General features: G+C 72.2%; 203 protein-coding genes, 1 tRNA gene and 1 pseudogene (2 of these 205 running past the window's edge). 129 read left to right on the plus strand and 76 right to left on the minus strand.

Annotation, left to right across the window (positions count from 1 at the left end; all coding sequences use genetic code 11):
- From thiE to ACZ6B8_RS29280, 3 genes are all read left to right on the plus strand, one after another.
- A protein-coding gene (thiE, locus tag ACZ6B8_RS29270) for a thiamine phosphate synthase (protein WP_471075379.1) crosses the window boundary here: on the plus strand, positions 1 to 318 show its 3' end. 342 nt of this gene lie to the left of the window's left edge; only the last 318 of its 660 coding nucleotides appear in the window; the start codon falls outside the window, past its left edge; it ends in the stop codon at positions 316 to 318.
- A 105-nt stretch (positions 319 to 423) separates the two neighbouring features.
- Positions 424 to 1,341 (plus strand): methylenetetrahydrofolate reductase [NAD(P)H], encoded by a 918-nt coding sequence (gene metF / locus ACZ6B8_RS29275; protein WP_469249163.1) that lies wholly within the window; start codon positions 424 to 426, stop codon positions 1,339 to 1,341.
- 46 nt (positions 1,342 to 1,387) lie between these two features.
- The gene (locus ACZ6B8_RS29280; protein WP_471609195.1) at positions 1,388 to 2,296 is read left to right on the plus strand and encodes a hypothetical protein; all 909 of its coding nucleotides are present in this window, start codon (positions 1,388 to 1,390) and stop codon (positions 2,294 to 2,296) included.
- Positions 2,297 to 2,359: 63 nt separating this feature from the next.
- Here the strand turns inward: ACZ6B8_RS29280 and ACZ6B8_RS29285 are convergent, their stop codons facing one another.
- From ACZ6B8_RS29285 to ACZ6B8_RS29305, 5 genes are all read right to left on the minus strand, one after another.
- The gene (locus tag ACZ6B8_RS29285; RefSeq protein ID WP_471609196.1) at positions 2,360 to 3,859 is read right to left on the minus strand and encodes a phytoene desaturase family protein; all 1,500 of its coding nucleotides are present in this window, start codon (positions 3,857 to 3,859) and stop codon (positions 2,360 to 2,362) included.
- A 65-nt stretch (positions 3,860 to 3,924) separates the two neighbouring features.
- Entirely contained in the window at positions 3,925 to 4,539 is a 615-nt protein-coding gene (locus tag ACZ6B8_RS29290) for a DUF4126 domain-containing protein (RefSeq protein WP_362368235.1), read from the minus strand.
- 373 nt (positions 4,540 to 4,912) lie between these two features.
- Complete coding sequence (locus ACZ6B8_RS29295) at positions 4,913 to 5,533, minus strand: TetR/AcrR family transcriptional regulator (RefSeq protein ID WP_471075390.1); 621 nt, start codon at positions 5,531 to 5,533, stop codon at positions 4,913 to 4,915.
- Between the two features lie 47 nt (positions 5,534 to 5,580).
- Positions 5,581 to 7,665 (minus strand): YhgE/Pip family protein, encoded by a 2,085-nt coding sequence (locus ACZ6B8_RS29300; RefSeq protein ID WP_471609197.1) that lies wholly within the window; start codon positions 7,663 to 7,665, stop codon positions 5,581 to 5,583.
- On the minus strand, positions 7,637 to 8,461 hold the full coding sequence (locus ACZ6B8_RS29305; protein WP_471075396.1) for an ATP-binding cassette domain-containing protein: 825 nt from the start codon (positions 8,459 to 8,461) through the stop codon (positions 7,637 to 7,639). The genes ACZ6B8_RS29300 and ACZ6B8_RS29305 overlap by 29 nt, the downstream gene beginning before the upstream one ends.
- A gap of 159 nt (positions 8,462 to 8,620) precedes the next feature.
- Between ACZ6B8_RS29305 and ACZ6B8_RS29310 the strand changes: the two genes are divergently transcribed.
- From ACZ6B8_RS29310 to ACZ6B8_RS29320, 3 genes are all read left to right on the plus strand, one after another.
- A complete protein-coding gene (locus ACZ6B8_RS29310) occupies positions 8,621 to 9,166 on the plus strand; it encodes an SAV_6107 family HEPN domain-containing protein (RefSeq protein ID WP_471609198.1) in 546 nt (181 codons plus the stop codon).
- Between the two features lie 97 nt (positions 9,167 to 9,263).
- Complete coding sequence (locus tag ACZ6B8_RS29315) at positions 9,264 to 10,100, plus strand: class I SAM-dependent methyltransferase (protein ID WP_471609199.1); 837 nt, start codon at positions 9,264 to 9,266, stop codon at positions 10,098 to 10,100.
- Between the two features lie 273 nt (positions 10,101 to 10,373).
- Entirely contained in the window at positions 10,374 to 10,787 is a 414-nt protein-coding gene (locus ACZ6B8_RS29320; RefSeq protein WP_471609200.1) for a DUF3040 domain-containing protein, read from the plus strand.
- Between the two features lie 310 nt (positions 10,788 to 11,097).
- Here the strand turns inward: ACZ6B8_RS29320 and ACZ6B8_RS29325 are convergent, their stop codons facing one another.
- From ACZ6B8_RS29325 to ACZ6B8_RS29340, 4 genes are all read right to left on the minus strand, one after another.
- Positions 11,098 to 13,518, minus strand: coding sequence for a transglutaminase TgpA family protein (locus ACZ6B8_RS29325; RefSeq protein ID WP_471075408.1), 2,421 nt, complete (start codon positions 13,516 to 13,518; stop codon positions 11,098 to 11,100).
- Positions 13,515 to 14,882 carry a DUF58 domain-containing protein gene (locus ACZ6B8_RS29330; RefSeq protein ID WP_471075411.1) on the minus strand — a complete coding sequence of 456 codons (1,368 nt, stop codon included), beginning with the start codon at positions 14,880 to 14,882 and terminating at the stop codon, positions 13,515 to 13,517. Before ACZ6B8_RS29330 ends, ACZ6B8_RS29325 begins: the two co-directional genes overlap by 4 nt.
- Positions 14,882 to 15,901 (minus strand): AAA family ATPase, encoded by a 1,020-nt coding sequence (locus ACZ6B8_RS29335; protein ID WP_471609201.1) that lies wholly within the window; start codon positions 15,899 to 15,901, stop codon positions 14,882 to 14,884. Before ACZ6B8_RS29335 ends, ACZ6B8_RS29330 begins: the two co-directional genes overlap by 1 nt.
- A gap of 221 nt (positions 15,902 to 16,122) precedes the next feature.
- Complete coding sequence (locus ACZ6B8_RS29340) at positions 16,123 to 16,686, minus strand: beta-class carbonic anhydrase (protein WP_471609202.1); 564 nt, start codon at positions 16,684 to 16,686, stop codon at positions 16,123 to 16,125.
- 414 nt (positions 16,687 to 17,100) lie between these two features.
- On the opposite strand from ACZ6B8_RS29340, the gene rsmH reads away from it, so the two are divergent.
- From rsmH to ACZ6B8_RS29420, 16 genes are all read left to right on the plus strand, one after another.
- Positions 17,101 to 18,060, plus strand: a complete 960-nt coding sequence (rsmH, locus tag ACZ6B8_RS29345; RefSeq protein WP_471075421.1) for a 16S rRNA (cytosine(1402)-N(4))-methyltransferase RsmH — start codon at positions 17,101 to 17,103, stop codon at positions 18,058 to 18,060.
- 99 nt (positions 18,061 to 18,159) lie between these two features.
- Entirely contained in the window at positions 18,160 to 18,771 is a 612-nt protein-coding gene (gene ftsL, locus ACZ6B8_RS29350; protein ID WP_471075424.1) for a cell division protein FtsL, read from the plus strand.
- A 5-nt stretch (positions 18,772 to 18,776) separates the two neighbouring features.
- Positions 18,777 to 20,729: a peptidoglycan D,D-transpeptidase FtsI family protein gene (locus tag ACZ6B8_RS29355; protein ID WP_471609203.1), complete on the plus strand. Its 1,953-nt coding sequence runs from the start codon at positions 18,777 to 18,779 to the stop codon at positions 20,727 to 20,729.
- 25 nt (positions 20,730 to 20,754) lie between these two features.
- Positions 20,755 to 22,434 (plus strand): UDP-N-acetylmuramoyl-L-alanyl-D-glutamate--2,6-diaminopimelate ligase, encoded by a 1,680-nt coding sequence (locus ACZ6B8_RS29360; RefSeq protein WP_471609204.1) that lies wholly within the window; start codon positions 20,755 to 20,757, stop codon positions 22,432 to 22,434.
- A 4-nt stretch (positions 22,435 to 22,438) separates the two neighbouring features.
- Positions 22,439 to 23,854, plus strand: coding sequence for a UDP-N-acetylmuramoyl-tripeptide--D-alanyl-D-alanine ligase (locus ACZ6B8_RS29365; protein WP_471075434.1), 1,416 nt, complete (start codon positions 22,439 to 22,441; stop codon positions 23,852 to 23,854).
- A complete protein-coding gene (mraY, locus tag ACZ6B8_RS29370; protein ID WP_030783859.1) occupies positions 23,851 to 24,921 on the plus strand; it encodes a phospho-N-acetylmuramoyl-pentapeptide-transferase in 1,071 nt (356 codons plus the stop codon). Before ACZ6B8_RS29365 ends, mraY begins: the two co-directional genes overlap by 4 nt.
- Entirely contained in the window at positions 24,903 to 26,342 is a 1,440-nt protein-coding gene (gene murD / locus ACZ6B8_RS29375; RefSeq protein WP_471609205.1) for a UDP-N-acetylmuramoyl-L-alanine--D-glutamate ligase, read from the plus strand. Before mraY ends, murD begins: the two co-directional genes overlap by 19 nt.
- A gap of 49 nt (positions 26,343 to 26,391) precedes the next feature.
- On the plus strand, positions 26,392 to 27,702 hold the full coding sequence (gene ftsW / locus ACZ6B8_RS29380) for a putative lipid II flippase FtsW (RefSeq protein WP_471075439.1): 1,311 nt from the start codon (positions 26,392 to 26,394) through the stop codon (positions 27,700 to 27,702).
- A 6-nt stretch (positions 27,703 to 27,708) separates the two neighbouring features.
- Positions 27,709 to 28,803: an undecaprenyldiphospho-muramoylpentapeptide beta-N-acetylglucosaminyltransferase gene (gene murG, locus ACZ6B8_RS29385; RefSeq protein ID WP_471075442.1), complete on the plus strand. Its 1,095-nt coding sequence runs from the start codon at positions 27,709 to 27,711 to the stop codon at positions 28,801 to 28,803.
- A gap of 14 nt (positions 28,804 to 28,817) precedes the next feature.
- A complete protein-coding gene (locus ACZ6B8_RS29390; RefSeq protein WP_471075445.1) occupies positions 28,818 to 29,618 on the plus strand; it encodes a cell division protein FtsQ/DivIB in 801 nt (266 codons plus the stop codon).
- Between the two features lie 275 nt (positions 29,619 to 29,893).
- Positions 29,894 to 31,135: a cell division protein FtsZ gene (gene ftsZ / locus ACZ6B8_RS29395; RefSeq protein ID WP_471075447.1), complete on the plus strand. Its 1,242-nt coding sequence runs from the start codon at positions 29,894 to 29,896 to the stop codon at positions 31,133 to 31,135.
- Positions 31,136 to 31,152: 17 nt separating this feature from the next.
- The gene (gene pgeF, locus ACZ6B8_RS29400) at positions 31,153 to 31,863 is read left to right on the plus strand and encodes a peptidoglycan editing factor PgeF (protein WP_471076477.1); all 711 of its coding nucleotides are present in this window, start codon (positions 31,153 to 31,155) and stop codon (positions 31,861 to 31,863) included.
- 6 nt (positions 31,864 to 31,869) lie between these two features.
- Positions 31,870 to 32,589, plus strand: a complete 720-nt coding sequence (locus ACZ6B8_RS29405) for a YggS family pyridoxal phosphate-dependent enzyme (RefSeq protein WP_471075450.1) — start codon at positions 31,870 to 31,872, stop codon at positions 32,587 to 32,589.
- A 124-nt stretch (positions 32,590 to 32,713) separates the two neighbouring features.
- A complete protein-coding gene (locus tag ACZ6B8_RS29410) occupies positions 32,714 to 33,355 on the plus strand; it encodes a cell division protein SepF (protein WP_471075453.1) in 642 nt (213 codons plus the stop codon).
- 71 nt (positions 33,356 to 33,426) lie between these two features.
- Entirely contained in the window at positions 33,427 to 33,711 is a 285-nt protein-coding gene (locus ACZ6B8_RS29415; protein WP_355813542.1) for a YggT family protein, read from the plus strand.
- Between the two features lie 46 nt (positions 33,712 to 33,757).
- Positions 33,758 to 34,864, plus strand: a complete 1,107-nt coding sequence (locus ACZ6B8_RS29420; RefSeq protein ID WP_471075456.1) for a DivIVA domain-containing protein — start codon at positions 33,758 to 33,760, stop codon at positions 34,862 to 34,864.
- Positions 34,865 to 35,003: 139 nt separating this feature from the next.
- On the opposite strand, the gene ileS is transcribed toward ACZ6B8_RS29420, so the two are convergent.
- A complete protein-coding gene (gene ileS, locus ACZ6B8_RS29425) occupies positions 35,004 to 38,147 on the minus strand; it encodes an isoleucine--tRNA ligase (protein WP_471609206.1) in 3,144 nt (1,047 codons plus the stop codon).
- A 597-nt stretch (positions 38,148 to 38,744) separates the two neighbouring features.
- On the opposite strand from ileS, the gene ACZ6B8_RS29430 reads away from it, so the two are divergent.
- The 5 genes from ACZ6B8_RS29430 to ACZ6B8_RS29450 all read left to right on the plus strand — a co-directional run bounded on the left by ACZ6B8_RS29430 (position 38,745) and on the right by ACZ6B8_RS29450 (position 43,694).
- Positions 38,745 to 39,845 (plus strand): TraR/DksA family transcriptional regulator, encoded by a 1,101-nt coding sequence (locus tag ACZ6B8_RS29430; RefSeq protein ID WP_471075462.1) that lies wholly within the window; start codon positions 38,745 to 38,747, stop codon positions 39,843 to 39,845.
- A gap of 78 nt (positions 39,846 to 39,923) precedes the next feature.
- Complete coding sequence (gene lspA, locus ACZ6B8_RS29435) at positions 39,924 to 40,529, plus strand: signal peptidase II (RefSeq protein ID WP_471075464.1); 606 nt, start codon at positions 39,924 to 39,926, stop codon at positions 40,527 to 40,529.
- A gap of 70 nt (positions 40,530 to 40,599) precedes the next feature.
- Positions 40,600 to 41,541 carry an RluA family pseudouridine synthase gene (locus ACZ6B8_RS29440; RefSeq protein ID WP_471075467.1) on the plus strand — a complete coding sequence of 314 codons (942 nt, stop codon included), beginning with the start codon at positions 40,600 to 40,602 and terminating at the stop codon, positions 41,539 to 41,541.
- Complete coding sequence (locus tag ACZ6B8_RS29445; RefSeq protein ID WP_471609207.1) at positions 41,538 to 41,999, plus strand: GNAT family N-acetyltransferase; 462 nt, start codon at positions 41,538 to 41,540, stop codon at positions 41,997 to 41,999. Before ACZ6B8_RS29440 ends, ACZ6B8_RS29445 begins: the two co-directional genes overlap by 4 nt.
- Before the next feature lie 108 nt (positions 42,000 to 42,107).
- Positions 42,108 to 43,694: a Na+/H+ antiporter gene (locus ACZ6B8_RS29450; protein ID WP_471075472.1), complete on the plus strand. Its 1,587-nt coding sequence runs from the start codon at positions 42,108 to 42,110 to the stop codon at positions 43,692 to 43,694.
- 18 nt (positions 43,695 to 43,712) lie between these two features.
- Here the strand turns inward: ACZ6B8_RS29450 and ACZ6B8_RS29455 are convergent, their stop codons facing one another.
- On the minus strand, positions 43,713 to 44,813 hold the full coding sequence (locus tag ACZ6B8_RS29455; protein WP_471609208.1) for a mechanosensitive ion channel family protein: 1,101 nt from the start codon (positions 44,811 to 44,813) through the stop codon (positions 43,713 to 43,715).
- A gap of 43 nt (positions 44,814 to 44,856) precedes the next feature.
- Here ACZ6B8_RS29455 and ACZ6B8_RS29460 point away from each other — a divergent pair, with 43 nt between their 5' ends.
- Positions 44,857 to 45,426, plus strand: coding sequence for a dienelactone hydrolase family protein (locus tag ACZ6B8_RS29460; protein WP_471609209.1), 570 nt, complete (start codon positions 44,857 to 44,859; stop codon positions 45,424 to 45,426).
- 40 nt (positions 45,427 to 45,466) lie between these two features.
- On the opposite strand, the gene ACZ6B8_RS29465 is transcribed toward ACZ6B8_RS29460, so the two are convergent.
- The 4 genes from ACZ6B8_RS29465 to ACZ6B8_RS29480 form a co-directional block, all read right to left on the minus strand.
- Entirely contained in the window at positions 45,467 to 47,104 is a 1,638-nt protein-coding gene (locus ACZ6B8_RS29465) for an alkaline phosphatase D family protein (protein WP_471609210.1), read from the minus strand.
- Positions 47,105 to 47,263: 159 nt separating this feature from the next.
- Positions 47,264 to 48,082 carry a thioredoxin domain-containing protein gene (locus tag ACZ6B8_RS29470; RefSeq protein ID WP_471609211.1) on the minus strand — a complete coding sequence of 273 codons (819 nt, stop codon included), beginning with the start codon at positions 48,080 to 48,082 and terminating at the stop codon, positions 47,264 to 47,266.
- A 44-nt stretch (positions 48,083 to 48,126) separates the two neighbouring features.
- Positions 48,127 to 48,810, minus strand: coding sequence for a hypothetical protein (locus tag ACZ6B8_RS29475; protein ID WP_471609362.1), 684 nt, complete (start codon positions 48,808 to 48,810; stop codon positions 48,127 to 48,129).
- Positions 48,811 to 48,866: 56 nt separating this feature from the next.
- On the minus strand, positions 48,867 to 50,195 hold the full coding sequence (locus ACZ6B8_RS29480) for a DUF2252 domain-containing protein (RefSeq protein WP_471075485.1): 1,329 nt from the start codon (positions 50,193 to 50,195) through the stop codon (positions 48,867 to 48,869).
- A 200-nt stretch (positions 50,196 to 50,395) separates the two neighbouring features.
- On the opposite strand from ACZ6B8_RS29480, the gene dnaE reads away from it, so the two are divergent.
- Together dnaE and ACZ6B8_RS29490 are read left to right on the plus strand one after the other, a co-directional pair.
- Positions 50,396 to 53,938: a DNA polymerase III subunit alpha gene (gene dnaE, locus ACZ6B8_RS29485; protein ID WP_471075487.1), complete on the plus strand. Its 3,543-nt coding sequence runs from the start codon at positions 50,396 to 50,398 to the stop codon at positions 53,936 to 53,938.
- A gap of 86 nt (positions 53,939 to 54,024) precedes the next feature.
- Entirely contained in the window at positions 54,025 to 54,270 is a 246-nt protein-coding gene (locus tag ACZ6B8_RS29490; protein ID WP_471075490.1) for a hypothetical protein, read from the plus strand.
- Positions 54,271 to 54,352: 82 nt separating this feature from the next.
- Here the strand turns inward: ACZ6B8_RS29490 and ACZ6B8_RS29495 are convergent, their stop codons facing one another.
- A complete protein-coding gene (locus ACZ6B8_RS29495; RefSeq protein WP_355813503.1) occupies positions 54,353 to 54,532 on the minus strand; it encodes a hypothetical protein in 180 nt (59 codons plus the stop codon).
- Positions 54,533 to 54,842: 310 nt separating this feature from the next.
- Between ACZ6B8_RS29495 and ACZ6B8_RS29500 the strand changes: the two genes are divergently transcribed.
- From ACZ6B8_RS29500 to ACZ6B8_RS29515, 4 genes are all read left to right on the plus strand, one after another.
- Positions 54,843 to 56,096 carry an NYN domain-containing protein gene (locus tag ACZ6B8_RS29500; protein ID WP_471075494.1) on the plus strand — a complete coding sequence of 418 codons (1,254 nt, stop codon included), beginning with the start codon at positions 54,843 to 54,845 and terminating at the stop codon, positions 56,094 to 56,096.
- A 63-nt stretch (positions 56,097 to 56,159) separates the two neighbouring features.
- Complete coding sequence (locus ACZ6B8_RS29505; RefSeq protein ID WP_471609212.1) at positions 56,160 to 57,194, plus strand: ABC transporter ATP-binding protein; 1,035 nt, start codon at positions 56,160 to 56,162, stop codon at positions 57,192 to 57,194.
- Between the two features lie 61 nt (positions 57,195 to 57,255).
- Positions 57,256 to 58,077, plus strand: a complete 822-nt coding sequence (locus ACZ6B8_RS29510; protein ID WP_471075500.1) for an ABC transporter permease — start codon at positions 57,256 to 57,258, stop codon at positions 58,075 to 58,077.
- Between the two features lie 98 nt (positions 58,078 to 58,175).
- A complete protein-coding gene (locus ACZ6B8_RS29515) occupies positions 58,176 to 58,859 on the plus strand; it encodes a DUF2567 domain-containing protein (RefSeq protein WP_471075503.1) in 684 nt (227 codons plus the stop codon).
- Positions 58,860 to 59,052: 193 nt separating this feature from the next.
- Here the strand turns inward: ACZ6B8_RS29515 and ybaK are convergent, their stop codons facing one another.
- From ybaK to ACZ6B8_RS29535, 4 genes are all read right to left on the minus strand, one after another.
- The gene (ybaK, locus tag ACZ6B8_RS29520; RefSeq protein ID WP_471609213.1) at positions 59,053 to 59,553 is read right to left on the minus strand and encodes a Cys-tRNA(Pro) deacylase; all 501 of its coding nucleotides are present in this window, start codon (positions 59,551 to 59,553) and stop codon (positions 59,053 to 59,055) included.
- Positions 59,554 to 59,570: 17 nt separating this feature from the next.
- Positions 59,571 to 60,317 (minus strand): LON peptidase substrate-binding domain-containing protein, encoded by a 747-nt coding sequence (locus ACZ6B8_RS29525; RefSeq protein WP_471075509.1) that lies wholly within the window; start codon positions 60,315 to 60,317, stop codon positions 59,571 to 59,573.
- Between the two features lie 2 nt (positions 60,318 to 60,319).
- On the minus strand, positions 60,320 to 61,291 hold the full coding sequence (locus tag ACZ6B8_RS29530; protein ID WP_471609363.1) for a hypothetical protein: 972 nt from the start codon (positions 61,289 to 61,291) through the stop codon (positions 60,320 to 60,322).
- 225 nt (positions 61,292 to 61,516) lie between these two features.
- A complete protein-coding gene (locus ACZ6B8_RS29535; RefSeq protein ID WP_471076483.1) occupies positions 61,517 to 63,031 on the minus strand; it encodes an oxidoreductase in 1,515 nt (504 codons plus the stop codon).
- Positions 63,032 to 63,249: 218 nt separating this feature from the next.
- Here ACZ6B8_RS29535 and hisD point away from each other — a divergent pair, with 218 nt between their 5' ends.
- The 10 genes from hisD (at position 63,250) to ACZ6B8_RS29585 (ending at position 70,989) form a co-directional block, all read left to right on the plus strand.
- Positions 63,250 to 64,572, plus strand: coding sequence for a histidinol dehydrogenase (gene hisD, locus ACZ6B8_RS29540; RefSeq protein WP_471075514.1), 1,323 nt, complete (start codon positions 63,250 to 63,252; stop codon positions 64,570 to 64,572).
- The gene (locus ACZ6B8_RS29545; RefSeq protein WP_471075517.1) at positions 64,569 to 65,690 is read left to right on the plus strand and encodes a histidinol-phosphate transaminase; all 1,122 of its coding nucleotides are present in this window, start codon (positions 64,569 to 64,571) and stop codon (positions 65,688 to 65,690) included. Before hisD ends, ACZ6B8_RS29545 begins: the two co-directional genes overlap by 4 nt.
- The gene (gene hisB / locus ACZ6B8_RS29550) at positions 65,687 to 66,289 is read left to right on the plus strand and encodes an imidazoleglycerol-phosphate dehydratase HisB (protein WP_471075520.1); all 603 of its coding nucleotides are present in this window, start codon (positions 65,687 to 65,689) and stop codon (positions 66,287 to 66,289) included. The genes ACZ6B8_RS29545 and hisB overlap by 4 nt, the downstream gene beginning before the upstream one ends.
- A 3-nt stretch (positions 66,290 to 66,292) precedes the next feature.
- Complete coding sequence (locus tag ACZ6B8_RS29555; protein WP_471075522.1) at positions 66,293 to 66,457, plus strand: hypothetical protein; 165 nt, start codon at positions 66,293 to 66,295, stop codon at positions 66,455 to 66,457.
- A 17-nt stretch (positions 66,458 to 66,474) separates the two neighbouring features.
- Positions 66,475 to 67,119, plus strand: a complete 645-nt coding sequence (gene hisH / locus ACZ6B8_RS29560) for an imidazole glycerol phosphate synthase subunit HisH (RefSeq protein ID WP_471075525.1) — start codon at positions 66,475 to 66,477, stop codon at positions 67,117 to 67,119.
- Complete coding sequence (priA, locus tag ACZ6B8_RS29565; RefSeq protein WP_471075528.1) at positions 67,116 to 67,841, plus strand: bifunctional 1-(5-phosphoribosyl)-5-((5-phosphoribosylamino)methylideneamino)imidazole-4-carboxamide isomerase/phosphoribosylanthranilate isomerase PriA; 726 nt, start codon at positions 67,116 to 67,118, stop codon at positions 67,839 to 67,841. Before hisH ends, priA begins: the two co-directional genes overlap by 4 nt.
- Entirely contained in the window at positions 67,838 to 68,233 is a 396-nt protein-coding gene (locus ACZ6B8_RS29570; protein ID WP_471075531.1) for a RidA family protein, read from the plus strand. The genes priA and ACZ6B8_RS29570 overlap by 4 nt, the downstream gene beginning before the upstream one ends.
- Positions 68,230 to 68,985, plus strand: coding sequence for an imidazole glycerol phosphate synthase subunit HisF (gene hisF, locus ACZ6B8_RS29575; protein ID WP_471075533.1), 756 nt, complete (start codon positions 68,230 to 68,232; stop codon positions 68,983 to 68,985). The genes ACZ6B8_RS29570 and hisF overlap by 4 nt, the downstream gene beginning before the upstream one ends.
- A gap of 158 nt (positions 68,986 to 69,143) precedes the next feature.
- A complete protein-coding gene (locus ACZ6B8_RS29580; protein WP_471609214.1) occupies positions 69,144 to 69,725 on the plus strand; it encodes an ArsR/SmtB family transcription factor in 582 nt (193 codons plus the stop codon).
- 10 nt (positions 69,726 to 69,735) lie between these two features.
- Positions 69,736 to 70,989 carry an MFS transporter gene (locus tag ACZ6B8_RS29585; RefSeq protein ID WP_471609215.1) on the plus strand — a complete coding sequence of 418 codons (1,254 nt, stop codon included), beginning with the start codon at positions 69,736 to 69,738 and terminating at the stop codon, positions 70,987 to 70,989.
- Positions 70,990 to 71,000: 11 nt separating this feature from the next.
- On the opposite strand, the gene ACZ6B8_RS29590 is transcribed toward ACZ6B8_RS29585, so the two are convergent.
- Positions 71,001 to 71,636, minus strand: coding sequence for a TIGR03085 family metal-binding protein (locus ACZ6B8_RS29590; RefSeq protein ID WP_471075542.1), 636 nt, complete (start codon positions 71,634 to 71,636; stop codon positions 71,001 to 71,003).
- An 82-nt stretch (positions 71,637 to 71,718) separates the two neighbouring features.
- On the opposite strand from ACZ6B8_RS29590, the gene hisI reads away from it, so the two are divergent.
- The 11 genes from hisI to lgt all read left to right on the plus strand — a co-directional run bounded on the left by hisI (position 71,719) and on the right by lgt (position 80,469).
- The gene (gene hisI / locus ACZ6B8_RS29595) at positions 71,719 to 72,114 is read left to right on the plus strand and encodes a phosphoribosyl-AMP cyclohydrolase (protein WP_471075545.1); all 396 of its coding nucleotides are present in this window, start codon (positions 71,719 to 71,721) and stop codon (positions 72,112 to 72,114) included.
- A gap of 11 nt (positions 72,115 to 72,125) precedes the next feature.
- Complete coding sequence (locus ACZ6B8_RS29600) at positions 72,126 to 73,634, plus strand: anthranilate synthase component I (protein ID WP_471075548.1); 1,509 nt, start codon at positions 72,126 to 72,128, stop codon at positions 73,632 to 73,634.
- A gap of 7 nt (positions 73,635 to 73,641) precedes the next feature.
- A complete protein-coding gene (locus ACZ6B8_RS29605) occupies positions 73,642 to 74,289 on the plus strand; it encodes a TIGR02234 family membrane protein (protein WP_471075550.1) in 648 nt (215 codons plus the stop codon).
- A 144-nt stretch (positions 74,290 to 74,433) separates the two neighbouring features.
- Positions 74,434 to 74,661, plus strand: a complete 228-nt coding sequence (locus ACZ6B8_RS29610; protein ID WP_471075553.1) for an HGxxPAAW family protein — start codon at positions 74,434 to 74,436, stop codon at positions 74,659 to 74,661.
- A 106-nt stretch (positions 74,662 to 74,767) separates the two neighbouring features.
- On the plus strand, positions 74,768 to 75,193 hold the full coding sequence (locus tag ACZ6B8_RS29615; protein WP_471609216.1) for a DUF2752 domain-containing protein: 426 nt from the start codon (positions 74,768 to 74,770) through the stop codon (positions 75,191 to 75,193).
- Positions 75,194 to 75,332: 139 nt separating this feature from the next.
- Positions 75,333 to 76,142 (plus strand): indole-3-glycerol phosphate synthase TrpC, encoded by an 810-nt coding sequence (gene trpC / locus ACZ6B8_RS29620; RefSeq protein WP_471075559.1) that lies wholly within the window; start codon positions 75,333 to 75,335, stop codon positions 76,140 to 76,142.
- 9 nt (positions 76,143 to 76,151) lie between these two features.
- The gene (gene trpM / locus ACZ6B8_RS29625; RefSeq protein ID WP_471075562.1) at positions 76,152 to 76,313 is read left to right on the plus strand and encodes a tryptophan biosynthesis modulator TrpM; all 162 of its coding nucleotides are present in this window, start codon (positions 76,152 to 76,154) and stop codon (positions 76,311 to 76,313) included.
- Positions 76,314 to 76,452: 139 nt separating this feature from the next.
- Complete coding sequence (trpB, locus tag ACZ6B8_RS29630; RefSeq protein WP_471075565.1) at positions 76,453 to 77,736, plus strand: tryptophan synthase subunit beta; 1,284 nt, start codon at positions 76,453 to 76,455, stop codon at positions 77,734 to 77,736.
- Positions 77,733 to 78,548 (plus strand): tryptophan synthase subunit alpha, encoded by an 816-nt coding sequence (trpA, locus tag ACZ6B8_RS29635; protein ID WP_471075568.1) that lies wholly within the window; start codon positions 77,733 to 77,735, stop codon positions 78,546 to 78,548. Before trpB ends, trpA begins: the two co-directional genes overlap by 4 nt.
- Before the next feature lie 63 nt (positions 78,549 to 78,611).
- On the plus strand, positions 78,612 to 79,391 hold the full coding sequence (locus ACZ6B8_RS29640; protein WP_471609217.1) for a DsbA family protein: 780 nt from the start codon (positions 78,612 to 78,614) through the stop codon (positions 79,389 to 79,391).
- 115 nt (positions 79,392 to 79,506) lie between these two features.
- On the plus strand, positions 79,507 to 80,469 hold the full coding sequence (gene lgt / locus ACZ6B8_RS29645; protein WP_471075574.1) for a prolipoprotein diacylglyceryl transferase: 963 nt from the start codon (positions 79,507 to 79,509) through the stop codon (positions 80,467 to 80,469).
- A gap of 70 nt (positions 80,470 to 80,539) precedes the next feature.
- Here lgt and ACZ6B8_RS29650 read toward each other — a convergent pair whose 3' ends face one another.
- The 6 genes from ACZ6B8_RS29650 to ACZ6B8_RS29675 are packed head-to-tail and all read right to left on the minus strand — an operon-like array spanning position 80,540 to position 87,583.
- The gene (locus ACZ6B8_RS29650) at positions 80,540 to 81,373 is read right to left on the minus strand and encodes an HpcH/HpaI aldolase/citrate lyase family protein (RefSeq protein ID WP_471075577.1); all 834 of its coding nucleotides are present in this window, start codon (positions 81,371 to 81,373) and stop codon (positions 80,540 to 80,542) included.
- On the minus strand, positions 81,370 to 82,590 hold the full coding sequence (locus ACZ6B8_RS29655; RefSeq protein ID WP_471609218.1) for a CaiB/BaiF CoA transferase family protein: 1,221 nt from the start codon (positions 82,588 to 82,590) through the stop codon (positions 81,370 to 81,372). Before ACZ6B8_RS29655 ends, ACZ6B8_RS29650 begins: the two co-directional genes overlap by 4 nt.
- On the minus strand, positions 82,587 to 83,981 hold the full coding sequence (locus tag ACZ6B8_RS29660; protein WP_471609219.1) for an ADP-ribosylglycohydrolase family protein: 1,395 nt from the start codon (positions 83,979 to 83,981) through the stop codon (positions 82,587 to 82,589). The genes ACZ6B8_RS29655 and ACZ6B8_RS29660 overlap by 4 nt, the downstream gene beginning before the upstream one ends.
- Positions 83,978 to 85,192, minus strand: a complete 1,215-nt coding sequence (locus ACZ6B8_RS29665; RefSeq protein WP_471609220.1) for an ADP-ribosylglycohydrolase family protein — start codon at positions 85,190 to 85,192, stop codon at positions 83,978 to 83,980. The genes ACZ6B8_RS29660 and ACZ6B8_RS29665 overlap by 4 nt, the downstream gene beginning before the upstream one ends.
- Complete coding sequence (locus ACZ6B8_RS29670) at positions 85,122 to 86,579, minus strand: ADP-ribosylglycohydrolase family protein (RefSeq protein ID WP_471609221.1); 1,458 nt, start codon at positions 86,577 to 86,579, stop codon at positions 85,122 to 85,124. Before ACZ6B8_RS29670 ends, ACZ6B8_RS29665 begins: the two co-directional genes overlap by 71 nt.
- Positions 86,576 to 87,583, minus strand: coding sequence for an ADP-ribosylglycohydrolase family protein (locus ACZ6B8_RS29675; protein ID WP_471609222.1), 1,008 nt, complete (start codon positions 87,581 to 87,583; stop codon positions 86,576 to 86,578). Before ACZ6B8_RS29675 ends, ACZ6B8_RS29670 begins: the two co-directional genes overlap by 4 nt.
- Positions 87,584 to 87,849: 266 nt before the next feature.
- Here ACZ6B8_RS29675 and ACZ6B8_RS29680 point away from each other — a divergent pair, with 266 nt between their 5' ends.
- From ACZ6B8_RS29680 to ACZ6B8_RS29705, 6 genes are all read left to right on the plus strand, one after another.
- Positions 87,850 to 88,581, plus strand: coding sequence for a VIT1/CCC1 transporter family protein (locus ACZ6B8_RS29680; RefSeq protein WP_471075592.1), 732 nt, complete (start codon positions 87,850 to 87,852; stop codon positions 88,579 to 88,581).
- A 366-nt stretch (positions 88,582 to 88,947) separates the two neighbouring features.
- Positions 88,948 to 93,465 carry a glutamate synthase large subunit gene (gene gltB / locus ACZ6B8_RS29685; protein ID WP_471609364.1) on the plus strand — a complete coding sequence of 1,506 codons (4,518 nt, stop codon included), beginning with the start codon at positions 88,948 to 88,950 and terminating at the stop codon, positions 93,463 to 93,465.
- On the plus strand, positions 93,458 to 94,918 hold the full coding sequence (locus ACZ6B8_RS29690) for a glutamate synthase subunit beta (RefSeq protein ID WP_471075595.1): 1,461 nt from the start codon (positions 93,458 to 93,460) through the stop codon (positions 94,916 to 94,918). The genes gltB and ACZ6B8_RS29690 overlap by 8 nt, the downstream gene beginning before the upstream one ends.
- A gap of 366 nt (positions 94,919 to 95,284) precedes the next feature.
- Positions 95,285 to 96,550, plus strand: coding sequence for a sugar ABC transporter substrate-binding protein (locus ACZ6B8_RS29695; RefSeq protein WP_471609223.1), 1,266 nt, complete (start codon positions 95,285 to 95,287; stop codon positions 96,548 to 96,550).
- Between the two features lie 67 nt (positions 96,551 to 96,617).
- Entirely contained in the window at positions 96,618 to 97,577 is a 960-nt protein-coding gene (locus ACZ6B8_RS29700; RefSeq protein WP_471076492.1) for a carbohydrate ABC transporter permease, read from the plus strand.
- Entirely contained in the window at positions 97,574 to 98,404 is an 831-nt protein-coding gene (locus tag ACZ6B8_RS29705; protein ID WP_471075601.1) for a carbohydrate ABC transporter permease, read from the plus strand. The genes ACZ6B8_RS29700 and ACZ6B8_RS29705 overlap by 4 nt, the downstream gene beginning before the upstream one ends.
- A gap of 24 nt (positions 98,405 to 98,428) precedes the next feature.
- On the opposite strand, the gene ACZ6B8_RS29710 is transcribed toward ACZ6B8_RS29705, so the two are convergent.
- Positions 98,429 to 99,247, minus strand: a complete 819-nt coding sequence (locus ACZ6B8_RS29710; RefSeq protein WP_471075604.1) for a chitosanase — start codon at positions 99,245 to 99,247, stop codon at positions 98,429 to 98,431.
- Positions 99,248 to 99,388: 141 nt separating this feature from the next.
- Here ACZ6B8_RS29710 and ACZ6B8_RS29715 point away from each other — a divergent pair, with 141 nt between their 5' ends.
- From ACZ6B8_RS29715 to ACZ6B8_RS29725, 3 genes are all read left to right on the plus strand, one after another.
- Positions 99,389 to 99,616: a hypothetical protein gene (locus ACZ6B8_RS29715; protein ID WP_471609224.1), complete on the plus strand. Its 228-nt coding sequence runs from the start codon at positions 99,389 to 99,391 to the stop codon at positions 99,614 to 99,616.
- Positions 99,617 to 99,638: 22 nt separating this feature from the next.
- Entirely contained in the window at positions 99,639 to 100,751 is a 1,113-nt protein-coding gene (locus tag ACZ6B8_RS29720) for a hypothetical protein (protein ID WP_471609225.1), read from the plus strand.
- A gap of 184 nt (positions 100,752 to 100,935) precedes the next feature.
- Entirely contained in the window at positions 100,936 to 101,292 is a 357-nt protein-coding gene (locus tag ACZ6B8_RS29725) for a hypothetical protein (protein WP_471609226.1), read from the plus strand.
- Between the two features lie 23 nt (positions 101,293 to 101,315).
- Here the strand turns inward: ACZ6B8_RS29725 and ACZ6B8_RS29730 are convergent.
- Positions 101,316 to 102,059: pseudogene (locus tag ACZ6B8_RS29730) on the minus strand (SDR family NAD(P)-dependent oxidoreductase); the annotation flags it as partial.
- Between the two features lie 185 nt (positions 102,060 to 102,244).
- Between ACZ6B8_RS29730 and ACZ6B8_RS29735 the strand changes: the two are divergent.
- Positions 102,245 to 102,967 carry a VWA domain-containing protein gene (locus tag ACZ6B8_RS29735; protein WP_471075619.1) on the plus strand — a complete coding sequence of 241 codons (723 nt, stop codon included), beginning with the start codon at positions 102,245 to 102,247 and terminating at the stop codon, positions 102,965 to 102,967.
- 6 nt (positions 102,968 to 102,973) lie between these two features.
- On the opposite strand, the gene ACZ6B8_RS29740 is transcribed toward ACZ6B8_RS29735, so the two are convergent.
- Positions 102,974 to 103,882 (minus strand): tyrosine-protein phosphatase, encoded by a 909-nt coding sequence (locus ACZ6B8_RS29740; RefSeq protein ID WP_471075622.1) that lies wholly within the window; start codon positions 103,880 to 103,882, stop codon positions 102,974 to 102,976.
- A 549-nt stretch (positions 103,883 to 104,431) separates the two neighbouring features.
- On the opposite strand from ACZ6B8_RS29740, the gene ACZ6B8_RS29745 reads away from it, so the two are divergent.
- The 3 genes from ACZ6B8_RS29745 to ACZ6B8_RS29755 all read left to right on the plus strand — a co-directional run bounded on the left by ACZ6B8_RS29745 (position 104,432) and on the right by ACZ6B8_RS29755 (position 107,690).
- Positions 104,432 to 104,635 carry a cold-shock protein gene (locus ACZ6B8_RS29745; protein WP_030362889.1) on the plus strand — a complete coding sequence of 68 codons (204 nt, stop codon included), beginning with the start codon at positions 104,432 to 104,434 and terminating at the stop codon, positions 104,633 to 104,635.
- 142 nt (positions 104,636 to 104,777) lie between these two features.
- Positions 104,778 to 106,394, plus strand: a complete 1,617-nt coding sequence (locus tag ACZ6B8_RS29750; RefSeq protein WP_471609227.1) for a DEAD/DEAH box helicase — start codon at positions 104,778 to 104,780, stop codon at positions 106,392 to 106,394.
- 375 nt (positions 106,395 to 106,769) lie between these two features.
- Positions 106,770 to 107,690, plus strand: a complete 921-nt coding sequence (locus ACZ6B8_RS29755; RefSeq protein WP_471609228.1) for a pentapeptide repeat-containing protein — start codon at positions 106,770 to 106,772, stop codon at positions 107,688 to 107,690.
- A gap of 36 nt (positions 107,691 to 107,726) precedes the next feature.
- On the opposite strand, the gene ACZ6B8_RS29760 is transcribed toward ACZ6B8_RS29755, so the two are convergent.
- Complete coding sequence (locus ACZ6B8_RS29760) at positions 107,727 to 108,668, minus strand: hypothetical protein (protein ID WP_471609229.1); 942 nt, start codon at positions 108,666 to 108,668, stop codon at positions 107,727 to 107,729.
- A gap of 261 nt (positions 108,669 to 108,929) precedes the next feature.
- On the opposite strand from ACZ6B8_RS29760, the gene ACZ6B8_RS29765 reads away from it, so the two are divergent.
- Both ACZ6B8_RS29765 and ACZ6B8_RS29770 read left to right on the plus strand, forming a co-directional pair.
- Positions 108,930 to 109,727 (plus strand): S1 family peptidase, encoded by a 798-nt coding sequence (locus ACZ6B8_RS29765; protein WP_471609230.1) that lies wholly within the window; start codon positions 108,930 to 108,932, stop codon positions 109,725 to 109,727.
- Positions 109,728 to 109,952: 225 nt separating this feature from the next.
- Positions 109,953 to 113,051 carry an endo-alpha-N-acetylgalactosaminidase family protein gene (locus ACZ6B8_RS29770; protein ID WP_471609231.1) on the plus strand — a complete coding sequence of 1,033 codons (3,099 nt, stop codon included), beginning with the start codon at positions 109,953 to 109,955 and terminating at the stop codon, positions 113,049 to 113,051.
- Positions 113,052 to 113,117: 66 nt separating this feature from the next.
- Here the strand turns inward: ACZ6B8_RS29770 and ACZ6B8_RS29775 are convergent, their stop codons facing one another.
- A complete protein-coding gene (locus ACZ6B8_RS29775; protein WP_471609232.1) occupies positions 113,118 to 114,869 on the minus strand; it encodes a glycoside hydrolase family 35 protein in 1,752 nt (583 codons plus the stop codon).
- A 162-nt stretch (positions 114,870 to 115,031) separates the two neighbouring features.
- Between ACZ6B8_RS29775 and ACZ6B8_RS29780 the strand changes: the two genes are divergently transcribed.
- Positions 115,032 to 115,940, plus strand: coding sequence for a helix-turn-helix domain-containing protein (locus ACZ6B8_RS29780; protein ID WP_471075643.1), 909 nt, complete (start codon positions 115,032 to 115,034; stop codon positions 115,938 to 115,940).
- 11 nt (positions 115,941 to 115,951) lie between these two features.
- Entirely contained in the window at positions 115,952 to 116,350 is a 399-nt protein-coding gene (locus ACZ6B8_RS29785; RefSeq protein WP_471609233.1) for a chorismate mutase, read from the plus strand.
- A gap of 111 nt (positions 116,351 to 116,461) precedes the next feature.
- Here the strand turns inward: ACZ6B8_RS29785 and ACZ6B8_RS29790 are convergent, their stop codons facing one another.
- On the minus strand, positions 116,462 to 116,911 hold the full coding sequence (locus ACZ6B8_RS29790) for a hypothetical protein (RefSeq protein ID WP_471609234.1): 450 nt from the start codon (positions 116,909 to 116,911) through the stop codon (positions 116,462 to 116,464).
- Positions 116,912 to 117,100: 189 nt separating this feature from the next.
- Between ACZ6B8_RS29790 and pepN the strand changes: the two genes are divergently transcribed.
- Entirely contained in the window at positions 117,101 to 119,644 is a 2,544-nt protein-coding gene (pepN, locus tag ACZ6B8_RS29795; RefSeq protein ID WP_471609235.1) for an aminopeptidase N, read from the plus strand.
- A gap of 117 nt (positions 119,645 to 119,761) precedes the next feature.
- Here the strand turns inward: pepN and ACZ6B8_RS29800 are convergent, their stop codons facing one another.
- Positions 119,762 to 120,133: a hypothetical protein gene (locus ACZ6B8_RS29800; RefSeq protein ID WP_471075655.1), complete on the minus strand. Its 372-nt coding sequence runs from the start codon at positions 120,131 to 120,133 to the stop codon at positions 119,762 to 119,764.
- A 269-nt stretch (positions 120,134 to 120,402) separates the two neighbouring features.
- Between ACZ6B8_RS29800 and ACZ6B8_RS29805 the strand changes: the two genes are divergently transcribed.
- From ACZ6B8_RS29805 to ACZ6B8_RS29815, 3 genes are all read left to right on the plus strand, one after another.
- Positions 120,403 to 121,857, plus strand: coding sequence for a pyridoxal phosphate-dependent decarboxylase family protein (locus ACZ6B8_RS29805; RefSeq protein ID WP_471609236.1), 1,455 nt, complete (start codon positions 120,403 to 120,405; stop codon positions 121,855 to 121,857).
- On the plus strand, positions 121,854 to 123,293 hold the full coding sequence (locus ACZ6B8_RS29810; protein ID WP_471075661.1) for a lysine N(6)-hydroxylase/L-ornithine N(5)-oxygenase family protein: 1,440 nt from the start codon (positions 121,854 to 121,856) through the stop codon (positions 123,291 to 123,293). The genes ACZ6B8_RS29805 and ACZ6B8_RS29810 overlap by 4 nt, the downstream gene beginning before the upstream one ends.
- A gap of 121 nt (positions 123,294 to 123,414) precedes the next feature.
- Entirely contained in the window at positions 123,415 to 124,596 is a 1,182-nt protein-coding gene (locus tag ACZ6B8_RS29815; RefSeq protein ID WP_471609237.1) for a GDSL-type esterase/lipase family protein, read from the plus strand.
- 31 nt (positions 124,597 to 124,627) lie between these two features.
- Here the strand turns inward: ACZ6B8_RS29815 and ACZ6B8_RS29820 are convergent, their stop codons facing one another.
- Positions 124,628 to 126,442, minus strand: a complete 1,815-nt coding sequence (locus ACZ6B8_RS29820) for a bifunctional metallophosphatase/5'-nucleotidase (protein WP_471609238.1) — start codon at positions 126,440 to 126,442, stop codon at positions 124,628 to 124,630.
- 129 nt (positions 126,443 to 126,571) lie between these two features.
- Between ACZ6B8_RS29820 and ACZ6B8_RS29825 the strand changes: the two genes are divergently transcribed.
- Complete coding sequence (locus tag ACZ6B8_RS29825) at positions 126,572 to 127,282, plus strand: SIMPL domain-containing protein (protein WP_471075670.1); 711 nt, start codon at positions 126,572 to 126,574, stop codon at positions 127,280 to 127,282.
- Between the two features lie 42 nt (positions 127,283 to 127,324).
- Here ACZ6B8_RS29825 and ACZ6B8_RS29830 read toward each other — a convergent pair whose 3' ends face one another.
- Positions 127,325 to 128,146, minus strand: coding sequence for an SDR family NAD(P)-dependent oxidoreductase (locus ACZ6B8_RS29830; protein WP_471609239.1), 822 nt, complete (start codon positions 128,144 to 128,146; stop codon positions 127,325 to 127,327).
- A gap of 86 nt (positions 128,147 to 128,232) precedes the next feature.
- Here ACZ6B8_RS29830 and ACZ6B8_RS29835 point away from each other — a divergent pair, with 86 nt between their 5' ends.
- Positions 128,233 to 129,105: a helix-turn-helix transcriptional regulator gene (locus ACZ6B8_RS29835; RefSeq protein ID WP_471609240.1), complete on the plus strand. Its 873-nt coding sequence runs from the start codon at positions 128,233 to 128,235 to the stop codon at positions 129,103 to 129,105.
- A 15-nt stretch (positions 129,106 to 129,120) separates the two neighbouring features.
- Here ACZ6B8_RS29835 and ACZ6B8_RS29840 read toward each other — a convergent pair whose 3' ends face one another.
- Positions 129,121 to 130,911: a TIGR03086 family metal-binding protein gene (locus ACZ6B8_RS29840; RefSeq protein WP_471075679.1), complete on the minus strand. Its 1,791-nt coding sequence runs from the start codon at positions 130,909 to 130,911 to the stop codon at positions 129,121 to 129,123.
- Positions 130,912 to 131,006: 95 nt separating this feature from the next.
- Here ACZ6B8_RS29840 and ACZ6B8_RS29845 point away from each other — a divergent pair, with 95 nt between their 5' ends.
- From ACZ6B8_RS29845 to pyk, 6 genes are all read left to right on the plus strand, one after another.
- Positions 131,007 to 131,615, plus strand: coding sequence for a TetR/AcrR family transcriptional regulator (locus ACZ6B8_RS29845; protein ID WP_471609241.1), 609 nt, complete (start codon positions 131,007 to 131,009; stop codon positions 131,613 to 131,615).
- 322 nt (positions 131,616 to 131,937) lie between these two features.
- Complete coding sequence (locus ACZ6B8_RS29850; RefSeq protein WP_471075685.1) at positions 131,938 to 132,456, plus strand: RNA polymerase sigma factor; 519 nt, start codon at positions 131,938 to 131,940, stop codon at positions 132,454 to 132,456.
- Between the two features lie 5 nt (positions 132,457 to 132,461).
- A complete protein-coding gene (locus tag ACZ6B8_RS29855; RefSeq protein WP_471075688.1) occupies positions 132,462 to 133,094 on the plus strand; it encodes a hypothetical protein in 633 nt (210 codons plus the stop codon).
- Between the two features lie 115 nt (positions 133,095 to 133,209).
- Positions 133,210 to 133,368, plus strand: a complete 159-nt coding sequence (locus ACZ6B8_RS29860; protein ID WP_471075691.1) for a hypothetical protein — start codon at positions 133,210 to 133,212, stop codon at positions 133,366 to 133,368.
- Entirely contained in the window at positions 133,361 to 133,660 is a 300-nt protein-coding gene (locus tag ACZ6B8_RS29865; protein WP_471075694.1) for a hypothetical protein, read from the plus strand. The genes ACZ6B8_RS29860 and ACZ6B8_RS29865 overlap by 8 nt, the downstream gene beginning before the upstream one ends.
- A 154-nt stretch (positions 133,661 to 133,814) precedes the next feature.
- A complete protein-coding gene (pyk, locus tag ACZ6B8_RS29870) occupies positions 133,815 to 135,251 on the plus strand; it encodes a pyruvate kinase (protein ID WP_471075697.1) in 1,437 nt (478 codons plus the stop codon).
- A gap of 9 nt (positions 135,252 to 135,260) precedes the next feature.
- Here pyk and ACZ6B8_RS29875 read toward each other — a convergent pair whose 3' ends face one another.
- Positions 135,261 to 136,037 carry a transcriptional regulator gene (locus ACZ6B8_RS29875; RefSeq protein WP_471609242.1) on the minus strand — a complete coding sequence of 259 codons (777 nt, stop codon included), beginning with the start codon at positions 136,035 to 136,037 and terminating at the stop codon, positions 135,261 to 135,263.
- A gap of 108 nt (positions 136,038 to 136,145) precedes the next feature.
- Positions 136,146 to 136,218, minus strand: a tRNA-Leu gene (locus ACZ6B8_RS29880).
- Positions 136,219 to 136,318: 100 nt separating this feature from the next.
- Between ACZ6B8_RS29880 and ACZ6B8_RS29885 the strand changes: the two genes are divergently transcribed.
- Entirely contained in the window at positions 136,319 to 136,975 is a 657-nt protein-coding gene (locus ACZ6B8_RS29885) for an ANTAR domain-containing response regulator (protein WP_471609243.1), read from the plus strand.
- Positions 136,976 to 137,053: 78 nt separating this feature from the next.
- Here ACZ6B8_RS29885 and ACZ6B8_RS29890 read toward each other — a convergent pair whose 3' ends face one another.
- From ACZ6B8_RS29890 to ACZ6B8_RS29925, 8 genes are all read right to left on the minus strand, one after another.
- Positions 137,054 to 137,770 carry an ABC transporter ATP-binding protein gene (locus tag ACZ6B8_RS29890; protein ID WP_471075706.1) on the minus strand — a complete coding sequence of 239 codons (717 nt, stop codon included), beginning with the start codon at positions 137,768 to 137,770 and terminating at the stop codon, positions 137,054 to 137,056.
- Entirely contained in the window at positions 137,767 to 138,591 is an 825-nt protein-coding gene (locus ACZ6B8_RS29895) for an ABC transporter ATP-binding protein (RefSeq protein WP_471609244.1), read from the minus strand. Before ACZ6B8_RS29895 ends, ACZ6B8_RS29890 begins: the two co-directional genes overlap by 4 nt.
- A 3-nt stretch (positions 138,592 to 138,594) precedes the next feature.
- Complete coding sequence (locus tag ACZ6B8_RS29900) at positions 138,595 to 140,448, minus strand: branched-chain amino acid ABC transporter permease (RefSeq protein ID WP_471609245.1); 1,854 nt, start codon at positions 140,446 to 140,448, stop codon at positions 138,595 to 138,597.
- Between the two features lie 5 nt (positions 140,449 to 140,453).
- Complete coding sequence (locus ACZ6B8_RS29905) at positions 140,454 to 141,383, minus strand: branched-chain amino acid ABC transporter permease (protein WP_471075715.1); 930 nt, start codon at positions 141,381 to 141,383, stop codon at positions 140,454 to 140,456.
- A gap of 165 nt (positions 141,384 to 141,548) precedes the next feature.
- A complete protein-coding gene (locus ACZ6B8_RS29910; protein ID WP_471609246.1) occupies positions 141,549 to 142,802 on the minus strand; it encodes a branched-chain amino acid ABC transporter substrate-binding protein in 1,254 nt (417 codons plus the stop codon).
- An 890-nt stretch (positions 142,803 to 143,692) separates the two neighbouring features.
- Positions 143,693 to 144,073: a hypothetical protein gene (locus tag ACZ6B8_RS29915; RefSeq protein WP_471609247.1), complete on the minus strand. Its 381-nt coding sequence runs from the start codon at positions 144,071 to 144,073 to the stop codon at positions 143,693 to 143,695.
- A gap of 93 nt (positions 144,074 to 144,166) precedes the next feature.
- Positions 144,167 to 144,652 (minus strand): PaaI family thioesterase, encoded by a 486-nt coding sequence (locus ACZ6B8_RS29920; protein WP_471075724.1) that lies wholly within the window; start codon positions 144,650 to 144,652, stop codon positions 144,167 to 144,169.
- A 48-nt stretch (positions 144,653 to 144,700) separates the two neighbouring features.
- Complete coding sequence (locus tag ACZ6B8_RS29925) at positions 144,701 to 146,980, minus strand: FdhF/YdeP family oxidoreductase (protein WP_471609248.1); 2,280 nt, start codon at positions 146,978 to 146,980, stop codon at positions 144,701 to 144,703.
- 146 nt (positions 146,981 to 147,126) lie between these two features.
- Between ACZ6B8_RS29925 and polA the strand changes: the two genes are divergently transcribed.
- The 5 genes from polA (at position 147,127) to pgfA (ending at position 154,681) form a co-directional block, all read left to right on the plus strand.
- Positions 147,127 to 149,880: a DNA polymerase I gene (polA, locus tag ACZ6B8_RS29930; protein WP_471609249.1), complete on the plus strand. Its 2,754-nt coding sequence runs from the start codon at positions 147,127 to 147,129 to the stop codon at positions 149,878 to 149,880.
- A gap of 541 nt (positions 149,881 to 150,421) precedes the next feature.
- A complete protein-coding gene (locus ACZ6B8_RS29935) occupies positions 150,422 to 151,372 on the plus strand; it encodes a serine hydrolase (RefSeq protein ID WP_471609250.1) in 951 nt (316 codons plus the stop codon).
- A gap of 199 nt (positions 151,373 to 151,571) precedes the next feature.
- Entirely contained in the window at positions 151,572 to 153,344 is a 1,773-nt protein-coding gene (locus ACZ6B8_RS29940; RefSeq protein WP_471609251.1) for a lytic transglycosylase domain-containing protein, read from the plus strand.
- A gap of 184 nt (positions 153,345 to 153,528) precedes the next feature.
- Positions 153,529 to 153,663 (plus strand): SPW_0924 family protein, encoded by a 135-nt coding sequence (locus ACZ6B8_RS29945; protein ID WP_016639761.1) that lies wholly within the window; start codon positions 153,529 to 153,531, stop codon positions 153,661 to 153,663.
- A 19-nt stretch (positions 153,664 to 153,682) separates the two neighbouring features.
- Positions 153,683 to 154,681 (plus strand): cell envelope lipid trafficking protein PgfA, encoded by a 999-nt coding sequence (gene pgfA / locus ACZ6B8_RS29950; RefSeq protein WP_471609252.1) that lies wholly within the window; start codon positions 153,683 to 153,685, stop codon positions 154,679 to 154,681.
- An 18-nt stretch (positions 154,682 to 154,699) separates the two neighbouring features.
- Here the strand turns inward: pgfA and hrpB are convergent, their stop codons facing one another.
- A complete protein-coding gene (hrpB, locus tag ACZ6B8_RS29955) occupies positions 154,700 to 157,252 on the minus strand; it encodes an ATP-dependent helicase HrpB (protein WP_471609253.1) in 2,553 nt (850 codons plus the stop codon).
- Between the two features lie 4 nt (positions 157,253 to 157,256).
- Entirely contained in the window at positions 157,257 to 158,078 is an 822-nt protein-coding gene (locus ACZ6B8_RS29960) for a class I SAM-dependent methyltransferase (protein ID WP_471075742.1), read from the minus strand.
- Positions 158,079 to 158,421: 343 nt separating this feature from the next.
- Between ACZ6B8_RS29960 and rpsA the strand changes: the two genes are divergently transcribed.
- The 4 genes from rpsA to ACZ6B8_RS29980 all read left to right on the plus strand — a co-directional run bounded on the left by rpsA (position 158,422) and on the right by ACZ6B8_RS29980 (position 162,207).
- Positions 158,422 to 159,933: a 30S ribosomal protein S1 gene (rpsA, locus tag ACZ6B8_RS29965; protein ID WP_471075745.1), complete on the plus strand. Its 1,512-nt coding sequence runs from the start codon at positions 158,422 to 158,424 to the stop codon at positions 159,931 to 159,933.
- Between the two features lie 230 nt (positions 159,934 to 160,163).
- Positions 160,164 to 161,102, plus strand: coding sequence for a PAC2 family protein (locus ACZ6B8_RS29970; protein WP_471075748.1), 939 nt, complete (start codon positions 160,164 to 160,166; stop codon positions 161,100 to 161,102).
- 23 nt (positions 161,103 to 161,125) lie between these two features.
- Entirely contained in the window at positions 161,126 to 161,770 is a 645-nt protein-coding gene (coaE, locus tag ACZ6B8_RS29975; protein WP_471609254.1) for a dephospho-CoA kinase, read from the plus strand.
- A 50-nt stretch (positions 161,771 to 161,820) separates the two neighbouring features.
- On the plus strand, positions 161,821 to 162,207 hold the full coding sequence (locus ACZ6B8_RS29980; RefSeq protein ID WP_471075754.1) for a tetratricopeptide repeat protein: 387 nt from the start codon (positions 161,821 to 161,823) through the stop codon (positions 162,205 to 162,207).
- A gap of 36 nt (positions 162,208 to 162,243) precedes the next feature.
- Here the strand turns inward: ACZ6B8_RS29980 and ACZ6B8_RS29985 are convergent, their stop codons facing one another.
- Positions 162,244 to 162,507, minus strand: a complete 264-nt coding sequence (locus ACZ6B8_RS29985) for a DUF6343 family protein (protein ID WP_471609255.1) — start codon at positions 162,505 to 162,507, stop codon at positions 162,244 to 162,246.
- A gap of 92 nt (positions 162,508 to 162,599) precedes the next feature.
- Between ACZ6B8_RS29985 and ACZ6B8_RS29990 the strand changes: the two genes are divergently transcribed.
- Positions 162,600 to 163,535 carry an acyltransferase domain-containing protein gene (locus tag ACZ6B8_RS29990; protein WP_471609365.1) on the plus strand — a complete coding sequence of 312 codons (936 nt, stop codon included), beginning with the start codon at positions 162,600 to 162,602 and terminating at the stop codon, positions 163,533 to 163,535.
- 69 nt (positions 163,536 to 163,604) lie between these two features.
- Positions 163,605 to 164,297: a class I SAM-dependent methyltransferase gene (locus tag ACZ6B8_RS29995; protein WP_471609256.1), complete on the plus strand. Its 693-nt coding sequence runs from the start codon at positions 163,605 to 163,607 to the stop codon at positions 164,295 to 164,297.
- Positions 164,298 to 164,440: 143 nt separating this feature from the next.
- Here the strand turns inward: ACZ6B8_RS29995 and ACZ6B8_RS30000 are convergent, their stop codons facing one another.
- A complete protein-coding gene (locus ACZ6B8_RS30000; RefSeq protein ID WP_471075762.1) occupies positions 164,441 to 164,887 on the minus strand; it encodes an RNA-binding S4 domain-containing protein in 447 nt (148 codons plus the stop codon).
- A gap of 193 nt (positions 164,888 to 165,080) precedes the next feature.
- Between ACZ6B8_RS30000 and ACZ6B8_RS30005 the strand changes: the two genes are divergently transcribed.
- The 6 genes from ACZ6B8_RS30005 (at position 165,081) to ACZ6B8_RS30030 (ending at position 172,447) form a co-directional block, all read left to right on the plus strand.
- Positions 165,081 to 166,466, plus strand: a complete 1,386-nt coding sequence (locus ACZ6B8_RS30005) for a M20/M25/M40 family metallo-hydrolase (protein WP_471609257.1) — start codon at positions 165,081 to 165,083, stop codon at positions 166,464 to 166,466.
- Entirely contained in the window at positions 166,463 to 168,007 is a 1,545-nt protein-coding gene (locus ACZ6B8_RS30010) for a YfcC family protein (protein WP_471609258.1), read from the plus strand. The genes ACZ6B8_RS30005 and ACZ6B8_RS30010 overlap by 4 nt, the downstream gene beginning before the upstream one ends.
- Positions 168,008 to 168,106: 99 nt before the next feature.
- Entirely contained in the window at positions 168,107 to 168,829 is a 723-nt protein-coding gene (locus ACZ6B8_RS30015; protein WP_471075771.1) for a uracil-DNA glycosylase, read from the plus strand.
- Positions 168,830 to 168,862: 33 nt separating this feature from the next.
- Entirely contained in the window at positions 168,863 to 170,053 is a 1,191-nt protein-coding gene (locus tag ACZ6B8_RS30020; protein ID WP_471075774.1) for an MFS transporter, read from the plus strand.
- A gap of 25 nt (positions 170,054 to 170,078) precedes the next feature.
- Positions 170,079 to 171,029, plus strand: coding sequence for a prolyl aminopeptidase (gene pip, locus ACZ6B8_RS30025; RefSeq protein ID WP_471609259.1), 951 nt, complete (start codon positions 170,079 to 170,081; stop codon positions 171,027 to 171,029).
- Positions 171,030 to 171,373: 344 nt separating this feature from the next.
- Positions 171,374 to 172,447, plus strand: a complete 1,074-nt coding sequence (locus tag ACZ6B8_RS30030) for a glycoside hydrolase family 6 protein (protein ID WP_471609366.1) — start codon at positions 171,374 to 171,376, stop codon at positions 172,445 to 172,447.
- Here ACZ6B8_RS30030 and ACZ6B8_RS30035 read toward each other — a convergent pair.
- The 4 genes from ACZ6B8_RS30035 to ACZ6B8_RS30050 all read right to left on the minus strand — a co-directional run bounded on the left by ACZ6B8_RS30035 (position 172,422) and on the right by ACZ6B8_RS30050 (position 176,384).
- Entirely contained in the window at positions 172,422 to 172,859 is a 438-nt protein-coding gene (locus ACZ6B8_RS30035) for a RidA family protein (RefSeq protein WP_471609260.1), read from the minus strand. The two genes, ACZ6B8_RS30030 and ACZ6B8_RS30035, sit on opposite strands and share 26 nt — an antisense overlap.
- A gap of 108 nt (positions 172,860 to 172,967) precedes the next feature.
- Entirely contained in the window at positions 172,968 to 174,083 is a 1,116-nt protein-coding gene (locus ACZ6B8_RS30040) for a TolB-like translocation protein (RefSeq protein ID WP_471609261.1), read from the minus strand.
- A complete protein-coding gene (locus ACZ6B8_RS30045) occupies positions 174,080 to 175,411 on the minus strand; it encodes an MFS transporter (RefSeq protein WP_471609262.1) in 1,332 nt (443 codons plus the stop codon). The genes ACZ6B8_RS30040 and ACZ6B8_RS30045 overlap by 4 nt, the downstream gene beginning before the upstream one ends.
- A gap of 19 nt (positions 175,412 to 175,430) precedes the next feature.
- Complete coding sequence (locus ACZ6B8_RS30050) at positions 175,431 to 176,384, minus strand: metallophosphoesterase family protein (protein ID WP_471609263.1); 954 nt, start codon at positions 176,382 to 176,384, stop codon at positions 175,431 to 175,433.
- A 329-nt stretch (positions 176,385 to 176,713) separates the two neighbouring features.
- Between ACZ6B8_RS30050 and ACZ6B8_RS30055 the strand changes: the two genes are divergently transcribed.
- The gene (locus ACZ6B8_RS30055; RefSeq protein WP_471609367.1) at positions 176,714 to 179,764 is read left to right on the plus strand and encodes a DEAD/DEAH box helicase; all 3,051 of its coding nucleotides are present in this window, start codon (positions 176,714 to 176,716) and stop codon (positions 179,762 to 179,764) included.
- Positions 179,761 to 181,215: an SWIM zinc finger family protein gene (locus tag ACZ6B8_RS30060; protein ID WP_471609264.1), complete on the plus strand. Its 1,455-nt coding sequence runs from the start codon at positions 179,761 to 179,763 to the stop codon at positions 181,213 to 181,215. The genes ACZ6B8_RS30055 and ACZ6B8_RS30060 overlap by 4 nt, the downstream gene beginning before the upstream one ends.
- Positions 181,216 to 181,231: 16 nt before the next feature.
- Here the strand turns inward: ACZ6B8_RS30060 and ACZ6B8_RS30065 are convergent, their stop codons facing one another.
- Complete coding sequence (locus ACZ6B8_RS30065) at positions 181,232 to 181,882, minus strand: DUF4291 domain-containing protein (protein ID WP_471609265.1); 651 nt, start codon at positions 181,880 to 181,882, stop codon at positions 181,232 to 181,234.
- A 127-nt stretch (positions 181,883 to 182,009) separates the two neighbouring features.
- On the opposite strand from ACZ6B8_RS30065, the gene ACZ6B8_RS30070 reads away from it, so the two are divergent.
- The gene (locus tag ACZ6B8_RS30070; protein ID WP_471609266.1) at positions 182,010 to 182,459 is read left to right on the plus strand and encodes a hypothetical protein; all 450 of its coding nucleotides are present in this window, start codon (positions 182,010 to 182,012) and stop codon (positions 182,457 to 182,459) included.
- Between the two features lie 133 nt (positions 182,460 to 182,592).
- On the opposite strand, the gene ACZ6B8_RS30075 is transcribed toward ACZ6B8_RS30070, so the two are convergent.
- The 3 genes from ACZ6B8_RS30075 to ACZ6B8_RS30085 all read right to left on the minus strand — a co-directional run bounded on the left by ACZ6B8_RS30075 (position 182,593) and on the right by ACZ6B8_RS30085 (position 184,574).
- Positions 182,593 to 183,084 carry a DUF3574 domain-containing protein gene (locus ACZ6B8_RS30075; RefSeq protein ID WP_471609267.1) on the minus strand — a complete coding sequence of 164 codons (492 nt, stop codon included), beginning with the start codon at positions 183,082 to 183,084 and terminating at the stop codon, positions 182,593 to 182,595.
- A 238-nt stretch (positions 183,085 to 183,322) separates the two neighbouring features.
- Positions 183,323 to 184,009: a 2'-5' RNA ligase family protein gene (locus ACZ6B8_RS30080; RefSeq protein WP_471609268.1), complete on the minus strand. Its 687-nt coding sequence runs from the start codon at positions 184,007 to 184,009 to the stop codon at positions 183,323 to 183,325.
- A 4-nt stretch (positions 184,010 to 184,013) separates the two neighbouring features.
- Positions 184,014 to 184,574 (minus strand): heme-binding beta-barrel domain-containing protein, encoded by a 561-nt coding sequence (locus ACZ6B8_RS30085; RefSeq protein ID WP_471609269.1) that lies wholly within the window; start codon positions 184,572 to 184,574, stop codon positions 184,014 to 184,016.
- 309 nt (positions 184,575 to 184,883) lie between these two features.
- Between ACZ6B8_RS30085 and ACZ6B8_RS30090 the strand changes: the two genes are divergently transcribed.
- Positions 184,884 to 185,921 carry a phosphatidylinositol-specific phospholipase C domain-containing protein gene (locus ACZ6B8_RS30090; protein ID WP_471609368.1) on the plus strand — a complete coding sequence of 346 codons (1,038 nt, stop codon included), beginning with the start codon at positions 184,884 to 184,886 and terminating at the stop codon, positions 185,919 to 185,921.
- A 19-nt stretch (positions 185,922 to 185,940) separates the two neighbouring features.
- Here ACZ6B8_RS30090 and ACZ6B8_RS30095 read toward each other — a convergent pair whose 3' ends face one another.
- Positions 185,941 to 186,897 (minus strand): endonuclease/exonuclease/phosphatase family protein, encoded by a 957-nt coding sequence (locus ACZ6B8_RS30095; protein WP_471609270.1) that lies wholly within the window; start codon positions 186,895 to 186,897, stop codon positions 185,941 to 185,943.
- Positions 186,898 to 187,030: 133 nt separating this feature from the next.
- Here ACZ6B8_RS30095 and ACZ6B8_RS30100 point away from each other — a divergent pair, with 133 nt between their 5' ends.
- From ACZ6B8_RS30100 to ACZ6B8_RS30110, 3 genes are all read left to right on the plus strand, one after another.
- Positions 187,031 to 188,422: an amidohydrolase gene (locus ACZ6B8_RS30100; protein ID WP_471609271.1), complete on the plus strand. Its 1,392-nt coding sequence runs from the start codon at positions 187,031 to 187,033 to the stop codon at positions 188,420 to 188,422.
- Between the two features lie 176 nt (positions 188,423 to 188,598).
- Positions 188,599 to 189,282, plus strand: a complete 684-nt coding sequence (locus ACZ6B8_RS30105) for a DUF899 domain-containing protein (RefSeq protein ID WP_471075816.1) — start codon at positions 188,599 to 188,601, stop codon at positions 189,280 to 189,282.
- 223 nt (positions 189,283 to 189,505) lie between these two features.
- Positions 189,506 to 189,682 carry a hypothetical protein gene (locus ACZ6B8_RS30110; RefSeq protein WP_471075819.1) on the plus strand — a complete coding sequence of 59 codons (177 nt, stop codon included), beginning with the start codon at positions 189,506 to 189,508 and terminating at the stop codon, positions 189,680 to 189,682.
- Between the two features lie 145 nt (positions 189,683 to 189,827).
- Here the strand turns inward: ACZ6B8_RS30110 and ACZ6B8_RS30115 are convergent, their stop codons facing one another.
- Both ACZ6B8_RS30115 and ACZ6B8_RS30120 read right to left on the minus strand, forming a co-directional pair.
- Entirely contained in the window at positions 189,828 to 190,250 is a 423-nt protein-coding gene (locus ACZ6B8_RS30115) for a hypothetical protein (RefSeq protein ID WP_471075822.1), read from the minus strand.
- A gap of 66 nt (positions 190,251 to 190,316) precedes the next feature.
- Positions 190,317 to 190,817 (minus strand): ATP-binding protein, encoded by a 501-nt coding sequence (locus ACZ6B8_RS30120; RefSeq protein ID WP_355817837.1) that lies wholly within the window; start codon positions 190,815 to 190,817, stop codon positions 190,317 to 190,319.
- Between the two features lie 159 nt (positions 190,818 to 190,976).
- On the opposite strand from ACZ6B8_RS30120, the gene ACZ6B8_RS30125 reads away from it, so the two are divergent.
- The 3 genes from ACZ6B8_RS30125 (at position 190,977) to ACZ6B8_RS30135 (ending at position 193,019) form a co-directional block, all read left to right on the plus strand.
- Positions 190,977 to 191,837, plus strand: coding sequence for a helix-turn-helix domain-containing protein (locus ACZ6B8_RS30125; protein WP_471075825.1), 861 nt, complete (start codon positions 190,977 to 190,979; stop codon positions 191,835 to 191,837).
- A 110-nt stretch (positions 191,838 to 191,947) separates the two neighbouring features.
- Entirely contained in the window at positions 191,948 to 192,163 is a 216-nt protein-coding gene (locus ACZ6B8_RS30130; RefSeq protein WP_355818066.1) for a DUF397 domain-containing protein, read from the plus strand.
- A gap of 43 nt (positions 192,164 to 192,206) precedes the next feature.
- The gene (locus tag ACZ6B8_RS30135) at positions 192,207 to 193,019 is read left to right on the plus strand and encodes an SAM-dependent methyltransferase (RefSeq protein WP_471609272.1); all 813 of its coding nucleotides are present in this window, start codon (positions 192,207 to 192,209) and stop codon (positions 193,017 to 193,019) included.
- Between the two features lie 187 nt (positions 193,020 to 193,206).
- On the opposite strand, the gene ACZ6B8_RS30140 is transcribed toward ACZ6B8_RS30135, so the two are convergent.
- A complete protein-coding gene (locus tag ACZ6B8_RS30140) occupies positions 193,207 to 194,697 on the minus strand; it encodes a glutamate synthase subunit beta (RefSeq protein ID WP_471609273.1) in 1,491 nt (496 codons plus the stop codon).
- Between the two features lie 217 nt (positions 194,698 to 194,914).
- On the minus strand, positions 194,915 to 195,394 hold the full coding sequence (locus ACZ6B8_RS30145; RefSeq protein ID WP_471609274.1) for an anthrone oxygenase family protein: 480 nt from the start codon (positions 195,392 to 195,394) through the stop codon (positions 194,915 to 194,917).
- A gap of 202 nt (positions 195,395 to 195,596) precedes the next feature.
- Here ACZ6B8_RS30145 and ACZ6B8_RS30150 point away from each other — a divergent pair, with 202 nt between their 5' ends.
- Both ACZ6B8_RS30150 and ACZ6B8_RS30155 read left to right on the plus strand, forming a co-directional pair.
- A complete protein-coding gene (locus ACZ6B8_RS30150) occupies positions 195,597 to 196,229 on the plus strand; it encodes a nucleoside/nucleotide kinase family protein (protein ID WP_471075836.1) in 633 nt (210 codons plus the stop codon).
- Between the two features lie 178 nt (positions 196,230 to 196,407).
- On the plus strand, positions 196,408 to 196,827 hold the full coding sequence (locus ACZ6B8_RS30155) for a CBS domain-containing protein (protein ID WP_471075839.1): 420 nt from the start codon (positions 196,408 to 196,410) through the stop codon (positions 196,825 to 196,827).
- Positions 196,828 to 196,893: 66 nt separating this feature from the next.
- Here ACZ6B8_RS30155 and ACZ6B8_RS30160 read toward each other — a convergent pair whose 3' ends face one another.
- Positions 196,894 to 198,039 (minus strand): magnesium and cobalt transport protein CorA, encoded by a 1,146-nt coding sequence (locus ACZ6B8_RS30160; protein WP_471075842.1) that lies wholly within the window; start codon positions 198,037 to 198,039, stop codon positions 196,894 to 196,896.
- A 179-nt stretch (positions 198,040 to 198,218) separates the two neighbouring features.
- Here ACZ6B8_RS30160 and ACZ6B8_RS30165 point away from each other — a divergent pair, with 179 nt between their 5' ends.
- Positions 198,219 to 199,067, plus strand: a complete 849-nt coding sequence (locus ACZ6B8_RS30165; RefSeq protein ID WP_471609275.1) for a methyltransferase domain-containing protein — start codon at positions 198,219 to 198,221, stop codon at positions 199,065 to 199,067.
- Between the two features lie 40 nt (positions 199,068 to 199,107).
- Here the strand turns inward: ACZ6B8_RS30165 and ACZ6B8_RS30170 are convergent, their stop codons facing one another.
- Both ACZ6B8_RS30170 and ACZ6B8_RS30175 read right to left on the minus strand, forming a co-directional pair.
- Positions 199,108 to 200,049 carry a carbohydrate kinase family protein gene (locus tag ACZ6B8_RS30170; protein WP_471609276.1) on the minus strand — a complete coding sequence of 314 codons (942 nt, stop codon included), beginning with the start codon at positions 200,047 to 200,049 and terminating at the stop codon, positions 199,108 to 199,110.
- Positions 200,046 to 200,951, minus strand: coding sequence for a pseudouridine-5'-phosphate glycosidase (locus ACZ6B8_RS30175; protein ID WP_471609277.1), 906 nt, complete (start codon positions 200,949 to 200,951; stop codon positions 200,046 to 200,048). Before ACZ6B8_RS30175 ends, ACZ6B8_RS30170 begins: the two co-directional genes overlap by 4 nt.
- A gap of 206 nt (positions 200,952 to 201,157) precedes the next feature.
- Here ACZ6B8_RS30175 and ACZ6B8_RS30180 point away from each other — a divergent pair, with 206 nt between their 5' ends.
- A complete protein-coding gene (locus tag ACZ6B8_RS30180) occupies positions 201,158 to 201,523 on the plus strand; it encodes a cupin domain-containing protein (protein ID WP_471609278.1) in 366 nt (121 codons plus the stop codon).
- A gap of 89 nt (positions 201,524 to 201,612) precedes the next feature.
- Here ACZ6B8_RS30180 and ACZ6B8_RS30185 read toward each other — a convergent pair whose 3' ends face one another.
- The 3 genes from ACZ6B8_RS30185 to ACZ6B8_RS30195 form a co-directional block, all read right to left on the minus strand.
- The gene (locus ACZ6B8_RS30185) at positions 201,613 to 202,875 is read right to left on the minus strand and encodes an MFS transporter (RefSeq protein ID WP_471075857.1); all 1,263 of its coding nucleotides are present in this window, start codon (positions 202,873 to 202,875) and stop codon (positions 201,613 to 201,615) included.
- A gap of 96 nt (positions 202,876 to 202,971) precedes the next feature.
- Positions 202,972 to 203,526 (minus strand): methylated-DNA--[protein]-cysteine S-methyltransferase, encoded by a 555-nt coding sequence (locus ACZ6B8_RS30190; protein WP_471609279.1) that lies wholly within the window; start codon positions 203,524 to 203,526, stop codon positions 202,972 to 202,974.
- 39 nt (positions 203,527 to 203,565) lie between these two features.
- Positions 203,566 to 204,459 carry a glycerophosphodiester phosphodiesterase gene (locus tag ACZ6B8_RS30195; RefSeq protein ID WP_471075863.1) on the minus strand — a complete coding sequence of 298 codons (894 nt, stop codon included), beginning with the start codon at positions 204,457 to 204,459 and terminating at the stop codon, positions 203,566 to 203,568.
- Between the two features lie 275 nt (positions 204,460 to 204,734).
- Here ACZ6B8_RS30195 and ACZ6B8_RS30200 point away from each other — a divergent pair, with 275 nt between their 5' ends.
- The 6 genes from ACZ6B8_RS30200 (at position 204,735) to ACZ6B8_RS30225 (ending at position 213,267) form a co-directional block, all read left to right on the plus strand.
- Positions 204,735 to 205,622, plus strand: coding sequence for an MHYT domain-containing protein (locus ACZ6B8_RS30200; RefSeq protein ID WP_471075866.1), 888 nt, complete (start codon positions 204,735 to 204,737; stop codon positions 205,620 to 205,622).
- Between the two features lie 97 nt (positions 205,623 to 205,719).
- Positions 205,720 to 207,879 (plus strand): excinuclease ABC subunit UvrB, encoded by a 2,160-nt coding sequence (uvrB, locus tag ACZ6B8_RS30205; protein WP_471075869.1) that lies wholly within the window; start codon positions 205,720 to 205,722, stop codon positions 207,877 to 207,879.
- A 188-nt stretch (positions 207,880 to 208,067) separates the two neighbouring features.
- The gene (locus tag ACZ6B8_RS30210; protein WP_355817887.1) at positions 208,068 to 208,646 is read left to right on the plus strand and encodes a TerD family protein; all 579 of its coding nucleotides are present in this window, start codon (positions 208,068 to 208,070) and stop codon (positions 208,644 to 208,646) included.
- 210 nt (positions 208,647 to 208,856) lie between these two features.
- Complete coding sequence (locus ACZ6B8_RS30215; RefSeq protein WP_471609280.1) at positions 208,857 to 210,839, plus strand: TerD family protein; 1,983 nt, start codon at positions 208,857 to 208,859, stop codon at positions 210,837 to 210,839.
- A gap of 251 nt (positions 210,840 to 211,090) precedes the next feature.
- Complete coding sequence (locus ACZ6B8_RS30220; protein ID WP_471609281.1) at positions 211,091 to 212,089, plus strand: TerC family protein; 999 nt, start codon at positions 211,091 to 211,093, stop codon at positions 212,087 to 212,089.
- Between the two features lie 77 nt (positions 212,090 to 212,166).
- Positions 212,167 to 213,267, plus strand: a complete 1,101-nt coding sequence (locus ACZ6B8_RS30225) for a calcium:cation antiporter (RefSeq protein WP_471075879.1) — start codon at positions 212,167 to 212,169, stop codon at positions 213,265 to 213,267.
- Here the strand turns inward: ACZ6B8_RS30225 and ACZ6B8_RS30230 are convergent.
- Positions 213,257 to 214,561 carry an MFS transporter gene (locus tag ACZ6B8_RS30230; protein ID WP_471609282.1) on the minus strand — a complete coding sequence of 435 codons (1,305 nt, stop codon included), beginning with the start codon at positions 214,559 to 214,561 and terminating at the stop codon, positions 213,257 to 213,259. The genes ACZ6B8_RS30225 and ACZ6B8_RS30230 overlap by 11 nt on opposite strands.
- A gap of 162 nt (positions 214,562 to 214,723) precedes the next feature.
- On the opposite strand from ACZ6B8_RS30230, the gene aroQ reads away from it, so the two are divergent.
- On the plus strand, positions 214,724 to 215,188 hold the full coding sequence (aroQ, locus tag ACZ6B8_RS30235; protein WP_471075885.1) for a type II 3-dehydroquinate dehydratase: 465 nt from the start codon (positions 214,724 to 214,726) through the stop codon (positions 215,186 to 215,188).
- Between the two features lie 27 nt (positions 215,189 to 215,215).
- Here aroQ and ACZ6B8_RS30240 read toward each other — a convergent pair whose 3' ends face one another.
- Positions 215,216 to 215,872, minus strand: a complete 657-nt coding sequence (locus tag ACZ6B8_RS30240) for an MBL fold metallo-hydrolase (protein WP_471075888.1) — start codon at positions 215,870 to 215,872, stop codon at positions 215,216 to 215,218.
- A 10-nt stretch (positions 215,873 to 215,882) separates the two neighbouring features.
- Positions 215,883 to 216,608: a maleylpyruvate isomerase family mycothiol-dependent enzyme gene (locus ACZ6B8_RS30245; RefSeq protein WP_471609283.1), complete on the minus strand. Its 726-nt coding sequence runs from the start codon at positions 216,606 to 216,608 to the stop codon at positions 215,883 to 215,885.
- A gap of 228 nt (positions 216,609 to 216,836) precedes the next feature.
- On the opposite strand from ACZ6B8_RS30245, the gene uvrA reads away from it, so the two are divergent.
- A complete protein-coding gene (gene uvrA, locus ACZ6B8_RS30250; RefSeq protein WP_471609284.1) occupies positions 216,837 to 219,941 on the plus strand; it encodes an excinuclease ABC subunit UvrA in 3,105 nt (1,034 codons plus the stop codon).
- Between the two features lie 166 nt (positions 219,942 to 220,107).
- The gene (locus tag ACZ6B8_RS30255; RefSeq protein ID WP_471609285.1) at positions 220,108 to 220,872 is read left to right on the plus strand and encodes a crotonase/enoyl-CoA hydratase family protein; all 765 of its coding nucleotides are present in this window, start codon (positions 220,108 to 220,110) and stop codon (positions 220,870 to 220,872) included.
- Positions 220,873 to 220,985: 113 nt separating this feature from the next.
- Here ACZ6B8_RS30255 and ACZ6B8_RS30260 read toward each other — a convergent pair whose 3' ends face one another.
- Complete coding sequence (locus tag ACZ6B8_RS30260) at positions 220,986 to 221,564, minus strand: YceI family protein (RefSeq protein ID WP_471075898.1); 579 nt, start codon at positions 221,562 to 221,564, stop codon at positions 220,986 to 220,988.
- Between the two features lie 100 nt (positions 221,565 to 221,664).
- On the opposite strand from ACZ6B8_RS30260, the gene ACZ6B8_RS30265 reads away from it, so the two are divergent.
- A complete protein-coding gene (locus ACZ6B8_RS30265; RefSeq protein WP_471075901.1) occupies positions 221,665 to 222,522 on the plus strand; it encodes a helix-turn-helix domain-containing protein in 858 nt (285 codons plus the stop codon).
- Between the two features lie 44 nt (positions 222,523 to 222,566).
- Here ACZ6B8_RS30265 and ACZ6B8_RS30270 read toward each other — a convergent pair whose 3' ends face one another.
- Positions 222,567 to 223,490, minus strand: a complete 924-nt coding sequence (locus tag ACZ6B8_RS30270) for a carbohydrate kinase family protein (RefSeq protein ID WP_471609286.1) — start codon at positions 223,488 to 223,490, stop codon at positions 222,567 to 222,569.
- 233 nt (positions 223,491 to 223,723) lie between these two features.
- Here ACZ6B8_RS30270 and ACZ6B8_RS30275 point away from each other — a divergent pair, with 233 nt between their 5' ends.
- Complete coding sequence (locus tag ACZ6B8_RS30275; RefSeq protein ID WP_471609287.1) at positions 223,724 to 224,152, plus strand: Rieske (2Fe-2S) protein; 429 nt, start codon at positions 223,724 to 223,726, stop codon at positions 224,150 to 224,152.
- Positions 224,153 to 224,179: 27 nt separating this feature from the next.
- Here the strand turns inward: ACZ6B8_RS30275 and ACZ6B8_RS30280 are convergent, their stop codons facing one another.
- Positions 224,180 to 225,085 carry a hypothetical protein gene (locus ACZ6B8_RS30280; protein ID WP_471609369.1) on the minus strand — a complete coding sequence of 302 codons (906 nt, stop codon included), beginning with the start codon at positions 225,083 to 225,085 and terminating at the stop codon, positions 224,180 to 224,182.
- A gap of 327 nt (positions 225,086 to 225,412) precedes the next feature.
- On the opposite strand from ACZ6B8_RS30280, the gene ACZ6B8_RS30285 reads away from it, so the two are divergent.
- Positions 225,413 to 226,090 carry a papain-like cysteine protease family protein gene (locus ACZ6B8_RS30285; protein ID WP_471075912.1) on the plus strand — a complete coding sequence of 226 codons (678 nt, stop codon included), beginning with the start codon at positions 225,413 to 225,415 and terminating at the stop codon, positions 226,088 to 226,090.
- 5 nt (positions 226,091 to 226,095) lie between these two features.
- On the plus strand, positions 226,096 to 226,247 hold the start of the coding sequence (locus ACZ6B8_RS30290; protein ID WP_471609288.1) for a hypothetical protein. 709 nt of this gene lie beyond the right edge of the window; only the first 152 of its 861 coding nucleotides appear in the window; it begins with the start codon at positions 226,096 to 226,098; its stop codon lies off the right edge, out of view.

Genomic DNA, 226,247 nt, shown 5'->3' on the forward strand with positions numbered 1-226,247 from the left:
GGCCGCTCCACGCACGCCGAGGAGGAGGCCGCCGCGGCCGCCGTCCAGGCCGGCGTGGACTACTTCTGCACCGGCCCCTGCTGGCCCACCCCCACCAAGCCGGGCCGCCACGCCCCCGGCCTCGACCTCGTCCGGTACACCGCCTCGCTCGGCACGGACCGCCCCTGGTTCGCCATCGGCGGCATCGACGCGGGCAACCTGGACGAGGTGCTCGACGCCGGCGCCCGCCGCGTCGTCGTCGTCCGGGCGATCACCGGGGCCGACGACCCGGGTGCCGCGGCGGCCGACTTCGCGAAGCGGCTGCGTACGACCGCCTGAGCGGCCTTAGGCCCGGGTGTCCGATCCGTGGACAACAAACCGGCAAACCGGCCAAATTCCCCCGGCCCGGTTGGGGGACCGCCGCAGCCTGGCTAACCTGCCCATATGGCCTCAGGCACAGCTTCGACCAGGACTGACCGTGCGCGCACGGTTCGCGACATGCTCGCGACCGGGAAGACGACGTTCTCGTTCGAGTTCTCCGCCCCGAAAACCCCGAAGGGTGAGCGGAACCTCTGGAACGCGCTGCGGCGGGTCGAGGCGGTCGCCCCGGACTTCATCTCCGTGACCTACGGCGCGGGCGGCTCGACCCGCACCGGCACGGTCCGCGAGACCCAGCAGATCGTCGCCGACACCACGCTCACGCCCGTCGCCCACCTGACCGCGGTCGACCACTCGGTGGCCGAACTGCGCAACATCATCGGGCAGTACGCGGACGCGGGCATCAGGAACATGCTCGCGGTCCGCGGCGACCCGCCCGGCGACCCGCTGGGCGACTGGATCGCGCACCCCGAGGGCCTCACCTACGCCGCCGAACTGGTCGAGCTCATCAAGGAGTCCGGGGACTTCTGCGTGGGTGTCGCGGCCTTCCCCGCGATGCACCCGCGCTCGGCCGACTGGGAGTCCGACACCCGGTACTTCATCGACAAGTGCCGGGCCGGCGCGGACTACGCGATCACGCAGATGTTCTTCGACCCCGAGGAGTACCTGCGGCTGCGCGACCGCGTCGAGGCGGCGGGCTGCGACACCCCGATCATCCCCGAGATGATGCCGGTCACCAACGTCCGCCAGCTCGACCGGCTGCCCCAGCTCAGCAACGCCGTGTTCCCGGCCGGGCTGAAAGAGCGGATGCTCGCGGCCAAAGACGATCCCGCCGCTGTACGCTCCATTGGCATCGAGTTCGCGACGGAGTTCTGCGCGCGGTTGCTGGCCGAAGGTGTGCCGGGACTGCACTTCATCACGCTGAACAACTCCACGGCGACGCTGGAGATCTACGAGAATCTGGGCCTGCACCGGCAGGCCTGAAACGGTCGTACCCCTGGGGCCGCGGCCGTAGGGGAGAGGGGCGTACATGGGCTGGACGGTCCTCTACATCGCGTTCGGATTCGTCGCGCTGTGGCTGCTGGGCGAGGTGCTGCTGCAGTACAAGGCCAGGCTGCGCTGGCGCCTGCTGGCCTTCGGGGGCTTTCTCGGGGTCGTCATCGGGGTGATGATCCCCTCGGTGTGGATCATCGGCCTCGGCGCCATCGCCTTCGCCACCGGGCAGACGTATGTGACGCTGTCGTTCCGCCGGGGCTTCTCCACCGGCTGGGCGCTCGGCGGGCAGCCGGGCCTGAGCAGGCGGCGCAAGGCGCCGGCGCAGAAGGGCGGCGCGGCGCCGGAGCCGACGCTCCAGGTCTCCGACCTGGAGTACGAGGCCCCGCCCCCGCCCGCACACGGCCCGGACATCCCCGCGCACGGCCCGGACGTCCCCGCCGCGCACGGCCCGGACGCCCCCGGGGAGGGTGTCTACGCCACCGAGCCGATGCCCGACGACACCGGGCAGTACGGCGTGTACAGCGACGCGCCGTACGCCTCGCCGGCCCCGGGCGACACCCACCAGAGCGACGCCTTCGGCTACGACGCCGCGGCCTTCGCCGGCTACGACCAGCAACAGCAGGGCTACGGCTACGAGGAGACCGGCGGACAGCAGTACGCCGCCTACTCCGACCCCTACATCGGCACCCAGACCTACGGCGCGCAGGGTTACGAGGGCTACGGCGACCAGCAGGGCTACGCCCCGTACGGCGGCGACACCTACGGCGGGCTCGGCGAGACGTACCAGGACACCCCGCCCGGCGGCGTCTGGGTGCCGCAGCAGCGCGGCACCGACGCGTCCTACGGCGGCGAACTCCCGCCGGAGCGCCCGTATCCGCACCAGGACGGAAACGCCGGGGGCTACGACAGCTCGGGCTACGACGAGCAGCAGTACCGGTACTGAACGCCGCGGCGGGGGCTCTCGTGCGCACGGCCCCCGTGCCCGCCCCCGCCCGCCGCGCTCACGTCACTGCGAGCCGCGGAACTCCGGCCCCTCCACGATCAGCCCCGCGACCAGCGTGCCCGACATGCCCGCGTGGGGCAGGCCACCGCCCGGGTGGGACCAGCCGCCGACCGTGAACAGGCCCGCGAGGCCGGTGGTGTTGGACGGGTGCAGCAGCCTGCCGCCGGCCGCGGCGAGCGCCGGGGGCGGGACCGCGCCGCCGTCGGCGCCGGTGGCCTCCGCGACGTCGGCCGGGGTACGGACCTCGTGCCACAGGAGGCGGTCGCGCAGCCCGGGGAGCACGGCCTCCGCGCGGGCGATCACGCGCCGCACGTCGTCCTCGGTGACCTCCAGGTGCGCGGGCACCGTCGCCGTGAGCGTCACGGCCTCGTGGGCCGCGTCCGGCCTCGTACCGGCGTCGTCGGGGCGGAGCACCGCGAGGGTGGGGGAGGCGGGCAGCCCGGGGCGCTCGCCGAAGAGGCGGTCGAGCTCGTCCTGACGGTCGGCGGAGTGCAGCACCGTGCGGTGCGGGGTGCCTTCGGGGCGCCCGCCGGAGAGGGCGAGCAGCACCGTCAGCCGGCTCGGCAGGCCGGTCCGCGCGGGGACCCCGCCCGGCGCCCGCACCTCGGCGCCGGACAGCAGGGACTCCAGGGCGGCCGGCGCGACACCGGCGACGACGAAGTCCGCCTCCGCGGTGGTGCCGTCGGCGAGCTCGACGCCCGCCGCGCGGCCGTCCTTCTCGACGATCCGCGTCACCGCCGCCTCGAACACGAACTCGACCCGCCGGGCCAGGCACCGCTCGTACACCGCGCGGGCCAGCGCGCGCATCCCGCCGCGCACCGACCAGACGCCGAACGTCTGCTCCAGGTACGGCAGGACGGCGGCGCTCGCCGGTGTCGCCCGGGGATCGAGGCCCTGGGCGAGCGCGAACTGCTCCAGGAGCGCCACCAGCCGTGGATCGCCGCCCAGTTCGAGCTCGCCCACCTCGGCGAGGGTGCTCGCGCGGCGCTCGCGGCGCAGCAGCCGCTTGTGCGCCACCGAGGGGTACGGCTCGCGCTCGGCGAGCACCTCCCAGTTCGGCCAGAGGGGCTCCTCCAGGAGGGGGCGGCGGGTGCGGTCCCAGGCCTCTCGCGCGCGGTCCATGAACGCCGCCCAGCGCGCGCCCGCGCCGTCGCCGAGGGCCGCGTCCAGCGCCTCGCCCACGCCCGCGCGGGAGGCGTTCGGCAGGTCCGCCGCCGTGCCGTCCGCGAAGACGTGCCGCACGGCGGGCTCCACCTGGGAGAGCTCGACGCACTTCTCCAGCGGCTCCTTGCCCGTCTTGACGAACAGGTCGCGGTAGACCGCGGGGAGCTGGAGCAGTGCGGGTCCGGTGTCGAAGGCGAAGCCGTCGCGCTCGACGCGGCCGAGCGCGCCGCCGTACGTCCCGCCCCGTTCGTACACCACCACCCGGTGGCCCGCGACGGCCAGCCGGGCGGCCGCCGTCATCGCGCCCATCCCGGCGCCGATCACCACAATCCGTGCCATGCCAGGGACTTTATCGGCCGCCACCGACAGTCGGGCCGGAGCCCCATCCGGTCCGGGCGGGCCTTCTAGAAGGGCGGCGGTCCGGTGCGGCCCGCGAGCCGTCTCTCCTCGCGCCGCTGCGCCCGGCGCCGCAGGAAGCGCCGGATCCGCGAGACGAGGAAGAACAGCAGGAACAGGCCGAGGAGCAGGAGTACGGCCGCGATGATCGCGGCGGCCTCCGGATAGAACATCGCGAAGCTGATGATGCCGCCCACCCCGAGGTCCTCGGCGGTGCTCAGCACGATGTTGCTGAACGGCTCGGGCGAGCTGTTGACCGCCATCCGCGTGCCGGCCTTCACCGCATGGCTGGCCAGCGCGGTCGACCCGCCGACCGCGCCCGCGGCCAGATCCGGGAGGGATCCGCTCTGCCCGGCCAGGAGGGCCCCCACCACGGCACCGGAGACCGGCCGGATCACGGTGTGCACCGCGTCCCAGACCGAGTCGACGTACGGGATCTTGTCGGCCACCGCCTCGCACAGGAAGAGCACGCCGGCGGCGATGAGGACGTCGGGCCGCTGGAGCGCCTCGGGGACCTCGTCACTGACACCGGTCGCTCCGAAGACGCCGAGCAGCAGGACAACGGCGTAGGCGTTGATCCCGCTCGCCCAGCCGCTGGTGAAGACCAGGGGGAGTACGGACACGGAGGTGATCGTAACCAGTTCGGGACGGGCCGGGCCGGGGTTGAGCACCCACGTCTGAGTATCCGTACCTAGAGGGTGAGATGAGTACGCGCGCGGATGGGGCGCCACCTGCGCAGACGGAAGAGTGTGGGGCACGGAGAGGGGCGTGGCGCCGGTACCGCCGACACGGGGCGGCGGAACCGTGCCGCGCCCTTGGCCGCTCCTCCCGTCGCACTCCGGCGGGAGCGAGGCACGGGGGCGACCACACGGGGGAACGGGGGGTCGCGGGGGGACGGAAGAAGCGCCGGGCCGGTGCCGCCAGGGAACGGGCGGCACCGGCCCGGCGCCTTGCGTACGCGCGTCGCAGTCGGCGACCGCTCCGGAAAGCCGCCGGCTACGCGCGCGTGCCGCTCACCCGGCCCTGCAGCAGCCGCGAGAGCGCCGCGTGCACGTCGTCCAGCGAGCGCTCCGGCTGGAAGGCCTGCCAGTCCAGCGCGGCCACGAGGACCATGCCGACGAGCGCGGCGGCCGTCAGCGGGATGTCGATCTCCTCGCTGAGCTCGCCGCTCTCCACACCCGCCCGCAGCACGTCCTCGACCACCGCGACGGCCCGCTGCCTGACCACGAGCAGGGTGGACTGCCAGGCCCGGTTGGTCCGCCACAGCTCGGCCACGTACAGCTGGGTGAAGGCCGGATAGCGGTTGATGAAGACCAGGCCGGCCCTGATCATCGCGTCGAGGGCGTCGACCTTGCTGCCGCCGCCGCGGGCCGTCTCCTCGGCGGCCTCCTTCAGGGAGGCCGCGAGCAGGCCCACACCGTGCCGCAGCAGCTCCTCGAAGAGGACCGACTTGCTGGCGAAGTTGTAGTAGACGGTGCCCTTCGCGACCCCGGCCCGCTCGGCGATCTCGTCGACCGTCGTGGCCGAGAAGCCCTGCTCGGCGATGAGCGTGACCGCGGCCTCGTAGAGCTTCTGCCGGGTGGCCTCGCGCCGGGTGCTGCCCGTGCTGCTGTCCATGGCCCTGATTCTCACAGGTTCCGCCGCCCGGCCGGGTGCCGCCGGGCTCACAGGGTCAGCTCCGGGTGCAGCCGGTCCAGCGTCCACACCTGCTTGCGGCGGGCGGAGAGCGCGGTGAGCGCGAGGGCGCCGAGGGTGAAGGCCGTGAGGACCGCGCAGCCCTGCCAGACGGGGCCGAGGCCGCCGCCCGTGATGAGCCTGCGGAGCGCCTCGACGACGTAACTCATCGGCAGGAACGGGTGGATCGCGCTGAAGAAGCCGGGACTGGTCTGGACGGGGTACGTGCCGCCCGCCGACGTCAGCTGCAGCATCAGCGCGGCCAGGACGAGGATCCGCCCGGCCGCCCCGAAGCGGGCATTGAGCCACTGCACGATCGCCGCGAAGCACGCCGTCACCAGGCACAGGAAGCCCACCGTCCCGGCCGCCCGGGCCATCTCCAGGCCGAGCCCCCAGTGCAGGACCGAAAGGAGCGCCGCCGTCTGGAGCACACCCAGGGCCGCCACCGGGAGCCAGCCCGCGAACGCGATCCGCCACGCGGAGGCGCCCGCGGCGAGCGCACGCCGGTTGAGCGGCTGGATCAGCATGTACGCCACCATCGCGCCGACCCACAGGGAGAGCGGGATGAAGTACGGGGCGAAGCCGGTGCCGTAGTTGGGCGCCTTGTGCAGCGACTGGGAGGCGAGCCGCACGGGGTCGGACATGACACCGGTGCGCTCGTGGCGGTCCTTCTTGTCGTAGTCCGGGATCTTCTTGACGCCGTCGTGCAGCCCGCCGGACAGCTTCGCGGAGCCGTCGGCCAGCTTGAACAGGCCGCCCTTGAGGTCGCCCGCGCCCGTCTCCAGCTTGCCGAGGCCCGCGTCGAGGTCGTCGGCGCCGGTCTTGGCCGTGCCGAGGCCCGTGTGCAGCTTCTTGGCGCCGTCGGCGACCTTGCCCGCGCCCTTGTTGAGCTCGTGGATCTGGCCGACGGCCTTCTCCAGGTCCTCGTCGAGGTGCGGGGCGCGGTCGGCGAGGGCCTGGGACTTCTTCTGCAGCGCGGTCAGGTGCTTGTCGAGCTGCTTGACGTCGCTGTTCTGGTCCTTGATCACGGTGTTCATGTCGTCCGCGATGGTCGACACGTTCTGCGCGGCCTCCTTGGCCTCCTTGATCTGCGGGCAGAACGGGTCGGGCACCGGGGCCTTCACACAGCGGTCGGTGTAGAACCTGCCGATCGCCCTGGAGCCGTCCTTCGCGCCCTTGGCGGCGCCGGGCGCGAGCTTCACCCAGTCGTCCAGGTTGCGGTGCAGCGCCTTGGCGGAGTCGGCGACGAGCTGGGCGGTGTCGCCGATGGTCTTGCCGTTGTCCTTGAGGAACGGCCGCACCTGGCCGGCCGCGCCGTCGACCTTGTCGGACAGCTTCTGGGTGCCGTCCGCGACCCGCTTGGAGCCGTCCTCCAGGTCGCCCGCCCCGGTGTGCAGCTTCTTGATGCCCCCGGCCAGGTCGCCGCTGCCCTTCTTGGCCTTCGTCAGGCCGTCGGCGAGGTCCTTGGAGCCCTTCTTCGCCTTGCCGATGCCGTCGTCCAGCCTGTCGGCGCCGTCGGCGGCCTTCTTGGTCGCGCCGTGGATGTCGGAGAACGAGATGAAGATCTTGTCGAGGAAGGAGCGCGAGGCCTTCGTGGAGGCGGCGGAGCGCACCTCGGAGAAGACCGTGCGGGAGATCTGCCCGACGATGTAGTTGTTGGCGTCGTTCGTCTTCACCTGGAGGGCGCCCGTCTCCGGAGAGGAGCCGGAACTCGACGCGATGCGCTTGCTGAAGTCCTCGGGCATCGTCAGCGACAGGTAGTACGTGCCGTTCTCGACGCCCTCGCGCGCCTCGGCGGAGCTCACCTCGTGCCACTCGAAGGACTTGCTGTCGCGCAGCCCCTCGACGATGTCGTCGCCCGCCGCGAGCTTCTTGCCCTGCGCGGTGGCCCCCTTGTCGTCGTTGACGAGCGCCACGGGTATCCGGTCCAGGTGGCCGTACGGGTCCCAGAAGGACCACAGGTACAGGGCGCCGTACAGCAGGGGCAGCAGCAGGAGCGCGACGAGCGCGGCGCGCGGCAGCTTCCCCCTGCCGAAGCGCCTGAGCTCAAGCGCGGCGAGTTTCGGCGAGCGCATCCGCCGTCTCCTTGTCGTCGTCGGGAGAGGCCGAGTTGTCGTCGTCGGTGGAGGCCGAAGCGGCGGTGGAGGCCGTGGTCGAGGCCTCGGACGGGCCGGTGCGGACCACGACCGCGCCCTCGGGCGCCTCGCTGCACACCGCGAGCACGGTCGTCCCCGACCGGGTGAGGGAGGTCAACATGGCCCAGGCCTCGGCCCGTTCGGCGTCCGAGAGCTTCAGGTCGGTGTCGTCGACGCCCAGCACGCGCGGGCGGCCGATCAGGGCAAGGGCCACCGAGAGCCGCAGGACTTCGAGCCGCTCCAGGTCGCGCACGGAGGTCCGCCGCCCCTTGGGCAGCGTCTCCAAGTCGAGTCCGGCAGCCGTCAGCGCGGCGTCCACCCGCAGCCTCAGTTCCTGCCGCCGCTCGGCGCGCGGCCTGAGCAGCCCGCGCAACGGCCCGCCGAACCGCCGCTCCAGGAGCGCCCGTTCACGCAGGTGCTCGGCCACGGTCAGAGCGGGGTCGAGGTCGGTCACGCCCGGCACGGGGCCGAGCCCGCTGATCCGGCGCACCGCCGCCAGCTGCGCGGGCAGTCGGAAGCGGCCCACGCAGGCCTCGCCCTCGGTGGCGCGCATACGGCCCGTGAGTGCGAGCAGGAGACAGGTGCGGCCCGTCCCCGACGGGCCCTCGATCGCGATCAGGGACCCGGGCTCTGCGGCGAACGTGATGCCGCGGAACGCCCAGCCCCGCGGCCCCTTGAGCCCGAAGTCCCCGGCGGTGACGGCGGCCGTGGGCACGCCGTCGGTCGGACCGTTCACAGTCCCCCCTGCCCCTTCTTTGAACTGACTGGTCAGTACAAAAATAGGCCGCAACCGTGCGTCGAGGCAAAGGCCCAGGTCAGAGCCGATTGTCAGTGGCGTACTCCACGATGGGCACATACGGCCACTGCGCCGTCACACGACGACAGGAGGTTCGTCATGGCCAGCACGTCAGCAGCCGCCCGCCGGCACCGCGCCGTGGGCCCTGCCCCCTCATCGAGCGGCCCGGCGAGCGATGTCCACCCCGTCCTGCGCCGCGCCACGGCCCCGCCGGCCGCGCTCGAACTGCTCGCCCAGGCCCACACCGGAGTCGACGAGGCCGCCCACCTGGACGCACCGAACGAGCGGTACGCCACCGCCCACCTCGCCGCCCTGCGCACCGCCGCCGCCGTCCTCGCCGCGCGCGGCCGCCCCGAGAGCACCCCGCGCCGCAGGCAGCGCATCCGCAGCGCCTGGGAAGTCCTCCCCGAGATAGCTCCCGAACTGACCGAGTGGAGCGCCCTGTTCGCCTCCGGCGCCGCCCGCCGGGCCCGCGCCGAGGCGGGTATCAGGGACGCCGCCACCCCCCGCGACGCCGACGACCTCCTCCGCGACGTCGCCATGTTCCTGCGCATCGTCGAGCGGATGCTCGTCCTCCAGCCCGTGCTGCCCCAGCCCCGGCAGGAGTCGCCGGACGCGGGCCGGCAGCCGCCGGATGCGGGCTGACCGGCGTGTCCGCCCCTCGAGGCGGGTGGCCGGGGCACGGCGCGGCAGGCAATAGGGTGGAGGAAACAGCACCCCACGCGCCGAGGAGACAACTGCCGTGTCGGACCCGATGCGCCCGCCCGCCTCCCCTCACCCGTCCTCAGCGGCGTCGTTGCGCTCCGACCCTCCTCGTCCGCGCGCCTCCCTCCGGACCGCCGTGGTCTGGGACGTCCTGAAGGACGCCCTCGACCGCCGGGTCAAGGTCACCGGCAGGGGGTCCGACGCCGGGCTCGACGTGCTCGACACCGGAGGCGGCAGCGGCAACTTCGCGGTGCCCGTCGCCCGCCTCGGCCACCGCGTCACCGTCGTCGACCCCAGCCCGAACGCCCTCTTCGCACTTGAGCGCCGGGCCGCCGAGGCCGGGGTCGCCGAGCGGGTGCGCGGCGTCCAGGGCGACGTGCTCGGCCTCTTCGACGTCGTCGAGCGCGGCGGCTTCGACGCCGTCCTGTGCCACGGCGTCCTGGAGTACGTGGACGACCCGGCCGAGGGCGTGCGCGTCGCCGTCGACGCGCTGCGTCCCTCCGGCATCCTCAGCCTGCTCGGCGCCGGCCTCGGCGGCGCGGTGCTCGCGCGGGCGCTCGCCGGGCACTTCACCGAGGCCCAGGCGGCGCTCACCGACCCGGCGGGCCGCTGGGGCGAGGGCGACCCGGTGCCCCGGCGCTTCACCGCCGAGCAGCTCACCGGGCTCGTCGAGGCCGCGGGCGTCCGCGTCGACGCGGTGCACGGCGTGCGGGTCTTCGCCGACCTGGTCCCGGGCGTCCTGGTGGACACCGAGCCGGGCGCCCTGGAGGCCCTCCTCAAGCTGGAGGCGGCCGCCGCGGAACTGCCCGCTTTCCACTCCGTGGCCACGCAGCTGCACGTGCTCGGCGAGGCGCGGGGTGCCGAAGAGGCCTGAGGAGCTCCCGCGGCGCCCGGCTGATCAGGGACGCAGCCGCACATGGAGTACGCCACAGGCCCCCGAACGGGCTACGGGCGCCGTATGATCGAGGGACACCGTTCTGCATGACGGTCCGGCCGCTGGGGAATGCACGCTTCAGTGAGCCGGGGCGGCGTGAAGGTCCGGTTTGGCGAAGTTGGCGTAGAGGGGCGGGTTTCACGGGGGCGATTCCCTGCCTATCCTGAAGGGGACCCCCGGTCGCCCCGGCGACTGCACGATGAGGAGGACTCCGTGCCGCTCTCGGAGCACGAGCAGCGCATGCTCGAGCAGATGGAGCGAGCGCTGTACGCCGAAGATCCCAAGTTCGCGACAGCGCTTGAGGGAAGCGGGCTGCGTACGTACACCCGGAAGCGGGTCTACCAAGCGGTCGCGGGCTTCCTGGTGGGTATCGCCCTTCTCATGGCCGGAATGGTCGCCCAGCAGATCTGGATCAGCGTGGTGGGGTTCCTCGTCATGCTGGGCTGCGCGGTGCTCGCCGTCACCGGCTGGCGCAAGGCGCCGAAGCCGGGCGAACAGCCTACGGGCGCGGCCGCCGGACCGGGCGGGGCACCGACCCGCCGACAGGCGAGGCAGCGCCGGTCCGTCATGAACCGCATCGAGGAGCGGTGGCAGCGCCGCCGCGACGAGCAGCAGGGCGGTCAGTGAGCCCAGCGGTTCACGACTGACCGAACAGACATACGCATCCGTGAGGGGTGGCCGCCGGTGGCGGTCACCCCTCACGTGTGTCCGGTGCCCGAAGGCCGGTCGCGGGGTGGTGGAGCGCCGGTGGACCGCGCGGCGCCGGGCCTGTGGCTGTGGCTGTTGGTCATGAAACAGCCGGTGGTCATGAAACAGCCGGTCGGAAGCCGATCAGGCGGGTCGGCCGGGGGTCCCGTCGGCCGAAGCCGTTCAGGACCCCGCCGACCGGCCGGCCCGACCAGCCCGACCGGCTTCCACCCGGCCGGGCCCCAGCCCCCTACCCGGCCCGTCGCGGCAGCCTGCGGGTGAGGGCCGCCCACTGCCGGGCGGTCCGCTCGCGCCGGCGTGCGCCGAGCGCCGCCCAGCGGCCCGAGACCGCCCACACCACCCGCGCGGCCGAACGCGGTGCGAGCAGCACCCGCAGCCGCGTGCCCCGGCCCACCGAGGCGTTCAGGCCGTCCCTGACCCGCTGCACGTCCTCGGTCAGCCCGGTCGCCAGGTGCGGCCGCGGGGCGTAGAGCACCTGTTCGACCGCGGCCGCCAGCCGGTGGACGGCCTCCGCGGGTCCGGCGGTCAGCTGCCCGACGCGGACGATCCGCGCCGCCGCCTTGCGCGGGGTCTGTGACTCGTCCGGCGCAATGCCGTGGTCCCAGGCCGTGTCCGTCACCTCCAGCCAGGCGGCCAGGGTCCGCGCCGCCGCGTCCGCCTCGGTGCGGCCGCGTGTGCCGAGCCGGACCGCCCGCACCCGGGTCCGCCACAGCAGCGGCAACAGCGGCAGCACGACCAGGAACAGCGCGGCCAGGGTGATGCCCACGATGGTGCCGACCGGCGGGCCGTCACCGCCCGAACCGGCCGCGACCTGCGGGGCGGCGCTCTCGCAGCCGCCCTGCTTCCTCATGTCCGGCGGGCAGGTGTCCGACGCGGAGGGCGCCGTGGACGGCTCGGAGGAGGTGGCCGGCTCAGGGGTGTCCGGGTCGCTCGCGCCGTCGGACGGTGTGTCCGGGCGAGCGTAGTCGGGCACCGTGCCGCGGCGCGGCGTCGGCTCGAAGCGGGTCCAGCCCACGCCCTCGAAGTACAGCTCGGGCCAGGCGTGCGCGTCGCGCAGCCCGACCGACATCGAACCGTTCGTCTGCGCGGTCCCCGGAGTGAAGCCCACCGCGACCCGGGCCGGTATCCCCAGCGTCCGGGCCATGGAGGCCATCGCGAAGGAGAAGTGGACGCAGAAGCCCTCCTTCTGCTTCAGGAACCGCTCGATCGCGGAGGGACCGCTGCCCGCGCGGACCTGCGTGTTGTAGGAGAACCCGCCGTCCGAGGCGAAGTAGTCCTGGAGCTTGACCGCCTGCTCGTACGGGTTCGCGGCGCCCTTGGTGACCTGCCGGGCGGTGTCCGCGACCATCCGGGGGAGCGAGTCCGGCACCTTGGTGAACTCGCGCCGCAGGCCGTCCGGCGGGGCCGGGGCGGCCGCGAGCTGCTGGGCCGTGGGCGCCACGACCAGGCTCGTCACCTGGTACCGCGCGCCCCGCGTGGTCTGCCCGCGGTCGCCGACGAGGGAGCGGCCCACCGGCTCGTACCGCCACCGCCCGTCGATCTTCACCTGGCTGGCCGGGAACGGCATGGGCAGCCAGTTCTGCACATAGTTCTCGGCGGCCGTGAGGTTGGTCCGGATCTCGGTCCTGCGGACGTCGGGACTCAGGCCCTGGGGGTCCGGCAGCGGCGTCCGCACGTCCTCGATGCGCCGGACGGTGGTCTTCCACGTCGTGCCGTCGAACTGGTCGAGCGAGACGATCCGCAGATACAGGTCGTCGGTCGTCTCGGAGTTCGTGCGGTACGACAGGACCTCGCGGTCCTCCGGCTGGTTCAGGCTGTCCTGCAGTGCGACCAGCGGGTTCACCGCGGAGATCGTGCCGCCGCCGCCCGAGCCGTCGCCGCCGGGACCGCCGTTGCCGTCCAGGAGGCCGCCGTCCAGGGCGGGCAGTGCCAGCGGCACCACCAGGGCGATGCCGAGGGCGAGCGCTCCGATGCGCCGTCCCGTACGGACCGGGGCGAGGGCCCCGCTGTTGCTCTCCAGGCCCCCGGAGACCCGCCCCGGCGCGCGCGCCGCGCCGCCGAACACCCGGCCCCACTGGGAGAGCCGGTCCCGGCCCTCCGCCAGGAGCAGCAGCAGATAGCCGGCCGCGGCCAGGAGGAACCACAGCCAGTCGGCGGCGCCGCTCCCGGAGAGCCCCGCCGCGACCGAGTACAGGGCCAGCAGCGGCAGTCCGGCCGGGGCCGCCGTGCGGAACGTCACCGCGAGCGCGTCCACCGCCAGGCCGACCAGCAGGACGCCGCCGACCAGCATCAGCCGGATGCCGTCGCTCAGCGGCGCCGGGATCATGTAGCGGCTGACGTCTTGGCCGCCCGCCTCGAGGAGCACGCCGAACCGCTGGAAGACCTCGGGCCCCGGCACGACCCCGGCGAGGGCCTGCTCACGGGCGAACACCAGGGTCAGCAGGAGCAGCGTCACCAGCGCCTGCACCGCCACGGTGAGCGGCCGGGCCAGCGGCACCCGCCGGGCCAGCGCGCCCACCCCGCTCTGCAGCATCAACAGGACCGCGGCCTGCACGAACCACGTCGCCGGCTCGACGAGCGGCATCAGCGCGCTGGACGCCATCAGGGTGGCCGCGGTGGCACACACCGCGAGCCGTGCGCGTCCGCTCATGCCCAACCCCCGGTCGTCGTGCCCGCGGCGGGCGCCGGGCCCGCGCTCGTACGGGCGTGGTCCGCCTGCCGCCACAGATCCTCCAGGCGCGCCCCCGGGGCCACCGCGAGCGCCGTCCAGCCCGCCTCACGGAGCATCCGCACCCGCGCCTGCCCGGACTCGGAGGGGCCGGTGCCCTGCCCCTGCGCCCAGGCCGCGCCGTCCAGCACGAAGGCGACCGCGGCGCCGCTGCGCTGGCGCATCTTGGCGACCACCGCCGCCTGGTCCTCCGCCAGATCGCCGAGGAAGGCGACAAGGAGGCCTTCGTTGCCCCCGCGCAGCACGTCGTAGGCACGGGAGAGGCCGGTGCCGTCCGAGTGGTCGATCACCGCGAGGGTGTCCATCATCAGCCCGGCGGCGTCCGCCGACTCCTGGCTCGCGCCCGCGAAGCCGTCCGAACCCTCGCCCGGCACGGAGGTGCCGGTGTCGGTCAACAGACGCACCGAGAAGCCGCGTTCGAGCATGTGGACCAGGGCGGACGCGGTGCCCGAGACCGCCCACTCGAAGGCCGAGTCCGGCCCCGCGCCGTGGAAGCCCTCGCCCCGGGTGTCCAGGAGCACCGTGCAGCGGGCCCGCTGCGGCTGCTCCTCGCGGCGCACCATCAGCTCGCCGTACCGCGCGGTGGAGCGCCAGTGCACCCGGCGCAGATCGTCGCCGTGCCGGTACCCGCGCGGGATCACGTCGTCCTCGCCGGCCAGCGCCAGCGAGCGGTTGCGCCCGTCGCCGTACCCCTTCGCCTCGCCCGTGAGCCGCACCGGGGGCAGCGCCTCCACGCGCGGGATGACGGTCAGGGTGTCGTACGTCGAGAAGGAGCGGGTCAGTTCGCACATGCCGAACGGGTCCGTCAGGCGCAGCTGGAGGGGCCCCAGCGGATAGCGGCCGCGCAGGTCGGAGCGGACACGGTAGGACACCTCGCGGCGGCCGCCCGCCTCGACCCGGTCGAGCACGAAGCGGGGGCGCGGCCCGAGCACGTAGGGCACCCGGTCCTGGAGCATGAGCAGCCCGGTGGGCAGCCGCGAGATGTTGTCCATCCGCAGGTGGACGCGGGCCTCCGAAGCGGCGGGCACGCGCGCGGGGGAGAGCCTGCGGCTGCCCGCGACCCGGTAGCGGGTGCGGAACAGCACGGTGGCGCACACCAGCGGCAGCACGGCGAGGAGCAGACCGACGCGCAGCAGGTCGCCCTGGCCCAGGACATAGGCGCAGATGGCCGCGGCCACACCGGCCGCGAGAAAGGAACGTCCGCGGGTGGTCAGCCCCGCGAGAGCCGTGCGCAGCCCGCCCTTGTCGTCCTCGACGGGGCTCGCCGGCGGCCCCCCGGCCGCCATCAAAGCCTCCGGGCGCCGGGCGGCTGGTTGAAGTAGGCGCCGGTGCCCGGCTGGTGGGCCGCGGGCACCGGGGTGCGCTGCAGGATCTCCAGGACGACGGACTCGGCCGTACGACGGTTCAACTGGGCCTGCGCGGTGGGCAGCAGGCGGTGCGCGAGGACCGCGACGGCCAGGGCCTGCACATCGTCCGGCAGGGCGTACTCCCGGCCGCTGAGCGCCGCGGAGGCCTTGGCGGCGCGCAGCAGGTGCAGGGTCGCGCGCGGGGAGGCACCGAGTCTGAGGTCGGGGTGGTTGCGGGTCGCGGAGACCAGGTCCACCGCGTACCTGCGGACGGGGTCGGCCACGTGGACCGTGCGCACGGCGTCGATGAGCTTCACGATCTCATGGGCGTGCGCCACCGGCTGGAGGTCGTCCAGGGGGGAGACGCCGCCGTGGATGTCGAGCATCTGCAGCTCGGCCTCCGGGCCCGGATAGCCGATCGAGACCCGCGCCATGAAGCGGTCGCGCTGTGCCTCGGGCAGCGGATAGGTCCCCTCCATCTCGACCGGGTTCTGGGTGGCCACCACCATGAAGGGACTGGGCAGTTCGTAGGTCTGACCGTCGATGGTGACCTGGCGCTCCTCCATGGACTCCAGGAGCGCGGACTGCGTCTTCGGCGACGCGCGGTTGATCTCGTCGCCGATCACGATCTGCGCGAAGATCGCCCCTGGCTTGAACTCGAAGTCCCTGCGCTGCTGGTCGAAGATGGACACCCCGGTGATGTCCGACGGCAGCAGATCCGGGGTGAACTGGATCCGTCGCACGGAGCAGTCGATGGACCGCGCGAGCGCCTTGGCGAGCATGGTCTTGCCCACCCCCGGCACGTCCTCGATGAGCAGGTGCCCCTCCGCCAGGAGCACGGTCAGCGAAAGCCGTACGACCTCTGGCTTGCCCTCGATCACACCCTCCACCGACCTGCGCACACGCTCCGCAGTGGCGGTCAGATCTGTGAGGCTCGCTCGATCGTCATAGGTCGTCACCCGGCCCTCCTCGGCCCTTCCCCACGCTCCTGAGGAGCAGGGAATACGCATTTCCGGGCCGCCACGACAGCGCGCGACCCGGTACACCCCGAATTCACGGACATCACGCGTGAAGGCTTCTGCGGGATGTCACCCCCGCATTGTTGTTGGGCATACCGGGTCGTGTCACTTGCCTGTGGATAACTGGCGCCGATTTGTCGGGTCTTACGCCTTTATGTCAGTCACGCAGGGTCGATCTCCCGCAGCAGGCCCGAGGTCACGTCGAACACGAATCCGCGGACGTCGTCGGTGTGCAGCAGGAACGGCGAGGTCCGCACGCGCGCCATGGACTGCCGCACGTCCTGCTCGACGTCGGAGAACGACTCCACCGCCCAGGACGGGCGCTGGCCGATCTCCAGCTCCAGCTCGTGCCGGAAGTCCTCGGTGAGCGACTCCAGGCCGCAGTTGGTGTGGTGGATCAGGACGACGCTGCGGGTACCGAGCGCCCGCTGGCTGATGGTCAGGGAGCGGATCACGTCGTCGGTGACCACGCCGCCGGCGTTGCGGATGGTGTGACAGTCGCCCAGTTCGAGGCCGAGCGCGCGGTGCAGGTCGATGCGGGCGTCCATGCAGGCGACGACGGCGACCTGGAGGACGGGGGCGGCGCCCATCCCCGGGTCGGTGAACTGCGCGGCGTACTTTTCGTTCGCCTCGACGAGGCGGTCGGTCACCGTGCCGAGGGCTATGTCGCCGGTGGGCTCGGCGGGCGTGGGATCCGAGGAGGCTGCGGAAGTCGACATAGTCATGACGTTAATGGCCGCTCATGACCCGGGCCCGCTGTGAGAAGGGACAAAGAACGCCAAAAACTCTTGTTGTGAGCTAACCCACAGGGGCGGCTGACCTGCGGCCGAACGGGTGAAACCACCGGATGCGCACCCCCGTCGACGACCGGTCCGCGACGCGCAGGCCGGTTGATTGACCGCGCGACACCGTGGACTAAAGTGACGCGAAGCGGGAGACGTGACCTGCTCCCCGCTGGACCGCACATCCCGGGGGTTCCCTGAATCCCCCCACGTGCGCGGCGCGTACGTACGGCTCGGCCTCCTCCCGCTCCCGGTCGGCTGACGCCACTTCCCCGGCGCCAGCAGTCCATTCCCCTTCACGGAGCGGGTGGGGACCCGGCGGTGCGTGCGCACCCGCGCCGGACCTGAGAGGGCCCCTTGAGCGACAACAGCCGACACGTCCCGGTGATGCTCCAGCGGTGCCTGGACATGTTGGCCCCCGCGCTCGCCGAGCCGGGCGCCGTCGTCGTCGACTGCACCCTGGGACTCGGCGGGCACAGCGAGGCCCTCCTCGCCACCTTCCCCTCCGCCCGCCTCGTCGCCCTGGACCGCGACAAGGAGGCGCTGCGCCTGTCCGGCGAGCGCCTCGCCCCCTACGGCGACCGCGCCACCCTGGTGCACGCGGTCTACGACGAACTCCCCGAGGTCCTGGAGCGCCTGGACATCCGGCGCGTGCAGGGCGTCCTCTTCGACCTCGGCGTCTCCTCCATGCAACTCGACGAGGCGGACCGGGGATTCGCGTACGCCCAGGACGCGCCCCTGGACATGCGCATGGACCAGACGACCGGCATCAGCGCGGCCGAGGTCCTCAACACCTACGCGCCCGGCGAACTGGTCCGCATCCTGCGCGCGTACGGCGAGGAGAAGCAGGCCAAGCGCATCGTCGGCGCCGTCGTACGCGAGCGCGAGAAGGAGCCCTTCAGCAACAGCGCGCGGCTCGTCGACCTCATCCGCGACGCGCTGCCGCAGGCCGCCAAGCGTACCGGCGGCAACCCCGCCAAGCGCACCTTCCAGGCCCTGCGCATCGAGGTCAACGGCGAGCTGAGCGTCCTGGAGCGGGCGGTCCCCGCGGCCGTGGCGGCGCTCGCCGTCGGCGGCCGGATCGCCGTCCTGTCGTACCAGTCCCTGGAGGACCGGCTGGTCAAGCAGGTCCTGGCAGCCGGCGCCGCGACGACCGCGCCGCCCGGCCTTCCGGTCGTACCCGAGCGCTACCAGCCGCGGCTGAAGCTCCTGACGCGCGGCGCGGAACTCCCCACGGAGGAGGAGATCGCCGAGAACCGCAGGGCGGCCCCGGCGCGGCTGCGGGGCGCGGAACGCATCCGTGAGGACGTCGGGTGAGGCCGAGGGCCTGTCCGGCGGACAGGCCGTGGCCCCCGCCGGCCCCCGGGCACCACCCGCCGAGCAGAACCCGCTGAGCAGAGTCCGCGAGGAGGCTCCATGAGCAAGAAGCCCGAGTTGCGGGGGAGGGCCGCCCGCCTCGCGCGGCTGCTGCCGCAGGGGCCCAACCAGGCCGCGCGCACCCCCTTCGTCCTCCTCGTCGTGCTGCTCCTGGGCAGCGGCCTCATCACGCTGCTCATCCTGAACTCCGCGCTCAACGAGGGCTCGTTCCGCCTGAGCGAGCTGAAGAAGCAGACCAAGGACCTGACCGAGGAGGAGCAGGAGCTCCAGCGCGACGTGGACGGCTACGCCGCCCCCGAGGCCCTGCAGCGCCGCGCCCGCGAGCTCGGCATGGTCCCCGGCGGCGACCCGGTCTTCCTCGACCCCGACGGCACCGTCCGGGGCGTGCCCGGTGCCGCCACGGCCAAGCCCTCCTCGTTCGGCTACCCCGCGCCGCGCCCACAGGAGGTGGCGTCCCCGGCGGCCACCGTCTCGGTCCCGGCCGCGCCCCCCGGCGCACCGCGGGGCCCCGGCCCCGTGCCGGACCCGCCCGCCCCGGCGTCCGGCACGCAGCCGCCCGCCCAGCCCACCGCGCCGGCGCCCGACCCCGCAGGTCAGGCGCCCTCCGCCCCCGCGCCCCCGCCCGCCCCCACGACGACCTCCGGCAGGTGACGCACGTGTCCGACAGGGAACCCCCGCGACGCCGGGTGCCCAGGCCCGCGAAGCCCGCCCCCTCCGCCCGCTCCGGCGCCCCGCGCCGCCCGACGCCGGGCGGCCGCCCCGCGCAGCGCCGGCCCGCCGGCAAGGGCAGGGCGCGCACCATCCGCCTCGGCAGCCCCCGGCCCCGGCTGCGCATGGTCAGCCTCGGTCTGACGCTGGTGATGCTGGCGTTCGTCGTACGACTGCTCCAGGTGCAGGCCGTCGACGCCAGCGCCTACGCGGCCAAGGCCGAGAAGAACCGCTACTTCACGCACACCCTGGCCGCCGAGCGCGGCCGCATCACCGACCGCGGCGGCGTCGAACTGGCCGCCAGCGTGGACGCGTACGACATCACCGCCGACCCCACGCTCTTCACGCCCAAGGAGATGAAGACCCAGGACGCGCCCGAGCAGGCGGCCGCGCTGCTGGCCCCGATCCTCGGCAGGTCCGTCGACGAGCTGACGAAGAAGCTCAAGACCCCGGACACCCGTTACGTCCTGCTGGCCCGCCGCCAGACCCCCCAGGTGTGGAAGCAGATCAAGGACCTGCGCGGCGCGCTCGCCGAACGGGCGGGCACCGACCCGGACTCCCCGAACGTGCTGGCCGGCGTCCTCGCCGATCCGAGCAGCAAGCGGGTGTACCCCAACGACGAGCTGGCCGCCGGGATACTGGGCTGGGTCAACGCCGACGGCAAGGGCGCGGGCGGCCTGGAGCAGCAGCTCGACAAGCAGCTCGCGGGCGAGGACGGCAAGATCAAGTACGCCCAGTCCGGCGGCCGCCAGGTGCCGACCGCGGGCTCCACGGAGACGCCCGCCGTGCCCGGCTCGGACGTCGAGCTCACCATCGACCGCGACATCCAGTGGGCCGCGCAGAACGCCATCACCGAGCAGGTCAGGAAGTCCAAGGCCGACCGCGGGTACGTGATAGTGCAGGACACCAGGACCGGCGAGGTCCTCGCGATGGCCAACGCCCCGGGCTTCGACCCGAACGACCTCTCCGAGGCCAACGGCGCCGCGCTCGGCAACGCCTCCCTCCAGGACGCCTTCGAGCCCGGCTCCACGGCGAAGGTCATGTCGATGGCCGCCGTCCTGGAGGAGGACGCCGCCACCCCCGGCACCCATGTGACGGTGCCCAACCGGCTGCACCGCGGTGACCGCCTCTTCCAGGACGACATCGACCACCCGACCTGGCAGCTGACGCTCAACGGCGTGCTCGCCAAGTCCTCGAACATCGGCACGATCCTCGCCACCGGCGAACTGGGCAAGACGCAGCAGGAGGCCAACCAGGTCCTCCACTCGTATCTGCGCAAGTTCGGCATCGGCAGGGAGACCGGGCTCGGCTTCCCCGGCGAGACCTCCGGCATCTTCGCGCCCGCCCGGAAGTGGTCCACCTCGCAGCAGTTCACCATCCCGTTCGGCCAGGGCTTCTCGATCAACGCCATGCAGGCGGCCTCGGTCTACTCGACCATCGCCAACGGCGGCGTACGCGTCGAACCCACCCTGGTGCGGGGCACGAAGGGCCCCGACGGCCGCTTCACGCCCGCGCCCCGGCCGAAGAAGACCCGGGTGGTGAGCGACAAGACCGCCAAGAGCGTGTCGCAGATGCTCGAGTCCGTCGTCGACGACGAAGAGGGCACCGGCACCAAGGCCCGCATCCCCGGCTACCGCGTCGCGGGCAAGACCGGTACGGCCAACCGGGTCGATCCGGTGACCGGCCGCTACAAGGGCTACACCTCGTCCTTCGCCGGCTTCGCGCCCGCCGACAAGCCGCGCGTCACGGTCTACTGCGCGATCCAGAACGCCACCAAGGGCAGCTACTTCGGCGGCCAGATCTGCGGCCCCATTTACAAGGAAGTCATGGAGTTCGCCCTCAAGACGCTCCAAGTCCCGCCCACCGGAGGAGCCCCGGCCCGCCTTCCCGTCACCTTCTAGCCCTGAGACCCACCAGGAACCGCCCGTGACAACGATCACCCCGGACCCGGGGAACCACCGCGCGCCACGCCCCTCACTTCGCCCCACGGGGGGTGCGCCCGGTACGCTCACCGCCGTGCCACACGCTGATCAGTCCCAAACCACCCAGAAGGGCGCTCCCGTGACATATCCGGGACCGCCGCGGCCCGTCCAGGTCTCACCGGCCGCACTGACGGAGCTCGCAGCGCAGCTGGGCGTCGCCGAACCGGGAACCCCGCACGGCCCGGCCACCGCCGGCAGCACGGAGATCACCGGCATCACGCACGACTCCCGCGCGGTGCGCCCCGGCGACATCTACGCGGCGCTGCCCGGCGCCCGGATGCACGGCGCCGACTTCGTCGCGCAGGCCGCCGACCTCGGTGCCGCGGCCATCCTCACCGACCCGAACGGCGCCGAACGCGCGGCCGCGACCGGCCTGCCGGTCCTCGTCGTCGACAGCCCGCGCGCCCACATGGGCGAACTGGCCGCGACGGTCTACGGCCACCCCGGCCGGGACCTGCTGCAGATCGGCATCACCGGCACCTCCGGCAAGACGACCACCGCGTACCTGATCGAGGGCGGCCTCAAGGGCGTCCGTTCGACCGGGCTGATCGGCACGGTCGAGATGCGCATCGGCGACGAGCGCATCAAGTCGGAGCGGACGACCCCCGAAGCCACCGATCTCCAGGCGCTGTTCGCGGTGATGCGCGAGCGCGGCGTCGAGGCGGTCGCCATGGAGGTCTCCAGCCATGCCCTCGTGCTCGGGCGGGTGGACGGCTGCGTCTTCGACGTCGCCGTCTTCAACAACCTCAGCCCGGAGCACATGGAGTTCCACTCCGGCATGGAGGACTACTTCCAGGCCAAGGCGCAGCTCTTCAGCAAGCGCCGCTCGCGCGTCGGGGTGGTCAACTTCGACGACGAGTACGGGCGTCGGCTCATCACCGAGTCGGAGGTCCCCGTCACCACCTTCTCGGCCGAGGGCCACCCGGACGCCGACTGGCGCGCCGAGGACGTCGAGGTCGGGCCGCTCGACTCGACGTTCGTCGCGGTCGGCCCGAAGGGCGAGCGGGTCACCGCCAAGTCGCCGCTCGCGGGCCCGTTCAACGTCGCCAACACGCTCGCCGCGATCGTCTCGCTGGCCGTCGCGGGGATCGACCCGCAGCAGGCCGCCGACGGCGTCGCCGCGGTGCCGGGCGTCCCCGGCCGCCTGGAGCGCATCGACGCCGGCCAGCCCTACCTCGCCGTCGTCGACTACGCGCACAAGACGGACGCCGTCGAATCGGTGCTGCGCGCGCTGCGCAAGGTCACCGAGGGCAAGCTGCACATCGTGCTCGGCTGCGGCGGCGACCGCGACAAGACCAAGCGGATGCCGATGGGCGCGGCCGCGGCCCGCCTCGCCGACACCGCCGTACTGACCTCCGACAACCCCCGTGGCGAGGACCCCCTCGCGATCCTCGCCACGATGCTCGCCGGCGCCGCCGACGTGCCGGCCCACGAGCGCGGCGACGTCGCCGTGTTCGAGGACCGGGCCGCCGCCATCCGCGCGGCCGTCCGCCGCGCGGAGCCGGGCGACACCGTCCTCGTCGCCGGCAAGGGCCACGAGCAGGGACAGGACATCGCCGGGGTGGTGCGTCCCTTCGACGACCGCCAGGTGCTTCGCGAAGCTATCCAGCAAACCCAGGGATGAAGTTGTGATCGCCCTCTCCCTCGCCGAGATCGCAGACGTCGTCGGCGGGCAGACGTACGACATACCGGATCCGGCCGTCCAGGTCACCGGACCCGTCGTCCGGGACTCCCGTGAGGTGGCGCCCGGCAGCCTCTTCGTCGCCTTCGTCGGCGAGCGCGTCGACGGCCACGACTACGCGGCCGACGTGGTCGCCGCGGGCGCCGTGGCCGTGCTCGCCGCACGGCCCGTCGGCGTGCCCGCGATCGTCGTCGACGACGTCCAGGCGGCGATCGGCGCCCTCGCACGCCACGTCGTGCGGCGGCTCGGCGCCACCCTCGTCGCGCTGACCGGCTCCGTCGGCAAGACCAGCTCCAAGGACCTGCTCGCGCAGGTGCTGCGGCGCAAGGCGCCCACGGTCTTCACGCCGGGCTCGCTCAACAACGAGATCGGCCTGCCGCTGACCGCGCTCAGCGCCACGGACGAGACGCGGTTCCTCGTCCTGGAGATGGGAGCGCGCGGAATCGGCCACATCCGTTACCTCACCGAGCTGACGCCGCCGAAGATCGGCCTCGTCCTGAACGTCGGCACCGCCCACATCGGCGAGTTCGGCGGCCGCGAGCAGATCGCGATCGCGAAGGGCGAGCTCGTCGAGTCGCTGCCCGCGGACGGCGCCGCCGTGCTCAACGCCGACGACCCCCTCGTCCGCGCGATGGCGTCGCGCACGAAGGCCCGCGTGCTCCTCTTCGGAGAGGCCGACGACGCCGACGTACGCGCGGAGAATGTCCGGCTCACAGAGAACGGACAGCCTGCTTTTACGCTGCACACACCCTCCGGGTGCAGCGACGTGACCTTGCGGCTGTACGGTGAGCACCACGTGTCGAACGCGCTTGCCGCGGCCGCCGTCGCCCATGAGCTGGGCATGTCCGTGGACGAGATCGCCCTCGCGCTCTCCGAGGCGGGCACGCTGTCCCGCTGGCGGATGGAGGTCACCGAGCGCCCGGACGGCGTGATGGTCGTCAACGACGCCTACAACGCGAACCCCGAGTCCATGCGAGCCGCCCTGCGCGCGCTCGTGGCCATGGGCAAGGGGCGCCGTACGTGGGCGGTGCTCGGTCAGATGGCCGAGCTCGGGGACGAGGGTCTCGCCGAACACGACGCGGTCGGACGCCTGGCCGTCCGGCTCAACGTGAGCAAGCTCGTGGCAGTCGGGGGCAGGGAAGCGTCCTGGCTCCAACTGGGCGCATACAACGAGGGTTCGTGGGGTGAGGAGTCGGTGCACGTGTCCGACGCACAGGCGGCGATCGACCTGCTGCGCAGCGAGCTGCGCCCGGGAGACGTCGTGCTGGTGAAGGCGTCCAGGTCGGTCGGTCTCGAGAAGGTCGCCACGGCGCTGCTCGACGACGCCGCGGTGTCTTCTGAGGGGCAGGTCTCCGGCCGATGAGGCAGATCCTCTTCGCGGGCGTGATCGGGCTCTTCCTGACCCTGGTCGGCACCCCGCTGCTGATCAAGCTCCTGGCCCGCAAGGGCTATGGCCAGTTCATCCGGGACGACGGGCCGCGCGAGCACCACAGCAAGCGCGGTACGCCGACCATGGGTGGTATCGCCTTCATCCTGGCCACGCTCATCGCGTACTTCCTCACGAAGATCATCACCGGCACGGAGACCACACTCTCCGGCCTCCTGGTGCTCTTCCTGATGGCGGGCATGGGCCTCGTCGGCTTCCTCGACGACTACATCAAGATCGTCAAGCAGCGTTCGCTCGGTCTGCGCGCCAAGGCGAAGATGGCGGGCCAGCTGATCGTGGGCATCGGCTTCGCCGTGCTCGCGCTGAACTGGCCGGACAACCGCAACCAGACCCCGGCCTCCACCAAGCTGTCGTTCGTCACGGACTTCGGCTGGTCGATCGGCCCGGTCCTGTTCGTGGTCTGGGCGCTGTTCATGATCCTCGCGATGTCGAACGGCGTGAACCTCACCGACGGCCTGGACGGCCTCGCCACCGGCGCCTCGGTGATGGTCTTCGGCGCCTACACCTTCATCGGTGTCTGGCAGTACCAGGAGTCGTGCGCCAACGCCACGACGCTGACCAACCCGCAGGCCTGCTTCGAGGTCAGGGACCCGCTCGACCTGGCGGTCGTGGCCTCCGCGCTGATGGGCGCCTGCTTCGGCTTCCTGTGGTGGAACACCTCGCCCGCCAAGATCTTCATGGGGGACACCGGCTCGCTGGCCCTCGGCGGCGCGCTCGCCGGCCTCGCGATCTGCTCGCGCACCGAGCTGCTCCTCGCGCTGCTCGGCGGCCTCTTCGTGATGATCACCATGTCGGTCGTCATCCAGGTCGGCTCGTTCAAGCTGACCGGTAAGCGCGTCTTCCGGATGGCGCCACTGCAGCACCACTTCGAACTCAAGGGGTGGTCCGAGGTCCTTGTCGTGGTCCGCTTCTGGATCATCCAGGGCATGTGCGTGATCGTCGGCCTCGGTCTCTTCTACGCGGGATGGGCAGCCGAAAAGTGACCACTGCGTCCGACTGGCAGGGCAAGCACGTCACCGTCGCCGGCCTCGGCGTGAGCGGCATCAGCGCCGCCCGCGCCCTGGCCGGCCTCGGCGCGTCGGTCACCGTCGTCGACGGCGGCGCGGGAGCGGCCCACGAGGAGCGCGCCGCCGCGCTGCGGGCCGACGGCGTCACCGTACGGCTGGGCGACGCCGAGACGCTGCCCGACGGCACCGACCTGGTGGTCACCTCGCCGGGCTGGAAGCCGTCCTCGCCGCTCTTCGCGGCGGCCGCCGAAGCGGGCGTGGACGTCATCGGCGACGTCGAGGTCGCCTGGCGGCTGCGCGGCCCCGGCGCGGCGCCCTGGCTCGCCGTCACGGGCACCAACGGCAAGACCACGACGACGCGGATGCTCGCCTCGATCCTGAGCGCCGGCGGTCTGCGCACGGCCGCGGTCGGCAACATCGGCACCCCGATCGTGGATGTGATCCTGGAGGGCGACGACGCGTACGACGTGCTCGCCGTCGAGCTCTCCTCGTACCAGCTGCACTGGGCGCCGTCGCTGCGCGCCCACTCCGCGACCGTCCTCAACCTCGCGCCCGACCACCTCGACTGGCACGGCTCCATGGAGGCGTACGCCGCCGACAAGGGCCGCGTCTACGAGGGCAACCAGGTCGCCTGCGTCTACAACGTCGCCGACAAGGCCACCGAGGACCTGGTCCGCGAGGCCGACGTCGAAGAGGGCTGCCGCGCCATCGGTTTCACGCTGAACGCGCCCGCGCCCTCGCAACTGGGCGTCGTGGACGGCATCCTGGTCGACCGTGCCTTCGTGCCGGACCGCCAGAAGCAGGCCCAGGAGCTCGCCGAGATCTCCGACGTCCAGCCGCCCGCGCCGCACAACATCGCCAACGCGCTGGCCGCCGCGGGCCTCGCGCGCGCCTTCGGCGTCGAGCCCGGCGCGGTCCGCGACGGGCTGCGCGCCTTCCGCCCGGACGCCCACCGCATCGAGCACGTCGCCGACGTCGCGGGCGTCGCCTACGTCGACGACTCCAAGGCCACCAACACCCACGCCGCACAGGCCTCGTTGGCGGCGTACGACCCGATCGTCTGGATCGCGGGAGGCCTCGCCAAGGGAGCCACCTTCGACGAGCTCGTCGGCGCCGCGGCCCAGCGGCTGCGCGGCGTCGTCCTCATCGGCGCCGACCGCGCGCTGATCCGTGAAGCCCTCGCGCGACACGCCCCCGAGGTCCCGGTCGTCGACCTCGACCGGACCGACACTGGGGCGATGTCCGAGGCGGTACGGCGGGCGGCGGAGCTGGCCCGGCCGGGGGACACCGTCCTGATGGCCCCGGCCTGTGCGTCGATGGACATGTTCACCAACTACAACAAGCGTGGTGAAGCGTTCGCGGACGCCGTCCGCGAACTCGGCGCCACGCGCGCCTGACCGGGCCGACCGCCCGGCGGGGCGCCGGGCACACCCTTGGGAGGGGAACGTGGCCAGGTCTTCCGTGCGGGTCGCCAAACGACCGGCTCCGGTACGCGCCAGAGGTGCCTCCCACCCTCCGGGCGAGAGCGGGCCCAGGCGGCTCTTCACCCGGCTCAGGCGGGCCTGGGACCGGCCGCTCACCGCGTACTACCTGATTTTCGGCAGCAGTCTGCTCATCACCGTGCTCGGCCTGGTGATGGTCTACTCGGCGTCGATGATCCAGGCGCTGCAGCTGAACCTGCCCGCCTCGTACTTCTTCCGCAAGCAGTTCGTGGCGGCGGTGCTCGGCACGGGCCTGCTGCTCGTCGCCATGCGGATGCCCATCAAGCTGCACCGCGCGCTCGCCTACCCGATCCTCGCGGTGACCGTCTTCCTGATGGTCCTCGTCCAGATCCCGGGGATAGGGCGCAGCGTCAACGGCAACCAGAACTGGATCTATCTGGGCGGCCCGTTCCAGCTCCAGCCGAGCGAGTTCGGCAAGCTCGCCCTCGTGCTGTGGGGCGCCGACCTGCTCGCCCGTAAACACGACAAGCGGCTGCTGACCCAGTGGAAGCACATGCTGGTGCCGCTCGTCCCGGTCGCCTTCATGCTGCTCGGACTCATCATGCTCGGCGGCGACATGGGCACCGCGATCATTCTCACGGCGATCCTCTTCGGACTGCTCTGGCTCGCGGGCGCACCCACCCGGCTCTTCGCCGGCGTGCTCAGCATCGCGGCCCTGCTCGGTGTGATTCTCATCAAGACCAGCCCCAACCGCATGGCCAGGCTCGCCTGCATCGGCGCGACCGATCCGGGCCCCGGCGACCAGTGCTGGCAGGCCGTGCACGGCATCTACGCCCTCGCCTCCGGCGGATTCTTCGGTTCCGGACTCGGCGCGAGTGTGGAAAAATGGGGTCAACTGCCTGAACCGCACACCGACTTCATCTTCGCCATCACAGGGGAGGAACTCGGTCTGGCGGGGACACTGTCGGTGCTCGCCCTGTTCGCGGCTCTAGGCTATGCGGGTATCCGCGTGGCCGGACGCACGGAGGACCCCTTCGTGAGGTATGCCGCGGGAGGCGTGACCACCTGGATCACGGCGCAGGCCGTGATCAACGTCGGTGCGGTGCTCGGTCTGCTGCCGATCGCCGGTGTCCCGCTCCCGCTGTTCTCCTACGGGGGTTCGGCCCTGCTGCCGACCATGTTCGCCATCGGACTCCTCATCGCCTTCGCGCGATCGGACCCGGCGGCGAAGGCGGCCCTGGCCATGCGGCAACCTCGGGTGAGATGGAACACGATGAGACGGCGCGTCACGGCGCGTTCGTCCGGAGAGCGGTGAATTTCGGTGCATGTCGTACTCGCCGGTGGGGGGACCGCCGGCCACATCGAGCCCGCGCTCGCCCTCGCGGACGCCCTGCGGAGGCAGGACCCGACCGTAGGCATCACGGCCCTGGGCACGGAGCGTGGACTCGAGACCCGACTCGTACCCGAGCGGGGCTACGAACTGGCGCTGATCCCGGCCGTACCCCTGCCGCGCAAGCCCACCCCTGAGCTGATCACCGTCCCGGGACGGCTGCGCGGCACCATCAAGGCGGCCGAGCAGATCCTGGAGCGCACCAAGGCGGACTGCGTCGTCGGCTTCGGCGGCTACGTGGCCCTGCCGGGCTACCTCGCGGCCAAGCGGACCGGGACGCCGATCGTGGTGCACGAGGCCAACGCGCGGCCCGGCCTCGCCAACAAGATCGGTTCGCGGTACGCCCACGGGGTGGCCGTCGCCACCCCCGACAGCAAGCTGCGCAACTCCCGCTACATCGGCATCCCGTTGCGGCACACCATCGCGACGCTGGACCGGGCCCGGGTCCGCCCGGAGGCGCGCGCCGCCTTCGGCCTCGACCCCAACCTGCCGACGCTGCTCGTCTCCGGCGGCTCACAGGGCGCACGGCGGCTCAACGAGGTCGTCCAGCAGGCCGCTCCGGTGCTCCAGCGCGCGGGCATCCAGATCCTGCACGCGGTCGGCCCCAAGAACGAATTGCCGCAGGTGCATCAGATGCCGGGGATGCCCCCGTACATCCCGGTACCGTACGTGGACCGGATGGACCTCGCGTACGCCGCGGCCGACATGATGCTCTGCCGCGCGGGCGCGATGACCGTGGCCGAACTCTCCGCCGTCGGGCTGCCCGCCGCGTACGTCCCGCTGCCGATCGGCAACGGCGAACAGCGGCTCAACGCCCAGCCGGTGGTCAAGGCGGGCGGCGGACTCCTCGTCGACGACGCGGAACTGACCCCCGAGTGGGTCCAGGGCAACGTCCTGCCCGTGCTGGCGGATCCGCACCGCCTGTACGAGATGTCCCGCGCCGCCTCGGAGTTCGGCCGCAGGGACGCCGACGACCTCCTCGTCGGCATGGTGTACGAGGCGATTGCGTCACGCCGCAACGCGTGAGAAGGCAGGGGACCGTGGCCGGACCGACCACCGCCGAACGGCAGAAGAAGAAGTCCGGCCCGCCCCGCCCGCCGCGATTCCGGCGCCCCGAGCTGCCCCGGCTGCCGCGTTCGCGCACCCTGATTGTCATTCTGGTGCTCGTCGTCCTGCTCGGCGCCGGGGGCGTCTGGGTGCTCTACGGCTCGCAGTTGCTCCGTCTGGAGCACGTGAAGACGTCGGGCACCGAGGTGCTGACGCCCCAGGAGGTGCGCGAGGCGGCGCACGCCCCCGTCGGGGCACCACTGATTTCGGTCGACACCGACGCCATCGAAGACCGGCTGCGCTCAAAATTGCCCCGAATCGACTCGGTTGACGTCGTCCGGTCCTGGCCGCACGGAATCGGACTCAAAGTGACGGAACGCAAGCCGGTTCTGCTCATCGAAAAGGGCGGAAAGTTCGTCGAAGTGGACGCAAAGGGAGTGCGATTCGCCACGGTCGAGCAGGCGCCGAAGGCCGTGCCCCGGCTCGAATTGGCGCCGGACCGGGAGAGCGGGGCGGCGAGCCTGCGCCGGTTCGGCACCGGCCGGCTGCTGCGCGAGGCGGTGCGGGTCGCGGGTGACCTGCCCCGACCGGTCGCCGGGGCCACCCGCACCGTCAAGGTCCGCTCGTTCGACGCCATCTCGCTGGAGTTGAGCGGCGGGCGCACCGTGGCATGGGGCAGCGGCGAGAAGGGGCAGACGAAAGCCAGAACCCTCACCGCCCTCATGAAAGCAGCCCCGAAGGCAAGCCACTTCGATGTGAGCGTGCCCACCGCCCCTGCGTCGTCGGGGAGTTGACGCATATCGTCGCAGGCCAGCACCCTGGTTCGGCAGCGCTACGGCTGATCACATAGGGTGAAAAGAAAAACGGGAGGTTCGGCGTGTTCGTTGAACGTGCGCCACTTGTCGACTTAGTGTCCTGTTCGGAAGAGTCCAAGGAACAGACACACTGGTAACCCTAAACTTCAGCGTTAGGGTTCGGGTCGGCGTTCGGACCGTCCCATTCGGCATCAGTCGCCGCTTCGCATCGATGCGAGACGGCGACACGTAACTCGAGGCGAGAGGCCTTCGACGTGGCAGCACCGCAGAACTACCTCGCAGTCATCAAAGTCATCGGTGTCGGCGGCGGTGGTGTCAATGCCATCAACCGGATGATCGAGGTCGGTCTCAAGGGCGTCGAGTTCATCGCCATCAACACCGACGCGCAAGCCCTGTTGATGAGCGACGCCGACGTCAAGCTCGACGTCGGCCGGGAACTCACCCGTGGCCTCGGCGCCGGCGCCAACCCGGCCGTCGGCCGCAAGGCCGCAGAGGACCACCGCGAGGAGATCGAGGAGGTCCTCAAGGGGGCCGACATGGTCTTCGTCACCGCCGGCGAAGGCGGTGGCACCGGCACCGGCGGCGCACCTGTCGTCGCCAACATCGCGCGCTCGCTCGGCGCCCTCACCATCGGTGTGGTCACCCGGCCGTTCACCTTCGAGGGCCGGCGCCGCGCCAACCAGGCCGAGGACGGCATCGCTGAGCTGCGCGAAGAGGTCGACACCCTCATCGTCATCCCCAACGACCGTCTCCTGTCCATCTCGGACCGCCAGGTCTCCGTCCTCGACGCCTTCAAGTCGGCGGACCAGGTCCTGCTCTCCGGTGTCCAGGGCATCACCGACCTCATCACCACCCCCGGCCTGATCAACCTCGACTTCGCCGACGTCAAGTCGGTCATGTCCGAGGCCGGTTCGGCGCTCATGGGCATCGGCTCGGCCCGCGGCGACGACCGCGCGGTGGCCGCCGCCGAGATGGCGATCTCCTCGCCGCTGCTCGAGGCGTCCATCGACGGCGCCCGCGGCGTGCTGCTCTCCATCTCCGGCGGCTCCGACCTCGGTCTCTTCGAGATCAATGAAGCGGCCCAGCTGGTCAGCGAGGCGGCGCATCCCGAGGCCAACATCATCTTCGGTGCGGTCATCGACGACGCCCTCGGCGACGAGGTCCGGGTCACCGTCATCGCGGCGGGCTTCGACGGCGGGCAGCCGCCGTCCAAGCGGGACACCGTCCTCGGCTCGGCGTCCGGCTCGGCCAAGCGCGAGGAGCCGGCCCCGTCCGCCGCCTCGACGCCGTCCCGTACCACCGAGTCGTCCCGCCCGGCCTTCGGCGGCCTCGGCAGCGTCACGCCGCGCGACGAGCCCTCGACCCCGGAGCCGGCCGAGTCGGCCCCGGCGAACGAGGCCCCGTCCGCGCCGTCGACCCCGCCGCAGGTCCCGCCGGCCCGTCCCTACCAGGACAGCCAGGCCGAAGAGCTGGACGTGCCGGACTTCTTGAAGTGATAAGCAAGCACAGCACCGTGAGCGGCGCGCACTTCGCCTTCACCGACAGGTGGGGCGGGGTGAGCGCCGTTCCGTACGAAGAGCTCAACCTCGGCGGCGCGGTCGGCGACGCCCCGGAGGCGGTGCGCGCCAACCGCGCGCTGGCCGCCGGGTCCCTCGGCATCGCACCGGACCGGGTCGTCTGGATGCACCAGGTGCATGGCCGCGAGGTCGCGGTGGTCGAAGGACCCTGGGGCCCGGACGCCGAGATCCCCGCCGTCGACGCGGTGGTGACCGCCCGCGGCGGCCTCGCCCTCGCGGTCCTCACCGCCGACTGCACGCCCGTCCTCCTCGCCGACCCGGTCGCCAAGGTGGCGGCCGCGGCGCACGCGGGCCGGCCGGGCATGCTGGCCGGCGTCGTGCCCGCGGCCGTCGAGGCCATGGTGGGGCTCGGCGCGGACCCCGGTCGCATCGTCGCCCGCACCGGACCCGCGGTCTGCGGCCGGTGCTACGAGGTGCCGGAGGCGATGCGCGCCGATGTAGCCGCCGTCGAGCCGGCGGCGTACGCCGAAACCAGTTGGGGCACGCCCGCGGTCGACGTGACCGCCGGGGTCCACGCCCAGCTGGAGCGGCTCGGGGTGGTGGACCGGGAGCAGTCGCCGGTGTGCACCCTGGAATCCGGTGACCACTTCTCGTACCGCCGCGACCGCACCACCGGTCGTCTCGCGGGCTATGTCTGGCTGGACTGATAGGGCATGACGGAGCGCAAGTCCCAACTCGCGGCAAATCTGGCGGAGGTCGAGGAGCGCATCGCCGCGGCGTGCGCGGCGGCCGGGCGCGCGCGGGAGGAGGTGACCCTCATCGTGGTCACCAAGACCTATCCCGCGAGCGATGTGCGGTTCCTCTCGGAACTCGGTGTGCGGCACGTCGCGGAGAACCGCGACCAGGACGCGGCGCCGAAGGCGGCCGAGTGCGCGGATCTCCCCCTCACCTGGCACTTCGTGGGCCAGTTGCAGACCAACAAGGTCCGTTCCGTGGTCGGTTATGCCGATCTGGTGCAGTCGGTCGATCGTCCCAAGCTCGTCACAGCTCTGTCGGCCGCCGCGGTGCGCGCGGAGCGCGAGATCGGGTGCCTCATCCAGGTCGCGCTCGACGCCGAGGAGAACGGACGCGGCGAGCGGGGAGGGGTGGGGCCCGGCGGAATCGAAGAGTTGGCCGACCTCGTGGCGGCGGCGCCGGGGTTGCGGATCGACGGTCTGATGACCGTCGCCCCGCTCACCGGACCGTACGCGGGGCGGCAACAGGCGGCGTTCGAGCGGTTGATGGAATTCTCAACCCTCATGCGCGCGGCTCATCCTGCTGCGAACATGGTGTCGGCAGGGATGAGTGCGGACCTCGAGCAGGCCGTTGCGGCCGGGGCGACACATGTGCGCGTCGGTACGGCGGTACTCGGAGTCCGACCCGGGCTCGGGTAACGTCGCCAAGAAGTCGGACCACAGCAGAAAATATGGTCATTCTCGCTGTTGGGCGGGGATACCTCGTGGATCGCGGGCAGTTGGTGACGACAGCCGATCCACCACAGAGCGGAGGACTCAGAGCATGGCCGGCGCGATGCGCAAGATGGCGGTCTACCTCGGCCTCGTGGAGGACGACGGGTATGACGGTCCGGGGTTCGACCCCGATGACGAGTTCGAACCCGAGCCGGAGCCCGAGCGCGAGCGCGACCGCAGGAGGCACGAACCGCCGCATCAGTCGCACCAGTCCCACCAGTCACAACGGGACGAATCGGTACGAGTGGTGCAGCCGCCCGCCCAGCGTGAACCGGCGCCGCATTCCGCTTCGCTGGCCGCGGAATCCGGACGTCCGGCGCGAATCGCCCCCGTGGCATCCATCACACCTGAACGCCAGAGCCTGGAGAAGAACGCACCGGTGATCATGCCCAAGGTCGTGTCCGAGCGGGAGCCCTACCGCATCACCACGTTGCACCCCCGGACCTACAACGAGGCCCGTACCATCGGGGAACACTTCCGCGAGGGCACTCCGGTGATCATGAATCTGACCGAGATGGACGACACGGATGCGAAGCGACTTGTCGACTTTGCCGCCGGTCTGGTCTTCGGTCTGCATGGCAGCATTGAACGCGTGACGCAGAAGGTGTTCCTGTTGTCGCCTGCTAACGTCGATGTAACGGCGGAGGACAAGGCTCGCATCGCAGAGGGCGGGTTCTTCAACCAGAGCTGAGACGCAAGTGTTGCCGTAGACGCAGTACCGGAACGACGAGCACGGGAAACAGGGGAGAGGGAACCGCGGACATGAGCGTGGTCGGGCAGGTGCTTTACATCGCGCTGATGTGCTTCCTCATCGTGCTGATCTTCCGGTTGGTCATGGACTACGTCTTCCAGTTCGCCCGCTCATGGCAACCCGGCAAGGCGATGGTGGTCGTTCTGGAGGCCACCTACACTGTCACTGATCCACCGCTCAAGCTTCTGCGGCGGTTCATTCCGCCGCTGCGTCTCGGGGGCGTGGCGCTCGACCTGTCCTTCTTCGTACTGATGATCATCGTCTACATCCTGATCACCGTAGTGAGCTGGCTGTGAACGATACGGTCTTGCCGAATGCCGACGACTACGTTGAGGTGAAGAGATGCCGTTGACCCCCGAGGACGTGCGTAACAAGCAGTTCACGACCGTCCGCCTCCGAGAAGGCTATGACGAGGACGAGGTCGATGCCTTCCTCGATGAGGTCGAAGCCGAACTGACCCGCCTCCTCCGTGAGAACGAGGACCTGCGCGCCAAGCTCGCCGCGGCCACCCGTGCCGCCGCGCAGAACCAGCAGCAGGGCGGCATGCGCAAGGGCCCCGGCCCCGACGGGCCGCAGGACCAGCGCGGTCCCGGCGCCCCCGTGCCCGCCGCAATATCGGGTCCGCAGCCGGTCCCGCCGCAGCAGCAGCAGATGGGTGGCCCCATGGGCGGCCCGCCGCAGCTGCCGGGCGGTGCGCCGCAGCTGCCCGCAGGCCCCAGTGGGCACGGCCCGCAGGGTGGTCCGCAGGGCCCCGGCGGCCCCATGGGCCAGGGTCCGATGGGTGGCCCGATGGGCGGCCCCATGGGCGGTCACGGTCCGCAGATGCCGCAGCCCGGTCAGGGCCCCGGTGGCGACAGCGCCGCCCGTGTGCTCTCCCTGGCGCAGCAGACCGCCGACCAGGCGATCGCGGAGGCCCGTTCCGAGGCCAACAAGATCGTCGGCGAGGCTCGCTCGCGCGCCGAGGGCCTCGAGCGTGACGCCCGTGCCAAGGCCGACGCCCTGGAGCGGGACGCGCAGGAGAAGCACCGCGTCGCGATGGGCTCGCTGGAGTCCGCCCGCGCCACGCTGGAGCGCAAGGTCGAGGACCTGCGCGGCTTCGAGCGCGAGTACCGCACGCGTCTGAAGTCCTACCTGGAGTCGCAGCTGCGTCAGCTGGAGACCCAGGCCGACGACTCGCTGGCTCCGCCGCGCACTCCGGCCACCGCCTCGCTGCCGCCGTCCCCGGCGCCGTCGATGGCTCCGGCCGGTGCGGGTGCCCCGTCCTACGGCGGCAACCAGTCGATGGGTGGCGGCAACCAGCCCGCCGGTGGCCCGTCCTACGGCGGCCAGCAGCAGATGTCGCCGGCGATGACCCAGCCGATGGCGCCGGTGCGGCCGCAGGGCCAGCAGCCGATGCAGCAGGCCCCGTCGCCGATGCGCGGCTTCCTCATCGACGAGGACGACAACTGACGGGCGTGACCACGCCATAGGCGTCGGCGGCGTTCAGGGCCGGGCCCCCAGTCTTCTGGGGGCCCGGCCCTTTTGTGCGCTTCGGAGTGGAGTGCGCGAAAGGCCCGGCCCCAACGGGACCGGGCCTTTGCGTGAGCGCTTACGCCTTGCGGAGGCGGAACGTCAGCTTCAGGGAGTCGTCCGTGAACGGCTGCCCGAAGGTGTCGTCGGCCTCGCCCTCGGCGAAGTCCGTGGCGAGGACCTCGTCCGCGATCAGCTCGGCGTGGTCGGACAGGGCGGTGACGACCACCGGGTCCGGGGAGGTCCAGCGCAGGGCGATGCGGTCCGCGACGTCCAGGCCGCTGTTCTTGCGGGCCTCCTGGATCAGCCGGATCGCGTCACGGGCCAGACCGGCCCGGCGCAGCTCCTCGGTGATCTCCAGGTCGAGGGCGACCGTGGCGCCCGACTCGGAGGCCACCGACCAGCCCTCGCGCGGGGTCTCCGTGATGATGACCTCGTCCGGGGCCAGCGTCACGGTCTCGCCCTCGACCTGGACCGAGGCCGTGCCCTCGCGCAGGGCCAGGGACAGCGCGGCCGCGTCGGCCTCGGCGACGGCCTTGGCGACCGCCTGGACGCCCTTGCCGAAGCGCTTGCCGAGGGCGCGGAAGTTCGCCTTGGCGGTCGTGTCGACCAGGGAACCGCCGACCTCGGAGAGGGTGGCCAGGGAGGAGACGTTCAGCTCCTCGGTGATCTGGGCGCGCAGCTCCGGGCTCAGCTTCTCGAAGCCGGCGGCCGCGATCAGCGCGCGGGAGAGCGGCTGACGGGTCTTGACGCCCGACTCCGCGCGCGTGGCGCGGCCCAGCTCCACCAGGCGGCGGACGAGGAGCATCTGCCGGGAGAGCTCCGGGTCGATGGCGGAGAGGTCCGCCTCCGGCCAGGAGGAGAGGTGCACCGACTCCGGGGCGTCCGGGGTGACGGGCACGACCAGGTCCTGCCAGACCCGCTCCGTGATGAACGGCGTCAGCGGGGCCATCAGGCGCGTGACGGTCTCGACGACGTCGTGCAGGGTGCGCAGGGCCGCCTTGTCGCCCTGCCAGAAGCGGCGGCGGGAGCGGCGCACGTACCAGTTGGAGAGGTTGTCGACGAAGACGGACAGGAGCTTGCCCGCGCGCTGGGTGTCGTAGCTCTCCAGGGCCTGGGTGACCTGGTCGGTCAGCGCGTGCAGCTCGCTGAGCAGCCAACGGTCCAGGATCGGGCGGTCGGCGGGCGCCGGGTCGGCCTCGCTCGGGGCCCACGCGGACGTGCGCGCGTACAGCGCCTGGAAGGCGACCGTGTTCCAGTACGTGAGGAGCGTCTTGCGGACGACCTCCTGGATGGTGCCGTGGCCCACCCGGCGGGCCGCCCAGGGGGAGCCGCCGGCCGCCATGAACCAGCGCACCGCGTCGGCGCCGTGCTGGTCCATGAGCGGGATGGGCTGCAGGATGTTGCCCAGGTGCTTGGACATCTTGCGGCCGTCCTCGGCGAGGATGTGGCCGAGGCAGACCACGTTCTCGTAGCTCGACTTGTCGAAGACGAGGGTGCCGACCGCCATCAGCGTGTAGAACCAGCCGCGCGTCTGGTCGATGGCCTCCGAGATGAACTGCGCCGGGTAGCGGCTCTCGAAGAGCTCCTTGTTCTTGTACGGGTAGCCCCACTGCGCGAACGGCATCGAACCCGAGTCGTACCAGGCGTCGATGACCTCCGGCACGCGCGTGGCGGTGCTGCCGCAGCCCTCCTGCGGGCACGCGAAGGTGATCGCGTCGATGAACGGGCGGTGCGGGTCGAGCTCCGACTGGTCCGTGCCGGTCAGGTCGGAGAGCTCCGCGCGCGAGCCGACGCAGGTGAGGTGGTCCTCCTCGCAGCGCCAGATGGGCAGCGGGGTGCCCCAGTAGCGGTTGCGGGACAGCGCCCAGTCGACGTTGTTGGTGAGCCAGTCGCCGAAGCGGCCGTGCTTGACCGAGTCCGGGAACCAGTTGGTCTTCTCGTTCTCCGCGAGGAGACGGTCCTTGACGGCCGTGGTGCGGATGTACCAGGACGGCTGCGCGTAGTAGAGCAGCGCCGTGTGGCAGCGCCAGCAGTGCGGGTAGCTGTGCTCGTACGCGATGTGCTTGAAGAGCAGCCCGCGGTCGTCCAGGTCCTTGGTGAGGGTCTCGTCGGCCTTCTTGAAGAAGACACCGCCGACAAGCGCCACGTCCTCCTCGAAGGTGCCGTCGGGGCGGACCGGGTTCACCACCGGGAGGCCGTACGAGCGGCAGACCTTGAGGTCGTCCTCACCGAAGGCGGGGGACTGGTGGACCAGACCGGTGCCGTCCTCGGTCGTGACGTAGTCGGCGTTGACGACGTAGTGCGCCGGAGCCGGGAACTCCACGAGCTCGAAGGGACGTTGGTAGGTCCAGCGCTCCATCTCGGCGCCGGTGAAGGTCTCGCCGGTCGTCTCCCACCCTTCGCCGAGTGCCTTCTCGACGAGCGGCTGGGCGACGACGAGCTTCTCCTCGCCGTCGGTCGCGACGACGTACGTCACGTCGGGGTGCGCGGCGACGGCGGTGTTGGACACCAGGGTCCACGGGGTCGTCGTCCAGACGAGGAGGGCGGCCTCGCCCGCGAGGGGACCGGAGGTGAGGGGGAAACGGACGTAGACGGAGGGGTCGACGACCGTCTCGTAGCCCTGCGCCAGCTCGTGGTCGCTCAGGCCGGTGCCGCAGCGGGGGCACCAGGGGGCGACGCGGTGGTCCTGGACCAGGAGGTCCTTGTTGAAGATCTCCTTCAGGGACCACCAGACGGAGTCCACGTACTCGGGGTTCATCGTGCGGTACGCGTCGTCGAGGTCGACCCAGTACCCCATGCGGGTCGTGAGGTCGGCGAAGGCGTCGGTGTGCCGGGTCACGGACTCGCGGCACTTGGCGTTGAACTCGGCGATGCCGTACGCCTCGATGTCCTTCTTGCCGTTGAACCCGAGCTCCTTCTCGACGGCGAGCTCGACGGGCAGGCCGTGGCAGTCCCAGCCGGCCTTGCGGGCCACGTGATAGCCGCGCATGGTGCGAAAGCGCGGGAAGACGTCCTTGAAGACGCGGGCCTCGATGTGGTGGGCGCCCGGCATGCCGTTGGCGGTCGGCGGGCCCTCGTAGAACACCCACTCGGGGCGGCCCTCGGACTGCTCGAGGCTCTTGGCGAAGATCTTCTGCTCTTGCCAGAAGTCGAGCACGGCGTGCTCGAGGGCGGGCAGGTCGACCTGGGCGGGCACCTGGCGGTACTGCGGCGGCGTCATCGACGAACTCCTCCAACGGATGTGCTGCCTTCCGTCGGAGGGACGAGAGCTGTGTGCGCCTGGTGCGGCGCGCTCCCGCGGTACCACCCTCCTTGGCCCTCCGGAACGGGGTTTCGTGCCGGTGAGCCCCCTCATTGGGGTCGCGAAACCGGGTCTACCGGCCGGGCCCGAGGGCTGCGGCTTTCTTCCGGCGGCTCCGGGGTGATCTTCACGTCGCGCTGGCCCCCGGGCTCGCACCGTCCCCGGGTCGCTCATGGCTGCGTACGCCGCTACTCGTCCCCATCCACGCTTCTCGCTGCCGCCCAGTGTACGGCGCCGGTGCGGGCGCGGCCGACCGCTTTTCCGGGAGCCGTGGGGCGGGTGGGGGACCGGGGGCGTGCTGACCCGAATGGCGATATGCGGGCCGGCGGGTTCCGGGCGGGCGCCGGGCGGCGGATTACCCGGCGGGGAGCTGGGCACAACGCATGCAGACTCGCCGCGCGCTCCCCGCGGGGTGGGTGGATCGGGCGGCGTGCCCCGTTGCCGCGGGCCTGGAGTCGATTTATCGTCCCAGCACGATTCGCGTGCAAGATCACAATATGTGAAGGGGCCGCGGCCATGGTGGCGAAGAAGACCGCCGTACAGCAGTCGGCGTCCGGCAGATCCACCGGGGCGGCCGCGGCGACGTCCAAGGATGTGAGCGGCAAGAAGAGCACACACGGGGCCAAGGCGGCGCAGGTGTCCGACACCGCGCGGGCGGCCGGCGAGGTCCCGGCGGAGGAGGCGGGGCCGGCCGGGCCGAAGGCAGCGGCGAAGAAGGCGGTCGCCAAGGCGAAGAAGGCGGTGGCCAAGAAGACCGCGGTCAAGAAGGCGGTCGCCGAGAAGACGGCGGCCAAGGCCGGCGGGAGCGAGGAGGCTGCGGCCGAGGAGACGGCCACCTCAGCGGTCCCGCCGGCGAAGGCCGCCGCCAAGAAGACAGCCGCCAAGAAGACAGCCGCCAAGAAGACGGCCGCGAAGAAGACGGCGGCCAAGAAGGCACCTGCCGAGAAGGCCCCGGCGGAAGCCGCGCCTCCGGCAGAGGCTCCGGCCAAGAAGGCCGCTGCGAAGAAAAGCGCGACCAAGAAGAGCGCGACCAAGAAGAGCGCCGCCAAGAAGAGCACCAGCACGGTCAAGGAGACGGCCGCGTCCGCGGCCGAGGGCGCGGCGGAGGCCGCGGAGACGACGGGAGCCACGACGGTGGTTGCGAAGAAGACTCCGGGCACGGCGACAGCGGCGAAGACGGCGACGGCGGTGCCCAAGGCGCGCGGGACCGCGGCGGAGCCCGGCGAGCTCGCGGTCCGGCCCGGCGAGGACCCGTGGACCCCGGAAGAGGTCGCGGAGGCGCGCACGGACCTCCAGAGCGAGGCGCTGCGGCTCAGCAGCGAGATCGCCTCCTCCGAGGAGGCCCTCGCGGGTCTGATGCGGGACTCCGGCGACGGGGCCGGCGACGACGAGGCGGACACCGGCACGAAGAACATCACGCGCGAACACGAGATGTCCCTGGCGGCGAACGCGCGCGAGATGCTCGAACAGACCGAGCGCGCCCTGGAGCGGCTCGATGCCGGGACGTACGGGCTCTGCGAGAACTGCGGCAACCCGATCGGCAAGGCGCGGATGCAGGCCTTCCCGCGCGCGACGCTGTGCGTGGAGTGCAAGCAGAAGCAGGAACGCCGCTACTGAGCCCGGCCTGGGCGCCGGGGACCGTACGCGTGTGCCGTACCCTCGTCCCCAGTCAGGTACCTAGGTCGAGGGACTCACGTGGCAGAGGCGGAGCGCATCATCGGTACGCCGGACATCCCCGAGGAGGCCGGGGCGGAGCCGGAGCAGTCCGGTGCCGCCGCGGATCAGGACGGCCCGGCGGACAAGGGCACGGGCAGGGGCAGGCGCCGGATCGCCGTGCTGTTCGCGGTGGCCGTCGTCGCGTACGCCCTGGACCTGGTCAGCAAGATGATCGTGGTGGCGAAGCTGGAGCACCACGACTCGATCGAGCTCCTCGGGGACTGGCTGCGGCTCTCCGCCATCCGCAACGCGGGCGCGGCCTTCGGCTTCGGCGAGGCCTTCACCATCATCTTCACCTGCATCGCCGCGGCGGTCATCGTGGTGATCGCGCGGCTCGCCCGCAAGCTGTACAGCCTGCCCTGGGCCATCGCGCTCGGCCTGCTGCTCGGCGGCGCGCTCGGCAACCTCACCGACCGCCTCTTCCGCGCGCCCGGCGTCTTCGAGGGCGCGGTGGTGGACTTCATCGCCCCGAAGGGCTTCGCGGTCTTCAACCTCGCGGACTCGGCGATCGTCTGCGGCGGCATCCTGATCGTGCTGCTCTCCTTCCGCGGCCTCGACCCGGACGGCACGGTCCACAAGGACTGAGGGCCCGGGCCCCGGGCGGTCCGCGGGCCTGTGGTGCGGGAGTGTCGGTGGGCTCCTGCATACTCAATGGGTGAGCACGATTCCCGAGATCCGAACCCTGCCCGTGCCGGACGGCCTGGAGGGCGAGCGCGTCGACGCCGCCATCTCGCGCATGTTCGGGTTCTCCCGTACGAAGGCCGCCGAGCTCGCCGCGGCGGGGAAGGTCGCGGTCGACGGCTCGGTGGTCGGCAAGTCCGAGCGGGTGCACGGCGGCGCCTGGCTGGAAGTGGAGATGCCGCAGGCGCCCGCTCCGGTGCAGATCGTCGCCGAGCCCGTCGAGGGCATGGAGATCGTGCATGACGACGACGACATCGTCGTGATCGTCAAGCCGGTCGGCGTGGCCGCGCACCCGAGCCCGGGCTGGACCGGCACGACCGTGATCGGCGGCCTCGCCGCCGCGGGCTACCGGATCTCCACCTCCGGCGCCGCCGAGCGCCAGGGCATCGTGCACCGCCTGGACGTCGGCACCTCCGGTCTGATGGTGGTCGCCAAGTCCGAGCGCGCGTACACCTCCCTGAAGCGCCAGTTCAAGGAGCGCACGGTCGACAAGCGCTACAACGCGCTGGTCCAGGGCCACCCCGACCCGATGAGCGGCACCATCGACGCCCCTATCGGCCGCCACCCGAACCACGACTACAAGTGGGCGGTCACGGCCGAGGGCAAGCCCTCCGTGACGCACTACGACCTCATCGAGGCGTTCCGGGCGGCCTCGCTGCTCGACATCAAGCTGGAGACGGGCCGCACCCACCAGATCCGCGTGCACATGGCGGCGCACCGGCACCCCTGCGTGGGCGACCTGACGTACGGCGCGGACCCCACCATCGCCAAGCGCCTCGGCCTCACCCGCCAGTGGCTGCACGCCGTCCGGCTCGGCTTCGAGCACCCGGGGGACGGCCAGTGGGTGGAATTCGAGAGCCAGTACCCCGACGACCTGCAGCAGGCGCTCGACCGGGTGCGGGCGGAGAGCTCATGACCGCGGTGACCGTCCGGGTCGCGGAGCACACCGACGACATCGAGGCCTGCTTCGCGGTCCGCAAGGACGTCTTCGTGGCCGAGCAGCAGGTGCCGGAAGAGCTGGAGTACGACGCCGGGGCGGTGCACGTCCTTGCCGTGCGCGAGGACGGTGTCCCGCTGGGCACCGGCCGGCTCCTGACCGGCGCGGCCGCCGCCGCGAAGAACGGCGGGGACGCCGAAGTGGGCGCCCTCGGCCGGCTCGCGGTGACCAAGGCCGCGCGCGGGCTCGGCGTGGGGGCCGCCCTGGTCCGCGCCATCGAGGACGCGGCTCGCGCGCGCGGCCTGACCGCCGTGGACCTGCACGCGCAGACACACGCCCTGGGTTTCTACGAACGCCTGGGGTACGAGGTGTACGGACCGGAGTTCCCCGACGCGGGGATCCCGCACCGGGCGATGCGCAAGCCGCTGGACCGCTGACGGCGACGCCGCCGCGCGAAGGCGTCGAGGGGCATTGGTCCGGTTGGCGGTGATTGCGTGGCAGGGTTGAGGTCTTGATCGTCCGAATCCCGACCCGGAGTGCACACCGTGGACCAACTGGCGCTGGTGCTCATCTTGCTGCTCGGTGCCGTGATCACGGTTCCGCTGGGTGACCGGCTCGGGCTGCCCGCGCCGGTCCTGATGACGCTGGCGGGGATCGGCATGGCGCTGCTGCCGTTCGTGCCCAACGTCGAGATCCCGCCCGACTACATCCTTCCGCTGGTCCTGCCGCCGCTGCTCTACGCCTCCGTGCAGCGCACCTCCTGGCGGCAGTTCACGGCCAACATCCGGCCGATCTTCCTGCTCGCCGTGGCGCTGGTGTTCGTGACGACGGCCGCGGTCGCGGCCATGGCCAACGCCATAGTGCCGGGGCTGCCGCTCGCCGCGGCCGTGGCGCTCGGGGCGCTGGTGGCGCCGCCCGACCCGGTCGCCGCGACCGCCGTCGCGGGGTCCCTCGGGCTGCCGCGCAGACTGGTGTCGATCCTGGAGGGCGAAGGGCTCTTCAACGACGTCACGGCGATCGTGCTCTACCACGTGGCCATCGCGGCCGCGGTGAGCGGCACCTTCTCGCTGCCGTCCGCCGTGGGCCTGCTCGTGCTGTCCGGCGTGGTCGCCGTCCTCGTCGGCCTGGTGCTCGGCTGGCTCACCAACAAGCTGATGGGGCTGCTCGGCGACGCCACCCTGCAGACCGGCCTGACGCTCCTCGTGCCGTTCGTCAGCTATGTGCTCGCCGAGGAGCTGCTCGGTTCCGGCGTGCTCGCCGTCCTCACCACGGCCCTCTACCTCGCGGAGAACGCCGTCGACGCCGACGACGTGCTCGGCCGGATCACCGGGCAGACCTTCTGGCAGATCGTCGACACCCTGGTCACCGGCATCGCGTTCGGCCTCATCGGCCTCGAACTGCACAACGTCTTCGGCATCGCGAAGGGCCACCAGTGGCAGATGTACGGCTGGGGCGCGGCGATCGTCGCCGTCGTGGTCGGCGTCCGACTGCTCTGGCTGCTGCCCGCGACCTGGCTGGCCAAGCGGCTGCACAAGCGGCGGGACGTCGACGAGGAGATCCCGACCACCTGGCGCGAGACCGTCGTGATGTGGTGGTCGGGGATGCGGGGCGTGGCCTCCGTCGCGCTGGCCCTCGCCATTCCGCTGAAGACGGAGGACGGGAGTCCGTTCCCCGCCCGTGACGAGATCATCTTCATCGCCTTCTGCGTGATCATGGCGACCCTCGTCGTCCAGGGGCTCACCCTGCCCTGGCTGGTCCGCAAGCTCAACGTCCGCGCGGACGCCGACGCGGAGCGCGAGCTGGAGCGGAGGCTCGCGCTGCGCGCGGCCAAGGCCGCCAAGCGGCGCCTCAAGGAGATCGAGGACGTCGAGGAGCTCCCCGACGACCTCTCCGAGCGGCTGCACCGCGGCGCGCTCGACATCGGCGCCAGGATCAGCCCGGACCTCCTCGACGACGAGCGGCGCGCCCGGTACGCCAAGCGCGTCGACCGCCTCAAGGCCGTCCAGCGCATCCAGCGCGACATGATGTCGGCCGCCCGCCACGAGGTGCTCGCCGCGCGCAGCGAACCCGGCGCCGACCCGGAGGTCGTCGACCGGGTCCTGCGCCACCTCGACGTTCGCAGCCTGCGCTGAGCACCGGGCGGGCCGGCCTCAGCCGCGGCCCGTGCGCGGCAGGTCCGGCGGGAGCGGCTCGTACCGCAACCGGTGGCCGTTGGACAGCGGCTCGACAGCCGAGACGGTGGTGACCCGCGGCAGCGCGTAGGAGTGGTGCTCGGTGAGCCAGCGGATCATCTGCTCGCGCACCGTGACCCGCACCGTCCATATGTCGTCCGCGTCCTTCGCGGTGACCAGGGCGCGGACCTCGATGGTGCTCGGCATGGTGTCCGTGACCGCGAGGCCCCAGTCCCTGCCGTCCCACGCCGCGCAGTCGCGCAGGATGTCGTGGAGCTGCTCGCGCATCAGCGAGATCGGCGCCGAGTGGTCCAGCTGGAAGAAGACGGTGCCGGTCATCTCCGCGCCGCCCCGCGACCAGTTCTCGAAGGGCTTGGCCGTGAAGTACGACACGGGCATGGTGATCCGGCGCTCGTCCCAGGTCCGGACGGTCAGGAAGGTCAGCGTGATCTCGTCGACCGTGCCCCACTCGCCGTCCACCACCACCGTGTCCCCGAGCCGCACCATGTCGCCGAAGGCGATCTGCAGCCCGGCGAAGAGGTTGCCGAGGGTGGACTGGGCGGCGACACCGGCGACGATGCCCAGGATGCCGGCGGAGGCGAGCAGCGAGGCGCCCGCCGCCTGCATGGCGGGGAAGGTGAGCAGCATCGCGGCGACGGCCACGACACCGACGATCGCGGTGACCACCCGCTGGATGAGGGTCACCTGGGTGCGGACCCGGCGGACCCGGGCCGGGTCCCGGTGCATGGCGGCGTAGCGCGCGTACGACGACTCGACGATCGCCGCCGCGATCCGTACGACGAGCCAGGCGGTGGAGCCGATGAGGACGAGGGTGAGGGTACGGCCGATCAGCGCCGAGTGGTCCTTGGCGAGCTTGGCCTGGCCGTAGGAGCCTCTCAGCAGCGCGGTGCACAGGACGACTTGCAGGGGGACGCGGCCACGGCGGAGCAGACCCCACAGCGGGGTCTCGTGGTGTCGTTCGTCGGCCCTGCGCAACAGCACGTCGACCAGCCAGCCGACGATCACCGTGAGCACGACCGAGCCGCCGACCACGATCAACGGGCGCAGTACGTTCTCCATGCCGCCGAGGGTAGTGGGCCGGGCCGAATGGCACGATGGCCCCATGAACATCATGCTTTTCCACTCGACGTACGGGCTGCGGCCCGCGGTGCACGCGGCGGCCGACCGCCTGCGCGCCGCGGGGCACGAGGTGTGGACCCCGGACCTCTTCGAGGGCCGCGTCTTCGACGACGTCGAGGAGGGAAGGGCCTTCCAGGAGGAGCTCGGCAAGGACGAGCTCCTGAAGCGGGCGATCCTCGCCGCCGCGCCCTACTCGGAGCGCGGTCTGGTCTACGCGGGCTTCGCCCTCGGCGCCGCGACCGCGCAGACCCTCGCCCTCGGCGACGCGCGCGCCCGCGGCCTGCTGCTCCTGCACGGCACCTCCGACATCGCGGAGAACGCGTCGGTGGACGAGCTGCCGGTGCAGCTGCACGTCGCCGAGCCGGACCCGTTCGAGTCCGACGACTGGCTGAGCGCCTGGTACCTGCGGATGGGGCGGACGGGGGCCGATGTGGAGGTCTACCGCTACGCGGGCGCCGGACACCTCTACACCGACCCGGACCTGGACGACTACGACGCGGAGGCCGCCGAGGCGACGTGGCGCACGGCGCTCGGTTTCCTGGACACGCTCTGAGCGACGCTGCCCGCAGCCGCTCGGGGCCACGCCTCCCGGTTCAGCGCACCGGCGCGTCCGCCCGCTCGACCTTCTGCGTGCCGCTGAGCGTGCGGTACGAACGGACCCAGGACGAGGTCGCCGCGGGGTCGGCCCGGTCGGAGATCACGTAGTAGTCCATCTGCGAGCGCTCGGCGGTGACGTCGAGGACCCCGTAGCCGTGCGAGTCCATGTCCAGCCACTTCACATGGCGGTTGGCGGCCTTGATGGCGCCGACGGCCACCAGCGAGAGCGTGTGCGGGGCGACGTGCAGCAGGTCGTCGACGTTGTCGGAGCTCACCGACGTGACCACGAACTCCGTGGCGGCGGAGGCGGAGAGCGGGTACGTGGCCGCCTTGGCCGGCACGTCGTTCGCCCAGGCCATGTGGATGTCACCGGTCAGGAAGACGGTGTTCTGGATCTTCCGGTCGCGCAGGTGGGCGATGAGCTCCTTGCGGTCGTCGGTGTAGCCGTCCCACTGGTCGGTGTTGACGGCCACGCCCTCCTCGGGCAGTCCGAGCAGTTTCGCGAGCGGCTTCAGCAGGTGGGCCGGCAGGGAGCCGAAGGCGACCGGCGAGATCATCACCGAGGTGCCGACCAGCTTCCAGGCCGCGTCCGAGGCGGCGAGGCCCGCCTTCAGCCAGTCGAGCTGGGCGCGGCCGGTGATCGTACGGTCCGGGTCGTCGACGGAGCCGCTGCCCGCTCCCGCCTGCACGGAGCGGAAGGACCGCAGGTCGAGCAGGTGCAGATCGGCGAGCTTGCCGTAGCGGACGCGGCGGTAGACGGTGCCCTCGGTGGAGGGGCGCACCGGCATCCACTCGAAGTAGGCCTGCTTGGCGGCGGCCATGCGCGCGGCCCAGCTGCCCTCCGTGCCGTCGGTGTGGTTGACCGCGCCGCCCGACCAGGCGTTGTCGGCGAACTCGTGGTCGTCCCAGATGGCGATGACGGGGTGCGTGGCGTGCATCGCCTGCGCGTCGGGGTCGGTCTTGTGGACGCCGTGCCGGACGCGGTAGTCGGCGAGCGTGGTGATCTCGTGCTTCGGCTCGTGCGGGCGCACCACGTACTCGGCGGCCGGGTACTCGCCGCTCTTGTACTCGTAGATGTAGTCGCCGACGTGCAGCACCGCATCGAGCTCGGTGCGGGCCGCGAGGTGGCGGTACGGGGAGAAGTACCCCGCCTCCCAGTTGGCGCAGGACACCACGCCGAAGCGGACGCCGTGGGCGGAGGCGTCGGGCGCGGGGGTGGTGCGGGTGCGGCCCACGGGGGAGCGGACGTCCCCCACGGAGAACCGGAAGTAATAGGTGGTGGCCTGGCGCAGGCCCCTTACGTCGGCCTTCACGGTGTGGTCGGCGGACGCCCGCGCGGTGATGCTGCCCCGGCCGACGACCCGGGTGAAGCCCTTGTCCTCGGCCACCTCCCAACTCACCGCGGTGTCCGGGCCCTTGCCGGAGCCGGGCACGGCGTCCGGGACGGGCGTCACCCGGGTCCACAGCAGGACACCGTCGGGCAATGGGTCCCCGGAGGCCACCCCGTGGTGGAACGCCGGCCCCTCGGCGGCGTGCGCGGGTATCGCGCCGAGCGGGGCGCCGAGGACGGCGGTGGCGGCTGCGGCGGCCTTGACGACGGTGCGGCGGCGCGGCGTCAGGGGGCCGTCGGACATGTCTGCGATCGATCGACTGGTCACAGCCGATCACCCTACTGACCGGTCATCACAAAGGGCGGGCGAACTCCAGGAGTTCGCCCGCCCTTTCGCCACCCGCCGCCTCGGCGCGCGGTGTGGTGCGTCAGTCCGCCCGGTTCACCCGGGCCACCGGCCGGTTCAGCCCTTGAGGGCCTTGTCGATCGCGGTCTTGTAGTCCTTGACCGTGCTCGGCGCGTTCTTCGAACCGGGGCCGGTCAGCTGCTTGCCGTCCATGACGAAGGAGGGCGTGCCCTCGACGCCGTCCTTGTTGTCGTCGAACTTTTTCGACATCTCCAGGGCCCACCGGTCGTAGGTCCCGTCCTTGACGGCCTTCTTGAAGGCGGTGTTCGTCTTGAGCGCGGGCACCTTGTCGGCCGCCTTCAGGAGGTACGCGTCGTCCTTGAACTTGTCGTCCTGCTCCGAGGGGTGGACGTCGGCCGAGAACAGGGTCTTCTTGTACTCGAGGAAGGCGTCGTCGCTGACGTTCAGGGCCGCGCCGAGCGCGCTCAGGGCGTTCCTGGAGCCCTCACCCGGGATGTTGCGGTCGAGGAAGGTGGCGCCGATGAACTCGATCTTGTACTTGCCGTCCTTCATGTCCTTCTCGACGGTCGGGCCGACCGTCTGCTCGAAGGCGGCGCACACGGGGCAGCGCGGGTCCTCGTACACCTTCAGGGTCTTCTTCGCGGACTCCTTGCCGAGGACGACCGTCGTGCCGTTCTCGCCCGCGGTGTTCGCGGGCTTGACCAGCTTGGCGTCCTTGGCCTCTTCCCAGTAACCGGGCTTGTTCGACTGCATGACGGCGTAGCCGACGCCGCCGGCGATGGCGAGGACGGCGACGATGGAGACGCCGACGATGGCGGCCCGCTTGCGCTTCTCCCGCTTGCGCTCGGCTTCCTGCTGGGCGCGTATCCGCTCACGGGCGGCGGACTTGGCGGCCTGGCTGTTGCGCTTGCTCATGATCTTCTTCTCCGGGTGCGTGACTGCGTAAGGGGTTGCGGTGCTCAGGCGAAGGCGGCCGAGCACGGCGGTCCACGCCGTCCGACGAAGTGCACGAGCAGGCGCGTGCGCGTGATGCGCGCGCGGCGCTCGGGGCGCGGCAGGCGCCGCATGGGCGGGCGCGGCGCGGTCACCATGGCGACCACGAGCAGCAGCGGCCGGAACGTCGCCGCGCCGACCGCGCGCAGCAGCTGGGCCAGTGCCCGCTCGCCGCGCCGCAGCCAGGCCGCCGCGAGGAGGCCCACTCCGATGTGCGCGCCGAGCAGCAGCCAGGCGGCGCCCGGGTCCATGTCGGCGAGGAGCGAGGCGGTGCCGTGCCCCTCGGCGGTCATCCGGGCCAGCGGGGTGCCGACGGGGGCGCCGCCGCACAGCACGTCGAAGCCGACGGCGCGCAGCGGGCCCGCGACGGGGCCGCCCGCCTCGCCGTAACAGACGTGCTGGCCCGCGGTGAACACCGTGTCGGCGGCCAGTTCCAGGGGGATCAGGAGGGCGGCGATGCGGCCGTAGCCCCGCTCGTGCCCGGCCGTCGCGTAGGCGATGGCGAAGACGGCGGCGGCGATCGCCGCGACCGTGGCCGACGGCAGAGGGGCGCGGGACAGCAGCACGTGCGACGCGGCGGAGAGCGTCACGACGAGCGCCGTGAAGAGCGCCGCGCGCACGGCCCTGAGGTGCGTCCCGGATATGTCCATCGCCGAGGAGTGTGCCATGTGTTCCTGTGGGGGCCCCTCGACGGGGCCCCGCAGGCCTACAGCCCGGGGATCCGGCCGTTGCGGAACAGGTCGACGAAGATCTGGTGGTCGCCGCGCGCGCGGGCCCCGTAGCTGTGGGCGAAGTCCACGAGCAGGCCGGCGAAGCCCTCCTCGTCGGCCGCGATGGCGGCGTCGATGGCGCGCTCGGTGGAGAACGGCACCAGCTCCGAGTGGCCGCTCTCGTCGTCCGCGGCGGCGTGCATGGCGGCGGTGGCGCGGCCCAGGTCGGCGACGACCGCGGTGATCTCCTCCAGGTCGTCGATGTCCGACCAGTCCAGGTCCACGGCGTACGGCGACACCTCGGCGACCAGCTGGCCGGCCCCGTCCAGCTCGGTCCAGCCGAGCCACGGGTCGGCGTGCGCCTGGAGGGCGCGCTGCGAGATGACCGTGCGGTGGCCCTCGTGCTGGAAGTAGCCGCGGACCGCCGGGTCCGTGATGTGGCGCGAGACCGCGGGGGTCTGGGCCTGCTTGAGGTAGATCACGACGTCGTTCTCCAGGGCGTCGCTGTTGCCCTCCAGGAGGATGTTGTACGACGGCAGGCCCGCGGAGCCGATGCCGATGCCGCGGCGGCCCACGACGTCCTTCACCCGGTAGGAGTCGGGGCGGGTCAGCGAGGACTCCGGCAGCGTCTCCAGATAGCCGTCGAAGGCGGCGAGCACCTTGTAGCGGGTGGCCGCGTCGAGCTCGATGGAGCCGCCGCCCGGCGCGAAGCGGCGCTCGAAGTCGCGGATCTCCGTCATCGAGTCCAGCAGGCTGAACCGGGTCAGCGAGCGCGCGTCACGCAGCGCGTCCAGGAGCGGGCCCTGGGCGGTGTCCAGCGTGAAGGGCGGCACCTCGTCGCTCTTGGCGCCCGTCGCCAGGTCGTGGATCCGCGCGCGGTACGCCGTGGCGTACGTCCGCACCAGGCCGCTGATCTGCTCGTCGCTGAGCGCCTTGCTGTAGCCGATCAGCGCCACGGAGGCGGCGAAGCGCTTCAGGTCCCAGGTGAAGGGGCCGACGTACGCCTCGTCGAAGTCGTTGACGTTGAAGATGAGACGGCCCTGGGCGTCCATGTACGTGCCGAAGTTCTCCGCGTGCAGGTCGCCGTGGATCCACACCCGGCCGGTGCGCTCGTCGAGGTACGGGCCGCCGTGCTGCTCGCGCTCCTGGTCGGCGTAGAAGAGGCAGGCCGTGCCGCGGTAGAACGCGAAGGCGGAAGCGGCCATCTTCCGGAACTTCACCCGGAACGCGGCGGGGTCCGCGGCGAGGAGCTCGCCGAACGCGGTGTCGAAGACGGCGAGGATCTGCTCGCCGCGCTGCTCAGCGCTGGGCTGCGGGACCGACATCGCTGGGTGCCTCCTGGTACGGGTGGTGCGTGGGACGGGGACGGATGATCCGCCCCGGGGGAGCAGATGTTCCGCCCCTTCCAACGCTCGACCGTACCCCCGAGTGCCCGCCGGGTGTCACTGCCGCGGATTAGACTTCCACGCTGTCCCCCCAGACTGCCCGCAGCCTGTAGCCCAGCGTTTCCCGGAGGCCTTCCACCGTGACCAAGCCGCCCTTCACGCACCTGCACGTGCACACCCAGTACTCGCTGCTTGACGGTGCCGCGCGGCTCAAGGACATGTTCAACGCGGCCAATGAGATGGGCATGACGCACATCGCCATGTCCGACCACGGCAACCTGCACGGCGCGTACGACTTCTTCCACTCGGCGCAGAAGGCGGGCGTGACGCCGATCATCGGCATCGAGGCGTACGTGGCGCCGGAGTCGCGCCGGAACAAGCGCAAGATCAAGTGGGGCCAGCCGCACCAGAAGCGCGATGACGTGTCGGGTTCGGGTGGTTACACGCACAAGACGATCTGGGCGGCGAACAAGACGGGTCTGCACAATCTGTTCCGGCTGTCCTCGGACGCGTACGCGGAGGGCTGGCTGCAGAAGTGGCCGCGTATGGACAAGGAGACCATCTCCCAGTGGTCGGAGGGGCTCATCGCCTCCACCGGCTGTCCGTCGGGCGAGCTGCAGACCAGGCTGCGGCTGGGGCAGTTCGACGAGGCGCTGAAGTCGGCGGCGGAGTATCAGGAGATCTTCGGCAAGGACCGGTATTTCCTAGAGCTGATGGACCACGGGATCGAGATCGAGCGGCGGGTGCGGGACGGGCTGCTGGAGATCGGCAAGAAGCTGGGCATCCCGCCGCTGGTGACGAACGACTCGCACTACACGTACGCGCACGAGTCGACGGCGCACGACGCCCTGCTGTGCATCCAGACGGGCAAGAACCTCTCGGATCCGGACCGCTTCCGTTTCGACGGCACGGGCTACTACCTGAAGTCGACGGACGAGATGTACGCGATCGACTCCTCGGACGCGTGGCAGGAAGGCTGCCGCAACACGCTGCTGGTCGCGGAGCAGATCGACACGACCGGCATGTTCGAGAAGCGCGACCTGATGCCGAAGTTCGACATCCCGGACGGCTTCACCGAGGTCACCTGGTTCCAGGAAGAGGTCCGGCGCGGCATGGAGCGCCGCTACCCGGGCGGTGTCCCCGAGGACCGCCAGCAGCAGGCCCAGTACGAGATGGACATCATCATCCAGATGGGCTTCCCCGGGTACTTCCTGGTGGTCGCCGACTTCATCATGTGGGCCAAGAACAACGGCATCGCGGTCGGCCCCGGCCGAGGCTCCGCGGCCGGCTCGATCGTCGCGTACGCCATGGGCATCACCGACCTCGACCCGATCACGCACGGCCTGATCTTCGAGCGGTTCCTCAACCCCGAGCGCGTCTCCATGCCCGATGTCGACATCGACTTCGACGAGCGCAGGCGCGTCGAGGTGATCAGGTACGTGACGGAGAAGTACGGCGCCGACAAGGTCGCCATGATCGGCACGTACGGCAAGATCAAGGCGAAGAACGCGATCAAGGACTCCGCGCGCGTGCTCGGTTATCCGTACGCGATGGGTGACCGCCTCACCAAGGCCATGCCCGCCGACGTCCTCGGCAAGGGCATCGACCTCTCCGGCATCACCGACCCCAAGCACCCGCGCTACAGCGAGGCGGGCGAGATCCGGGGGATGTACGAGAACGAACCCGACGTGAAGAAGGTCATCGACACCGCGAAGGGCGTCGAGGGCCTGGTCCGGCAGATGGGTGTGCACGCGGCCGGCGTGATCATGTCCAGCGAGCCCATCGTCGACCACGCCCCGCTCTGGACGCGGCACACCGACGGCGTGACCATCACGCAGTGGGACTACCCCCAGTGCGAGTCGCTCGGCCTGCTCAAGATGGACTTCCTGGGCCTGCGCAACCTCACCATCATGGACGACGCCGTCAAGATGGTGCGGGCCGGCAAGGGCATCGACCTGGAGATGCTCTCGCTCCCGCTCGACGACCCCAAGACCTTCGAACTGCTCTGCCGCGGTGACACGCTCGGCGTCTTCCAGTTCGACGGCGGCCCGATGCGTTCGCTGCTGCGCCAGATGCAGCCCGACAACTTCGAGGACATTTCCGCCGTCTCGGCCCTGTACCGGCCGGGCCCGATGGGCATGAACTCGCACACGAACTACGCGGAGCGCAAGAACGGCCGCCAGGAGATCACGCCGATCCACCCGGAGCTCGAAGAGCCCCTGAAGGAGACGCTGGGCCTCACCTACGGCCTCATCGTGTACCAGGAGCAGGTGCAGAAGGCCGCGCAGATCGTCGCCGGCTACTCGCTCGGCGAAGCCGACATCCTGCGCCGCGTGATGGGCAAGAAGAAGCCCGAGGAGCTGGAGAAGAACTTCGTCCTCTTCCAGGCGGGCGCCCGGAAGAACGGCTACTCGGACGCGGCGATCCAGGCCCTGTGGGACGTCCTGGTGCCCTTCGCCGGCTACGCGTTCAACAAGGCGCACTCCTCGGCGTACGGCCTGGTCACTTACTGGACCGCGTACCTGAAGGCGAACTACCCGGCCGAGTACATGGCCGCGCTGCTCACCTCGGTGAAGGACGACAAGGACAAGTCGGCCGTCTACCTCAACGAGTGCCGCCGCATGGGCATCAAGGTGCTCCCGCCGAACGTGAACGAGTCGGTGCACAACTTCGCCGCCCAGGGTGACGACGAGATCCTCTTCGGCCTGGAGGCCGTCCGCAACGTCGGTACGAACGTGGTCGAGTCGATCATCCGCTCGCGCAAGGCGAAGGGGAAGTTCACCTCCTTCCCCGACTACCTCGACAAGGTCGAGGCGACCGCCTGCAACAAGCGCACCACGGAATCGCTGATCAAGGCGGGCGCCTTCGACACCATGGGGCACACCCGCAAGGGCCTCACCGCGCAGTACGAGCCGATGATCGACAACGTGGTCGCGGTCAAGCGCAAGGAGGCCGAGGGGCAGTTCGACCTGTTCGGCGGGATGGGCGACGAGTCCGGCGGCGACGAGCCCGGCTTCGGGCTCGACGTGGAGTTCTCCACCGACGAGTGGGAGAAGACGTATCTGCTCGCGCAGGAGCGGGAGATGCTCGGTCTGTACGTCTCCGACCACCCGCTGTTCGGTCTGGAACACGTCCTGTCCGACAAGGCGGACGCGGGCATCGGGCAGCTCACCGGCGGCGACTTCTCCGACGGCTCGGTCGTCACCATCGGCGGCATCATCTCCGGCCTCCAGCGCAAGATGACCAAGCAGGGCAACGCCTGGGCCATCGCCACCGTCGAGGACCTCGCGGGCTCGATCGAGTGCATGTTCTTCCCGGCGACCTACCAGCTGGTCTCGACGCAACTCGTCGAGGACGCCGTGGTGTTCGTCAAGGGGCGCCTCGACAAGCGCGAGGACGTGCCGCGTCTGGTCGCCATGGAGATGCAGGTCCCCGACCTGTCGAACGCGGGCACCAACGCGCCCGTGGTGATCACCATCCCCACGGTCAAGGTGAGCCCGCCCATGGTGACCCGCCTCGGCGAGGTCCTCAGCCACCACCGGGGCAACAGCGAGGTGCGGATCAAGCTCCAGGGGGCGCAGAAGACCACCGTGCTGCGGCTCGACCGGCACCGCGTGAAGCCGGACCCCGCGCTCTTCGGCGACCTCAAGGTGCTGCTCGGCCCGTCCTGCCTGGCGGGCTGACCTGCCCCTTACTTATCCACAACGGACACCGGGAGGAGTAAGATGCATAGTGCATCTACTTCTTCTCGCGTGTGAGGTTGAGAGCCGTGAACGCTGCCGCTGTCGACAAGGCCGTATTTCTGATGCGTGAGACGCACCAGTCCCCGGAGGCCACGCGCCTGGCGCTGCGGTCCTACTTCCCGAGGATGGAGTTCGCCGACCGGGTGCGGCACGTGCGGGCCGCGTACGCGGTCCTCCAGGGCGGCCGCTCGGTCGCGCGGCCGGGACTCTCCGAACTGCAGCGGCCGAGCACGTTCATGGCCGCCCATGAACGGCACGGCTTCACCGACTGACGCCACCGCACGGCAAGGGGCGCACCCGCATCGGGTGCGCCCCTCATGTGTGCCTGGTCATGCGTCAGTTGTGTCAGGTGCGTCAGTTGTGGCCGAAGCGACGCTGGTGCTTACGAGCAACATCGGCCGGGCTGCCCTGGGCCTGCGACTGCAGCGGCGACTGGGCCTCCGTTGCGGTCGACTTGGCCTGCTCCTGCGCCTGCTCGGCCTGCGAGGCGCGGTCCTGCTGGCCGCCCTGCTTGCGATTCTTGTTCTTGGCCATGGTGATCTTCCTCCTGAAGGGGATCTGGGGGCCATGACGCGACCAGACTCACATATGGGGCACAAGTGTGCATTTCAGAGAATTACCGTGCGTAATAAGGCCTGTCGGCGGACGTTCCGCCGATGCGCCACGCCGAAGATCGAGTTCCGGCCGTTAACCTTCGCCGGGTCGGGCAGACTCGAAGGAAACCCGACGCGGACCCGCACCCCTGATTCGTTGTCCTTACAGGGTGTCTTCGTGGGCCTTCGAGGGAACGTCCAGAGACCTCCGGGCACTGTTCTGGAACCTCCTGGGAAAGAGGGTGGACCGCGTGGATCGCTGCATCGTCCTGGTGGACGCCGGGTATCTGCTGGGTGCCGCCGCGAGTCTCCTCGCGGGCGAACCGTCCAGGTCCCGGATCACCGTCGATCACGCCGCCCTGATCCAGGGCCTGCGCGAGCGCGCGGAAGCGGACACCGAGCGCCCCCTGCTGCGCATCTACTGGTTCGACGGGGCCCCGGACCGGGTGCCGCAGCCCGAGCACCGGCGGCTGCGCGTCATGCCGCGCGTGACGGTCCGGCTCGGCGCCCTGACCCGCAGCGACGGCCGCTGGGCGCAGAAGGGCGTGGACGCCGCCATGCACGCCGAACTGACCGAGCTGGCCCGCAACCGCGCCTGTTCCGACGTCGTGCTCGTCACCGGCGACGGCGATCTGCTGCCCGGCATGATGGCCGCCAAGGAGCACGGCGTCGCCGTCCACCTCTGGGCCGTGCAGGCCGCCGACGGCGACTACAACCAGTCCGAGGACCTGGTCGCGGAGGCCGACGAGCGGCGCGTGCTCGACCGGGCCTGGATCACCAAGGCGGTACGCCCCAAGGAGCTCACCGGCATCTGCGCGCCGCCGCCCGCGCCCCGCCCGGAGATCGCCGCGATCCTCTCCGCGCCGCTGCCGGAGTCCGCGCTCGCCGCCGCCGCGCAGCACGCCGAGACGGAGGCGCCCGACCGGCACACTGCCCCCGCCGCCAACGGCCGGCAGGACACCGAGCACGCCGCCGAGCACCGCATCGCCGCGGGCAAGGGCGTGCCCACCCCCAAGGACCTGGCCGCCCTGCGCGGCCCCGGCACCCAGGCCCCCGCCCAGCACCCCACCAACGCCACCCTGCGCTGGTCCTCCGACAAGGGCTGGGTCGAGCGGCCCGGCGGCGCGGCCGAGGGGCCCGAGGTCGCCGCCCTGCCCACCCTCGCCCAGCTGACCACGGCCGAGCAGCGCTGGGCCGACCGCGAGGAGGACATCACCACCGTCGGCGGCGACCCCTACGAGGTCGGACAGGTGTTCGCCCGGCGCTGGATGGCGCGCCTCCCGGAGCAGCACAACCTCCAGAAGCTGTCGACGATGTACCCCCGGATCCCGCACCGCATCGACGGGGAACTCCTCCGCTATGCGGCCCGTTTCGGCCTGCTCGCCCACAAGGACGACCAGATCGACGAGCACGACCGCTATGCGATCCGGGCCGGATTCTGGCGCGAGGTCGACGTGCGGACGGCCGCCGAACACGCGTCCGCGGGGGACCGCGCCGGAGACTGACACGGGACGTACGGGGCGCCCCGGGCGTCGCCCGTGCCCGCCGACCCCGTAGGCTCGTCCTTCGTGAGTACGCGCCCGGCACCGGCAGTCCGACAGGGACACCGTCAGGAACACGGCACCGACACCGTCTGCGCGGTGCGCGACCTGGTCCGCACGTACCCCGCCGCCCGTGCCCGCCGCGGCAGGCCCGCGACCCCCGAGATCCGCGCCACCGACGGCATCTGCCTGACGGTCGGGCGCGGAGAGATCTTCGGTCTGCTCGGTCCCAACGGTGCCGGCAAGTCCACCCTCGTACGCCAGCTGACCGGCCTGATGCGGCCCGACAGCGGGAGCGTCGAGATCCTCGGCCACGACATCGTGCGCCACCCCGAGCGGGCCGCCCGGATCCTCGCGTACCTGGGGCAGGAGTCCACCGCCCTGGACGAGCTGACCGTGTCGCTGGCCGTCGAGACGACCGGACGGCTGCGCGGCCTCGAGGTCCCGCGGGCCCGGGCCGAGCGCGACGCGGTCCTGGAGGAGCTGGGACTGACGGCGCTGGCCTCGCGGCCGCTGAAGAAGCTGTCCGGCGGGCAGCGGCGGCTCGCCTGCTTCGCCACCGCGCTGGTGGGGGAGCGGCAGCTGCTCGTCCTCGACGAGCCGACCACCGGCATGGACCCCGTCGCGCGGCGGGCCGTCTGGGCGGCGATCGACCGGCGCCGGGCCGACCAGGGGGCGACGGTCGTGCTCGTCACCCACAACGTCATCGAGGCCGAGACGGTCCTCGACCGGGTCGCGGTGCTCGACCAGGGCAAGGTCATCGCCTGCGACACCCCCGCCGGGCTCAAGGAACAGGTCGCCGACGAGGTACGGGTGGAGCTGGTGTGGCGCGAGCGGGCGCCGCTCGACGTGCCCGAGGTCGCCGCGCTGCGCTCCAGCGCGGTGGAGTCGGGCCGGCGGTGGTCCCTGCGGCTCGCCCCCGACGAGGCGCGGGCCGCGGTGGCGGCGGTCACCGGCGGGGCCGCGTTCGCCGCGCTCGACGACTTCACGCTGGCCACGCCCAGCCTGGAGGACGTCTACCTCGCGTTGGGCGGCAGCGGGCGGGGGCTGGTGAAGGCGTGAGCGTGGACGAAGGTGAAGGCAGGACCTTGGACGACGGAGACGACGACGGAAGGGTGGCCCGGTGAGTGCCGTTCCCCTCGAGGCCGTGCTGCGGGTCGACGGGCGTGACGAGGCGAAGGACGGGGCCCCCGCGCCCCTCGGGCCCCCGGCCCGGCTGTTCCCGGCGCTCTCGGCCGTGTACCGGGCCCAGCTGTCCCGGGCCCGGGTCGCCCGGATACCGCTGCTGTTCGTGGCGACCTTCCAGTCCGTCGGGATCATGATCCTCATGCGGGGCGTCGTCGACGGGGGCGGCGAGGCGCGGGCCGTGGTGGCCGGCTCCGCCGTGCTCGTCGTCGCCTTCGTCGCGCTCAACCTGCTCGCCCAGTACTTCGGGCAGCTCCGCTCCGACGGTGGGCTCGACCACTACGCCACCCTGCCCGTGCCGCCCGCCGCCGTGGTCCTCGGCGCCGCGGCCGCGTACGCCTCCTTCACCGTGCCCGGCACCTTTGTCACGGCGATCGTCGGGTGCGCGCTCTTCGGCCTCCCGCTGACCCACCTGTGGGTCCTCGTCGCGGTGATCCCGCTGGCCGGCGCCGCCCTCGCGGGACTCGGCGCCGCCCTCGGCCTGCTCGCGCCGCGCCCGGAACTGGCCACGCTCCTCGGCCAGATGGGCATGTCGGCGGCGCTGCTGCTCGGCGTGCTGCCGGCCGACCGGATGCCCGCGCCGCTGCAGTACGCGCGGGACCTGCTGCCCTCCACGTACGGCGTGGAAGCCTTCGCTCGTACGTTCGGGCCGGATCCGGACTGGGCGGTGGTCGCGCTCGACCTGGCGGTCTGCGCGGGCGTCGGCGTGGTCTCGCTGGCCGTCGCCACCTGGGCGTTCCGCCGTGCGGCCGTCCGCTGACGCAGCGCGGACGCGCCGCACCGCCGCGTAGGGGCGGCGCGCGGCGCTTTCGCCGGGCCCACCCGCCGGAAGCGGGGTGCGCCTGGCACGATGTGGGGGTGACCGCACCGCTGACACCCTCCCAACCGCCGCACCACCAACCCCCGTACGACCCCTGGCAGGCAGCCGCGCAGCCGTCGGGAGCGACGTCTCCTCACGGACACCTGGAGGACGGTCCCGGCATGAAGACCGAAGTACTGCGGGCCGTGGTGATCATGATCGTGGTGGCCGTCAGCGGCTTGCTGCTGGCGGGGCTGTGGATGTGGCTCGCGCCGCGGGTGCCGCTGATCTCCGACGGCAAGGCGGTGTACCTCAAGGACACCGAGGGCGAGCAGGCGATGGGCGTGGACGGGACGTTCACGCTCCTCGCGCTCGGCTTCGGCCTCGTCTGCGGGGTCGTCGTGTTCCTGCTGAGCAGGCGCGGCGGCATTCCGCTGGTCGTCGGACTCGGGGTCGGCAGCCTGCTCGGCGCGCTGCTCGGCTGGAAGGCCGGCATCTGGCTGGGGCCCGAGACGGACGTGGTGGCGCACGCCAAGGCCGTCGGCAAGGGTGTCGTCTTCGACGCGCCGCTGGAGCTGAAGGCCAGGGGCACGCTCCTGGCCTGGCCGCTGGCCGCGCTGGCCGTGCACCTCGGCCTCACCGCGCTGTTCGGTCCGCGGGACCCCGAGCCCTATCCGGCGCCGATGCCGTACGCGGGGCCCCGGGACGACGTGCGCCCCGACGGGACGTATCCGAACCCGTAAGGCCCGGCGGTGTCCCGCGGGCCGCTCGGTCAGGCCGGCCGCCTCCCGTGGTTGGCCTTGCGCTTCTTCGCCCGCCACTTCCGCATGCGCGTCTTCTTCGACATGCCCTCGGTACTAGTCCCGTACGCGACCGGTGTCGAGGGCGCTTTCACGTCGTACGCGAAGGCTCCCGGCCGCCTCAGCCCCGGCCGCCTCAGCCCCGGCCGACCGGCGCGAGCACCGCGCCCGTGAGCTCCGCGAGGTCGCCCGGGGCCAGCTCGACCTCCAGGCCCCTGCGGCCCGCCGAGACGCAGATCGTGGCGTGCGCCGACGCCGAGTCGTCCAGGACCGTGCGCAGCCGCTTGCGCTGGCCGAGCGGGGAGATGCCGCCCCGCACATACCCCGTGGTGCGCTCGGCGGCGGCCGGGTCGGCCATCACGGCGCGCTTGCCGGAGACCGCGGCGGCCAGCGCCTTCAGGTCCAGGGAGCCCGCGACCGGGACGACGGCCACGGTGAGCTCCCCGTCGACCTCGGCGACCAGGGTCTTGAAGACCCGGTCGGGGGAGACGCCCATGGCCTCGGCCGCCTCCTCGCCGTACGAGGGGTGGGCGGGGTCGTGCTCGTAGGAATGGACGGTGAAGGGGGTGCCCGCCGCGGTGAGCGCCACCGTCGCGGGCGTGCCTCCCGCCTGCTGCTTCTTCTGTTTCTTCGCCAAGGTCCCGGTGCCTTACGTCAGTTCAGGCTCGTCGTCCCGCGCGTGAGTTCGGTCGCGGGCAGCGACGGCAGATTGCGGATGATCGCGGTCTCGGAGCGCAGCAGCTTCAGCTCGTCCCGCAGCCGCGACGCGGTGTCCGGCGCCTCCAGGAGCCGCTGCTTGGTGGCGGTGTCCAGGACGGCCGCCGCGGCCACCAGGAACGACACGACGGACGGGTCGTCGGGCAGCTCGGCCCCCGTCGACAGCGAGCGCTCCCGCGCCCCGGCCAGCCGCTTCTGGTAGGAGCGGAAGGCCCGCAGCACCCCTTCGGCCAGGGTGCCCGCGCCGTCGCCGGGCTCCTCGGGCACCTCCTCGACCTCGGCGGTGAGGAAGGCGCCGGAGGCGTCGACGGAGTGGATCCGCACCCGGGTGGTGCCGGTCGCGAGGACCTCGAAGCCGCCGTCGGCGCGCTCCCTGATGGTCGCCGCGTCCGCGACACAGCCCACGGTGTGGAAGGCCTTGAGCGGGTCGTCGCCGAAGCCGGCGGCGGGGCCGTGCTCGGGCAGCGCCGTCTGGTCGGGGAGGCCGGGCGCGCTCGGCGCCACCTCCAGGCCGTCGCGGATCGCGACGACCGCGAACCGGCGCTGGTCCTCCTCGGACGTCTTGAGCAGTTCGCGCATCATGGCGCGATATCGCTCCTCGAAGACGTTCAGCGGCAGCACGAGGCCGGGGAACAGCACCGAGTTGAGCGGAAAGAGCGGAAGCCGGGTGGTCACGACCGGCAAGCCTAATGGTCGCCGGAGCGGCCCGGTCCGCGCGGAGGCCGCAACGGCGTCATCGACGCCACTTCGATGCGTACGCCGTCGCGCAGCTCCAGGAACTGGCCGAGCGGATCGTCGGCCATCCGGTCCCAGGGGAAGGACGTCGCGTACGGCCCGATCAGGCGCAGCTGCTCCAGGGCCTCCTCCCAGCGCTCCAGGCGGACCAGGACGTAGGTGAGGAGGTTGCGGACCTCGGCGGGCCACGGGTCGCCGGCCGCGTACTGCCGGGACAGGCCGATGGCGAGGTCCGCCGCCGCGTCGAGCCGCTCGCGCGGCACCTTGCCCGAGGGGCTGGTCAGATACGCGAAGGCGGCCCGCGCCGGAAGGACCTGGATCAGCGAGCCGGGCAGCGCGTCGGCCGCGGCCCGCTCGGCGAAGTCGAAGCACTCGCGGTGCGAGCCGTACCAGGCGGCCGACAGATACTGCAGGGCGGAGGCGTGGCAGCCGTAGTGGTACGAGGAGCGGCGCACCGCCTCCTCCCACAGCTGTTCGAAGACGGTGTGCGGGGCGTGGGTGCCGCGGGCGTGGTCGAGGGCGATCCGCCAGGGCACCGGGTCGCGCGGGTCGGCCTCGGCGGCGGCGGTGAGCAGCGGGCCCGACTCGCGGAGCAGCTCGGCGCGGGCCGGCGACTCCCAGCCGCGGACGACGGCGAGCTCGGCCTTGACCAGCAGCGCGTCGGGGTCGTGCGGGCAGGCGTTCAGCCAGTCGTCGAACCACTCGGGGCGGGAGCGGGCGAACGCCGCGAGCCGGGTGGCGTAGCGGTCGCGGTTCTCCCACTCGGCGGCCTCGCGGGTGGTGGCGAGGACCTTCGCGGCCGGGCCGTACTCGCCGCGCCCGGCGGCGACCAGCGCGGGAGCGAGCCGCTCGTCGGGCACGTCGAGGAGCACCTCGTCGTCCGGCGGCAGCCCGGCGGCGAGCCGCGGGGTGTGCCGGACCATGCGGGCGGTGCGGATGAAGGCACGCAGCACCGTGCCCTCCTTTACGCCTCAACCGGAGCCGCTCGCGCGGGCTCGCCGGTCACCTCGTGGTTGCTCTTTTGCCGGTCGCTGGGATGACGGTCGAGGGTCGGGGAAGGTTGCCCGTGGTCACGTAACGGTTCGGCCGTCGAGGGAGGTTTCCGGCCAGGTGGGGCCGTCTTTTCCGGCCGGGTGCGGACCGCCCGCTCAGTTGCGGCGCAGCAGCCGGGTCGCGCCCGCCGCCACGGTCGTGGCCAGCACCCAGCCGAGCAGGACCAGCGCGGTCGAGAACCACTGCCAGCCGCCGTGCAGCTGCCAGGAGGTGTCCTGGCCGAGGTTGATGACGGGCAGCAGCAGGTCGAGGGAGAACAGGGCGGGGTCCCAGTCCGGATGCTCGTCCGCCTTGATCGCCGGAGGATCGGCGCGCGAGAAGATCACCGCGCTGACCGCCCACAGCACCGCCATCCAGACCGCGGCCCGGCCCGGCCGGTAGCCGTAGGCGACGGTCCAGTCCTGCGCGAACCCCCACAGCTTCGCCGCCAGCGGCAGCGTCTCGCGGCGCCTGCGCTGCTTGGCGAGGAGCACCTCGCGGGCGTCGGCGTCCTCGCCGCCGTTGCGCAGGACGGCGGCGAGCTTCTCGTACGGCTCGGGGTTGTACTCGGCCGTGGCGGCCGCCACCCAGCTCAGCCGCCGGGCGAGCGGAAAGCTGCCGACGGGCACCAGGTTCTCGTAACTGAACCCGCCCATCTGCAGGCCGCCGGGCCCCGGCCAGCTCGTCGCCCGGTCGATGAGGTTGACCACCTTGACGCCGGACAGCACGACCTTGCCGCGCTGCGGCGCCTCGCCGAGGAAGCGCAGCTCGGGCGTCTGGACGCGGCGCAGCGACAGCTCCTGGTCGTTCTGGAGGGTGAAGCGGGCCTGCGTGAAGTCGATGGCGTCGCCGAAGCGGCCGTCGTCGAGGCGGATGCCGCCCACGCACTCGAAGCGCTGCACCCGGGTGCCGCGGGCCGGTGTCGTGCCGCTGGTCTGCGGCGGATTGCCGACGGCGGCCGGGGTCAGGTACAGGGTGCGCTCGACGGTCAGCTGCGGGGCGTTCAGGGCGTGCCGCCCGTACTGGTTGATGAGCTTGCTGCCGCGCAGGCTGAGCGAGACGCCGACCTTCGCGCCGCGCAGGCTCAGCTCGCCGTGCGACTCCATCATCTCGGCCTGCAGGTCCTGCCCGACGGTGAGGCCGTCGCCGGTGATGGAGCGGCTGCGCCGGTCGCGGTAGACCACGGCCTGGTTCAGGAGCAGGTCGGTGCCGATGTGCGCGTCGGTGAGGCGGATGCCGTTGTGCACCCGGCAGCGCGGCAGGTGCAGGTCGCCCTCGGTGTGCAGCCGGGCGGCCTCCACCCGCGGGATCGAGCAGTCGACCAGGCGCAGGGTGGCGAACCGGGCCTCGGGGAGCAGCACCTCCTTCTCGAACCGGCAGTGCTTCATCTCGGTGTACGGGCCGATGGTGCCGCCCGCGAGGTCGAGCACGTCGGTGATCTGCACGCCCGCCAGCTTCAGCGAGGAGACCCGTCCCGCCAGCGCGGGCGGCCCGTCGAGCAGCAGCCAGCAGACGATCCGCGCGCGCACGCTGCGCTCGGGGCCCCAGGGATGTCCGCCGTGCGGGTCGTCGACGGTGGGATCGCCGGACCTGAGGTCGTAGACGCTGCCGTTGCGGAAGGCCTGCCACATGCCGATCTCCGCGGCGGTCAGCCCGTCCGGCGGGTCCCCGGTGGCGTCGTCGACCACTGCTTTTGCCCTCCCTTTTCAGGCGCGCGTTGCTCGCACACCTGTTTCATGCCCGCTGCGTGACCGGCTGAACGCTAGTGGTGAACGCCCTCTTCCGGGGTTCATATCAGCCAGTGATACGGGCGTCCGGCGGCGAATGAAGGTCTGAGAGAATTGGTCCCGTGATCTCTCGAATCGATCTGCGCGGCGACGCCCTCCCCGAGGGCCCCGCTCTGCGCTCCCTGCTGCCCCGTGCCGACTTCGACGTCGCGGCCGCCCTGGAGAAGGTGCGGCCCATCTGCGAGGACGTGCATCATCGGGGCGACGCGGCGCTGATCGAGTACGCGGAGAAGTTCGACGGTGTCCGCCTCGACCGGGTCCGCGTCCCCGCGGCCGCGCTGACCGCGGCCCTGACCGGCCTCGACCCGGCCGTGCGCGAGGCCCTGGAGGAGTCGATCCGGCGCGCCCGCGCCGTGCACCGCGCGCAGCGCCGGGCCCCGCACACCACGCAGGTCGTGCCCGGCGGCTCGGTCACCGAGAAGTGGGTGCCCGTGGAGCGCGTCGGCCTGTACGCCCCCGGCGGCCGCTCCGTCTACCCCTCGTCCGTGATCATGAACGCGGTCCCGGCACAGGAGGCGGGCGTCGCCTCGATGGCCCTCGCGTCCCCGCCGCAGGCCGACTTCGACGGTCTGCCGCACCCGACGATCCTGGCGGCCTGCGCGCTGCTCGGCATCGACGAGGTGTACGCGGTCGGCGGGGCCCAGGCCGTCGCGATGTTCGCGTACGGCACCGAGACCTGCGCCCCGGCCAACATGGTCACCGGACCCGGCAACATCTGGGTCGCCGCGGCCAAGCGCTACTTCACCGGGCGCATCGGCATCGACACCGAGGCCGGCCCGACCGAGATCGCGGTCCTCGCCGACGACACCGCCGACGCGGCGCACGTGGCGTCCGACCTGATCAGCCAGGCCGAGCACGACCCGCTCGCGGCCGCGGTCCTCGTCACCGACTCCCTCGCGCTCGCCGACGCGGTCGTCAAGGAGCTGGAGCCGCAGGTCGCCGCCACCAAGCACGTCGAGGACCGGATCGTGCCCGCCCTCGCGGGACGCCAGTCCGCGATCGTCCTGGTCGACGGCCTGGAGGAGGGTCTCAGGGTGGTCGACGCGTACGGCGCCGAGCACCTGGAGATCCAGACCGCGGACGCCACCGCCGTCGCCGACCGCGTCAAGAACGCCGGCGCGATCTTCGTCGGCCCGTGGGCGCCGGTCTCGCTCGGCGACTACTGCGCGGGCTCCAACCACGTCCTGCCGACCGGCGGCTGCGCCTGCCACTCCTCGGGGCTCAGCGTCCAGTCGTTCCTGCGCGGCATCCACATCGTGGACTACTCCCGCGAGGCGCTCGCCGATGTGGCGCATCACGTGGTGACGCTCGCCGAGGCCGAGGACCTGCCGGCGCACGGCGCGGCGGTCAAGGCGAGGTTCGGCTGGAAGGTGCCGAACCAGTGAGCACCGTACGCATCGACGACCTCCCCGTCCGCGACGAGCTGCGCGGCAAGTCCCCCTACGGCGCGCCCCAGCTCGACGTCCCCGTGCGCCTGAACACCAACGAGAACCCCTACCCGCTGCCCGAGCCGCTGGTGGAGCGCATCGCCGAGCGGGTCCGCGAGGCCGCCCGCGACCTCAACCGCTACCCCGACCGGGACGCGGTCGAGCTGCGCACCGAGCTCGCCCGCTACCTCACCCGCACCGGCGGCCACGAGGTCACCCAGGCCCACGTCTGGGCGGCCAACGGCTCCAACGAGGTCATCCAGCAGCTCCTGCAGACCTTCGGCGGGCCCGGTCGCACGGCCATCGGCTTCGAGCCCTCGTACTCGATGCACGGACTCATCGCGCGCGGCACCGGGACGGGCTGGATCTCCGGGCCGCGCCACGCCGACTTCACGATCGACGCGGCGGCCGCGCGGCGGGCGATCGCCGAGCACCGCCCGGACGTCGTCTTCATCACCACGCCCAACAACCCCACGGGCAACGCCGTCCCGGCCGGGACGGTCCTCGACCTGTACGAGGCCGCGCAGGCCGCCAAGCCGTCGCTGGTGGTCATCGACGAGGCGTACGTGGAGTTCAGCCATGGCGACTCGCTGCTCCCGCTGATCGAGGGCCGGCCGAACCTGGTCGTCTCGCGCACCATGTCGAAGGCGTTCGGCGCGGCGGGGCTGCGGCTCGGCTACCTCGCCGCCGACCCGGCGGTGGTGGACGCGGTGCAGCTGGTGCGCCTGCCGTACCACCTCTCGGCGGTCACCCAGGCCACCGCGCTGGCCGCCCTGGAGCACACCGACACGCTCCTGAAGTACGTGGAGCAGCTCAAGTCCGAGCGCGACCGGCTCGTCGCCGAACTGCGCGCGGCGGGGTACGAGGTGACCGAGTCGGACGCCAACTTCGTGCAGTTCGGGCGGTTCGAGGGCGAGGGCGGCGCGCACGCCGTGTGGCAGAAGATCCTCGACAGGGGTGTCCTGGTGCGGGACAACGGCGTGCCGGGATGGCTGCGCGTGTCCACCGGAACCCCCGAAGAAAACGACGCGTTCCTCGATGCGGTACGCGAACTGAAGAAGGAGCAGAGCGCATGACCCGCGAAGGCCGCGTCGGCAGAGTCGAACGCACCACCAAGGAGACGTCCGTCGTCGTCGAGATCGACCTCGACGGCACCGGCAAGGTCGACGTGTCGACCGGCGTCGGCTTCTACGACCACATGCTCGACCAGCTCGGCCGCCACGGCCTCTTCGACCTCACGGTCAAGACCGACGGCGACCTGCACATCGACACCCACCACACCATCGAGGACACCGCGCTGGCCCTCGGCGCCGCCTTCAAGCAGGCGCTCGGCGACAAGGTGGGGATCTACCGCTTCGGCAACTGCACCGTCCCGCTGGACGAGTCGCTCGCCCAGGTGACGGTCGACCTGAGCGGCCGCCCGTACCTGGTGCACACCGAGCCCGAGAACATGGCGCCGATGATCGGCACCTACGACACGACGATGACCCGGCACATCCTGGAGTCCTTCGTCGCCCAGGCGCAGATCGCCCTGCACGTGCACGTGCCGTACGGGCGCAACGCCCACCACATCGTGGAGTGCCAGTTCAAGGCGCTGGCCCGCGCGCTGCGGTACGCGTCCGAGCACGACCCGCGCGCGGCCGGAATCCTTCCCTCCACGAAGGGCGCGCTGTAACCCATGACCGGTCTGAACACCGTCCTGATCGTCGTCGGTCTCTTCCTGATCGGCGGCATCATCTCCTTCGTCAAGCAGGGCATGCCGAAGAGCCTGATCACGCTGCTCTCGATCGGCGCCGCCATGTGTCTGGCCGCAGGCATCCTGCGGCTCGACTACTGGAACTGACGGGAGACGTCACCGACATGAGCACTCCCCGTAAGAAAGTGGTCGTCTTCGACTACGGCTTCGGCAACGTCCGCTCCGCCGAGCGCGCCCTCGCGCGCGCGGGAGCCGACGTCGAGATCACCCGTGACTACGACACGGCCATGGGCGCCGACGGCCTGCTCGTCCCCGGCGTCGGCGCCTTCGCCGCCTGCATGCAGGGGCTCAAGGCGGCGCGCGGCGACTGGATCGTCGGGCGCAGGCTGGCCGGCGGGCGGCCCGTCATGGGCATCTGCGTCGGCATGCAGATCCTCTTCGCACGCGGCATCGAGCACGGCGTGGAGACCGAGGGCCTCGACGAGTGGCCCGGCACGGTCGCGCCGCTGAAGGCCGAGATCGTCCCGCACATGGGCTGGAACACCGTCCAGGCCTCCGCCGGATCCCCGCTCTTCAAGGGCCTGGACGACGACGCGCGCTTCTACTTCGTGCACTCCTACGCCGTGCACGACTGGTCCCTCGAAGTGGCGAACCCCGCGATGCGCGCCCCGTACGTGCACTGGTCCACGCACGGCGAGCCCTTCGTGGCGGCCGTCGAGAACGGCGCGCTGAGCGCTACCCAGTTCCACCCCGAGAAGTCCGGCGACGCCGGCGCCCAGCTCCTCACCAACTGGATCGGAACCCTGTGAGCACCCTCGAACTCCTTCCCGCCGTCGACGTCCGCGACGGCCAGGCCGTACGCCTCGTCCACGGCGAGTCCGGCTCGGAGACCTCCTACGGCTCCCCGCTGGAGGCCGCCCTCGCCTGGCAGCGGTCGGGCGCCGAGTGGCTGCACCTGGTCGACCTGGACGCGGCGTTCGGCACCGGCGACAACCGCGAGCTGATCGCTGAGGTCGCCGGCGCCATGGACATCAAGGTCGAGCTGTCCGGCGGCATCCGCGACGACGCCTCGCTGGCCGCCGCCCTCGCCACCGGCTGCACCCGCGTCAACCTCGGCACCGCCGCCCTGGAGACCCCCGAGTGGGTCGCCAAGGTCATCGCCGAGCACGGCGACAAGATCGCGGTCGGCCTCGACGTGCGCGGCACCACGCTGCGCGGCCGCGGCTGGACCCGCGACGGCGGCGACCTCTACGAGACCCTGGCGCGCCTCGACACCGAGGGCTGCGCCCGCTACGTGGTCACCGACATCGCCAAGGACGGCACCCTCCAGGGCCCCAACCTGGAGCTCCTGAGGAACGTCTGCGCGGCGACGGACCGCCCCGTGGTGGCCTCCGGCGGCGTCTCGTCCCTGGACGACCTGCGCGCCATCGCCGAGCTCGTCCCGCTCGGCGTCGAGGGCGCCATCGTGGGCAAGGCGCTGTACGCGAAGGCGTTCACGCTGGAGGAAGCGCTGGAGGCCGTGGCGCGATGAGCGAGCTGCGACGAGTGCAGAGCGGCAGCCCCTGGGAAGAGGCCTTCGGCTTCGCCCGCGCCGTCGAGGCGGGCGACCGGGTCGTCGTCGGCGGCACCACCTCCTTCAAGGGCGACGTCCTGTACGGCGAGGGCGACCCCTACGAGCAGGCGCGGGTCGCCATGGGCAGCGCGCTGGAGGCGATCGGCGAGCTCGGGTACGGACCCGAGACCGTCATCCGCACCCGCCTGCTCCTGACCCACGCGCGGGACGTCGACGCGGTGGGCCGGGCCCACCAGGAGGTCTTCGGCGCGGTGCGGCCGGTCATGACCATGGCGGTCGTCTCCGGCTTCGTCGACTCGCGCATCCTGGTCGAAGTCGAACTGGAAGCCTTCCGAGGAGCCCCCGCATGACGCTCGCGGTACGCGTGATCCCCTGCCTGGACGTGGACAACGGCCGGGTCGTCAAGGGGGTCAACTTCCAGAACCTGCGCGACGCGGGCGACCCCGTCGAGATGGCCAAGGTGTACGACGCGGAGGGCGCCGACGAGCTGACCTTCCTGGACATCACCGCCTCCTCCGGCGACCGCGAGACCACGTACGACGTGGTCCGCCGCACCGCCGAGCAGGTCTTCATCCCGCTCACGGTGGGCGGCGGCGTGCGCACCGCCGAGGACGTCGACAAGCTGCTGCGCGCGGGCGCGGACAAGGTCGGCGTCAACACCGCGGCCATCGCGCGCCCCGAGCTGATCCGCGAGATCGCGGAGCGGTTCGGGCGCCAGGTGCTCGTGCTCTCCGTGGACGCGCGGCGCACCCCGTCGGGTGGCTTCGAGGTGACGACCCACGGCGGGCGCAGGTCCGCCGGGATCGACGCGGTGGAGTGGGCGCACCGCGCGGCCGAGCTGGGCGCGGGCGAGATCCTGCTCAACTCGATGGACGCGGACGGCACGAAGGACGGCTACGACATCGAGATGATCGAGGCGGTCCGGAAGCACGTCTCGGTGCCGGTGATCGCCTCCGGTGGCGCGGGCCGCCTGGAGCACTTCCCGCCGGCCGTCGCGGCGGGCGCGGACGCGGTGCTCGCCGCGTCGGTCTTCCACTTCGGTGATCTGCGGATCGGCGAGGTCAAGGAGACGCTGCGGGAGGCGGGACACCCGGTGCGGTAGCCCTGCCGTCCCTGCCATCGGCCTGTGGGCCCCGGTCACCCTGTGGTGGCCGGGGCCTTCTCCGTGTCCGATGCGCATCAGAAGCGAAAGGAAAGTTGCGCAAAATCAATTGCGCAAAAATAGTTGTGCAACTTTTCTTTCGTACCTACCGTGGAGGCATGGAGAACCGCCGCCGGATCACGGACCTCGACACCCTCAAGGCCTTCGGCCACCCCTTGCGGATGAAGCTGTACAGCACGCTGCGTGTGGGCGGCCCCGCCACCGCCTCGCAGCTCGCCGCGCAGGTCGACGAGGCGGTCTCGCTGGTCAGCTACCACCTGCGCAAGCTCGCCGAGCCCGGCCTCATCGAGGAGGCCGCGACGCAGAGCGCGGACGCGCGGGAGCGGTGGTGGCAGGCCGCGCAGGACACGCTGAGCTTCCGCCACGAGGACTTCAAGGACACACCGGAGGGCGCGGCTACGCACGCCTCCGTCATCCGCGCCCTCCTCGCGCACCACAGGGACCAGTACGAGACCTACCTCGACCAGCAGGCGGCATGGGGCCCCGAGTGGCGCAGGGCGGCCGACCAGTCGGACTTCCTCGCCCGCCTCAACCCCGCCGAACTCACCGCCCTGAACGCCGAGATCAGCCACCTGATCAAGGCCTACGAGGAGCGCGGCAAGGCCGCCGAGGCCGCCGGGGACACCGAGGGCCGCGAACACGTCGCCGTACACCTGGCCAGCTTCCCGTTCCGGATCTGAGGGAGGACGGATGACCGCCGCGACCTCCACGCCCGCGCCGCCGACGGCGGGCGACCGCCCCGCCCACCGCGACGCCAACGTCCTGCGCTGGCTGGGCGCCTACACCACGTCGATGGTCGGCGACGGCATCTACTTCGTCGCCCTCTCCTGGGCCGCGGCCCGCGGCGGCAGCCCCGGCCAGGCGGGCCTGGTCCTCGCCGTCGGCGCCGTCCCGCGCGCCGTCCTCATGCTCGGCGGGGGAGTCGTCGCCGACCGGTTCGGGCCGCGCCGCGTCGTCATCGGCAGCGACGCGGTCCGCTGCGCGGTGATCCTCACGGCCGCCGCGCTGCTGCTGCTCGCCTCGCCGGGGATCTGGCTGCTCGCCGGCCTCGCCCTGGTCTTCGGCGCGGTCGACGCGCTCTTCCTGCCGAGCGTGGGCGCGCTGCCGCCGCGCCTCACGGCGCCCGGCCAGCTGGGCCGCGTCCAGGGCATGCGGGGGCTAGCGCAGCGGGTCGCCACGGTGGTCGCCGCGCCGCTGGGCGGTCTCGCCGTGGCGCTCGGCGGACCGGCCGCCGCGTTCGGCGCCGCGGGCGTCCTCTTCGCCCTCTCCCTCGTGCTGCTGGTCGCCGTACGGCTGCGCCCGCTGCCCGCCGACGACGCGGCGGTACGCGGCGGCCCGGCCCTGCGCGAACTCGCCGACGGGCTGCGCTACATCCGCGGCCACCGCGTCCTCGCCCCGCTGACGCTGGTGGCGGCGGTGACGGAGCTCGGCTTCGCGGGGCCCGCCAACATCGGCCTGGTGCTCCTCGCCGACGAGCGCGGCTGGGGCGCCTCGGGGATGGGGTGGATCATCGCGGGCTTCGGCACCGGCGCCGGGCTCGCGGCCCTGCTGCTCGCCGTGCGCGGGCGGATACCCCGGGCCGGCGCGGTGCAGGCCGCCGGCATCGTCGTCGGCGCGGCCGCCCTCGCGGGCATCGGCTTCGCGCCCTCGGTCGCGGTGGCCACGGCGGCCGGGCTCTGCGTGGGGCTGTGCACCGGCCTCGGCGGCGCCCTGCTCGCGGCGCTCGCCCAGACCTGCACCGACCCGGCCTACCTGGGCCGCGTCACCTCCGTCGTCACCCTCTTCACCATGGGCGTCGCGCCGCTGTGCTACCCGGTCGTCGGCGCGGCGATCGGGATGTGGGGCCTGGAGCCGGTGTTCACGGCCTGCGCGGCGCTGAGCGCCGCCGGCGGCGTCATCGGACTCTGCTCAGGCCCCCTGCGCCGCGCCGAACTGCCCCGCTGAGCGGGGGAGCGTCACAGCCCCAGCTGCTTCGTCTCGTGCAGCGTCGCGATCGCGGTCTTGTCGCCGTCCAGCTCGACATCGGCGACCTCCTGCCTGCCGTACGCGAACAGCAGCAGCTCCGCCGGCTCACCCGTGACCGTCACCACCGGCGTCCCCCGGTGCGCCACCGCGGTCTGGCCGTCCGGACGGCGCAGCACCAGGCCCACCGGCGCCTTGCGGCCCAGCAGGCGGGCCGAGCGCTCCAGACGGGACCACAGGGCGTCCGAGAAGACCGGGTCGAGCTCGCGCGGCGTCCAGCCGGACCGCGCGCGGCGCACGTCCTCGGTGTGGATGTAGAACTCCACGGCGTTCGCCGCCTCGTCGATCTGCTTGAGCGAGAAGGGCGAGAAGCGCGGCGGTCCGGTCCTGATGAGCTGGATCAGCTCCTCGTACGGCTTCGCGGCGAACTCGTCCTGCACCCGTTCCAGGCGTCCCGCCAGCTGCTTGATCAGCAGACCGCCCGCCGCGTCCGCGCGGCGCTCGCGCACCACCACGTGCGCGGCCAGATCCCGCGTCTTCCAGCCCTCGCAGAGAGTCGGTGCCGCGGGGCCCTCCGCCTCCAACAGATCGGCGAGGAGAAGTCGTTCACGCTTCGCATGGGTCGACATGTCTGCCAGCCTACGACCGCGCCGCCGGTCCGCACAGTGGACGGCCGCGGGAAGGGTCCCGGCAGGGCGGCACAATGGGCCCATGACCAGCGTTCCGCCGCCCAGCAGCAACCTCGCACCGGACATCGCCGCGCGCCTCAAGCGCAGCGCCGACGGACTCGTGCCCGCCATCGCCCAGCAGTACGACACCGGTGAGGTGCTGATGCTCGGCTGGATGGACGACGAGGCGCTGCACCGCACCCTCACCACGGGCCGCTGCACCTACTGGTCGCGCAGCCGCCAGGAGTACTGGGTCAAGGGCGACACCTCCGGCCACTTCCAGTACGTCAAGGAGGTGGCGCTCGACTGCGACGCGGACACCGTCCTCGTCCAGGTCGACCAGGTCGGCCCCGCCTGCCACACCGGCACCCGCACCTGCTTCGACACCGACGTGCTGCCCGTGCTGCCCGTGCCCGGCGCGGACGCGCCCGGTCAGTAGGGTCTGCTGCCATGGACCTCGAGACCTTCCGCAAGCTGGCGGCCGACCGCCGCGTGATCCCCGTCAGCCGCAAGCTCCTCGCGGACGGCGACACCCCCGTGGGCCTCTACCGCAAGCTCGCCGCCGAGCGCCCCGGCACCTTCCTCCTGGAGTCCGCGGAGAACGGCCGCTCCTGGTCCCGCTACTCCTTCGTCGGCGTCCGCAGCGCCGCCACCCTCACGGTCCGCGACGGCGAGGCGCACTGGCTCGGCACCCCGCCGGTCGGCGTGCCCACCTCCGGCGACCCGCTCGCCGCGCTGCGCGCCACCGTCGGCATACTGCACACCCCGCGCGACCTGGTCAGCGCCGACCAGCTGCCGCCCTTCACCGGCGGCATGGTCGGCTACCTCGGCTACGACATCGTGCGCCGCCTGGAGAAGATCGGCCCCGGCGACCGGGACGACCTGCGCCTCCCCGAGCTGACCATGCTCCTCACCAGCGATCTCGCCGTCCTCGACCACTGGGACGGCTCGGTCCTGCTGATCGCCAACGCGATCAACCACAACGACCTGGAGACCGGCGTCGACGAGGCCCACGCCGACGCCGTCGCCCGCCTCGACGCCATGGAGGCCGACCTCTCCCGGCCGCTCTCCCAGCCCCCGGCCGCCCTGCCGCCCTCCGAGCTCCCCGAGTACACCGCCCTGTGGGGCGGCCCCCAGTACCAGGAGGCCGTCGAGGACATCAAGGAACGCATCCGGGCCGGCGAGGCCTTCCAGGTCGTGCCCTCGCAGCGCTTCGAGACCCCGTGCACCGCGAGCGCCCTCGACGTCTACCGCGTGCTGCGGGCCACCAACCCCTCGCCGTACATGTACCTGTTCCGCCTCGACGGGTTCGACGTGGTCGGCTCGTCGCCCGAGGCGCTCGTCAAGGTCGAGGACGGGCGGGCCATGGTCCACCCCATCGCCGGGACCCGGCACCGCGGCGCCACCCCGCAGGAGGACCAGGCGCTCGCCGACGAACTGCTCGCCGACCCCAAGGAGCGCGCCGAGCACCTGATGCTCGTCGACCTCGGCCGCAACGACCTGGGCCGGGTCTGCGAGCCCGGCTCCGTCGAGGTCGTCGACTTCATGTCGATCGAGAAGTACTCGCACGTCATGCACATCGTGTCGACGGTCACCGGCCGGGTCGCCGAGGGCCGCACCGCCTTCGACGTGCTCACCGCCTGCTTCCCGGCCGGCACCCTCTCCGGGGCACCCAAGCCGCGCGCCATGCAGATCATCGACGAGCTGGAGCCGTCCCGGCGCGGCCTGTACGGCGGCTGCGTCGGCTACCTCGACTTCGCGGGCGACTCCGACACCGCCATCGCCATCCGCACCGCCCTGCTCCGCGACGGCACGGCGTACGTGCAGGCCGGGGCCGGGGTCGTCGCCGACTCCGACCCCGTCGCCGAGGACACCGAGTGCCGGAACAAGGCCGCCGCGGTGCTGCGCGCCATCCACACCGCGAACCGGCTGCACGACAGTTCGGGCCGTGAGGGATAGTGGACGGGTGACTTCTGCCGTACCTCCGCCCCGTACCGAGGCCCAAGCCGAGAGCCCGGCCCAGCGCAGCAGCAGGCGCAGTATCGCCGCCGCGCTGCTGCTCGGCGCCCTCGGCGCCGCCCTCGCGCTGCTCGCCTCCCGCCAGGACTGGGCCCACGGCACCGCGTCGGTGGCCGGCGGTGACCTGCCGCTGACCGCCAAGGGCAGCGACGTCACCGGCGTGCCCGCGGCCCTCGCCATAGTCGCCCTCGCCGCGCTCGTCGCGGTCTTCGCGGTCCGCCGCACCGGCCGGATCCTGGTCTCCCTGCTGCTGACGCTCAGCGGCGGCGGCATCGTGGCCGCCGCGCTGCTCGGCGCGCGGGACAGCTCCGCCCTCGACGAGAAGGCCGCCACCGCCGCCGGCGACGCCGCCGCCACCATCCACGGCCTCGGCCACACCGGCTGGCCGTACGCGGCCGCCGCCGCGGGCGCGCTGCTCCTGCTCGCCGGGCTGCTCGCGCTCACCTACGGCCGGTCCTGGCCCGCCATGTCGGGACGGTACGAACGCGACGGCACACCGAGCCCCCGCAAGGCCCGCCGCGCCGTCGACCCCGAGCGGCCCGAGGAGCTGTGGAAGGCCCTCGACCGCGGCGAGGACCCCACCCGCGGTTCCTGACCGGCGAGCGCCGCGCCACGGGCGACGCGCACGGCGGACCCCGCGCTCACGGCATACGCGCGCGTACGGGACAATGACCGGGAGCGTACGACTCGTGGTGGGCTTCCCACTCACCACCACGCAAACAGCAACGAGGAGCTATTCATGTCGGGCAGCAGCCACGGACACACCCCGGCCGCCTGGACCGGTGTCATCATCGCCTTCGTCGGTTTCTGCGTCGCCGGTGCCTTCATGGTGATGGCCAACGTTCCCGGCTTCTGGGCCGGCATGGCGCTCATCGTCATCGGCGGCCTCGTGGGCGGCGCCATGCGCATGGCGGGCCTGGGCGCCGAGAAGCGCACGCCGAGCCGGGCCGTGAGCTCCGAGAGCTGACCTCGCCGAACGACAGGAGGCGGACCGGCGGGTGCCGGGGCCGCCTCTTTCGTGTGTCCGGCCCGGCCGCCGGGCGACCCGCCCGGGCGCGCGGCACAATGCACGGGTGACCGCCGAACCCGGGAGCGCCGCGCCCGCCGCCCTGACCCGCCTGCTCGTGCCGGCCGGCCTGCTCGCCGCGGTCGCCGGCGCCTTCGCCTACGTCGGCGCCGTCGACCCGAACGAACCCGGCCACTACCCGGCCTGCCCCCTGCTGCGCCTCACCGGCATCTACTGCCCGGGCTGCGGCGGCCTGCGCAGCGCCCACGCCGTGGTCCACGGCGACCTCGCGGCGGCCCTCGGCGCCAACGCGCTCGCCGTCGCCGGGTACGGCCTCTTCGCCGTGGTGTGGACCGTGTGGGCGGTCAGGACGGTCCGCGGGCGGCCCGTGCGGATCGAGTTGGGTCCGGTCACCCTGTGGGGCTTCGGTGTCCTGGTGACGCTCTTCACCCTCGTACGCAATCTGCCGTTCGGGTCATGGCTGCATCCCTGAAACCGCAGGCCGCACGGGTGAGCGCTGTCCAGGTCGTGGGACGGGCGTCAACCGGATGCGAGGGCTTCGCCCTCGTGCGGATACCATCGCAGTGACCAGCTTGAACGTCAGCTCAACCGTCAGGAAGGGGGCCGCTCGCGTGAGTGTGCTCGACGAGATCATCGACGGAGTCCGTGCCGACCTCGCGGAGCGGCAGGCGCGCGTCAGCCTCGACGAGCTCAAGGAGCGCGCGGCCAAGGCTCCCGCCGCCAAGGACGGCGCGGCGGCCCTGCGCGGCGACGGCGTCAAGGTCATCTGCGAGGTGAAGCGCTCCAGCCCCTCCAAGGGCGCGCTCGCCGCGATCGCCGACCCGGCGGGACTCGCCGCCGACTACGAGGCGGGCGGCGCCGCCGTCATCTCCGTGCTCACCGAGGAGCGCCGCTTCGGCGGCTCGCTCGCCGACCTGGAGGCCGTCCGGGCCAAGGTCGACATCCCGGTGCTCCGCAAGGACTTCATCGTCACCTCGTACCAGCTGTGGGAGGCCAGGGCGTACGGCGCCGACCTCGCGCTGCTGATCGTGGCCGCCCTGGAGCAGCCCGCCCTGGAGTCGCTCATCGAGCGCGCCGAGTCGATCGGCCTCACGCCGATCGTCGAGGTGCACGACGAGGACGAGGCCGAGCGTGCCGTGGACGCGGGCGCCCGGGTGATCGGTGTGAACGCCCGTGACCTGAAGACCCTCAAGGTCGACCGCTCCACCTTCGCGCGCATCGCGCCCGAGCTGCCCGACAACGTCGTCAAGATCGCCGAGTCCGGCGTGCGCGGCCCGCACGACCTGATCGCGTACGCCAACGAGGGCGCCGACGCGGTGCTCGTCGGCGAGTCCCTGGTCACCGGCGGCAACCCGAAGGCCGCGGTCTCCGACCTGGTCGCCGCGGGCGCCCACCCGGCGCTGCGGCACGGACGGAGCTGACCCTCCCCGATGACCGCCTTCGCCCGCCTCGCCCCCGGCTGCCGCCCCCGCGGCTGCCGGGCGCCCGCGCGGCGCGTGCGGGGCCGACGGGTGCGGTACCACATCGGATCCGAGCCGGGCCAGATCCCGGGTATGCGATGGCGACGGCGCCCTGAGCGCCGCCCGAGCTGAGGAGCGCCCCTTCAGGGGCGCGGGGGAACTGCGCGATCGGCCCACTGCGGGCCGCGGTCGCGACTCCACCGTGACCAGCCACGGCGCCAGGGCGTATGTACGTCAAACGTCAACGTCAACGCCAACGCGAGGACCGCGCATGCCCAGCGAGTACTTCATCCCCGACCCCGAGGGTCGAGTCCCCAGCGCCGAAGGGTACTTCGGCGCGTTCGGCGGCACGTTCATCCCGGAGGCCCTCGTCGCCGCCGTGGACGAGGTCGCCGTCGAGTACGACAAGGCCAAGAACGACCCCGAGTTCGCCCGCGAGCTCGACGACCTCCTGGTCAACTACACCGGCCGCCCCAGCAGTCTCACCGAGGTGCCCCGTTTCGCCGAACACGCGGGCGGCGCCCGGGTGTTCCTCAAGCGCGAGGATCTCAACCACACCGGCTCGCACAAGATCAACAACGTGCTCGGCCAGGCCCTGCTCACCAAGCGGATGGGCAAGACCCGGGTCATCGCCGAGACCGGCGCGGGCCAGCACGGCGTCGCCACCGCCACCGCGTGCGCGCTCTTCGGCCTCGAATGCACCATCTACATGGGCGAGATCGACACCGAGCGCCAGGCCCTGAACGTGGCCCGGATGCGCATGCTCGGCGCCGAGGTCATCGCCGTGAAGTCCGGCAGCCGCACCCTGAAGGACGCCATCAACGAGGCGTTCCGCGACTGGGTCGCCAACGTGGACCGCACGCACTACCTCTTCGGCACTGTCGCGGGACCGCACCCCTTCCCGGCCATGGTCCGCGACTTCCACCGGGTCATCGGCGTCGAGGCCCGGCGGCAGATCCTGGAGCGCGCGGGACGGCTGCCCGACGCCGCCGTGGCCTGCGTCGGCGGTGGCTCCAACGCCATCGGCCTCTTCCACGCCTTCATCCCGGACGCCGGTGTCCGTCTCATCGGCTGCGAGCCCGCCGGACACGGCGTGGAGACCGGCGAGCACGCGGCCACGCTGACCGCGGGCGAGCCCGGCATCCTGCACGGCTCCCGCAGTTACGTGCTCCAGGACGAGGAGGGCCAGATCACCGAGCCCTACTCGATCTCGGCCGGACTCGACTACCCCGGCATCGGCCCCGAGCACGCCTACCTCAAGGACAGCGGCCGCGGCGAGTACCGCGCGGTCACCGACGACGCCGCGATGCAGGCGCTGCGCCTGCTGTCGCGCACCGAGGGCATCATCCCGGCCATCGAGAGCGCCCACGCGCTGGCCGGCGCGCTCGACGTCGGCAAGGAGCTCGGCAAGGACGGCCTGATCGTCGTCAACCTCTCCGGGCGCGGCGACAAGGACATGGACACGGCCGCCCGCTACTTCGGCCTGTACGACACCGACGCCGCCGTCGAGGCGGACGCCGCGGCCACCGCGGAGATCGAGGGGGACGCCAAGTGAGCGGCAACATCAGGCTGTTGGACGAGACGCTCGCCGGCGCCCGGGCCGAGGGCCGCGCCGCCCTCATCGCCTACCTGCCCGCGGGATTCCCCACCGTCGACGGCGGCATCGCGGCCGTCAAGGCGGTCTTCGACGGCGGCGCGGACGTGGTCGAGGTCGGCCTCCCGCACTCCGACCCGGTCCTCGACGGCCCCGTCATCCAGACCGCCGACGACATCGCGCTCAAGGCGGGGCTCAAGATCGCCGACGTGATGCGCACGGTCCGTGAGGCGTACGAGGCGACCGGCAAGCCGGTGCTCGTCATGACGTACTGGAACCCGGTCGACCGCTACGGCGTGGAGCGGTTCACCGCCGAGCTCGCCGAGGCGGGCGGCGCGGGCTGCATCCTGCCCGACCTGCCCGTCCAGGAGTCCGCGCTCTGGAGGGAGCACGCCGACAAGCACGACCTGGCGACGATCTTCGTGGTCGCGCCGAGCAGCAAGGACGAGCGGCTCGCCACCATCACCGCGGCGGGCTCCGGCTTCGTCTACGCGGCGTCCCTGATGGGCGTCACGGGCACCCGCGCGTCCGTCGGCGAGCAGGCCCAGGACCTGGTGCGGCGTACCAAGGCCACCACCGACCTGCCGGTCTGCGTCGGCCTCGGCGTCTCCAACGCCCGCCAGGCCGCCGAGGTCGCGGGCTTCGCCGACGGCGTGATCGTCGGCTCCGCGTTCGTGCAGCGGATGCTCGACGCGGCGGACGAGGCCGCGGGCCTGGCCGCCGTGCGCGCCCTCGCCGGTGACCTCGCGAACGGCGTACGCGGGACGTCGTAACCCGTACGGGTGGATATGGGACCGGGGAGGCACGCTCGTGCCTCCCCGGTTCGTTGGCGGGGTGTGAGCGAGAAGAACCGTGAGGAAAAGCGATCGGCCCGCGTGCGGCTGGCGGAAGAGCGAGAGCGGCAGAAGGCCCGCGACAAGCAGCGCCGTGCGCTGATCGTCGGGGCCGCCGTGGTCGGGGTCCTTGGCCTGGCCGCCGTGGTGGGGCTGCTCGCCGCGGGCTCGGGTGACGACAAGAGCGACTCGGCGGGCCCGTTGGCCGTCCCGAAGGGGGCGACCGGCAAGGACCGGCTGGCCCTGCCGGCCGGCAAGGACGACGCCAAGTCGACCCTCACCGTGTGGGAGGACTTCCGCTGCCCGGCCTGCAAGGGATTCGAGGACGGCTTCCGCTCGACGATCCACGAGCTCACCGACAAGGGGCAGCTCAAGGTCGAGTACCACCTGGCCACCCTCATCGACAGGAACCTCCGCGGCAGCGGCTCGCTGCGCGCGGCGAACGCCGCGGCCTGCGCCCAGGACGCCGGCAAGTTCCCGCCGTACCACGACGTGCTCTACAAGAACCAGCCCGCGGAGACGGACGACGCGTTCAGCAAGAACGACAAGTTGATCGAGCTCGCCGGGCAGGTCGACGGCCTCGACACCGCCACCTTCAGGAAGTGCGTCGAGGACGGCAAGCACGACAGCTGGGTGCAGAAGTCCAACCAGGCGTTCCAGGACGCCAAGTTGCAGGGCACGCCCACCGTGCGCCTCGACGGCAAGGACATCTTCGGCGACCAGAGCAACCCGCTGACGCCCCAGAAGCTGAAGAAGATGGTGGAAGAGGCGAACCGGAGCTGACGCCCGGGCGGGGCGGCGGGGGCGGCATCCGGAGGCGAGGCGGCGTTCCTGTTATGGATACGTAGCCGGACCGGTTGCCGCCCCCGAGGCCCGGCACGGTAGCGTCGGACGCGTCATGGACCTTGCCTTCATTCCCAGTCCGTCGCGCGGTGTGGTCGAACTCGGACCCATCCCGTTGCGCGGCTATGCGTTCTGCATCATCATCGGCGTCTTCGTGGCCGTCTGGCTCGGCAACAAGCGGTGGATCGACCGCGGGGGCCGTGCGGGCACCGTGGCCGACATCGCCGTGTGGGCCGTGCCGTTCGGCCTCGTGGGCGGGCGCCTCTACCACGTGATCACGGACTACCAGCTGTACTTCAGCGACGGCCGTGACTGGGTGGACGCCTTCAAGATCTGGGAGGGCGGCCTCGGCATCTGGGGAGCGATCGCGCTCGGCGCGGTCGGCGCGTGGATCGGCTGCCGCCGCCGCGGCATCCCGCTGCCCGCCTGGGCCGACGCGCTGGCCCCCGGCATCGCCCTCGCGCAGGCCATCGGCCGCTGGGGCAACTGGTTCAACCAGGAGCTGTACGGCAAGCCCACGGACCTGCCCTGGGCACTGAAGATCACGTCGGCGGAGGACGGCCGGGTCCCCGGCACCTACCACCCCACCTTCCTGTACGAGTCGCTGTGGTGCATCGGCGTCGCCGCCCTGGTCATCTGGGCCGACCGCCGCTTCAAGCTGGGCCACGGCCGGGCGTTCGCGCTGTACGTCGCCTCGTACTGCGCCGGGCGCGGCTGGATCGAGTACATGCGGGTCGACGACGCGCACCACGTGCTCGGTCTGCGGCTGAACGTGTGGACCGCCATCGTGGTGTTCCTCCTCGCGGTCGTCTACCTGGTGCTGTCCGCGAAGACCCGCCCCGGCCGCGAGGAGATCGTGGAGCCGGGCGCGGACGCGGATGCGGATCCCTCCGGCGACGGTGACGCTGACGGTGAGGGTGCCTCCGCGGCGCCCGCGAAGCCCGGCGCCGACGGTGAGGCGAAGAGCGAGGCGAAGAGCGCGGGCAAGAGCGAGGCCAAGTCCGCCGACAAGAGCTGAGACGTCGGTCGTACGTCGAGAGGCCCCGGATCCTGTGATCCGGGGCCTCTCGTGCGTACGGCCCGCGCCGTCACCTCCTGCGTGCCAGCGCCAGGATCCGCCGCGCGCCCTCCACCACCGCCGCGTCCACGAAGCGGCCGTCCGGCAGGGCCAGCGCGCCCTCGTCCGTCGCGGCCGCCTTGGTGATCTCCTCCGCCGTCTCGATCTCCTGGGCGGTGGGCAGATAGGCCCGCTCGATCACCGGCAGCTGGCGCGGGTGGATCGCCGCGCGGCCGAGGAAACCGAGGGCACGGCCCCGGGCGCAGGAGGCGGCGAGGCCGTCCAGGTCGCGGATGTCCGGATGGACCGACTGGGCGGGCGGGGCCAGGCCCGCGGCGCGCGCGGCGACCACCACGCGGGAGCGAGCCCAGTCCAGGCCCGCGTCCTCGCGCACCCCGAGGTCGGCGCGGAGGTCGGCCTCGCCGAGGGAGATGCCGTGCAGCGCCGGGTGCGCGGTGGCGATGGCGAAGGCGTGCTCCAGGCCGAGCGCCGACTCCAGGAGGGCGTGCAGGGCGGGGGCGCCGCCGCCGGAGGGGGCCGCCCGGTCGGCGACGCGGACGATCTCCGCGCGCGAGGTGACCTTGGGCAGGCGCAGGCCCGCCACGCCCGCCAGCGCGGCGACGGCCCGCAGGTCGGCCTCGGCCAGCGGGCCGTCCAGGGCGTTCACGCGGACGTGGACGGGGAGCGGCTGGGGGTCGGTGAGGAGCTCGGCGGTCGCGGCCCGCGCGTACTCCTTGCGGTCGGGGGCGACCGCGTCCTCCAGGTCGACGATCACCGCGTCGGCGCCCGCGTGCAGGGCCTTGGCGACCACCTCGGGCCGGTCCCCGGGGACGTACAGCCAGGTCAGGGGGGAGTGAGCGGTCACAGGGCGCCCTCCTCGCGCAGGGTGGTGATCTCCCGTTCGGTCAGGCCGAGTTCGGTCAGGACGGCGTCGGTGTCGGCGCCGTGCGGGCGGCCCGCCCAGTGGATCGCGCCCGGGGTCGCGGAGAGCCGGAAGAGGACGTTCTGCATGCGCAGCGGGCCGAGTTCCGGGTCGTCGACCGTGGTGAGGGTGTTCAGGGCGGCGTACTGGGGGTCGGTCATGACGTCGGTGACGTCCTGGACGGGGGCGACCGCGGCCTCCGCCTTCTCGAAGGCCTCGACGACCTCGTCCCGGGAGTGCCGGGCGATCCAGGCGCCGACCGCGCCGTCGAGGACGTCCGCGTGCGCCGCGCGGTCCGCGCCCGTCGCGAACCACGGCTCGGAGATCAATTCGGGGCGGCCCACCAGGTGCATCACGCGTTCCGCGATGGACTGGGCCGAGGTGGAGACGGCGACCCACTTGCCGTCCGCCGTGCGGTAGGTGTTGCGGGGCGCGTTGTTGGTGGAGCGGTTGCCGGTGCGCGGCTGAACGTGGCCCAGCTGGTCGTACCAGAGCGGCTGGGGGCCGAGGACCGTGAGGATCGGCTCGATGATCGCCATGTCCACCACCTGGCCCTCGCCCGTGCGGTCACGGGCCGCGAGCGCCGTCATCACCGCGTACGCCGTCGCCAGGCCCGCGATGGAGTCGGCGAGGCCGAACGGCGGCAGCGTCGGGGGGCCGTCCGGCTCGCCGGTGACCGCGGCGAAACCGCTCATCGCCTCGGCGAGCGTGCCGAAGCCGGGGCGGCGGGAGTACGGCCCGAACTGGCCGAAGCCGGTGACGCGGGCCAGCACCAGCCGAGGGTTGACCGCGCTCAGCTCCGGCCAGCCGAGGTCCCATTTCTCCAGGGTGCCGGGGCGGAAGTTCTCCACGATCACGTCGGCGGTCGCGGCCAGGCGCAGCAGGGTGTTGCGGCCGCCCGGGGCCGACAGGTCGCAGGTCATCGTGCGCTTGTTGCGGCCGAGCAGCTTCCACCACAGGCCGACGCCGTCCTTCGACGGGCCGTGGCCGCGGGAGGGGTCGGGGCGCGTGGGGTGCTCGACCTTGATGACCTCCGCGCCGAAGTCGCCGAGCATCGTGGCGGCGAGGGGGCCCGCGAAGAGCGTGGCGAGGTCGAGGACGCGGATGCCGGTGAGGGGGGCCGTCCCGGCGTCCTTCGCGGTGTGTGTGGCATCGGTCATGGGTGGTACGCCTCCCGGGTGGCGGTGGCGGTGGCGGTGGCGGTGGCGGTGGCGGTGGCCGGGGCGGTGGTGGCCAGGTCGGTGGTGATCTCCGCGAGCGTGTCGAAGCCGATGCCGTTGAAGTCGCCGACGGATGTGGCGAGCCGGTTCTTCAGCGGCGCCGTCCACTGTTCGGGGAGCCGGTCGGGGTGGCCGGCGAGGAGTCCCGCCACCGAGCCCGCCGTCGCGCCGTTGGAGTCGGTGTCCCAGCCGCCGGAGACGGCGCGCGTGATGGAGCCCGTGAAGTCGCCGTCGGCGTGGGTGAGGGCGGCGGCGACGAGGGCGGCGTTGGGGACGACGTGCACCCAGTGGTGGGTGGCGTACGTCGCGTGGAGGTGGTCCACGACGTCGTCGAACTCGGGTGTGGACGACGCCAGTTGAATGCCGAGGCGGACGGCGTCGGCGATCCGGCAGTCGGCCGGTACGGCGGCGAGTCCGGCGCGCAGGCAGTGATGGACGTCCACGTCCCCGGCCGCCGCCTCGGCGATGGTGGCGGCCACGAACATCGCGCCGTACACGCCGTTGTCCGTGTGGGTCAGGGTGGCGTCGCGGCGGGCCTGCTCGGCGGCCGCGCCGGGCGCACCGGGGTTGGTCCAGCCGTGCACGTCGGCGCGGATGAGGGCGCCGATCCACTCGCGGAAGGGGTTGTGGCGGGTGGCGGTGTGCGGGGGTTCGAGCCCGTGCAGGAGATTGCGGTAGGCGACGCGTTCGGCGGTGAAGGTGCGGCCCGCGGGGAGTTCGTCGAGCCAGAGCCGCGCCACGTCCGCGGTGGTGAAGGACTTTCCGTGCCGCCGCAGCAGAAGCAGGTTCAGGAGCGGGTAGTTGAGGTCGTCGTCCTCGGGCATCCCGTCGATGTTCTCGGCGAGGGAGGTGGCGGCGGAGCGCCGGTTCCAGGGGTACGCGTCCCGGAGCTCGGGCGGGACGCCGCGCTCGGTGAACCAGGTGGTCAGCGGCCAGTTGCCGGTGGCGTCGGCGAGCCGGCGGATACCGTCCAGCGGGAGCTTCTCGACGGGCTTGCCCAGCAGGCAGCCCGCGGCCCGGCCCAGCCAGGCGGCGTGCAGCCGGTGGCGCAGGCCGGCCACCCGGTACGGACGGCGCGGCCCCAGGTCGCCGCGCGCCACTACACCCTGCGGGGCCGGCGGGGGCGTCAGCTCGTCGAGCAACTGCTCGGCCAGGGCGCGCAGTCGGGCCGGGACGGGGCCCGGGGAGGCGCCCGCGGTGGGCGGCGCCGGATGGCCGCCCGCCGCGAGCCAGCGGGCGCGCACCGAGGTGACGCAGCGGCCCTCCTGCTCCGCCTGGCGGAGTTCGTGGCCGATCAGGTCCTCCGGCTGGACCCAGGTGAGCCGGATCATCGCGCGGCCGTCAGCGACGCGAACGCGGACTCGTGCGCCCGGCGGCGGCGCACGTCACGGGCGAAGACCTCCTCGGCCACCGAGGCGAGCTCCGTCGCCGGGCCGTGCAGGTCGAGGCGGGAGGCCTCGGCGACCTGCCCGGCCCACTCGGCGGGCACCGCCGCCGCGCCGCGCAGGGCGCCCACGAGCGCGCCGCTCATCGTGGCGATGGAGTCGCAGTCACGCCCGTAGTTGACCGAACCGAGCACCGTGCGGCGGTAGTCGCCCGCGCCCACCAGCAGCATGCCGAGGGCGACGGGCAGCTCCTCGATGGTGTGCAGACGGGACGGGCGGCGGGCACCGAGGGAGGGGGAGCGGTAGTCGGGGCCGACCGTGTCGAAGGGGGCGACGGCGGCCCGGACGGGAGCCAGCGCCGCCTCGAACTCGGTGTGCTTCGCGGCGACTTCGGCCACCGCCTCGATCGCGGCGCGTGTGCCGTCCTTCGCCAGGGCGAGACAGGCGTCGATCACGGAGGTGGGGGTCGCGCCGGGCGTGCAGGCCGACGCCACCGCCGCGGCGAAGACGGCCGCGGCCTCGCGCCCGTACGAGGACTGGTGGGCGCCCGCGATGTCGAGGGCCTCGGTGTAAGCGCCGTACGGGTGGGCCGCGTTGACCAGGCCGACCGGCGCCATGTACATCGCGGCGCCGCAGTTGACGATGTTGCCGGTGCCCGCCTCGCGCGGGTCGACGTGGCCGTAGTGGAGGCGGGCGACGAGCCACTTCTCGGCCAGGAAGATCCGGTGCAGGACAAGCGCCTCGGCCTCCAGCTCCGGGATCCAGCGCGGGTTCGTCATCAGGTCGGGTACGAGGTGGTCGGCCACGGCGTAGGCGTCGAGGTGGTCGCGGACGGTGGCGTACACGCGGATCAGGGCGTGGGTCATCAAGGTGTCGTCGGTGACGTGCCCGTCGCCCTTGTGGTACGGGGCGATGGGGCGGGCGGTGCGCCAGCGGTCGCCGTTCCAGGGGCCGACGATGCCGTGGACGCGGCCGCCGTGGCGCTCGGCGATCTGCTCGGGCGCGTATCCCTCGACGGGTCCGCCGAGCGCGTCGCCGACGGCGGCGCCGACGAGGCTGCCGGTGATGCGGTCGGCGAGGGGCGGGTCAGTGGGGGGAGCGGGCCGGGCCGCGGGTGTCGTGGACGTGTTCGGGGTTCCGGGTGCTGTCGTCGTCATGTCGGTGTCGTCCCTCCGGTGTGGTCGGTTCGGTGCGGGCCGGGGGCTCCGTGTCCGCCAGATGTCGGGCGAGTTCCACCAGGTCGGTGCCGGCGAGGCGGGGGAGCGCGCAGCCGGAGAGGGTGCGGCAGGCCTCGCGCCAGGCCTCGGGGATCGCGGCCGCGGTACCGAGGACGCCGGTGAGGGCGCCGGCGAGCGCGGGCGCGGAGTCGGCGACGCGCGAGAGGCACGCGGCGGCCGGCACCGCATCGGCGATGCGGCCGCGGGCCGCGGTGGTCAGGGCGAGGGCGACCGGGACGGTCTCGGCGGCGGCGATGCCGTAGCTGTAGACGTGGTCGACGATCTGGTGCTCCAGGAGCGGTACGAGGGCGAAGGCGCCGTCGTCCGCCTGGGCGCGGGCCATCTTCACGGCGTGCCGGGCGTTCCTGCCGATCTCCGTGTGCTCGGGGAGCTGGTCGAGGGCGGCGTCCACCGCGGTGTCGACGTCGGGGTCGGCGAGGGCGACGGCGATCGCCGCGGCCATCGCGCGGGCGCCGTGCGTGCCGTCGCCGTCCTGGGTGTAGCGGGCGTCGAACTCGGCCAGGTCGGCGGCCAGTCGGGGGTCGCCGGGGTGGACGAGGGCCAGGACGCAGGCGCGTACGCAGGCCGCGTCGTCGAAGTAGTGCGGGTTGTCGTGGCCGGTGGCGGGCGGGCGCAGGCCGGTGGCGAGGTTGCCGAGGCCCGCGCGTACGGAGATGCGGGCGCGCAGGGGGAGGACGGCGGACTCGACCTCGGGGGCGCGGGCCGCGGCGGCGGCGATCTCGGCGGCGAGGGTGTTCCAGGCGAGGTCCAGGGCGGCGCGGACGCGGCGGTCCGCGGACAGGTGCGGCTCCAGGGTGCCGTCCGCTGCGCGGAGCAGGGACTCGGCGGTGAACGCGGCCCATTCGGCGTCGTCGGAGGGGCCGAGGCGCAGGGGTTCGGGGGGCTGGTTCAGGGCGATGGGGACGGGGAGGGTGGTGGTGGCGTTCTGCTCGGCGAAGGTGTCGAGTTCGCGGGTGAGGCGTCGGGTCCACTCGGGCATGCGGGCCGCTCGGTGCCGGGCGGCGGGCCACCCGGCGGCGTCGCCCGCGGCGAGCCCCAGGAGGAGTCCTTCGGCGGGGGAACCCTGACCCGTAGCGGGGGCCGCCGGGGAAGGGTGGCTGCCCAGGGTGGGGACGGGGGCAGGGGCAGCGGTACCTGCGGTGCTGGGCGGTGCGGGGTGAACGGGTGGGTGGGTGGGAGTGCTCCGCCGCGAAGCGGCGGGGCTGGGGGTGCTGGACGCGGCAGGGCTGGGGGCCCTGGACGTGGCGGCTGCGGCGGAGGTGCCGGGGGGCGACGCGGGGCGGGGGGACGCCTCGTCGGGGGTCACGTGTCCTCCCCCGCGGGCGTCAGGAGGTCGGCCACGTCAAGGACGTGGTGCCCCCGCATGGAGGGCAGGCAACTGCCCCGTGCCGGTCCGATCACCGCCGACCAGGGCGGGGGAATCGCCGAGACGCCACACGTGGCGCCGGACAACGCCCCGGCCACCGCCGCCGTCGTATCCGCGTCCCGCCCCATGTTCACCGCCGTGAGCACCGCGCAGCGAAAGTCCCCGCGCGCCACCGCGTACGCGCCGAACGCCAGGCCCACCGCCTCCGGCGCGAGGTCCGTCCAGGGGTAGCCGCCGATGACCACCGCGGAGCGGACCGCCCGTTCGCCGTCGTGCGCGACCGCAACCGCGCGCCGCAGGGAGCGGGCCGTCCAGCAGTCGTCCGGGATGACGGAGAGGGCCGCCGTCACCACGGCGTCCACCCGCGCCCCCGCCATCGCCGCCGCGACGCCCGCGGCCACCGCCCGGCCGCCGTAGATGCCCTCGCCGTCGTGGCTGACGGAGCCGTCGACGGCGACCAGGCGGGCCGCCTCGTCCGGCCGGCCGGCTGCGAAGACCCCGAACGGGGCGGCCCGCATCGCCAGGCCGTCGCTCCACGCGTGCCGGTGCTGGGCGGAGATGGGGGCGGCGAGACCCCGGCGCAGGTTCTCCAGGGTGCCGCGCTCGCTGAAGCCCGCACCACGGAACGGGCCCTCGTCGAGGTCGGCGATCCACTCGTGCCAGGCCGTCTCGACGTGCGCGACCGTCAGCGCGGAGCCGTGCCGGGCGAGCAGCAGCCCGGAGAAGATCGCGTACTCGGTGTCGTCGGTGCCGGCCGGGTTCTCGGCCACGTACCCCGTGATGCGGCCCCAACGGCGGCGGATCTCGGACGGTTTCATGTTCTCGGCGGGAGCGCCGAGCGCGTCGCCGACCGCGAGGCCGAGGAGCGCGCCGCGCGCCCGCTCGCGGAGGTCGTCGGCGTCGCCGGGGACCGGGACCGAGGGAACGCATGCGGTGGACGCCATGCCGTGCCTCCCTTGTGCGCGCGGGGCGCGGAAGTGTGCGGACCGCTGGATGCGGTGCTTGGTGCATCCCTGCCACGCGGGGCGCTCAGAAGAGCATGAAGGGGCTCAGATCACCCCTTCGCCCACTTCGACGGGGTGCTCCGAGTCGTCGGCCGGCGCCCCGCGCGCGGCGCGTTTTCGCAGGTAAGTACGGCCTTCCTTGCTGGCGGCAGATTTTTTTCGCGCGTACTTTCGAGATCGTCCGACCACGCACGAGGGGGCTCACCATGGCGATCATCGAGACCGAAGCGACGCTGCACGAGGCGCACCGCGACAACCACACCCACCGCGACGTGAACGGCGGCTGGCTGCGACCCGCGGTCTTCGGGGCGATGGACGGCCTTGTCTCCAACCTGGCTCTGATGACCGGTGTGGCGGGCGGCGCCGTCTCGCGCGAGACCATCGTCATCACCGGCCTGGCGGGCCTCGCCGCCGGCGCCTTCTCCATGGCGGCGGGCGAGTACACCTCCGTGGCCTCGCAGCGCGAGCTCGTCGAGGCGGAACTGGACGTCGAGCGCCGCGAGTTGCGCAAGCACCCCGCAGACGAGGAGCGCGAGCTCGCCGAGCTGTACGCCTCGCGCGGCGTCGAGCCCGAGCTGGCCCGCGAGGTCGCCCGGCAGCTCTCCAAGGACCCCGAGCAGGCGCTGGAGATCCACGCCCGCGAGGAGCTCGGCATCGACCCGGGCGACCTGCCCTCGCCGACCGTCGCCGCCGTGTCGTCCTTCGGTTCGTTCGCCCTCGGCGCCCTGCTGCCGGTGCTGCCGTATCTGCTGGGCGCCACCGTGCTGTGGCCCGCCCTGCTGCTCGCGCTGATCGGCCTCTTCGCCTGCGGTGCGGTGGTGGCGAAGGTGACCGCGCGCTCCTGGTGGTTCAGCGGTCTGCGGCAGCTCGCGCTGGGTGGCGCGGCGGCCGGTGTGACGTACGCCCTGGGCAGTCTGTTCGATACGGCCGTAGGATGAGCCGCTGCAGTCATATGCGAGACCTTGCATAAGTAGCCGTTACCTGGCGGTTTCGAACCCGTGATCACGGGGCATGAGCCGTAAGCGCTGCGGGCAATGAGGCCCGTGTCGCTTTGCCGCTCAGGGCCCACGGCCACGGATCTGTCCGCAAGGGCCCTCTCCGAACCGCTCCCGCCTCAGCGAGCGGTGTCCACATGGTGGAATGAACTATCCGCTTTTCGAGAAGCGTTCCATCATGTAACCTGCACGAAATTTCGCCAGGGCCAACGTCGTCCCTTGCTTTTTGTTCTTGCCTCGACGACGACGGGAGTGCCGATGCGTACCCACGCCTGGTCGCCCATGGACGGTCGCCCCGCCCCCCAGGGGATGTACGACCCCCGCAACGAACACGACGCCTGCGGTGTCGGGTTCGTGGCCACCCTCACCGGTGTGGCCAGCCATGAACTGGTCGAACAGGCGCTGACCGTACTGCGCAACCTCGAGCACCGCGGCGCCACCGGCTCCGAGCCGGACTCGGGTGACGGTGCGGGCATCCTGCTCCAGGTCCCCGACGCCTTCCTGCGCGAGGTGGCCGGATTCGAACTGCCGGCCGCCGGGGCCTACGCCGTCGGCATCGCCTTCCTGCCGGTCGACACCGCCGGCACCACGGACGTCGCCGTCTCGCAGATCGAGACGATCGCCTCCGAGGAGGGCCTGACGGTCCTCGGCTGGCGCGAGGTGCCCGTCGCCCCCGAGCTGCTCGGCGTCACCGCCCGCGCGACCATGCCCGTCTTCCGGCAGATCTTCGTCGCCGACGGCGACACCGAGGGCCTGGAGCTGGACCGCAAGGCCTTCCTGCTGCGCAAGCGCGCCGAGCGCGAGGCCGGGACATACTTCCCCTCGCTCTCCTCCCGCACGATCGTCTACAAGGGCATGCTGACCACCGGCCAGCTGGAGCCCTTCTTCCCCGACCTGTCCGACCGCCGCTTCGCCACGGCCGTCGCGCTCGTCCACTCGCGCTTCTCGACGAACACGTTCCCGAGCTGGCCGCTCGCGCACCCGTACCGCTTCGTCGCGCACAACGGCGAGATCAACACGGTCAAGGGCAACCGCAACTGGATGCGTGCCCGCGAGTCGCAGCTCGCCTCCGACCTCTTCGGCGCGGAGAAGCTCGACCGGGTCTTCCCGATCTGCACCCCGGACGCCTCCGACTCCGCCTCCTTCGACGAGGTCCTGGAGCTCCTGCACCTCGGCGGCCGTTCGCTGCCGCACTCCGTGCTGATGATGATCCCGGAGGCCTGGGAGAACCACGCCTCCATGGAGCCGGCCCGGCGCGCCTTCTACCAGTACCACTCCACGATGATGGAGCCCTGGGACGGCCCGGCCTGCGTCACCTTCACCGACGGCACCCAGGTCGGCGCGGTCCTCGACCGCAACGGTCTGCGGCCCGGCCGCTACTGGGTCACCGACGACGGCCTCGTCGTCCTCGGCTCCGAGGTCGGCGTCCTCGACATCGACCCCGCCAAGGTCGTCCGCAAGGGCCGCCTGCAGCCGGGCCGGATGTTCCTCGTCGACACCGCCGAGCACCGCATCGTCGAGGACGACGAGATCAAGGCCGGCCTCGCCGCCGAGAAGCCGTACCAGGAGTGGCTGGAGGCCGGCGAGATCGAGCTCTCCGACCTGCCCGAGCGCGAGCACATCGTGCACACGCACGCCTCCGTCACGCGCCGCCAGCAGACCTTCGGCTACACCGAGGAAGAGCTCCGCATCATCCTCGCGCCGATGGCCAAGACCGGCGGCGAGCCGCTCGGGTCGATGGGCACGGACACCCCGATCGCCGCCCTCTCCGAGCGCCCGCGGCTGATCTTCGACTACTTCACGCAGCTGTTCGCGCAGGTCACCAACCCGCCGCTGGACGCCATCCGCGAGGAGCTCGTCACCTCGCTGCACAGCTCGCTGGGCCCGCAGGGCAACCTCCTGGAGCCGACCGCCGCGTCCTGTCGCAGCGTCACGCTGCCCTTCCCGGTGATCGACAACGACGAGCTGGCCAAGCTCATCCACATCAACGCCGACGGCGACATGCCCGGCATGAAGGCCGCGACGCTCTCCGGCCTCTACCGGGTCGGCGACGGCGGCGCCGCGCTGGCCGCCCGCATCGACGAGATCTGCGCCGAGGCCGACGCCGCCATCGAGGCCGGCGCCCGCCTGATCGTGCTCTCCGACCGGCACTCCGACGCCGAGCACGCGCCGATCCCCTCGCTGCTGCTCACCGCGGCCGTCCACCACCACCTCATCCGCACCAAGCAGCGCACCCAGGTGGGCCTGCTGGTCGAGGCGGGCGACGTGCGCGAGGTCCACCACGTGGCCCTCCTCATCGGCTACGGCGCCGCGGCCGTCAACCCCTACCTCGCGATGGAGTCCGTCGAGGACCTCGTCCGCGCGGGCACCTTCCTGCCCGGCATCGAGGCCGAGCAGGCCATCCGCAACCTCATCCACGCCCTCGGCAAGGGCGTCCTGAAGGTCATGTCCAAGATGGGCATCTCCACCGTCGCCTCCTACCGCGGCGCCCAGGTCTTCGAGGCCGTCGGTCTCGAAGAGGCCTTCGTGGACCGGTACTTCAGCGGTACGACGACGAAGATCGGCGGCGCCGGACTCGACGTCATCGCCCAGGAGGTCGCCGCCCGGCACGCCAAGGCCTACCCGGCATCCGGCATCCCCTCCGCGCACCGCGCGCTCGACATAGGCGGCGAGTACCAGTGGCGCCGCGAGGGCGAGCCGCACCTGTTCGACCCCGACACGGTCTTCCGCCTCCAGCACTCCACGCGCAGCCGCCGCTACGACATCTTCAAGCAGTACACCGGCCGCGTGAACGAGCAGTCCGAGCGGCTCATGACGCTGCGCGGCCTCTTCGGCTTCAAGAGCGACCGCCCCTCGATCTCCGTCGACGAGGTCGAGCCCGCCTCCGAGATCGTCAAGCGGTTCTCCACCGGCGCCATGTCGTACGGCTCGATCTCCCGCGAGGCGCACGAGACCCTCGCCATCGCCATGAACCAGCTGGGCGGCAAGTCCAACACCGGTGAGGGCGGCGAGGACCCCGAGCGCCTCTACGACCCGGCGCGCCGCTCGGCCATCAAGCAGGTCGCCTCCGGCCGCTTCGGTGTGACCAGCGAGTACCTCGTCAACGCCGACGACATCCAGATCAAGATGGCGCAGGGCGCCAAGCCCGGCGAGGGCGGCCAGCTGCCCGGCCACAAGGTCTACCCGTGGGTCGCCAAGACGCGTCACTCGACGCCCGGCGTCGGCCTGATCTCGCCCCCGCCGCACCACGACATCTACTCCATCGAGGACCTCGCCCAGCTGATCCACGACCTGAAGAACGCGAACCCGCGGGCGCGGATCCACGTGAAGCTGGTCTCCGAGGTCGGTGTCGGCACGGTCGCCGCGGGTGTCTCCAAGGCCCACGCGGACGTCGTCCTCATCTCCGGCCACGACGGCGGCACCGGCGCCTCCCCGCTCACCTCGCTCAAGCACGCGGGCGGCCCCTGGGAGCTCGGCCTCGCCGAGACCCAGCAGACGCTGCTGCTCAACGGCCTGCGCGACCGCATCGTCGTGCAGACCGACGGCCAGCTGAAGACCGGCCGCGACGTCATCATCGCCGCGCTGCTCGGCGCCGAGGAGTTCGGTTTCGCGACCGCGCCGCTCGTCGTCTCCGGCTGCGTCATGATGCGCGTCTGCCACCTCGACACCTGCCCGGTCGGCATCGCCACGCAGAACCCGGCGCTGCGCGAGCGCTTCTCCGGCAAGGCCGAGTACGTGGTGAACTTCTTCGAGTTCATCGCCGAGGAGGTCCGCGAACTCCTCGCCGAGCTGGGCTTCCGCTCCATCGAGGAGGCCGTCGGCCACGCCGAGCTCCTCGACACCGAGAAGGCCGTCAGCCACTGGAAGGCGCAGGGCCTGGACCTGGAGCCGCTGTTCCACGTTCCGTCCCTGCCCGCGGGCGCCGTCCGCCACCAGGTCGCGGTCCAGGACCACGGCCTGGAGAAGGCGCTCGACAACGAGCTGATCAAGCTCGCCGGCGACGCGCTCGCCGCGTCCAGCGCCACCGACGCGCACCCGGTGCGCGCCCAGGTCGCCATCCGCAACATCAACCGCACGGTCGGCACCATGCTCGGCCACGAGGTGACGAAGAAGTTCGGCGGCGCCGGTCTGCCCGACGACACCATCGACATCACCTTCACCGGCTCGGCGGGCCAGTCCTTCGGCGCCTTCGTGCCGCGCGGCGTGACGCTGCGCCTGGAGGGCGACGCCAACGACTACGTCGGCAAGGGCCTCTCCGGCGGCCGCATCGTGGTCCGCCCGGACCGCGGCGCCGACCACCTCGCCGAGTACTCCACGATCGCGGGCAACACCATCGCCTACGGCGCGACCGGCGGCGAGCTGTTCCTGCGCGGCCGCACCGGCGAGCGCTTCTGCGTGCGCAACTCCGGTGCCACGGTGGTCTCCGAGGGCGTGGGCGACCACGGCTGCGAGTACATGACCGGCGGCCACGCGGTGGTCCTCGGCGAGACGGGCCGCAACTTCGCGGCCGGCATGTCCGGCGGCATCGCGTACGTGATCGACTTGGACCGCGACAACGTCAACGCCGGGAACCTGTCGGCCGTCGAGCCCCTGGACGACGCCGACAAGCAGTGGCTGCACGACGTCGTGCGCCGCCACCAGGAGGAGACGGGCTCCACCGTCGCCGAGAAGCTGCTCGCCGAGTGGGACACCGCCGTGGAGCGCTTCAGCAGGATCATCCCCAGCACCTACAAGGCAGTGCTCGCCGCCAAGGACGCCGCCGAGCGAGCCGGTCTCTCCGAGACCGAGATCACCGAGAAGATGATGGAGGCGGCGACCAATGGCTGATCCCAAGGGCTTTCTGAACCACGGCCGCGAGGTCGCGCAGACCCGCCCGGTCGGTGAGCGCGTCCAGGACTGGAACGAGGTCTACGTCCCCGGTTCGCTCCTCCCGATCATCTCCAAGCAGGCCTCGCGCTGCATGGACTGCGGCATCCCGTTCTGCCACAACGGCTGTCCGCTCGGGAACCTGATCCCGGAGTGGAACGACTACGCCTACCGCGAGGACTGGTCGGCCGCGCAGGAGCGCCTGCACGCCACCAACAACTTCCCGGAGTTCACCGGCCGGCTCTGCCCGGCGCCGTGCGAGTCGGCGTGCGTGCTCGGCATCAACCAGCCGCCCGTCACCATCAAGAACGTCGAGGTCTCGATCATCGACCAGGCCTGGGACCGCGGCGACGTCGCGCCCCAGGCCCCCGAGCGGCTCTCCGGCAAGACCGTCGCCGTCATCGGCTCGGGACCGGCCGGCCTCGCCGCCGCCCAGCAGCTGACCCGGGCCGGCCACACGGTCGCCGTGTACGAGCGCGCGGACCGCATCGGCGGCCTGCTGCGCTACGGCATCCCCGAGTTCAAGATGGAGAAGCGGCACATCAACCGCCGCATCGAGCAGATGCGCGCGGAGGGCACCAAGTTCCGCACCGGCGTGGAGATCGGCCGCGACATCGACGCGGCGAAGCTGCGCCGGCGCTACGACGCGGTGGTCATCGCCGCCGGCGCCACCACCGCCCGCGACCTGCCCGTCCCCGGCCGTGAGCTCAAGGGCATCTACCAGGCGATGGAGTACCTCCCGCTGGCCAACAAGGTCCAGGAGGGCGACTACGTCACCACGCCCGTCTCCGCCGAGGGCAAGCATGTCGTCGTGATCGGCGGCGGCGACACCGGCGCCGACTGCGTGGGCACCGCCCACCGTCAGGGCGCGGCCTCCGTCACCCAGCTGGAGATCATGCCGAAGCCGGGCGAGGACCGCGCGCCGCACCAGCCGTGGCCGACCTTCCCGATGCTGTACAAGGTCACCTCCGCGCACGAGGAGGGCGGCGAGCGGGTCTACGCCGTCAACACGACCCACTTCGAGGGCGACGAGGACGGCAACGTCCAGTTCCTGCACCTCGTCGAGGTCGAGTTCATCGAGGGCAAGCTCACCCCGAAGCCGGGCACCGAGCGGAAGATCCCCGCCCAGCTCGTCACCCTCGCGATGGGCTTCACCGGCACCGACCGGGAGAACGGCCTCGTGGACCAGTTCGCCCTGGAGCTCGACGAGCGCGGCAACGTCGCGCGCGACGGCGAGTTCCAGACGAACGTCCCCGGTGTCTTCGTCGCCGGCGACGCCGGCCGCGGCCAGTCGCTCATCGTCTGGGCGATCGCCGAGGGCCGCTCCGCGGCGCGCGGCGTGGACAACTTCCTCACCGGTGCGAGTGACCTTCCCGCGCCGATCCGCCCCACGGACCGCTCCCTGACGGTCTGACCCGTACGGTTCCGGCCGTACGACCCCTCATACGTCCCGTACAACGGCGTACGGAACTGAGCGACGCCCGCCTCGTCCCCGACCGGACCTGGGCGGGCGTCGTGTTGTCCGCGGCGGCCCCCGCCCGGCCCGCCCGACCACCCCGTCGACCGGCCCTCTCCGGCGCGCCCCGTGCAACGGATGCGTTGCATGGGGCGCAATGCTATGAGCGTATGTTGCGTCACCCGCAACCCTCATTACGGTTCGGCCGCTTATACCAATGGGTCTAGACCGCCTCGGCCAGGTGTGACCACAATCGCTCCCACCAATCGGAACCTGGAGGGGGCCGGCATGAATCGACGTGTCATCGCCGCTGGTTGTATCGCCATGAGTCTCGGACTGACCGCCACGGCGTGCGGTGGGGATGACGGCGACGAGGGCGGCAAGGCCACCGACGGCAAGGGCAAGACCCTCACCGTATGGATCATGGAGGGGACCAACCCCGACGCGCGCCCGTTCTTCAAGGAGGCCGGGAAGGCCTTCGAGAAGAAGACCGGCGCCAAGATCCACGTCGAGTACCAGCAGTGGGCCACCGCCCAGAAGAAGTTCACCACCGCCATCGAGGGCGGCGCGGACCAGGTGCCCGACGTGGCCGAGGTCGGCACCACCTGGGTGCCGCAGTTCGCCGAGACCGACGCGCTCGTCGACGTCACCGACAAGGTCAAGGACGCGGGCCTCGGCAACGACCTGGTCGAGGGCCTCAAGGACGCGGGCACGCTCGACGGCAAGCAGTACGGCATGCCCTGGTACGCGGGCGTCCGCTCGATCGTCTACCGCAAGGACATCTTCGAGAAGCACGACCTCAAGCCCCCGACCACCTGGAAGGAGCTCGAGGCGACCGCCAAGACGCTGAAGGAGAAGGAGCCGAAGATGGTCTCCTTCCCGGTGGCGGGCGGCGCGGAGATGTTCGCGACCCCCTTCATCTGGGGTGCGGGCGGTGAGCTCGCCACCGAGTCCGGCGGCAAGTGGAAGTCGGGCGTCAACTCGCCCGAGGCCATCAAGGGCATCGAGTACTACACGGGCCTCGCCACCAAGGACAAGGTCTCCCCGGCCAAGGTCAACACCTGGACGGAGAAGGAGGTCGGCGACGCCTGGAACAAGGGCGAGATCGCCATGGCCATCGGCGGCAACTGGACCCCGAAGGCGATCGTCGACAACAACCCCGACCTCAAGGGCAAGCTCGGCGCCGTGCCGATCCCGGGCGAGAACGGCGGCATGAGCAAGTCCTTCCTCGGCGGCTCCTACCTGTCCACCTTCGACACGGACAAGAAGGACCTCGCCTGGGAGTTCGTGAAGATGCTGACCACCGGCGAGTTCGCCGCCAAGTGGGCCGAGCAGACCAACTACTTCCCCGGTCAGAACTCCGAGCTGAAGAAGATCGAGGCGAAGAAGGACCCGCTGGTCGAGCCGTTCGCCAAGCAGATGCTGGAGGCCGGCGCGACGGTCCCCAAGACCAAGTCGTACGGCGAGATCCAGGCCTCGAAGGTCATCCCCGGCATGATCCAGTCGATCCTCACCGGCAAGTCGTCCGTGAAGGAAGCGGCGGACAAGGCGGCCAAGGACATGGACGCCATCTTCGCCAAGGACGAGTAGAAAAAGGCGAGTTCCGCAACTTGAAGGACTTACCGTGAAAGACACGCTCGTCAGCGGGGAGCCGAAGATCCCGGCTCCCCGCGGCCCCCGGCAGCCCGACGTCGCGGCCGAGGCGGCCCGTCGCCGCAAGAAGCTCGTCACCCTCACCCGCCCCTGGCTGCTCCTCGCCCCCGCCCTGGTGGTCCTGGTGGGCCTGCTGCTCTGGCCGCTGATCCAGGTCGGCAAGCTCTCCCTGCAGGACTACAAGGTCAAGTTCGGCGGCGGCGTCGGCACGTACACCGGCTTCGACCACTACGGCGATCTGCTCTCCAGCGGCCTGCTGTGGAAGACGGTCCTGCCCAACACCGTCTTCTTCGCCGTCGCCTGCGTCGGCCTCACCGTCGCGCTCGGCACCCTGGTGGCCCTGCTGCTCAACCGCCTCGGCCCGACCTGGCGGATGATCTGCTCCATCGCGATCCTGGCCGCGTGGGCCATGCCGGCGGTCACCGGCACCTACGTCTGGATCTGGCTCTTCCAGCCGCAGGACGGCATGGCCAGCCAGATCGCGGGATCGATCGGCCTGATCGACCCCGAGACCACCAACTGGTTCACCGAACGCGGCCCGTTCTACGCCATCGCCACGCTCAACGTCGTCCACCACGGCTTCCCCTTCGTCGCCATCACCGTCCTCGCGGGACTCATGACGATCCCCAAGGAGCTGTACGAGGCGGGGGAGTTGGACGGCGCCAATGCCTGGCAGCGGTTCTGGAACATCACCGTGCCGACGATCAAGCCGGTCTTCCTCGTGGTGACCATCCTCTCCACCATCTGGGACTTCAAGGTCTTCACCCAGGTGTATCTGCAACCCGGCGGCGACGGCTCCAACGAGGACGTCTACAACCTCGGCGTCTTCTCCTACATCCAGGCCTTCGCCAAGAACGACTACGGCACGGGCGCGGCGGCCGCGGTCCTGCTGACCGTGCTGCTCCTGATCATCACCGTCGTCTACATCCGTACGCTGTTCCGGCAGGGGGAGGAGGACCTGTGACCCGCCGCACCACGCTCGCCTCACGCATCGGACTGCCGGCCGCGGTCGCCGGGCTCCTGCTCTTCACGCTCTTCCCCGTCTACTGGATGATCTCCACGGCGCTCGACCCGAAGGCCGCACTGCGCGGCTCGGATCTGCTGCCGAGCGGTCTCAGCCTGGAACACTTCGCATTCGTCTTCGACAAGGGCAACTTCGGCACGTACCTGCTGAACTCGGCGCTCGTCGGCCTGGCCACGATCGTCGCGGCGGCGCTGCTCTCGCTCTTCGCGGCCATCGCGGTGGCGCGGTTCAAGTTCCGCTTCCGCACCTCCGTGCTGATCATGATCCTGATCGTGCAGATGGTGCCGCTGGAGGCCCTGGTCATCCCGCTCTTCATCCAGATGCGGGACTACGACCTGCTCAACTCGCTGCTGGGTCTGAGCATCGTCTACATCGCGCTCTCGCTGCCCTTCGCGATCTGGACGCTGCGCGGCTTCGTCGCGACCGTCCCCAAGGAGGTCGAGGAGGCCGCCTACATCGACGGGGCGTCCTGGCCGCGGATGTTCTGGTCCGTCCTGCTGCCGCTGGTCGCGCCGGGGCTCGTGGCGACCTCGATCTTCGCCTTCATCACGGCGTGGAACGAGTTCGTCTTCGCGTACACCTTCATGAAGGGCAGCGACAAGTACACCGCCGCCGTGGGCATCTACCAGTTCTTCGGTGAGAACTCGACGGCCTGGGGTCCGGTCATGGCCAGCTCCACGCTGGTCACCGTGCCGGTGATGATCTTCTTCGTGATCGTGCACCGGAAGCTCGGCTCGGGCCTCGCGGCGGGCGCCGTCAAGGGCTGAGGGCCGCCCTGTGGGTGTGCGGGGTCACGGCACCTTGTACGTCTCCCCGTACACCTTCCAGGTCAGCGGTGTGTTCAGGGCCAGATTGCCGTCGTCGAGGAACGTCCGCTGCGCCGTGTCCACGCGCGAGGTGTCGTGGTGGGCCGGCTCCCGCTTCATCGCCGCGCGGCGGACGTCCAGGAACGCGTCGAGGTACGCCTTCTCCCCGCCGCCCCTGGACGGCGGGTCCGCCCGCTTCACGGCCGCCTCGCGCAGGCCGTGGAAGGAGCGGGGCCCGGTGCCGGGGCCGTGCATGACCATCGCGTCGTAGTAGATGAACTGGCCGAGCGTGCCGAGGCCGTCGCGCTCGGCCCTGCGCACCGCCGGGTCGAAGTAGCCGCGGTCGCGCGCCCGGTCCTGCGCCGCGCGGAACGCGGGCTTCGCCGCCTCCGCCTTCCAGGCCTTCGTGAAGCCGGGGTCCAGGCCCTGGTGCGAGTCGCTGCCGTCCACCTCGCGCAGGGCGGGCAGATAGCGCGCGAGGCCGTTGTCCGGGTGGGCCTCGGTGTACCGCTCGACGAGGGTCAGCAGGTCGTGCGTGCCGGTGCAGAAGCCGATGAGGCCCGCGGTGTAGCCGCGGCCGTCGTCGATGTCCTCGACGTAGCCGTACTGGCCGCGCCAGTCCAGCGTCGCGTTCTCCGCGCTCGACACCAGCTGCTGCGCGAGCTCCTTCTTCGCGGGCGCGGCGAGTCCGGCATCCCGCCCGCCCTTCGTGGCGTCACCCGGGTCCGGGGCGCCGCCCGCGAGGCAGGCGGCCGTGGCCGCGAGCGGGACCACGGCGAGCAGCAGGCGACCGGCGCGTTTCATCCGGCCAAGGTTACGTGGGCATGACCTGCGGGGCGTCTTGCGGCTCCCGTCCGGTGGCGCCCCCCCGCTATTGACTAAAAGTCAATTCAGCGCCAGTCTCTGGTCCCGGACCCGGCCGTGCGGCCGGTCGAGGGAGGCGACGTGGACACCGAGACAGCGGAGCGACGCGAGCGACTCGCCGCGGAGCTCCGCGACCAACCACCGGAATCCTTCGGGCAGTTGACGCCCGATCAGCTCACCACGCTGACCGAGGCCCTGGAGCGGCAGCGCGAGAGCCGCGCCGCGGGACTGAACACAGCCGCCGAGGAGGCACTGAGGCTCGTGCCCGCACTGGCACGCGGCCCCGTCCGCCGGATTCTCTTCCGATAGCAGAGTGGAGCGAGGAGTCAGCATGGACAAGCTGCGCGGCAGGGCCGAGACCCTCAAGATCGCCCACCTGCTCGACGTCGAACCGGACACGCTCGCCTTCCTGCGGGGCCTGCCCGTCGAGGACGTACGCCGCTTCCGCGGTCAGTGCGTCACGGCGCTCTTCGACCGGGCGCCCGACATGCTCGACCGGATCGCGGCCGCCACCAGGCTCGTACCGGCCGGGGTCGCGGCCGCCATCTCGCAGAAGGCACTCGGCCCGCGCCTGGCCGCCGCCGTCGCGGGGCGGCTGGAACCCGCCCGCGCCGCCGACATCATCGAGAAACTGCCGGTGTCCTTCACCGCCGAGTCCTGCGGCCACCTCGACCCGCGCCGCATCAAGGGCATCGTCGACCGCCTCGACGAGGACCTGGTCGTCCGCATCGCCGTGACCCTCGCCGAACGCGGCGACCACCTCACGATGGGCCGCTTCGTCGGCCAACTGCCCGACGCCGCGCTGCGCCGCATCCTGCCCTCCGTCGACGACGCCGCCGTCCTGAGGACGGGCTTCGCCATCGACCAGCCCGAGCGGCTCGGCCACATCATCGAGCTGATGGGTCCCGACCGGCTCGCCGCGGTCATCGGCTCGGCGGCCGCGGACGGCCTGTGGCCCGAGGCGCTGGCCGTCGCCGGCATGGTGACGGGGGAGCAGCGCCGCCGCATCGCCTCGCTCGCCGCCGGACAGCCGCAGCACCGGCTCGACTCCCTGGTCGCCACGGTCGCGGAGCAGGACCTGTGGGAGTCCCTGCTGCCCCTGGTCGCGCTGCTCGGCGAGGAGGAGCGCCGCTCGGTGGCCGAACTGCCCTCGCTGCGGGACGCGGACGTGCTCGCCGGGGTCGTGCGCGCGGTGGTGGTCACCGGGCTGTGGGCGGAGTTCCTGCCGCTGGTCGAGGTGCTGCCGACGGAGTCCGGCACGGTCGTCGCCGCGACGGCGGGGGCGCTGCCGGAGGCCGACCTGGACGCGCTCGCCCTGGAGGTCGACAAGCAGGACCTGTGGGAACTGGTCATGCCGCTGGTCGAGTTGATGGACGACGACGCGAAGACGCGGATCTTCGCGCTGCCGGCGTTCCAGGAGCAGGCCGGGCCGGAACCGGGGTAGCGCCGCGCCGGGTAGCCCGTCCGGCGTACGCAGGATCGATGCGGCAACCCCCGCACGGGTGACGCCGCGCATGGCAGGACCGTCGGCCGGGGAGTGCCCTGCCGGACCCGTCGACTCCCGGACGGGTCCGGCCACCCCACCCGCCGGGCCGTCGCCTGCCCGGCGCAGGACGGAGAAGGACCCCATGCGTCTGCGCCACACCCTCGCCGCCGCCCTCGGCGCGCTCACCCTCGTCGTCGCCCTGCCCGCCTCCGCGAGCGCCGCGACCGGCGATTTCTCGTACAAGTTCGCGGGCCCCGACGGTTCGCCGTGGCGGGCCACCCTCCACGACCCGTCGAGCCCCGGCTGCGTCACCCTCCCCGAGGTCGCCGACCCGGACGCCTCCGAGCCCGCCTTCGCCCCGCACAACGACACCGACACCTGGGTCATGGTCTTCACCGAGCCGGACTGCACCGGCGACTCCTGGACCCTGCGCCCGCACGGCCGCCCCGCCACCGACCGTCTCAAGCTCCGCTCGGTGTACTTCACCGACCGCCACTGACGCCCACGGCCCGCGGGCCGGTCACCCGTCGTCGATCCGCCGTCCACGGTGAACTCCGCCCCCGTGACGTAGGACGAGGCGTCCGACGCCAGGAACAGCACCAGTTCGCCGACCTCCTCCGGGCGGCCCATCCTGCCGAGCGGCAGGTGCGACCAGTCCCGTCCGGCGGAGGCCGCGGAGATCATCGGGGTGTCGATCGCCCCCGGATGCACGGAGTTGACCCGCACCCGGTGGTGCGCCAGATCGAGCGCGGCGGAGCGGGTCAGGCCGCGCAGCCCGAACTTCGTCGAGCCGTACGCCGCGTGGCCCGGGATGCCGACGAGGCCCGCCGTGGACGAGACGTTCACGACCGAGCCGCCGCCCGCCTCCTTGAACGCGGGCAGCACCGCCTGGATGCCCAGGAACGGCCCCAGCAGATTGACCCGGACCAGCGCCTCGAAGTTCTCGTACGTCTCGTCCTCCACGGACGCCGTACGCCACAGCGCGGCATTGTTGACCAGCGCGTCCAGCCGCCCGAAGGCGTCGAGGGCGCCCGCCACGGCCGAGGCCCAGCCCGCCGCGTCCGTCACGTCGTGACGGACGAACAGCCCCTGGTCCCCGAGGGACCGGGCGACCGCGCGGCCCTCCTCCTCGCGGACATCGGTGACCACGACCCGCGCCCCGGCCGCGGCGAAGAGCCGCGCCTCCGCCGCGCCCTGGCCGCGGCCGGCGCCGGTGATCAGGACGGTCCTGCCGTCCAGGCCGTAGGAGATCTCGCGGGAGCCCATGGCATGCCTCCAGTACGCGTCGGCGGCCCGCCCACCGCCCGGTGACGGGGCGGCATATGTCTAGCAGTCATATGGAGAGGTGAGAAGGGAGAGGGCGGAGGGGACAGCGGGGAGGGGCCGCGTACGCTCGCCGCTGACGGGCCGCCGGCGTGGCGGACCGCCCGACGAACGGAACGGAGCCGCGCATGGGGCCCGCGATCAGCCTGCGCAAGGTGGAGGACTCGGCGCCCGCACTGGTCGACCTCTACAAGAGCGCCGGGATCTCCCTGCGCAAACACGGTCTTGAAGGGGCGCGGGCGGCGGTCTACCTCGTCGTCGACTACTCCGGTTCCATGCGGGAGTACTACAAGGACGGCAGCGTGCAGGCCCTCGCCGACCGGGTGCTCGGGCTCTCCGCGCACCTGGACGACGACGGGATCGTGCCCACCGTCTTCTTCTCCACGGACGTCGACGCGGTGACGGACATCGCGCTGGACGACCACCGCGGCCGGATCGACGCGATCGTGGCCGGGCTGGGGCACATGGGCAAGACGAGCTACCACCTGGCGATGGACGCGGTCATCGACCACTACATGGACAGCGGATCCCGTGCCCCCGCCCTCGTCGTCTTCCAGACCGACGGCGGCCCCGTCAACAAGCTCGCCGCGGAGCGCTACCTGTGCAAGGCGGCCAGGCTGCCGCTCTTCTGGCAGTTCATCGGGTTCGGCGACCCGAAGAGCAAGCAGTTCGACTACCTCCGCAGGCTCGACGAACTCGCCGTCCCGGCCAAGCGTCCGGTCGACAACGCGGGCTTCTTCCACGCCGGGCACGACCCCTTGGCGCTACCGGACGACCAGCTCTACGACCGGCTCGTGGGGGAGTTCCCGGCGTGGCTCGCGGCGGCGCGGGCGGGCGGGATCGTGGCGTGAGGGGCGCTAGCCGACCATGCGGTGGCGGAGCTTCAGGACGGTGCCCGCGTCGAGGCCGAGCCCCTTGGACAGATAGTCCGTGAAGCCGCCGTAGCGCCGCGTCGCCTCGTCGAGGGCCGTGTTCAGGTAGTCGGTGCGGACCTCCTGCAGCGGGATGAGCAGGTCCGGGTTCTGCATCAGCCCGCCCTGCTTGAGCGCCGCCCGCAGCTGCGCGTCGTACGCGGCCCGGTAGGTGTTGGAGGCCAGGTAGTCGTCGACGGCGGTCCGGTCCGGCACGCCGACGAGCCGCAGCAGCAGATACGTCGTCCAGCCGGTGCGGTCCTTGCCCGACGTGCAGTGGTAGAGCAGCGGCGTGCGGCTGTCGGCGACGGAGCGCAGGGTGGCCGCGAACTGCGCGCGGTTGGCGGAGTCGGTGACGAAGGTGCGGTAGACCTCCCGCATGAACGCGGCCGCCTTGCCGTTGCCCAGCATCTCTTCCTGCTTGACCGGATCCTTGGAGCCGATGGCGGTGAGGAGCTGGGCGAACAGGCCGTTGTCCGTGACCGGCCGGGAGACCGCCGCGACCCCGGCGGGAAGCCGGTCCGCCCCGTCGTACTGCACCTCGGCGGGCACCCGGAAGTCGACGACCGTCTTCACCCCGAGCCCGGCGACCGTGCCGAGATCGGCGTCGGTGAGCTTGTTGAGGGCGTCGGCACGGAAGATCCGCCCGTACGCGACCCGCTCCCCGTCGTACGTCCGGTAGCCGCCCACGTCGCGTACGTTGACCGCGCCCTGGAGCGGAATGTGGTGGACGGTCCCGGCGGCGCGCGGTGCGACCGGGGTGGCCGCCCCGGTGGCCGTGACGGCTCGGGCGGGCGCGGCTTCGGCGGGCCCGGCCCAGAGGGGCAGGGTGCCCAGGACGAGCGCGGAGACCATGAGCCCGGTCGCGGTACGGGGACGGCCAGGGGTATGGGAGCGAGTACGGGCGGGATGGGGCGTGGTGCAGGTACGAGAGATGCGCATCGGTCCGCCTTCCCATCGGCAGGGGTGCTCGGCAGGTGTGCCTGGTGCCTGGTGGTGGTCGCTTCGATGGCGGTGCGGTGCCTGATGGTCGCTCTTCGGCCCAACCAAGCGATTGTTTGGTAGAAGGTAGCGAGGTGCCCGTGCGCGAGGAAGGGCCGCGCGCAAGAAACTGACGAAAAGTCAATTATGTAGAGCCGCGGGAGCCCGCCCCGGCGGGCGGCGGCCGCGGCGGGGCAGGCCGGGAGGCGGTGCCGACGGGGCGGGGGAACAAGGAGGCCCGGGGGCGTGTTAAAGTTATGTGTTGCAGTTTTGGTACCCATGAACTTTATGTGCGCCTGACGGGAATGCTCCGAGGGCGCATTATTGTTTTTCCGGTTCTCTCCGGTATGTGGGGGTCATTGCAGCGCTGGAGATTCGCAATTCGGTGTTTCTCCATTCACTGCCCCTGTTGAGGAGATTGACATGGCAACCGGCACCGTTAAGTGGTTCAACTCGGAAAAGGGCTTCGGCTTCATCGAGCAGGACGGCGGCGGCCCCGACGTCTTCGCCCACTACTCGAACATCGCGTCCTCCGGCTTCCGTGAGCTCCTGGAGGGCCAGAAGGTCTCCTTCGAGGTCACCCAGGGCCAGAAGGGCCTGCAGGCCGAGAACATCGTTCCTGCCTGATCGCCGCAGCGCGCGAACCTCACAGCCGAGGCCCGCACCGGAAGGTGCGGGCCTCGGCTTGCGCTGTCATCGGGCCCGACCGGGCCCAGAGCCGCTCCGGCTCAGAGGTCCGGAAGTCCAGCGACCAGGAAGGCATCACTGAATGAACCGCCCCGAACGTCCGGCGCGCCCCGCCCGCAAGCGCCCCGCCACCGCAGGTGGAAAGGGCAGGCCCAGCGGCCAGGCAAAGGGTTCCGCGTCTTCTTCGCATTCCGCGAAGAAGGCCGGCGGCCGCAAGCCGAGGCCGGTCCAGGGCGGCGAGTTCGCACTGCCCGAGACCAGCACGCCCGCACTGCCGGCCGTCGAGGCCTTCGGTGACCTGGACATGCCCGAGGCCCTCCTGAAGACGCTGGCCGCCCAGGGCGTGACCGAGCCCTTCCCGATCCAGGCAGCCACCCTCCCCAACTCCCTCGCCGGGCGCGACATCCTCGGCCGCGGCCGCACCGGCTCCGGCAAGACCCTCGCCTTCGGCCTCGCCCTCCTGGCCCGTACGGCCGGACAGCGCGCCGAGCCGAAGTCGCCGCTCGCCATGGTCCTGGTCCCCACGCGCGAGCTCGCCCAGCAGGTGACGGACGCGCTCACCCCGTACGCGACCTCCGTGAACCTCCGTCTCGCCACGGTCGTCGGCGGCCTGTCGATCACCAAGCAGGCGGGCACGCTGCGCCGTGGCGCCGAAGTCCTGGTCGCGACCCCCGGCCGTCTGAAGGACCTCATCGAGCGCGGCGACTGCGACCTCTCGCGGGTGCGTGTCACCGTCCTCGACGAGGCCGACCAGATGGCCGACATGGGCTTCATGCCGCAGGTCACGGCGCTGCTCAAGCAGGTCGAGCAGGGCGGCCAGACCATGCTGTTCTCGGCGACGCTCGACAAGAACATCGACCGCCTGGTCCGGATGTTCCTGACCGACCCCGTCGTCCACTCCGTCGACCCCTCCGCGGGCGCGGTCACGACGATGGAGCACCACGTCCTCTACGTCGCCGACGAGACGGACAAGAAGGCCGTGGCCATGCGGATCGCCGCCCGCGAGGGCCGCGTGATCATGTTCCTGGACACCAAGCGGGCGGTGGACCGCTTCACCAAGCGGCTGCTCGCCAACGGTGTACGCGCCTCCGGCCTGCACGGCGGCCGCTCGCAGCCGCAGCGCAACCGCACGCTGGACCAGTTCAAGACCGGCCAGGTCACCGCGTTGATCGCGACGAACGTCGCGGCGCGCGGCATCCACGTCGACGACCTCGACCTGGTCGTCAACGTCGACCCGCCGACCGACCACAAGGACTACCTGCACCGCGGCGGCCGCACCGCCCGCGCCGGCGAGTCCGGCAGCGTGGTCACCCTCGTGCTCCCCGACGAGAAGCGCGACATGACGCGGCTGATGTCCGACGCGGAGATCCGCCCGAACACGGCGCGCGTCTCCTCCTCGGACGAGGAGCTGACGCGGATCACCGGCGCACGGGAGCCCTCGGGCGTCCCCGTGGTCATCGAGGTGCCGCAGCCGCAGCAGCAGCCCGCCGCACGGGGCGGCGCGCAGCGGCGCCGCCGCCCGCGCGGCGGCGGAGGCGCCACGACCGCGGCGGGCCAGGGCCAGCGCAAGGTCCCCCGCCAGGGCCAGGGCCAGGGCGGCCAGACCAGGACCGGCTCCGCCCCCGGCGGCAACGGCGGCGGCCGTCGCCGAGGCCGCCCCGGCGGCGACCCCCAGGGCGGCCGACGCTCAGCGGCGTGACCCCACCACACCCGACGGCGTGAGCCACGCGAGCCCCCACGGCCCCGCACCCGCGTACGACAGCGGGAACGCCGCAGCCGGCACGCGAACCCCCACAACCCCGCACCCGCAAACGCGCGGGAGGGGACGTGGGGGTATGTGCGCACGGAGCACCGAGCCCGCAATAGCAACATTGTCCGCGAGGCAGCACCGCAGGGATGGCGAGTACGCACATACCCCCGCGGCCCCGCACCCACAAACAGGCAGTAGGCGCAGACCCCAGCTCCCACGCCCCCGCGCCTCAGGACGCGTCCCGGGCACCGAGACGGCGAGAATGTCGGCACCGACCGCCCCGCACCGCACCCCGCACGACCCGGTTTTGAAGGAGCCCGCCCGATGACACCGGAGCGCGAACCCGTCGACCTGCCCCTGCTCGACGACGACCGCACCGCACTCCGCGCCGACTGCGCCAACTGCTTCGGGCTGTGCTGCGTGGCCCTCACCTTCTCCAGGTCCGCGGACTTCCCGGTGAACAAGGACGCGGGCACGCCCTGCACCAACCTCCAGACGGACTTCCGCTGCGGCATCCACCGCGACCTGCGGGACCAGGGTTACCGGGGCTGCACGGTGTACGACTGCTTCGGAGCGGGCCAGCACGTCTCGCAGGTCACCTTCGAGGGCCGCGACTGGCGCCAGGACCCGGCCACCGCGCGGCAGATGTTCGAGGCGCTCCCGATCATGCGGCAGCTCCACGAACTGCTCTGGTACGTGACCGACGCGCTCGCCCGCCCGCAGACCCGCCCGATCGCCACCGACCTGAAGCGTGCCCTCGCCGCGACGGAGCGACTGACCCGGGGCACCCCCGAGGCCGTCGTCGAGACCGACGTGGCGACCCACCGCGACGAGGTCAACCAACTCCTCCTGCGCGCCGGCGAACTCGTCCGGGCCGAGCACCTGAGTCAGGGCAAGCCCAGCCAAGGCAAGACCAAGGGCAACCGCAGCCGCAACAGCAACCGCAACAGCAAGGGCGCGAAGAAGAACCGCCGAGGCGCCGACCTCATCGGCGCCCGCCTGACCGGCGCCGACCTCAAGGGCGCGGACCTGCGCGGCGCCTACCTCATCGGCGCCGACCTGCGCGACGCGGACCTGCGGGGAGCCGACCTGATCGGCGTGGACTTCCGCGACGCGGACCTGCGCGGCGCCGACCTCACCGACGCGCTCTTCCTCACCCAGTCGCAGGTGAACGCGGCCAGGGGCGACGACCGCACCAAGCTGTCCGACACCCTCGACCGCCCCGCCCACTGGTCGGCCGGCTGACCCCGACACTGGTCGGCCGGCTGCCCTCGACGCCCGCTAGGTGTCGCACTCCAGCACCGTCCGGCACAGCGCGCACCGCACCCGCATCCGCCCCCGCGCCGGTACCCGGATCCGCTGGTGGCAGGTGGGACAGGGAAAGGTCACCTTGAGAACCCCCGCCTCAAGCGAGAACGAGTAACCCTCACCCCCGAGACGGCCCGCACCGCCACCCTCAAGGCGGCCCCCACCCCCACCCTCCCGCGCGGCCCGCCGGTCCCTCGCGTACCGCCGCCGCCCCGCCCACCCCGCCGCCGTCAGCGGCGGCTGCCGCTCGTCGAGGCGGGCCCGGGCGAGCCCCTCGGTGTACGCCGTGTACGCCTGCGCGCTGGTGAACCAGGTCTCCGGGGCCTCGCCGAAGGCCGCCGCCCGCTTGGCCAGGACGTAGCCGAACTCCTCCGGGGTGAGGTAGCCGAGCTTCTGGGAGGACGCGCCGTCCTCGCGGTAGGCGTCGAGCAGCAGCCACCCCGCCCCGAGATAGGTCGTGGCCGTGTCGGTCAGGATCTCGTTGTCGCGCGTGCCGGGGAACGACAGGTCGAGCCGGTGCAGACAGACGTGCATGACCTCGTGGGCGAGGGCCGCCCCGATGTCCCTGCGGTGGGTGCGGAAGCGGTCGTTGAGCTCGATGAAGTACTCGGGCCCCGCGGCGAGTTCGACGTACGCGGCGTGCTCCATGGCGCGGAATCCGACGATCATCCGGGCGTCGGGCAGGCGCAGGTGCCGGACCATCTCGCGGGCGACCCGCTGCACGCCGAGGTACAGGTCGTCCTCGTCGGCGAAGGCCACGTCGACGGGGGCGACGCTGGTGTCGTAGGTGTGGACGGTGTCGTAGGAGAGGCGTTTGTAGAGCGCGGTGACGGCGGCGCGCACCGTCGCCAGGTGGGGGAAGCCGTGCACGACTGGACCGCCGCCGACCGCCACGTCCGTACCTCCTGACGCCACCCACCGGGTCCCTCGACTCGCCCCCACTGTACGGGCGGTGGCCGCGGGGGAGAGGGCCTTTGTGTGCGGGACGCCGAGCGCCGGCGGGCGGCATCACGACACGCGGTGGCCGGAAACCGCCCCTTGTCCTGAGCGGACACCGATCTCCATAATCCGCAACAACGCTTTGGCGGGCTCATGCCATCCACGCGCATTCCACGCGGAGGGACTGGGCCCGCCGCGCGTGCATCCCCCCACGAACCCCCCACGAAGGGAAGTCAGTTGAAGAGCAAGCCGCGTGGAGTGAAGAGAGCCGCCACCCTCGGTGCGATCGCCCTCGCCACCGTCAGCCTTCAGCCCGTTGCCGCCTCGGCGGCAGCCCACCCGGGCCCCCGGCCGGGTGAGCGCGTGGTCGGCGGCACCCCCGCCGAGCAGGGCGAATTCCCGTTCATGGTCCGTCTGTCGATGGGCTGTGGCGGCGCGCTGTTCGCCAAGGACGTCGTGCTGACCGCCGCCCACTGCGTCGACGGCTCCGGCGACGACACGAGCATCACCGCCACCGGCGGCGTCGTGGACCTGGAGAGCCCCGACGCGGTCAGCGTGAAGTCCACCAAGGTCCTTCAGGCGCCCGGCTACAACGGCAAGGGCAAGGACTGGGCGCTCATCAAGCTCGCCGAGCCGATCGACCAGCCCACGCTGACGATAGCCAAGGACACCAAGTACAACGAGGGCGACTTCACCATCGCGGGCTGGGGCGCCGACAAGGAGGGCGGCGACCAGCAGCGCTACCTCCTGAAGGCGACCGTCCCGTTCGTCAGCGACGCCGACTGCCAGGCCGCGTACGGCGACGACCTCACGCCCGGCGAGGAGCTCTGCGCCGGCAAGCTCGCCGAGGGCGGCACGGACACCTGCCAGGGCGACTCCGGCGGACCGATGTTCCGCAAGGACGAGGCCGGCGAGTACGTGCAGGTCGGCATCGTCAGCTGGGGCAACGGCTGCGCGCGGCCGAAGTTCCCCGGTGTCTACACCGAGGTCTCGACCTTCGCGGCGGACATAGAGAAGGCGGCCTCGGAGCTCTGACCGGTTCCGTACGACCGCCCGCCTGAACGACCCCGGCGCGGGGCGCCCGCATCCCGCGGCGCCCCGCGTCGTCGCGTCGGTCCAGAGCCCAGCAGGCGCCTGGCGCCGTCGCGTTAGTCCAACACCTGTCCCTCCTTTGTCCATGGGCGCACCGGCACCGGCCGCCGCATCGTGAGCGGCACGAATTCCGACTCGTGCCACGTCCGTCCCATGGAGGGGTGCCCCATGCTGCCGTCAGACACGTCCGGACCGAGCCGCAGAACGGTGGTCGCGACGGGCGCGATCGCCGGAATGGGCGTCGCCGTCGGAGCGGGCGGCAGCGCCTTCGCCGCCCCCGCGGGAGGCGGGCCCCGGGCGGGCGAGGCGGTGCTGCGCTCGGCCGACCTGGACGTGCGCGTCGCCACCGCCTTCCCGAGCGTCGTCTCGTACACCGACCGCGCGAGCGGCGCCGTGCTGCACGGCCGGGCGGCGGGCGCCGTCAGCACGGTCCTGATCGACGAGGTCGAGCACACCCCGAAGGTCACCGCGAAGGCCTCCGGCCGCCGGATCGCGTACGTGCTCTCCTTCGACGGCGGCACCCGGATCGACGTCGAGATCGCCGTCGCGGGCAGCCAGGTCCACTGGCGCGTCACGAGGATCGCGGACACCGCCGCGCTGCGCGTCGGCACCCTGCGCGTCCCCGGTCTCGCCCTGCTCTCGGTGCGCGACGACCAGCCCGGCGCCGCCCTCCTCGCCGCCAAGGTGCAGCTGGACAAGGCCAAGAGCGGCGACACCCTCGTACGCCCCGCCGCCGGCACCCCCGCGGAGAAGCCCGCCGGCTGCGCCTATGCCGTCGTGGCGCACGACCGGCTCGGCGGCGCGATCGAGACGAACACCGTCTACGACAAGCCCACCTCGGAGGCCGGCACCACCTGGGAGAACGGCCGGCTGTGGCGCGAGACGGTGAAGGACGGCGACCACGTCGAGGCCCGCCTGACCCCCGGGCAGTGGACGCACCGGGCGGCGACCGCGCCCGTCGGAGCCACCGAACCCCTCCCGTACGCCACCGTGGTGATCACCGGTGACCGCAACGGCGACGGCGTCGTCGACTGGCAGGACGCCGCCATCGCCTTCCGCGACATCATGGTGACCCCGCTCGGCGCCGACGAGCAGCACCTGCGGGTCGTCCCGCACATCCCGTTCAACTTCGCCTCGCAGGCCACCAACCCCTTCCTCGCCACGCTCGACGACGTCAAGCGGATCCACCTGGCGACCGACGGCCTGCGCCAGTACACGCTCCTCAAGGGCTACCAGTCGGAAGGCCACGACTCCGCCCACCCGGACTACGCGGACAACTACAACACCCGCGCGGGCGGCCTGGAGGACCTCAACACCCTGGTCCACGAGGGCAAGAAGTGGAACAGCGACTTCAGCGTGCACGTCAACGCCACCGAGTCCTACCCGGTGGCCCACGCCTTCTCCGAGAAGCTCGTCGACAAGAGCGACGAGCAGTGGGACTGGCTCGACCAGAGCTACCGCATCGACCAGCGCCGCGACCTGGTCTCCGGCGACATCATCAAGCGCTTCGCCGATCTGCGCGCCCAGACGGACAAGGGCCTGAACACCCTCTACATCGACGTGTTCCGCGAGTCGGGATGGACCTCCGACCGCCTCCAGCGCGCCTTCCGCGACCAGGGCTGGACCATCACGTCGGAGTGGGGCCACGGCTTCGAGCGGTCCTCGCTCTGGTCGCACTGGGCCACCGAGACCGACTACGGCGGCGACACCTCGCGCGGCATCAACTCCCGGCTGATCCGCTTCGTCCGCCACCACCAGAAGGACGTCTTCGCCGACAAGTGGCCCACCCTCCTCGGCGTCGCCCGCATGGGCAACTTCGAGGGCTGGGTCGGCAAGACCGACTGGCACGCCTTCTACGACCTGATCTGGACCCACTCGCTGCCCGCCAAGTACCTCCAGGCGAACCCCGTCAAGAGCTGGGGCGAGCACGAGATCGCCTTCTTCGGGGACGGGGCGACCACGGTCTCCGACGCCTCCGGCAAGCGGCGCATCACCACCGACGGCCACGTCGTCTACGACGACGGCCGCTATCTGCTCCCGTGGGAGCCCCGCAAGCCGCACGATCCCGCCAAGCTGTACCACTACAACCCGGCCGGCGGCACCAGCAGCTGGCAGCTCCCGCGCGGATGGGCGCGCCGCCCCCGGGTGGCGCTGTACCGCCTCACCGACCAGGGCCGCGTCTTCGCGTCGTACGTCCCCGTGGCGGGCGGAAAGGTCACTCTCCAGGCCGACCCCGGGCAGCCCTACGTCCTCTACCCCGAGCGCGCCGCCGCCCTGCCCGACCCGAAGTGGGGCCAGGGCACCCCGCTGCACGACCCCGGCTTCCACTCCGGATCCCTGAAGGGCTGGCAGGTCAGCGGCCCCGCCACGGTGAAGCTGAGCACCCTCGGCGACCACGAACTGGTCATCGGCGCGGGCGGCGCCGCCGCGGTCGGGCAGCGGCTCGCCCGCCTGAGGGCCGGCACGTACGTCGCCTCCGTACAGGTCGAGGTCGGCGAGCAGCCGGGGGAGCGGCGCAGGGCCTCCCTGGAGGTGCGCACCGCCGACGGCGTCACCGCCGCCAACTTCACCGAGACCTCGACCGCCGGCAACTACGTCGCCGCCGACCGCAAGCACGGCACCCGCTTCCAGCGCATGTTCACGTACTTCACCGTCCCCGAGGGCGGCGGCACGGCCCGGCTGACGCTGCGCGCCGAGGCGGGCCAGGCGCGCGTGCGCTTCGACAACGTACGGATCGCCGCCACCGCGCGCCCGGTGAAGCGCCCCCGCACCACCCTCGTGCACGAGGACTTCGAGCACGTCCCGCAGGGCTGGGGCCCCTTCGTGAAGGGCGACGCGGGCGATGTCACCGACCCGCGCACCCACATCGCCCAGCGCCACGCCCCCTTCACCCAGCGCGGCTGGAACGGCAAGGCGATCGACGACGTCGTCGACGGCACCAACTCCCTGAAGTCACGCGGCGAGAACACCGGCCTGGTGTACCGCACCGTCCCGCACACCGTCCGCTTCACCCCCGGCAAGCGCTACCGCGTCTCCTTCCGGTACGAGAACGAGAAGGCGGGCCAGTACGCGTGGCTCACCGCCACCGACGAGCCGGCCCCCCGCGAGCTCGACCGCAGGGAACTGCCGGTGGCGACCGAACCGACTCTCCTCGACTACGAGTTCACCGCCCCCGAGCGGGGCGAGGCCTGGGTGGGCCTGCGCAAGACCGGTGACGACGGCACGGCGGAGTTCGTGCTCGACGCGTTCGAGGTCACGGAGGTCTGAGAGGCCGCGCATGACGGAGCCCGCCCCTTCCCCGGGGCGGGCTCCGTCATGTCGGCGGCCGGCCGCTCACGCCAGCTCGATCCGCTCCCCGCCCTGCTCCAGCTCCAGCACCCACACCTCGTTGGCGCCCGCCCGCAGGACGGGCCCCGGCACGTACAGCGACGTCTGCGGGCCCGCCGACCAGTAGCGGCCCAGGTTGAAACCGTTGACCCACACGAACCCCCGTGTCCAGCCCGGCAGTTCGAGGGCCGCGTCACCGGGGGAGCCGACCTCGATCGTGCCCCGGTACAGGCCGGGGCGGCCGTCTCCGGGGGCGGTCGCGGGGAGCCGACGTACCGCCGCGGCGTCGTCGAACGCGTCCAGGCGCAGACCCCGCGCCCGCACCCCGTGCAGGTACTGCCGTTCGTGCAGGATCCCCCCGGTGATGCCCTTCGGCTCGCCCGTGCGCGGGCCGTAGTTGACCCTCCCCAGGGACTCCACCCACAGCTCCACGCGCGCGTGCCCGGCGACCGGGGCGAGCAGGGTGGGGGTGCCCTCGGTGAGGACACCCGCGTGTGCGCCGTCCACGTACACCACCGCCCGGTCCCGAAGGCCCCGCACGCTCAGCGGATACGGCTCGCGCGGGCCCGGCACGGTCACGGCGTACCGCACCAGGCCCCGGTCCACGTCGAGCTCCTCGAAGGTGGGCGGGACGGCGTGCTCCGACTCGGGGGTGCCGAGGGCGTCCACGACCGCCTCCAGGGGAGACCACTCGGTGAGGGCCGCCGAGGCGGGGGCGGCGAGCTCGGGGAGCGGCGGGGGCGGATCGGGCAGCGGAGCGGACGCGTAGGGGGCGAGGACCTCGCGGAAGGCCCAGAACTTGGCCGTGGGGCGGCCGCGTTCGTCGACGGGCGCGTCGTAGTCGTACGACGTGACGTCGGGCTGCAGCTCCCCGTCGTGCAGCGCGCCGCCGCCCCGGTTGGCGCCCGCCCAGCCCGCGAAGCTCGTGCCCCCGTGCGCCATGTACAGGTTCACCGACGCCCCGCACTCCAGGATCTCCCGCAGCGCCGCCGCCGCGTCGTCCGCGTCCCGCGCGACATGGTCGGCGCCCCAGTGGTCGAACCAGCCGCACCAGAACTCCATGCACATCAGCGGGCCCCGGGGCCGGTGCCTGCGCAGCGTCGCGAAGGCCGCGCGGGCCCCCGAGCCGAAGTTGGCCGTCGCCAGGACGCCCGGCACCGAGCCGCCGGTCAGCATGTGGTCCTCGGGGCCGTCCGAGGTGAACAGGGGCACGGTCACGCCCTCGGCGCGCAGCAGGTCGGCGAGGTGGCGCAGATAGACCCGGTCCGAGCCGTAGCTGCCGTACTCGTTCTCGACCTGCACCATGATCACCGGGCCCGCGCCGTCCGTCCCGTACTGGCGGGAGACGATCTGCGGCAGCAGCCGGCCGAACCAGCGCCGCACATGCCCCAGGTACTCGGCGTCGCGGGTCCGGGCGCGCGGGCCCACCGCACCCGTCAGCCAGTGCGGCAGACCGCCGTTCTCCCACTCCGCGCAGATGTAGGGGCCGGGGCGGACGATCGCCCACAGGCCCGCCTCGTGCGCCGCGTCCAGGAAACGGCCCAGCGCCTCCACGTCGCGGTGGACGCCGGGACGCAGCTCGTGCAGGTTCCACGGCACGTACGTCTCCACGCAGTTGAGGCCCATCGCGCGCAGCATCGCAAGACGGTGGCCCCACTGCGCCTCGTGCACCCGGAAGTAGTGCAGCGCGCCGGAGAGCAGCCGCACCGGCCGCCCGTCCAGCTCGAAATCGTCCTCGCCGACTCTGAACCCGTTCATCGTGTCCCTTCGCTCACGTACCGCTCGCCCACGATCACCTCTGGCGGGCGGCAGGGTCCATGGACAAAGATCGGGTCCGGTTGGACGCAGCGAGGGGACCGGACGCGTCCGGCGACGCACGAGCACACCGGACCAGGCCGGCACCGGAAGGGACGCACGCGGATGTACCACACGTGGATGCGGTATTTCACCCCGAGCCCGGCCCACCACCGGCTCGGCCTCGCCTGCCTCGGCGTCGGCCTGCAGCACGGGGCGCTGCCGGTCGTCGGGCCGCGCACCCTCGACCACCACGTCGCCGTCGTCGTCAGCTCCGGCGGCGGCTGGTTCCGCGCCGCCGACGGACGCAGGACCACGGTGACCGCGCCCGCGCTGATCTGGCTCACCCCCGGCGTGCGCCACCACTACGGGCCCGACCCGGAGACCGGCTGGGACGAGTGCTTCGTCGACTTCACCGGGCCCGCCACCGCCACGTACACCGAGCTCGGGTACATCGAACCCACCCGTCCCGTCGTGCCGCTCTCCGACGCGGCGGGCGCGCGCGCCGCCGTCGCCCGCATCGCCCGCGCGGCCCGGCGCGGCAACCCCCTCCTGGAGGTCGAGACCGGCGCGGCCGTCCACGAACTCCTCGTCGCGCTGCGCCGCGCCCGCGCCGACATCGCCCCCGACGGCGACCCCGTCCTGCAGGCCCTGGCCCGCGACGCCTTCCAGCCGCTGTCCGTCGCCGAGCACGCCGCCCGGCACGGCATGACCCCCGCCGAACTGCGCACCGCCGTGCGGCGCGGGGCCGGGTGCAGCCCCAAGGACTACCTCCTCGGCATCCGTCTGGGCCGCGCCAAGGAACTCCTCGCCGCCACCGAGCTCCCCGTCGCCGCCGTCGCCCGCCGCGTCGGCTACGACGACCCCGCGTACTTCTCCCGGCTCTTCACCCGCCGCGTCGGCATGGCCCCCGTCCGCTTCCGCGACCAGCAGGGCAGGGCCGTGCCCGGCGGCTGGTCCCACCAGATACCGGATCCCGAGCACCCGCCGATCCTGCGCTCTTCCGCCGGTGGCGGTCCTGGAGCGGCAACGTAGGCTCGTGGCCCATGACCACCAGCCACACCAGTGACGAGAACAGCGCGACCGGGACCGGAGCCGGCCCCGGGACGAGCGCCCCCGCGCAGGCGGACGAGGCCGTGCGCGCCGAGCTGTCCCGGCTGCGCGACAGCATCGACAACATCGACGCCGCCGTCGTCCACATGCTCGCCGAACGCTTCAAGTGCACCCAGCAGGTCGGCCACCTCAAGGCCGAGCACCAGCTGCCGCCCGCCGACCCGTCCCGCGAGGCCCGCCAGATCGCCCGCCTGCGCCAGCTCGCCGAGAACGCCAAACTCGACCCCGCCTTCGCGGAGAAGCTGCTCAACTTCATCATCGCGGAGGTCATCCGCCACCACGAGAGCATCGCGGACAACAGCCCGGCCGGCGGCGACGCCCCCACGGCCTGACACCGGACCACGCCACCCGGCGCGGACCGCACTGAGACCCCGTCAGCCGTGCGCAGACGGGGTCTTCAGCTGTCGTCGCGAGGTGTCGCGAGGCGTCGTGCCGTCGGCCGCTCAGCCCTTGGCCGGACCGGTGTCGCCCACCGTCAGCTCGCCCAGGCGTACGCCGCCCAGATCCATGCCGCCCAGGTGCACGACGCCCGTGCCCGGCACCGCGCCGTTGTCCGCCGCCTTCCCGGGACCGGACAGGGCACCCGGCTGCTGCGCCGGCTGCTGCGCGGCGTCGGCCAGGGAGACCTTCCCGGACTTCATGCACTGGTCGTGGACCGCGGCCGGGTTCAGGGCGTCGGCCTTGACGAGCTGAGCGACACCCATCTGCTCGATGATCTTCTGCACGCTCGCACACACGGTCTCCAGGATCTTGGCGTCGGGAGCCGCGGGCGCCGCGGGAGCCGTGGGCGGGGGTGGCGGGTCCGCGGCGACGGCGGGAGCCGCCGCCGCGAGCGGCCCGAGAGCGGCGACGGCGGCCAGACCGATACCGGCCAGGGTGGTGCGTGTACGCATGGTTCTCCCTCGATACGAAGCGGTTCCGTCAGTTCTCCCGCTCCATTCACCGGCCCCGCACGCCGGGCCGCACGCGGGGCACCCCCATTCAGCGGCTCGCCCCACCACGCACGGCGTACCCGGCCGGCGGCACGGCCCACCGGCCATGGGCCCTACGCCTGACCGGGGTCCATCGGGCAGCATGGCCCCATGCCCGTACTGACGCGCGACGAAGCGCAGACCCGAGCCCGGCTCATCGACGTCCACCACTACGCGGTCGAGCTGGATCTGACCCGGGCGGGCGACCCCGCCCGCGACACCTTCGACTCCCGGACCGTCATCCGGTTCGGCGCCCGCACAGGCGGCGCCACCTTCGTCGAGCTCAAGCCCGCCGAACTGCGCTCCGTCAGCCTCGACGGGCAGCCGCTCGACCCCGCGGCACTCGTCGACAACCGGCTCCTCCTCGACGGGCTCACCGCGGGCGAGCACGAGCTGCGCGTGGACGCCGCGATGCGCTACTCCCGCACCGGCGAAGGCATGCACCGGTTCACCGACCCCACCGACGGCGAGACGTACACCTACACCCAGCTGTTCATGGAGGACGTGCAGCGCGTCTTCGCCGCCTTCGACCAGCCCGACCTGAAGGCCGTGTTCGAGCTGACCGTCACCGCCCCCGACGGCTGGACCGTCCTCGCCAACGGCGTCACCGAGGACACCGGCGGCGGCACATGGCGGGCCGCGGCCACCCCGCGCATCTCCACCTACCTCGTCGCCGTCGCCGCGGGCCCCTGGCACTCCGTGCGCACCGAGCACCGCGGGCTGCCCTTCGGCATCCACTGCCGCCGCTCGCTCGCGCCCTTCCTGGACGCCGACACCGACGAGATCCTCGACATCACGCGCGCCTGCTACGACCGCTACCACGAGAAGTTCGACGAGCCCTACCCCTTCGACTCCTACGACCAGGCGTTCGTCCCCGAGTTCAACGCCGGCGCCATGGAGAACCCCGGACTCGTCACCTTCCGCGACGAGTTCGTCTACCGCTCCGCCGTCACCGACACCGAGCGGCAGACCCGCGCCATGGTCATCGCCCACGAGATGGCCCACATGTGGTTCGGCGACCTCGTCACCCTCACCTGGTGGGACGACATCTGGCTGAACGAGTCGTTCGCCGAGTACATGGGCTTCCAGACCACCGCCGAGGCCACCTCCTTCACCGACCCCTGGACCGACTTCGCCGTTGCCCGCAAGTCCTGGGGGTACGACGCCGACCAGCGCCCCTCCACCCACCCCGTCGCCCCCGACCCCGACGCCGTGCCCGACACCGCGTCCGCGATGCTCAACTTCGACGGCATCTCCTACGCCAAGGGCGCCGGCGCCCTGCGCCAACTCGTCGCCTGGCTCGGCGAGAAGGACTTCCTCGCCGGCATCAACACCCACATCGCCCGGCACAAGTTCGGCAACGCCACCCTCGCCGACTTCATCGACTCCCTCGCCCACGCCACCGACCGCGACGTGCACGCCTGGGCCGAGGCCTGGCTACGAACCACCGGCGTCGACACCCTCACCCCGAAGGTCGGCCACACCGGACGCGCGTGGAACCTCACCGTCGACCGCACGGCCGGACCCGGAGCCGACGGGCAGGAGGGCGCCGGACGGCCCCACCGCGTCGCCGTCGGCGTCTACGACCGCGACCTCTCCGACGGCCGCTCCCTCGTCCTGCGCGAACGCTTCCAGACGGACGTCCCCGCCACCGGCGACATCACCCGCGACGGCGGCCGCCCCGCCCTCGTCGTCCTCAACGACCAGGACCTCACCTACGCCAAGATCCGCTTCGACGAGACGTCCGAGGAGACCGTCCTGCGCGGCCTGTCCGGCGTACCCGACGCCCTCACCCGCGCCGTCCTGTGGAACACCCTGCGCGACATGGTCCGCGACGGCGAGCTGGCCGCCGGCGACTACCTGGCGACCGCGAGCGCCCACCTGCCCGAGGAGACCGACCTCGCCATCGTGCAGGGCGTCCTCACCTTCGCCGGCACCCACATCGCCCACCGCTACACCACCCCCGAGGAGCGGCCCGCCGCCCTCGCCCTCCTCGGCGAACTCTGCCGCGACCTGATCCGCCGCACCGAGGACGGCTCCCACCCCGGTCTGCGCCTCACCGCCGTCCGCGCCGCCATCGACGTCGCCACCCAGGCCGGACCGCTCCAGGCCTGGCTGCGGGAGGGCACCGTGCCCGGCGGGCCCGAGCTCGACCCGGAGCTGCGCTGGCGCGCCCTCGCCCGGCTCGCCGCCCTCGACGCCACCGACGAGGCCACCATCGCCGCCGAGCTGGCCGCCGACCCGAGCGCCACCGGCCGCGAGGGCGCGGCACGCTGCCGCGCCGCGCTGCCCGACGCCGACGCCAAACGGACCGCGTGGGAGGCCATGTTCGCCACGGACGACCTCTCCAACTACCTCTTCACCGCCACCGCGCAGGGCTTCTGGCAGCCCGAACAGGCCGACCTCGTAAGGGAGTACGTGCCGCGCTACTTCGAGGACGCCGTCTCCCTCGCCGCCCGCCGTGGACCCGCCATGGCCGAGGCGGCGGGACGGCACGCCTTCCCCCTGCCGTTCGTGGACGAGGAGACCCTCCGGCTCGGCGGGCGGTGCCTGCGCGACGCCGACCCCACGCCCGCACTGCGCCGCAAGCTCGTCGACCAACTCGACGACCTGGCACGGGCGTTGCGGGTACGGGAGGCCGGACGCCGGGGGTGACAGCGAGCCCTGTGACGGTCCGGGACCCCCACGGCACCGCCTCAGGGTGATCGGGAGCCGGTCCGGTCCTTCGGGGCCGGCGCCGGCGGCCCGGGGGCGAACGCGTGGGAGGCGACCTCAGGCAGGGACGAAGACGTCCTCGTGGGCCCCGTCCAGGATGAACCCGTTGTCGAAGCGGACCCGCACGCTCACCCGAGGCCCCCGCTCCTGGAAGGCAGCCCACGCGGGTTCCAGCGCCGCGACCTCTTCTTCGAGCCGGCTCCTGCTCCCCGCGGGCATCCCGGCGCCGTAGGCGTCGAGCAGCGACTTGAGCCGCTCGTACTCGCGCACGTCGTCGCCCTCGTCCTGGTGCGCGACCACCTGCTCGACCGTCCCGCCGACGCCCGCCGCCAGGGACAGGAACCCGACGACGACCCCCGACACCTCGGCCGTATCGGTCAGCCGGGTGTCCGCCGCCAGCACCACCCGCTGGCCCGCCCTCAGAGTCATCCGCTCCCCATCTCCGCCGCGCCGGCTCACCGTCTCCGCTCCGTCGGCCCACGCGAGACCGCCGGACGATCACTACATCACACGAGCCCCGGCACACCCCGCCCGCGCCCCGACCCGCCGGACAGGCCTTAGCACCCCCGTCACCCCCTCACGCCTCCTTCGCACGGCCATACCCCTTTCGGGTTCCCTCGCGCCGGTATCCGGGCGCACCGCCCGCGCCGCCGTACAGGCTGGTGTCCCCGTACGCGCGGACCCGAAGGACACGCCCCATGAGCACCCCGCCGCCCCTCGCCGGAGGCGCCCGAGGACCCGACGCCCTGCGGCCGTTGCTCGCCGCCGCCCTCGACGCCCTCGGCGCGGGGGCGGCCGCCCGCCGCGGGCCCCTCCCCGCGGGCGGCCCCGAAGCCGTCGCCACCCGTGTCCGGGCCGCCGCCGAACCGATCCTGCCCGAGCGCGGCACCGGCGCCGAAGCGGCCCTGCGCACCCTCGTCCACACCCTCGCCGAGGGCGCCGCCGACCCCGCCGACCCGCTCTGCGCCGCCCATCTGCACTGCCCGCCGCTCGCCGTCGCGGCCGCCGCCGACCTGGCCGCCTCCGCCCTCAACCCCTCCATGGACTCCTGGGACCAGGCGCCCGCTGCGACCGCGCTCGAAGCGCTCGTCACCCGCGCGCTGGCCGCCGAGATCCACCACGGCGGCGACGCCCTGATCACCACCGGCGGCACCGAGGCCAACCAGCTCGCCCTCCTCCTCGCCCGCGAGAGCCCGGCGAGCCACGGCCCCGTACGCCTCCTCGTCGGCGAGAACGCCCACCACTCGCTCGCCCGCGCCGCCTGGCTCCTCGGCCTGCCCGACCCCGTCGTCGTCCCCGCCCCCGCCGGCACCCTCGACCCCGCCGCGCTCGACGAGGCCCTCACCGAACTCGGCGGCCCCGCGGGAACGTTCCTCGTCGCCGCCACCGCGGGCACCACCGACGCCGGACTCATCGACCCCCTCGACGAGATCGCCGACCTGTGCGCACGCCACGGCGCCCGCCTCCACATCGACGCCGCCTACGGCGGAGGGCTCCTCTTCAGCGCCACCCGCAGACAACGGCTGCGCGGCCTGGAGCGGGCCGACACCGTCGCCCTCGACCTGCACAAACTCGGCTGGCAGCCCGCCGCGGCCGGCCTCATCGCCGTCCGCGACCCGCGCGACCTGCACCCCCTCGCCCACCGCGCCGACTACCTCAACGCCGACGACGACACCGAGGCGGGGATGCCCGACCTCCTCGGCCGCTCCCTGCGGACCACCCGGCGCCCCGACGTCCTGAAGATCGCCGTCACCCTCAAGGCCCTCGGCCGCACCGGCATCGGCGCGCTCGTCGACCAAGTCTGCGACCAGGCCCAGGAGTTCGCCGCGGCGATCGACGCACACCCCGGCTTCGAGCTCTACGACACCCCCGCCATCAGCACCGTCCTGTTCCGCCCCGCGGGCGCCACCGACGACCGCATCGCCCACATCCGCAGGACCCTGCTCACCGAAGGCACCGCCGTCCTCGGCCGCGCCGACCTCGACGGCCGCCGATGGCTCAAGGCCACCCTGCTCAACCCGCACACCCGGCCCGGCGACCTCGCCGCACTGCTCAAACTCGTCGAGGAGTCCGACGCCGCCGCCACGGCCGAGGACGCGACGACCGTCGCCCGCGCCACCCCCCACCCCGTGGAAGGAAGCACCCCCCGATGACCGGCACACCCGACCACCCCGGCCCCCAGCCGCTCACCACCCCCGACGCGCCCCGCGACCTGGTCGGCATCGGCATCGGCCCGTTCAACCTCTCCCTGGCCGCCCTCGCCCAGCCCCTCGGCGAACTCGACACCGCCTTCTACGAACAGCGCCCCGACTTCCAGTGGCACCCCGGACTCCTCATCGACGGCGCCACCCTCCAAGTCCCCTTCCTCGCCGACCTGGTCACCCTCGCCGACCCGGCGAGCCCCTGGTCCTTCCTCAGCTACCTCAAGGCCCGCGAACGGCTCTTCCCCTTCTACTTCGCCGAGCGCTTCCACATCCGGCGCGCCGAGTACGACGCGTACTGCCGCTGGGTCAGCGAGAACCTCCCCGCACTCCACTTCGGACACCAGGTCGACGCCGTCCGCTGGAACCCCGAACGCGACGTCTTCGAGGTCGACTTCACCCAGCTCGACGCCGAAGGGGAGGCCGAGGCCCTCGGCCGCACCTACACCCGCAACATCGCCGTCGGCGTCGGCACCGCACCGCACGTCCCCGAACCCCTCAAGCCGCTCGCCGAGGCGCCCGCCGTCCCCGTCATCCACTCCGCGGACTACCTCCACCACCGCGACCTGCTGCTCTCCGCCGACCACATCACCGTCGTCGGCTCCGGGCAGTCCGGCGCCGAGATCTTCCTCGACCTGCTGCGCTCCCGCCCCGCGGGACGGGAGAAGATCCACTGGCTCGCCCGCACCGAGGCCTTCGCACCCATGGAGTACTCCAAGCTCGGCCTGGAACACTTCACGCCCGACTACACCCGCTACTTCCACGCCCTGCCCGAGGCGGTACGCGACAACCTCGTCCCGCACCAGTGGCAGCTGCACAAGGGCATCGACGCCGACACCATCGCCGCCATCCACGACGAGCTCTACCAGCGCACCCTGCACGGCGGCTGGCCCGACGCCGTCCTCACCCCCGGCGTCCGCGTCCGCACCGCCGGCCGCGTCGCCACCACCCGCGTCGAACTCCACCTCGAACACCTCCAGCAGGGCACCCGCTCCCGGCTCACCACCGACGCCGTGGTCCTCGCCACCGGCTACCGCGAACGCCCCCTGGATCAGCTCCTCGCCGGGCTCGACCCCTACATCCGCAAGGACTCCTCCGCCCGCCCCCGCGTCGACGAGCAGTACCGCCTCGTCCTCGACCCGTCCGTCACCGGCGCGGTCTACGTGCAGAACGCCGAACGCCACACCCACGGCGTCGGCGCCCCCGACCTCGGCCTCGCCGCCTGGCGCAGCGCCAGCATCCTCAACTCCCTGACCGGCAGGGCCCCTTATCCGCTGCCCGAGCGCACCGCGTTCACCAGCTTCGGTCTGCGCACCCCCGAGGGGCCGCGAGGCGCCGCCGGACGCATCGGCGAACAGCGCGGCACCCTCGTACCCCTCAAGAGCTGACGGAAGTGCCGCTCGTACGGGGAAATGTCCGGTCCCAAGCGTCGGGGCGCCGCCGGATATTCCCCCGCGAAAAGTGCCCCCACGGGGAAATAACGGCCGGGGCCGCGCCGTTCGGACGGGCATGATCATCGACTCCACGGCCTCCTGGGCCGCAGCCTTCCGCTCCGCCGTCCTCAGCCCGTACGAGAGCATCGAGCTCTTCGAGCGCCGCTCCTTCGCCGAGCAGACCCTCCGCCAGATCATCCGGCTCGACGGCGGTGGCACCGCCCTGCGCCTCCGCCTCACCAACCGCTACGGCAAGGAACCGCTCCATATCGGCGGCGCCCGCCTCGCCAGACGCTCCGAAGGAAGCGGCATCGAGTCCGGCAGCGGCCTGACCGTCCGCGTCGACGGCGCCGAGCAGTTCACCGTCCCCGTCGGCGAGGACCTCGTCACCGACCCCCTCGACCTGACCGTGGCCGCTGGTGACGAGCTCGCCCTCGACCTGTGGCTGCCCGAGGACACCGGCCCGTCCACCTACTCCGCCGTCCCGCTGCGCACCGGCTACGCCGTGCCCGGCAACGCCCTCGCCGCGCAAACCCTGGACGGCGCCGACGGCCTGGAGGAGCTCGTCACCCGGCACTTCGTCACCGGCGCCGACGTCCTCGCCCCCGCCGGCACCGCCATCGCCGTCGCCTTCGGGGACTCCTGGTTCGAGGGCACCGGCACCACGTCCGACACCGACCACCGCTTCCCCGACCTGCTCAACGACCGCCTGCGCGCGGCCGGTCACAACGGCTGGGTCATCAACCAGGGCCTGTCCGCCAACCGGCTGCTCACCGACGAGGCCGGCGAACACGCCCTGGCCCGCCTGGAGCGCGACGCCCTCCGGGTGCCCGGAGCCACCCACGTCCTGATCCACTTCGGCCTCAACGACCTCGGCATCCCCGGCCAGGAGGCCTACCCCGAGCCCGCGCCGGTGCCCACCGCCGCCGACCTCATCGCCGGCCTCACCGCACTCGCCGACCGTCTCCACGCGGTGGGCCTCACCGTTGTCGCCACCACCGTCGGCCCGTACAAGGACACGGTCTACGAGGGCTACTCGACCCCGGAAGGCGTCGCCGTCGCCCGCGAGGTCAACGACTGGATCCGCGGCGCGGACAGCCCCTTCGACGCCTACGCCGACTTCGCCGCCGCCGTCGCGGACCCCGCCGACCCCGACCGGATCCACGACACCTACGACTGCGGCGACGGACTGCACGTCAACGACGCCGGCGCCCAGGCCCTCGCCGACTCCGTCGACCTGGCCACCCTGAAGATCTAGCGCCCGGCCGACGCGGAACACCGGCGAAGACCTAGAACACCGGCGTGCCGTCCCGGGTCAGCTTCCAGTCCACCGACGCGAACCGGCCCGGATCGACCGTCCCCTTCGCCTTCACCCAGGTGATGATCGTGTTCCGGATCTCCTCGGAGTTCGCCCACAGCTGCTTGGCGCCCGCGACGTGCGGGAAGTTCCCGCCGCCGCTCGCCCGGTAGTTGTTCACCGCGAGCACGAACTCCGCCGTCGGATCGATGTCCTTGCCCTCGAACGCCAGCTTCACGATCCGCGACCCCACGGGCTTGGCGATGTCCACCTCGTACGTCACGCCCCGCACCGCGTCGTAGTTGTAGTCCGGGATGTTCTCCGCGTTGGTCAGCTTCGCCGGGTCCACCGGCCCCCCGGCCGGCGTCCGCACGTAGTACCGCGCGGAGAACTCCAGGTACTCCTTCAGCTGCGCGCCCGTCAGCAGCCGCGCCTCCAGCGTGTTCTCGAACGGGTACAGCCCCGCCGCGTCCTTGATCGTCACGTCGCCCGCCGGGACCTGCGCCGTCCGCGAGAAGCACGAGGCCTGCGAGAGCACCGGAAGCGCCGCGTAGGCACCGCCCTTGAGGGCCGCCGTCACCGTCTCCTGCTGCACCAGGTTGATCAGATCGATGAGCGCGACATCCTTGTACGGGCCCTCGGCCGTGCTCATCGCCGCCGTCGACGTGCCGATCACCTGGTTGACGTACGCGACGACCTTCTTGTGCTCGTCGGCGAGGAGCCGCGTGATCTTGACGTCCTCGGCGGCCGTATTGGAGTTGAGGACCTGCGCGCCGGTCTTCTCGACCGTCCAGCGGCCCTTCGCCCACACCAGCTCGAAGTCGAACAACGTCAGCCGCTGGCCCCACTTCAGCGGCTCGGACAGCACGACCTTCTTGCCGGTCCGCTTGTTCTCCACGAAGTACTCGGGGATCTCCGTGTGCGCGTGCCCCACCAGGATCGCGTCGATCCCCGGCACCTGCTCCGCCACCAGGGCCGCCGCGTTCTCCACGTACGGCAGCTGGTCACCGTAGGACGACGTGCCGCTGGAGCCCGAGTGCGCGGACACGATCACCACGTCCGCACCCATCGACCGCAGCTTCGGCACCCACTTCGCCGCCTGCTCCTCCAGGCCCGGGAACGTCATCCTGCCCTGCACGTTCGCCTTGTCCCAGATCGCGATCCCCGGGTTGGTCAGACCGAGGACCGCCACCTTCACGTCCCGGCCGTGCGGGGTGCGCAGCCGCTTCATGACGTACGGAGCGAACGCCGGCCGCTGCGTCTTCGCGTCCAGCGCGTTCGCCCCGAGCAGCGGGAAGTCGCACTGCTCCTCGAACTTGCGCAGCACCGGAATGCCGTAGTTGAACTCGTGGTTGCCGAGCGCCGCCGCGTCGTATCCGATCGCGTTCATCGCCTGCGCCATCGGATGCACCGGGCCGTGCGCGGCGGTGATCGGGTCGACCTTGGCGTAGTAGTACGACAGCTGCGTGCCCTGGATGGTGTCGCCGGCGTCGATGAGCAGGGTGTTCTTGCGGCCCTTGGCCTTGCGGACCTGGTTCACCAGCGTGGAGATCTTCGCCAGGCCCACGTCATTGTGGTCCTTGTCGTCGAACTCCTTGTCCGTGAAGTAGTCCCAGTTGAAGACGTTGCCGTGCAGGTCCGTCGTGCCGAGCACGGTGAACGCGTACCGCCGCTGGTGCCGCCCGCCCTTCTCGTGCCCGGACCCGGCCGGCCGCGCGGCGGCGGGCGCGGCGGCGGCGCCCGTCAGCGCCGCCCCCACACCCGTGGCGGCAGACGTACCCAGGAACTTCCGGCGGTTCAGCGGCATTTCGTACTCCTCAGTAGACCGACGTAACGCGCGTAGATTCTGACCCCGGCACCCACCCCCGCAACAGCCCCCACCAGGTTTCGATCAGGTGACTGTCCGGTGCGCCCCCACCGATGCGAGAGTGACCGCATGGAACAAAGCCCCGCCCCCTACGGCACCCCCGACGCCCCCCGCATCGCCGTCCGCGGCGAAGCCCACCTCGAAGTCGACCCCGAGATCGCCCGCATCAGCGTCACCGTCAGCGCCCGCGGCACCGACCGACGCGACGCCCTCACCGACCTCACCCGGCGCAACGCCGCCGTCATCGACCTCGTCAAGGCCTACGGCGACGCCGTCGACGCGGTCGAGAGCGGCACCTTCTCCATCAGCCCCGAACTCACCCGGCACGGCCGCGGCGAACGCATCCGCGCCTACCACGGCCGCGTCCACACCACCGCCGAACTCAGCGACTTCACCGCCCTCGGCGAACTCACCACCCGCCTCGCCGACCTCGACCTCACCCGCGTCGAAGGCCCCTGGTGGGCGCTGCGCCCCGGCTCACCCACCTACCGCCAGGCCCGCCAACAGGCCGTCCGCGAAGCCGTGCAGCGCGCCCGCGAGTACGCCGAGGCCCTCGGCACCGACCTCGCCGCCCTCGTCGAACTCGCCGACATCGGCGCCGACAACCCCGCCCCCTCCTACGGCTACGGCAGCCCCGCGGCCGCCATGCCCACCGTCGCCTACGGCGGCGCGGCCCCCTTCGACGAGGCACCGCCCCTCGACCTCGAACCGCAGCGCCAGCACGTCTACGCCCAGGTCAACGCCCGCTTCACGCTCATCCCTCCGCGGCTCGGCCACTGAGCCGCGGCGACACGAGAGGGCGCGCCCACCGCGCGAGTGGTCTCAGGCCAGCATGCCGCCGTCGACCCGCAGCACCGTGCCCGTCACATACGAGGCGCGGTCGCTCAACAGCCACGCGGCGGCCTCGGCGATCTCCCGCGGCTCGGCGGCGCGCCCCAGCGGCGTCCGCGCGTTGAGCGCGTCGACAGTGCCCGGAGACCGCTCGTCCCACTCCCGCAGCAACTCGGTGAGCGTCGTCCCGGGCGCCACCGCGTTCACCCGGATCCCCTCCGGACCGTACGTGGCCGCGGCCGACGCCGTCAGAGCGTTCAACGCCCGCTTCACCGCCCCGTACGCGGGCAGCTGCGGGTTGGCCGTCAACGCACCGACACTCGACGTGTTCACGATGGCCCCACGCCCCGCCGTCGCCCGCATCGCCGCGATCTCGGCCGCCATCGCCACCCACGCGCCCTTCAGATTGACCGCGTAGAGCCGGTCGAAGTCCGCCTCCGCCAACTCATCCAACGGGCCCGGAGGTTGACCCGTCGCCCCGTTGTTGAACGCCACATCCAGCCGCCCGAACACCCGCACCGCACGGTCCACCGCCGCGCGCACACTCGCCGCATCGGCCAGATCGCACACCACGTGCTCCGCGACACCCCCGGCCGCCCTGATCTCCCCGGCCACCGCCGCGAGCTGGTCCTCCGAACGCGCCGCGAGCAGCACCCGCGCACCCTCCTCGGCGAACAGCCGCGCCGCCGCCGCACCGATGCCACGACCGGCCCCGATGACGACGGCGGCCTTCCCGGCGAGCAGCCCGCCCGGCGCCACGACGGGGGAGGGGGAAACGGCGGGCGGGACGTCCTTCTCAACGATCTTGTTCATGCCGACGAGCCTGCGCCCGGCCGCGCCGCCCATCCAGGCACCAGCAGTGCCTGGCTGAGCAGCACGCCCCCGTCCACAATGAACCCGTGGACCGACGCGTACGACAAGAACTCGGTGACTTCCTGCGCAGCCGACGCGCCCGGGTCACCCCCGCCGACGTGGGGCTGCCCGCGGGCACCCGCCGCCGCACCCCCGGCCTGCGCCGCGAGGAGGTGGCACAGCTCGCCCACATCTCACCCGAGTACTACGCACGCCTGGAACAGGCCCGCGCCCCGCACCCCTCCCGCGAGGTCCTCGCCCAACTCGCCCGCGCCCTGCGCCTGTCGGACGTCGAACGCGACCACCTCCACCAGCTGGCCGGCCTCCCGCCCGGACCGCCGCCCGGACCCTCCCGAGAAGTGCGCCCAAGCATCGTCGACCTGCTGCACCGGCTGCCCGAGGCCGCCGCCGTCGTCCTGTCGGCCACCTACGAGGTCATCGCCTGGAACCCGCTGGCCGCCGCCCTCATGGAGGACTTCTCCGCCCTGCCCCCGCGCGAACGCAACCTCATCCGGCGCGCCTTCCTCACCCCGCACCGGCCCGGCCACCGGCTGTACGGCGTCTCCGACACCGAGGAGTTCGCCCGCACCTCCGCCCGGCACCTGCGCGCCGCCGCGGCCCGCTACCCGCACGACGCGGAGGTCAACGGCCTGGTCGAGGAACTCCTCTCCGGCAGCGAGGAGTTCGCCCGGCTCTGGGCCGCCCACGACGTGAGCGACCGGCCCACCCCGTGCAAGACGTTCCGGCACCCCCTCGTCGGCACCGTCACCGTCCGGTGCGACATCCTGGACATCACCGACCGGGACCAGCGCGTCGTCATCTACACCGCCGCCCCCGGCTCACCGTCGGAGGAGGCGCTGCGCCTGCTCTCGGTCCTCGGCACCCAGCGCATGGGCGACGCCCTCGAACCCGCGCCCTGATCCGCCGCCCCGGCGCTAGGAGCTGCGGCCGAGGAAGGCCGACAGCCGCACATGCGCCGCCGCGGACCGCGGGACCCGCTGCTCCGGTCCGAACAGGCCGGGCCCGCGGAAGGCGTCCATGTCCACCCGCCGCATCCGCGCGAGCAGGTCCTCGCAGAGCCGCTGGTCGATCAGGTCGAGCCGGTCGACGGCGACCGCCAGGTCGACGCCGTGGACGAGTACCTCCGTGAGATGGATCAGCGCCGCCGGCGGTCCGGGGACGGAACCGAACCCCAGCCGGACCGTCAGCCCGGCCAGGGCGGCGTCGGTGGGGGCCGCCCGGCGCCAAGCCGCGCGGTCGGCCTCGGCGGCGCTCCGGAAGGCGCCGGCCGGATCCGTGCCGAGCCAGTCGTCGTGGTGCTTGCCGCCGGGGTCGGTACCGGTCAGTTCGGCGGTGTAGATCCGTATGCCGCCGACGAGGTGGTTGAGGGTCGTCCGCGCGTCCCATTCCGGGCAGGGAGTGGGGGAGGACCAGCCGTCGGCGTCGGCGACCGCGTCGACCACCCCGCCCGTCACCGCCAGCGCCCGGTCGATGAGCTGGGTCACCACGGGCCGGCGGGCCAGCACCTCGTCCAGCCAGTCGTAGATCCGGGCGAGCGCCAGCCGCTGGGCCCCCGACTGGCAGTGCGCCGCCGCGCCCTCGGCGTCGGTGAAGGCCAGCAGCGTCTTCTCGCAGACGAGGCGGTCGAACAGCTTCTCCGGCTGCCCCTGGAAGAAGCCGTCCGCCTCGGCGGAGCACACCAGCACCGGGCAGGCGATCCGCTCGGCGACACCGTCGCGCAGGTGGTAGTCGAGGTAGGCCGCAAGGAACGCCCGCGGGCTGTCCGCACCCATCGCGAACATGCCGTGCTCGACCGCCCACTTGAGCGTGGGGGAGGCGGCCATGCCCTCGGTGAGCAGCGCGTCGAGCTCGGGGTCCCGGGCCGCCCGCAGCCGCCGCTCGGCCTCCGCGCGCGGCATCGAAAGGAAGGCGGTACTGATGTCCCCGAGGTCGAAGACCCCGTCGAGGGCGACGACCGCGGCGATCCGGCGGTCGAACGCGGCGGCGCGGGGAGCCAGATAGCCGCCCATGCTGAGGCCGAACACGGCCATCCGCTCCGGATCGACCCCGGCCAGCGTCACCGCGTGGTCGAGCACCGGGGTGACGACGCTCTCCCAGTCGGGACGGAACGTCAGTCCCTGACGGTGACGGGTGCCCGGCTGCCCGGGACCGTCGAAGACCAGGACGGTGTAACCGCGCTCGACGGCCGCGGCCGCGCCGAAGAAGTGCATCTCCTCCGCGGTGCCGTCGAAGCCGTTGAACATCACCACGGTCGGGCGCGGCGAGCCGGAGTCGTCGGGGCGGTAGAGGTAGCCGGGCAGGGTCGTGTCCTCGTACGGGATCTCGACCGGCTCGATCGACGGCGTGAACAGCTCCGCGGCCCGGCGGAAGGCGGCGACGGAGGCGTCGTAGGCGTGGCGGATGCGCGGGTCGGCGGCGTCGCCGTGCAGGAAGAACTCGGCCGAGCGGTAGTAGTTCGAGGCACGCAGGAACCCGTCGCGGGCGCTGACGCGGTGGCCGCCCGCCAGGGAGGCGCGCGCCTGCTCGGCGACGCGGTCCGCGGTGGCCAGCCACTGGTCGTGCCAGCTGTCGTAGTCCCCGGCGGTGATGCGCCCGGTGGTGGTGACGACCTCGCCGAAGTCGGCGCCCCCGTAGGCGATGTGACCGAACGACCGCAGCGTCTCGTACCAGAACGACGGGTGGTCGGCGAAGAAGAGAGGCTTCATGGGACAGCTCCTAACGCAGTTGGTGACTGCTTTAGTGCGACCGTAGACCCGTCGACGACGCAAACGCAAGCGGTCACTGCGTTAAGATGGGCGTCATGAAGGAGCCCCAGACGTCGGCCGCCCCACCGGCACCCGCCCCCGCCCGCCGCCCGGGAGGCCGCAGCGCCCGGGTCCGCACCGCCGTCCACCAAGCCGTCACCGAACTCATCGCCGAACGCGGCTACGGCACCTTCACCGTCGGCGACGTCGCCACCCGCGCCGGCGTCGCGGACAGCAGCATCTACCGCCGCTGGGGCACCCTGGAGGCGCTCCTCATGGACGCCGTCGTCAGCCGCCTGACCGAGCACTCACCCATGCCCGACACCGGCAGCCTCCGCACCGACCTGGGCTCCTTCGCCGCCAAGGCCGCCGAGGACGTCACCGGCCCGGACGGCCTCGCCCTGCTGCGCACCGTCCTCGCCGCGCTGGCCACCGGCCCCGGCGGCGAATCGGCCCGCGACCAGTTCCTCGCCGTCCGCTCCGAGCAGCTCCAGGGCATGCTGGAGCGGGCCCGCGCCCGCGGTGAGGACGCCCCCGGCGTGCTGGACGTGCTGGACGGCGTCCTGGCGCCGATCTACCTCCGGGTGCTGTTCGGCGTCGTACCGCTCACGCCGGAATACGTCGACGGCCTGGTCGAGAGCACACTCGCGCGCCGATCGGGGTGAGTTCGAGAGGGTTCCACTCGTACGTGTCGAGCGAGGTGGCGTGCGCCCGGGTGCACGCCGAGCATACGGTGTGAGTTGGATCACAAAGCGGGCGCTCATTGGCGTAGACCTCACGCCGAGCGCCTTTGTGAACCCCGTGGTCACACTCCGTTACCCATGAGTACCCCGTGACGTTGTGCAGCGTTCAATGATCGCTGCGTAATTTTCGAATCCTCACGCATGCGTGTTCGTCCACATCGCCCGGTTGAGTAACCCTCACCAGTGGGTGACGGGACACGAGTTGACGGTCGCCCTTCGCTTCAAGCCCTCATGAAGAGGACTCATGAACGATGATGTCCACGCGGAGGACGGCAGCAGCCCGGTAGCCGAGACCGTGCTGCCTCTGCCGCTGGAATTCGAAACGCTCTACCTGATCAACCAGGAAGCGTTTCACTCCTACGCGTTGCTGCGACTCGGCACCGACTCGGCCGCCGAAGACGCGGTGCACCGCGCGTTCCTCGAAATCCTGCAGCACTGGGACGCACTGACCGGGGAGAACGACCTCCAACAACAGACATGGGCGATCCTGCGACGCGTCGTCATGTCCGAGGCACTGAAAGCCTTCCGCAAACACCTGGCACTCCTGCCCAGCGACATCGGCCTCTTCCACGCCATGTGCAAACTCCCGCCACGCCAGTTCGACGTCATCGTCCTGCGCCACGTCCTGCAGTACGACACCCAAAGAATCAGCTGGTACATGGGCGTCACGCCCAGCACCGTCGACTACCACTGCCGCAAAGCGAAGGAGCGGCTGGAGCCCGCAGTGGCCTCACACATCAAGACCGAGGGGGACCCGAAATGACCACCATGGAGACACTTCTGGCGCAGATCGGCACAGAACTCCGCACACGCCGACGGCCGTTCGACGTAGGAGCCGGACTGCGCCGCCTCGCCGAGGACGCCGGCTACGTACCCCACTCCCAAGAGGTCCCACCCGTCGCACGAGCCCGCCGCCAACTCACCGCCCTGGTCCGCGCGACACTCGACCAAGCCGGCGCCGCCGTCCACATCGAACGACTCGCACAAGAGATCGGCGAAGGCGGCCCCGACGGAAACCGCACCCCCCTCAAAGACCTCGACATCGGCGGCGCCCACATCTTCGCCTGCATGCTCCACCTCGCCGACCACCCCGAAAGCGCCCAGTTCTGGTGGCAACTCGCCGCCGGCGCCCAGAACCGCGCCGCCGCCCACTGCCTCCACCTCCACCACCTCGGACGCGGCGAAAGCACCGAGGCCGCCCACTGGCTCGACCAACTCCAGCACTGCCACGACGACCCGGACGACACCACCGCCCACCACCCGCCCCACAGCACCCGCGAACCCGGCATCACCGCCGAAGTGGAACGCCTCGCCACCCGCGACGACGCGGACGCCGTCCTCGTCTGCCGCCCCGAACGCGAGATCGCCGACCGCCTCCAGCACTGCGCCCAACAACACTGACCCACAACGGCGGCGACAGACACCACACAGCAAAGAGCCTGCCCAGCGGTCCTCGGTTCCCAGGCCACCGACCGCCGACAGGCTCCTCCACAGGCACGCCCCAGGAGGGCCACCCATGCGGAAGCGTAAGCCGAACCCCCGACGCACGACCAGTGCCCCACCGGACAACAACCCCCGTCGCGACGCAGCCACCCACCTGCTGCGCGGCACCTGCTACGGCCTCGGCACCAGCCTCGCCGGCCTCGCCGCCTGGTGGGTCCAGCACCATGGCTGACCACTGGGGCAGAGGCGCGTTCGCCCGCTGGCTGCTGCGCCAGTACCGACTGGCCGGACACACCGAAGACGTCGAAGCACACCTGCGGATCGTCACCATCGCCGCCATCGCCCTCGACACGGGCCTCACCCCCGAACAGACGGCCGCACTGGCCCGCACCCTCACCGTCACCCCACAGGAGGTCACCGCGGCCTACGCCGCCGAGAAACGACAACGCACCCTGGAAGAACTCCTCGACCACCCCGGCCTCGCCGAACTCGACCACCACCTCGACCACATCGCCCGCGGATAATCACCCCCCGAAAACACCTCGGAACACGGCGGAGCCGCTCATCGGAGCGGCTCCCCGCACAATTCAACACTTGTCAATAACCCTTCATGCAAAGGTTGTTGAGTAGTCACCCCCGACCAATTCCCTACCCACCGGTAAGCCCTAGGGTCGAACCATGCGCCGAGCAAAAATCGTCTGCACCCTGGGACCCGCCACCGACTCCTACGACCAGATCAAGGCACTGGTCGAAGCCGGAATGGACGTCGCCCGCTTCAACCTCAGCCACGGCACCCACGCCGAGCACGAGGAGCGCTACCAGCGCGTGCGCAAGGCCTCCGAAGAGACCGGCCGCAGCGTCGGCATCCTCGCCGACCTTCAAGGCCCGAAGATCCGCCTCGGCCGCTTCCGCGAAGGCCCCGTACTACTCGAACGCGGCGACGACTTCACCATCTCCGTCGAAGACGGCATACAGGGCGACCGCCAACACTGCGGCACCACCTACAGCGGCCTCGCCGACGACGTCACCACCGGCGAACGCATCCTCGTCGACGACGGCAAAGTGACCCTCGAGGTCACCGCGGTCGACGGACCCCGCGTCGCCACCACCGTCATCGAAGGCGGCATGGTCTCCGACCACAAGGGCCTCAACCTCCCCGGCGTCGCCGTCTCCGTCCCCGCCCTCAGCGACAAGGACGAAGCAGACCTCCGCTGGGCCCTGCGTTCAGGCTTCGACGTCATCGCCCTCTCCTTCGTCCGCAGCGGACGCGACATCGAAGACGTCCACCGCATCATGGACGAAGAAGACCGCCGCCTCCCCGTCATTGCCAAGGTCGAAAAGCCCCAGGCCGTCGACAACATCGAGGACATCGTCGCCGCCTTCGACGGCATCATGGTCGCCCGCGGCGACCTCGGCGTCGAAATGCCCCTCGAACAAGTCCCGATCGTCCAGAAGCGCGCCATCAAACTCGCCAAACGCAACGCCAAACCGGTCATCGTCGCCACCCAGATGCTCGACTCGATGATCGACAACTCCCGCCCCACCAGGGCCGAGGCGAGCGACGTGGCCAACGCCGTCATCGACGGCACCGACGCGGTGATGCTCTCCGGCGAAACGAGCGTCGGCAAGTACCCCATCGAAACGGTCAAAACGATGGGCCGCATCGTCGAAGCGGCGGAGGAAGACATCCTCGCGAAAGGCCTGCCACCACTCACCGAACGCAACAAGCCCCGCACCCAGGGCGGCGCCGTCGCCCGCGCCGCCGCCGAAATGGGCGACTTCCTCGGCGCGAAGTTCCTCGTCGCCTTCACCCAGTCCGGCGACACCGTCCGCCGCCTCTCCCGCTACCGCTCACCCATCCCGCTCCTCGCCTTCACCCCCGACAAGGCGACCCGCTCCCAGCTCAACCTCACCTGGGGCGTGGAAACCCTCCTCGGCCCGCACGTCGACTCCACCGACGCGATGGTCGAACAGGTCGACGAGCTGCTGCTCGAGGGCGGCCACTGCGAGCGGGGCGACATCGTGGTCATCACGGCCGGCTCCCCTCCCGGAGTCGCCGGCTCCACGAACCTGGTCCGCATCCACCACATCGGCGAGGACGACAGCCCGAAGTAGCGCGGCTGCTCAGTGTTTGGGGCCGATGTGGCTGTCCATCCGGGCGACATCGGCCTTACGCGCCACGGAGATGTTGTACGGGTCGCCGTGCCGGGTGCAGTGCGTCCAGCCGACGCCGAGCGTGTCGAGGGTGCTGGTGAAGAGTTCCCTGATGTCGTCGGACTTGTTGGTGAAGAAGTACCGGGGATATTCGTAGCGCTTGCGTACGCCGCTGACGATTCGGGTCGTCCAATTGGTGATGCGGCAGCCGTCGGAGTGGATGAGCCCGCGAACGAAGTCCCACGGGTGGGCGTCGACGATCTCCTGCTGCCAGGGTTCGAGGGCGATCTTGCGCTCGTGCTTTCTGCCGGGGCCGTGCTGGGGGAAGAGGCAGGGCCAGTGTTTGCTCCAGGAGGTCACGTGCTGGCAGCCCACGCTCTGGACCCGGCAGACCTTGTTGTCCGGGCGCACGGCCAGGATGGCTTCGGCGCAGGCTTCGATCAGGCCGGGCCAGTCGTCGGCGCATGCGATGCGTAAGGAGTAGACGCCTCGCCGGTTGAGACTCACGCAGCCGTCACCGAGATAGAGGCCCAGTAGGTACGAGTACGCGGCTGGGTTCTCGGGCCCGCCCGGGATGTCACAGCATCTTGGGCACGGGCGGGAGCGGTCGTAGCCGAGTGGTTCGATCCGTGTCTGCCAGGACCGGATCGCGGCTCTGGAGACTCCGGTTTCCTTGCTCACGGAGTTGAGGCTGCGGCCCTGGCTGACCAAGTGCAGCGCCCGTTTGCGTGTGCCCATGTCGTACATGCGCTCACTCTGCGGCGCGGAGGCATCTTGACGCACAGCAAAAAGTGGATGTTCACGAGAACGCGAACATCCACTTACCAAATGGTGACCTTGGAAAACAAGGAAAAGTGCCCCGAGTCGGATTCGAACCGACGCTGTATGGGTTTTGAATCCATGGCCTCTACCGCTGGGCTACCGGGGCTCCATCGAAACGAAGGTCGACGGTCACCCGCCGTGTCACCACCATACCGTAGCTAGGTAGGCTCTTGGGAAGCAGTATCTGCCCGTACCGAGGAGCCCCCGTGACCGCCCCCGAGTCGCCCCAGCCCACCGACGTGTCCGACGACGACAAGTCGCACGTGCCGCCGCTGACGACCCGCGTCGTCATCGCCGAGGACGAGGCCCTGATCCGGCTCGACCTCAAAGAGATGCTCGAGGAAGAGGGCTACAGCGTCGTGGGCGAGGCCGGTGACGGGCAGACGGCCGTCGAGCTGGCCCGCGAGCACGAGCCCGACCTGGTGATCCTCGACGTGAAGATGCCCGTCATGGACGGCATCTCCGCGGCGGAGAAGATCGCCGAGGAGTCCATCGCCCCGGTGCTCATGCTCACCGCGTTCTCGCAGCGCGACCTCGTCGAGCGTGCCCGCGACGCCGGCGCGATGGCGTACCTCGTGAAGCCCTTCAGCAAGACGGACGTCGTCCCGGCGATCGAGATGGCCGTCTCGCGGTTCACGGAGCTGAAGACGTTGGAGAAGGAGGTCGCCGACCTCTCCCAGCGCCTGGAGACGCGGAAGCTGGTGGACCGGGCGAAGTCGGTCCTGCAGACGGAGTACGGCCTGACGGAGCCCGCCGCGTTCCGGTGGATCCAGAAGACGTCGATGGACCGTCGCCTGTCGATGCAGCAGGTGGCCGAGGCGGTCATCGAGGACGCCGAGGAGAAGAAGGCGTCGAAGGGCTAGCCCGGAGTACGCGTACGAGGAGGCCCGCACCCCGATCCGGGGTGCGGGCCTCCTCTGCGTATCCCGTGAGGGCGGGCCTCAGTCCTCGCCGAGGTACGCCTTGCGTACGGATTCGTCGTGGAGGAGGTCGCCGCCCGTGCCGGAGAGGACGACCTTGCCGACCTCCATGACGTGGCCGTGGTCGGCGAGGGAGAGCGCGGCCTGGGCGTTCTGTTCGACGAGGAGGATCGTCGTGCCGTTGGCCTTGAGCTCGGCGATGGTCGCCATGATCTTCTGCATCATGATCGGCGAGAGGCCCATGGAGGGTTCGTCGAGCATGAGGAGTTTGGGCTGGGACATCAGGGCGCGGCCCATGGCGAGCATCTGCTGTTCGCCGCCGGAGAGGGTGCCCGCGGCTTGCTTGCGGCGTTCTCCGAGGATGGGGAAGAGGTCGTAGGCGCGTTTGATGTCTTTTTCGATGCCTGCGCGGTCGGAGCGGAGGTAGGCGCCGAGGCGGAGGTTGTTCTCGATGGTCATGCGGGGAAAGATGTGGCGGCCTTCGGGGGAGTGGGCGAGGCCGAGGGCGACGATCTGGTCCGGGCGGTATTTGCGGAGGGCCTTGCCGTTGAATTTTATGGAGCCGCCGACCGGTTTGAGGAGGCCGGAGATGGTGCGGAGGGTGGTGGTTTTTCCCGCGCCGTTGGTGCCGATGAGGGTGACGACTTCGCCGGCGTCGACGGTGAAGCTGATGCCTTTGACGGCTTCGATCTTGCCGTAGGCGACGCGGAGGTCCTCGACTTCAAGGAGTGCGGTCATTTGTTGTTCTCCTCGAAGGGCTCGCCGAGGTAGGCGGCGATGACGCGGTCGTCCTGTTGCACGGTTTCGCTGGTGCCTTCGACGAGTTTTTCGCCCTGGACGAGGACGGCGACGCGGTCGCAGAGGTTGAAGATGAAGCGCATGTCGTGCTCGATGACGAGGACGGCGATGCCCATGTCGCGGATGGCGAAGACGAGTTCTTCGGTGGCGCGGGTTTCCTGGGGGTTCATGCCGGCGGTGGGTTCGTCGAGGAGCAGGAGGCCGGGTTCGCTGGCGAGGGCGCGGGCGATTTCCAGCTTGCGTTGTTCTCCGTAGGGGAGGTTGCGCGAGAGGTGTTCGGCTTTCGCGGCGAGTCCGACGAATTCGAGGAGTTCCATGGCGCGTGCTTTGGAGGCGGCTTCGGCCTTGTGGAAGCCGGGGCCGCGGAGCAGGGCGGACCAGAGTCCTTCTTTGGTCCTGGTGTGCCGTCCGACGAGTACGTTTTCCAGGACCGTCATGTTGGCGAAGAGGCGGATGTTCTGGAAGGTGCGGGCGATGCCTGCTGCGGTGACTTTGAAGGACTTCGCGGGCAGGATCTGGCCCTTGTAGCGGACTTCGCCTTCGGTGGGGATGTACAGGCCGGTGAGGCAGTTGAAGAAGGTGGTTTTGCCGGCGCCGTTGGGGCCGATGAGGCCGACGATCTCGCCGGTGTTGACGGTGAGGTCGACGTTGCGTACGGCGGTGAGGCCGCCGAAGCGCATGGTGACGCCGCGGGCGTCGAGGACGGTTTGTCCTGCCGGGGTGGCGGGGGTGGGGTCCTTTTTGGTGGTGTCCGTGGTCATGGGTCAGACCCCTGTCTTGCTGAGGGCTGCGGGGGGCGGCGTCTCGCCGGGGCTGAGTTCGGCCTCGTGGAATTCGAGTTGGCGGCGGCGGTTGGGGATGAGGCCTTCGGGGCGGAAGCGCATGAGGAGTGCGAGGGCGAGTCCGAAGGCGAAGAGCTGGTAGTCGCCGAGGAATTGGAGTTTGTTGGGGATGAGGTAGAGCAGTGAGGCGCCGACGAGGGGTCCGCTGATGGTTCCCATGCCGCCGAGGACGACGGCGGCGAGGAGGAAGGCGGAGTTGGGGGGTACGGAGTTGGCGAACTGGTACTGCTCGGGGGTGACGGTGTAGGTCACGTGTGCTTGGACGGTGCCGGCGAGGCCGGCGAGGGAGGCGCCGAGGGCGAAGGCGATGAGTTTGACGCGGAAGCCGTTGATGCCCATGGCGAGTGCGGCGGTCTCGTCTTCGCGGATGGCGACCCAGGCGCGGCCGATGCGGCTGTCGCCGCTGCGTCGGAAGACGAGGACGACGACGAGGGTGATGAGCAGCATCAGGAAGAAGTAGTTGGCGAAGCGGCCGATGGTGAAGCCGCCGATGCTGTGTTCGAGGCCGAAGTCGAAGCCGAAGATCTTGAGGTTGGGGATGGAGGAGATGCCGTTGGATCCGTTGGTGATGTCGGGTCCGGAGGAGCCGTCGCTGTTGTTGGCGGCGAGGCGGAAGATTTCGCCGAAGCCGAGGGTGACGATGGCGAGGTAGTCGCCGCGCAGGCGGAGGGTGGGGGCGCCGATGAGGACGCCGAAGACGAGGCTGGCGCCGGCGCCGACGAGGATGGCGCCCCAGAAGGGGAGGTGGATGTCGAAGGGGGAGGAGGGGGTTCCGGAGACCATGGAGGCGGCGTAGGCGCCGACGCCGAGGAAGGCGACGTATCCGAGGTCGAGGAGGCCTGCGAGTCCGACGACGATGTTCAGGCCGAGGGCGACGGTGGCGAAGATGAGGATGTAGACGCCGATGGTGGCGTATTGGTCGTCGCTCTGGGTGAAGGGGAAGGCGGCGGCGGCGAGGAAGGCGCCGATGAGGGTGATGTTGCGGTGGCGTGCAGTGTAGGTGGAGATCTGGGCGACGAGGCCGGCTTTGGTGAGGGCGGCGAAGCCGAAGCCGACGGTGATGAGGAAGCCGATGAAGAGTTCGTCGTACTCGGTGCCGATGCCGTAGGTGAAGACGAGCAGGCCGGTGGCGAGGGCGGCGATGATGACGAGGATCTCTAGGTAGGAGTTGAGCTTGCGGGGTGGGGCCGGGGTGTCGGCGGCGAAGGCGCCCTTGATGGTGGTGCGGCCGTTGCGGGCGCGGTGTTTGAACTGTTCCCAGCTGCTGTCTTCGGGGTCGACCGGGTAGGTGTGGGGTCGTTCGAAGGGCAGGGCGAGGGCGCCGGCGAGGGCGGCGAGGGTGGCGAGTGCGACGATCCAGCCGCCGGGTTCGAGGTTGGCGAGGCCGCCGAGTTTGTCGCTGATCGCGATGATGGTGTACCAGGCGGTGGCGAAGGCGGCGAGGGCGGCGTATTTGAGGGCGGCGTCGGCTCCGGCGGGGGCGAGGGCGCGCAGGCCCTTGGTGCCGTAGGAGGCGAGTCCGTAGACGGTGGTGAGGGCGCCGGCGATGAGGACGAGCCATTGGAGGCCGCCGGGGTAGCCGTAGACGGTGAGGTCGCCGGGGAATTTCGCGGTCCAGGTCCAGGCGAGGAACGCGGAGATGACGGTGAGGATGCCGCCGCCGGTGGCGAGTGCGCGGGCGGGGCCGACCGGTATGGGGATGAGTCCGGTGGCGGCCTTGTCCTGGTGGAGGTTCTGCGGGCGGGGGCCGTCTGCGGCTGTGGTCTGTGTGGTCATGGTGGTCACGCCCTGTCCGCGACGCGCTCGCCGAGCAGGCCTTGGGGCCTGACGAGGAGGACGATGATGAGGAGTACGAAGGCCCAGACGTCGGCCCAGGACTGGCCGCCGAGTTTGTCCATGCCGGGGACGTCGTTGATGTAGGCGGTGGCCATGGATTCGGCGAGGCCGAGGACGACGCCGCCGATCATGGCGCCGTAGATGTTGCCGATGCCGCCGAGGACGGCCGCGGTGAAGGCTTTGAGGCCGAGGATGAAGCCCATGCGGAAGTCGATCTGGCCGTATTTGAGGCCGCGGGCGACGGCGGCGATGCCGGCGAAGGCGGCGCCGATGGCGAAGGCGACGACGATGACGCGGTCGGTGTTGATCCCCATGAGTTTGGCGGTGTCGGGGTCCTGTGCGGTGGCTTGCATGCCGCGGCCGATGCGGGTCTTCATGACGAACCAGCCGAGGGCGACCATGCAGATGGGTGCGGCGACGAGGAGGAAGATGTCGCCGGGTTGCATGGTGACGGAGCCGATGTGGATGGAGCCGCCGGGCAGTTCGGGGAAGGAGCGGGCGGATTTTGCTTCGGGGTACCAGGCCCAGACGGCTTGCTGGAGGGCGAGCGAGAGGCCGATGGCGGTGATGAGGGGGGCCAGTCGGGGGGCGTCGCGCAGGGGCCGGTAGGCGAAGCGTTCGGCGCCGACGGCGATGGTGGTGGAGACGAAGATCGCGCCGATGAGCATGAGGGGGACGGCTGCCCACATGCTGGTGCCCGAGGGGAGCCAGAGCCAGACGGTGAGGGCGCCGAATCCGCCGGTCATGAAGATCTCGCCGTGGGCGAAGTTGATGAGCTGGACGATGCCGTAGACCATTGTGTAGCCGATGGCGATGAGGCCGTACATGGATCCCAATAGCAGGCCGTTGACCAGCTGTTGCGGCAGTTCGTGCACCGCAGGTCCTCCGAGTCTTTCGTTGTCGTGCGGCTGTGTCGCGCGGGGCTCGGGGGCCGGCGCGTGGCCGTACGCTCCTGGTGACGAGTGCGACGGATGCGACGCCGCGCGGGGCGCTTGCTTGTCAGCGCCCCGCGCGGTGGGTCGTGGGCTGCGGGCCGGGTGTCAGTTGGACCCGGAGTAGGTGCCGGACTCGACGGGCTTCCAGCCGCTCTTGGGGTCGGTCGTCTTGACCTGGTACACGGTGAGCTGCTTGTTGGTGGCGTCGCCGTATTCGTCGAAGGAGACCTTGCCGGTGACGCCGTCGAAGGAGACGTCCTTCATGGCGTCGATGACCTTGGTGCGGGCGTCGTCGGGCAGTTTGCCGTCGTTGTCGTCGACGATCTTCTTGACGGCTTCGATGATGGCCCAGGCGCTGTCGTAGGAGTAGCCGCCATAGGCCTCGTAGGCCTCCTTGAAGCCGGCCTTCTTGTAGTTGGCGATGAACTCCTTGGCGGAGGGGAGTTCTTCGACGGGCTGGCCGACGGAGGTGGAGTAGTCGCCGACGCCCTGCTTGCCGGAGAGCTTGATGAAGTCGGCGCTGTAGATGCCGTCGCCGCCGACGAGGGGGGCCTTGGATCCGGCCTGCTTCATCTGCTTGCTGAGGGGTCCGGCCTGCGGGTATTCGCCGCCGTAGTAGACGAGGTCGGCGTCGGAGTTGCGGATCTTGGTGGCGACCGCGCCGAAGTCCTTGGTGTCGGGGTTGATGTGTTCGGTGCCGACGACCTTGCCGCCGAGCTTGGTGAACTCGTCCTTGAAGGTGGCGGCGAGTCCGGCGCCGTAGGTCTTCTTGTCGTCGACGACGAAGACCTTCTTCTTCTTGGCCTTGTTGTACAGGTACTGGGCGGCGAACGGTCCCTGGATCGCGTCGGTGGTGGCCGTACGGAAGTAGGACTTGTAGGGGCGCGCCTTCTTGCCGCCGTTCCAGTCCGGGCCCTGGGTGAGGGCGGGGTTGGTGTTGGCGGGGGAGACCTGGACGAGTTTGGCGTCGTCGAAGACCTTCTGCATGGATTCGGCGACGGAGGAGTTCAGGGGGCCGACGGCGCCGAGGACGTCCTTGTCGGCGACGAACTTGGTGGCGTTGGTCTGGCCGGACGAGGGCTGTCCCTGGTCGTCGAGGGCCTCGATCTTGAAGGTGACGCCGTCGACGTACTTCTTCTGGTTGGCCTGTTTGGTGGCGAGGTCGACGGAGTTGCGGATGCCGAGGCCGAGTGCGGAGAGTTCACCGGTCAGGGGCGCGTCGACGCCGATGACCACGGTGGTGCCGCCCCCACCGGCCTCGTCCCCGTCGTCCTTGTCGTCGCGTGAGCCACAGGCGGTGAGGGTGAGAGCCCCCGCGGTGAGTGCTGCGGTGATGGCTATGAGCGAACGTTGACGCACGATCAGTCCTTTCCCCTGGCACGGCTGTCCCTTGTTGGGATGCCGAGTCGAGCGCGGAACCGAACTGACAGGAATCCGGTGGGCGCGGTGACTGGCCGTGACTCTAAGCGGGGCTTTGTTCTTGGTGGAGTGGTCGGGCCAAGGCTGTGACGCTCTTGTTATGCCACGGAGTATTCCGGGCTGGAACGCGGGGGGCGGTTGGGGCTGAATATGGCCTTGTTCGGTGGATCTCGACGTATCCACATGCTGAGAACTTCCAGCGCAAGTGGCAGGACTGAAAAGCCGTTTGACTCATGACACCGGTGTTCGCGGGCATGCTGAGGCGAGGGCCCCGGAAAGATCATTCGCGTATTCCGGACCCAGGATGTAACTCTGCTTCTCGATTGCGCGTTTATTACGCAGAGTTACTTCGAGGAAAGGGAGCCCTGCATTCCGGGGTACTTCGCCGCATTCGCGAATGTGCATCCTGATGATCAACTTCCGGGGTGTTCCCGTTTTGACCGTGAAAGGGGTGGGAGGGCCTGTGCTGACCGAAAGAGCTGCCGACGGCTGAGCGACCCGGCGGACGGCCACCGGCGGCCCCGACTCCTGCGCGAACGCGACGGCGAAGGTGAAACTCCGGTCCCCGGCCCGTGGTCGCGACATCTCCCCGGCGTACGTCACGGACACGCTCTGCGACGGCCACGGCGTGGGGGGAGGCGGAGGGGGAGGGGGCGGTTCCGGGCGGGTCAGATACAGGGCGAGCCCCGCCGCGGCGGCCACCGCGACCGTGGTGACGCCGAGCGCGGCACGGCGCCGTCGCCGCTGGTGCGGGGCGGGCGGGGCCGGGAGTGCGAGGGCGGGGTCGTGGTCGTAGGTGTCCTCGCCCGGCTCGACCGGGCCGATGGCGTTCATACCCACGGCCCGTCGCTCGGCCCGCCGTCGCGGTACCGGTCGGCGCACCGCTCGCGCGCCTGACGGCCGATCAACTTCCGCCCGGCGGCGTCGGTTTCACGCCTGCGCTCGGTGCGGGCGGCGTCCAGGATGTCGCGCAGGATCTGGTACTGCCCGTTGGAGAGACCCATCGACTGGTAGTCGCCGTATCCCCCCTCGCCCGAGGCGTAGATCTGCCGCGCCCAGGTGCCGATGACGCGGGCGCACAGGTCGGCGGGGGACGTGGTGCGGGAGGAGGAGCGGGGGGTGGCGCCGGGATCGTCGGGGTCGGGGTCGGTGCATCCGGCGGCGGCGACGGCGACGAGGGCGAGCGCACAGAGCGATATCCGGTGCCTCATGCACTGACGCTAGTCCGGAGCCGCACGCTCCGACAATGCGCCTGCGCCCGCCCTTCCGGGTTCTCCGCCCGCCCTCATGGGGGCGGGCGGGGGTCAGCCCGCCGAGCCGGCCGAACCGGTCTGCGGGGTCGCGTCCCGCAGCATGCAGGTCAGCCGGGCGCTGCACACCCGCCTGCCCTGCTCGTCGCTGATCACGATGTCGTACGTCGCCGTCGAGCGGCCCCGGTGCACGGGCGTCGCCACCCCGGTGACCAGACCGGAGCGGGCCCCGCGGTGGTGCGTGCAGTTCAGGTCGACGCCGACGGCGAGCTTGCTCGCGCCGCCGTGCAGCATCGCGCCGACCGACCCGAGGGTCTCGGCGAGCACCGCGGACGCGCCGCCGTGCAGCAGTCCGTACGGCTGAGTGTTGCCCTCCACGGGCATGGTGCCGACGACGCGGTCCGCCGCGGCCTCCACGATCTGCACGCCCATGCGGGTGCCGAGGTGCCCCGCGGAGAACAGGGCGGGCAGGTCGACACCGAGCGAGGCGTACTCGTCGAGGACCTCCTGCGGGAACTTCACGCTGTGCTGCTCACCCATGGGGACCGGCTCCGTTCGTTCGTCGTCCACCTGACGCTGAGCAAACGCTCAGTCGATCGCCGATTGTTCCAGGCGTACGACGACGGACTTGCTGGCAGGGGTGTTGCTGGTGTCCGCGGTGGCGTCCAGCGGCACCAGGACGTTGGTCTCCGGGTAGTACGCGGCCGCGCAGCCCCGGGCCGTGGGGTAGTGCACGATCCTGAAGCCCGGCGCGCGGCGCTCCACGCCGTCCTGCCACTCGCTGACCAGGTCGGCGTAGGCGCCCTCGGTGAGGCCGAGCTCCGCGGCGTCGTCGGGGTTGACCAGGACCACCCGGCGGCCGTTCTTGATCCCGCGGTAGCGGTCGTCGAGGCCGTAGATCGTGGTGTTGTACTGGTCGTGGGAGCGCAGGGTCTGCAGCAGCAGCCGGCCCGCGGGGAGCTCGGGGTACTCCACGGGCGCCGCAGTGAAGTTGGCCTTGCCGGTGGCGGTGGGGAAGCGGCGCTCGTCGCGCGGCGCGTGCGGCAGGGCGAAGCCGCCGGGGCGCGCCACCTTGGCGTTGAAGTCCTCGAAGCCGGGGATGACACGCGCGATGCGCTCGCGCACGGTGGCGTAGTCCTTCTCGAACTCCTCCCACGGGGTGCGTGAGGCGCTGCCGAGGACGCGGCGGGCGAGGCGGCACACGATGGCGGGCTCGGAGAGCAGCTCGCGGCCCGCGGGCTCCAGGCGGCCGCGCGAGGCGTGCACCATGCCCATGGAGTCCTCGACGGTCACGAACTGCTCGCCGCCGCCCTGCACGTCCCGCTCGGTGCGGCCGAGCGTGGGCAGGATCAGGGCGCGCGCGCCCGTGACGGCGTGCGAGCGGTTCAGCTTCGTCGACACGTGCACGGTCAGGCGGGCCTTGCGCATCGCCGCCTCGGTGACGTCGGTGTCGGGGGACGCGGCGACGAAGTTGCCGCCCATCGCGAAGAAGACCTTCGCCTCGCCGTCGCGCAGCGCCCTGATGGCGCGGACGACGTCCAGGCCGTGGTGGCGGGGCGGGGCGAAGCCGAACTCCTTCTCCAGGGCGTCGAGGAAGGCGGGCGCGGGGCGCTCGAAGATGCCCATCGTGCGGTCGCCCTGCACGTTCGAGTGGCCGCGGACCGGGCAGACGCCCGCGCCGGGGCGGCCGATGTTGCCGCGCAGCAGGAGGAAGTTGACGACCTCGCGGATGGTCGGCACGGCGTGCTTGTGCTGGGTGAGGCCCATCGCCCAGCACACGACGGTGCGCTGGGAGCCGAGGATCAGGCGCAGTGCCTCCTCGATGCGCTCGCGCTCCAGGCCGGTGGCCCGCAGGGTGTCGTCCCAGTCGGCGGCCCGCGCGGCGGCGACGAAGTCCTCGTATCCGTGGGTGTGCGCGCGGACGAACTCCTCGTCGACGGCGCCGTCGGTCTCCAGGATCAGCTTGTTGAGGAGGCGGAAGAGGGCCTGGTCGCCGCCGAGGCGGATCTGCAGGAAGAGATCGGTGAGGGCGGTGCCCTTGAGCATGCCCTGGGCGGTCTGCGGGTTCTTGAACCGCTCCAGGCCGGCCTCGGGCAGCGGATTGACCGTGATGATCTTCGCGCCGTTGTTCTTGGCCTTCTCCAGGGCGGAGAGCATGCGCGGGTGGTTGGTGCCCGGGTTCTGCCCGGCGACGATGATCAGGTCCGACTTGTAGAGGTCCTCCAGGAGGACGCTGCCCTTGCCGATGCCGATGGTCTCGGTGAGCGCGGAGCCGGACGACTCATGGCACATGTTCGAGCAGTCGGGGAGGTTGTTCGTGCCGAGCTCGCGGGCGAACAGCTGGTAGAGGAACGCCGCCTCGTTGCTGGTGCGGCCCGAGGTGTAGAAGACGGACTCGTCGGGGGAGTCCAGGGCCGCGATCTCCTCGGCGACGATGTCGAAGGCCCGCTCCCAGGAGACCGGCTCGTACCGCTCGGCGCCCTCCGCCAGATACATGGGGTGGGTGAGGCGGCCCTGCTGGCCCAGCCAGTACCCGCTGCGCTCGGCCAGGTCGGCGACGGGGTGCGCGGCGAAGAAGTCGGGTGTGACGCGGCGCAGCGTGGCCTCTTCGGCGACGGCCTTCGCGCCGTTCTCACAGAACTCCGCGGCGTGCCGGTGGTCCGGCTCGGGCCAGGCGCAGCCGGGGCAGTCGAAGCCGTCCTTCTGGTTGACGCGGAGCAGGGTGAGCGCCGTGCGCCGCACGCCCATCTGCTGCTGCGCCATCCGCAGTGTGTGACCGATGGCGGGCAGGCCCGCGGCCGCGTGCTGGGCCGGCGCGACCTGCGGCGCGTCCTGGACCGGATCGCCCTTGGGCGGCTTGCTTGCCATGGTCGGCTCCCCTTCGAGCACCTGCGCTGCCTACGGCTCCCGCCTGCGTGAGCCACGTCTTCGATCCTCCCACGCGCCGGTGACAACGGTCCGGGGCGGGGCGACGTGGGACCGGACTGTCGGTGGGGCGTGGCAGGATCGGGGACGTGGCAGAAACAGCATCGAAGAAGAAGTCCGAGTCCGCGGCGGCCCAGGCCCAGAAGGCCGGCGGTGAGCAGCGCCCGCGCCTGATGCTCATGGACGGGCACTCCCTGGCGTACCGGGCGTTCTTCGCGCTGCCCGCGGAGAACTTCACGACCGCGACGGGCCAGCCGACGAACGCGATCTACGGCTTCGCGTCGATGCTGGCGAACACGCTGCGCGACGAGGCGCCCACGCATTTCGCGGTGGCGTTCGACGTCTCGCGCAAGACGTGGCGCTCGCAGGAGTTCCCGGAGTACAAGGCGAACCGCTCCAAGACCCCGGACGAGTTCAAGGGCCAGGTCGAGCTGATCGGCGAGATGCTCGACGCGATGCACGCGGTGCGCTTCGCGGTCGACGGCTTCGAGGCGGACGACGTGATCGCCACGCTGGCCACGCAGGCGGAGGCGGCCGGCTTCGAGGTGCTGATCGTCACGGGCGACCGCGACTCCTTCCAGCTGATCACCGACCATGTGACGGTGCTGTATCCGACGAAGGGCGTCTCGGAGCTGACGCGCTTCACCCCGGAGAAGGTCACCGAGAAGTACGGCCTCACCCCCGCCCAGTACCCCGACTTCGCGGCGCTGCGCGGCGACCCGTCGGACAACCTGCCGGGCATCCCCGGTGTGGGTGAGAAGACCGCCGCGAAGTGGATCAACCAGTTCGGTTCGTTCGCCGAGCTCGTCGAGCGGGCCGAGGAGGTCAAGGGCAAGGCGGGACAGAACTTCCGGGACCACCTGGAGTCGGTCAAGCTCAACCGCCGCCTGACCGAGATGGTGCGCGACGTCGAACTGCCCAAGCAGGTGGCCGACTTGGAGCGCGTGGCGTACGACCGTACGGCGCTGGCGATGGTCCTGGACACCCTGGAGATCCGTAACCCCTCGCTGCGGGAGCGGCTGCTCGCCGTCGACCCGGGCGCGGAGGAGGCCGACCAGACCCCGGCGGAGCCGGGTGTGGAGCTGGACGGTGCGGTCCTCGGCGCGGGCGAGCTCGCCCCGTGGCTGGCCGAGCACGGCACGGCGGCGCTCGGTGTGGCCACGGTCGACACCTGGTCGCTGGGCACGGGCACGGTCACCGAGGTGGCGCTCGCCGCGGCGGGTGGCGCGGCCGCCTGGTTCGACCCGGCGACCCTGGACGAGGCCGACGAGAACGCCTTCGCGGCCTGGATCGGCGACCCCACCAAGCCGAAGGTCCTGCACAACGCCAAGGCCGCGATGCGGGTCTTCCCGGAGCACGGCTGGACGGTGGACGGCGTCACCATGGACACGGCGCTCGCCGCGTACCTGGTGAAGCCCGGCCGCCGCTCCTTCGCGCTGGACGCGCTCTCCCTGGAGTACCTGGGGCGCGAGCTGGCGCCCGCCTCGGCGGCCGACGGCCAGCTCGCGTTCGGCACGGAGGAGGACGACCGGGCCGAGGCCGACTTCCTGATGTCGCAGGCCCGCACCGTCCTGGACCTGGGTACGGCCTTCGGTGAGAAGCTGACGGAGGTCGGCGCGAGCGATCTGCTCGCCGACATCGAGCTGCCGACGTCGGCACTGCTCGCCCGTCTGGAGCGGCACGGCATCGCGGCGGACCGCGCCCATCTGGAGGCGATGGAGCAGCAGTTCGCGGGCGCGGTGCAGCAGGCGGTGAAGGAGGCGCACGCGGCGGCGGGCCACGAGTTCAACCTGGGCTCGCCCAAGCAGCTCCAGGAAGTCCTCTTCGGTGAGCTGAACCTCCCCAAGACGAAGAAGACCAAGACCGGTTACACCACGGACGCGGACGCGCTGGCCTGGCTGGCCGCCCAGACGGAGAACGAACTTCCGGTCATCATGCTCCGCCACCGCGAGCAGGCGAAGCTGCGGGTCACCGTCGAGGGCCTGATCAAGTCGATCGCCGCGGACGGCCGCATCCACACCACCTTCAACCAGACGGTGGCGGCGACGGGCCGGCTCTCCTCCACGGAGCCGAACCTGCAGAACATCCCGGTCCGCACCGACGAGGGCCGCGCGATCCGCCGGGGCTTCGTGGTCGGCGAGGGCTTCGAGTCGCTGATGACGGCGGACTACAGCCAGATCGAACTGCGCGTGATGGCGCACCTCTCCGAGGACGAGGGCCTCCTGGAGGCGTTCACCTCCGGCGAGGACCTGCACACGACGGTCGCCTCGCAGGTGTTCGGCGTCGACGGCTCGGCGGTCGACGCGGAGATGCGACGCAAGATCAAGGCCATGTCGTACGGCTTGGCGTACGGGCTGTCCGCGTTCGGCCTCTCCCAGCAGCTGAACATCGATGCGGGTGAGGCGCGTGCGCTGATGGACACGTACTTCGAGCGGTTCGGCGGGGTGCGGGACTATCTGCGCCGCGCGGTCGACGAGGCCCGCGCGACGGGTTACACGGAGACGATGCTGGGCCGCCGGCGGTACCTCCCCGACCTCAACAGCGACAACCGCCAGCGCCGTGAGATGGCCGAGCGGATGGCGCTGAACGCGCCGATCCAGGGCACGGCGGCGGACATCGTCAAGATCGCCATGCTGAACGTCCACGGGGCGCTGACCGCGGCGAAGCTGGACTCGCGGATGCTGCTGCAGGTCCACGACGAAATCGTCCTGGAGATCGCGCCGGGCGAGCGGGCGAAGGTGGAGAAGCTGGTCCGCAAGGAGATGGCGGGAGCGGTGGCCCTGCGGGCGCCGCTGGACGTGTCGGTCGGGGTGGGCCCGAACTGGGAATCCGCAGCGCACTAGCCCTCCCGGGCCGGGGGACGGTGGGGGTGCGGGGGTGTCTGGGGGCCGTTCTTTTGTCTGCGGGTGGGTGGGGGGTTGCTCGCGCAGTTCCCCGCGCCCCTGGTGGGGCCTCGTGTGCGCGCTCGTCTGCGGGATCCCCCCTCACGCACCCGCAGCAAACGGCGGGCGCCAGCGGGGCACGCTCCCAGGGGCGCGGGGAACTGCGCGAGCAACCCCCACGCACCCGCAGCAAACCGCGGGCGCCAGCCAGGCACGCCTCCAGGGGCGCGGGGAACTGCGCGAGCAACCCCCACCCACCCGCAGCAAACCGCGGACGCCAGCGGGGCACGCTCCCAGGGGCGCGGGGAACTGCGCGAGCAACCCCCACGCACCCGCAGCAAACCGCGGGCGCCAGCGGGGCACGCTCCCAGGGGCGCGGGGAACTGCGCGAGGAACCCCCACCCACCCGCACCCAAAACCGCCCAGGCCAGCGCAGCGAACCCTCACTCGCGTGGCCCCACGCAAAGCGCCGCGCCCCCGCGCCGGGGCGCAGGATGTGGCCATGGCTTTTCATCTGCGAACGTGCCGGACGGCCCTCGCCGCGGCGCTCACCACCGTTCTTCTGACCCCCATACCGGCGACCGCCGCCGAGGCCGGCCGCCGGCAGGGTGCCGAGCTCTGCACGGCGGGCCGTGACCGTGCCTTCGCCGCCCGGATGTCCAGGGACATCCGGGCGGCGCTGTCGTCCCGGCGCGGAGTCGTCTCCATAGCCGTGCACGACACCCGCACCGGTCTCGTCTGCGACCTCGCGAGCCGGCGCCGTTACGACTCGGCCAGCGTGGTCAAGGTCCTGATGATGGAGGCCGCGCTGTGCCGCGCGCAGGAGTGGGGGCGCGGCCTCACCACCTGGGAGCGCCGCCGGATCCGCCCCATGATCACCGCGTCGGACAACACCGCCACCACCTGGCTCTGGCGGAACCTGGGGCAGCCCCGCCTCTCCCGTTTCCTGCGGCGCGCCGGCACCACATCAACCACCCTTGGCCCGTACGGGTTCTGGGGGCTGACCCGGACCACCGCCGCCGACCAGATGAAGCTGCTCGGTGTGCTCACCGGGGCCCGCGGCGACCTGCGGCCGAGCTCGCGCGCGTACGGGCTGCGACAGATGGCCGAGGTGCGGCGCGACCAGCGCTGGGGCGTGCCCGCGGGCATGCCGCGCGGCATCCGCGCGCACCTCAAGAACGGCTGGCTGCCCCGGGCCAGGCTCGGCTGGCGCGTGCACAGCGTGGGGGTGTTCACCGGCGTGGGCCGCACCTATCGCATCGTCGTCCTGTCCCACGGCAACCCCTCGATGTCGTACGGAGTGCGTACCATCGAGCGCATCGCCCAAGCCGTGCACCGCGGCCTCAACAAGGGCCGTGCCATAGGGCAGGGGCTCACCCCGGAGAGCGAGATCAGTGAGGTCGCGGACGGGTCGGCGCCGGCGGAGGGGGAGGGCGGGAAGCCCGCCGCGTAACAGTGCTGTCGCGGGGGCCCGGCCAACCGGTAAAAACCGGGCACGAACGGGTGTCTGGGCGCCGGAAGTTGTCGTAGTGTCGCCTGAGTCGACTCACTGAGAGTACGCACGTACGACGGCAGGCGTGTACGAGGGGAAAGCGTGCACGGCGGGTGGGGCGACGCGCAATAGTCGTACATAGGGGAGGGGTGGCTCGGTCATGGCGCCGGTATTCGGCAGGCGGCTGCGTAGAGGAACGATGAGCGCCGCGGTGGCCGCGGCGGCGGTGGCGGCCCTCGCCGCATCGCAGGCCCCGGGTGTGACGGACGTGGCGCGGGAGGGACCGGCGGCGGGCGCCTCGGACACGCCGCCGCCCTCGGGCGACTCCGCGACCGGCGACTCCCCGTACTACACCGATCTCCCGGAGCTGAAGAGCCCCGTCCCGACCGGTGACAAGAAGGGCGACGCGGAGCTGCCGGCCACCGTCCTCGACGCCTACAAGAAGGCCGAGGCCGCGCTCAACACCGACAAGCCGGGCTGCAACCTGCCCTGGCAACTGCTCGCCGCCATCGGCCAGGTCGAGTCGGGCCAGGCCCGCGGCGGTCGCGTCGACGACAACGGCACGACGCTCAAGCCGATCCTCGGCCCGGTCCTGAACGGCAAGGGCTTCGCGAAGATCACCGACACCGACCGCGGCGCGTACGACGGGGACACGACGCACGACCGCGCGGTCGGCCCCATGCAGTTCATCCCGTCGACGTGGGAGACCTCCGGACGGGACGGCAACAACGACGGCAAGAAGGACCCCAACAACATCTACGACGCGGCGCTCGCCGCCGGCTACTACCTCTGCGCGAACGACCGCGATCTGGCCGTCGAGGACGACCTGCACCAGGCGATCCTGAGCTACAACCGCTCGACGGACTACCTGAACACGGTCCTGACGTGGCTGGAGCACTACCGCAAGGGCACCCACGAGATCCCCGACGGCACGGGCGACCTGCCGGGCGACCGCAGCGACACCCCGGTCCCGGGCCTCCTGCCGCACCCGAGGACGCCCAGCACCCCGACGTACACGCCGCCCGCGCAGGGCACGAGGCCGGGCTCCGGCGACAAGCCGGGCCACCACGGCGGCAGCAACGATCCCAAGCCGCCGCACGGCGGGGGCGGCGGTCACCAGACCCCCACGCCGACCGAACGCGTCGCGCGCCTGGCGAACGCCGGGACCGGCACCCTCAAGGCGACGGCCGGTGACACCTTCGCCGAGCGCGTCGAGGTGCGCGCGACGGACAAGTCGGCCGCGTCGGTGAGCGGGGTCAAGGTGAAGTTCAGGGTCGTCGGCGACACCGACACCCGCTTCGCCGGCGGTGCACGGAGCGTCATGGTCACCACCGGAAACGGCGGCAAGGCCACCGCCCCGGCGCTCGAAGCGGGGGAGAAGGCGGGCGAGTTCAGCGTGCGGGCCACCGTCGTGGGCCGCAAGCTGCCCGGCGTCGACTTCGGCGCGGAGGTCACCGCGCGCCGGGCCGACGCGCTCGCCAGGACCAGCGACAAGCCGCTGGTCTGCGAGCCGGGCAAGGAGTTCGCCGACCAGGTCGAGGTCAAGGCGACCTACCGCGGCCGGGCCGCCGGCGGAGTCGCGGCCACCGCCACGATGATCAAGTCGGCGACGGACGCGACCGCCAACGACAAGGGCCCCTACTTCAAGGGCGCGGACGGCAAGCCCGTGCGCACCTTGGCAGGCCTCAAGACGGACGCGAACGGCGTCCTGAAGCTCCCGAAGATGTACGCGGACGACGCGGCGGGCACATACCTCCTGCGCGTCGTCACCGAGGGCGGCGCCACCGTCACCGTCGAACTGAAGGTGACCGCCCCGGAGCCCGACGCGACGCCCACCCCGACCCCGTCGACGAGCGCCTCCCCGAGCGGGAAGCCCGGCGCCTCCCCGAGCGGGAAGCCGAGCACCTCACCCAGCGGCACGCCGAGCGCCTAGCCGCGCGCAGCCCCGGGGGACGGCCACGACCGTCCCCTGCCGCCACGACCGCCCCTTCGCCGAGCACGGCGAAGGGGCGGTCCGCGTTGTTGTGCGACGTGTTCTCATCTCGCCTCTCCGTTGCTACGGTGCCCGCCCTGACGCCCTATCAGTTCCGGCCGCACGCCCCATCGGGAGGCCCCGCATGCGCGCCCTCATCGCCGCCGCCACCGGCCTCGCCGTCGCGCTCGCCCTGGTCCTGACCATCACGGCGATCGGCGCCCCGCCGGGCGAGACCTCGCCCGAGCCGCTCCTCACCACCGTCCCCAAGCACCCCTAGCCGCCGGGAGGCCGCCGCGATGCGACGCAAGGCCAGCCTCGTCCTGCTCGCCTTCGCCGTGTTCTGCACGGCCATGTCCCCGCTCATGCGCTGGTACGCCTTCCCGCGGCTCGCGAAGATCCCGCCGAGCCAGTACCAGGAGGCCGTCCTGGAGGCGCACGGCCCGACGCTCATCGACTACGGCTCGATGAAGGCCAAGAAGATCGACAAGGTCACCATCGTGCAGACCCTCAAGGGCAACGTGGAGGCCTCCGAGAAGATCGAGAAGAGCGCCGACCGGGACGTCGTGGTCTGGGACGCGCTCTCCTACGTCCAGGACGACAAGGGCAAGATGGTCTCCAAGATCCCCGAGCGCTACATCTTCGACGCGCACAGCCAGGAACCGGTGCACGCCACCGGCGAGGCGGTCGACGGGGACGCGGTCAAGCGCGAGGGCATCGAGTTCAAGTGGCCGTTCCTGACCGAGAAGCGGGACTACGAGTACTTCGACGCCCAGGCCCGCATCACCCGGCCCATCCACTACAAGGGCACCCGCGACTTCCGCGGCCTGAAGGTCTACTACTTCGAGCAGACCATCCCCTGGACCAAGGTGCCCTTCCCCAAGACGATGCCCGTCAAGGGCATCACTCCGGAGTCCCTCGCCAAGACCGGGACCACCCGCTGGTACACCACGGTCCGCAAGTTCTGGGTCGAGCCGACCACCGGCGCGCCCGTCTACGGCGAGGAGATCCAGAACAACGAGCTGCGCGGCGGCACCCTGCTCGGCGACCGCGACAAGGTCACCGTCTTCGCCGGACACGTGAAGATGCGCGAGGACTACATCAAGGACACCGTCGACCTGGTCAAGTCCCAGCGCGTCCTGGTCCTGATGCTGACCTCGTACCTGCCCTGGGGCTTCCTCGTCCTCGGCGTCCTGCTGCTGGCCCTCTCCCTCTGGCTGGAGGCCCGCAGCCGCAGGCCCGGCGACCCGGCGCCGACCGCGGCAGGCGCCCCCGAACCGGAGCCGGTCAACGCCTAGAGCCCCGGCCGCGGGCCCTCACGTGCCCGAACTCCGTTGCGCCTGCCGGGCCTTGGTGTACCGGGTCGCCTCGGCCGCGGCCGGATCCTGAGGCCACGGGTGCTTCGGGTAGCGGCCGCGCAGGTCGGCGCGGACCGCGCGGTAGCCGGTGCTCCAGAACGACGCCAGGTCGGCGGTGACGGCGGCGGGCCGGCCCGCCGGTGACAGGAGGTGCACCACCACCGGCACCGCCCCGTCCGCGATCCGCGGGGTGCGGGCGAGGCCGAACATCTCCTGCAGTTTGACGGCGAGCACCGGCTGCCCGGGATCGGAGTAGTCGATCCGGATCCTCGACCCGCTCGGCACCTCCAGACGCTCCGGGGCGAGCTCGTCGAGGCGCCCCGCCTCACCCGTCGCCCACGGCAGGAGCCTGCCGAGCGCCTGCCCGGCGTCGATCCCCGCCAGGTCCGCCCGGCGCCGCGCCCGGGACAGCTCGGGCTCCAGCCACTCGTCCACGCGCGCGTGCAGCGCGCTCTCCGATACGTCGGGCCAGGGCGCCCCGAGATGGTGGTGCAGGAACGCGAGCCGCTCCCGCAACTCCCGCGCGCCCCGCGACCACTTCAGGAGCCCCGTACCCTCCTCCCGCAACCCCTCGACGAGCGCCGCCCGCACGAGCCCGGGATCGGGGTTCCGCAACGGGCGCACCGCCAGCTCCACCGCGCCGAGCCGCTCCACGTGCCGCGCCACCAGCTCACCGCCCGCCCAGGCCACCTCGTCGCCCTCCGCGTGCAGCGGGGCCGCGGCCTCCCGCGCCCCGTCCTCGTCCACGGGCCCGGCGAGCAGCACGCGCGCGTGCCCCGCGCCCACCGGCCGGTCGGCCACGGCCACGGCGAGCCACCGCGCCCCGAGGAGCGCCGAGCCCTGCCGCACCTCCGCCCGGGTCCCGCCCGCCATCAGATACGTCCCGCCGCCCACGTTCCGGGCGACCCGCTCGGGAAACGCCAGCGCGGCCACCAGACCCGCGACGTACTCGTCGCTCCCGCCGCCGTCACCCGCGCGGGACGCGCCGGACACCGACGAGGCGAGCCGTCCCGCCTCCGTCCGCCACCGCGCCGCGTAGGCGTCCGCACCCCGCCGCGCCGCCCGCCAGGCACCGGCCAGGTCGTCCCCGTACTCCCGGGGCGGCTCCTCGCTCAACAGGGCCACCGCCTCCGCCGCCCGCCGGGTGCCGACCCGCGGCGCCGCGTCCATAAGGGCCCGCGCCAGGCGGGGGTGCAGGCCGACCCGGGCAAGACGCGCGCCCCGCTCCGTCGCCCGCCCCGTGCCCGGCTCGACCGCGCCGACCGCCACGAGGACGTCACGGGCCGCCGCCATCGCACCGCCCGGCGGCGGATCGAGCAGCGCGAGACCGGTGGCGTCCGGATCCCCCCAGCACGCCGCCTGCAGCGCGAACGGGGCGAGGTCGGCCACCTTGATCTCCGGCGCGGGAAAGCGCGGCAGCCGCCCGTCCTCCGCCTCCGCCCAGCACCGGTACACGGCACCCGGCGCCTCACGGCCGGCCCGGCCCGCCCGCTGCCGTCCCGCCGCCTGCGAGGCCCGCACCGTGGCCAGCGCGCTCAGCCCCCGCGCGTGATCGACCCGCGGCTCGCGCGCGAGGCCCGAGTCCACCACGACCCGCACCCCGGGCACGGTCAGGGACGACTCGGCCACCGACGTGGCGAGGACCACCCGGCGCCCCGCGGAACCGGCGAGCACCGCGTCCTGCACCGCGGCAGGGGCCCGCCCGTGCACCTGCAGCACCTCCACGTCGCCGAGCCCCGTCAACTGCCCGGCCACGCGCGCGATCTCACCCACCCCCGGGAGGAAGCACAGGACGTCCCCGTCCCGCTCCGCCAGCGCCCGCCGCACCACCGAGGCCACATGGGACAGCAGCGCCGGGTCCACCCGCATCCCGTGCGGCGGGCGCACCGCGCGCGGGGGCGGCGCCCAGACCACCTCCACGGGATGGGCGACGCCGTGCGCCTCCACCACCGGCGCGTCCCCGAGGACCCGCGACCAGCCCTCCGCGTCGGTGGTCGCGGACGCCGCGACCAGCCGCAGTTCGGGCCGCAGCGCGGCCCGCACGTCCATCAGGAAGGCCGCCACGGTGTCCGCGTCCAGGTGCCGTTCGTGGCACTCGTCGAGGATGACGACGTCGACGCCGGCCAGCTCCTGGTCCCGTTGCAGCCGCTGCAACAGGACGCCCGTCGTGACGACCTCCACGCGCGCGCGTGGGCCCACCACACGCTCGCCGCGCACCGTGTAGCCGACGCTGTCGCCCACCTTCTCGCCGAGCAGCCACGCCATCCGGCGCGCCGCCGCCCGTGCGGCGATCCGTCGCGGCTCGGCGACGACGACCCGCCGCACCCCGCGCACCGCGCCCTCCAGCCGCTCGTCGAGGAGGCCGGCGAGGGCCAGCGGCACCAGCGTCGTCTTGCCCGTCCCGGGCGGGGCACACAGCACCGCGCTGCCCGGCCCCTCCAGAGCGGAACGGAGGGCGGGCAGCGCGTCGCGTACGGGCAGTCGCAGGGCGTCGTTACGGAGACCGGTCACGCAGTCAGTCTCGTACGCACACGTAGATGGCCGTTCCCGGGATCAGGTTTCCGCGCAGCGGCGACCAGCCGCCCCACTCCTGGGTGTTCCAGGCGGGCCACTCCGGCTCCGCGATGTCGACGAGCCGCAGCCCGGAGGCCACGATGTCCCGCACCCGGTCGCCGATCGTGCGGTGATGCTCCACGTAGACGGCGTCGCCCTGCTCGTCCTGCTCCACATAAGGGGTGCGGTCGAAGTAGGAGGCCGCCACGGAGAGACCCTCCGGGCCCGGCTCGTCCGGGAACGCCCAGCGGATGGGATGCGTCGCGGAGAAGACGAACCGGCCGCCGGGCCGCAGCACCCGCCGCACCTCCTTGAGGACGAGGACGGGGTCGGCGACGAAGGGCATCACGCCGTACGCGGAGCAGACGAGGTCGAAGGCGCCGTCCCGGAAGGGCAGCACCCCCGCGTCGGCCTGCACCAGCGGGACGCTCCCGCCGATCCGCAGCGCGTGCTGGAGCTGGCGGTGGGAGAGGTCGAGCGCCACCGGGCGGGCGCCCTGCGCGAGCAGCCAGCGCGAGCACTGCGCGGCGCCGGCACCGATCTCCAGGACGTCCTTGCCCTTCAGCTCCTCCGGCGGACCGAGCAGTTCCGCCTCCACCTCGTCGAGCCCCTCGGGCCCCCACACGAAGCGGTCGTCCCCGAGGAACGTGCCGTGCTCGATCTGGTACTCGTCGGCGTTCCGGTCCCACCAGCCGCGGTTGGCGCGACTGCTCTCCGTCACATCGGCGGCACGCCGGGTGGCCTCGGGCTCGGGCAGCTCGGACTCTTGGATGATCGGCTCCATCGTCGTAACCTTCGTCGGATTCCGTCGCAAGGGGGCGCGGTGCGGCCCGTGTGGCCTCATGCGACAAGTTTTGTGCCGGGTATGCGGCGTTCCGCCCCGGGTGTGCGCCTTCGCGCATTGACCCTGTCCGGCTGCCCCCGTATGCTACAAGTTGCGCTGCGAGCCTGCGCTCCTCAGACATAGCAGGCTGCGCTCGCGTCTGTTGCATGTCCCCTCGGTTCTCGAGGCGCCTTCCGGTCACGGAAGCCGCGCTTCCAAGGCTGTCCGGCTTCTGACAGAGCGAAATCGGCTCCGGCGTTGCAGTACCTACGACTTCAATGTCCGTACCGGAGCCCTTACCCACATGACGAGCAGCACCGAGACCACCGCCACCACCCCGCAGGTAGCGGTCAACGACATCGGTAACGAGGAAGCCTTCCTCGCCGCGATCGACGAGACGATCAAGTACTTCAACGACGGCGACATCGTCGACGGCGTCATCGTGAAGGTCGACCGGGACGAGGTCCTGCTCGACATCGGTTACAAGACCGAAGGCGTCATCCCGAGCCGCGAGCTCTCCATCAAGCACGACGTCGACCCGAACGAGGTCGTCGCCGTCGGTGACGAGATCGAGGCCCTGGTTCTCCAGAAGGAGGACAAGGAAGGCCGTCTGATCCTGTCCAAGAAGCGCGCTCAGTACGAGCGTGCCTGGGGCACGATCGAGAAGATCAAGGAAGAAGACGGCATCGTCACCGGTACCGTCATCGAGGTCGTCAAGGGTGGTCTCATCCTCGACATCGGCCTCCGTGGCTTCCTGCCGGCCTCCCTCGTCGAGATGCGCCGCGTCCGCGACCTCCAGCCCTACGTGGGCAAGGAGCTCGAGGCCAAGATCATCGAGCTGGACAAGAACCGCAACAACGTGGTCCTGTCCCGCCGTGCCTGGCTCGAGCAGACCCAGAGCGAGGTCCGCCAGACCTTCCTCACGACCCTGCAGAAGGGCCAGGTCCGCTCCGGCGTCGTTTCCTCGATCGTCAACTTCGGTGCGTTCGTGGACCTCGGCGGCGTCGACGGTCTCGTGCACGTCTCCGAGCTCTCCTGGAAGCACATCGACCACCCCTCCGAGGTTGTCGAGGTCGGCCAGGAGGTCACCGTCGAGGTTCTCGACGTGGACATGGACCGCGAGCGCGTGTCCCTGTCGCTCAAGGCGACGCAGGAAGACCCGTGGCAGCAGTTCGCCCGTACGCACCAGATCGGGCAGGTTGTTCCCGGTAAGGTCACCAAGCTCGTTCCGTTCGGTGCGTTCGTGCGCGTCGACGAGGGCATCGAGGGCCTGGTCCACATCTCCGAGCTGGCCGAGCGCCACGTGGAGATCCCGGAGCAGGTCGTCCAGGTCAACGACGAGATCTTCGTCAAGGTCATCGACATCGACCTCGAGCGTCGCCGGATCTCGCTGTCGCTGAAGCAGGCCAACGAGTCCTTCGGCGCCGACCCGTCGGCCGTCGAGTTCGACCCGACCCTGTACGGCATGGCCGCGTCCTACGACGACCAGGGCAACTACATCTACCCCGAGGGCTTCGACCCCGAGACCAACGACTGGCTCGAGGGCTACGAGACCCAGCGCGAGGCCTGGGAGACCCAGTACGCCGAGGCGCAGACGCGCTTCGAGCAGCACCAGGCTCAGGTCATCAAGTCCCGCGAGGCCGACGCCCAGGCCGAGGCCGAGGGTGCGGCGGCTCCGGCCGGCGCCGCTCCGGCCGCGTCCGGTGGTGGCGGCGGCGGTTCGTACTCCTCGGAGTCGGACGACAACTCCGGTGCGCTGGCTTCGGACGAGGCGCTCGCCGCGCTGCGCGAGAAGCTCGCCGGCGGCCAGAGCTGAGGCTCGCCCCTGGGCGTAGTTGAGTGACGCTGCGGGCCCGCGTTCCCCTTCGGGGGGATGCGGGCCCGTTTCGTGTGCGGGGGTCGGTCCGCGGGCCGGGACGCCGCGAACGCCCGGGCATGAACTCCATGCCGCTGTGGGCCTGTTCACGCGCGTGAAGGCCGTCGGCCGGGGAATGCCCGTGCCCCCTGCGGTGTTCTTCCTTACGAACACGAGGAGGAGCGGTCACAGTGCTTGATCCGCAGGGTTTGTACGCATGGGAGCCGAAGGGCCTCGCCGTCGTCGACATGGCGCTCGCCCAGGAATCGGCCGGACTGGTCATGCTCTACCACTTCGACGGCTACATCGACGCGGGCGAAACCGGCGACCAGATCGTCGAGCGCCTCACGGACGGCCTTCCCGGGCAGGTGGTGGCGAGATTCGACCACGACCGGCTCGTCGACTACCGCGCACGCCGCCCGCTGCTCACCTTCCGGCGCGACCGCTGGAGCGACTACGAGGTGCCGGCGCTGGAGGTCCGCCTCGTCCAGGACGCCACCGGCGCGCCCTTCCTGCTGCTCTCCGGGCCCGAGCCCGACATCGAGTGGGAGCGCTTCGCCGCCGCGGTCCAGCAGATCGTGGAGCGCCTCGGGGTCCGCCTGTCCGTGAACTTCCACGGCATCCCGATGGGCGTCCCGCACACCCGCCCCGTGGGGCTCACGCCGCACGGCAACCGCACCGACCTGGTCCCCGGCCACCGCAGCCCCTTCGACGAGGCGCAGGTGCCCGGCAGCGCGGCCTCCCTGGTCGAGTACCGCCTCCTGGAGGCCGGGCACGACGTGCTCGGCGTCGCCGCGCACGTCCCGCACTACATCGCGCGCTCCGCGTACCCGGACGCGGCCCTCACGGTCCTGGAGGCGATCACCGCCGCGACCGGCCTGGTGCTGCCCGGCATCGCCCACGGGCTGCGCACCGAGGCGCACCGCACCCAGACCGAGATCGACCGGCAGATCCAGGAGGGCGATGAGGAGCTCGTCGCGCTCGTCCAGGGCCTGGAGCACCAGTACGACGCCGCGGCGGGCGCCCAGGACCGGGGCAACATGCTCGCCGAGCCGCTGGACATCCCCTCCGCCGACGAGATCGGCCGTGACTTCGAACGCTTCCTCGCCGAGCGGGAGGGCGACGCGTAACCACAGGCCCTAAGCTGCCGGTCATGCTGAAGGTGGGCCTGACCGGCGGGATCGGCGCCGGCAAGAGTGAAGTCTCGCGGCTGTTCGTCGCGTCCGGTGCCGTCCTGATCGACGCGGACAAGATCGCGCGTGAGGTGGTGGAGCCGGGAACTCCCGGGCTCGCGGCCGTGGTCGAGGCGTTCGGGCGGGAGATCCTGGCCCCGGACGGCTCCCTGGACCGGCCGAAGCTGGGCGCGGTCGTCTTCGCCGACGCCGAGAAGCTCGCCGCCCTCAACTCGATCGTGCACCCCCTCGTCGGCGCCCGCTCCGCCGAGCTCGAACGGTCCGCCGCCGAGGACGCGGTGGTCGTCCACGACGTGCCGCTGCTCGCCGAGAACGGCCTCGCGCCGCTCTACGACGTGGTGGCCGTCGTCGACGCGAGCCCCGAGACCCAGCTGGACCGCCTGGTGCGGCTGCGCGGCATGAGCGAGGAGGACGCCCGCGCGCGCATGGCCGCGCAGGCCACCCGCGAGAAGCGCCGGGAGATCGCGGACATCGTGATCGACAACGACGGTCCGCTGGACGGACTCGCCGAGCGGGTCGCCGAGGTCTGGGCCGGCCTCACGCGCAGGGCGGCGGAGGCCGGGGAGGAGCGTCCGGGACAGGGCGCGGGCGGGCGGCCGGAATAGGGGTGGGCGTGACGGGCGTTGAGACGGGGGAGCGAGGGAAGGAGCCCGGCGTGCCCGACATCAGCCCGGAGACTCATGTCATCGATTACCGCGCGGCGGAGCAGCTCCTTGCCGCGCGGGATCCGCGTGGCGCGGTGAAGCTGCTCGACACCGTCATCGCCGCCCACCCCGAGAACACGGCGGCCCGCCTGCTGCGGGCCCGCGCCTTCTTCGCCGCCGCGCAACTGCGCGCCGCCGAGCTGGAGTTCAGCATCGTCCTGGAGCGCGAACCGGACAACGCGTTCGCGCACTTCGCGCTCGCCCGCACCTACGAGCGCGCCGCACGCCCCGAGCAGGCGCGCCGCCACTTCCGCCTGGCGGCCGCCCTCGACCCCCAGCCGGAGTACCTGGCGGCGGCGCGGTTCGAGGGGGAGGGCGGCCCGGCGGGCAGCCGCTGAACCGGCGCGGGACACCCGGCCGCCGCGCACGCCCCGTCACCCGCCGCGCGGCGGATCGTACGGGGGGACGTCCTTGCCCGGCTGGTAGTGCGGGCCCTGGTGGAGGCGGTGCACGACCAGGGCGAGGTCGGCGACGACCACGACCAGCAGCCCCCCGCACGCCACCGCCCACCCCGTCCGCCCGGTGAGTGCGAAGGCGGCGGTGCCGAAGGCGGCCCAGACCAGACCCCATACGCTGAACCAGAAGCGCATCCGCAGCGGACTCCGCGCGGTCACCGGTTCACTGCCTGTACGCACCATGAGAGGTCATCTCCTCCTTTCAGGATAAAGAGGGTGGAAACGTGCTGGAAGAGCTTCGGGGCGACGACGTGCTCGCCGGCTGGCTGGCGGAACTGGAGAGCGCGGGAGAGCCCCGGTCCGCCGCGGCGCTGCCGGACGCCGACGAGCTGCCCGAGGTGCTCCTCGATCTCGCCGTGCCGCACGAGGACGTCAACGCCCTCGTGGCACTGCGCGGCCGGTTCCGGGCGGACCCGGAGGCGCGGTGGCTGCTCGACCGGTGCGTCGACGCCGTCGTGCGCGACATGGGGAGCGTCGGCGGCGGGGGCCGCGCCCCCGTGCTGCCCGAGGCGTGCGGCGAGCTAGGGCGGTGCTTCTTCGTGTTCGTGTACGTCGCGGCGCTGCCCCACGTACGCGCGTACCACCGCGACCGCGGCATCCCCGCGGACGTCTCGCGCCGCACCCTCGCCGACCTCGGGCGCAACCTGGCGGTGCACCGCAGGGCGCGCGGCAGCCGCGGTCTGCTCGTACCCGGATGGCCCGGCCTGCACTTCCGGGGCGAGCTCTACCAGCTGGGGCGGCTGCAGTTCCAGCGGGCCGTCCTGGGGCGGCGCATGGGCGGCGCGACGGCCGGCGCCGGACACCGAGCGGGGCCGGGCGACCCGTGCCTGAACCTCCACATCACCGACTTCCGGGGGCCGTTGACGCCGGAGGCCTGTGACCGTTCGATCTCTCTGGCCCGGGAGTTCTTCGCGCGGCACTTCCCCGAGGAACGATATGAGACAGCCGTCTGCCACTCCTGGCTGCTCGACCCGCAGTTGAGGGACCACCTGCCCGCGGACTCGAACATCGTCCGCTTCCAGGGGCGATTCCGCCTCGCCGACGGTTACCCCACGGACCCGCAGGACGACGACCCCGTCGCCTTCGTCTTCGGCGACCGGGATCTCCCCGTGGCCGAACTGCCCCGGCGGACAAGGGCGGAGAGGGCCGTGGGCGACCATCTGCGGGCGGGCGGCCACTGGTACGGCGGGCATGGCTGGTTCCCGCTGTAGCGGGCGGGGGCGTCCGGGAGCCGGGAACGGGGTCCCGGCGCGCTTCGTTGGCCGGGCATGAGCCTGGAGATGCGTGAGGGACACGAAGGGACCGGGCCCGGCGCGATCACGCCGGACGGCTGCGCGGTCGAGTTGTACACGCGCCTGTCCGTCGGGGACGAGCCCGACGTCATCGAAGCCGCGGTGCCGGCCGGAGCACACATCCTCGAACTCGGCTGCGGGGCGGGCCGGGTGACCCGCCCGCTCCTGGAGCGCGGCTTCCGGGTCACCGCGGTGGACGAGTCCCCGGAGATGCTGGCGAAGGTCGCCGCGCTGGGCGGCGGGGTGCGGACGGTGCGGAGCCCCATCGAGCGGCTCGACCTGGACGAGAAGTTCTCCGTGGTGATGCTCGCGTCGTTCCTCGTGCACAACGGCGACACGGCGGTGCGGCGCGCCATGCTGCGGGCCTGCCGGGAGCACGTCACGGACGGCGGATGCGTGCTGATCCAGCGCGAGGGCGCGGACTACCACACGAACCTGCCGAGGGAGCGCGTCGACCCGGGCGGCTACACGGTCCGGATCGTCTCGGCGACGCCGGTCGGCGACGGGGTCGACGAGGTGCGCGCGGAGTACGTCTTCCCCGACGCCGTATGGACCCAGACGTTCCGCGCCCGCCCGCTCACCCCGGGACAGTTCGAGGACGCCCTCGCGGAGGCGGACCTGAAGGTCGACGAGTACCTGACGGACGACGGGATATGGGTGCGGGCCGTGCCGGTGCGGTAGGCGGCGCTGGGCTCCGGCAGCACACAGGGCTCGGCAGCACCCAGGTTGCGGGGTGTTGTCGAGCCGCTTCCGCGTTGCGGTGCGTCCGGCAGCGGGGTCGGCTCAGTGCGTTCGCACGGGCCGCCGATCCGCCGAGCCGCCCGCTAGCCCTCCGCGCCCCGCAGCCGTTCCATCTCGCGGCGGTCCCGCTTCGTCGGGCGGCCGGTGCCCCGGTCGCGGATGCCCGCGGGGGCGACCGCCTCGCGCGGCGGCGGGGGCGGTGAGTTGTCGACGTAACACTCGACCGCGACGGGCGCGCCGACGCGTTTGCGGATGAGGCGCTTCACGACGACGACCCGCTCCCGGCCGCCCGGCTGCCTCAGCCGCACCTCGTCGCCCACGTGCACGCCGTGGGCGGGCTTGACGCGCTCGCCGTTGACCCGGACGTGGCCGCCCTTGCACGCGGCGGCCCCCGCCGAGCGGGTCTTGGTGAGGCGGACGGACCAGATCCAGCTGTCCACGCGCACCGAACCCCCGCCGCCTGCCGGATCGGCCGCCGCCGCACCCGGCGCGCGGCCCGTTCCGCCGCTCCCTGAAGTCTCCGAAGCCATACGTCGACCTTAGTCCGGGTTCGGAGCGGCACCCCCGCCTCCCGGCGAGCCGTCCGGAATCCGCCATCCCTCGGCGCCGATAATGCGGACCGATCACGACAAAACGTCCGCGATGAAGTGGCCGCGACTCCGTGATCGCGTCCAGCCGTCCGGATGCGAGGACATGACTCGCGACTCCCAGGAGTGCCTGCCCATGACGTCTTTCGAAGCCACCGTCGACGGTCTGATGGGCGGACTCCGCGCCGACCTGGAACGGCTCGCCGCGATCCCCTCGATCGCCTTCCCCGGCTTCCCCGCCGGGCCGGTGGAGGAGGCCCACGACCTGGTGGCCGGACTGCTGCGGGACGCCGGGGTGGCGCACGTGGAGCGGCTGGAGCTCCCCGACACCGCCCCCGTGGTCTACGGCGAGATCCCGCCCCCCTCCCCGGACGTGCCGACCGTCCTGCTCTACGGCCACTACGACGTACAGCCGCCGGGCGACGCCGCCCTGTGGCGCTCCCCGCCCTTCGAGCCGACGCCCGTCGACGCGGCGGAGAGCGGCCTGCGCGCCCGCGGCATCGCGGACGACAAGTCCAACGTCATCGCGCATCTGGGGATGTTGCGGGCGTACGCGGGGCGGCCACCGGTCGGCGTCAAGATCGTCATCGAAGGCCAGGAGGAGTACGGCAGCGCCTTCGACGGCTACCCGCCCACCGACCCCGAGCGGTTCGCCTGCGACGCCATGGTCATCGCCGACCTCGGCAACCTCCGCCCCGGCACCCCCACCCTCACCACCGGACTGCGCGGCGCCGCCGAGGTGACGGTCGAGGTCCGCACCCTCGACGAGCCGCGCCACAGCGGGGAGTTCGGCGGCGCGGCGCCCGACGCGCTGCTCGTCCTGCTGAAGGCGCTGGCCACCCTGCACGACGTGCACGGGGACGTGGCCGTGGAGGGACTGCGGCGCGAGGAGTGGGGCGGGACGGCGTACACCGAGGAGGAGTTCCGCTCGCTGGCGGGCGTGCGCGAGGGGATGCCGCTGGTGGGCAGCGGCAGCCTGGGCGAGCGGCTGTGGAGCGGCCCTGCGATCACCGTCATCGGCCTGGACGCGCCGAGCGTGGAGCACGCCGCGTCCGCCGTGGTGCCGTACGCCCGGGCGAAGTTGAACCTGCGGTTCCATCCGCGTCAGGACCCGGAGGAGGCGCGCGGCCTGCTCGTGGACCATCTGCGCGCGCTGCGGCCCTTCGGGGTTCCGCTGACCGTCACGCCCGGCGACACCGGGCCCGGCTTCGAGGCGACGACCGGCGGCCCCGCCTACCGCGCCGCGCTCGACGCGCTGCGCGAGGGCTGGGGGCAGGAGGCCTCGTATGTGGCAACCGGCGGGTCCATTCCGCTGGTCAACGGGCTCGCGAAGGCGGCACCCGGCGCCGAGGTGCTGCTCTTCGGGGCGCAGGACAGCATGTGCAATCTGCACGCCCCGAACGAACGCGTCCTCTTCTCCGAGCTGCGCAACACGGTCGTCGCCCTGTGCGCCTTCGTCCGGGAGTACGCCGAGGCGTTCGACCGGTCCACCGCGGGCCGGACGACGGGCGGGGCCGCATGAGCACCACGGAGACCCCGGTCGGCGGCGATCCGGCCGAAGGGCCGCCCGCCGGCAAGCGCAAGTTCACCTTCCCCAGCGCCCTGACCGTCCTCGCGGTCGTCACCGTCGCCGTGTGGCTGCTCGCCTTCCTCATCCCCTCGGGGCAGTACGACCGCAACGGCTCCGGCGCCCCCGTCCAGGGCACCTACCACCGCGTCGACTCCGGGCAGTCCTTCGTGGACCGCCTGAACGACCTCTTCCTCTCTCCCGTCAACGGCCTCTACGGCATCCAGGACGAGAAGACCTCGCTCGTCGCGCCCGACAACGTCGGCTCGCTGTACGGCAGCGCGGGCGTCTTCCTCTTCGTCCTCGCCATCGGCGCCTTCATCACCGTCGTCTTCGCGACCGGCGCGCTCGACCGGGGCATCGGGCGCCTCGCCCACCGGCTGCGGGAGCGCGGCGCGCTGCTCATCGCCGGCGTGATGGTCGTCTTCTCCGTGCTCGGCACGGTCGAGGGCTTCGCCGAGGAGACCCTCGGCTTCTACGGGCTGATCGTGCCGCTGATGCTCGCCCTCGGCTACGACCGCATGACCGCCGTCGGCGCGATCATCCTCGGCGCGGGCGTCGGCGTGCTCTGCTCGACCGTCAACCCCTTCGCCACGGGCGTCGCCTCGTCCGCCGCGGACATCTCGCTCGGCGACGGCATCGTGCTCCGCTTCGCCATGTGGATCGTCCTGACCGGCGTCACCGTCGCGTACGTCATCCGCTACGCCCGGCGGGTGCGGCGCGACCCCGAGCGCTCCCTCTCCGGCTTCCTGCCGGGCGACCGCGACCGGGAGCGGGCGGCCGAGGACGCCGAGGAGGCGCCCGAGCTGACCCGGCTGCACCAGGCGGTCCTGATCGCCACCGCGCTGGTCTTCGCCTTCATGATCTTCTCGGTGGTGCCCTGGTCGAGCGCGCTCACCGGCAAGGCGGACGCGAAACCGTACGGGTTCGAACTCGGCTGGTCCTTCCCGCAGCTGGCCGCGCTCTTCCTGTGCGCGGCCGTCCTCGTCGGGCTCGTCGCGCGCATGGGGGAGCAGCGGCTGAGCTCGACGATCATCCAGGGCGCCGCCGACTTCGTCTCGCCCGCGCTGGTCATCCTGCTCGCCCGCGGCGTCACCACGATCATGAACAACTCGAAGATCACGGACACCGTGCTGCACTCCATCGAGGGGGTCGTGAAGGGGACCTCGTCCGGGCTCTTCGCGGTCATCGTCTTCATCGTGAACCTGCCGCTCGCCTTCCTGATCCCCTCCACCTCCGGCCACGCCACGCTCGCCATGCCGATCCTCGCCCCGCTCGCCGACTTCGCCGGCGTCTCGCGCGCGGTCGTCGTCACGGCCTGGCAGTCGGCCAGCGGCTGGATGAACCTGTGGGTGCCGACGACGGCGGTGACCATCGGCGGGGTCGCGCTCGCCAAGGTCGGCTACGACAAGTACCTGCGGTTCGTGTGGCCGCTGCTGCTGATCCTGTTCCTGCTGATCTGCGGGTTCGTGGCGGTGGGCGCGGCGCTGACCTGAGCGCCGGGGCGCCTCGACGCGGGCGCGCGGCACTGACGCCCGGACGCCGGCGCGGGGCGCCCTGACTCCTCGTATCCGACCGTACGTACGGTGGAGGGCATGGACGGCCTGAGCGAACTGGACGAGCGGATCACCGGCTGCCGCGCCTGCCCCCGCCTCGTCACCTGGCGGGAGGAGGTCGCGCGCACCAAGCGCGCGGCCTTCGAGGACTGGGACTACTGGGGCCGCCCGGTGCCCGGCTTCGGCCCGGCCGACGCCTCCCTGCTGCTCGTCGGCCTCGCGCCCGCCGCGCACGGCGCCAACCGCACCGGCCGGATGTTCACCGGCGACAAGTCGGGCGACTTCCTCTACCCGGCGCTGTACGACGTCGGCCTCGCCTCCCGGCCCACCACCGAGAGCGCCGACGACGGCCTCACCCTGTACGGCACCCGCATCACCTCGCCCGTGCACTGCGCGCCGCCCGCCAACAAGCCGACCGTCGAGGAGCGCGACACCTGCCGCCCCTGGCTGGTGAGCGAGCTGGAACTGCTCGCCCCCACGCTCAAGGCGGTCGTCGTCCTCGGCGGGTTCGGCTGGCAGGCCGCGCTTCCCGCGTTCGCGGCGGCCGGCTGGCAGGTTCCGCGGCCCCGGCCCGCGTTCGGGCACGGGGCGCACGTGGTGCTGCCGGGCGGGCCGGCCGGTGCGGGCCTCGACCTCTTCGGCTGCTTCCACGTCAGCCAGCGCAACACGTTCACCGGACGGCTCACGCCCGCCATGCTGCGCGACGTACTGCGCACGGCCGCCCTGGAGGCGGGGCTGCACCCGAACGGCCCAGCAGAGTGAGCCGCGCCGGGTGGCGCTTCCTACGTTGAGGTCGTGGACCAGACCCTCGCAGCCAAGCCCTCCGCCGCCGCCTACCGCAACCTGGCCGTGGCGACGATCGGTTTCACGCTCACCTTCTGGGCCTGGGATCTGGTCGCCCCGCTCGGCAGCGACTTCAAGGACCGGCTCGGGCTCAGCTCCTTCGAGCAGTCGCTCCTCGTCGCCGTGCCGGTGATCGTCGGCTCGCTCGGTCGGGTCCCGGTCGGCGCGCTCACCGACCGCTACGGCGCGCGGCTGATGTTCCCGCTGGTCTCGGCGCTCACCATCGTCCCGGTCCTGCTGATCATCCCGGCCAGGAACAACTACCTCGCGATGCTCGGGGTCGGCTTCCTGCTCGGCCTCGGCGGGACGACGTTCGCCATCGGCATCCCGCTGGTCAACTCCTGGTTCCCGCCTGCCCGCAGGGGCTTCGCGCTCGGCGTCTTCGGCATGGGCATGGGCGGCGTGGCGCTCTCCGGCTACTTCACGCCCCGCATCGCCAAGCACGGCGTGAACCTGCCGTTCATCGTCGTCGCCTGCGCGCTCGCCGCCTTCGCGCTGCTCGCGATGCTGCTCATCACCGACCGCCCCGACCGGCCGGTGCCCACCAGCTCCCTCGGCAGCCGGCTCGGGCAGGCCGGGCGGCTCCGGGTCACCTGGGAGCTGTCCGCCCTGTACGCGATCGGCTTCGGCGGGATCGTCGCCTTCGGCGTGTACCTGCCCACGTACCTGAAGACCTGGTACGACCTCTCGCCGACCGACGCCGGCACCAAGGCGGCCGGCTTCGCGCTGGTCACCGTCGTCTTCCGGCCCGTCGGCGGCTGGCTCTCCGACCGGATCCACCCGGCCACGGTCACCACCATCGCCCTCGCGGTGGTCGCGCTCTTCGCCGTCGTGCAGGCCTTCGACCCGACGCTGAACCCGACGGGCACGATCTGCTTCCTGGCCATGGCGGCGGGCCTCGGCACCGCGAGCGGCAGCGTCTTCGCCCTCGTCTCCCAGGTCACCCCGCAGCCACAGGTCGGCTCCGTCACCGGCATCGTCGGCGCGGTGGGCGGCCTCGGCGGCTTCGTCCCGCCGCTGGTGATGGGCGCGATCTACAGCGCGAAGAACTCGTACTCGATCGGCTTCATGCTGCTCTCGGACCTGGCGCTCGCGGGCTGCGTGTACGCGTACGGGCGGATGCGAAACGCGAAGGCGGAGTAGTCCGCGGGCCGGTTAGGGTGCCGCGATGGGCCTCTATCCGGACATCGAACCGTACGACCACGGCATGCTCGACGTCGGCGACGGCAACCACGTGTACTACGAGGTCTGCGGCAATCCGAGGGGCAGGCCCGCCGTCGTCCTGCACGGCGGTCCCGGCTCCGGCTGCACACCCTTCTTCCGCCGGTACTTCGACCCCGACGCCTACCGGATCGTCCTGCTCGACCAGCGCGGCGCCGGCCGGTCCACACCGCCCGCGAGCGATCCGGCGACCGACATGGGCGTCAACACGGCCGCGCATCTCATCGCCGACCTGGAGCTGCTCCGGCGCCATCTGGGCGTCGAGCGGTGGCTGGTGTGGGGCGTCTCGTTCGGGTCGGTCCTCGGCCTGCGGTACGCGCAGACCCACCCGGACCGGGTCTCCGAACTGGTCCTCACGGGGGTCGCCACGGGCAGCCGCGCCGAGGTGGACCTCCTGACGCGCGGCCTGGGAAAGATCTTCCCCGAGGCGTGGCGCGCCTTCCGCGATCACGTGCCGGAGGGCGAGCGGGACGGGGACCTCGCCGCGGCCTACAACCGGCTCCTCGAGTCGCCGGACGCGGAGGTCAGGGCGCGGGCGGCCCGGGCCTGGACGGACTGGGAGACGGCGTGCGTGCCGGCTCCGCCGCGGTCCGTCGCACGGTACGAGGACGCGGACTTCCGGGCCGGTTTCGCCCGTACGGTCACGCACTACTTCGCCCACGACCACTGGCTGGGCGGCGACGAGGTGGTCCTGCGGGACGCGGGTTCCCTGCGGGGCATCCCGGGGGTGATGGTGCAGGGGAGCCTGGACTTCGGCAACCTGCTGGGCATCGTGTGGCGGCTCCACGCGGCGTGGCCCGACAGCGAGCTGGTCCTCGTCGACGAGGCGGGGCACGACGCGGGGGCGGGCGGGATCGCGGAGGAGCTGGTGCGGGCGACGGACCGGTTCCGGAGGTAGCGCGTAGCACGGCGCTCGCTCGGACGGACGGGGCCCGGAGGTCCTGCCAGGTCTCACGGGGCTCGGTCGGTCACCGGCTTCGCCGAGTTCGTCCTCAAGCGCCGGACGGGCTGGATTCCGCCTCGTCACGGGCCGGGTGCCGCTGCCCGGGGTCACGCCGCCGTCGGAGTGATTCTCGTGGGTGAACCTCCGCGTCCCGGCCGGGCAGGAGGCGCCGGCGGGGTGCGGCGCCCGCAGACTCCGGGGAAGCGCCGGACACCACCGGCGCCGTCACACCGAACCACTGGAGCCGCCCGGTGTCTCCGCAGCCCTTCCGCCGCCTCCGCCCGCACGCCTCGCCGCGCATCCGCCGGCGCTCCGCGTTCTCCCGCGCCGTGCTCGCCGCCTCCCTCGCGCTGAGCGCGCTGACGGCGGCGGTGGCCGGCGCGCCCGCGGGGGCCGCCACCCGTACGGACACGGAGACACCCCCGGACCCCTCGACCGTCGAGGGCCCGGCCTTCTGGGTCGACCCGTACAGCGCCGCGGCGAAGCAGGTCGCGTCGTGGCGGCGGGAGGGCCGGTCCGGCGACGCCCGGCTCATCGAGCGCATCGCCGGGCAGCCGCAGGCGGTCTGGCTGTACGCGAGCGGATCCGGCGCCGACGTGCGGACCCACGTCGAGGCGGCGGCGAAGGCGGGGCGCACCCCGGTCTTCGTCGCCTACTTCATCCCGCACCGGGACTGCGGCGCGTACTCCTCGGGCGGCGCCCGCGACGCCGCCGACTACCGGGGGTGGGTCGACGGGATCGCCGCGGCGATCGGTACGCGCAGCGCGTACGTGATCGTCGAGCCGGACGCCGTCGCACAGCTCGTGGCCGGCTGCCCGCGCGCGGACGCCACCGAACGGCACGCGCTGCTCGCCTACGCCGTCGACCGCCTCAAGCGCCAGCCGCACGCGAAGGTGTACCTCGACGCGGGGAACGCCGGCTGGGTCCCCGACGAGCGGCGCCTGGTCGAGCCGCTGCGCCGCGCCGGGATCGCCCGGGCCGACGGCTTCGCGCTCAACGTGTCCAACTACGAGACGAACAAGGTGAGTTCGGACTACGGCCACCGGCTCGTCAAGGCCCTCGGCGGCGGCAAGCACTTCGTCATCGACAGCAGCCGCAACGGCAACGGGCCCTACAAGGGCGGCGACGAGGCCTGGTGCAACCCGCCCGGCCGCGCCCTCGGCACGCCGCCGACCTCCCGGACCGGCGACCCCTCGCTCGACGCCTACCTGTGGATCAAGCGGCCCGGCGAGTCCGACGGGACGTGCCGAGGCGGACCGAAGGCCGGCCAGTGGTGGCCGGAGTACGCCCTCGACCTGGCCCGCCGGGCCCGCGCTCAGCGCCCCCGCCGAGGACCTGTCCGGCGGATCACGGCACGACCGCGGTGGCGGTGATCTCGACGAGCTGGCCGGGGTAGCCGAGACAGGTCGTGCCGAGCAGCGTCGAGGTGTGCGGGCCCGCGGAGAGGCCGGAGGCGCGGACGGCCCGCCACGCGGCGCCGAGCGCGGCGGGCTCGTCGCCGACGACGTACACGGTGCTGGCCACCACCTGGGACAGCGCGCTGCCCACCGCGCGCAGGGCCTCGTCGAGGTTGGCGATGACCTGTTCGGTCTGCCGGACGACGTCGCCCTCGCCGACGAGCCGCCCGTCGGGGTCGAGCGGCACGGACCCCGCCATGAAGGCGAGCCGCGTGCCGGCCTCGACGACGGCGGCGTGGGCGTAACCGGGGGGTGGGAAGAGGCTGGTGACGGTGGTGCGTCGGGGTGGGGGCGGGGGCTGAGGTGTGCCGTGGTCGTGGGCGCTCATGTCGTCATCGTGCGGGAACTGGAGTGCGTACGCACCCGTATTTTCCGCGGCCCCGACGCTTGACGCATGCCCCGACGCACCACCGGGGCGGGGCGGCCAAGGTGCGGGTCAGCGCAGCGCCGCCGGTGAACTCCCTCCTCGTACGCGCAGGACGGGCTTCCCCGAGCCGTCGGCGGGGGTCGTCCAGATGTCCTGCTTGCGGCCGTCCCCGCCCGGCAGGGCGTACGCGAGGGTGGCGTCGTCCAGCCACGCCGCCTGGTCGTCGACGCCGCGCCGTTCGGCGAGGGGGTGTTCGCGCATCGTCCGCAGGTCGAGGACGTACAGCCGCCACGGGTCCCGGGTCCCCTTCCGTACCCGCTTCTTGAAGGCGATGCGGGTGTTGTCGGGGGAGAGTGAGGGGCACTCGACGTTCGCGCGCAGGACCGTCGCCGCCCATTTCCGCATGTCGCCGCGGACGAGATACGTCGTGCCCTTCGTCGACACGGTCGCGTAGAAGCGGTTGTCGTCCGCTCCGAAGGTCACGCCCCAGTAGTTGACGTCGGGGGCGTGGTAGCGGTGGCCGTCGAGAGTGAGGGGGATCTCCTCCATGTTCTTGATCAGGTAACCGGTGCGGGTGTCGAGGATGGAGGTGCGGGTGGAGAAGGACGAGCCCGCGTAGGAGTCGCCGGTGGCGAACATCGTCCAGGACAGCATCCGTCCCGACGCGGAGACGCGTGCCCGGTTGGGGATCCCGGTGAGCGCGATGCGGCGCTTCTCGCGGAGGTCGCGGTCGAGGACGACGGCGTACGCCTTGGGCGGGATGCCGGGGCGCCGCTGCAGGCACAGGCCGGTGCCCGCGGCGGCGTAGAAGCGTTCGCAGGAGGGGCCGCCGGTGGTGCGGGCGGCCCTTCCGGGCTGTCCCGCGGGGCTGTTGTCGGTATGTCGACCGGGTGTGGCCATGGGGAGCCGGGCGACCCGGCCCGCGCCGGCCTCGGTGCCGCGGAAGTAGAGATGGCCCCGGTCGAGGCCGAACTCCGATGCCGCGTCGGCCGGTTGGGCGCGCTGGGCCGCGTGCAGGGTGTACGCCACGGCGACACCCGCGAGGACGGCGGCGGCCACGGTGACGGCGACGAGGCGGGAGCGGAGGGGGTGGTGGGGGCGGCGGGAGTCCGGGGCCGTGCCGGTGTCGGTGCCGGCGGCGCTGGACATGGGGGCCGTGGCGTCGGCGTCGGAGGGCGAGGTCATGGGCGTCCTTCGGAAGGCGGGCGGAGCAGGAGGGCCGCCCCGGCGAGCGCCGCGGTGAGCGCGAGGGCCGCGCAGGTCAGCGCCGGACGCACACCCCACAGCGTCCAGGCGGCGCCGAACCCGGCGGCGGCGACCAGCCGGGCAAGCGCCTGGCCGGTCTGCAGGACGGCCATGCCGCTCGCCCGCCGCTCCTCGGCGACCACGGGGGCGACGAGGGCCATCAGGACGCCGTCCGTGGCGGCGTAGAAGACGCCGACCAGCAGCAGGACGCCGACGAGCAGCGGCCTGCCGTCCGTGGGCGAGAGCAGCAGGAGGTAGCCGCCGAGCAGCGCCGCGTGTCCCGCGAGGAACGGCACGCGCCGCCCCGTACGGTCGGCGAGCCGCCCGGCGGGGACCGCGAGCAGCAGATAGACGGCGGCGGAACCCAGCGGCAGCAGCGGGAACCACGCGACCGCGAAGTCGAGCCGCCGCTGGAGCAGGAGATAGACGAACGAGTCGCCGATGGTGGCCGCGCCGAGCAGGGCGGCGGCGGTCAGGACGCGCCGGAAGGCGGGGACGCGGAGGAGGCCGAGAGCACCGGGAGCCCGGCTCTCGGCGCCCTCGCCGCCGCCAACCCTCTCGGGGTGCCCGGAGCGCTCGGGTCGCTCCGGGCGCCTCGGCTCACTCACCCGCCCCGGCATCTCCATCTGCCCCGGCACGAACGCGACCAGCATCAGCACCCCGAGCAGGCCGAAGCAGAAGCTGACCACGAACACCGCGTCGTACGCGTCGGCGGTCGCCCACAGCAGCGCGAACGCGGCGAGCGGCCCGAGCAGCGCGCCCGTCGTGTCCATCGCGCGGTGCACGCCGAACGCGCGGCCCAGCGCCTCGGGCGGACTGCTCAGCGAGATGAGCGCGTCGCGCGGCGCGGTGCGCACGCCCTTGCCGACGCGGTCGGCGGCGAGCGCCGCGCCGATCCCCGCGGTGGCGCCGCCCGCGAGCAGCAGCCCGAGCCGGGAGAGCGCGGAGAGGGCGTAGCCGCCGCCGGCGACCAGTTTGTGCCGCCCGTGGCGGTCGGCGGCGTACCCGCCGGCCAGCCGCACCAGAGCGGTGACCCCGTTGTAGAGCCCGTCGAGGAAGCCGAACTGCAGCGGTGACAGGCCGAGTTGGAGGACGAAGTAGAGCGGTAGGACGGCGGTGACCATCTCGGAGGAGATGTCCGTGACCAGGCTGACCGCGCCCAGCGCGAGGACGGGTCCCGCGACGCGGCCGCGCCCGGCCCCGGATCGCTCCGGGGCCGTGGCGGCCGCGTCGCCCTTGGTGACCGCGCCGGTGGAAGCGAGGTACATCGCAGCGCTCCCGCCGGACTCAGTGGCAGGAGTAGGACGGGCTGGTGTCCTTCGTCGAGCCGTCCGTGGCGACGAGGTTCCAGGAGAAGCCCGTGTCCGTGAAGTTGAGCTTCACCACGCCGAAGGTCTTGGTGAGCCGCTTCTGACTGTTGGGCTGGACCTCTTCGATGTCGTACGGGTTGGCGCCGCCCATGCCGCCGAGCAGCTCGACGAGGCCGTCCGCGTCGGCCTTGCCGTCGGGGTTCTGCGGCGCGAACCGCTCGTAGTGGTGGTCGTGGCCGTTGAGGACCAGCTCGGCCTTGTTGTTGTACAGCAGCTTCCAGACCGGGCGGCTCACCGGGTCGTTGCCGTGCTCGCCGGAGGAGAAGAGCGGGTGGTGCCAGTAGGCGGCCACGCACTTCTTGGAGTTGGCGGCGAGGTCGGCCTTGAGCCAGTCGATCTGGCCGTCGTCGTCGAAGCTGTTGGAGTCGAGCGCGATGAAGTGCCAGTTGCCCTGGTCGAAGCTGTAGTAGCTCTTGCCGTCGGGGTAGGCGACGGAGCCGAAGTAGGACTTGTAGCCGGCGAGCGCGCCGGCCGGGTCGTAGGTCTCGTGGTTGCCCGGGACGGGGCGCGTCTTGCTTTTGAAGGCGCCCCACGTCTTGTCGTAGTACTTCTGGAAGTCCGTCAGGCGGGCGTCGTCGTACTGGTTGTCGCCCATGGTCATCACGAACGACGGGTTGATCTGCCGGACCAGGTCGGCCGTCTTGGGGTGTTTGCAGCTGCTGCTGCTCGCGGTGCACCGCTCGGCGATGTCTCCCGCGGCGACCGCCGTGAAGCCCGCCCTGGACGCGGCGGTCGGGGAGGCGTCGGCCTGTCCGGCCGGGGACCAGAGCAGCACGCCGCCGACGAGGGCGAGCGAGGCGCCCGCGGCGACGGGGATGCCCCAACGTGCTTTCGGTGTGCGGGAGTTCATGGCGCGGGGGGTGGGCGACATGTCGGTCTCCTCGGTGGGCGTGCCTCGGTGGGCGTGCCTCGGTGGGCGTGGGGGTGCCGGTGTTCCGGTGCCGTGCTGTCCCGGGGAATCCTGGCGATGCGGCATGTGCGCGTCAATAACGCGGGGTGAATTATTGTTAGGAAAGTTTCCTTCCAGTGTTCACCCGGTGGTGGTGGGGAGGGGGTGGCGGGTGTGGCCGGTTGCGGTCCTCCCGGCGTTGTCAGTGGTCTCGCCTAGGGTGGCGAGCGTGGGGACAGGTGGCGTGAGCAGGGACTGAGTGGGGCCTGAGTGAGGCGGCGGTGGTGATGACGGCGGAGACGGGGGCGCGGATGGCCGGGTCGGTGTGGGCCGACGGTGCCGTCCTGGTACGTGCCTGCGCGGCCGTCTTCCTGCCCGCGGAGGTCCCCCGGGAGGGACGGATCGCCTTCTGGCGGCCGGACGGCGGCGCGCTGCCGGATCTGCCGGGGCCGGGTCCGGGGCCGGGTTCGGAGTCGCCAGACGCGTTCGGTACGGGTGAGGGCCCGGGCCCGGCGGAGCCAGGGGACCTCGTGGTGGCCCGCAAGCACGGCAAGGGCGCGCGTGGCCGCACCGTGCCCGCCCTCCTCGTGCCGGTCGCCGAAGCGGTGCCGCTCCTGCTCAGCGCCGCCCACGCACCCTCGTATCCGCGCGGCCAGGTCCACGCCCACGCCCCTGTCCCCGCCGACGTCCATCCGGCCGTGGCCTGCTGGGCGCTGGCCGCCCGGCACGCGCTGCACCTGGCGGCGCGCGGCAGGCTGTTGCCCGGCCTGACCGCTGAGGACCTGGACGCGTGGCGTGCGGGGCCGCTGGACGAGGCCGACGTCGCCCATCTGCGGGCCATCGCCGCCGCGCTGCCCGCGGAGGCGCACGCGGTGCCGCTGCCCGGCCCCGGGCCGCTGCGGTTGCCGCAGCCGTTCGCGCTGGTCAGGGCCTTCGTCGACGCGGTGGTCGACGCCCTGCCGCGGACTCCGGCGGCGGTCCACGCGGTCGGCGCGCCGTTCGCCGCGCGCGAGCCGCAGCGGCTGCCGGGAGCGCGGGAGTGGGCGGCGGAGGTCGCGGCCGGCATGGACGCGGGGGTACGGGTGTCGCTCCGGCTCGACCTGCGGGCGCACGAGGTCTTCGACGGGGGCGAGAGCGCGGAGACCTCCGGGGCCACCGACAGCTTTGGGGCCACCGGGACAGCCGAGGCTTCCGGGGTCGCCGAAGCCTCCGCCGGCGGCGCGGTGCCCCGCGCCGCCGTGTCCAGCCCGGCCGCCGCCGTCGTGCAGGTGCACAGCCTCGCCGACCCGGCGCTCGTGACGGACGTGCCGGGCCTGTGGGCCGGCGCCGACCACTTCGGGCCACGCGCGCGCGTCGACACGCTGCTCGCGCTGCGCCGCGCCGCCCGTGTGTGGCCGCCGCTCGGCAGGCTTCTGGAGCGTCCGCGCCCCGACGTGCTGTCGCTGAGCGAGGAGGAGTTGTACGACCTGCTCGGCGCGGCGGCGGGCCGGCTCGCCGCCGCGGGCGTGGCCGTGCACTGGCCCAAGGAGCTGACCCGCGGCCTCACCGCCACGGCGGTCGTGCGCCCCGCCCCGGGCACCGCGGCCGACAACTTCGACTTCTTCAAGGCCGGCGAACTCCTGGAATTCCGCTGGCAGGTGGCGTTCGGCGACCAGGAGGAGGCGCTGACCGACGCGGAGCTCGACGTCCTGGCGGAGGCGCACCGCCCGGTCGTCCGGCTCCGGGACCAATGGGTGCTGGTCGACCCCGAGCTGGTCCGCAAGGCACGTAAGCGGGACCTCGGCCTGCTCGACCCGGTGGACGCCCTGTCGGTCGCGCTGACCGGCACCGCGGAGGTGGACGGCGAGCGGGTGCCCGCCGTCCCCGTCGGCGCGCTGGCCCGGCTGCGCGAGCGCGTGACGGACGACCTCGACACGGTCGCCCAGCCCCCCGGCCTGCACGCCACCCTGCGGGACTACCAGCTCAGGGGCCTCGCCTGGCTGGACCGCATGACCTCGCTCGGTCTCGGCGGCTGTCTCGCCGACGACATGGGACTCGGCAAGACGATCACCCTGATCGCCCTGCACCTCCACCGGGCGCACCCCGCGCCGACCCTCGTGGTCTGCCCGGCGTCGCTGCTCGGCAACTGGCAGCGGGAGATCGAGCGGTTCGCGCCGGGCGTGCCGGTGCGCCGCTTCCACGGACCGGGCCGCACCCTCACCGGCCTGACCGGCGGCTTCGTCCTCACCACGTACGCCACGATGCGCACCAGCGCGCCCGAACTGGCCGCCCGGAGCTGGGGACTGGTCGTCGCCGACGAGGCGCAGCACGTCAAGAACCCGCACGCGGCGACGGCGAAGGCGCTGCGCACCATCCCCTCGCCGGCCCGCGTCGCGCTCACCGGCACCCCCGTCGAGAACAACCTCTCCGAGCTCTGGGCCCTGCTCGACTGGACGACACCGGGCCTGCTCGGCCCCCTCAAGGCGTTCCGCGCCCGCCACGCCCGCCTGGTGGAGGGCGGCGAGACGGCCGAGAACGACGAGGCCCTCGACCGGCTGGCCCGCCTCGTCCGCCCCTTCCTGCTGCGCCGCAAGAAGTCCGACCCGGGGATCGCCCCGGAGCTCCCGCCGAAGACGGAGACGGACCACCCGGTCACCCTCACCCGCGAACAGACCTCCCTCTACGAGGCGGTGGTGCGCGAGACGATGGCCCGGATCGAGGCGTCGGACGGCATGGCCCGGCGCGGCCTGGTCATGAAGCTCCTGATGGCGCTGAAGCAGATCTGCAACCACCCCGCGCAGTATCTGAAGGACGGCCTGCTCACGACGCGGGCGGGCCGCCCCCGCTCCGGCAAGCTGGAGCTCCTGGACGAACTCCTCGACACGATCCTCACGGAGTCGGAGAGCGCGGGCGCGGTGCTGATCTTCACGCAGTACGTGGAGATGGCCCGCCTCTTGGAGGCGCACCTGGCGGCCCGCGGCATCCCCGCCCAGCTCCTGCACGGCGGCACCCCCGTCGCGCGGCGCGAGGAGATGGTGGACCGCTTCCAGTCGGGCGAGGTCCCCGTCTTCCTCCTGTCGCTCAAGGCCGCGGGCACGGGCCTGAACCTGACGAGGGCCGGCCACGTCGTCCACTACGACCGCTGGTGGAACCCCGCGGTCGAGGAGCAGGCCACCGACCGCGCGTACCGCATCGGGCAGACCCAGCCGGTCCAGGTCCACCGGCTGGTCACCGAGGGCACGGTCGAGGACCGCATCGCCGAACTGCTCGCCGCGAAGCAGGCGTTGGCCGACGCGGTGCTCGGCGACGGCGGGGAGTCGGCGCTCACGGAGCTCTCCGACGCGGACCTGGCCGACCTCGTGGCACTGCGGAGGGCGTCGTGAACGGACGGAGCGGAGCGCCGGGCGGTGGCGGCGCGCGACGCGGTGGCGGCCTCGGCTGGGCCAGCGGGATGAGCGAGACGAGCCGCATGGGCAGCGGCCGCGTCTTCCCCGCGCTCCCGGCGTACCCCGACCCCAAGACCCCCTTCGCCGCCTCGTGGTGGGGCAACGCCTGGATCGACGCGCTGGAGGAGAGCGCCCTGGACCAGGCCCGTCTGGCCCGCGGCCGTACCTACGCGCGCGAGGGCAAGGTCGACACGATCACCGTCGCGCCGGGCCGCATCGTCGCGTACGTCCACGGCAACCGCCCCCGCCCGTACCGCGCGGAGATCCGGATGCGGACGATGCTGCCCGAGCACTGGGACCGGTTCCTGGACGCGGTGGCCACCGAGCCCGCGCGCATCGCGGCCCTGCTCGACAAGGAGATGCCGCACGCGCTGGCCGACGCGGCGACCCGCGCGGACGTCCCGCTGCTCCCCGGCGCCCGGGAACTGGCGCCGTCGTGCACCTGCCCCGACCGGGGCCACCCCTGCAAGCACGCGGCGGCCCTCGCCTACCAGACCGCCCGTCTCCTGGACGCGGACCCGTTCGTCCTGTTGCTGCTGCGCGGCGGCGAGGAACAGGACCTGCTGGAGGAGCTGTCCCGCAGGAACGCCCGGAAGTCGGCGGCCGAGGAAGCCGAGGACCGCAGAGCGAGCCGCGGGAGCCCGCCCGGCGAGGGCGCGGTGCCGCCTCCGGCGCCCGCCGGACGGGCACGGGGCGGCGCGGATGCCCCGCACGACGCCGCGACCCCGCCCGATGCCCCGGCCGCGCCCGCCCTTCCCGGCGTCCCGGCCCGCGAGGCGCTGGCGACGGCGTACCGCTCCCGGCTGCCGGCCCCGCTCCCGCCGCCACCCCGTCCGGGCGAGCCTCCGGTTCTGCCCTCCGTCCCCGGCGCCCCGGACCCGACGGCGCTGGAGTTCCTGGTGACGGACGCGGCGGCGCGCGCCCACGCCTTCCTCACCTCGGGCGCGGACCCCTTCACCGTCACGTCCCCCTGGCACGACGCGGTCCGCCTTGCGGCCTCGCACCCCGGACTCACCGGCCGCCGCACCTTCAGCCGCCAGTTCGCCGAGCTGGCCGGGTCGGTGGGGAGCACCGCCGCGGAGCTCTCCCGGGCGGCGGCGGCCTGGCGCCAGGGCGGCGAGGACGGTCTGACGGTCCTGGAATCCCCCTGGGACCCTCCGGCGGGTCCCTTCGACCGGGCCCGCGGCGCCCTGGTGGCGGCGGACCTGCCGCGCATGACGATCCACCGCAACCGCCTCACGAACGACGACGGCACGCTGCAGCTTCGCTACGGCAAGGACGGCCGCTGGTACCCGTACGAGAGCGAGCCGGGCGGCTCCGACTGGTGGCCGGAGGGCGAGGCGGACACGGACCCGGTGGGTGCGCTGACGGGGATGACGGAGGCGTAGCGGCCCCCGCGCCGGGTCACGCCTCCAGGTGGCTCAGCTGATCGGTGTCCGTCGGGTAGGGGCGCTCCGCGGGGAGCAGCCGGGCCGCTGCCTCCAGGTCGTTCCCGTCCCGCACCAGGGCGTGGATCTCCCGGGCGCGGTCGGTGACGTCCGTGATCGAGACCGTCCAATCGTCCGCGTAGCGGCGTGACGCCTCGCCGGACAGGCCCAGTTGGAGGGAGCGGTGGGGGAGCGGGTTCAGGTGGAGATCGCGTTCGGGGTCCCACTGGACGCGGGCGGGGGAGTGGCGCAGGGCGCGTTTCCAGGCGGCCTGGTCCTCGTGGAGGCCGCGGGCGTAGTGGGAGAGGCAGGCGTTGCGCAGCGCCCAGTCGAAGCCCGCGCGGGAGATCTCCACGGCCAGGACCGTCTGCTGACCGTCCTTCGTGGCCCAGCCGCAGCGGTACATCATCCAGAGGAAGGATGGCTTGATCCACGTCATGCGGTCCCGCTTCCAGGCGGCGGGGAAGCGGCCGGTGCGGGCCGCGGGGACGCCGAGTTCGGGGGCGTACGCCTGGTAGACGGTGATCGTCGTGTCCGTGTACCGGGCGCGGACCTGGCGGCGGGGGACGGGAGCGGTGGGCGCCGAGGCGGTGCCGGTCGTGTCGGGGGTGGCGTGCCGGGAGTTCATGGGGCACCAGCGTGCGGCCCTCGTCCGCGGACCGCCAGCGAATTTGCCGCCGGCGGCGTTACGGTGAAGGCCTTGGACGTGGCGTGGATGTGCGCGGCGACGTGCGGTCGTGCGGTAAGGGGCTCTCGTGGATGCTGAGTTGGCGGCGCTTGCGGCGGCCGGTGCGACGGCGCTCGTGCAGCAGATGGTGACCGACGGGTGGACGCAGGCGCGCGACCGCGTCGTACGGTTCTTCTCGCGCGACGGCGCGGACGGGAGCGCGAGCGGCGCGGGCCCCGACGAGAGCCACCTCGTCGGCGAGCTGGAGGAGGCCCGCGCCGAGCTCGTCGCCGCGCGCCGGGCCGGCGACGAGGAGACGGCGGGCGACGTGCGGACGGAGTGGCGGTCGAGGCTCCGGCGCAGGCTCGCGTCGGATCCGGCGGCTGCCGACGAACTCCGGTCGCTCCTGGCCGAGTTGGCCACCGACGACGACCCGGACGAGCGGCGGGGCTCCGTCGTGCACAACAAGATCTACGGCGGGGTGCACCACGGCACGGTGATCCAGACCGGGAGCATGAGCGTCATCGAGAACCGCTGAGGTCCGTTGAGGTCCGCTGAGGTCTGCTGAGGTCCGCTGAGGTCTGCTGACGTCCGCCGAGGGTGCCGCACCCCGGCGCGGCACCCTCGGCGGTCCCTCAGCAGTCCCCGGCACCCCGTGGGCCGTCCGTCGCTCAGAAGTCGGCCCGCGTCCGGTCGTCGAGCCGCGCCACCGCGTCCTGCTGGAACGCCTTCTCGTAGTCGCCGCGGATCTCCTCGATCCGCGCGTCCCGCTTGCGGTCCTCGGCCGTCGGATAGAGCAGGGTCAGCTCGTACGAACGCTCGCGCTCGATCTTCCCGTTGGAGTCGCGCCACTGGCCCCGGCCGTCCCGTACGGTCAGCCCCTCGGGGAAGTCCGGCGTGACCTGCTTGTCGATGAAGCGCATGAACTGCTTGTCGGTCACCGCGGGCCCGCCGTCGGGCCGTTCGGTGCCGAAGAGCAGTCGCGTCTCGGTGAAGGGCTTGCCGCGGGCGGCCGTCGTCGCGGCGCTTCCGGCGGCGCGCGACGCACCGCCCTCGTCGGCCAGCGAGGCGTAAGCGGCGGGCGCGCCGGCTGCCAGTACGGCGGTGACGGCGACCGCCACGGTCGTCCGGGTGCGGGAGAGCCGGGGGAAGGTGAGGGCCATGGGGCGTTCCCTTTCGGAGGAGGAGAGGAGAGGAGCGGAGAGGCCGGCCGGCCCCGGGCGCCGGGTCGTCGGGTCGCTCGGCCGGGCGGCCGTAGATTCCTAACGGCGGCGGACGGCGGCGGACACGCGTGCGTCGAACGCCCCGCCCACGGCGGCATGGCTCGGCCGGCCCCCTCGCGGCCTCGCGGCCTTGCCGCCATGCCGCCTTACGGCCTCCCGGCCGCTCCCGGTTGGCCCCTCACCCGCCCAGGCGGTACGACGTCACGTCCCGCCAGCCCCGGCCCGGGCCGTCCGTCGCGATCAGGTCGACGGCGGTCACCTCGGCGGTCAGCGGCAGGGCGGAGGCGAACCTCGACTCCAGCGCGTCGTAGGCCGCCTCGTACGTGTTCGGGCCCTCGTGGTTGGCGAGGGTGAGGTGAGGCGCGAGGGGCGGATCGAAGACTCCCCGGTACGGGACGGCCTCGGGCCAGCGGGTGGTGACGGACCGGGTGAGGGCGCGTACCGGAGCGTCGGGGGCCGGCGGGAGGTAGAGGACGCCCGGGTAGCGGCGGAATGCGCTGAAGGTGAGGGTGAAGGGGGCCTGGGCGGCGAACAGCGCCCGCAGCTCGGCGTCGGTCGACGCGGTGAAGCGGGACTCGTTGAGGAACGGGTAGAGCACCGTCACGTGCGCCGGGAAACCCGCCGTCACCAGCGGGTTCGCCTCGGGGACGCGGATGGTCAGGGCCGTGTCGCCGGGGAGGTCGGGCCAGCCACCACCGTCCGCCGCTCGGCCGGCGTCCGCCCCTTCCTCCTCTTCGTGGGCTTCCTGATCGTCGACGTCCGGCGCCGACGGTATGCCCGGTATGCCCTCGGTCTTGCCCTCGGCCTCGGTTCTGGTCTTCGCGCTGGTCCTCGTGTTGGTCTTCGTGCTGATCGTCGTGCTCATCGTCTTACGCGCCGGATGCCGGCCGTCCCGCGCGGTGCAGCCGGGCCGAGAGATGGTGCTGCAACGGCAGGCCGACCGCCGCCATGTCGTGCGTGAAGGTGAGCGTGCCGTCGTCGGCCGGCACGTAGCGGCGACGGGTGGCGGTGACCTCCTTCGCGGTGGGCGTGAGCGCCACGTCGCCGGCGGCGAGGTCGACCGTGCCGTCGGACGCCCGGCCGACCGCGATCTCCGCGATGCCGGTGGGCTGGGTGATCAGCGCCTCCACGCGCCCCTCCGGCTGCAGCCGCCACCAGCCGCTCTCCCGGGCGGCGGGACGCAGCGGGGCGCCGTCGGCATCGAGGATCCAGGCCCGGGCCTCGTAACGGAGGAAGGGGCGGCCGTCGTGGCTGAAGGTGACTTCCTGGGCGTAGTCGAAGTCCGCGGGGAGCGAGGGGTATGTGCCCCGGCCCCGGCCGTGCCACGTACCGAGGAGCCCGAGCACCGGCGCCAGCAGGGCGTGCGGCGCGGGCGTCGCGTCGGGGTCGAGGCTGTCGGGGTACGGGTGTTCCGGAGCGAGGTCGAACACGGTCGGACTCCTGGGGTCGGTTCGGGTCAGTCAGTTCATGTCGTTCAGGCCGCTCGGCCCGCTCGTGACGATCACGGCCGGTGCCGCAGGGAAGCTTAGGGCGCGTCCTGCGCTCCTCCGCACGGCCAGGGGGTGGCCCGGCGCGCGCACGGACACCCCCGGGCCCCGGGGGCGACGACCTCCGCCCCGTCCTCGTAAGACGCCGTCTTCCCTTGCGTCACCCGACTCCCGTACGTTGCCCGGGACTTGGCGGCGGCATGGAGGGAGAGGGTGGTGGGCGTGACGGTGCGCAAAGGCGTGGGCAGTCTGCTGGTGGGGGCTCTCGTGAGCTGGGGTGTGCTCGGCGGGCTCGTGACCGGAGCGGCGGGAGCGGCGCCGGGCGTGGCGGCGGACCCCGCGCCGGACTCCGCGTACTCCGCCACGACCGGCGTCGGCGTCCACAACGCGTACGAGAAGGCCAAGTACCCGTACTTCGCCGACGCCCTCGACTCGGGCGCCTCGATGCTCGAACTCGACGTGTGGACCAACGTGTTCGGCAGCGGATGGCGCGTCTCGCACAGCAACCCCCTCGGCAACGACAACAACTGCGAGAACGCCCAGAGCCCCGCCGAACTGCGCACCAAGGCGCGCAACCAGAGCCTCGCGGGCTGCCTGAAGGACATGCGCAGCTGGCACGACGCCCACCCCGGGCACCGCCCGATCCTGCTGAAGGTGGAGATGAAGGACGGGTTCCAGGGCCGGAACAAGCGCGGGCCCGCCGACCTCGACGCGCTTCTGACCGGTGTGCTCGGCGACGCCGTCTACCGCCCCGGACAACTCGCCGCCGGACACGCGGGACTCGACGACGCCGTACGGGACAAGGGCTGGCCCACCCGCGCCGAACTCGCCGGGAAGTTCCTGGTCGAGCTGATACCCGGCACCGTCGAGCAGGGCAACCCGGCCGACACCTTCTGGACGGACCGCGAGTACGCCATCCATCTGCGCGACCTCGCCGCCGCGGGCCGCCTCGGCGAGGCCGCCGCGTTCCCCGCCGTGCTCGGCGCGGAGGCGGGCGACCCGCGCGGGCGGTACGCGGACGCGTCGATCCGGCCGTGGTTCGTGGTCTTCGACGGGGACGCCTCCGCGTACGCGGGCGGCTCCATCGACACCCGCTGGTACGCGGAGCGCCGCTACCTCGTCGTCATGACCGACGCCCACAACGTCGCCCCCGCCATCGACGGCACGCGGCCGACCGAGGCGCAGGCCAGGGAGCGCGTGGCGCTGCTCGCGGGGAAGCAGGCCAGCATCGTCTCCGCCGACTGGTACCCGCTGCCCGGCGTCCTCGCCACCGTGCTGCCGCGCGGCTGAGACCGCCGGGCCGGGGGCGTCAGGGCTGGAGCCGGACCCACACCGGCGCGTGGTCCGACCCCGCCGCGCCCCTGCGTACCGCGGGATCGCCGTCCGCCACCGACGGCAGCGCGGCCGCGGAGGCGCCCGGCGCCCCCGTGTCCGCAGACCGCACCTGGTCCAGGAGGCCGCGGCTGACCAGCACATGGTCGATGAGTTCGCGCCGGCCGGCGTGGATGCGGGAGAAGCGCCGGTCGGCCGGGATCAGCGGGGCCACGTCCCACAGCCGGGCCGCGTCGCCCTTGTCCGGGCGGTCGAAGCCGGGCGTGCCGATCTCGGACCCCGGCGGACCGAGCAGGATCTGTGTCGTCGCCGCCCCGGTCTCGTCGTTCAGGTCGCCGAGCACCGCCACCCGGTGCTCGCGGCCGTCCCCTCGCAGCAGCCGGTCGGCGAGCGCGCGCAGCGCCGTGGCCTCCGCCGCGCGCCGGTACAGGGCGTACGCGCCGTACCGGGCCCGCTCGCCCTCGTCGCGCGGCTGGAAACGGCCGCCGGGGTAGGAGAGCAGCTTCGACTTGAGGTGGCAGACGACCGCGTCGAAGAAGAACGCCCGCGTCGACACCGACACCGCGAGGAAGCCGCGCCCGGCCCGGCCCGTCGTCCGCCCCGCGTCGTCGCTCTGCACCGCGCGGAGCGGCTCCGGGAAGGCGTCCTCGTCGGTGATGACGGAGACGGGCAGGCCGGTGAGGAAGCCGACCCGGATGCCGCGGTCGTCCGCGTGCCGGGAGAGGGTGACGTGCCAGGTGCCGTCGAGGAGCCCCGCCAGGTCCTCCAGGGCGGCCGGATCGCCGACCTCCTGCACGGCGAGGACGCTCGGCCCGAGCGCGGTGACCGTCGTCGCGAGCGACGCCAGCTTCGCCTCGTAGGCGCCCTTGTCCTTGGGGCCGTACGCCCCGCCGGGCCGGTAGAGGTTCTCCAGGTTCCACGTGCCGATGATCACGACCGACTCCTCCGTCCGTCCACGAGCCCGTTCCGTGTGCCCGGCCCACGGGCGCGCCGTCCCTGCGCAGCCTGCTCGCGAAACCGGCTCCGCGACAGCCCCCCGGGATGCGCACTCGCACTACCGTGAAGAGATGACGACGCCTCCCGCACCCGGCCCCGCCGGACCGAACAGCCCGGTCCCCGCCGATCTGGTCGTCACCGGCTGCACGGCGCTGACCCACGACGCGCGGGGCGAGATCGTCTTCGTCGACGACGCGACGATCGTCGTACGCGACGGACGCATCGCCTCGGTCACGGCGGGCGCCCCCGACGACCCGCCCGCGCACGCCGCCGAACACCTCGACGGCCGCGGCACCGTCGCCCTCCCCGGCCTCGTCAACTGCCACACCCACACCCCGATGGTGGCCCTGCGCGGCCTCGCCGAGGACCTGCCGGCGCACACCTGGTTCAACGACTGGATCTGGCCCGTCGAGTCCAACCTGACCGAGCGCGTCGTCGGACTCGGCGCCCGGCTCGCCTGCGCGGAGATGATCCGCGGCGGCGTCACCACCTTCGCCGACCACTACTTCGCCATGGACGAGGTGGCCGCCGCCACCGCTCGCAGCGGCCTGCGCGCCGTCCTCGGCCAGGCCTACTTCAGCTCGCAGGGCCCCGAAGGGCGCGCCGCCTCCCTCGACTTCGCGCTCCGGCAGCGCGGCGCTGCCGACGGCCGCATCACCACCTGCCTCGCCCCGCACGCCCCCTACACCGTGGACGAGACCGACCTCGCCGCCACCGCCGAACTCGCCAGGGACCACGGCCTGCTGGTCCACATCCACGCCGCCGAGAACCGCGAGCAGACCGACAACAGCCTGGCCCGGCACGGCCGCACCCCCATCGAGATCCTGGAGCGCGCCGGCCTGCTCGACGCCGACGTCCTGCTCGCCCACACCACCGGCCTCGACACCGCCCGCGACCTGCCGGTGCTGCGCCGCGCGGGCGGCCGCGTCGCCGTCGCCTCCGCGCCCCGCGGCTATCTGAAGTTCGGCTGGGACACCACCCCCGTACGGGCGCTGCGCGAGGCGGGCGTCCCGGTGGGCCTGGCCACCGACGGCGCGGCCTCCAACAACACCCTCGACGTGTGGGAGTCGATGGCGCTCACCGCGCTCGTCCAGAAGTACGCGGAGCGCGACCCCACGTGGCTCACCGCCCGCCAGGCCCTGGACCACGCCACCCTGCAGAGCGCGCGGGCCGTCGGCCTCGGCGACGAGATCGGCTCCCTCGCCGCGGGCCGGCGGGCCGACATCGTCCTCGTCGACCTGACGGGACCGCACACCCAGCCCGTCCACGACCTCGCCGCCACCCTTGTGCACAGCGCGCGCTCGGCCGACGTGCGCACCACGATCGTGGCCGGCCGCGTCCTGATGCGCGACCGCGAACTGCTGACCCTGGACGTGCCGGAGATCGTGGGCGAGTTGACCGCCCTGCTGCCCGAACTGGTCGACCGCGGCCACGGCAGGCGGATCCAGGAGTACGAGGGGTGAGGGCCGGGCCTCCCGGGAGGGACGTGCCGCGCCGCCGGCCCACCCCGCGCTCCCGGGCGCCGCTCGAACTCCCGGTGATTTTCTGAAACTTCTTCGCGCGGGAGCGATGAGTTCCGCGAACCCCGCAGGTCCACCCTTCGCAGACGTACGCGCCCGAAGGGTGGAGGAGACAGGCCATGGGACTTCCGGACATCGTCACGCGCGGAGAGTGGACCGCCGCGCGTGAGGAGCTCCTCGCCAAGGAGAAGGCCGCCACCCGCGCCCGTGACGCGCTCAACGCCGAGCGCCGGGGGCTGCCGATGGTCGAGGTCGACAGGGAGTACTACTTCGACGGTTCGGACGGGAAGGCGACCCTGCTCGACCTCTTCGACGACAGGGACCAACTGATCGTCTACCACTTCATGTTCGCCCCGGAGTGGGACGCGGGATGCCGCAGCTGCTCCGGATTCCTCGACCAGATCGGCCACCTCGGGCATCTGCGGGCCCGCTCCACCAACTTCGTCGCCGTCTCGCGCGCCCCGTTCACCAAGCTGCTGACCTTCAAGGCCCGCATGGGCTGGACCGTGCCCTGGTTCTCGACGAACGGCGGCGACTTCAACTACGACTTCGGCGCCTCCTTCGCCGAGGAGCCCCGCGACGTGCCCGCCATCAACTGCTTCCTGCGCTACGGCGACCGCGTCTTCCACACCTACGCGACGTTCGCCCGCGGTCTCGACGGTCTCGGCTCCACCACCAGCCTCCTCGACCTCACCGCGCTCGGCCGGCAGGAGGAGTGGGAGCAGCCCGCGGGGCGGTCGTCGGTGCTCGGGGCCCCGGCGGGCAGCGCGCGCGTGCGCTACCACGACGAATACGACGACTGACGACCGACGACCGACGATCGACAGCTGACGACTGACGACTGACGAGCGTCCCTGGCGCCCGACCGGCGGCCGGGGCTCAGGGAGAACCCTGGGATATCCCCCAACTCCATCTCGGTTCGGTCACGTTGCGCGTCCTTGGCGCCGTCCCGCGCGTTCTCATCCGTACAGGGTCTTCGGACCGCGTACGGAACAGGGCAGAACGACACGGGGGACAGGGATGATGATGAACGGACGAACGGTGCTCGAACGTTTTCCCGCGGGCGGACCGCGCGGATCGTGGCCCGCGGAGGAGTTCGCGCGGGCCCGCCGGCAGGAGGGTCAGGACGCGGAGGTGGTCATGGACCTCGCCACGGACACCTTCTTGGTGACGGTCCCGGAGCCGGTGCCGACGGCGGCGTAGGGCCCGGTCATTGAGGGCCCGTGAGGGCCCCTCAGGGGTGCGGGGAACCGCGCGCCCGGCCCCCCGGAAACCGGCACCCGAACGGAAACCGGCACCCGAACAGAGACCGGCACCCGAAAAGAATCCGCCCAACCCAGCGGAGCGCTCAGGCGCTGAGCGCCCGGGACCACCCCGGCGTCGTCCCCGTCTCCCGGCACAGCGCCAGGTAGAGCGGGATCGGCGGGGTGTAGGGGACGTCGTCCGGCGGGCGGTTGATGAGCACCGGACGGCACACGGCGTCCCGCACCACCGCCCCGGCCGAGTAGTCGACGGGTGCCGGCCACTCCATGGCGACATCGGAGTCCGCGGGCACGATCCACCACCAGCGCGCCCCGTCCTCGTACACACACCCGACCCGGGGCAGCCGGGACATCACCCGGGGCCCGAAGGAGGCGGGGACCGCCACCGCGTCGCAGCCGAGCGGCTCGGTCATGCCCTCGGGCAGATCGAGCCGGGGGAGCGGCGCCGCCGACGGTGTCCCGGCGCGCCGCCGTTGCCGCGACAGCCGGACCAAGGTGGTCAGATCCAACGGCCGCACCGTACCCGCGCTCACATGCCCCCCGCCCGCATCACTGCCACGTTCGATCGATCTGTTCTACGCACACGCCGACGTCGACACCGGCGCCGTTCTCGGCAACTCCGCCCACACCGTGAGCCCGATACCGGGCCCCGCGTCGTGGACGCCCCACGCGCTGCTCACCGCGTCGACGAGAAGCAGTCCCCTCCCGTGCTCCTCGTCGGCCCCCCTGTGTACCGGGCGCGGCGTCCCTGAACCGCACCCTTCATCACGTACGGCGATGCGCAGCTTCTCCGGATCTGCGCAGAGCTCGCAGATGATCCGCCTGCTCGCGGTGTGCACCACGGCGTTGGTGACCAGTTCGGAGAGAACGAGTGCCGCCGCGTCGCAGGCGTCGTCGTCGCGCACCGCCCACCCGTCGAGCTGCGTGCGCATCAGGCGTCTGGCCTGTGCGACGGAGCCCGGACGTGGTGCGAGGGCGAAACTGACGCAGACCTCGGCGTCCTCGGGCCATGCCAGGGCGAGATCGCCGGGGCGGCCTTCGGTGGCTTCGGTTCGTAACGGCGCGGGCGGAGTCACGCTCTCCACTATCGCCCCGCCCTGAACACCTTGGCAAGGGCCACTCTGAAATGTGCACAGTGGCGTGTTCCTCCGAGACGGCGCATGGCACACTGCTCGCTACGGCTCGCGGTGCGGTGCGAGTTGAGGCAACGCGCCAGTCAGGTGGAGGTAGCAGACGTGAGCGAACCGCGGTCCGCGCCGACCGTCGGCCAGGTCGTTCTCGGTCGTCGCCTGCAGGACCTGCGCGAGAGCGCGGGCCTGAAGCGCGAGGAGGCCGCGAAGATCCTGCGCGTCGCCCCCGCCACCGTCCGGCGCATGGAGACGGCCGAGGTCGCGCTGAAGATCCCGTATCTCCAGCTGCTCCTGAAGTCCTACGGCGTCGCGGACGACGAGGCCGAGGCCTTCGTGACGCTCGCCGAGGAGGCCAACAAACCCGGCTGGTGGCAGCGGTTCCACGACATCCTGCCCGGCTGGTTCAGCATGTACGTCAGCCTGGAGGGCGCCGCCAGCCTGATCAGGTCCTACGAACCCCACTTCGTGCCCGGACTCCTGCAGACCGAGGAGTACGCGCGCGGCGTGATGCGCTCCGGCGCCATCGGCCAGACCCGGCCCGCGGACATCGAGCGGTACGTGGCGCTGCGCATGGAACGCCAGTCGCTGCTCACCCGTGCGGACGCGCCCCGGCTGTGGGTGGTGATGGACGAGACCGCCCTGCGCAGGCCCGTGGGCGACGGCGAGGTGATGCGGGACCAGATCGACCGGCTGCTCGAAGCCGCCGAACTGCCCCATGTCACCCTGCAGGTCGCGCCGTTCGCGGCGGGCCCGCACCCCGGCACGTACGGACCGTTCGTGCTCTTCCGCTTCGCCATGGCGGAGCTGCCCGACATGGTCTACAGCGAGTACCTGACCGGCGCCGTCTACCTGGACGCGCGCCGCGAGGTGGCCACCCACCTGGAGGTCATGGACCGCATGGCGGCGCAGGCCGCCACCGCACAACGCACGAAGGAGATCCTCCGGGACCTCCGCAAGGAGCTGTGACAGACATGGACCGACATCGAGCAGGAACGCGCCCCGCCGGTCCGCGTTCTCCCGGGGCCCGCGACGACTCGCGCACCGAGGCCCGCGCGGAATCCCGGATCTACAACGGCATGCCCGCCCGCGACCTCGGGACCGAGGGCTGGCACAAGCCGTGGAGCGGCGGCAACGGCGGCAACTGCCTGGAGGCCATGAAGCTGGCCGACGGCCGGGTCGCCGTGCGCCAGTCGGCCGACCCCGACGGTCCCGCCCTGATCTACACGCACGGCGAGATCACCGCGTTCATCCAGGGGGCGAAGTCGGGCGAGGCGGACTTCCTGCTGTCGTGACCCCCGCCGTCGGCCGTCCCCGTCCGGAGCCCGCCCGCCGCGCATGTTTGGAGCACGTATGACCGAATCGTCGTACATCGACACCAGCAAGCCGCACCCCGCCCGGATGTACGACTGGTTCCTCGGCGGCAAGGACAACTACCCGGTGGACGAGGAGATGGGCCGCCGGCTGGTGGCCATGGACGGGCGGGTCCTGACGACGGCGCGCGCCAACCGGGCGTTCATGCAGCGCGCCACGCGCTGGCTGGCGTCCCAGGGCGTACGGCAGTTCCTCGACATCGGCACCGGCATACCGACCGAGCCGAACCTCCACCAGATCGCCCAGGGGATCGCACCGCAGACGCGGGTCGTCTACTGCGACAACGACCCCATCGTCCTCGCGCACGCCGAGGCGCTGCTGCGGTCGACCCCACAGGGTGTCACGGAGTACATCCAGGCGGACTTCCGCGAGCCGGAGAAGATCCTCGAAGAGGCCGCGCGCGTCCTGGACATGGAGCGGCCCATCGCCCTCTCGCTCGTCGCGCTGCTGCACTTCATCGCGGACGAGGACGGCGCGTACGACCTGGTGGACCGGTTGATGCGGGCGCTGCCGCCGGGCAGCCACCTGATGGTGTCGCACGGTACGGCCGACTTCACCCCGCGGACGGCGCGGCAGGCCGCCGAGCTGTACGCGGCGCGGGGCATGACGCTGGCGCTGCGCTCGCAGGCGGAGGTGGAACGGTTCTTCGCGGAGTACGAGCTGGTGATGCCCGGCGTCGCCGTGCTCGACCGCTGGAAGCCGGAGCTGGGCGAGTGGACGCCGGCGTCGGACGAGGGGCCGACGCCGGGGTACGGGGGCGTGGCGCGCAAGCGGTGAGCCGCTGCTCCGGCGGGTCTTGAGGGCGGCGGGCCGCTGCTCCGGCGTGCTGACCCGCGGCGCGTATTCCCGTGGTGCACAGGCGAGTTGACGCACTCACCCGGCCGACCGGGTGGTGCCCGGCCGTCACCGCGGCGGCGGTGGCGTGGCGGGGGCCACGGTCGCCCTTCGGTGGCCGGCCCGCCGCTCACACCGTCATCGGCCGGTCGTACGGCGTGATCGGACTCGGCAGCTCCGTGGCACCCGTCAGCCAGCGGTCCACCGCCGCCGCGACCGCGCGGCCCTCCGCGATGGCCCATACGACCAGCGACTGGCCGCGCGCCGCGTCGCCCGCCGCGAAGACGCCGGGGACGTTGGTCGCGAAGTGCGCGTCGCGGGCGAGCACACCGCGCCCGTCCAGCTCCGCGCCCAACTGCTGGAGCAGGCCGCCCGCCGCGCGGTCGGGCCCGGAGAAGCCGAGCGCGAGCAGCACCAGGTCGACCGGAAGTACCCGTTCCGTGCCCGGCACGGGGCGCCGGTCCGCATCGACCTCCGTCAGGTGCAGCGCCCGCACCCGCCCCGCCGCGTCGCCGCTGAACCGCAGCGTGGACGCCGCGAACAGCCGCGCGTCGGCGTCCGCGACGGGCGCGGTCCGCAGCCGGCCGGCTTCCTCGTGCGCCGCGGAGAGCCGGTAGATCCTCGGATACGTGGGCCAGGGCTCCGCACTCTCGTCGCGCGCCTCGCCGGGGCGCGCGTAGATGTCCAACTGCGTGACGGACGCGGCCCCTTCGCGCACCGCCGTGCCCAGACAGTCGGCCCCGGTGTCGCCCCCGCCCACGATGACGACGTGCCGGCCCGCGGCGCTCAGCGGCGAGAGGGCGAGGTCCCCCTGGCACACCCGGTTGGCGAGCGGCAGATACGCCATGGCCTGCTCGACGCCCTCCAGTTCGCGCCCCGGCGCGTCCAGCTCCCGCCACGCCGTGGCGCCGACGGCGAGCACCACCGCGTCGTGACGGCTCCGCAGCTCGGCGGCGGCCACGTCCCGGCCCACCTCCGTCGACGTCCGGAACCGCACCCCCTCCGCGGTCAACTGCCCGACCCTGCGCTCCAGATGGTGCTTCTCCATCTTGAACGCGGGGATCCCGTACCGCAGCAGCCCGCCGGGCAGGTCGTCCCGCTCGTACACCACGACCGTGTGCCCGGCCCGCGTCAGCTGCTGCGCGGCGGCGAGGCCCGTCGGACCCGACCCCACCACGGCGACGGTCCTGCCGGAGAGACGCTCCGGGGGCCGCGGCGGGGCGAGACCGTCGGCCCAGATGTGGTCGGCGATCGCCACCTCGACGTTCTTGATGGTCACCGCGGGCTGGTTGATCGCGAGGACGCAGCCCGCCTCGCACGGCGCGGGGCAGAGCCGCCCGGTGAACTCGGGGAAGTTGTTCGTGGCGTGCAACCGTTCCGCCGCCGCGTGCCAGTCGGCGCGCGAGACCAGGTCGTTCCACTCCGGGATCAGATTGCCGAGCGGGCATGCCTGGTGGCAGAAGGGCACGCCGCAGTCCATGCAGCGGTCCGCCTGCCGCTCGACGATCGGCAGCAGTGCGCCGGGGACGTACACCTCGTCCCAGTCCCTGACCCGCTCCTCGACGGGGCGGCGCGGCCATTCCTCGCGGGGGGTGGTGAGAAAGCCCTTGGGGTCGGCCATGGCGCCGTCTCCCTTGCGGCCGTGCGCGGACGGGTGCCGCGCCGTGTCTCCTCACGTAGGCCACCACGTGCGGACGCGTGCGCACCTTCTGCGCGGGCTTTCTGCCACCGTACGACGGGTCGCGACACTCGGCACGTGCGGCGCGTGGGGGGGCGAGTGTGGCGCGGTGCGGGCCCGAGGCCGAGCTCAGGCCGGGCGACGCAACGGTCAGGTCAGCTCAGCTCAGCCCCAGGATGAAGCAGGCCGTCGCGGCGAGCGCGGCGGCCCCGCGGACGTGGTTCCACGCGGTCCACTCGCGGACGTACGACCTCCAGTAGGCCGCGCCCTCCACGCTCTCCGCGTCCACCTTCGCGAGGGCGTCGTTGCGCGGGATGTTCGCCACGACGGTCACCCCGAACGCGCCGAAGAGATACAGCGCGCTGCCGAGCAGCAGCTCGACCCTGCCGTCGTCGGGCCAGAGCACGAACGTCACCACGGCGAGCACCGCACAGAGCCCGGTCGCCCCCAAAAAGACCGCCATGAACGCCGGGGTGACCGCCGCGACGTTGATCCGGTTCATCGCGGCGATGCCCTGGACCGGCGGCAGCGCGGCGAGCCCCTTCATCACGAACGTCGAGAACGCGACGAACACGCCGGCGGCGAGCCCGCAGGCGAGCGCCCCGAGCACGGTGAGCACGAAGTACGGACCGTCGATCATGGCAACTCCCGTGATGATGGGGCGAGTTCATTCCGCTGTGGGGCGGAAACGGTTACGGCGCGGCGGGCCGGGCAGCGATCATGCGGCGCGGCCCCGCGTCACCACAAGTCAATTCGCACCGGCCCGCCCCGGCCATACGCGACGCTCGCGCCCCCATACGCCGCCGTCTCCGGCCGCGCCCGCCACCCGGCATCATGGGCCCGTGCGACTCGAACCGATCACGTGGGAACGACTGTCCGACACCCTCGCCGACCGTCTGCTCGACCTGAAACCGGCCGACGGCGGCGCCTGGCCGCGGGTGGCGTTCGACGGGGCACCGGCCGGCGGCACCGGCGACCTGGCGCGCAAGGTGGCCGACGCGCTGCGGCTGCGCGGGCGCGACTCGCTCGTGGTCCCGACGGAGGGCTTCCTGCGACCCGCGTCACTGCGGTTCGAGTACGGGCACCAGGACGTGGAGGCGTACTACAGCGGGTGGTTCGACACGGGCGCGCTGTGGCGCGAGGTCCTCGGGCCGCTCGACCCCGGCGGCACCGGGCGGATCCTGCCCGACCTGTGGGACCCGGTGGCCGACCGCGCGACCCGCAGTCCGTACGCACAGCTGCCGCCCGGCGGAGTGCTGTTGCTGCACGGCCCGCTGCTGCTCGGCCACTGGTTCCCGTTCGATCTGACCGTCCACGTGCGGCTGTCGCCCGGCGCCCTGCGGCGGCGCACCGCCGAGGACGAGCGGTGGACCCTGCCGGCCTTCGAACGGTACGAGACCGAGGTGGATCCGTCGGCCGCGGCCGATGTGGTGGTACGGGCGGACGACCCCCGGCACCCGGCGTGGAGCGGCTGACCCGGGCCGCACCGGCTCCCCGGACGCGTCCCGCGCGCATCGAACACGTCCCGCGCGCACCGGACGCGTGCCGATCACTCCGGATGCGTGCCGCCCGGGGCGCCGCGAGAATGAAGGGCGCCGGGACCAGCGGCGCCTCCGCGCCGCACCGGACACTGCCCGGCCACGGGAGGTAGTGATGACCACCGCCGCAGACATCATGCACCGGGGTGCCCAGTGGATCCCGAAGCACGAGACCCTGGACCGCGCCGCCCAGCTGATGCGCGAACTCGACGTGGGCGCGCTGCCCATCAGCGACGAGAACGAACGGCTCTGCGGCATCCTCACCGACCGCGACATCGTCGTCGGCTGTGTGGCCATGGGGCACGACCCGGCCCGGATCACCGCGGGCGAGATGGCCCGGGGCACGCCGCGCTGGATCGCCGCGGACGCGGACGTCGACGAGGTCCTGCGCGAGATGCAGGGCCACCAGATCCGCCGGCTGCCGGTGATCGAGAACAAGCGGCTGGTCGGCATGATCAGCGAGGCCGACCTGGCCGCCCACCTCACCGACGACCAGCTCGCGAGCTGGGTCGAGAGCGTGTACGCGAAGGGTTGAGCGTCCGCGTGAAGAGGCTGACCGCCCAGGTGAAGGGCTGAGGCGGACGACGAGCCGCCCTTCCGCTCACAGCCAGCCGTTGCGCCGGAACCCGCGGTAGAGCGCGAAACAGGCCGCCCCGATCAGGGCCATGACGATCTCGTAGCCGTACTGCCAGTGCAGTTCGGGCATGTGGTCGAAGTTCATGCCGTACATGCCGCAGACCATGGTTGGCACCGCGACGACCGCCGCCCAGGCCGTGATCTTCCGCATGTCCTCGTTCTGCGCGACGGTGACCTGCGCGAGGTGCGCCTGAAGGATCGAGTTCAGCAACTCGTCGAAGGAGGCGATCTGTTCGGTGGCCCGCTTCAGGTGGTCGTCGACGTCCCGGAAGTACGCCTGTATCTGCGGGGCGATGGGCCGCATCGGCTGGGTGGCGAGCACTTGGAGCGGGCGGCCGAGCGGCACCACCGCCCGCTTCAGTTCGAGCAGTTCGCGCTTGAGCTGGTAGATGCGGCCCGGGTCGGTCCGCGCGCCGTCCGGGGCGAACACGTCGGTCTCGACCTGGTCGATGTCCGCCTGCACCGCGTCGGTCGCCGCCAGATAGTCGTCGACGACCTGGTCCGCGATGGCGTGCAGCACCGCGGCGGGACCCTGGGCGAGCTGCTCGGGGGTGGCCTCCAGCTCCTCGCGCAGCGGCCCGAGCGAGCCGTGCCGGCCGTGCCGGACGGTGATGACGAACTCCCGTCCGAGGAAGACCATGATCTCGCCGGTGTCCACCACCTCGCTGGTCGCGGTCAGTTCGGTGTGTTCCACGTAGCAGACGGTCTTGAACACGGCGAACAGCGACTGGTCGTACCGCTCCACCTTCGGGCGCTGGTGGGCGTGGACCGCGTCCTCCACCGCGAGGGGGTGCAGACCGAAGAGCTCGGCGACGTCGGCGAACTCCTCCTCCGTCGGCTCGTGCAGCCCCAGCCAGACGAAGCCGTCGCGGCTCCTGCGGACGCACTCCACGGCCTCGACCAGATCGCGGCCCGGATCCTGCCGCACCCCCGCCCGGTACGTCACGCAGTTGACCACCGACGAACCCAGCGGGGAGCGGGCCGGGTGGCTCAGGTCGACCCGGGTGCCGCGCCGGGCCAGCCGCGCCACCTTCCTGAGGCCGCCGACCTTGCGCAGCCCGCCGACCTTGCGCAGGCTCCCGACCTTGCGCAGATTGCCTGCCATCGACATGTGGGCTCCTCGCGGTGACGACTGCGTGCGGTACGGCGTTGCGTGCGTGATGACCTGGCGTGCCAGTCTGCCAGGACGTTCCGGCACGCCGCCAAGGCCTGTGGGAACGGAGGACTCCGTTCCGTATTGCCCGGTTCTGCCTCCCGGGAGCAAGCGGGACAACCGGGGATGATCACGACATGACGCAAATCGACGGTCATCTCCTCGACCCCCGGCGGTACGCCGGTCCTCGCCAGCTCTCCGACCACCGGCAGCTCTCCGACTCCCGGCAGTCCACGGCACGGTCGCGCTCCGACGCCTTCGCCGCCCTCTTCGACCCCACGACGTTCGGGCACATCGAGCGTCTCGGCATCGGCCCCGGCTGGCGGTGCTGGGAGGTCGGGGCGGGCGGCACGTCCGTCATCACCTGGCTCGCCCGGCGGGTCGGCCCCACGGGCCGGGTCCTGGCGACCGACATCGACACGTCCTGGCAGACCCGGGCGGCGCGCTCGCCGCTGGAGGTCCGGATCCACGACGTCGCCGCCGACGAGCCGCCCGGCGGCGGCTACGACCTGGTGCACGCCCGGCTGGTCCTGGCCGACGTGTCCGACCGCGAGCGCGCGCTGGCGTCGATGCTCAAGGCGCTGCGGCCCGGCGGCAGACTGCTGATCGAGGAACCCGACCTGGCGCTCCAGACGCTGGCCTGCCCCGACGAGCAGGGCCCCGCCGAGGAGTTGGCGAACCGGCTGCGACAGCAGACGCGCACGCTGCTCGCGCGGCGCGGCGCCGACATCGCGTACGGGCGCGGCGTGCCCCGGCTGCTGCGCGAGGCGGGCCTGCACCGGGTGGAGTCCGACGTGTACTTCCCGCTCTCGTCTCCCGCGTGCGTGGCACTGGAGACGGCGACGCTCCAGGACCTCCGCCAGGACCTGACCGCGACGGGGCTCGCCACGGGGGAGGAGATCGACCACCACGTGGCGAACATCGCGACCGGCACGGTGGACCTGGCGGCGCCGCCGCTGATCTCGACGTGGGGGAGGAAGGGCTAGCGAGTGCGGGCCGGGCCGGGCGGGGTGGGTCGTCGCGGTCTCAGGGGCCCGGCGGTCTGCCGCCGACGCGGCTCACCGCCCGCGCGCCCGCGCCGCACCCCGCCACCGCCGCCTCGCGTAGCCCCGCGCCGGCCAGACGCGCCGCGAGGAACGCCCCGGTGAACGCGTCGCCCGCCCCCGTCGAGTCGCGCACCCGCGCGGGCCGTGCGGGCGCCCGGCCCAGCACCTCGCCGCCCCGGGCCACCAGCGCGCCCTCCGCGCCCAGCTTGACCACCACCGAGGGGAAGCGGTGACTCAGCTTCGAGGCCGCGTCGGCCGGATCGGACAGGCCGGACAGCAGCTCCGCCTCGTCCCGGCTCGGCAGCAGCGTCGCCGCTCCGTCCACCGCGGAGAGGAACCGCTCCACGCCCGTCTCCGCGAGGAACCCCGTCGACGCGGGGTCCACACTGACCGGCACCCCACGGGCGCGGGCGGACGCGAGCGCCGCGCGGGCCGCCGCCCGGCTCGGCTCCGCGAAGAACAGGTAGCCGGACAGATGCAGCAGGGCCACCCCGTCGAGCAGCCCGGGCGACCAGTCGGCGGGGGAGAGGCGCAGCGCCGCGCCGCTGTCGGTGAGGAAGGTCCGCTCCGCTCCGGCGCCGCCGTCCACCAGACAGATCACCGTCCCCGTCGGCGCCTCGGCGTCCACGACGAGGCGGGGTCGTACCCCCGCGCGCGTGAGCGCGGCCTCGTGCCACGCCACGGCATCGGCGCCGACCCGGCCGAGGAGCCGCACCTGCGCGGTGCCCGACCGCGCCGCCCAGCACGCCACGTTGGCGCCCGCGCCGCCCGGCACGGTACGGATGGCGGCGGCCGTGTCGGTGCCGGGCGTGAGTGCCGTACGGTGCCGGGCCACGATGTCCGTGACGACGTCCCCGACGACGAGCAGCGCCCCGTCCCGCGCCGCCGTCACCGTCCCGCCCACGAGCCCGCGATCCGTCACCGTCCCGTCCACGCGCCCGCGATCCGCCCCGCGAGGCGGGCGTTGCCGCGGACCGCGGCGAGGTTGGCCTCCAGGGACGCGCCACCGGTGCGCCGCACCAACTGCTCCAGCAGGAACGGCGTGATCGCCTGCCCCGTGATGCCCCGCTCCTCGCACTCCCGCAGCGCCTCGTCGAGCACGCACGCGTGCAGGAGGGGATCCAGCTGCTGCTCCTGAGGGACCGGGTTGGCCACGATCAGCGCCGCGTCCGGACCGCCGAGCACGTCCTGCGCCCGCATCGCCTCCGCCGCCTCCGCGGGCGTCCGCAGCGTCCACTGCACCGGGTGGCCGGAGTCGGCGAGATAGAAGCCGGGAAAGCGGTCGGTCCCGAAGCCGGCCACCGCGACGCCCAGCGTCTCCAGCCGCTCGAGCGTCGCCGCCACGTCCAGGATCGACTTCACGCCCGCGCACACGACCGTGATCCTGGTGCGGGCCAGCAGCCCCAGGTCGGCCGACTCGTCCTGGGTCCGCGTCCACTGCCGGTGCACACCGCCGAGTCCGCCCGTGGCGAAGACCCGGACGCCCGCGCGCGCGGCGAGCAGCGCCGTCGCCGAGACCGTCGTCGCCCCGCTCGCGCCCGTCGCAACGGCGAGCGGCAGATCGCGGTGGCCCAGCTTGCGGATGCCGTCCTCGTTCGCGACCCGGCCCAACTGGTCCTGGTCGAGGCCGACATGGGGGACGCCGTCGAGGACCGCGATGGTCGCGGGGACGGCGCCCTCCTCCCGGACGGCCGCTTCGAGCTCCTGAGCCACCCGCAGATTGCGTGGCCGCGGCAGGCCGTGCGCGATGATCGTCGACTCCAGGGCCACCACGGGACGCAGATCCGCGACCGCCGTCCTCACCTCGTCGGACACCACCAGCACGGGCCTGCCTCCAGTCAGTCGGTCGGTCGAACGGTCTGTCGCTCTCTCGCTCTGTCGGTGCTCTCGGTGCTGTCAGTGCTGTAGGTGCTGTCGGGCTCGTCGGTTCCCTCGGGGCTTTTCGTCTCCCTCTCATCCCTGGCGGGCCGCACGCCCTGCCAAACCCCCGCGGCCGGGCTGCCGCGCAGCCCCGGCTAGGGTGACCGGCCATGACCACGAATGATCAGACTGTTCCGTCTTTTGCCGTGCACATTCCGGATGTCGACCTGGAGATCGAACCGCTCGACCCGGAGCAGATCGTCTCCGGTGACCCGGTGGTGACCGGCAAGGTGCTCTGGGAGTCCGCCGACGGCAAGCAGCTGCGCGGCATCTGGCAGATCACGCCGGGCGTGGTCACCGACACCGAGGCCAACGAGCTGTTCGTGGTGGTCAGCGGGCGTGCCACCGTCGGGGTCGAGGGCGGCGACACCCTGGAGGTCGGACCGGGCGACGCCGCGGTGCTGCGCGAGGGCGACCGCACCACCTGGACCGTGCACGAGACGCTGCGCAAGGCGTACCACATCACGCTCCCCTGACCGGGCGACCAGGCGACCGGGCGCCGAGTGACGGCCGGCCGATCGACCGGCCGTACGCCACCTGTGCCCACCCGCCGGCAGCCGTGCCGTCAGGCCTTCTTGACGGCCCTGCGGACCGCGAGCGCGGCCATCGGCAGCAGGACGCAGACGCCGACGAGGTTGAGCCAGCCGTAGCTCGCCCGCGCCACGATCAGGCCCGCGGCGGCGCCACCGATGCCCGCCGCCGCGTTCATGGTCAGGTCCGACAGACCCTGCACGGCGGCCCGGGCGGGCGGCGGCACCGAGTCGGTGAGCAGCGCCGAGCCCGACACCAGGCCGGCGGACCAGCCGAGACCGAGGACGAAGAGCCCCGCCGCGGTCTGCCCGTGACTGGCCCCCGCCGTCCCGGCCAGCAGCGCGGCACAGCTCAGCAGCCCCACCGCGAGGCCGATCACGGAGAGCCGGCCGAACCGGTCGGCGAGCCACCCCATCACCGGCGAGAACGCGTACATGCCCGCGATGTGACCGCTGATGACCAGCCCGACCAGTTGCAGACTCGCGCCGTGGTGCCCCAGGTCGACCGGGGTCATCACCATGATCGAGACCATCACCGTGTGCGAGGCGGCCACCGTCACCAGGGCGAGCCGGGCCATCGGTGACGCGGCCACCGCGGCGATCCCGGCCTTCAGCGAACGGCTCCGCACGGTCCCGCTGTCCTGCGGGGCCAGCGCGCGGGCGGTCAGCAGCGGGTCGGGCCGCAGCAGCACCGCCACCACCAGCGCGGCGAGCGCGAAGATCCCCGCGGCGAAGAGGAAGGGGCCCGCCTCCTCGGGGATCGAGGTGCCGGTGAAGACCCGGCTCGCGGGCGCGGCGATGTTCGGACCGAGGACGGAGCCGATCGTGGTGGCCCAGATGACGTGCGAGATGGCCCGGCCGCGCCGGTCGGGTTCGACGAGGTCGGCCGCCGCGAACCGCGCCTGCAGCGTGGCCAGCGACCCCGCCCCGAAGGCCGCCATGCCGAGCAGCAGCAGGGCGAAGCTCTCCACCACCGAGGCCAGCACCACGAGCCCCGCGCCCGCCGCGCCGATCACGTATGCGAGGACGAGCCCCGCGCGCCGCCCGCGCGCGTTCATCAGCGCGGCGAGCGGCAGCGAGAGCAGCGCCGTGCCCGCCACAGAGGCGGTCGGCGCGAGGCCCGACAGCGCCTCCGTACCGCTCACGTCGGTCGCCAGCATCGGCGCGAGGGCGATGCCGATCGGCACGCCCAGCCCACCCAGTATCTGACCGGCGATCAACACCGCGTTCGTGCGGCGGCGCAGCGCGGGCAGCGCCTCCGGCGTGGGTATGTCAGGGGCGTCGACGGTCGAAGTCACTGACGCAGTGTGCCAGTGCGCTCCCACGCGCGGAACACGGCCGCCGCGGGCGGTTCCCGGGACCGCGGGCAGGACGGCACGGACCCGGCGCGTGACTCAGAACAACGGCTGCGGCAGGACCCCCTCCAGGGCGAGCAGGTGCCGCTTCGTCTCCAGGCCGCCGCCGAAGCCGCCGATGCCGCCGTCGCGCTCCACCACGCGGTGACAGGCCACCACCACGGGCAGTGGGTTGGCACCCATCGCCATGCCGACGGCCTGGGCCGCGCCGGGCTGGCCGACACGGCGGGCCAGGTCGCCGTAGCCCACCACGGTGCCGTACGGCACGCCGGAGGCGAGCTCGCGCAGCACCTGGCGGTTGAAGCCCGATATCAGGCGCCAGTCCAGCGGCAGCTCGAAGTCGCGCCGCCGGCCCGCGAAGTACTCCCCGAGCTGACGCACCGGATCGGCGAGCAGGGGGGAGTCCGGCGCGTGGAGCGGCTCGGTGCCCAGACGGGCACCGAGCCGCTCCAGGGCCTTGTCGCGCACCGCGTCGGTGGCGTGGAAGACCACGGTGACCAGGCCCTCCCCGGTCGCGGCGAGCAGCAGGGGACCGATGTCGCTGTCGACGACGGCCCACACGGCCGCCCGCGGGTCCTGCGCAGTGGCGTTCATGCCGACCACCGTACGACCGGCCACTGACAACGCGGCCCGTCAGCCCTCGCGCAGCGCCTTGCGGACCACGTCCGGCGTGTTGGTGATGATGCCGTCCACGCCGAAGCCCGCCGCCCGCACCGTGCTCGCGGCGTCGTTGACGGTCCAGGTGAAGATCTCCAGCGGCTTGTGGTGCGGCCCCTTCACGGCGTGCAGCGCCGAGACGTAACCGGCCGAGATGGTCGTGTGCGACGCGTTGATCTGGTCGGCGAACTTCGCGTACCGCGGCAGCTCGGCGACGGCGGGCGTGCCGAGGAAGCCGGTCTTCACGTCCGGCCGCAGCGCGTGCACCTTCTTCACACTGTCCGCGCTGAAGCTCTGGACGACCAGTTTGTCCTTGACGTGGCCGCGGTCGAGCCAGCCCTCCTTGCGCAGCAACCGCAGTCCCTGCTGCTCGATGCCGGGGTACAGCTCGGGCCTCTTGAACTCGAAGACCAGGCTCTGGTGGTTGTGCGACACCCGCCGCATGTACTGCTTCAGGGTCGGTACCCGCTGGCCCGCGTACTTCGGGCTGAACCAGCTGCCCGCGTCGAGCCGGGCGATCTCCGCCGCGGTGAAGTCCTTGACGTTCCACGGTGCCCGGCCGGGGAAGACCTCCTCGACGTTCGTCGTCCGCTTCAGGGTGTCGTCGTGCACGATCACCAGCTCGCCGTCCTTGGTCCGCTGGACGTCGTTCTCCACCCAGCGGAACCCCATGTCGCGGGCCTTGTCTATCGCCGCGAGGGTGTTCTCGGGCGCGTAGGCGGAGGCGCCGCGGTGGGCGACGACGACAGGGCTGTGGTGCTTCGGGGCGCTCGGCGCCGAGGGGGTCCGCGCGGTGGCGGAGGCGGTGGGCAGGGCGAGCACACCGGCTCCGAGCAGGGCGGCGGCGGTGACGGCAGCGCGTGCGTACACGGGTACTCCTCGCGTCGTGAGATCGCGGACCGGTCGAGAGTGACAGTCGGCGGCCAACGCGAGACAGGTGCAGGATGGCCACAGGTTGAACGAAGTCGTCAAAGTCGAGGACCCCGCGCGTGGGGAACGCGATTCTTTGCCGGAAAATCGTTCGTGCGTTCCGGCGTGAGCTTTACTCTCAGCCTCAGCCGACGGCCTTTCAGACGGTCGCCGGCCGGGGGTGCATGGAACGCTTTCATGGTATTTGGGCACAACAGGTGGAAGGGCTACCGCGCATGCAGGGCACGGTCGACGGGTTCAGCTACGGAGTCGTCACACCGGTGGTGGCCTACGTCATGGCCTGCCTGGGAGGGGCGCTCGGCCTGCGCTGCACGACCAGATCGCTGCTCGTCGCCCACTCCTGGCGGCCCGGCTGGCTGGCGCTCGGCTCGGGCGCCATCGGCTCCGGCATCTGGACCATGCACTTCGTGGCGATGATGGGCTTCACCGTCGAGGAGGCCCCGATCCACTACGACAAGCCCCTCACCTTCGCGAGCCTCGCCGTCGCGATCCTGATGGTCGGCATCGGCATCTTCATCGTCGGCTACCGCGGCGCCACAGGCACCGCTCTCTTCACCGGGGGCACCATCACGGGCCTCGGTGTGGCCTCGATGCACTACCTGGGAATGGCCGGTATGCGTCTGCGCGGGACGCTGGAGTACAACACGCTGACCGTCGCCGCGTCCGTGGTGATCGCCATGGTCGCCGCGACCGCCGCTCTCTGGGCGGCCGGACAGGTCAGGGGCATCGCCTGGAGCCTGGGCGCGAGCCTCGTCATGGGCCTGGCCGTGAGCGGCATGCACTACATGGGGATGGCGGGGCTCAGCGTCCATCTGCACGGCTCGGACGCCGCGCCGCCCGGCGACTCGTCCGCCGAGATCCTCGCGCCCATGATGATCGGGCCGCTCGCCTTCCTGCTCCTCGCGGGCGTGATCGTGATGTTCGACCCGCTGATGGTCATGGGCGGCCAGGCGGACGTCAGGAACCCCGCGAACGGCGCCCGCACCCGCCAGTCCTACCCCGTCCCGCGCTCGGGCGACCGCCACGTGCCGCCGGCCCGCCGCAGCAGGACCAGGCCCCGCCCCCGCACCCGCCCCGGCTCCCGCACCCCGCAGAACTGGTGAGCGCCCACCACGGGTGAGCGCCCCCGGACCCGCCGCGCGAGGCCGCTGAGCGGCCGATCCGCCCCGGTTGTCAGTGGGGGGTCGTACGGTTGATTCCATGCGGCCCGTATCCAAGATCGAACGCACGGTGGCACCCTTCGAGGTCGTCAGTCCGTACCAGCCCAGCGGTGACCAGCCGGCGGCCATCGCCGAGCTGGACCGACGCATCCGCGCCGGCGAGAAGGACGTCGTCCTCCTCGGCGCGACCGGCACCGGCAAGTCGGCCACCACCGCGTGGATGATCGAGAAGCTCCAGCGCCCCACCCTGGTGATGGCGCCGAACAAGACGCTGGCCGCCCAGCTGGCCAACGAGTTCCGCGAGCTGCTGCCGAACAACGCCGTGGAGTACTTCGTCTCGTACTACGACTACTACCAGCCCGAGGCGTACGTCCCGCAGTCGGACACCTACATCGAGAAGGACTCCTCGATCAACGAGGAGGTCGAGCGCCTGCGCCACTCGGCCACGAACTCACTGCTGACCCGCCGTGACGTGGTCGTGGTCGCCTCGGTCTCCTGCATCTACGGCCTCGGCACCCCCCAGGAGTACGTGGACCGCATGGTCCCGCTCAAGGTCGGCGAGGAGATCGACCGCGACCAGCTGCTGCGCCGCTTCGTCGACATCCAGTACACGCGCAACGACCTGGCGTTCACCCGTGGCACCTTCCGCGTCCGCGGCGACACCATCGAGATCTTCCCGGTCTACGAGGAGCTGGCCGTCCGCATCGAGATGTTCGGTGACGAGATCGAGGCGCTCTCCACCCTCCACCCGCTCACCGGCGAGGTCATCAGCGACGACGACCACCTGTACATCTTCCCGGCCTCGCACTACGTGGCGGGCCCGGAGCGCATGGAGAAGGCGATCAACGGCATCGAGAAGGAGCTCGCCGAGCGCCTCCCCGAGCTGGAGAAGCAGGGCAAGATGCTGGAGGCCCAGCGGCTGCGCATGCGCACCACGTACGACCTGGAGATGCTCCGCCAGATCGGCTCCTGCTCCGGCGTCGAGAACTACTCGATGCACTTCGACGGCCGCGAGCCCGGCACCGCCCCGCACACCCTCATCGACTACTTCCCGGAGGACTTCCTCCTGGTCCTCGACGAGTCGCACGTCACGGTCCCCCAGATCGGCGCGATGTACGAGGGCGACGCCTCCCGCAAGCGCACCCTCGTCGACCACGGCTTCCGGCTGCCCTCCGCCCTGGACAACCGCCCGCTGAAGTGGGAGGAGTTCCTCGGCCGGATCGGACAGACGGTCTACCTCTCGGCGACCCCGGGGAAGTACGAGCTCTCGCGCGGCGACGGCTTCGTCGAGCAGATCATCCGCCCCACCGGCCTCGTCGACCCCGAGGTCGTCGTCAAGCCCACCGAGGGCCAGATCGACGACCTGGTGCACGAGATCCGTACGCGCACCGAGAAGGACGAGCGCGTCCTGGTCACCACGCTCACCAAGAAGATGGCCGAGGACCTCACCGACTACTTCCTGGAGCTGGGCATCCAGGTCCGCTACCTCCACAGCGACGTCGACACCCTGCGCCGCGTCGAGCTCCTGCGCGAGCTGCGCGCCGGTGAGTACGACGTGCTGGTCGGCATCAACCTCCTCCGCGAGGGCCTCGACCTGCCGGAGGTCTCCCTGGTGGCGATCCTCGACGCCGACAAGGAGGGCTTCCTGCGCTCGGGCACCTCCCTGATCCAGACCATCGGCCGCGCGGCGCGCAACGTCTCCGGCCAGGTCCACATGTACGCGGACAAGGTCACCCCGGCGATGGAGAAGGCCATCGACGAGACCAACCGCCGCCGGGAGAAGCAGATCGCGTACAACAAGGAGAAGGGCATCGACCCGCAGCCCCTCCGCAAAAAGATCAACGACATCGTGTCGGCGATCGCGCGCGAGGAGGTCGACACCGAGCAGCTCCTCGGCACCGACTACCGCAAGCCGAAGGCGGGCAAGGGCGCCAAGGCTCCCGTGCCCGCACTCGGCGGCGACGCGGGCAAGGCGGCCGAGCCCGCCAAGGGCAAGACGAAGGCGAAGGGCAAGAAGGGCGCGGAGACGGTCCCGACCGACCGCCCCGCGGCCGAACTGGCCGAGCAGATCGAGGAGATGACCGAGCGGATGCGCGCGGCCGCCGCCGACCTCCAGTTCGAGATCGCCGCCCGACTGCGCGACGAGGTCTCGGAGATGAAGAAGGAGCTCCGCCAGATGCGGGAGGCGGGCCAGGCCTAGCGGTGTCCCGTCCCACCCGCGGGACGGGTGGGACGAGCCCCGGGGGAGGGGCGGGACGGCCGACCGGACGGTCTGTTGCAAGACCGCCACAAAGTGCCGCCCGGAGTGCTGCGCCCCAGGTGGCGGTGCATAGGGTGCTGGGCAACCGCAAGAGGCGGTTGCCCAGGCAGTTCGAGAGGGGACAGCGCGTGACGGTCAACATGACCAAGGGTCAGGCCATCAGCCTGCAGAAGGACGACGGGGGCGCCCTGACCGCGGTGCGCATGGGACTGGGGTGGCAGGCCGCCCCGCGCCGGGGACTGTTCGGCACACGGACGCGCGAGATCGACCTGGACGCGTCGGCGGTGCTGTTCGCCGACAAGCAGCCGGTCGACGTCGTGTTCTTCCGCCACCTGGTCAGCGACGACGGCTCGGTGCGGCACACCGGCGACAACCTCGTGGGCGGCGTCGGCCAGGGCGGGGACGACGAGGCGATCCTCGTCGACCTCCAGCGCGTTCCCGTCCACATCGACCAGATCGTCTTCACGGTGAACTCCTTCACCGGCCAGACCTTCCAGGAGGTGCAGAACGCGTTCTGCCGCCTCGTCGACGAGACCAACGGCCAGGAGCTGGCCCGCTACACGCTGGACGGCGGCGGCCAGTACACCGCGCAGATCATGGCGAAGGTCCACCGCGCGGGCGCCGGCTGGCAGATGACGGCCATCGGCAACCCGGCCAACGGCCGCACCTTCCAGGACCTGATGCCGTCCATCCTGCCGCACCTGTGAGCACGCCCCCGCACCGCGCCTGACGGCGACGACCGCCCGTCCGCACGACGTACGCGGTGCGCGGGAGGACATACGTGGTACGGGGTGCCGTCGGCATCAGGGCGCCGGCGAACCACCGGGTCCGAGCGGAGTACCGGGCCCCGCCGAAGTACGAGGCACGAGCGAAGCACGGGGGCTCGACGGGAGCCCTTTCGAGGGGGAACGAACGCGATGACGGCCGAGCTGGTGCGGGGACAGAACCACCCGCTTCCCGAAAACCGCCTGGAGATCCGCGTGTCCGCGGGCAAGCCGGTCGTCGCGGGCGCCACGCTCGGCGACGAGCGGGGCCGGGTCCGCGGCGTGGAGTGGGTCGCCCACCCCGGGTCGCCCACCCTGCCGGGCCTCGAGGTCTCCCGGCAGGCGGCGGCCGACCACCGCCTCGCCGTGGATCTCGACGCCATGCCGGACACCGTCCACCGGATCAGCGTGCTGCTCGCCCTGCCGGCCGGCGTGGGGGGCCCGGTCAGCTTCCGTGCCCTCGCCGCCCCCTTCGTCGCGGTCACCGCGCTGGACGGCACCGAGGTCGCCGGTTACACGCTCACCGACCTGGACACCGAGTCCGCCGTCGTCGCCCTGGAGCTCTACCGCCGCCAGGGCGCCTGGAAGGTCCGCGCGGTCGGCCAGGGGTACGCGGGCGGCCTCGCCGAGATGCTCACCGACCAGGGGCTGCCAGAGGCGCGCGAGCTGGCGGCCTCGATCGACGACGCGGTCGCCCGGGGCCTGGCCCGCTCCGTGGCCGCCCCGCCGCAGCGCTCCACCGACGACACCCACGTACGCACCGGGTCCCCGGCCCAGGCTCAGGCCCCGGCCCCGGCCCCGGCCCAAGCTCAGGGCCGGACCGCGCCCCAGCCGGACCACCCGCTCCACCCCGACCACCCCGCCGACGACACACCGCCCCCGCCCCCAGCCCCGCCGGCCGACCCCCCGAGCGCCGCCGCTCCCGTCGACTACACCCACCCGAGCCGCCGCACCACCGCGCCTCCCACGCCCCCGCCCACCGCGCCCCCGGCCGCGCCCGGGCAGCCCGCCCGGCCCGTCGCCGGGGACGCCACCGGCTGGTCGATGGAGGAGCGGCTCTACAACCAGGTGTGGGGCATGTTCGAGGACCTGGCCCGCACCACCGCCGCGTACCGCAGCGCCGTCGACTTCGCCGACTCCCGCAGGGAACAGGAGCTCGACAAGGCCCTGTCCGACCCGCGCAGCCGCATCGGCGGCGCCGGTGACGCCGCGCGCCGGACCGCCCGCGCCAAACACGCCGACCTGGTCGGCCAGGCCAAGGCCGCCCTAGACCGCGACCTCGGCCAGCTCGTCGCCGAGGCGGAGGTCGTCGAGCCCGCGCTGCCCCCGGCGTTCGCGGCATGGAGCAGCCCCGTCTGGCACGCCTACCGCACGCCGATGGAGATCCCGATGGCGCTGCGCCTCGGCGACCTCCACCTCCCCGAGCGCGTCGATCTGCGCATCCCGATGCTGGTCCGGCTGCCCCTCGAGCGCGGCCTGTGGATCGACAGCGGCAGGGAGCTCACCAACCACGCCACCGACGCCACCGCGCTGCGCCGCCTCGCCGTGGACACCGCGGTCCTGCACGCGGCACGGCTGCTCGCGGCCTATCCGGCGAACGAGTTCCAGGTGCACGTCATCGACGCGTCGGGCACCGCGGCGTCCGCGCTCGCGCCGCTCGTGACGGCCGGTGTCCTCGCCGCGCCCCCGGCCGCCGGGGCGGCGGGCGTCGCCGACGTCCTCGGCAGGCTGACGCGGCGCGTGGACCTGGTCCAGATGGCGGTCCGCGGCGGCGCCGCCGACGCGCTGCCCCCGGACCTGGACACCGCGGAGCAGCTCCTGATCGTCAACGACTTCCCGCACGGCTTCGACGACCGCGCGGTGACCCGGCTGCGGTACCTCGCGGACGAGGGCCCGGCCGTCGGCGTCCACCTGATGATGGTCGCCGACCGCGAGGACGCCGCGGAGTACGGGCCGCTGCTCGATCCCCTGTGGCGCGCGCTGCTGCGGCTGACGCCGGTGCCCGACGACCACCTGGCCGACCCCTGGGTCGGTCACGCGTGGACGTACGACCCGCCGGCCGTCCCGCCGGGCAGCGGGATCCTGCGCCAGATCCTCGACCGGGTCGCCACGGCCCGGCGCACCGGTGGACGTTGACGCCAAAGCGACTTTTGTACGGCCCTGACCAGGGCCTTTGGCTCTTGTTTGCCAAGCCCTTTACCAATCCTTGGTGTTTCGCGTACGCTTCTACCTGCGGAGGGGAGTACTCCCGGCTGCGACGTACCCGTCAATACGGACCGCCATCGGTCCCGGGGCGTCGGCCCGACTCACGGCGGTGACCGCCTCGGGTGGAAGAGACCTCCGGCAGCGACGACGCTGATCAGTAGCCGTACGACGCCGGAGGCGCAGTGGACGTTTCAATGACCCTGTGGGTGACGACCGTTCTCGGTCTGTGTGCCCTGATCGCGGTCGACTTCTTCATCGGGCGCAAGCCCCATGACGTGTCGATCAAGGAAGCCGGAATATGGACGGTCGTCTGGATCGTCCTCGCGGCGCTCTTCGGAGTCGGCCTGCTGGTCGCCGGTGAGAGCCAGGCGTCCGGCGAGTTCTTCGCGGGCTTCATCACCGAGAAGTCGCTCTCCGTCGACAACCTCTTCGTCTTCATCCTGATCATGGCGAAGTTCTCGGTGCCCTCCCACCTCCAGCAGCGGGTGCTGCTGTTCGGTGTGCTGATCGCCCTGGTCCTGCGCGCGATCTTCATCGCCGCCGGCGCCGCGGTGATCGCCAACTTCTCGTGGGTCTTCTACATCTTCGGCGCGTTCCTGATCTACACCGCCTGGAAGCTCATCCAGGAGGCGCGCGCCGACGAGGAGGAAGAGGAGTTCGAGGAGAACCGCCTCCTGAAGTCCATCGAGAAGAAGTTCGGCGTCTCCGACCGGTACGAGGGCACAAAGCTCTTCATCCGGAAGAACGGCAAGAAGATCATGACGCCCCTCATGGTCGTCATGCTCGCCATCGGCACCACCGACGTCCTCTTCGCGATGGACTCCATCCCGGCGATCTTCGGCCTCACCCAGGACCCGTACATCGTCTTCACCGCCAACGCCTTCGCCCTGATGGGCCTGCGCCAGCTGTACTTCCTCATCGGCGGACTGCTCAGGAAGCTGGTCCACCTCAGCTACGGCCTGTCGGTGATCCTCGGCTTCATCGGCGTGAAGCTGGTGCTGCACGCCCTGCACGAGAACGGGGTGCACGTCCCCGAGATCTCCATCCCGGTCTCGCTCGGCGTCATCTGCGGCGTCCTGGTGATCACCACGATCACCAGCCTCATCGCCTCCAAGAAGCAGGAGCAGCGAGCGGCGGCCGAGGCCGAGGACGAAAACCGCAAGGACAGCATCGAGGCCTGACGCCCGGCGTCTCCCGCCCGCTCCAGGGCGGGGGACACCGAGTAGCGGTACCCAGGCGCCCGGGGCAGCATCGAGTCATGGTCACTCGGCTCCGGGCGCTCGGCATGCAGTGGACGGCCGTGGTGCCGGTCCTCGCGATCGTTCTCCTCGCGCTCACCTGGGGGCGGGACCTGCCGGGCGCGGTCGTCGCCGTGGTGACGCTGATCCTCGCGGGCGCGGTGCTGGCCGCCGTCCACCACGCCGAGGTGATCGCGCACCGCGTCGGCGAGCCTTTCGGCTCGCTCGTCCTCGCGGTCGCGGTGACGATCATCGAGGTGGCGCTCATCGTCACCCTCATGGCCGACGGCGGCGACAAGAGCTCCACCCTGGCGCGGGACACCGTCTTCGCCGCCGTGATGATCACCTGCAACGGCATCGTGGGGCTCTGTCTCCTGGCGGGCGCGCTGCGCCACCGCGTCGCCGTCTTCAACTCCGAGGGCACCGGCGCCGCCCTCGCGACCGTCGCCACCCTGGCCACGCTCTGCCTGGTCCTGCCGACGTTCACCACCTCCAAGCCCGGCCCGGAGTTCTCCACGGCCCAGCTCACCTTCGCCGCGGTGGCCGCCCTCATCCTGTACGGCCTGTTCGTGACCACCCAGACCGTGCGCCACCGCGACTACTTCCTGCCCGTCACCCGCCAGGGAGACGTCATCGACGCCGACAGCCACGCGGAGGGCCCCTCCGCGCGGCAGGCGCTGCTCAGCCTCGGACTGCTCGCCCTCGCCCTGATCGGGGTGGTCGGCCTAGCCAAGGGCGTCTCCCCGACGATCGAGTCGGGGGTGGAGAGCGCCGGCATGCCGCACGCCGTCGTCGGCGTGATCATCGCGCTCCTCGTGCTGCTCCCGGAGACCATCGCCGCGGTGCGCGCGACCCGCCGCGACCGCGTGCAGACCAGCCTGAACCTCGCCCTCGGCTCGGCGATGGCCAGCATCGGACTGACCATCCCGGCCGTCGCCGTCGCCTCCGTGTGGCTGACCGGGCCGCTGGTGCTCGGCCTCGGCGCGACCCACATGGTGCTGCTGGTCCTCACGGTGGTCGTCAGTACGCTCACCGTCGTGCCGGGCCGCGCCACACCGTTGCAGGGCGGCGTCCACCTGGTGCTGTTCGCCGCCTATCTGGAGCTGGCGATCAACCCATAGCGGCCGCCTCGGAGACCCGCACCGGCCGGGTCTCCGGCAGCAGGGCGAAACAGCCGAGGCTCAGCAGCGCGATCCCCGTCAGATACGCGGCCACGCCCCACGGCTTGCCGTTCCCCGAGGCCACCGCCGTCGCCACGATCGGGGTGAGCGCGCCCCCGAGGACCCCGCCGAGGTTGTAGCCGACCGCGGCCCCCGTGCAGCGCACCCGGGGCTCGTACAGCTCCGGCAGATACGCGGCCACCACGGCGAACACCGTGATGAACGCGATCAGCGCCACCAGGAACCCGGCGAACATCAGCAGGGGCCGGCCGGTCGAGAACAGCGCGATCATGGGGAACATCCACAGCGCCGACGCCGCGCACCCGGCCAGACACAGCGGCCGCCGCCCGTACCGGTCGCCGAGCACGGCCGCCACCGGCGTCAGAGCGCCCTTCACCACGACCGCCGCCATGACGCAGGCGAGCATGACCGTGCGGCTCACCCCGAGCCGCTCGACGCCGTAGGAGAGCGACCACGTCGTCACCGCGTAGAACACGGCGTACCCGAAGGCGAGCGCGCCCGCCGTCAGGAGGACCAGTCGCCAGTGCCCGCGCACCACTTCGGCGAGCGGCATGCGCGCGTGCTCGCGCAGCCGCAGGAAGTCCGGGCTCTCCGCGATCGAGGCGCGCAGCGCCAGACCCGCCGCCACGAGCAGCCCCGCCGCCCAGAACGGCACGCGCCACCCCCAGGCCGCGAACTGCGCATCGGTGAGCGTCGCCGAGAGGGCCAGCATGATGCCGTTGGCCAGCAGGAAGCCGACCGAGGGGCCGATCTGCGGAAAGCTCGCCCACAGCCCCCGCCGCTCGGCCGGCGCGTGCTCCGCGGTGAGCAGGACGGCGCCGCCCCACTCGCCGCCGAGCCCGAGCCCCTGCAGAAAGCGCAGCACGAGGAGGAGCAGCGGAGCGCCGACGCCGATCGACTCGTACGTGGGCACACAGCCGACGGCGACCGTGGCGAGGCCGGTGAGAAGCAGCGACACGACGAGCACGGGCCGCCGTCCGTGCCGGTCGCCGACGTGCCCGAAGACGACGGAGCCGAGGGGGCGCGCCACGAAGCCCACGGCGAAGGTGGCGAAGGCGGCGAGGGTCCCGGCGAGCGGGGAGAAGGTGGGGAAGAACAGCGGCCCCAGGACCAGCGCCGCGGCCGTCCCGTAGATGAAGAAGTCGTAGAACTCGATGGCGGTCCCGGCGAGCGAGGCGGCCGCGAGCCGCGGCAGGGAGGGCGACGGAGGCGAGGGTGGTGCGGATCGACGCATGCCGCGAAAACTACCCTGCGTGATCAATGGTCACGCAGGGTTGTGGGGGCGTGCGGTGGTGCAGGGGCGCCTCGGGGGCGGGAGCGCGGGCGGCGGGGCCCACGGAGAGCGCATTAATCGTTCGGCGTCTCCCGCGCGCGGGGGGCGTGATAGACCTCCCCTATGACGCGCAGCCTCGCCACCGCCCCGATCATGGTCCTGAACGGCCCGAACCTGAACCTCCTCGGCCGGCGCCAGCCCGAGATCTACGGCACCGACACCCTCGCCGACGTCGAGGCCCTGTGCGCCAAGGCGGCGGCCGCGCACGGTGGGACCGTGGACCTGCGACAGAGCAACCACGAGGGCGAGTTGGTCGACTGGATCCACGAGGCGCGCGAGCACCACGCGGGCATCGTCATCAACCCCGCGGCCTACTCCCACACCTCCGTGGCGATCCTGGACGCCCTCAACACCTGTGACGGAATGCCCGTGTTGGAGGTGCACATCTCCAACATCCACCAGCGCGAGGCGTTCCGGCACCACAGCTACGTCTCGCAGCGCGCCGACGGCGTCATCGCGGGATGCGGCGTGCAGGGGTACGCGTTCGCGGTGGAGCGGGTGGCGGCGCTGCTCGCCGCCGGGGCGTGACGCGCACCCCCTGACGGGCCGCCCGCGTCACCAGCCGCGGGCGCGCCACTCCGCGAGGTGCGGGCGCTCGGCGCCGAGCGTCGTGTCCCCGCCGTGGCCGGGGTAGACCCACGTCTCGTCCGAGAGCGTGCCGAAGATCTTCGTCTCCACGTCGTCGATCAGGCTCGCGAAGGCCTTCGGGTCCTTCCATGTGTTGCCGACGCCGCCCGGGAAGAGGCAGTCCCCGGTGAACACGTGCGCGTGGCCGTGCGGGTCGTCGTAGACGAGCGCGATCGAACCCGGGGTGTGCCCCACCAGGTGGCGGGCGGTCAGCGTGACGCGGCCGACCGTGATCGTGTCGCCGTCGTCCACCAGGACGTCCGTCGGCACCGGGATGCCGGGGGCGTCCTCGCGACCCGCGTAGGTGCGCGCGCCGGTCGCCGACACGACGGCCGCCAGAGCCTGCCAGTGGTCGCCGTGCTGATGCGTGGTGACGACGGACGCGATGCCGTCGTCACCGATCAGCGTCAGCAGCGTCTCGGCGTCGTTCGCGGCATCCACCAGGAGTTGCTCGCCGGTGGCCCGGCAGCGCAACAGATAGGCGTTGTTGTCCATCGGTCCGACCGCGACCTTCGAAATCATCAGGTCCGGCAGCTCGTGCACATCCGCGGGCCCGCCGACCTTCACCGCTCCGCTGTACGTCATGTCCGCCAGCCTATAGCGGGGGCAGCGCGGGAAGGAGGCCGCCTTCGGCCGTGAGCGCGGAGCCGTCACGGCGGCCGGCGAGCCAGCCGAGGATGTCGGCCTGGCGCCCGCTGACGGTGACATCCCAGGAGGGCTCCCGGCCGTCCCGGACCTGCTGCTCGGTGACGCCTTCCACCGACCCCGTGGCCAACATCCGGCCGTCGTCCTGCCTGATCGCGATCGCGGGCAGCCCCGGCGCGTTCCGGAACCGGGCCGTCAGGAAGTTGATCTCGCGCTGCGTGAACTCCGCCGACAGGTCCTCCAGCTCGTACCCGATCCCCAGGTCCACGTGGTGCAGCTCGACCTCGATCCAGCGGCGGAACGGCACCCGCGACGCCGAGTCCGTGACGCCGTTGCGGAGCTCCACCGTGCGGGACCAGTCGGCGGGCCTCTCGCCCTCGGCCCGGAAACGCTCCGCGCTCTCCCGCACGTCGTCCAGCTGCGCCGCGAGCCCGCGCGGCGCGTCCCGCTCGATGTCCGCGTCCCGCGCCTCGGCGCTGACGTACATCGGCCGCCCGGCGAGCACGTTCACGAGCGCGTCCGCGTTCCGCGCGAGGTGGGCCAGCACGTGGCCGCGGCTCCAGCCGGGGAGGCGTGACGGCTCGGCGATCGAATCGTTGTTCAGTTTCGCCGCTGCGGTGAGCAGTCGGTCGGTCGCGTCACGTACAGACGCCAGGTCGCGCACATGATCCATCATGCGGTCGACGATAGCCGCGTCACACGGACGGGTGAAGAGCTCCGAACGCGGGCGGAAATCGAATACACGTGCTATATGGTCGAGAGCGGCATCGGGCATTCTTGAAGGTCCGGGTTTGTTGTGTACGTGGAACCAGGGAAGCAGCCCGGCGTTGTCAGTGGCTCGCCCTAGTCTGTGAACGACGGGGTTCTGCCCCTGTCACTTCTCTCAAGAAAGGTGCGGACCGGCGTGGCCGACCGTCTCATCGTCCGTGGCGCGCGCGAGCACAATCTCAAGAACGTCTCGCTCGACCTCCCGCGCGACTCCCTCATCGTCTTCACCGGACTCTCCGGGTCGGGCAAGTCCTCGCTCGCGTTCGACACGATCTTCGCCGAGGGCCAGCGGCGTTACGTGGAGTCCCTCTCCTCGTACGCCCGGCAGTTCCTCGGGCAGATGGACAAGCCCGACGTCGACTTCATCGAGGGTCTCTCGCCCGCGGTCTCCATCGACCAGAAATCGACCTCGCGCAACCCGCGCTCGACGGTCGGCACCATCACCGAGGTCTACGACTATCTGCGCCTGCTCTTCGCGCGCATCGGCAAGCCGCACTGCCCCGAGTGCGGCCGCCCCATCTCCCGGCAGTCGCCGCAGGCCATCGTCGACAAGGTCCTCGAGCTGCCCGAGGGCAGCCGCTTCCAGGTCCTGTCCCCGCTGGTGCGCGAGCGCAAGGGCGAGTTCGTCGACCTCTTCGCCGACCTGCAGACCAAGGGCTACAGCCGCGCCCGGGTCGACGGCGAGACGATCCAGCTCTCCGAGCCGCCCACGCTGAAGAAGCAGGAGAAGCACACCATCGAGGTGGTCGTCGACCGCCTCACGGTGAAGGACTCCGCCAAGCGCCGGCTCACCGACTCCGTGGAGACCGCCCTCGGCCTCTCCGGCGGCATGGTCGTGCTCGACTTCGTCGACCTCGCGGAGGACGACCCCGAGCGCGAGCGCATGTACTCGGAGCACCTCTACTGCCCGTACGACGACCTCTCCTTCGAGGAGCTGGAGCCCCGCTCCTTCTCCTTCAACTCGCCCTTCGGCGCCTGCCCGGACTGCACCGGCATCGGCACCCGCATGGAGGTCGACCCGGAGCTCATCGTCCCGGACGAGGACAAGTCGCTCGACGAGGGAGCCATCCACCCCTGGTCGCACGGCCACACCAAGGAGTACTTCGGGCGGCTCGTGGGAGCCCTCTCCGACGCGCTCGGCTTCCGTACCGACATCCCGTGGGCCGGACTTCCGCAGCGCGCCAAGAAGGCCCTCCTCAACGGCCACCGCACCCAGATCGAGGTCCGCTACCGCAACCGGTACGGCCGCGAGCGGGTCTACACCACCGCCTTCGAAGGTGCCGTCCCCTTCGTCAAGCGCCGCCACAGCGAGGCCGAGAGCGACGCGAGCCGCGAGCGCTTCGAGGGCTACATGCGCGAGGTGCCCTGCCCCACCTGTGAGGGCACCCGCCTCAAGCCGATCGTGCTGGCCGTCTCGGTCATGGGGAAGTCGATCGCCGAGGTCTCCGCGATGTCGATCAGCGACTGCGCGGACTTCCTCGCGCAGCTGAAGCTGGGCGCGCGCGACAAGAAGATCGCCGAGCGCGTGCTCAAGGAGGTCAACGAACGCCTGCGCTTCCTGGTCGACGTCGGCCTCGACTACCTCTCGCTGAACCGCGCCGCGGGCACCCTCTCCGGCGGCGAGGCCCAGCGCATCCGCCTCGCCACACAGATCGGCTCCGGCCTGGTCGGCGTGCTGTACGTCCTGGACGAGCCGTCCATCGGTCTGCACCAGCGCGACAACCACCGTCTGATCGAGACCCTCGTGCGCCTGCGCGACATGGGCAACACGCTCATCGTCGTCGAGCACGACGAGGACACCATCAAGGTCGCCGACTGGGTCGTCGACATCGGCCCCGGCGCCGGTGAGCACGGCGGCAAGGTCGTGCACAGCGGCTCCATGAAGGAACTGCTCGCCAACGACAAGTCGATCACCGGTCAGTACCTCTCGGGCAAGCGGTCCATCCCGGTGCCGGACGTGCGCCGCCCCGCCGACCCCTCCCGGCAGCTCACGGTGCACGGCGCCCGCGAGAACAACCTCCAGGACATCGACGTCTCCTTCCCGCTCGGTGTGCTCACCGCGGTCACGGGTGTCTCCGGCTCCGGCAAGTCGACGCTGGTCAACGACATCCTGTACACGCACCTGGCCCGTGAGCTGAACGGCGCCCGCTCCGTCCCGGGCCGGCACACGCGCGTGGAGGGCGACGACCTGGTCGACAAGGTCGTGCACGTCGACCAGTCGCCGATCGGCCGCACCCCGCGCTCGAACCCGGCGACGTACACCGGAGTCTTCGACCACGTCCGCCGCCTCTTCGCGGAGACGACGGAGGCGAAGGTCCGGGGTTACCTCCCCGGCCGCTTCTCCTTCAACGTCAAGGGCGGCCGCTGCGAGAACTGCTCCGGCGACGGCACCATCAAGATCGAGATGAACTTCCTCCCGGACGTGTACGTGCCGTGCGAGGTCTGCCACGGCGCGCGGTACAACCGCGAGACGCTGGACGTGCACTACAAGGGCAAGTCCATCGCCGAGGTCCTCGACATGCCGATCGAGGAGGCGCTCGACTTCTTCGAGGCGGTGCCCGGCATCGCGCGGCACCTGAAGACCCTCAACGACGTCGGCCTCGGGTATGTGCGCCTCGGCCAGTCGGCGCCCACGCTCTCCGGCGGCGAGGCCCAGCGCGTGAAGCTGGCCTCCGAGCTCCAGAAGCGCTCCACCGGCCGGACGGTGTACGTCCTGGACGAGCCGACGACCGGTCTGCACTTCGAGGACATCAGCAAGCTGATCACGGTCCTCTCCGGCCTGGTCGACAAGGGCAACACGGTCATCGTCATCGAGCACAACCTCGACGTGATCAAGACCGCGGACTGGGTCGTCGACATGGGCCCCGAGGGTGGCAACGGCGGCGGTCTCGTCGTCGCCGAGGGCACGCCCGAGGAGGTGGCGGGCGTCGCCACCAGCCACACCGGCAAGTTCCTCCGGGACATCATCTCGGCGGACCGGATCAGCGACGCGGTGCCCTCGCGGGGGCGGTCGGCGAAGAAGGCCGCCCCGCGCAAGACGTCCGCGAAGAAGGCCGCCAAGAAGACGGTGGCGGCGAGCGCCACCGCCACCAAGCGGACGGCCACGGCCAAGGCGGACGCCCCCGCGAAGAAGACCGCCGCGAAGAAGACCGCGGCCACGAAGGGCGCGACCGCCGCGAAGAAGACGGCCGCGGCCAAGAAGCCGGCCGCCAAGAAGGCGGCGCGGGCTCGCAAGGCCTGACCGGCAGCCCCTGAGGGCCGCGCCGCACGGCCCGGCGACGTGCGCGCCCGACGCCAAGCGCCCCATCCCCCACCAGGGATGGGGCGCTTCGCCGTCGCCGCGGGAGCGGGCCCGGCGGCGCGAACGCCCCTTGTCCGCCGCCCCGTCGGCGTGATCGGCTGGACCCATGCCCGTACGCAGCGAACGCGCAGGCCCCGTCACCACCGTCATCCTGTCCCGCCCCGCCGCCCGCAACGCCGTCGACGGGCCCACCGCCCGCGCGCTCGCCGACGCCTTCCGTGCCTTCGACGCCGACCCGGACGCGGCCGTCGCCGTGCTGTGGGGCGAGGGCGGCACCTTCTGCGCGGGAGCCGACCTCAAGGCCATCGGCACCCCCGACGGCAACGCGGTGACCGAGGACGGGGACGGCCCGATGGGACCCACCCGGATGCGGCTGTCCAAACCGGTGATCGCGGCGATCTCCGGTCACGCCGTCGCGGGCGGTCTCGAACTCGCCCTCTGGTGCGATCTGCGCGTCGCGGAGGAGGACGCCGTCCTCGGGGTGTTCTGCCGCCGCTGGGGCGTCCCGCTCATCGACGGCGGTACGGTGCGGTTGCCCCGGCTGATCGGTGAGGGCCGCGCCCTCGACCTGATCCTGACCGGCCGCCCCGTGGACGCCGACGAGGCGCTCGGCATGGGCCTGGTCAACCGGACCGTGCCCGCCGGCACCTCGCGCGCCGCGGCCGAGCGGCTCGCCGCGGAGATCGCCGCGTTCCCGCAGACCTGTCTGCGACGCGACCGGCTCGCCCTGTACGAACAGGGCGGCCTGCCCGAAAGGGAAGCGCTGGCCGTCGAGTGGGCCCACGGCATGGTCTCCCTGGCCGACGCGGCCGAGGGTGCGGCCCGCTTCGCCGCGGGCGCGGGCCGGCACGGGGCGTTCCGGGGTCGCTGACGGCGGGCGGGGGCGCGGCCCGCCGACGGAGCGCCGGGCTCACCGCTCCCGGTGGTGAAGGCCCACCGCTCCCGACGGTGAAAGCCCACCGCTCCCCGGTGAGAGCTCATGGCTCACTGCTCCCCGGCAGGCTCCAGGAACTGCATGTCCAGCTGGATCTTCACCACGTCACCGAGCAGCCCCGGGGCGAAGTCGAGCCCGAAGTCGCCGCGGCGGATCTCACCCGACGCCTCGAACCCGGCGTGCCCGCGCTCCTGGCCGGGGAAGACCTCGACGCCGCCGAACTCCACGTCCAGCGTCACCGGCCTGGTCACCTCCCCGATGGTCAGCTCGCCCGCCATGACCCACTCCTCGCCCGCGCCCTCGATCCGCGTCGAACGGAAGGCCATCGTCGGGCGCTTCGCCACGTCGAGCAGGTCCGGGCTGATCACGTGGGCGTCCCGGTCCTTGTTGCCGGTGTCGATGGAGGCGAGCGCGATGGTGGCCGTCACCGAGGAGTCCTCGGCGCGTTCACCGACCACCAGTTCGGCGTGCACATCGGAGAACCGGCCCCGCACCTTGGAGATGCCGAGGTGGCGGACGGAGAAGTTGACGGCGGAGTGGGCGCGGTCGATCTCCCAGACACCGGTGGTCAGCGGCAACTCGGCCGCGGCGGAGGGGACGGATGCCGTGTCAGTCGTACGAAGAGTCATGGGCCCACCTTGCGCCGCCGCGCGGAGCCGAGGGAGGCCGGGCCGATGCTGGTAGTGACAGGGCCACGATCCGCGTGCCGGCCGCTGCTACGTTCGCACCGTGAGCGAGAACGAACTGGGTGCCTTCCTGCGCCGCCACAGGGAGTCCGTGACCCCGACCGAGGTCGGACTGCCCAGCGGCCCGCGCCGCCGCACACCGGGGCTGCGCCGCTCCGAGGTCGCGACGCTCGCCGGCATCAGCGTCGAGTACCTCACCCGGCTCGAACAGGGCAGGGACCGCCACCCCTCCGCCCAGGTGCTCGGCGCGCTGGCCGACGCGCTGCGCCTGCGGGTGGAGGAACGCATTCACCTGCGCCGCTTGGAGAAGGAGGTGAGTGGCGGGGACCCCTGCTGTCCCACGAGCGTGCCGCCCGCGGAGTCGGTGCGCCCCACCGTGCGCGCCGTCCTGGACAGCCTGGAGCCCACGCCCGCCGTCCTGATCAACCGCGTCGCCGACATCCTCGCCTGCACGGCGGGCTACCGCCGGATCGCGGAACCCCTCGGCATCCTGGACGGCGACCGGCCGAACCTCGCCCGCTTCGTCTTCACCGACGAGCGGGCCCGCGCCGCCCACCGGGACTGGGACCGGCTCGCCGACGACATGGTCGGCCACCTCAGGACGGACTCCTTTCTCGACGACCCCCATGTGCGGGCTTTCACCGATGAGTTGACGGTCGACGCGGGCGCCCCGTTCGCCGACCGGATGGCGGGTGCGCCCGTGCTGCCCCGGCGCAGCGGCGCGGAGCGGCTGACCCATCCCGAGGCCGGCGTGCTCAACCTGGAGTACGAGACGCTCGCGCCGGCGGACAGCGATCCGCAGCGCCTGATCGTCTACGTCCCGGCCGACGCGGCCACGTCGGCGGCCCTGGACCGGCTCAACGGCCGCAGGCCGGGCGGCCTGCACGCCGTCGGCGGGTGACCGCGGCCGAGACGCCGCACGGGTGCCGGAGGCGGTCGTTCCCGCTATGCGCGGGCGAGTTCCGCCGCGTACGGCGGCTCCGCGCCCGCCCGTGAGCAGGTGAGGGCCGCCGCGCGCGCGGCGAACCGCAGCACCTCGGTCCAGCCCGCCGCGTCCAGCGCGTCCGCCGCCCGCACCGAGAGCGCGTCCCGTGCCGAAAGCCCGTGCAGCAGCGCCGCGTTGACGGTGTCGCCCGCGCCGATCGTGTCCACCACGTCCACCCTCTCGCCGGGGACCCGCAGCTCCACGCCGCCGCGCGTGTACAGCGAAAGACCGTCGCCGCCGTGGGTGACGACCACGACCGCGGGCCCGGCTGACAGCCACTCGTGCGGGGTGCCGCCGAGCCAGTCGGCGTCCTCCTGCGACAGCTTGAGCAGCGAGACCGACGGCAGCCAGCTCTTGAACCGCGCGCGATAGGCGTCGGCGTCCGGGATCAGGCCCGCCCGTACGTTCGGATCGAGCGCGGTGAACACGCCGCGCGCCGCGGACCGCCGCATCAACTCCTCGTACGCGCTCGCGCCCGGCTCCAGGACCAGCGAGCAGGTGCCGAAGGACATCGCCCGTACGTCGTCGGGGAGCCGGGCGGGCGTCTCGAAGAGCCGGTCGGCCGTGCCCTCGACGTAGAAGGAGTACCCGGCCGAGCCGTCCGCGCCGATCGAGGCGACGGCGAGCGTCGTCGGCTCCGGGCCGCGCCGCACGGGCGAGACGTCGACGCCGGCCGCCCGCAGGCCGTCGAGCAGCGCCTCGCCGAAGGGGTCCCGCGAGACCCGCGAGCAGAAGGCGACGGGGGAGCCGAGCCGGCCGAGCGCCACGGCGGTGTTGTACGGGCCGCCGCCGAGGCGGGGCGCGAGCACGGGCAGCGGCCCCGGCTCGCCGGCCGTGCCCTGCGGCACGAGGTCGATCAGGGCCTCTCCTGCGACGACGATCACGGGCGGTTCCTCTCGGGCGCTGCCTGCTCCGGCTCGGACACCGCGGCACCCGAGGCGGGCGGGGCGCGGCGTGCCGCCCAGGCTAGGCGGTGCCCCGGGCCGCGACCGGAACCGGGCACCACTCGGGCCTGCTCGCGTCCCACCCGGTCGCGGTGCCGCGCCCCGCCGGGCCGAGGCGCCCCGCGCCGGTAGGGTCGGATCCGTCACCGACGCCCCTCACCTGTGGAGACACCATGTCCGGCACGCCCCACGCCCGCCGCACCGTGCTGCGGGCCGCCGCACTCGCCCCGGCCGTCGGACTCGGTCTCACCGCCTGCTCGTCCGGCGGCGACGGAGTGAACCGGTCGGCGCCGACCGCGCCGGTGGACCTCGGGAAGTCCGACGAGGTGGAGGTGGGCGCCTCGAAGCTGTACACCGACCACAACGTCGTCGTGAGCCGGATCTCCGAGGACCGCTACACGGCGTACAGCACGATCTGCACGCACGCGCGGTGCCCGATCAAGAACCTGGAGGGGCACAAGCTGACCTGCCAGTGCCACGGCAGTCAGTTCGACGCCACCAACGGCAAGGTGCTGCACGAGCCGGCCGTCGAGCCGCTCGCCGAACTGCCGGTGAAGGTGGCGAACGGCAAGATCATCGCGGGCCCGGCGAAGAAGGCCTGACCCCGTGCCGGCGGGCCCGGCCCCCGCTCACTCCCAGTCCCACGCGATCCCCAGGATCCCCGCCCGCACCTGAGGCTCGACCACGTGCACCGAGCGGTGGCTGCCGCTCAGGGTCAGCTCCTGGCGGCCGCCGCGCGGGGCCGCGGCCGAGTGCTGGACGAAGCGGTGGCAGCGTACGGGCAGCGCCGTCTCGGCGTAGCGGATCTGCAGCGCGTACTGGCCGCCCGCGTAGGTGAAGCCGCGCATGTACTCGGTGGCGGGCCCCGCCGTGCCGTCCTCGAAGCCGTAGCCGAACAGATGCGTGTCGCCCGCCCGCAGCCGCGCGTCGAAGAGCAGCTCGGCGACGAGCACCCCCGTGTCCTGGTGCCACCGCACCCGTCCCGTGCGGCAGTTCTCCAGGGCGTGCACCCGGACCCGGTCGGGGGAGCACCCGGGGTCCCCGTGGTGAATGGCGACATAGCGGTCCACGCCGTCCCGGTGCGCCCGCACGATGTGCTGCGACTCGCGGCCGGCCATCTCGCGGCGCGCGCCGATCCGTACCCGTTCGTGGTGGCCGATGGTGTGCAGCCCGCCGTCGGCCGGGGAGCCGAGCTCGGCCAGGAGCGAGCGCAGCACGTCCGAGGCCTCCACCAGGGAGCGGTACGAGCGGGCGGCGGGCCGGGCCCGGTCGGTGCCCTCGGCGGGCCGGACGAGCAGTCGGATCAGCGACTCCTCGGGGAGCTGCAGGATCTCCTCCAGGGCGCGTACGGCGCGCAGTGACTCGGTGCGCTGCGGGCGGCGCGCGCCCTGCTGCCAGTAACTCAGGCTGGTCACACCGACGTTGACGCCGTGCCGGATCAGATGGTGGCGTATGCGGTGCAGCGGGAGCCGGCGTGCGGCGATCGCGGTGCGCAGCGCGAGGTGGAAAGGGCCGGTGCGCAGGGCGGCCGCCAGGTCCGCGGGTTCCTCGTGGTCCCGGGCGCTCTCGTGGCCCGCGTCGTCGTGCCCGCCGGGCTGTTCGTTCCGGCCGTCCGCGAGTGGTGTGCCGTGCCGCAAAGCGGGCTCCTTCTGTGAACGTTCACTTCTGCCGTTCCGGCGTTCGCGCCGGTGGGGGCGGGCTGCCAGGTGGGCGCGCGGGCGATGTTCACATCCGTACGCCGCCGTTCACGGCCCAAGTAATTCCGCATTGAAGCGTGTTGACCTGCACCCGACAACACTCGATGCTCAATCGCAGCGTCCGGACGCGCTCCTCCACACCCCACCCCGCACGGGAGGAACGCCATGCGCGAACCCCACACCAGGAGCAACGGCACCGGCAGGCGCAGACGCCTGTCCGCGCTCGCCGTCGTCGCCGCGGCCCTTTTCGCCGCCCCCGTGGCCACGGCCACGGCTGCTCCGCTCGGCCCCGCACCCGCCACGACGGCCGCGCCCGCGGCCGCCGCGACGAGCCCCGGCACGGCCCCCGACCTGTCCGTCCGCGCCGCCAAGCGGCTGAACATCACCATGCAGGCCCAGCAGAAGACCAACTGGTGCTGGGCCGCGGGCGGCAACACCATCGCGACCTTCCTCGGCCGCAACTACAGCCAGAACCAGTTCTGCAACGCCGCCTTCGGGCGCAACCAGAACACCGAGTGCCCCAACAACCAGGCCACGCTCGGCAATGTGCAGAGCGGTCTGCGCTGGGCCGGCATCAACTCCGGCTCGTACGTCACCGGCTGGCTGCGCTATCCGACCGTGCAGGCCGAGATCAACGCGGGCCGCCCGGTCGAGACCCGCATCCAGTGGTCCAACGGCGGCGGCCACATGCACGTCCTGTACGGCTACGACGACGCGAGCAGCTGGGTCTACTGGGGCGACCCCTGGCCCTCCAACGACCGCTACAACTGGGCCTCGCACGCCTGGTACGTCGACAACGACACCTTCTCCTGGACCCACTCGCTCTACCGGATCGGGGCGTGAGAGCGATGACCCGTCACCTTCCCCGCGGCACGGCCCGGCACCAGCTGGCCAGGGCGGCGCTCGCCGGCACGGCCGCCACCCTGCTGCTCGGCGCCGTGGCCCCGGCGGCCTCCGCCGGCCCGGGCTCCGGTCCCGACCCCGCGGCCCCCTCCGCCGC

The organism is Streptomyces sp. NPDC041122 (genome assembly GCF_055592445.1).

What these genes read in the sequence shown, in the direction of transcription:
- metF (WP_469249163.1), top strand. Translation starts at nt 424, where the DNA reads ATGGCCTCAGGCACAGCTTCGACCAGGACTGACCGTGCGCGCACGGTT.
- ACZ6B8_RS29280 (WP_471609195.1), top strand. Translation starts at nt 1,388, where the DNA reads ATGGGCTGGACGGTCCTCTACATCGCGTTCGGATTCGTCGCGCTGTGG.
- ACZ6B8_RS29285 (WP_471609196.1), bottom strand. Translation starts at nt 3,859, where the DNA reads ATGGCACGGATTGTGGTGATCGGCGCCGGGATGGGCGCGATGACGGCG.
- ACZ6B8_RS29295 (WP_471075390.1), bottom strand. Translation starts at nt 5,533, where the DNA reads ATGGACAGCAGCACGGGCAGCACCCGGCGCGAGGCCACCCGGCAGAAG.
- ACZ6B8_RS29300 (WP_471609197.1), bottom strand. Translation starts at nt 7,665, where the DNA reads ATGCGCTCGCCGAAACTCGCCGCGCTTGAGCTCAGGCGCTTCGGCAGG.
- ACZ6B8_RS29310 (WP_471609198.1), top strand. Translation starts at nt 8,621, where the DNA reads ATGGCCAGCACGTCAGCAGCCGCCCGCCGGCACCGCGCCGTGGGCCCT.
- ACZ6B8_RS29325 (WP_471075408.1), bottom strand. Translation starts at nt 13,518, where the DNA reads ATGAGCGGACGCGCACGGCTCGCGGTGTGTGCCACCGCGGCCACCCTG.
- ACZ6B8_RS29330 (WP_471075411.1), bottom strand. Translation starts at nt 14,882, where the DNA reads ATGGCGGCCGGGGGGCCGCCGGCGAGCCCCGTCGAGGACGACAAGGGC.
- ACZ6B8_RS29340 (WP_471609202.1), bottom strand. Translation starts at nt 16,686, where the DNA reads ATGACTATGTCGACTTCCGCAGCCTCCTCGGATCCCACGCCCGCCGAG.
- ftsL (WP_471075424.1), top strand. Translation starts at nt 18,160, where the DNA reads ATGAGCAAGAAGCCCGAGTTGCGGGGGAGGGCCGCCCGCCTCGCGCGG.
- mraY (WP_030783859.1), top strand. Translation starts at nt 23,851, where the DNA reads ATGAGGCAGATCCTCTTCGCGGGCGTGATCGGGCTCTTCCTGACCCTG.
- murD (WP_471609205.1), top strand. Translation starts at nt 24,903, where the DNA reads ATGGGCAGCCGAAAAGTGACCACTGCGTCCGACTGGCAGGGCAAGCAC.
- ACZ6B8_RS29405 (WP_471075450.1), top strand. Translation starts at nt 31,870, where the DNA reads ATGACGGAGCGCAAGTCCCAACTCGCGGCAAATCTGGCGGAGGTCGAG.
- ACZ6B8_RS29410 (WP_471075453.1), top strand. Translation starts at nt 32,714, where the DNA reads ATGGCCGGCGCGATGCGCAAGATGGCGGTCTACCTCGGCCTCGTGGAG.
- ACZ6B8_RS29415 (WP_355813542.1), top strand. Translation starts at nt 33,427, where the DNA reads ATGAGCGTGGTCGGGCAGGTGCTTTACATCGCGCTGATGTGCTTCCTC.
- ACZ6B8_RS29420 (WP_471075456.1), top strand. Translation starts at nt 33,758, where the DNA reads ATGCCGTTGACCCCCGAGGACGTGCGTAACAAGCAGTTCACGACCGTC.
- ileS (WP_471609206.1), bottom strand. Translation starts at nt 38,147, where the DNA reads ATGACGCCGCCGCAGTACCGCCAGGTGCCCGCCCAGGTCGACCTGCCC.
- ACZ6B8_RS29430 (WP_471075462.1), top strand. Translation starts at nt 38,745, where the DNA reads ATGGTGGCGAAGAAGACCGCCGTACAGCAGTCGGCGTCCGGCAGATCC.
- ACZ6B8_RS29445 (WP_471609207.1), top strand. Translation starts at nt 41,538, where the DNA reads ATGACCGCGGTGACCGTCCGGGTCGCGGAGCACACCGACGACATCGAG.
- ACZ6B8_RS29455 (WP_471609208.1), bottom strand. Translation starts at nt 44,813, where the DNA reads ATGGAGAACGTACTGCGCCCGTTGATCGTGGTCGGCGGCTCGGTCGTG.
- ACZ6B8_RS29460 (WP_471609209.1), top strand. Translation starts at nt 44,857, where the DNA reads ATGAACATCATGCTTTTCCACTCGACGTACGGGCTGCGGCCCGCGGTG.
- ACZ6B8_RS29465 (WP_471609210.1), bottom strand. Translation starts at nt 47,104, where the DNA reads ATGTCCGACGGCCCCCTGACGCCGCGCCGCCGCACCGTCGTCAAGGCC.
- ACZ6B8_RS29470 (WP_471609211.1), bottom strand. Translation starts at nt 48,082, where the DNA reads ATGAGCAAGCGCAACAGCCAGGCCGCCAAGTCCGCCGCCCGTGAGCGG.
- ACZ6B8_RS29475 (WP_471609362.1), bottom strand. Translation starts at nt 48,810, where the DNA reads ATGGACATATCCGGGACGCACCTCAGGGCCGTGCGCGCGGCGCTCTTC.
- ACZ6B8_RS29480 (WP_471075485.1), bottom strand. Translation starts at nt 50,195, where the DNA reads ATGTCGGTCCCGCAGCCCAGCGCTGAGCAGCGCGGCGAGCAGATCCTC.
- ACZ6B8_RS29495 (WP_355813503.1), bottom strand. Translation starts at nt 54,532, where the DNA reads ATGGCCAAGAACAAGAATCGCAAGCAGGGCGGCCAGCAGGACCGCGCC.
- ACZ6B8_RS29530 (WP_471609363.1), bottom strand. Translation starts at nt 61,291, where the DNA reads ATGGTCCGGCACACCCCGCGGCTCGCCGCCGGGCTGCCGCCGGACGAC.
- ACZ6B8_RS29535 (WP_471076483.1), bottom strand. Translation starts at nt 63,031, where the DNA reads ATGTGGCAGGCCTTCCGCAACGGCAGCGTCTACGACCTCAGGTCCGGC.
- hisB (WP_471075520.1), top strand. Translation starts at nt 65,687, where the DNA reads ATGACCCGCGAAGGCCGCGTCGGCAGAGTCGAACGCACCACCAAGGAG.
- ACZ6B8_RS29555 (WP_471075522.1), top strand. Translation starts at nt 66,293, where the DNA reads ATGACCGGTCTGAACACCGTCCTGATCGTCGTCGGTCTCTTCCTGATC.
- hisH (WP_471075525.1), top strand. Translation starts at nt 66,475, where the DNA reads ATGAGCACTCCCCGTAAGAAAGTGGTCGTCTTCGACTACGGCTTCGGC.
- ACZ6B8_RS29570 (WP_471075531.1), top strand. Translation starts at nt 67,838, where the DNA reads ATGAGCGAGCTGCGACGAGTGCAGAGCGGCAGCCCCTGGGAAGAGGCC.
- hisF (WP_471075533.1), top strand. Translation starts at nt 68,230, where the DNA reads ATGACGCTCGCGGTACGCGTGATCCCCTGCCTGGACGTGGACAACGGC.
- ACZ6B8_RS29580 (WP_471609214.1), top strand. Translation starts at nt 69,144, where the DNA reads ATGGAGAACCGCCGCCGGATCACGGACCTCGACACCCTCAAGGCCTTC.
- ACZ6B8_RS29585 (WP_471609215.1), top strand. Translation starts at nt 69,736, where the DNA reads ATGACCGCCGCGACCTCCACGCCCGCGCCGCCGACGGCGGGCGACCGC.
- ACZ6B8_RS29590 (WP_471075542.1), bottom strand. Translation starts at nt 71,636, where the DNA reads ATGTCGACCCATGCGAAGCGTGAACGACTTCTCCTCGCCGATCTGTTG.
- hisI (WP_471075545.1), top strand. Translation starts at nt 71,719, where the DNA reads ATGACCAGCGTTCCGCCGCCCAGCAGCAACCTCGCACCGGACATCGCC.
- ACZ6B8_RS29600 (WP_471075548.1), top strand. Translation starts at nt 72,126, where the DNA reads ATGGACCTCGAGACCTTCCGCAAGCTGGCGGCCGACCGCCGCGTGATC.
- ACZ6B8_RS29610 (WP_471075553.1), top strand. Translation starts at nt 74,434, where the DNA reads ATGTCGGGCAGCAGCCACGGACACACCCCGGCCGCCTGGACCGGTGTC.
- trpM (WP_471075562.1), top strand. Translation starts at nt 76,152, where the DNA reads ATGACCGCCTTCGCCCGCCTCGCCCCCGGCTGCCGCCCCCGCGGCTGC.
- trpB (WP_471075565.1), top strand. Translation starts at nt 76,453, where the DNA reads ATGCCCAGCGAGTACTTCATCCCCGACCCCGAGGGTCGAGTCCCCAGC.
- lgt (WP_471075574.1), top strand. Translation starts at nt 79,507, where the DNA reads ATGGACCTTGCCTTCATTCCCAGTCCGTCGCGCGGTGTGGTCGAACTC.
- ACZ6B8_RS29655 (WP_471609218.1), bottom strand. Translation starts at nt 82,590, where the DNA reads ATGACCGATGCCACACACACCGCGAAGGACGCCGGGACGGCCCCCCTC.
- ACZ6B8_RS29660 (WP_471609219.1), bottom strand. Translation starts at nt 83,981, where the DNA reads ATGATCCGGCTCACCTGGGTCCAGCCGGAGGACCTGATCGGCCACGAA.
- ACZ6B8_RS29665 (WP_471609220.1), bottom strand. Translation starts at nt 85,192, where the DNA reads ATGACGACGACAGCACCCGGAACCCCGAACACGTCCACGACACCCGCG.
- ACZ6B8_RS29675 (WP_471609222.1), bottom strand. Translation starts at nt 87,583, where the DNA reads ATGGCGTCCACCGCATGCGTTCCCTCGGTCCCGGTCCCCGGCGACGCC.
- ACZ6B8_RS29680 (WP_471075592.1), top strand. Translation starts at nt 87,850, where the DNA reads ATGGCGATCATCGAGACCGAAGCGACGCTGCACGAGGCGCACCGCGAC.
- gltB (WP_471609364.1), top strand. Translation starts at nt 88,948, where the DNA reads ATGTACGACCCCCGCAACGAACACGACGCCTGCGGTGTCGGGTTCGTG.
- ACZ6B8_RS29690 (WP_471075595.1), top strand. Translation starts at nt 93,458, where the DNA reads ATGGCTGATCCCAAGGGCTTTCTGAACCACGGCCGCGAGGTCGCGCAG.
- ACZ6B8_RS29695 (WP_471609223.1), top strand. Translation starts at nt 95,285, where the DNA reads ATGAGTCTCGGACTGACCGCCACGGCGTGCGGTGGGGATGACGGCGAC.
- ACZ6B8_RS29710 (WP_471075604.1), bottom strand. Translation starts at nt 99,247, where the DNA reads ATGAAACGCGCCGGTCGCCTGCTGCTCGCCGTGGTCCCGCTCGCGGCC.
- ACZ6B8_RS29720 (WP_471609225.1), top strand. Translation starts at nt 99,639, where the DNA reads ATGGACAAGCTGCGCGGCAGGGCCGAGACCCTCAAGATCGCCCACCTG.
- ACZ6B8_RS29725 (WP_471609226.1), top strand. Translation starts at nt 100,936, where the DNA reads ATGCGTCTGCGCCACACCCTCGCCGCCGCCCTCGGCGCGCTCACCCTC.
- ACZ6B8_RS29735 (WP_471075619.1), top strand. Translation starts at nt 102,245, where the DNA reads ATGGGGCCCGCGATCAGCCTGCGCAAGGTGGAGGACTCGGCGCCCGCA.
- ACZ6B8_RS29740 (WP_471075622.1), bottom strand. Translation starts at nt 103,882, where the DNA reads ATGGTCTCCGCGCTCGTCCTGGGCACCCTGCCCCTCTGGGCCGGGCCC.
- ACZ6B8_RS29745 (WP_030362889.1), top strand. Translation starts at nt 104,432, where the DNA reads ATGGCAACCGGCACCGTTAAGTGGTTCAACTCGGAAAAGGGCTTCGGC.
- ACZ6B8_RS29750 (WP_471609227.1), top strand. Translation starts at nt 104,778, where the DNA reads ATGAACCGCCCCGAACGTCCGGCGCGCCCCGCCCGCAAGCGCCCCGCC.
- ACZ6B8_RS29755 (WP_471609228.1), top strand. Translation starts at nt 106,770, where the DNA reads ATGACACCGGAGCGCGAACCCGTCGACCTGCCCCTGCTCGACGACGAC.
- ACZ6B8_RS29770 (WP_471609231.1), top strand. Translation starts at nt 109,953, where the DNA reads ATGCTGCCGTCAGACACGTCCGGACCGAGCCGCAGAACGGTGGTCGCG.
- ACZ6B8_RS29775 (WP_471609232.1), bottom strand. Translation starts at nt 114,869, where the DNA reads ATGAACGGGTTCAGAGTCGGCGAGGACGATTTCGAGCTGGACGGGCGG.
- ACZ6B8_RS29780 (WP_471075643.1), top strand. Translation starts at nt 115,032, where the DNA reads ATGTACCACACGTGGATGCGGTATTTCACCCCGAGCCCGGCCCACCAC.
- ACZ6B8_RS29785 (WP_471609233.1), top strand. Translation starts at nt 115,952, where the DNA reads ATGACCACCAGCCACACCAGTGACGAGAACAGCGCGACCGGGACCGGA.
- ACZ6B8_RS29790 (WP_471609234.1), bottom strand. Translation starts at nt 116,911, where the DNA reads ATGCGTACACGCACCACCCTGGCCGGTATCGGTCTGGCCGCCGTCGCC.
- pepN (WP_471609235.1), top strand. Translation starts at nt 117,101, where the DNA reads ATGCCCGTACTGACGCGCGACGAAGCGCAGACCCGAGCCCGGCTCATC.
- ACZ6B8_RS29800 (WP_471075655.1), bottom strand. Translation starts at nt 120,133, where the DNA reads ATGACTCTGAGGGCGGGCCAGCGGGTGGTGCTGGCGGCGGACACCCGG.
- ACZ6B8_RS29805 (WP_471609236.1), top strand. Translation starts at nt 120,403, where the DNA reads ATGAGCACCCCGCCGCCCCTCGCCGGAGGCGCCCGAGGACCCGACGCC.
- ACZ6B8_RS29810 (WP_471075661.1), top strand. Translation starts at nt 121,854, where the DNA reads ATGACCGGCACACCCGACCACCCCGGCCCCCAGCCGCTCACCACCCCC.
- ACZ6B8_RS29815 (WP_471609237.1), top strand. Translation starts at nt 123,415, where the DNA reads ATGATCATCGACTCCACGGCCTCCTGGGCCGCAGCCTTCCGCTCCGCC.
- ACZ6B8_RS29820 (WP_471609238.1), bottom strand. Translation starts at nt 126,442, where the DNA reads ATGCCGCTGAACCGCCGGAAGTTCCTGGGTACGTCTGCCGCCACGGGT.
- ACZ6B8_RS29825 (WP_471075670.1), top strand. Translation starts at nt 126,572, where the DNA reads ATGGAACAAAGCCCCGCCCCCTACGGCACCCCCGACGCCCCCCGCATC.
- ACZ6B8_RS29830 (WP_471609239.1), bottom strand. Translation starts at nt 128,146, where the DNA reads ATGAACAAGATCGTTGAGAAGGACGTCCCGCCCGCCGTTTCCCCCTCC.
- ACZ6B8_RS29840 (WP_471075679.1), bottom strand. Translation starts at nt 130,911, where the DNA reads ATGAAGCCTCTCTTCTTCGCCGACCACCCGTCGTTCTGGTACGAGACG.
- ACZ6B8_RS29845 (WP_471609241.1), top strand. Translation starts at nt 131,007, where the DNA reads ATGAAGGAGCCCCAGACGTCGGCCGCCCCACCGGCACCCGCCCCCGCC.
- ACZ6B8_RS29850 (WP_471075685.1), top strand. Translation starts at nt 131,938, where the DNA reads ATGAACGATGATGTCCACGCGGAGGACGGCAGCAGCCCGGTAGCCGAG.
- ACZ6B8_RS29855 (WP_471075688.1), top strand. Translation starts at nt 132,462, where the DNA reads ATGGAGACACTTCTGGCGCAGATCGGCACAGAACTCCGCACACGCCGA.
- ACZ6B8_RS29860 (WP_471075691.1), top strand. Translation starts at nt 133,210, where the DNA reads ATGCGGAAGCGTAAGCCGAACCCCCGACGCACGACCAGTGCCCCACCG.
- ACZ6B8_RS29865 (WP_471075694.1), top strand. Translation starts at nt 133,361, where the DNA reads ATGGCTGACCACTGGGGCAGAGGCGCGTTCGCCCGCTGGCTGCTGCGC.
- pyk (WP_471075697.1), top strand. Translation starts at nt 133,815, where the DNA reads ATGCGCCGAGCAAAAATCGTCTGCACCCTGGGACCCGCCACCGACTCC.
- ACZ6B8_RS29875 (WP_471609242.1), bottom strand. Translation starts at nt 136,037, where the DNA reads ATGTACGACATGGGCACACGCAAACGGGCGCTGCACTTGGTCAGCCAG.
- ACZ6B8_RS29890 (WP_471075706.1), bottom strand. Translation starts at nt 137,770, where the DNA reads ATGACCGCACTCCTTGAAGTCGAGGACCTCCGCGTCGCCTACGGCAAG.
- ACZ6B8_RS29895 (WP_471609244.1), bottom strand. Translation starts at nt 138,591, where the DNA reads ATGACCACGGACACCACCAAAAAGGACCCCACCCCCGCCACCCCGGCA.
- ACZ6B8_RS29900 (WP_471609245.1), bottom strand. Translation starts at nt 140,448, where the DNA reads ATGACCACACAGACCACAGCCGCAGACGGCCCCCGCCCGCAGAACCTC.
- ACZ6B8_RS29915 (WP_471609247.1), bottom strand. Translation starts at nt 144,073, where the DNA reads ATGAGGCACCGGATATCGCTCTGTGCGCTCGCCCTCGTCGCCGTCGCC.
- ACZ6B8_RS29920 (WP_471075724.1), bottom strand. Translation starts at nt 144,652, where the DNA reads ATGGGTGAGCAGCACAGCGTGAAGTTCCCGCAGGAGGTCCTCGACGAG.
- ACZ6B8_RS29925 (WP_471609248.1), bottom strand. Translation starts at nt 146,980, where the DNA reads ATGGCAAGCAAGCCGCCCAAGGGCGATCCGGTCCAGGACGCGCCGCAG.
- ACZ6B8_RS29935 (WP_471609250.1), top strand. Translation starts at nt 150,422, where the DNA reads ATGGCTTTTCATCTGCGAACGTGCCGGACGGCCCTCGCCGCGGCGCTC.
- ACZ6B8_RS29940 (WP_471609251.1), top strand. Translation starts at nt 151,572, where the DNA reads ATGGCGCCGGTATTCGGCAGGCGGCTGCGTAGAGGAACGATGAGCGCC.
- ACZ6B8_RS29945 (WP_016639761.1), top strand. Translation starts at nt 153,529, where the DNA reads ATGCGCGCCCTCATCGCCGCCGCCACCGGCCTCGCCGTCGCGCTCGCC.
- pgfA (WP_471609252.1), top strand. Translation starts at nt 153,683, where the DNA reads ATGCGACGCAAGGCCAGCCTCGTCCTGCTCGCCTTCGCCGTGTTCTGC.
- ACZ6B8_RS29960 (WP_471075742.1), bottom strand. Translation starts at nt 158,078, where the DNA reads ATGGAGCCGATCATCCAAGAGTCCGAGCTGCCCGAGCCCGAGGCCACC.
- rpsA (WP_471075745.1), top strand. Translation starts at nt 158,422, where the DNA reads ATGACGAGCAGCACCGAGACCACCGCCACCACCCCGCAGGTAGCGGTC.
- coaE (WP_471609254.1), top strand. Translation starts at nt 161,126, where the DNA reads ATGCTGAAGGTGGGCCTGACCGGCGGGATCGGCGCCGGCAAGAGTGAA.
- ACZ6B8_RS29985 (WP_471609255.1), bottom strand. Translation starts at nt 162,507, where the DNA reads ATGGTGCGTACAGGCAGTGAACCGGTGACCGCGCGGAGTCCGCTGCGG.
- ACZ6B8_RS29995 (WP_471609256.1), top strand. Translation starts at nt 163,605, where the DNA reads ATGCGTGAGGGACACGAAGGGACCGGGCCCGGCGCGATCACGCCGGAC.
- ACZ6B8_RS30000 (WP_471075762.1), bottom strand. Translation starts at nt 164,887, where the DNA reads ATGGCTTCGGAGACTTCAGGGAGCGGCGGAACGGGCCGCGCGCCGGGT.
- ACZ6B8_RS30005 (WP_471609257.1), top strand. Translation starts at nt 165,081, where the DNA reads ATGACGTCTTTCGAAGCCACCGTCGACGGTCTGATGGGCGGACTCCGC.
- ACZ6B8_RS30010 (WP_471609258.1), top strand. Translation starts at nt 166,463, where the DNA reads ATGAGCACCACGGAGACCCCGGTCGGCGGCGATCCGGCCGAAGGGCCG.
- ACZ6B8_RS30015 (WP_471075771.1), top strand. Translation starts at nt 168,107, where the DNA reads ATGGACGGCCTGAGCGAACTGGACGAGCGGATCACCGGCTGCCGCGCC.
- pip (WP_471609259.1), top strand. Translation starts at nt 170,079, where the DNA reads ATGGGCCTCTATCCGGACATCGAACCGTACGACCACGGCATGCTCGAC.
- ACZ6B8_RS30035 (WP_471609260.1), bottom strand. Translation starts at nt 172,859, where the DNA reads ATGAGCGCCCACGACCACGGCACACCTCAGCCCCCGCCCCCACCCCGA.
- ACZ6B8_RS30040 (WP_471609261.1), bottom strand. Translation starts at nt 174,083, where the DNA reads ATGACCTCGCCCTCCGACGCCGACGCCACGGCCCCCATGTCCAGCGCC.
- ACZ6B8_RS30045 (WP_471609262.1), bottom strand. Translation starts at nt 175,411, where the DNA reads ATGTACCTCGCTTCCACCGGCGCGGTCACCAAGGGCGACGCGGCCGCC.
- ACZ6B8_RS30050 (WP_471609263.1), bottom strand. Translation starts at nt 176,384, where the DNA reads ATGTCGCCCACCCCCCGCGCCATGAACTCCCGCACACCGAAAGCACGT.
- ACZ6B8_RS30055 (WP_471609367.1), top strand. Translation starts at nt 176,714, where the DNA reads ATGGCCGGGTCGGTGTGGGCCGACGGTGCCGTCCTGGTACGTGCCTGC.
- ACZ6B8_RS30065 (WP_471609265.1), bottom strand. Translation starts at nt 181,882, where the DNA reads ATGAACTCCCGGCACGCCACCCCCGACACGACCGGCACCGCCTCGGCG.
- ACZ6B8_RS30075 (WP_471609267.1), bottom strand. Translation starts at nt 183,084, where the DNA reads ATGGCCCTCACCTTCCCCCGGCTCTCCCGCACCCGGACGACCGTGGCG.
- ACZ6B8_RS30080 (WP_471609268.1), bottom strand. Translation starts at nt 184,009, where the DNA reads ATGAGCACGACGATCAGCACGAAGACCAACACGAGGACCAGCGCGAAG.
- ACZ6B8_RS30100 (WP_471609271.1), top strand. Translation starts at nt 187,031, where the DNA reads ATGACGACGCCTCCCGCACCCGGCCCCGCCGGACCGAACAGCCCGGTC.
- ACZ6B8_RS30105 (WP_471075816.1), top strand. Translation starts at nt 188,599, where the DNA reads ATGGGACTTCCGGACATCGTCACGCGCGGAGAGTGGACCGCCGCGCGT.
- ACZ6B8_RS30110 (WP_471075819.1), top strand. Translation starts at nt 189,506, where the DNA reads ATGAACGGACGAACGGTGCTCGAACGTTTTCCCGCGGGCGGACCGCGC.
- ACZ6B8_RS30130 (WP_355818066.1), top strand. Translation starts at nt 191,948, where the DNA reads ATGCCCGCCCGCGACCTCGGGACCGAGGGCTGGCACAAGCCGTGGAGC.
- ACZ6B8_RS30135 (WP_471609272.1), top strand. Translation starts at nt 192,207, where the DNA reads ATGTTTGGAGCACGTATGACCGAATCGTCGTACATCGACACCAGCAAG.
- ACZ6B8_RS30140 (WP_471609273.1), bottom strand. Translation starts at nt 194,697, where the DNA reads ATGGCCGACCCCAAGGGCTTTCTCACCACCCCCCGCGAGGAATGGCCG.
- ACZ6B8_RS30145 (WP_471609274.1), bottom strand. Translation starts at nt 195,394, where the DNA reads ATGATCGACGGTCCGTACTTCGTGCTCACCGTGCTCGGGGCGCTCGCC.
- ACZ6B8_RS30155 (WP_471075839.1), top strand. Translation starts at nt 196,408, where the DNA reads ATGACCACCGCCGCAGACATCATGCACCGGGGTGCCCAGTGGATCCCG.
- ACZ6B8_RS30160 (WP_471075842.1), bottom strand. Translation starts at nt 198,039, where the DNA reads ATGTCGATGGCAGGCAATCTGCGCAAGGTCGGGAGCCTGCGCAAGGTC.
- ACZ6B8_RS30165 (WP_471609275.1), top strand. Translation starts at nt 198,219, where the DNA reads ATGACGCAAATCGACGGTCATCTCCTCGACCCCCGGCGGTACGCCGGT.
- ACZ6B8_RS30180 (WP_471609278.1), top strand. Translation starts at nt 201,158, where the DNA reads ATGACCACGAATGATCAGACTGTTCCGTCTTTTGCCGTGCACATTCCG.
- ACZ6B8_RS30190 (WP_471609279.1), bottom strand. Translation starts at nt 203,526, where the DNA reads ATGAACGCCACTGCGCAGGACCCGCGGGCGGCCGTGTGGGCCGTCGTC.
- ACZ6B8_RS30200 (WP_471075866.1), top strand. Translation starts at nt 204,735, where the DNA reads ATGCAGGGCACGGTCGACGGGTTCAGCTACGGAGTCGTCACACCGGTG.
- uvrB (WP_471075869.1), top strand. Translation starts at nt 205,720, where the DNA reads ATGCGGCCCGTATCCAAGATCGAACGCACGGTGGCACCCTTCGAGGTC.
- ACZ6B8_RS30215 (WP_471609280.1), top strand. Translation starts at nt 208,857, where the DNA reads ATGACGGCCGAGCTGGTGCGGGGACAGAACCACCCGCTTCCCGAAAAC.
- ACZ6B8_RS30225 (WP_471075879.1), top strand. Translation starts at nt 212,167, where the DNA reads ATGGTCACTCGGCTCCGGGCGCTCGGCATGCAGTGGACGGCCGTGGTG.
- ACZ6B8_RS30230 (WP_471609282.1), bottom strand. Translation starts at nt 214,561, where the DNA reads ATGCGTCGATCCGCACCACCCTCGCCTCCGTCGCCCTCCCTGCCGCGG.
- aroQ (WP_471075885.1), top strand. Translation starts at nt 214,724, where the DNA reads ATGACGCGCAGCCTCGCCACCGCCCCGATCATGGTCCTGAACGGCCCG.
- ACZ6B8_RS30240 (WP_471075888.1), bottom strand. Translation starts at nt 215,872, where the DNA reads ATGACGTACAGCGGAGCGGTGAAGGTCGGCGGGCCCGCGGATGTGCAC.
- ACZ6B8_RS30245 (WP_471609283.1), bottom strand. Translation starts at nt 216,608, where the DNA reads ATGATGGATCATGTGCGCGACCTGGCGTCTGTACGTGACGCGACCGAC.
- ACZ6B8_RS30255 (WP_471609285.1), top strand. Translation starts at nt 220,108, where the DNA reads ATGCCCGTACGCAGCGAACGCGCAGGCCCCGTCACCACCGTCATCCTG.
- ACZ6B8_RS30260 (WP_471075898.1), bottom strand. Translation starts at nt 221,564, where the DNA reads ATGACTCTTCGTACGACTGACACGGCATCCGTCCCCTCCGCCGCGGCC.
- ACZ6B8_RS30275 (WP_471609287.1), top strand. Translation starts at nt 223,724, where the DNA reads ATGTCCGGCACGCCCCACGCCCGCCGCACCGTGCTGCGGGCCGCCGCA.
- ACZ6B8_RS30285 (WP_471075912.1), top strand. Translation starts at nt 225,413, where the DNA reads ATGCGCGAACCCCACACCAGGAGCAACGGCACCGGCAGGCGCAGACGC.